Origin of the sequence: Streptomyces sp. SLBN-8D4 (assembly GCF_049739545.1) — a bacterium.
Classification (GTDB): Bacteria; Actinomycetota; Actinomycetes; order Streptomycetales; family Streptomycetaceae; genus Streptomyces; species Streptomyces canus_C.
Genome location: NZ_JBMGQC010000001.1, coordinates 572,089 through 797,635, shown reverse-complemented (window position 1 = coordinate 797,635; position 225,547 = coordinate 572,089). Strand labels below are relative to the sequence as shown.

Genomic DNA, 225,547 nt, shown 5'->3' with positions numbered 1-225,547 from the left:
GGCCGGCACGGCCTGGAGATCGTGCATGTCCTGGCGCAGGAGGTCGCGGCGGAACGCGTACCGGTGGGCAAGCGGGTACGGGCCGTGCTGGGCTTCGGCGGCAACAAGCAGTGAGCGCACGCCTGAGCCGCTTCGGCGGCGTCCGGTGAGGTCGCCGGATCACGCAGCGGGTGCCGTCCGGAGACGGCACCCGCACTTTCCGCTGTCCCTGTGGGTCAGGCGCAGCCCAGCTCGCCCAGCATGCCCTCGCGCAGCCGCGTGATGATCCGCTTGATCAGCCGGGACACATGCATCTGCGAGCAGCCGAGCCGTTCACCGATCTCCGACTGCGTGGCCTCCTCCACGAACCGCATGTGGATGATCTGCCGATCGCGGTCGCTGAGCTCGGCCATCAGCGGGGCCAGTGACTGGAAGTCCTCGACGAGCCGCAGCCCGTCCTCCTCCACACCGATGAAGTCGGCGAGCACGGCTTCGCCGCCCTCGGGGCCGTCACCGGTCAGGGCGGCGTCGAGGGACGAGGAGTTGTAGCCGTTCGAGGCGATCTGCGCCTCGATCACCTCGTTCTCGGAGATGTTCATCAGGGTGGCGAGCTCGGCCACCGTCGGGTCGCGGTCCAGCCGGCTGGCGAGTTCCTCACGCGCCTTGGCCAGCTCGACGCGCAGCTCCTGAAGACGCCGCGGGACGTGCACCGCCCAGGTGGTGTCACGGAAGAAGCGCTTGATCTCACCGACGATGTAAGGCAGCGCGAACGACGTGAACTCGACCTCGCGGGAGATCTCGAACCGGTCGATCGCCTTGATCAGGCCGATCATGCCGGTCTGGACGATGTCCTCCATGTCGTCGCCGCGGCCCCGGAACCTCCCGGCCGCGAAGCGTACGAGCGACATGTTCATCTCGATGAGGGTGTTGCGCGCGTACTGGTACTCGTGCGTCCCCTCCTCGAGCTCGGTGAGGCGCTTGAAGAACTGGCGGGACAGCTCCCGTGCGTCCCGCGGTGCGACGGACCGCGGTTCCTCGACTCCCGGCAGGGGTGTCCCACCCGTCCTGGTCCCGCTGGCGTGCTCGGTGACCTGTGCCTCCGAACGATTCACGGCGGTGACGACGGTATGCATTACCTCTCCCACGAAAGTCACGGCTCGACGTCTGCCTCTTCGGCCTGGGTTGTCTTGGGTCCTGCAGGTGTGGCCTGCCGTGTACCCGGAACGCGACGAGATACACGTCCCCGGGCCACCGGCTCGACCAGATGCCCGCAGCTCCCTCGACCTGCGCGTACCCGGGCGGTGAGAACCCATGCCCACGAAATCTGACGGTGGCGTGAAATCGCCGGTCCTCAGGGAGTGACCCGGGTCGCGACGATCAGTTCGTGGAGGTAGCGCTTGGTGATCCTGCCGCCATGGCCCTTCTCGATCAGGTCCCGGACGCAGGTCAGCAGGGCCGCGCGGCGCGTGCTGTCGAGAGCCCGGTGGCCCGAATAGGTGCGCAGGACGTCGAGGTACTGGTCGGCCGTGTAGGTGATGGCCTGCTCGCAACGGGTCACCGTGACGTCACCGAAGCGCGGACAGTCCTCGAACTCCTCCGTGTCCGAGCGGATCTCGGAGGACGGCCGGAGCCGCAGTCCGGGAGGTGTGGCCGGATCATGGCGTTCGTAGCAGTCCTGGGCCCGGGCGAAGAAGTCGGTCGTGCCCCCCGCCACATGGTGGGTGACCACGACAGCGAGCCGGCCCCCGGCGCGGAGCGCGTCCGCGGCCTTCTCCACCCGGACGGCCGGGTCGATCCAGTGGAAGGCGGTGGCGCAGGCCACCAGGTCGAACGGCTCCTCCGGCAACGGCCAGCGCTCGAACTCGGCGTTCTGCACGTCGACCCGGGGGAAACGGGCCAGCCGCCGCCGGGCCACCGCGGCCATCGCGTCGCCCAGCTCCACCGCCGTGATGCGACAGCCGAACCCGGCCAGGGAGCGGGTGAGTTGCCCGGTCCCCGGACCCACCTCCAGGACCCGGCTCTCCGGGCCAAGGCCCGTCAGCCGGGCCAACTCCGCGACCAGCGCGGGCGGATAGCCCGGACGCGCCTTGTCGTACAACTCCGCCGCTTCGTTGAACGTCTCGCGCAGCACCGGGGCCCGCACCTTTCCCGTCGTCGATTCCACCCAGGGCAGAATGCCGACCCCTTCCCCTGACGGCCACGGAATTTAGGCTGATCCGGTGAGCAACGAAGCGCCGAACCAAGCCCGCGTGATCCCCCTGCGCCCGCAGTCCGCGCGCCCGGGGTCCGTCCGCCCGCTGTCCGAACGCCCCGCCACCGCGCCGCCCAAGGATCCCGCCACCCGGGAGACCAGGGAACCCCTGTGGCGCGACCTCGTCGGAGACGTCCTGCGCCGCGAGCGCCTCGCCCAGGAGCGCACGCTCAAGGACGTGGCCGACGCGGCCCGGATCTCGATGCCCTACCTGTCGGAGGTGGAACGCGGCCGCAAGGAGGCGTCCTCGGAGGTCCTCGCGGCCGCCGCCCACGCCCTGGGCCTCGGCCTCGGCGATCTGCTCTCCCTGGCCCAGGGCGAGCTCACCCGGCACTCCGCGCGCAGCCGCCGCGCGATGCCCGGATCGCCGTACGACGGGATGTGCCTGGCGGCCTGACATCGCGGGGCCGGCGCCTCAGACCGTCACGAGGCGCCGGCTCACCACCTCGTCGGCCAGTCCGTACTCCACCGCCTCCTCGGCGGTGAACACCTTGTCGCGGTCCATGTCCGCGCGCAGTGTCGCGATGTCGTGGTGGGTGTGCCGGGCCAGCACCTCCTCGACCTGGGAGCGGATGCGGACCATCTCCTTGGCCTGCAGGGCGAGATCGGAGATGGCGCCGCGGCTGCCGCCGGAGGCGGGCTGGCCGAGCAGCACACGCGCGTGCTCAAGCACGAGCCGCCGCCCGGGATCCCCGCCGGCCAGCAGGACGGCCGCCGTGGACGCGGCCTGTCCCACACAGAGCGTCGAGATCGGCGCCTGCACGTAGGTCATCGTGTCGTAGATCGCCATCAGCGAGGTGAACGATCCGCCGGGGGAGTTGATGTAGATCGAGATCTCGTTCTCCGGCGCCGCCGACTCCAGATGCAGGAGCTGCGCGATCACGACGTTGGCCACCCCGTCGTCGATCTCGGTGCCGAGAAAGATGATCCGCTCGGACAGCAGCCGGCTGAACACGTCGGAGGACCGCTCGCCGTGCGCGGTCCGCTCGACGACGTACGGAATCGTGTAGTTCGCCATGGTCACAGCCCCATCCGTCGCTTCGAGGCGGCCGGGCGGACGTCCGCGAGGGACTCCACGACCCGGTCCACCATGCCGTACTCCCTGGCCTCCTCGGCCGTGAACCAGCGGTCGCGGTCGCCGTCGCGGGCGATCGTCTCCGGCGTCTGGCCCGTGTTCTCGGCGAGGAGGCGCTCCATGGTCTGCTTGCTGTGGTCCAGGTTCTCCGCCTGGATCAGGATGTCGGCGGTGGTCCCGCCGATGCCCGCGGACCCCTGGTGCATCATGATCCGCGCGTTCGGCAGGGCGTACCGCTTGCCGGGCGCGCCCCCGCAGAGCAGGAACTGGCCCATGCTCGCCGCGAAACCCATGGCGAGCGTCGAGACGTCGTTGGGGATCAGCCGCATCGTGTCGTAGATGGCGAGCCCCGCGTACACGGAGCCGCCCGGGCTGTTGATGTACAGGCTGATGTCGGTGCGCGGGTCCTCCGCGGACAGGACCAGCAGCTGGGAGCAGACCCGGTTGGCGGAGACCTCGTCGACCTGGGTGCCCAGCAGCACGATGCGCTGGGCGAGGAGTTGGGCGGCCAGTTGGTCGTCGAAGCGGGTGGGAGGGGTGTCGCCCTCCTCGGCCCGGATGGAAGTCATGGGCTGTCCTCGTGGTCGTAGGGATGCCGTCGGCTCCACTGTTGACCTCGGACGACGCCCCGAAGCGGTTTCTCTGCCGGTGGCAGATTCGCCACCGGCAGAGCGCGGGTCCCGGGGGTGTGCTCAGCCCGTCTCGCGCAGTTGCCTGAAGAACGCCCGCACGTCGTCCACCAGCAGGTCCGGCTCCTCCATCGCCGCGAAGTGACCGCCCCGGTCGAACTCGGTCCAGCGCACGAGGTTCTCGGTGCGTTCCGCCTTGTGCCGCAGCGGGATCTGGATCTCCGCGGGGAAGACGGCGAGGGCGGTCGGCGCGGTCGACGGTTCGGTGGGCCGGGCCGCCCGGTCGCCGGTGGCGTGCGCCCGCTCGTAGTAGATCCGGGCGGCCGAACCGGCGGTCCCGGTCAGCCAGTACAGCATCACGTTGGTCAGCAGCCGGTCCCGGTCCACGGCCTCCTCGGGCAGCTCGGCGGAGTCCGTCCACTCCTGGAACTTCTCGACGATCCAGGCGAGTTGACCGACCGGCGAGTCGGTGAGGGCGTAGGCGAGGGTCTGCGGCCGGGTGGAGTGCAGGACGGCGTACCCGGTGCCCTCGCCCGACCAGGCGCTCCAGCGGCGCCACGACTCCAGGGCGCGCTCCCGCTCCCCGGGCGCGAGCGCGGCCAGTTCCTCCCCGGTCGGCTCCTGGGTCGCCTGTGCGCCCGGCAGCAGGTTGAGGTGGACGCCGATGATCCGCTCCGGGTGGGCGCGGCCCAGCTCCCGGGAGATCGCCGAGCCCCAGTCGCCGCCCTGCGCGCCGAACCGCTCGTAGCCGAGCCGCGTCATCAGCTCGGCCCACGCGCCGGCGATCCGGCCCGCCTCCCAGCCCGTGTCCGCGGGCGGCCCGGACAGTCCGAACCCGGGAATGCTCGGCACGACGACATGGAAGGCGTCGGCCGGGTCGCCGCCGTGGGCCGCCGGATCGGTCAACGGGCCCACGACGTCCAGGAACTCGACGATCGAACCCGGCCAGCCGTGCGTGATGACCAGCGGGGTGGCGTCCGGCTCGGGGGAGCGGACGTGGGCGAAGTGGACGGTCGTCCCGTCGATGTCGGTCGTGAACTGCGGCCACTCGTTGAGCCGCGCCTCGGCCGCGCGCCAGTCGTAGGTGTGCCGCCAGTGGTGCGCCAGCTCGCGCAGATAGCCGGCCGGCACGCCGTACGCCCAGCCCGTGGCCGAGAGGTCGTCGGGCCAGCGGGTGCGGTCGAGCCGGTCGTGGAGGTCGTCGAGGTCGTGCTGCGGAATGTCGACACGGAACGGGGTGATGGTGTCGGTTGACGTCATACGGGGATGCTAGGTCGCACCGGTGTATGAGCCACGTGGATTAACCGGCCGCCCGACCGATGAGTTCCGCGCCGAGGATCGGTCCACAGAGATGACCGCACCACGACCCTTCGGGAGGAACCCATGGCGAGCAAGCCTTTCACCACGTGTCTCTGGTTCGACGGCCAGGCCGAGGAGGCGGCGCACTTCTACGTCTCGGTCTTCAAGGACTCCACCGTCGGGAGGGTCACCCACTACCCCGAGGGCGCGATGCAGCCCGCGGGGACCGTCCTGACGGTCGACTTCACGGCCAACGGGCAGCACTTCGTCGCACTCAACGGCGGACCGCAGTTCAAGTTCACCGAAGCCGTCTCCTTCCAGATCTTCTGCGCGGACCAGGAGGAGATCGACTACTACTGGACCAAGCTCACCGAGAACGGCGGCGAGCCCGGCCCCTGTGGCTGGCTCAAGGACCGTTACGGGCTGTCGTGGCAGGTCGTGCCCGAGGGGCTAACCGACATGGTGGGCGACCCGGACCCGGAGAAGGCGGCCCGCGTCACCAAGGCGTTCATGGCGATGAGCAAGTTCGACGTCGCCGCCCTGGAGAAGGCGTACGCGGGAGAGTGAGCGTCAGTCGGCGGGCGTCCGGCCGATCACCCGTGTGATCGCCCGGGCCATCCGCAGGATGCCGGGGGAGCGGACCGGGCAGGGCCTGGGCCTGGACGTCGTGGGCGCCAGACAGAAGTGCAGATAGTCCTTGTCGAGGTGCAGGGCGGTGCGGTCGCGGTCCGGCTGGGTGCAGTAGCGGGGATGCTCGTGCTCGTAGGAGGTGCACGGCAGGTACTGCACCCAGGAGTAGCGGGATCCGGCGGGTGCCACCGTCGCGCCCGCGTCGGCGACGACGTCGTCCGAGGCGGCCGCCTGCTCCTCGTACAGCTCGTTCACGCGGCGGACCCGGTCGGGGGTGATCGGGTCCGGTCCCTGCGCCACCCACACGATCCGCGGCCGACGCCCACCGCCCGCCGTGGCGATCTGCCCGGTCAGCCGCCTCAGGTCCGCCCGGTACCTGCTGAAGTACTTCCGCGGCGAGGCGGCATGGGTGATCCCGTCCATGCACCAGGTGTAGCCCCACGCGTTGCCCCAGAACTGCAGCACCACGAAGTCCGGGTGCAGCGCCCGGACCAGCGCGGCCGCCTTGTCCCGGTCGGGCACCAGCGACTTCTTCCCGGTGCCCTCCAGGTAGTCGCACGGCGTGGTCCCCGAGTACGGCGCGCTCGTGTACGTCGCCCGCAGATCCCGGCGCAGCTCCTGCCCGAGGACCTGCTGGGCCTCCGTGGCCAGGGAGTCGCCGAGATACAGCACACGCGGGGCGACCACGGCGGGGGAGGCGCTCGGGGACGCCTGGGCGCGCTGATGGGTGGTGGCCGCGCGGGAGACGTCCGGGGTCGGTGGCGCCGTCTCCGGCCCGTCCGTCGGGTCGCTGCAGGCACCGAGCAGCAGGACTGCGGTCACCAACCCCACGATCCACGGTGTCCGCATGCGCGACTCCCGCCCCGGTCGCCGAAAATCGGTTCCCCAGGCAAGCACAGCCGGGCCCAGGGGGGAAGACGCGCGGCACGGTTCAGTCGCCGTCCCGGCGCTCCAGGATGTCCATCAGTTCGGTCAGCGGCAGCGGCTTGGTCAGATGGGCGTCGAACCCGGCCGCCCGGGACAGCGCGCGGTCGGTGCCCTGGCTGAAGCCCGACACCGCGATGAGCCGCAGCCGCTCGCCGCCCGGCCGCGCCCGCACCCGGCGGGCGACCGTGTGGCCGTTGATGTCCGGCAGCCCCAGGTCGCACAGCACGACGTCGAAGGGGTGCGTCTCGGTCGCGGTGAGCGCGGCGGTGCCGGTGTGGACCGTCGTCACCCGGTGGCCCTGCCGCTCCAGCAGCGTGTGGTAGGTCGCGGCCAGGTCCTGGTTGTCCTCCACGATCAGGACGGCCAGCCTGCGGGGCGTGGCCCCGACGGCCGCGCGCCGGGGCCGCGGCGGGGCCGTGGAGTCGGTCGTCGGCAGGACCACGGTGAACGTCGCTCCCTTGCCGGGCCCGGCGCTGTGCGCGCCGACCCGGCCGTGGTGCAGCTCCGCGATCGTGCGCGCGACGGCGAGCCCCAGCCCCAGGCCCTCCGGTGTGTCGGGTCCTGCGGGCGCCGCCCGCATGAACACCCCGAACAGCTCCTCGGCCTGACCGGGCGCGAAGCCGATGCCGTCGTCCCTCACGGTCACCCGCGCCGCACCGTCCCCGGCCGCGAGCTCCACCTCGGTGCGCCCGCCGGGCCGGGTGTACTTGAGCGCGTTCGACAGCAGGTTCGTCAGCACCTGCGCGAGCCGCAGCCGGTCGCCGTCCACGACGAGGGGCGCGGCGGGCAGCCGTACGTCGAGTGTGCGGCCGTCGTGCGTGAAGAGACCGCGGATGTCCGCGCAGGCCCCCTCGACCACCGCACGCAGATCGACCGGTTCGCGCACCAGCTCCAGCCGCCCGGTCACCGCGCGGGTGCCGTCCAGCAGGTCGTTGCTCATCCGGGCCAGCGTGCCCAGCTGCCGCTCCAGGACGGCCAGCGCCGGATGCCCCTCCGGCATGTCCAGGGCGAGCAGTTCGGTGGCCGCGGTCGCGGCCGCGAGGGGGTTGCGCAGCTCGTGCGAGAGCGTGGCGATGAACCGGTCCTTGGCCTGCTGCTCCTCCCGCAGCCGGCGCCCCGCCGCGTCCAGCTCGGCGTTGGCCCGGCTCAGTTGCTCGTTCACCTCGCGGATCTCCCGCGCCCGCACGAACAGGTCGACCTCCATGCCCTCCGCGCGCATCTGCGCGTCGGCCGCCGCCCGCTGCCGCTCCCGCCCCACCCGCCGCAGACGCACGAACTCCGTGACGTCCTCGACCCGGTGGATGATGTGCGTCACCCGCCCCTCGTCGCCCAGGACCGGCGCGTTGACCGGGCTCCAGTACCGCTCGGCGAAGACGCCCGCCTCGCCCGTCGGGATGTCGTAGCGCTGCAGGGCCATGGTGTCCGTACGGCCGCTCGCCACGACCGTCTCCAGCGAGCGGCGCAGATTGGCCACGCCGTCAGCCGAGGGGTCCTCGGGGTTGTCAGGGAACACGTCGAAGACCGGCCGCCCCACGATGTCGCGCCCGGTGCGCGTGGCCGTGAGATAGGCGCGGTTGACCTCGACGATGTCGAAGTCGGTGGTGAGGACGAGCAGCGGGGACAGGTTCGAGTCGAACAGGCGCCGGAAGTCCGGGGCGTCGGGCATGGGCGGACCTCCTGGCCGGACCTAGTCTCGGGGATCCCCGTCTCGGGGATCCCCGTCTCAGGGGTCGAGGCGGTAGCCGTAGCCGCGGACGGTGACGATCCGCGGTGCGGGGGCGGGCAGTTCGGCGAGCTTGCCGCGCAGCCGGTACACATGCTCGACGACGGTCGCGGGCTGCTGCCAGGACGAACCCCAGATCCGCTCCAGCAACTGGTCCGCCGAGAACACCCGGCCGGGCGCGGCGGCCAGCATCTCCAGCAGGGCGAACTCCTTGGGGCGCAGGTTCAGCAGCACTCCGTCGACGGAGACCCGGCGGGCCGCCGTGTCGACGAGCAGCGAGCCGGCCTGGATCGTCGTCGGCAGGTCCGGGGGCTGCGAGCGGCGCAGCACGGCATGGATACGGGCCACGAGCTCGCGCTGGGAGAACGGCTTGACGAGGTAGTCGTCCGCGCCGATCTCCAGCCCCGCGACCCGGTCCGTCTCCGCGCCGCGGCCGGAGACCACGATGACGGGGAGCCGGCTCGTCGACCTGAGCGCCCGCAGCAGTTCGAGGCCGCTGCCGTCCGGGAGGCCCAGGTCCAGGATCGCCAGGTCCACGCGGCTCTCGTACAGCACGGACTTTCCGGCGCGGGCGTCCATGGCCCAGGCGACGGTGAATCCGGCCCGCTCCAGATAGGAACGGCACATCAGTGCGAAGTCGGGCTCGTCCTCGATCAGGGCGAGGTGCGGGCGCATTCCGCATCACCTGGCCCGCCCGGTACCCGCTCGTTGTGTCGCTGATGAGCGGGCGTTGATGCCCAGACCATGTGGCGAAGGTAGAACAGTAGGCACCACGGTTCAAGGGGGGAGCCGCCCGGGGGAGGTCCGGCGCGGACACGTGCGGTGCGGGGATCGCGAAACCGCCGCACGCGTCCGCGCCGGAACGAAGGTCCCGACGCGGACGGAACAGGCACGACAGCGGGGACGGAACATGGTGCGCGACAACGACCTGCGGTCCGTCATCACCGTGTCCTGGCCGCCCCCACCCGCGGGCCACGGGCTCAGGCACGGCACGGACGGCCTGGTGCTCGCCGAACTGCACGGTGAGATAGACCTCGCGACCGCCCATCAGCTGCGCTGCTGGCTCGACTCCCTCGTGGCCCTCGTGGCCCTCGCCCCACCGGCGTACGTCGTGGACCTGCGCCCGGTCTCCTTCGTCGACTCCACCGGCCTGAACCTGCTGCTGCGCCTGCGCCGCCGAGTGCTGGAGGGCGGCGGAACGTTCTCCGTGCTGTGCACCCCGGGCACCCGGCGGCTGCTGAGGGCGCACGGCACGCTGGACGTGTTCGACCCGGCGACCACGTGGACCGGGCCGGCCCCCGTCTGACTCACACGCGGTCGGCGGCGATCAGCAGGTACTGGAAACTGCCGTTGCGGTAGGCGGTCAGAAACGTCTCCTCGATGCCGGTCACCAGATGGTCGGCCTCCTTGCGCAGCTCCCAGTAGGGCAGGGCCGCCGCGGTCAGGTCCTCCACGTGCACCGGCACCAGCCGGTTGCGTGCCATCGCCCGGAAGTACTCCGAGCGCGGGTGGATGTCGCAGATGTAGTGGGCGTTGATGAGCGAGACCTCGCGGGAGGCCCGTCCGTAGGTGTCGTTGTAGCAGCCGGTGATCACCACATAGCGTCCGCCGCGGCGCAGCAGCCGGGCGTGCTCGGCGAACAGCAGGTCCAGCTCGACGTACATGGTCGACTCGTTGTTCCAGGAGGCCGCGTACGCGCCCGAGGTGAGTTCGGTGTCGAGCATGTTGCGGTGGTGATAGCGCACCCGGTCGTCGATGCCCCGCTTGCGGGCCTGCGCGTTCGCGAACTCCGCCTGCTTCTCGGAGATGGTGACCCCGTCGGCGTGGCAGCCGTAGCTGAGATGCGCCACCACACTGCCGCCGCCGCGCCCGCACCCGGCGTCGAAGACCCGGTCCTCGGGCGTGAGCGGGCCGAGCCGGGCGGCGAGGAACTCGGCCTGGGCGTGTTCGAGGCGGTGCAGTTCGGCGGTGATCCGCTCGCGCCGCCGCAGCGGATCCGGTTCGTCGAGGACCGAGCGGTCGGCCGCACCGATGCCGTAGTGGTGGTGGTAGAGGTCGTCGAGCTTGCCGAGTTCGAGGTTGACCGGGTTCTCCTCGGCGTTCCAGTAGTCCGCGACACGGTTCTGGTACGTCGACTGGGTCGGCACCTGGGTTGCCCTGGTGCCGGTGTGGGGGGCGGTGGTCAACGGTGGCTCCTTGTGCTGGTGCGTGTGACGATCTGTCATGCGAGCGCGCTTCACCAGTAGTTGGGCAGGTGATAGCGGTGGCTGTTGGTGGCGTGCCACTCGTGGTTCCCGGCGACCCAGTCGGACAGGCTCCGGGTGTAGCGCTCCACGAGCGGCGAGATGGCGGACAGCTGGGCCGACTCCTCGTCGAAGGCCGCCATGATCCGGTTGTGGATTTCGACGGACTTCAGATAGGCGGCCTTCAGCCCGCACCTGTCGTTGGCGGCGACGACCTGCGGCAGGTTGAGATGGGTGGGGTCGCTCGCCAGTTCCTTGGTGAACGAGTAGAGGTCGTTGACGATCGTGGTGGCGTTGCAGGCGAGTGCCGTGACCCGCTGGATCTCGGGCCGGGCGTAGAGCGCCTCGGGCAGTTCGTAGCCGTCCACGGCGTCCACGATCGACAGACAGGGGCGGAAGTTGTTGAACTGCCGCATCACCAGGTACTCCCAGACCCGCGGCACGTACCGGGTCTCCGCCCAGGCGGCCTCGGCGAGGTAGCCCAGGTGCAGCCGGGCGATGTCGTGCACGAAGCGGTCGGTCTGGCTCGGGGTGGCGAGGACGGCGTAGTCCTGGAGCGCGAAGTGGTAGGAGCGCAGCGGCCCGTCGGCCCTCACGCCCTCGCGCCACTCCTCCTCCAGTTCCGGGGTGCCGTGGTACGGGTCGATCGCGGACTGCGCCATGATCAGCCGGCCGCCCAGGCCCCGGCGCGCTCCGCCGCGGCCCTCGTCCTCCTCGCAGTAGCAGGAGTCGACGACGTTCTCGGCGAGCAGCAACTCGCCGGCCACCGTGAGCCGTTCGAGATCGACGGCCTCGGGGTGCTGGAGGACCACGGCCCGGCCGAACTGGAATCCCGAGAAGTCCCCCTTCCACGCCTCGGGGAACAGATCCAGGCGCCGGGCCCAGGCCTCCAGCCTGCGGTCGATCTCCGCGGCCTTCACCGGGTCGGCGGGGGCGACCTGCCGGTGTCGCAGACCGGGGATCGCCCCGCCCCGCCGACCGGTGCGCAGGCTGCCCGCGATGTCGGGCGGTCCCGGCAGGCACCGGGTGTTCGTCGCGGTCACTCGGCCGTCCGGCCGATCTGGGCGTTCTCCAGGATGCCGACCGCGTCCGGCACGAGGATGGCCATCGAGTAGTAGGCGGTGACGAGGTAGCGGATGATCGAGTTGGCGCCGATGCCCATGAACCGCACGTTCAGGCCCGGTTGGTACTCCTCGGGAATGCCGGTCTGGTAGAGCCCGATGGCGCCCTGGTCACCCTCCCCGGTGCGCAGCGCGATGATGCTGCTGGTGTGCTGCGGGCTGACCGGGATCTTGTTGCAGGGAAAGATCGGCACCCCTCGCCAGGCGGGGATCTCGTGTCCCTCGACGTTCGCCGTACCCGGCACCAGGCCGCGCCGGTTGCACTGCCGGAAGAAGGCCGCGATCGCCTTCGGATGGGCGAGGAACAGCTTGGTCTTGCGGCGCATGGCGAGGAGCTCGTCCATGTCGTCGGGGGTCGGCGGCCCGGTGAAGGTGCTGACGCGCTGGCCGTGGTCGGCGTTGTGCAGCAGCCCGAACTCCCGGTTGTTGACCAGCTCCCACTCCTGGCGCTCGCGGATCTCCTCGATGGTCAGGCGGAGTTGCTGCTCGGTCTGGTCCATCGGGTTGTTGTAGAGGTCGGCGACCCGGGTGTGGACCCGCAGCACGGTCTGGGTCAGGGACAACTCGTACTCACGCGGCGCGAGTTCGTAGTCGACGTAGCCGCCGTTGATGGTCGGCTCCCCGATGTGGCCCGCCTGGACGGGCACGTCGGCCTCGCCCTTGCGGTTCATCGGCAGGCTCTGCCGGCGCGCGTAGGCCTCCAGATGTTCCGCGAGGGAGGGCGCCCGCTCGGTGAACTCCGTGACCACGGACCAGGGGAGGGCCAGGACGACGCCCGCGGTCTCCGCCCGTACCGAACTCAGCCACAAGGGGTCGGGCCGGCCGATGGCCTCGTCGCCCATCTGGTCGCCGTCGGTGACGACGCCGACGATCTCCTCCTCGCCGTACTTGCCCTCGGCGAAGCGGGTGAAGCGGCCGTGCACCACGAGGAAGGCCTCCGTGACCGGCTGCCCGGCCTCGACCAGGACCTGGCCGGCGCGGATCTCCCGGACCCGGAAGCGGGTCGCGATCTCCTTGAGCACGTCGATGTCGGAATAGCCGCGCAGGGCGGGGAGCTCGGTGAGGGTCCCCGGGATGACCCTGATGTCGTCGGCGCCGTTCTGTTCGAACTGCACCCGGCCACGGCCCACCCGCAGCTGGAGGCGCCGGTTGACCCGGTAGGTGCCGCCCTTCACGTCCACCCACGGCAGCATGCGCAGCAGCCAGCGGGAGCTGATGGCCTGCATCTGGGGTTCGGACTTGGTGGTGGTGGCGAGCCGGCGGGCGGCCGTGGTGCTGAGGCTGGTGAGCTGGGCTTCGGACGGGGGATCGGGTTCATCGACGGCGGGACCGGTGGCGCTGTCCGGTGTGGACACATTCCCTCCTGGAGGTGAGCGGGATGGCCAGGCGCGTGCATCAGCCAAGCAGCCGGGCCGGCTCTCCGATCAGGGCGTGAAGGGGGCGGCTTCGCGGGCGGGAAGGTGTAAACCTCGCCGGTGAGGCAGTCGGCGCCCCATGAGTGCCCCCACGCTCCTCCAGGCAGGTGGTTCACCAGTACGGCTGCGGTGCGAAGGCCGAGCGGCGGCTCACCCGAAGATCATCCGTTCTGTCCGCCCTGGGGTGGAATCGTCCGTTCGGCGCGCGGTCGGGCGTGCCCGTGACTAGCGTGTGGAGACGGACCGACCACCGATTCGGGAAAGGCCGCGATCATGGCCGTACAACCTGAGGGAACCCCCTGCTGGGCCGATGCGATGTTCAGTGACGTCGAGGGAGCCAAGAGCTTCTACAGCGATGTCCTCGGCTGGACCTTCGGCGAGGCGTCGTCGCAGTACGGCAACTACACGCAGGCCTACGCGGACGGCAAGGCCGTCGCCGCCGTCGTTCCGCCGATGCCCGGTCAGGAGGCTCAGTCGCAGTGGTGCCTGTACCTCGCGTCGCCGGACGCGGCCGCCACGGCCGGCAAGATCCGGGACAACGGCGGCGAGGTGCTCATGGAACCGATGCAGGTCGGCGACTTCGGCACCATGTGCCTGGCGCGCGACCCGAGCGGTGTCGCCTTCGGCGTGTGGCAGGGCGCCACCCACGAGGGCTTCGAGGCGCCACCCGAGCAGCCCGGCGCGTTCTGCTGGGCGGAGATCTACACCCGCGAACCCGAGAAGTCCGACGCGTTCTTCCCGGCCGTCTTCGGCTACAGCGCCAAGCAGATGCAGGACGACGCCATCGACTTCCGCATGTTCAACCTCGGCGACAACACCGTCCTCGGCCGCATGAAGATGACCGACGACTTCCCGCCCGAGGTACCGCCGTACATCAACGTCTACTTCACGGTCCCCGACTGCGACGACGCCGTGGCCCGCGCCACCAAGCTCGGGGCCGTCGTGCGTTTCGGGCCGATGGACTCGCCCTTCGGCCGGTTCGCCGCCCTCAGTGACCCGCAGGGCGCGAGCTTCTCGGTCATCGACGTGACGACGACGCAGGGCGACATGCCCCAGATCTCCGACGTGTAGCGGGCGGCGATGCCGCGCCACCGTTTGAGGCGGTTGATGTGTGGCTCGCTCGACTGTGTTGCGCCGTCTGTACGACTCGCGGGCGAAGGCGGGTGGCCGGCCGCCGTGGTTGCCTCGACGGAGCCGGGCATGCTGGTCGGCCGGGACGGGGATGACCGCCCGAATCCCCGTCGTCGCAGGTGTTCGCGGATGGCCGGGAGGCGTACGCCACGCCTTGTCGGCAAGGACCACGTCCGGCCGGGTCCGGGAACGTCCGACCCGACGGGGGATGCGCGGTCGTGCCACTGCGTCAGTGAAGGCGGACGCATCGCCGGCCTGTCCCGCCGGTAGGTACGAAGGCCTGAGGTCGTCGGTTGCCGTCGGCGGCGAGGTGCATCTTCGTCGTCAGCCCACCTCGGGAGCGACCGATGGCGTGGTCACCGGGCTCGTTGGCCGGAGCCCCCTTTAGCTCAGGTCCTCGGTGTCGTCCGCCTGGGCCGGCAGGGCGCCCTTGCCGCACGCTCGCGCGCCGCGACGGCCTGCCCGAAGCCGTCGAACTCGATCAGGACGGTGCGCTCGGCGATTCCGGCGTCATACGCCACGACCCGACTGCCACGGGAGAGGACCCGACCGCCCCCGGCCTTGACGGCCGGACCGGCCGGCTTGTCGTAAGCAGCCAGCTTCTCGGGGTCTGAAATGGTGCGGTGGACGCTGACTCAGTAGCCCTTGGACATGGAACCTCCGGTGTGGGGATGAGTGCACCGACTTACGGGTTGGCCTCGGACGAGCGCCGGCCGGCGAGAGCGAGGCTTGTCAGCGTCGTGATCGCCATGGCGCCGATGCCGACCAGCGCCGCGGTGGTGTAGGCGCTGTCGTCGGGGAAGAGGTGGCCGGGACCGGTGCCCGCGGCGAGTATCAGGCCGCCGAGGGCGCTGCCCAGGGAGTACCCGACGCTGCGGACGACATAGTTGAAGCTCATGGCGCTCGACGTCTCGCTCTTGGGGGTGACGGCCAGGATGACGCCGGGCACCGCGGCCGAGAAGCCGCCGACGCCGAAGCCGAGCACGCCCATCGCCGCGAACAGTTCGGCCAGGTCCGACCGGGCCGCCGCGAACAGGGCGCATCCGCCGCCGACCACGACGGCGCTGCCGGCCAGGAGCAGGGGGTCGGCGATCCGCGTCCGGACCCGCGGTGTGAGCTTGCCGGCGACGAACCCCAGCACCGAGAACGGGATGAGGACCAGCCCGGCGACGAGGGTCGTCAGCCCGAAGCCGTAGCCGGCGCCGTGCGGCGTCTGCGCGTAGCGGGTGATGAGCGTGAGCAGAAGGTACATGCCGACCCCGCCGACGAACATGGCGAGGTTCGCCCCGGCGACCGCCGGATGCCGCACCGCCCGCACATCGACCAGGGGCGTCGTGCTGCGCAGCTCGATGACGGCCCAGGCGCAGAGCAGCACCACCGCGACGGCGGCGAGGCCCGCCGCGACGGCGAGGTGCCGGCTCCACAGATTCCGTTCGCCGGCGAGGAACAGCACCAGGGGCAGCGCAAGGGCCAGGACGACCGCGCCTGCCACATCCACGTGGGCGGAGCGGCCGTCGGGGGCCTCGGGCATGGAGCGCCACGCGGTCACGAGGGCGGCGGCGGTGACGACCAGGCCGAGGCCGTAGGCGGCCCGTACCCCGCCGACCTCGGCGAGCAGTGCGGCCAGCGGGTAGCCGACGCCGGCCCCGATGATCGAGACCACCGAGATCAGGGCGATCACGGCCGCGCCGCGCCCCTCGGGGAGGTGGTCCCGGGCCACGCCCATCATCAGCGCCGTCAGCCCGAGCCCGACGCCCTGGGCCGCCCTGCCGGCCAGCAGCCACGCGAACGGCAGCGGCAGCACGGTGAGCGCGCTGCCGGTGACGACGACCGCCAGCGTGGCGAGGATCGTGGTCCGCCGGTGCGGGCCGGCTCCGAGCCTGCCCAGGACCGGCGTGGCGACGGCGCCGCTGAGCAGCGCGATGGTCAGCGTCCACTGCGCGCTGCCGAGCGAGACGTGGAACGAGGTCGCCACGCTGGTGATGAGCGGCGTCCCGAGGCTGGCGACCGCCGCCACGACCAGAGCGATGAACATCAGCGCGGGGACCAGCAGCCGCGCCTCGGAACGCGCCACCGGGAACGCCTTCACCGCGCCCCCGCCGACCGGCTGCCCGGTCACCGCTTCGGCCCTTCGCGGTCCTTGGTCTCGAGCTCTGCCAGATGCTTCAGCGCCGGAAGGGCCGCCGCCAGCGCCTCGACCTCGTCGCCGGTGAGCTCGTTGATCAACCGCTCGAACGCGTGGACGCCCGCCTGGCGCCGCGTCCGGACATAGGAGGCGCCGGCCTCGGTCAGGCACACCAGCGTGACCCGCCTGTCGGACGCGTCGCCCCGCCGCTCGACCAGGCCGGACTCCTCCATTACCCGTACCAGGGCGGTCATCGCGGGCTGGGTGACGCCCTCGACCGCGGCCAGATCGGTGATGCGCCGCGGGCCGGTCCGGTCCAGGGTGGCCAGGGTGGCGGCGGACGTCAGGCTCATGTCCCGGGGCAGGCGTCTCGCGGCCCTGGTGGCCAGGCCGTAGAGGGCCGCCCCGATGGCGGCGGACGCGTCAGGAGTGGTGTCTTGACGACTCATGCTCGAAGCATAGCGTTTTTATATTCATAGTTTATGGAAATGGCGACTGGCGCGGGCGGCCTCGACCGCTGGGAGCCGGTGACGTCGCGGTGCGCGGCCGCACCGCCTTCCGGGAGCGGCTGCGCTCGGGGGCCGAGGGCGGCATCGAGGACTTCATGGACGGCTGCCGCGGACGCCGGCGCCGCTGCCGTGGCCTCGCGAAGACGCACGTCCAGGACGTCGTGACCGCAGAATGAGGACCGGGGCCGAGGAGGTCCGCAGGGTCGTGGCCGCGGTCGTCCCGGTGGGGTGAACGGGCGTCCCTCCGCGCATGGCATGATCGAGCGCATGCGTGAACGACTGGTGGCCGCGTGCGACGGGGCTTCGAAGGGGAATCCGGGACCTGCGGCCTGGGCCTGGGTCATCGCGGACGAGTCGGAGACGCCGGACCGCTGGGAGGCCGGCCCGCTCGGCAGGGCCACCAACAACGTCGCCGAACTCACCGCGCTGGAACGGCTGCTCACCGCGACCGACCCGGATGTGCCGCTGGAAATCCGGATGGACTCCCAGTACGCCATGAAGGCCGTCACCACCTGGCTGCCCGGCTGGAAGCGCAACGGCTGGAAGACCTCCGCGGGCAAGCCGGTCGCCAACCAGGACCTCGTCGTGCGGATCGACGAACTGCTCGACGGGCGTTCGGTCGAGTTCCGTTACGTCCCCGCCCACCAGGTCGACGGCGACCCGCTCAACGACTTCGCCGACCGCGCGGCCAGCCAGGCGGCGATCGTGCAGGAACCCGCGAGCAGTGAACTGGGTTCCCCCCAGCCGCCGCCGTCGCCGGACACCCCTAAAAAGGCCGACCGCCCCGCCCGGGCCAAGTCGCCCAAGCGGAGCGGTGGTTCGTCCTCCGGTTCGTCCTCTCGTACGATCAAGGCCAAGTTCCCCGGCCGGTGTCTGTGCGGACGTCCCTACGCGGCGGGCGAGCCGATCGCGAAGAACGCCCAGGGCTGGGGACACCCGGAGTGCCGTACGGAAGCGGCCGGTTAGTGGCCGGTCGGCGCGCCGACGGTCAGATGACCGCCCCGCGCCACTCGCCGGTCTCCTGACCGCGCTCCTCGATGAACGTCTTGAAGCGCTCCAGGTCGCCCTTGGTCTGCCGCTTCACGAAGCCGAGCTTGTCGCCCACCTTCTCGGTGACGGTGTCCGGATGGAAGTCCATCTGGAGCATCACCTTGGTGTGGCTCTCGTCGAGCCGGTGGAAGGTCACCGCGCCGGCCTGCTTGGTCTCGCCGGCGATCGTGGTCCACGCGACCCGCTCGTCCGGGATCTGCTCGGTGATCTCCGCGTCGAACTCCCTGTGCACGCCGTTGACGTTGGTCACCCAGTGCGTGAGCGTGTCGGTGCGCTGTTCGATGCGCTCGACCCCGCTCATGAACTCGGGGAAGGTCTCGAACTGCGTCCACTGGTTGTAGGCGGTGTGCACCGGCACGCCGACCTCGATGGATTCCTCGACCTGCGACACGGGTGAATCCCTCCTTCGTCCTCTCGGTGTGTGCGGCGCGGGTACCGCACGGCCCGGAGGGCAAACCGCCGCATGACGACGTCTTACGCCGTGTCGAAGGTGTAGTGGCGGGTGTGATCCAGCAGATCCGCGGGACGCACGTCGTTCCACGGCCTCATGGTGTCGTCGAGGTCGACGACCTCGGGCGTTCCGGCGGCCGGGACGTAGCGGGAGTCCGGATGCCGCCGCTGCCACCGGGCCCACAGCTTGTCCACGAAGGCGTGGTGGAGCCAGAACACCGGATCGTTGGGGGAGACCCCGGTCGCCATCTGCCCGCCCACCCACACGTGGACCCGGTTGTGAAGGTTGACCCCGCGCCAGCCCTCCAGGTGGTTGCGGAAACCGTCCGAGGCGCTGTTCCAGGGGGCCATGTCGTACGTCGCCATGGACAGCACAGAGTCCACCTCGCCCGGAGTCGGCAACTCCCGTACGCCGCTCCCGAGCGCGCGCCGCAGGTACGTACGGCCGTCGACCCGCACGGTTATCGGCCAGTTGCCGGTGTCCGCGGCGAACGGGCCGTCCATCACCCGCCCGTCCCGGCTGCGCCCGGTGCCGCCGAGGAAGTCGGGACCCCACAGTGCGGCGCGCGGGGAGCGGTCGGTGCTCCAGTCCCAGTAGGGGAGCGCCACCGAGGCGTCCACCGACTGCAGGGCGCCTTCGAAGTCGAGCAGGAATCTGCGGTGCCAGGGCAGGAAGGAGGGCGAACGGTGGCCGGTGCGCTCGCCGTTGTCGGTGTCGGACATGATGAAGCCGTTGTGCGTGGTGACGAAAGCGTCGTAGCGGCCGCTGCGCTTCAGCTCCAGGAGGGCGGCGACGAACCGCCGCTTCTCGTCGGCGGTCAGGGTTGCCTGGTTCTTGCGGACGGTCATGTGCGGATGCTCCAAAGAGGCGTACGGGGTGGTCAGTTGGCGGGGAACGGCAGCAGCTGTGCGCCCTGGAGCTCGTCCACGGCGGCCCGTGCGGCGGCGCGCGGGGTGGGCACCGGGTCGTAGTGGCTGACGACGCTGATCCAGGTGCCGTCGGCGTTGCGCATCACGTGCAGTTCCACGCCGTCGACCGTCACCCGGTAGCCGCCGTGATGGCCCCCCGTGGACCGGCCCTGTATCCGGCGGCCCCGGTAGACCTCGTCGAAGGGCCCGGGTGACCCGTGGTGGTGCGCCTCGGCGGACGCGCGCGGAGCGGTGACCGCCCCTGCGGCGAGGGCGGCCGTCGCGGTGAGCGCGGTACGGCGGGTGAGTTCCGGCATGCGGTGTGCCTCCTGAGTTGACGGACTCCGCATGCCTATCGGCCGTGCCGAGAGCGGGAGAAATCGCTCGTGACCGGTTGGCTCCGATCCAGACAATTCCCAACATGTCGTACAGCGTTGAACAAAGATGATCTTGCTGTGGAGAGGGCTTTCTGGAACCCGGACGGAGGAATTCCTTCGCCTGTGGACCGCGGATTCGATGATCCTTTGCGGGTGAACCCGCAGGCAGTGGCCCGCCTCACGTGCGGAAAGTGACGTGATCCGAAGCGCGGGCCTGCCCGCTCCGACTGCTACCCTGCGTTGCCAATTGAACGCTTTGGGTAATTCCTAGGGGTGCGTGTGAAGGTCGCCTGCGTCGGCGGCGGGCCCGCCGGCCTGTATCTCTCGATCCTGCTGAAACGGCGGGACCCGTCCCACGACATCACGGTCCACGAGCGCGACCCGGAGGGCTCCACCTACGGCTGGGGCGTCACCTACTGGCGCGGACTGCTCGACAAGCTCCACGTCCACGACCCCGAGTCGGCCCGCGCGATCGAGGACGCCTCGGTCACCTGGAGCGAGGGCGAGGCCCGGGTGCGCGACCTGGTCACCCGGCGCGCCAGTGACGAGGGCTTCGGCATCGGCCGCCACCGCCTGCTGGAGCTCCTCGCCGCACGGGCCCGCTCCCTGGGCGTACGCCTGGAGTTCGAGCACGAGATCACCCTCGGGAACCTCCCGGCGGCCGACCTCGTCGTGGCCGGCGACGGCGTGCGCAGCGTCCTGCGCTCCGGGCATGCCGACCACTTCGGCGCCGAGACCGAAGAGGGCCGCAACCGCTACATCTGGCTCGGCACGAGCAAGGTCTTCGACGCCTTCACCTTCGCCTTCGTCGAGACCGACCACGGCTGGATCTGGTGCTACGGCTACGCCTTCAGCCCCGAGCGCAGCACCGTCGTCGTCGAGTGCGCCCCGCGGACCTGGACCGGCCTCGGCCTCGACAGCGCCGACGAGGCCGACGGACTCGCCCTGCTGGAAAAGCTGTTCGCCGACATCCTCGACGGCCACCCGCTGATCGGCCGCTCCGCCGGCTCGGGCAGCGCACAGTGGCTGACCTTCCGCACCCTCACCAACCGCAGCTGGCACCGCGACAACCTCGTCCTGCTCGGCGACGCCGCCCACACCACCCACTACTCGGTCGGCGCCGGAACCACCCTCGCCCTGGAGGACGCCATCGCGCTGGCCGACGCCCTGCACGCGCACGGCGGGCTTCCGCAGGCACTCGCCCGCTACGAGCGCCGGCGCAAGTCGGAGCTGCTCTCCGTCCAGAGCGCGGCCCGCTACAGCGCCCAGTGGTACGAGAACCTGCCCCGCTACATCGACCTGCCCCCGGAGCAGATGTTCGCCCTGCTCGGCCAGCGGCACTCACCCCTGCTGCCCTACGTCCCGCCCCAGCTGTACTACCGGATCGACAAGGCCGCGGGGCAGCTGGAGGCGCTGCGCAGGTTCAAGCGCTGGCTCGGACCGAAGGTCGCACGCAGCGTGCACGCGCGGGAGCTGGCCTCGCGCAAGTAGCCTCCGACCTCGGAAAGGGTTGGGTGAATGGCGATTCACCGATAGAGTGAATTGTCATTCACCCGCTGCTTTCCTTGTCGAATGCGGAGCACCGATGGACCAGCAGGGCCCGATATCCCCGCCCCGCGGAGCCGGTCTGCGGGCCCGGCTCACCGTCCCGGTGCTGGCCATGTGCGGCGTGCTCATGGCCGTCATGCAGACCGTGGTCGTCCCCCTGCTGCCGGACCTGCCCCGGCTCACGCACTCCTCGCCCGGCGCCGTCTCCTGGATGGTCACGGCGACCCTGCTGGCCGGAGCGGTCCTCACCCCGGTGCTCGGCCGCGCCGGTGACATGTACGGCAAGCGCAAGGTGCTGACGGCGTCCCTGGTCCTGATGACGGCCGGCTCGGTGATGTGCGCCCTGTCGTCCGACATCACCGTGCTCATCGCGGCCCGCGCCCTCCAGGGTGCCGCCGCCTCCGTGGTGCCGCTGTCGATCAGCATCCTGCGCGACGAACTGCCGCCCGAGCGCCGGGGTTCAGCGGTCGCGATGATGAGTTCCACGGTGGGCATCGGCGCCGCGCTCGGGCTGCCGCTGGCCGCGATGGTCGTCCAGTACGCCGACTGGCACACCATGTTCTGGATGACCGGCGCCCTCGGCGCCCTCGGGGTCGCGGCCGTGTCGTGGGCGGTCCCCGAGTCGCCGGTACGACAGCCGGGCCGCTTCGACGTGGCGGGCGCCCTGGGACTGGCCGTGGGACTGGTCAGTCTGCTGCTCGGGGTGTCCCAGGGCGGCCAGTGGGGCTGGGGCAGCCCCCGCGTCCTCGGCCTGTTCCTGGTGTCCGTCGCCGTCCTGGCCCTGTGGTGGTGGCGCCAACTGCGCACCGAGCAGCCCCTGGTCGACCTGCGGCTCGTCACCCGCCCGCGGGTGGGCCTGTCCCACGTGGCCGCCCTGCTCACCGGTTTCGCGTTCTACGCCAACTCCCTGGTGACGGCCCAGCTGGTCCAGGCACCGAAGGCCAGCGGCTACGGACTCGGCCTGTCGATCGTGGCCACCGGCCTGTGCCTGCTGCCGGGCGGTGTCACCATGCTGCTGTTCTCACCGCTCTCGGCCCGGATCTCCACGTCCCGCGGCCCGCGCGTCACGCTCGCCCTGGGCGCCGCGGTCATCGCGTGCGGCTACGCGGTACGCATCGCGGACAGCCGCGACCTGTGGATGATCATCGTGGGCGCGACCGTGGTGTCCACCGGCACCACCCTCGCCTACTCGGCCCTGCCCACGCTGATCCTGCGTGCCGTTCCGGCCGAGCAGACGGCCTCCGCCAACGGCGTCAACGTCCTGATGCGCACCATCGGCCAGGCCACCTCCAGCGCGGCGGTCGCGGCGGTCCTGGTCCACCACACCAGCCTGGTCGGCGGCGCGCCCGTGCCCACCCTGCACGGCTACCTGCTGGCCTTCGCCATGGCCGGAGCGATCGCCCTCGCCGCCTGCGCGGCGGCCCTGACCATCCCCGGCGACGCCACGCCCGAAGGCACCCGCCGGGCCAGGGGCCGCACCCGGGGCGCGCGGGACGGGGCGATGGAGGGAGCATGAGTGCAGTGCGCCCGCTGTCGGGTGGCCGGGGTGGTCGGGTCTGCCTGTCTCGGCGTGCGGCGCCGGCTGTCCCGGGCGACTTCGCCTCCGAGGCGCCGCGCCGGGCCAAGGGCCGCACCCGGGGCGCGCGGGACGGGGCGATGGAGGGAGCATGAGTGCTGTGACCCCCACGCCTTCGACCCCCTCGCCCCCCACCGCCGCCCCCGTCCGCAGGGACGCCGAGGCGACCAAGGCCGCCATCCTCAGGGCGGCCCGCTACCTCCTGGCCCGCACCCCGCACGCCGACATCACCCTCAAGGCGGTCGCCGAACGAGCGGGCGTCAGCCCGCCGTTGATCGTGAAGTACTTCGGCAACAAGGACGCCCTCCTCGCCCGCGTCATGTCCTTCGAGTCCGACGCGACGGCCCTGCTCGACGCCCCCCTGGACGACCTGGGCCGCCACATGGTCCGCCACGTCCTCACCGGTCAGCTCGAACGCGGTGCCGACCCCCTGCTGCGGATCGCCTTCGCCCCCGTCCAGGGCGAACACGGCGACATCCTGCGCGTCAACTTCCGTGCCCAGGTGGTCGATCGCCTCACCGAGCGCCTGCGCGGGCCCGACGCCGGCCTGCGCGCCGAGCTCGCGGTGGGCACCCTCCTCGGCCTGGGCGTGATGTACGGCATCGCCCGGGGCACCGAGCTGAGGGCGACCCCCGTGGAGGACCTCGTGGACCGTTACGCCCCCACGGTGCAGGCCCACCTGACGCCCTAGCGGAACAGCCGGTCCAGGAAGGCGTTGCCGAACACCCCGTGCGGGTCGAGCCGGTCCAGCACGCCCGCCGCCTGCCCCCACACCGCCTCACCGAACGACCCGGGAATCGTCGTGCCCAGCACCTCCTCGTCCGCCCACACGGCGTCGTCCGTGTAGGCCCAGCCCTTGGACCACTCGACGCGCGTCCCCTCGTACCCGTCGAACAGGAACTGCTCGATCTCCCGCAGGAAGGCCTCGGCGTACGGCGTCCCCGGCAGCGTCAGGATGTCCAGCCACACGGCCGTGTCCCACTCGGGACGCGCCCCGTCCGCCCGCAGCGCCGACAGCAGCGGGGCCCGCGCCCCGGCCACCTCGGCCTCGGCCGGATCGTCGAGCCCGGTCACCCTGATCTCCACCGTCCCGTTGACCGGGAACTTCCCCTGAGCGGTGTACGCGGCCAGCCGCTCCCGGTAGAAGTCCGTGAACTCGGAGACCACCCGCTGCACCTGGTCCCGGCCGGTCAGGACGGCGTACCCGTTCGCGGTCACCCGCAGTGTGGTCGGCCTGATGTACAGCAGCGTGTTCTTGGACGGCCCCCAGATGTCCGCCGACAGCGTCGCCGTGAGCCCCACCGTCGCCACGTCGAGCTGCGCGTTCCCGAGCACCGGTGCCAGATACCAGGCCGCGTCCGACACCATCCGCCCGGCCAGATCCGCCACCACCGTCGGGACGTTGTCGGAGAAGGGATAGTTGTACGGCGAGGTCACGCGCCGCGAGGTCAGCGGCCTGGCCGGCGCCACGCTCCACACCTTCAGCCACGGGAACTCCGTGTAGGCGAACCAGATCGCCTCGACCCGCCCGGCCTGCTCCAGGAAGCTCGCGAAGGTCCGCCCGTCACCGCCGGGTGCCGCGAAGAGCTCCGCCGCCGGGATGTCGACCCGGCTCACACAGCGCAGATTGCTGTTGGCGCCCACCCGCAGGACGACCTCGGTGACGAAGGTCCGCCCGAGGTGGGTGAGCAGGGCGGCGCTGTCGGCCTCGGCGCGGCTGAAGGTGCGCAGCGCGTACGCCCCGCCGGCCTCGTCCCACACCACCGCCGTCAGCGACAGGATGCGATTGCTCAGCGAGCCGTACGTCTGTCCCGGGAGCCGCTGCTCCCCGTCGGCCGGAACGGCGGTGCCGTGCGCGTCGATCGCCAGCGCGCCGCCCAGGGTGAGGTCACCGGGCGCGGGCGCGGCGGTGACCCCGAGTCCTTGCCCCTCCAGATAGGTGAGCAGCGCCTCCAGCGTGACGCCGGTGCCGGCCCGCACGGCGGAGGCGGAGTCCAGGGACAGGCCGGTGAGGTGGGAGGCGGTGTCGACGAGGAGGACGGGCGCGTCCGACGCCGTGCCCTCGGTGACGGTGAGGGGCGACCAGCCGTGCGAGGAGCCTCGGGCGCGGACCCGCCAGCCGTGCCGCCAGGCCCAGTTGACGACGTCGACCACCTGCTCCGGGCCGGTGGGCGCACAGGCCCACAGCCCGTCGGCGGTGATCTCGCCGACCCAGTTCCGGTACGCCGAGCGGTGCAGGGCCACGCCCGCCGGGAAATCGGGCAGCTCCTCGGCCGCGGCCGCCGGATCGGCCGGCAGCAGAATCGGTACGGCGGCGAGCGCGGCGGCGCTCATGAGGAAGCCGCGACGGGTCCAGGACGTGCTGTCCTGCGGGTGGTTGCTCACGGAACGATCAGTCACGGGGTCACGCTAGGCGGATGTTGACACGTGCATGCCTTACGCCGAAGCGTGTCACCCGTGCGAGTGAACAATCCACAGGTCCTGCCCCGGGGCGACCCGTTCCGCGCAGGTCGGCGACAGATGACAGACTGACGGCATGGACGAGCGCACATTCGGCAGGTCGCAGCAGCACGCATCCGTCGTCGGACTCGGCACCTGGCAACTGGGGGCCGACTGGGGAGACGTGGACGACAAGGAAGCCCTCTCGGTGCTGGAGGCGGCCGCAGAGTCGGGGGTCACCTTCTTCGACACGGCGGACGTGTACGGCGACGGACGCAGCGAGCAGACCATCGCCACGTTCCTGAGCGGCAGGCCCGACCTGCATGTGCTGGTCGCGACGAAGATGGGCCGTCGCGTCGACCAGATCCCCGAGAACTACGTCCTCGACAACTTCCGCGCCTGGAACGACCGTTCCCGCCGCAACCTCGGCGTCGACCGCATCGACCTGGTCCAGCTGCACTGCCCGCCGACGCCCGTCTACTCCACCGACGAGGTGTTCGACGCCCTCGACACCCTGGTCGAGGAGGAGCGCATCGCCCACTACGGCGTGAGCGTGGAGACCTGCGAGGAGGCGCTGACCGCGATCGCCCGGCCCGGTGTGGCGAGCGTGCAGATCATCCTCAACGCCTTCCGCATGAAGCCGCTGCGCGAGGTGCTGCCCGCCGCACAGGAGGCGGGCGTGGGCATCATCGCCCGGGTCCCGCTGGCCTCCGGTCTGCTGTCCGGCAAGTACACCCGGGACACCGTCTTCCCGGAGAACGACCACCGCGCCTACAACCGGCACGGCGAGGCCTTCGACGTCGGGGAGACCTTCTCCGGCGTGGACTACACGACCGGTGTCGAGGCCGCCGCCGAGTTCTCCGCCCTCGCGCCCGAGGGATACACCCCGGCCCAGCTCGCCCTGCGCTGGATCATCGAGCAGCCCGGCGTCACCACCGTCATCCCCGGCGCCCGCAACCCCGAGCAGGCCCGCGCCAACGCGGCCGCCGCCAAGCTGCCGCCGCTGTCCGAGCAGACCCTCGCAGCGATCCGCGACCTCTACGACCGCCGGATCAAGGACCAGGTCGAGAACCGCTGGTGAAGCCACCCGGCCCCGGGACGCGGCCCCTCGCCGCTCCCGGGGCCGCGCTGTTTGAACGATCAGTCACCGGATACCCGTAGCGCATGGTGGAGACGGTGAGACGGACGGGCCGCGACGAGACCGAGGAAGAGCGCGCGGACCGCATGTGGGGCGAACTCATCCAGGAGATCCGCGTCGCGCAGACAGGCGTGCAGATCCTGTTCGGCTTCCTGCTCACCGTGGTGTTCACCCCGAAGTACGCCCACCTGGCCCACACCGACCAGGTCATCTACATCGTGACCGTCGTCCTCGGATCCTGCGCCACCGGAGCCCTCATAGGACCGGTCTCCCTGCACCGGCTCGTCTCGGGCCGGCGCATCAAACCCCAGGCCGTGCGGATCGCCTCCCGGCTGACCTTCGTCGGGCTGGTCCTCCTGCTGACGACGATGACGGCGGCCCTGCTGCTGATCCTGCGCGTGGCGACCCACGACGACTGGGTGCCCTGGCTCGTCACCGGAGTCGTCGCCTGGTACCTGGTGTGCTGGTTCGGAGTGCCGATATGGACGCGCCTGCGCCATACGACGCGGTGAGGGCCGGCCGGTCCAGTTGCCGGTCGTGCGGGCGGGACAGCACCAGCACCGAGACCGTGGCACCGATCAGCGCGCAGAACATGTCCCACTGGGTGTCCCACACATCGCCCTGCGTGGCCAGGAAGGCGTCCGCCGCCTGACCGCCGATCACCGCGGCCGCCCACTCCAGCATCTCGAAGACGGCACTGAAGGCCAGACACGCGCACACCGTCAGCGGGGCCAGCCAGCGGCTGCCCCGCAGCGGCGAGGTACGGCTGAGCAACTCCCGGACCAGGACCGCCGGCACGAACCCCTGCATGAGGTGGCCGAAACGGTCGTACGGATTGCGGTCGAGGCCGAACGTGTCGCGCACCCAGTCGCCGAGCGGAACCTGCGCGTAGGTGTAGTGACCGCCCACGATCAGCACGAGCGCGTGGACCGCCAGCAGACAGCACAGCAGGTCGGTCAGCGGGAAGCGGCGCCATGCCAGCACGATCAGCGGCAGCCCGACCAGGACCCATACGGTCTCCAGGAACCAGGTGGTGCGGTCGCGCGGGCTCCAGGCGGACAGGGCCAGCGCGGCGACCACGGCACAGGCGAGCAGGACGGGCAGGCGCCGTCGCACAGCGGTCACGAGGCACTCCTTGTCGTAGGAGCCCTCATCCTCGGGGCAGGGCGACGGCCATGGCATGAGTACGGCTACTCAAGCCGCGTGCGCTCCTGCACCCGTCTCAGCCGCCGGCGATGACCGAGGCCAGGAAGTCGTCCACTCTGACCTCTTCCCGCCCCGGCGGCACGATCTCGCGGGTCTCGCGCAGGAAGGACGCCAGCGCCGGGGCCCACGCGAAGACCACGGCGTGCTGGCGGCCCCCGTCGGAGCGGGCGTCGCCGAAGAACTCCATGCGCAGTTCCTCCCAGACACCCGTCGAGGCGGGGCTGAAGCGCACGTCCCCGACCCCGACCGGGCCGCGCAGGCCCTCGGCGAGCATCTCCCGGTCCAGCCGCCACCGCGCCAGCACCCGGCCGTCATGGCTGAACACCGCGGTGACGGCGAACGGGTCCGTCGCGTCGTACCCCAGGTGGGCGAGCACGGGGCACCGGCCCGTGCCGCCCGCCTGCAGTTGCACGACGAGGGTCTTGTGGGCGGTCCTGTGGACGAAGGAGTTCACCTGGGGGCCTCCGGGGAGAACGACGTAGAGCCCTCTAGTACCCCTCCCACGGCCAAGATGCTCAGCTGTCCGGGTGATTCCCCTTCGCGGTGCGCAAAGCCGTGATGCACGAGGCGATGGCCTGCTGGAGTTCCTCCAGTTGCTGGACCATGTCGTCCTCGTAGAAGTCCTGGGCGTCGTCGAAGGTCAGCTCCTCGAACACCTTGGTGGCCCGCTGGAGGCTGTTGTAGAACTTCGTCCGCCGCTCCTGGACCCGGAGTTCGGGATCGGCCTCCACCGCCTCGGCCACGAGGGACTTCATGGTGTCGAACGCCTCGGCGGCCCACTCGCCGGTGTCCTCGTTCTCCTCCAGTTCCTCCAGGAGGGACAGGTGCCGCTCGGCCTCCTGGCGCAGGTCGACCGGCGCGTCGACGGTCAGCCCGGCCGGGGTCTTGACCTGCCCGGACTCGGCGATCTGGCGGACGTACCCGATCCGGTCGGCCGCCCTGCTCTCGGTGGCCACGGCCTTCTTCAGATCGTCCGTGCGCACCACGTCCCGGGCCAGGGACGCCTGCAGCTCCGGGTCCTCCTTGATCCGGTCGAGCAGCGCGCTGCGCGCGGCCCGGGCGGTGGAGGGGTCGGCGAGGATCGCGGCGCGCAGCGCGGTCGGGTTCTCGGCGACCTCCAGGGCCTTGGTCGGGCGGATGCCCTCGGCCTCGGCGGCCTCCGCGATGGCGGTGCCGCGGTCGGACGCGGCGCTGCTGCGGGAGGAGTAGTAGGTCAGCCACACGTCCGAGTCCGGAAGTTCCACCTCCTGGCCCGGAGCCAGCGCCTCGAAGTGCGGGACCATGCCGTCGTCGGCGGCCCGGTCCCAGGCCTTGTAGTAGCGCATGACGCGCTCCGGCGAGCAGCCGGCGAGCTCGGCGAACTCCTTCGCGGACACCTTCGGCGTCTCGTCGGCGCCCTGGCCGCCGGGCCGCACGCTGCGCGCCACCATCAGGCCGAAGGCCCATCCGCCGGTCCGCGCGTACACCCCGAACTCGCGGGCGTCCCGCGCGACGAGGTCGGACAGGGGTGCGCCGGACGTCTCGACCGAGGCCCCGGAGGACGTGTCGGACGGGTCGATCGCTAGGGTCACGGGTGTTTCTCCTGGTCAGGCTCGTTCGGACCGCACGATGTGCGGGTCGGAAGCCTATTGCACCCGCGGGGTACCGCCCCGGCAGCCCGGCCCGCTCAGGCGAACGCGTCGCGCAGCGCGGGCAGCAGCGTCTTCTCCGACCAGTCCAGGAACCCGGGCTGGGACTCGCCGCCGATCTGCACCAGCGCGACCTCGGTGAAGCCGGCTTCCGCGTACGGACGTACGGCCTCGACGAAGGCGTCGGGGTCGTCGCCGCACGGGATCGACGCCGCCACGTCGTCGGGGGTGACGAACTGGGTGGCCGACTCGAAGGAATCCGGGTGCGGCAGCTCCGAGTTCACCTTCCAGCCGTTGCCGAACCAGCGGAACTGGGAGTGCGCCCGCTTGATCGCGGTGTCCCGGTCGGGGTCGTAGCAGACGGGCAGCTGTCCCACCCGCGGCTTGCCCTCGCCGCCGTTGCGGTCGAACGCGTCGAGCAGGTCCGCCTTGGGCTCGGTGGCGATGACGAGGTCGGCCAGGCGTCCGGCCAGGGCGCACGACTGCTCCCCGGAGACGGCGAGACCGATCTGCGGCGGCTCGTCGGGCAGGTCCCACAGCCGGGCCGACTCGACGTCGAAGTGGTTGCCGCGGTGGTTCACATGGCCGCCCTGGAACAGCGCGCGGATGATCTCCACCGCCTCTTCCAGCATCTCGTGCCGTACGTCGGCCGACGGCCAGCCGCCACCCACCACATGCTCGTTGAGGTTCTCGCCCGAGCCCATTCCCAGCCGGAACCGGCCCTCGGAGAGCAGCTGCATGGTCGCCGCCTTCTGCGCCACCACCGCCGGGTGGTACCGGAAGGAGGGACAGGTCACATACGTCATCAGCGGAATGCGCGAGGTCGCCTGGGCGGCCGCGCCGAGCACGCTCCACGCGTACGGCGAGTGTCCCTGCGACCGCAGCCACGGGAAGTAGTGGTCCGAGGTCACGGAGAAGTCGTAGCCCACCTCCTCGGCCCGCACCACATGTCCCACCAGCTCACGGGGGCCTGCCTGCTCGGTCATCATCGTGTATCCGATTTGCACCATGGGATCCGAGTCCCCGGTGACCGGAGGGGAAAACGGGCTTCCGAGTCCCTCTCGATCAAGGCCGGTGCACGGGGGAGGATGCGTTCATGAGTTCCCTGCCCACGAGCACCCCCGCCGCCCAGGGCGTCGAAGCGGCCGGCATACAGGCCTTCCTCGACGCCCTCGAAGCCGAACCGCACCTCGAACCGCACAGTCTGATGCTGCTGCGCCACGGCCAGGTCGTGGCCTCGGGCTGGTGGGCGCCGTACGCCCCGGACCGGCCCCACCTCCTCTACTCGCTCAGCAAGAGCTTCACGGCCACGGCCGCCGGGTTCGCCGTCGCCGAGGGGCTGATCCGGCTGGACGACCCGGTGATCTCGTACTTCCCGGAGTTCGAGGCGGAGGTCACCGACCCGCGCAGCCGCGCGATGCTGGTGCGGCATGTGGCGTCGATGGCCAGCGGTCACGTGGAGGAGACGCTGGACCGGGCGCGCGCTCTGGACCGCGACGAGCTCGTCCGGGGCTTCCTGCTGGTCCCGCCGGACCGGGACCCGGGCACCGTCTTCGCCTACAACCAGCCCGCCACCTACACCCTCGCCGCGATCGTCCAGCGGGTCACGGGCCAGAAGCTCAGCGAGTACCTGCGGCCCCGGCTGTTCGAGCCGCTCGGTATCGGCGAGGTGGCCTGGATCGCCGACCGCAGGGGCCGCGAGCTCGGCTTCAGCGGGCTGCACGCCACGACCGACGCCGTCGCCCGGCTCGGCCAGCTGTATCTGGCGGGCGGGGTGTGGGAGGGCGAGCGGCTGCTGCCCGAGTCGTGGGTGGCCGAGGCGACACGGGTGCAGATCGCGCACGAGACACCGATGGTGGACGGCTGGTCGGACTGGCAGCAGGGCTACGGCTTCCAGTTCTGGATGGCCCGGCACGGCTACCGCGGGGACGGGGCGTACGGGCAGTTCTGCGTGGTGCTGCCCGAGCAGGACGCGGTCCTCGCGATCACCTCGGAGACCGTGGACATGCAGAGGGTCCTGGACCTGGTCTGGGAGCATCTGCTCCCCGCCTTCGGCCCCGGCCCGCTGCCCGGCGGTGAGGCGGCGGACGCGGCCCTGGGCGCCCGGCTGACACGGCTCGCCCTGCCGACCGCCGAGGGCAAGCCCGCGCCCGCCGACCGGTCCCAGGACTGGAACACCGCCTTCACGCCCCACGGCGGCACGTGCGCCGCCCAGCCGACCCTGACCGCGATCGAGGTGGACCCGGGCGGCCGGGTGATCGTCGTGGACGACGGCGACCGGCTGGAACTGGGGCCCGGAGCCGGGGAGAGCGGCTGGACGGTCGTCGACGAGCCCGTGCCGGTCGCGGTGAGCGGTGGCTGGAGCGACGCGGAGACCCTCGTGGTCGACCTGGCGTTCCTGGAGACCCCGCACCACCTGCTGGTGACGTGCTCGCTCACGGACCGGACGTTCACCGCGCGCTGGCGTACCCAGCCCCTGCACGGCGGTCCGCTGCGGCGGATGCGGGCGCCGCGCTCGGACTGAGGACAACGCTCAGGCCGAGGGCACCCGGAAGGTGCTCAGGAAGGTGTCCAGCGCTTCCTGGTTCGCGTCGTCGTTCCAGTCGGCCGCCGGGGTCGTCCAGCGCAGCGAGTAGCCGCGGCCTCCGCCGATGAGGAAGCCGCGGCCGAAGGTGCGCACCCGGGTGCCGTCGACGTCCTCGACCCACTGCATGTCGGCGGCCGCGCGGCCCTGGTAGGTCGTCGCGCGGATGTCACCGAGGCGCTCGTAGCCGGGGTTGTCCCGCAGCCCCGGCTCCACGTCGTCGCGCCACACGGCCACGGCGTCCGTGCCGACGGCCTTGCTGTAGGTGACGGCGAGCGTGCGCGGGTCGCCGGAGGCGCCGAAGGTGACGCGGTACGCCAGGTCTTCCTGGCGCTGGGTCTCCAGCGGTTTCCAGCCCTTGGGCAGGGCGAGGGAGAAGCCCTCGGGGGAGCGGTACTCGCGGTATCCGCTCGGCAGCCCCGTGCCCGCGGTGGGAGCGGCCGTCCTGCTCGGGGTCGGGGCGGGCGAAGGCGACTTGGGCGGGCGGGAGGTCTCGTCGGTGCGGTTTCCCGGTGCGGTGACCGACGGGGAGGGAGCCGGGGGTGCCGGGGCGGGCGCGGAGGCCGACGCGGAGGGGGCGGGCGCCTCACCGGTCGTCGAACTGTTGCTGCCGGGCAGCGCCTTGGTGACCGTCAGGACCGCGGCGGCCACCGTGACGACGGCCAGGGCGGTCCCCGCGACGAGGAGCCGGCTGCCGCGGCCGGGGGCCACACCGTGCAGGACGCGCCGCCGGGCCCTGGGCTCCTCCTCCGGCAGGGCCGTCTCGGGGTCCTCGTCGAGGACCCGGAGGAGCGCGCTGCGCACGGCCGCGCGGCTCAGCCGTTCGTGGGAGCTCTTGCGCAGCAGCCCCTGCACGACCGGGGCGAGCGACCCGGCCCGCACCGGGGCCCGCAGCGGCAGCCGGTCGACCCCCTTCAGGGTGGCCGCCGGACGGTCGCGGTCACGGAACGGCGGACGCCCCTCGACCAGCGTGTAGAGGATCGCGCCGAGCGCCCACAGGTCGGCCGCCGGCCCGATGCGCTCGTCGCGGGCCTGTTCGGGGGAGGCGTACGACGGTGCCGACAGCCTCGGGGCGAGGGTCGCGCCGGCCAGGCCGAAGCCGGTGACGACCACGGGACCCTGGTGGTGCACGAACACCTGGCCGGGGCTGAGTTCACCGTGGGTGATGCCCTCGGCGTGCGCCGCCTCCAGCACCTCCAGCAGCTCCAGGCCGATGCGGGCCGCCCGCACGTGGTCGAACGTCCCCTGCCGGTCCAGGAGTTCGCCCAACGGGATGCCGTCGACCGGCTCGGTGACGGTCCACAGGACACCCTCCTGCGCCACGGCGTCCACGACCGCGGCGATCCGGCCGGGGGAGAGCACCCGCATGGTCTTGGACATCCGCACGACTCCCGCGGCGGTGCGCAGCGAGGTCTCCTCGTCGATGCCGGCCGGCAGTCCGATCTCGGTGAGCAGGCAGGGGCGTTCGGCCGCGACGTCCTCGCCGTACCAGCAGGTCCGGTTGGTCTCGCGGTGCAGTACGTCCAGGGGCCGGTACCGTCCGGCGACCAACTCGTGTGTGGAGACGTGCGCCTTGACCATGGTCATCCCTCGCTGAACCCCTGGCTCTCACCTTTCACAGAGGTACGGGGGGTGCTGCGGGGTGCGTTCAATCAAATCGGCAACCGATGGAATCCGCTTTCTGGTTGCTCGGTTTGTGACTCAAAAGTCAGTAGGGCGACCGCAGTCGAGCACTTCTGTCACCGCAGCCCGAACCGCCCCGCCCAGGTCATGACGTCGCCGGTGGTTGCGTTGCCGCCGCACACGACGAGACCCAGCCGGCAGTCGTCGCCGACCCGCTCCAGCACCCTCCGGGCGGCGGGCAGAAGACATCCGGCCGCCGGTTCGCCCCACACCTTGGCGTGGTCGGCGAGATCGAGACAGCCCTGGACGGCCTCCCGGTCCGACACCACGAGGACCTCGGTGACCAGGGCCGCCGCATGGTCGTAGGTCAGATGTGAGACGGAGGGGGCGCTCAGTGTGGACACGACGGAGGACAGTGCGACCGGCACCGGCCCGCCCGCGGCGAGCGCCCGGGTCATGGCCTCGGCGCCCTCGGTCTCCACCCCCCAGACCCTGACACCCGGACGCCGCGCCCGCAGGGCCGCCGCGACGCCCGCGATCAGGCCGCCGCCCCCGACGCTGACGAGGACGTCGGTGAGGTCGTCCGCGTCGTCGGCGAACTCCAGTCCGACGGTCCCCTGCCCCGCGATCACCAGGGGGTCGTCGAAGGGGTGGACCAGCGTCAGCCCTTCGTCCCGCAGGCGCTGCACGAGGGAGAAGGCGCCGTCCATGTCGTCCGTCAGCCGCAGCGAGGCTCCGGCCGCCTCGACGATCTCCACGGACCGGGCGGGCGCCGAACGCGGCATGACCACAGTCGCCTTGACGTCGAGGGCCGCCGCCATGTGGGCGAGGGCGATCCCGTGGTTGCCGCCGCTGACCGCCACGCCCCCGGCCGCCCGCTCCGCCTCGCTCAGCGACAGCAGCTTGGCCGTCGCCCCGCGCGCCTTGAACGAGCCGGTGCGCTGGAGCAGTTCGAGCTTGACGGTGACGGGAGCACCGAGCAGCGCGGACAGACCGGGGCTGGGCAGGGTCGGGGTGCGGACGACATGCTCCGCGATCAGTCCGGCCTGCTGCTCGATGTCCGTGATCCCGATCAAGACGGTTCCTTCCGGCTGGGGAGAGCTCCATTCGAACCCTGTCCCCAGGGACGGCCCAGGTCAACTCGGTATCAGAGATCCCGCCGCAGGAGATAGTCCAGCAGGGGCCGCAGCTCGTACGCCGTCTCCGCGCGGGCCATGCGAAGGCGGGCTTCGGCGAGGGCGGCCGTTCTGCCGCCGCACTCCTCGACCAGGGCGGCGATCTCCTGAGGGGCTCCGTCCGACTCCAGGAGCCGCGCCAGGCGTGCCGCGGCGGGAGTCGGTGAGTCGAGCGCGGTGAGCACCGGGAACGTCTTCTTCCGCTCCCGCAGATCGCCGTGCACCGGCTTGCCCGTGGTCAGGGGATCGCCCCAGATGCCCAGGACGTCGTCGACGATCTGGAAGGCGACCCCCAGATGCCGTCCGGCCCGGTCCAGCGCGGCCACCGTGGCCGGGGGCGCCCCGCCGAGCAGGGCGCCCAGCGCCGCCGCGCAGCCCAGCAGCGCCCCGGTCTTGTGCTCGGCCATGGCCCGGTACTCGTCCGGCCGCACCCGCTCAGGGCCGGTCCAGGGGCGGGTGGCGAACAGGAGGTCGTCCGCCTGCCCCCGCACCAGGTCGGACAGGGCCGCGGACAGCCGACGCAGGGCGTCGGAGCCGGCGTCGGCCAGGGTCTCGACGGCGAGAGCGAACAGGGCGTCGCCCGCGAGGACGGCGGGTCCGGTGCCGTACGCCTTCCACACCGTGGGGCGGCCGCGCCGGGCCGGGTCACCGTCCATGATGTCGTCGTGGAGCAGCGAGAAGACGTGCACCAGCTCCACCGCGACCGCCGCGGGCACCCCGGCCCGTGCGGGCGCGCCGGCCGCCTCGGCACCCAGCACGGCGAGCGCCTGCCGCACGCCCTTGCCGCCGGACGCCTCGGCCGGGGCGCCGCCGACCTCGCACCAGCCGAAGGAGTAGGCGGCCATCTCGCCCACCCAGGGGTGCAGCCGGCCGACCGCCTCCTGGAGTGCCGGTCGCACCAACGCGCGGCAGCGGGTGAGGACTTCGGGAGGGGCGAGCGTCGTCACCGTACCGCCTCAGTCCGCACGCCGAACTCCTCCTGGGCGCGGGTCACCATCTCGCGAGCGTGCCGCAGCCCGGTGCGCTCCAGCATGCGGGCCAGATCGTCCAGTTCGGCCGCGGTCTCGGCACGGTCGCGGCCCAGGCGGGCCAGTGCCTTGGCGAGCCCGAGCCGGGCCAGGGCCTCCCCGCGCGGTTCGCTCATGGCGCGGAACTCGGCGAGCGCCTGCTCGTACAGGTCGCGGGCCTCGGAGTAACGCCCAGCCCGGTAGAGGACGTTGCCGCGCATCTTGTGGTTGTAGGCCAGCGCGCTGGACAGGTTCATCTCCCGGCATGTCGTCTCCGCCTCGGACAGCAGGGCGAGGGCCCGTTCGGTGTCGCCGTCGCGGACGGAGGCGAGGTCGGCGAGCCCGCGCAGCGCCCAGGCGTGACCGCGCCGGTCGTCGGCGCCGGCGGCGATCTGGGCCGCCTCCTCGAACATGGCGAACGCGGTGTCGTAGGACCCGGTGTTGCGGTGCATCTGTGCGATGCCGGACAGCGCCCACACCGTGTGCCGTGCCTCGCCGCGCCGCCGGGCCTCGGCCAGCAACTGCTCGTGCAGCCGGCCGACGGCCTCGTAGTCGCCCTGGATGCGGCCGGTCTCGGCGAGACCCGCCAGCGAGTAACCGCGCACGACGACGTCCCCGCCCCGCTCACCGAGCTCGGCCGCGAGTCCCAACAGCCGCCGGGCCAGGGAGAACTGGCCACGCTGCCGGGCCAGTGTGCCACCGCTCCACAGTGCCCAGGCCATGGCCGCGGTGTCCCCGGCCCGGCGGGCGGCCCGGTAACTCGCCTTCCAGGCCCGGTCGGCGTCGGCGACCTGACCGAGCCTGCGCTGCGCCTCGGCGACCGCGAGTCCGGAGCGCGCGGCCTCCCCGTGCCGTCCGGCCCGCTCGGCCGCTCTCAACTGCTCGGTGCCGGCGGCCAGGACGTCGTCCAGCGAGGAGTTCACGGAGAGAGCGGTGAGCGCGCCCTGGTACTCCGGGGCGAATGCCTTGCCGTACATGTATGCCTTTCCGTCCGTATACACCTCATCTATACATGCTGTGTATACATGGTGTGCATAGTGCCTTGAAAATGAGCCCCGACCCTGAGGTCGGGGCGTCATCCGTTGCCGGTCAAGACGAGGACGGAGCCGGACGGGTTGCCTGTGAGGCGCAGATCACTGCCTGGGACCTCAGTGCTGCTGTGCCTTCTGCGGGGTCGCCTCGCTCGGCCGTACGACGACATATCCCGAGCCCTGGAGCATCAGTTGCACCGCCTCCCCGGAGCCGCCGCGCAGCATCGACCCGATGGACTGCGAGCGGTGCAGCGAGGTGCCCAGACCCGCGGTCCAGCCGACGACCGCGTCCGTGTCGACGTACACCGGGAAGTCCGCCGAGACCGGGATCACCAGGGGGTTGCCCTCACAGACCAGTCCGAGCCTGCCGTGGCCGGTGAAGACACTGTTGAACAGACCGCCACCGGCGATGCCGGCGCCCTTCACGGTCGATATCCGGTACGCCAACGAGGCGTCGAAACACAGGACGTTGCGGCCGTTGACCGTGAACTCGTCTCCGGGCTCCACGTCGACGATGAAGCAGTTCTGGGCCTCGTGCGCGAACCAGGCCTCGCCCTGTCCGCGCACCGCCATCAGCGGCAGCCCCTCGCCGGTGACGGCCCGCTTGAGCATGCCGCCCACGCCCTGGCCCTTGCGCTCGAACTGGAGATTGCCGCGGTAGGCGACCATCGCCCCCTGGCGGGCGAGCATCTCGCCGTGCACCGCGTACCTGATGCACTTGGCGTTCTCGACCGTCATGCCCGGCGCCGTGGCCGGCTGCACCATGTGCTCACTGGAAAACAGGTCACCCTTCATGGGTGCATCCTGGCCCGGAGGGATCCCCTCCGCCAAGATCCCCTCAGGTACGGGAATCAGGCGCCGAACAGCTGGGTCCAGTACGTGCCCGCCGGGCCGCCGCCCGCGAAGCCGATCCCGATGTGGGTGAAGTCGGGCTTCAGGATGTTGGCGCGGTGACCGGGACTGTTCATCCAGCCCTCGACGACCTCGGCGGCGGAGCGCTGGCCGCACGCTATGTTCTCCCCGATCGAGCGCCGTGCGGAGCCCGCGGCGGCCGCCCGGTCCCAGGGCTGGGTGCCCTCGGGCGAGGTGTGGGAGTAGAAGGCGCGCACCGCCATGTCGTTGCTGTACGCCTGCGCGGCACGGGCCAGCAGGGGATCGACGGCGAGCGGCGGGAGCCCGGCCCGGGCACGCTCGCGGTTGGTGAGGCCGACGACCTCGTCCGCGGTCCGCGTGAGGGCGTCTGGCGTGAGCGGCCTGGCCCACAGCGCTGTCCAGTACGTGTCGCCGGAGCGGCCGTCGGCGTGCGCCAGACCGACATGGCTGAAGGCCGGGTCGTGCAGGGTCCGCCGGGGCTGCTCGGTGCGCAGACAGTACTCGACGAGCTCGGAGGGGTTGCGGGGGCCGGAGACGAGGTGCTCTCCGACGGTGAGGTACGCGTAGCCGGTGGCGGTGAGCCGCTGGAAGACGGAAACCCCGTCCGCGCCCTCGACACCGAGCCGGCCCGCGGAGGCCATGGCCGAGGCGTGGGCGCGGGCGGCTTCGGTCAGCCGGGGATCGAGGGTGACGGGGGATGAACCGGCCGTGGAGCGGGCGGAGTTGACGAGGGTGAGGAAGGTGGCCGCGTCGGGGGAGGGAGCGGGCGCAGGGAGCGCCGGTGCCGGGCGTGGCGTGGAGGAGGCCGGTGCGGTCCGGAACGCGGGAGCGGGGGCGGGGCGGGTCCGCGACGCCACCGGTGATGCGGAGGGCACCGGGGCCGCCGGAGTGTCGTCCACGACGTCCACCCCGAAGTCCCGTGCCAGCCCCGCCAGTCCGTCCGCGTAGCCCTGCCCGAGCGCCCGCAGCTTCCAGCCGTCGCCCCGCCGGTAGATCTCCGCGAGCAGCAGCACGGTCTCCTGGCGTGGCCGCGAGGGCGCGAACCGGGCGAGCGGGCGACCGCCCGGGCCCGTGACCTGGAGGACCGGCGCGGGGAGCCGGCCCAGGGGAGTGCCGGGGTCGGCCGGGCTGACGACCACCGTGATCCTGTCGGCACCCGCGCGCAACCGGCGGGGTTCGACGGTCAGTGTGTCGCCGGAGAGCCGGGCGCCGGGTGCGGAGGGCTGGTTGTAGAACACGAAATCCGCGTCGCCCCGCACCTTGCCGCCCTCGTCCGTGACGAGGGCGGCAAGGTCGAAGGGGCCGGGCACCCGCACGGTGACGGCCCCTTCGGGGAGGGGCAGATTGCCCCCGGGAACCAACTCGCTCATCGTGCCGCCCTGATGTCGTCGTCCGCCGGGAGAACGGACATCGGGGCACGGGGGTTCCCGGCCCGCGCTCAGTCCACCGTGAGCGCCGGCGCCACGTCCTCGTGCCGCTCCACCGGCGTCTTGCCGTGCGGAGGCTTGACGGCCTTGACCGTCTTGCCGCAGAACGCGGAGTCCAGGGTGCGCAGCATCGTGTTGAGGACCGTGCCGTTGTTGGACGTGTTGGCGACCGCGGCCAGAGAACGCTTGCCGTCCTTCGAGGCGAACGCGTACGTGTAGAACCCCTGTACGGCACCGGTGTGGCCGTACACCGAGACCCCGCACGACAGATCGCGGCGGCGCAGCCCGAGCCCGTACGCCTGACCGCTGCCCGACGCCGGCATCCACCGCTCCATCTGCGCCAGTTGTGCGGCCGAGGTGAGCCGGCCGCCGAGCAGGGCGGACAGAAAGGTGTTCAGGTCCCGGGTGCTGGAGATGAGCCCGCCCGCGCTCTGCGCCCACGACACGGTCTGTTCGGTCGCGTCGACGAGCGGGGCGCCCGCCTGGTCCGGGGTGAGATAGCCGCGGGCGTGACGGCCGGGGATCTTCATGCCGGGGTGCACGTAGAACGTGTCGCTCAGCTTCAGCGGCGCGATGATCCGGTTCTCGTACTCGGTCCGCACCGGGTTCCCGGTCAGCTTCTCGATGAGCATCCCGGCGACGACGAAGTTGGTGTTGGAGTACGAGTACACCGCGCCCGGCGCGTTCGTGCGCGCTCGGCCGAGCGAGAGCTTCACCAGGTCCAGAGGTGTGAAGACCTTCTTGCGGACCGCCTCGAACCCGGGGACCGTGTGGGCGAACATGTCGTTCGTGTAGTCGTACAGACCGCTGCGGTGGCCCAGGACGTGCCGCACCGTGATCCGGTCGTCCGGCAGCAGCCCGGGCAGATACCGGTTGACCGGCGCGTCGAGACTCAGCTTCTTCTCGTCGACCAGTTGGAGCAGCACGACGGCGGTGAAGGTCTTCGTGACGCTGCCGATGCGGAACCGGTCGGCGTCGCCCATCGCCCGCCCGCTCCCGCGGTCCGCGACACCGGCCGCGGCCTGGTACACCGTGCCTCCGTCGTCGATCCGGGCCATGGAACCCGGCGCGCCCTGGGCCAGCGCGGAACGCAACACGCCGCGCAGACCTGCGAGATCCACCGCGGGCGCGGTGGGTGAATCGGCGTGGGCGGGGACCGCGAGAAGGGGCAGCAGAACCGCTCCGGCCACCGCCCCGACCACCACTCGTACTGATGCCATCCGACTGATCTCCTGTCGCTTCGTCAGTTCCGGTACGGATGCGGAGAGTATGGCTGTGAAAAGTGCGAAAAGTGATGATTGGTCATCCGGTCGGCACAGGAGTCTCTTCGGGAACGCACAGCCGATCCTGCTTCTTTTATTGACGAAGGAAAAGAATCCCTCTAAGTTCCCGGCCATGCGCCCCACCCCTCGCGCCGAGACGTTTCCCGCCAACACACCCGCCGCCTCACAGGTGTTCACCACCGTGCTGTCCCAGGGCCCCCTGCCCCGCCTGGAGGTGGCCCGGCGCGTGGGCCTGTCCCCGGCCGCCGTCACCAAGGCGGTCCGCCCGCTCATCGAGGCCGGATACCTGGTGGAGGGCGTGGACGAGGAGGCCCGCCCGGCCCTCGGCCGCCCCGCGAACCTCGTACGGGTCGACGGAGGACGCGCCCTCTTCATCGGCGTCAAGGTCACCGGCGACGAGATCATCGGGGTCCTCGCCGACCTGTGCTGCCGTATCCGCGTAGTCCGGCGCCTGCCACTTCCTGGCCGCGACCCCAGGACGGTGCTGGAGAGCATCGCGGAGCTCACCCAGAAGCTCCTGGCCGAGACGGACGGCTCCACAGCCCCCGTTCTGGGCCTGGGCATCGCCGTCTCCGGCGATGTGGACCGGGCCGAGGGAACCGTCCGCTACTCGCCGTTCCTGGAGTGGCGCGACGTCCCGCTCGCCGAACTCGCCGCCATGACCACGGGGTTGCCGGTCACCGTCGACAACGACGTCCGCGCCCTGACGGTCGCCGAGCAGTGGTTCGGCGCCGGGGTGGGCCTGTCCGACTTCGCCGTGGTCACCGTGGGCGCGGGCATCGGCTGCGGCCTGGTGGTGCACGGCCGGGTGGTCGCCGGGGCGCACGGCGTGGCCGGGGAGATCGGCCATGTGACCGTCGATCCGGCCGGCCCGCCCTGCCACTGCGGCAACCGCGGCTGTGTCGAGGCGATCGCGGGGGAGGCCGCGATCCTCCGGCAGATCCGCGAGGCCACCGGCGCCGAACTCCCCGACGCCGAGGCGGCCCTGGCCCTGGCCCGCGAAGGCGTCGCCGCGGCCCGGGACGTGTACGCGCGCGCCGGCGAGGCGATCGGCCGGGGCATCGCCACCGTCGCCAACCTCCTCGGACCCGAACGCGTGATCATCTCCGGCGAGGGACTCGCCGCCTACGACCTGTTCGCCGAGCAGATCCGTGACGCCTTCGTCGCGGCCGCCTTCGGCTCCGCCGCCCAGTGCGACGTCCGCACCCATCCGCTGCCCTTCGACGAGTGGGCTCGCGGAGCCGCCGCCACCGCCCATCCAGTCCTTCATCGGCCCGGACACGGGCCGATAAGAAGCCGCATAAGAAGCCGCTCAAGAACCCGCACCCCATTGGAGGTACGACCCATGCGGTCATCCTCGTACTTCGCCATGCCCGCCAGAGCCCTGCTGGTGCTCGCCCTCACCGCGGTCGCGGTCCCCACCGCGCACGCCGCCGACACCCCCGCGCCCGCCCTCGCCGCCAAGCCCTACATGGGCTGGTCCAGCTGGAGCATGCAGTCCTCCAAGTACCCCGGCCTCAACCCGGACGGCGACTACAGCTACCTCACCGAGGCCAACGTCCTCAAGCAGACCGACGCCCTGGCCGCCAAGCTGAAGAAATACGGCTACGAGTACGTCAACATCGACGCCGGCTGGTGGATGGACAAGAGCTGGAAGTCCGGGTTCGACCAGTACGGCCGCCAGAAGCCCGACCCGGTCCGCTTCCCCCACGGCATGAGGGCCGTCGCCGACCGCATCCACGCCAAGGGCCTCAAGGCCGGCATCTACCTCCCGGCCGGCCTGGAGAAGGGGGCCTACGGCGACGGCAGGACCCCGATCCTGAACGCGGACGGCTGCACCACCGCCGACATCGTGTACGACGACCTGCGCACCACCAACGGCTGGGACAGCGCCTACAAGCTCGACTTCTCCAAGCCGTGCGCCGGCAAGTACATAGACTCCCAGGCCCAGTTGATCGCCGACTGGGGCTTCGACTTCCTCAAGCTCGACGGCGTCGGCCCCGGATCCGGCAAGAGCGGCGACCAGTACGACAACGTTGCCGACGTGGCCGCCTGGCACCAGGCGATAGCCGGCACCGGCCGCCCGATCCACCTCGAAGTCTCCTGGTCCCTCGACATCGGCCATGCCGCCGACTGGAAGAAGTACTCCCAGGGCTGGCGGATCGACACCGACGTCGAGTGCTACTGCAACACCCTCGTCAGCTGGGAGAACTCCGTCGACGACCGCTGGGACGACACCCCGGCCTGGACCCGGCACGCCGGACCCGGAGGCTGGAACGACCTCGACTCCCTCGACGTCGGCAACGGGCAGATGGACGGCCTCACCAAGGCCGAACGGCAGAGCTACGCGACCCTGTGGGCCATCGCCAAGTCCCCCCTGTACACCGGTGACGACCTCACCCGCCTCGACTCCTACGGGCTCTCCCTGCTGACCAACCGCGAGGTCATCGCGATCGACCAGGGCCCCAACCCGCCCGCCCAGCCGGTCACCCCGTCCGACCCGCAGCAGGTCTGGGCCGCGAAGAACCCCGACGGCACCTACACCGTCGCCCTGTTCAACCTCGCCGACGCCCCCGCCGCCGTCACCGCCGACTGGACCACCCTCGGCTTCACCGGCAAGGCGTCCGTCCGCGATCTGTGGAACCACGAGAACCTCGGCACCTACCAGAACAAGATCACCCAGGCCCTGCCCGCCCACGGCTCGCGCCTGTTCACGGTCACCCCGCGCGGCACCGCGGTCGCCCTCACGGGACACGAGGCCGAGTCCTCCGCCAACACCCTCGGCGGCAACGCCTCCGTCGCCGACTGCTCCGCCTGCTCCGACGGGAAGAAGGTGGGCAATCTGTACCTCGGCGGCAAGCTGACCTTCAACGACGTGATGGTCGCCCGGGCCGGCACCTACCAGATCAAGGTCTCCTACATCAGCGGTGACGCCCGCTCGGTGGACATCTCGGCGAACGGCGGCGGCGCCACCCGCCACAAGCTCCCCGCCACCGGCGACTGGGGGACCGTGGCGAGCGTGTACGTGCCCGTGACGCTCAAGGCCGGCGCCAACACGATCACCTTCGACAGCGGCACCGGCTATGCGCCGGACATCGACCGGATCGACGTACCGAAGTCCTGACCGAGCCACCAGGAGCCGCCATGACCCCCGCCCCCTCCAGACGCGGTGTCCTCGCGCTGACCGCCGCGCTCGCCGCCCTGCCCACCTTCAAGGCGACCGCAGCGCCGCAAAGACCGGTCGCCGCCCTCGACACCGACGCCCGCCACCGGTTGTGGTGGCAGGCCCCCGCCGACGAGCACTCGATGATCGAACAGGGCCTGCCCGTCGGCAACGGCCGCCTCGGCGCCCTCGTGAGCAACGACCCCGGCCGCGAACTCCTCCTCGTCACCGACGCCACCCTGTGGACCGGCGGCCTCAACGACACCCTCGACGCCGACGGCCAGTTCCCCTACGGCCGCCAGGACTTCGGCTCCTTCACCCTGCTGGCCCGGCTCGCCGTGGACATCCCCGACCACGACCTGTCCGCCGTCTCGGGCTACCGCCGCACCCTCGACCTCGCCCGGGGCGTGAACGAGACGTCGTACGTCCGCTCCGGGGTGGCCTACCGACGACAGATCTTCGCCAGCCACCCCGACGACGTCATCGTCCTGCACTTCACCCAGAGCGGGGGAGGCCGCTACACCGGCACGATCACCCTGGAGGGAACGCACGGCGAGGAGCCCGCGGTCTCCTTCGGGGCCACCCTCCCGAACGGACTGCGCTACGGAGCCGCGATCACCGCGTACGGCTCCGGCGGCAGCGTCACCGTCGAGGGCCCGCACATCGGCTTCACCGGGTGCAGGGAACTCACCGTCGTCCTGAGCGGCGGCACCAACTACGCACCCGACGCCGCCGCCCACTTCCGCGACTCCGCGCTCGACCCGCAGGAGCTCGCGCGCGCCAAGGTCCGCGCGGCCGCCCGGCACTCGGCGAGCAGCCTGCTGTCCACCCACACCGCCGACCACCACGCCCTGTTCGGGCAGTTGGACGTCTCGCTCGGCGCCTCCTCCGCCGAGCAGCGCGCCCTCGACACCTGGGAGCGGCTGCGCGCCCGTGCCCGGGACGGAGTGCCCGACCCCGAACTGGAGGCCCAGTACCTGCAGTTCGGCCGCTACCTGACGATCGCGGCCTCACGTGGCAGCCTGCCGCTTGCCCTGCAGGGGCTGTGGCTGGACGGCAACGACCCCGACTGGATGGGCGACTACCACACCGACATCAACCTCCAGATGAACTACTGGGCGACCGACCGGACCGGCCTGTCCCAGTGCTTCGACGCGTTCACGGACTACTGCGTGGCTCAACTGCCGTCCTGGAACGACCTCACCCGCAGGCTGTTCAACGACCCCCGCAACCGTTACCGCAACTCGACGGGCAAGAACGCCGGCTGGACGGTCGCCATCTCCACCAACCCCTTCGGCGGGGGCGGCTGGTGGTGGCACCCGGCGGGCAACGCCTGGCTGTGCAACTCCCTTTACGAGCACTATGAGTTCACCACCTCCCGGGCCCATCTGGAGAAGATCTACCCCCTCCTGAAGGGTGCCTGCGAGTTCTGGGAGGCACGCCTGCTGACCACGACCCTCCCGGGCACGTCACGGGAAGTCCTGGTCGCCGACAGCGACTGGTCGCCCGAACACGGCCCCCTCGACGCCAAGGGCATCACCTACGCCCAGGAACTCGTGTGGGCCCTGTTCGGCAACTACTGCACGGCCGCGGCCGCGTTGAAGAAGGACACGGGATTCGCCGCCGCGATCGCCGGCCTCCGCAAACGCCTCTACCTCCCGCAGGTCAGCCCCACCACGGGCTGGCTGGAGGAGTGGATGTCCCCCGACAACCTCGGCGAGACCACCCACCGCCACCTGTCCCCCCTCGTCGGACTCTTCCCCGGCGACCGCATCCGCCCCGACGGCTCCACCCCGGCCGAGATCGTCGAGGGAGCCACCGCCCTGCTCACCGCCCGCGGCATGGAGAGCTTCGGCTGGGCCAACGCCTGGCGCGCTCTGTGCTGGGCCCGCCTCAAGCACGCCGACAACGCCTACCAGCTGGTGGTCAACAACCTCCGGCCATCCAACGACGGCAGCAACGGCACCGCCTTCAACCTCTTCGACATCTACCAGGTGGAACAGGGCCGCGGAATCTTTCAGATCGACGCGAATCTGGGTACCCCTGCAGCGATGATCGAGATGCTGCTCTACTCCCGCCCCGGCCACCTGGAACTCCTGCCCGCCCTGCCCGACGCCTGGGCCACCTCCGGCTCCCTCAGCGGAGCGAACGCCCGCGGCGGCTTCGTCGTCGACCTACGCTGGCGGGATGGGAAACCGACCGAAGCACGGATCCGCAGTACCGGCGGCCGCACCACGACGGTCGCCCACGCGGGGAGCACCCGCACGGTGACACTCGAGCCCGGAGCCACGGTCACCCTGAAGGGCTTCGGCCGATGAGCCGCCGGACAGCCCGCTGGGCCCGGCTCCTCGCCGTCACGGTCGCGGCCGCGGCCCTGCGGGCCACGCCCGCACCGGCCGCCGTCAGCCCGCCCGACGGGGTGATCACCTGGGGCGCGAGCGCCTATTCCATCGGCGACTCGGCCGCCGACCGCGGCTACCGCATGGTGGTCCACACCAGCGTCGGCGGCCGGGACCCCCGCATCCGGCTCTCCAACGCGTTCGGCCACCAGCCGGTCACCTTCGACAGCGTCTACGCCGGCCTCCAGCTGAAGGATGCCGCGCTGGTGCGCGGCACCAACAGACGGCTCACCTTCGACGGCTCGTCCTCCGTCACCGTGGAACCCGGCGCCACGGTGTACAGCGACCCGCTGGCCGGCACGCTGGCCGCCGGGTCGAACCTCGTCGTCAGCCTCCACAGCCCGGACGCCGCGGGCCCGGCCACCGGTCACTGGATGGCCCTGCAGACGTCGTACGCCACCCGGGGCGACCACACCGCCGAGGAGAGCGGCGCCCACTGGACCGAGAGCATCGGCTCGTGGTTCTTCCTCGACGCGGTCTCGGTGCGCACGCCCGCGGCCACCGGTGCCGTCGTCGCGCTCGGCGACTCCATCACCGACGGCTGGCACTCCACCAGCGACCGCAACCGCCGCTGGCCCGACTACCTCGCCCGCCGTCTGCAGAAGGCGCACACCACGGTCAAGGGTGTGGCCGACGAGGGGATCTCCGGAAACAAGGTACTGGCCGACGGGGCCGGGCCGAGTGCCCTGAACCGGCTTGACCGGGACGTGCTCTCCCAGCCGGGCGTGCGCACCGTGTTCCTCTTCGAAGGCGTCAACGACCTCAAGGCCCACAGCGGGGTCACCGCGGCGGACCTGATCTCCGGCTACCGCGAGATCGTCGACCGGTCCCACGACGCCGGCAAGTGCGTGGTCGTCTCCACCATCGCTCCCTTCAAGGGCTGGCCGGAATGGGACCCGGCCGCCGAGGCCGTACGACAGGAGGTCAACGACTTCGTCCGGAGCCACAGCGACGAGTTCGACGCGGTCACCGACTTCGACCGGGTCCTGCGCAGCCCCTACGACCACGAGCGGATGCTCCCCGTCTTCGACGGCGGGGACCACATCCACCCCAACGACAAGGGAATGCAGGCCATGGCGGACTCCGTCGACCTGAACAGCCTGGACTGCGCCCGCCGCTGAGGACCCGTCAGCCGTGGGCCGTCGTCTCCGGGGCGATCAGCCCCTCGCGGTAGGCGACGGCCACGGCCTCGGTGCGGCTGGCCGCACCCAGCTTGGCGAGGATGTTGGAGACGTGCACGCTGGCCGTCTTGCCGGTGATGAACAGCTCCTCGCCGATCTGGCGGTTGCTGCGTCCCCGGGCGAGCAGCCGCATCACGTCCTGCTCGCGGGCGGTCAGCGGCGACGCGGTGGGCACGGCCCCGGCCTCGGTGAGCCTGCCGCGCCGGATCAGCTCGTCCGCCTGCTCCAGCAGCACCGTGGCACCGAGCCGGGCGAACACCTCACGCGCCGTCCGCGCCTCGGTCGCGGCCTCCTCACGCCGATCGGCGGCGAGCAGGGCCTCGGCGTACCGCAGGCGGCAGCGCGCCGGTTCGTACACGTCACCGAAGTCGAACGCGGCGACCGCCTTCGCCCAGGCCCCGGCATCCGGCCCCGAGGCGGCCCGGCTCCACTCCGCCTCGGCCCGGGCCAGCCATGCCTGTCCCTCCGGGCCCTGCGGTATCCCGCCCTCGCCGTGCACGGCGGTGGTCCTGGCCAGCTCCACCAGCCCGGTCGCGGTCTCCGCCCAGCGACCCGCCCCTGCCTGGTCCCCCTTCAGACGCAGATCGGTGGCCCGGTCGGCGACCGCGGACAACGCGAGCGTGGCCAGCCGGACGGTGACATGGGGAGGGGTCCCCATCTCGTCGGCCAGTGCCGCGACCGTTGACCGCATCCGCGCCACCGCCTCCTCCGCGTCGCCCCGCAGCGCCGCCGCGTCGGTCAGCGCGATGCCCGCGACAAGCGTGGCCATCCAGTCGAACGGCCCCTCCAGCAAAGCCCGGGCCCGGTCGACAGCCCTGGAGTCGCCGCGTGCGAGCGCCACGTACAGCGCGGGCGCCATCGTGTACCCGCCGGCCGCGGGCAGCACCTCGGCATCGACGTTCGCCGCGCGGACGCAGTCGTCCCAGCGCCCCAGCGTGTACAGCACCAGCAGGTGCAGGTAGCGCATCTCCATCGGATACGGTGACGACAGCAGCCCGGCGCGACGGGCCCGGTCCAGGCCTTCGGTGAGCCAGGGCAGACACTCGTCGAGCTGCCCGGACTCGAAGCAGCCGATGGCGAGATTGAACAGCGCGCGCATCTCCACGGGCGTGTTGCACGCCTCGCGGGCCAGCTCCCGGGCCTGCCGCAGCCGCTCCCGCCCCGCCGGAGTACGGCGGCCGCCGCCCTCCAGGACGGCCAGGGAGATCAGCAGATCCGCCTGGGCGTCCGGCACGCCCAACCGCTCGGCGATGCCGAGGGCCTGCCGGGCGACCCGCAGCGCCACCTCGTTCTCCCCGACCTGCCGGGCCGCCAGCACATGGGTCGCCGCGGCCCACACCCAGGTACGGGACGGGGGCTCGGCGGGGATCATGGCGAGCGCCTCGCTGCTGTAGGCGAAGGCGGCGGTGAGGTTGTCGACGCTCATCAGGTTCCCGGCGAGTGTGTAGCGCACCCGGGCGGCGAGTTCGGAGTCGGCCTCCTGACCGACGCCGACGAGCGCGGCACGCGTGAGCGAGACCGCCCGGTGCAGTTCGCCGGCGTGCGCTGCCGCCGCCGAGGCCCGCAGCATCAGCCGGACCCGGTCGACCCCCTCACCCGAGGGCCGCGCGGACGGCTCCACCGCCGACCACAGGTCGAGGGCCGCCTCCAGATGCCGTAGCTCCTCGGCGGGTGCCCCCACCCGCTCGGCGTGGTCCGCGGCCTCCACGGAGGCGGCGAGCGCGGGGGCGAGGTCATGGCTCTCGCGGTAGTGATGGGCCCGCTCCGCCGCGCTCTCGGCCCGGTGCCCCCGCCCGTCGAGCAGCCGGGCGAAAGCCCCGTGCAGCCGCGCCCGCTCACCCGGGAGCAGATCGGCGTACACGGCCTCACGGGCGAGGGCGTGCCGGAACGTGTAGGTGTCTGCCTCGCCCGGCACCAGGACCTGCCGCCCGACGGCCTCGCGCAGGGCCGTCTCCAGTTCCTCCTCGGGCAGTCGAACGGCATCCCGCAGCAGGTCGTGCTCGACGCGCCGCCCGGCCACGGCGGCGGTACGCAGCACCTGCTGAGCGGTGTCGGACAGCTGCTCGAACCGGATCAGCAGCACATCGGCGAGCCCACTGGGGACCCCGCCCTGGCCGCTCCCCATGGCGGCGAGCAGTTCCTCGGCGTAGAAGGCGTTGCCCTCGGCCCGCTCGACGATCCGCCGCACCGTGGTGTCCGGCAGGGGTCCCTCGCGCAGGGCCCGCACCAGCCGGGCCACCTCACTGTCGGCCATCGGCCGCAACTCCAGCCGCTCCACGGCGGGCAGCCGCACGAGCTCGGCGAGCAGCGGCCGCAACGGGTGCCGCCGGTGCAGGTCGTCGGCCCGGTACGAGGCGAGAACGGCCAGCCGGTGGGTGGGCGCGCCGCCTGCCGAGCGCTGCAGGATCCCGCGGCTGAGCAGGAACCGCAGCAGATCCCGGGACGACTGGTCGGCCCAGTGCAGATCCTCCAGGACGAGCAGCAGCGGGGCGATGTCCGAGAGATCGGCGAGCAGCCCGGCGATCCCCTCGAACAGCCGCAGCCGCCCACCGGAGTCCCCGGCGGAGCCGCCGCCCAACAGCCGCTCCACCACCGGGTACGCGGCGAGCGCACCGGCGAACCGCTCGTCCTGCGCGAGCACCCCGAGCACCTCGGTGAAGGGGAGGTACGGCAACCCGACATCACCGAGATCGACACAGTGTCCGGCGAGCACGGTCATCCCGGCCGCCGCGGCCCGCCCGCTGACCTCGTCCAGCAACCGCGTCTTGCCGACCCCGGCGTCCCCGGCGACGAGAACGGCCCGGGCTTCCCCGCCCCGGGCCCGCTCCAGCACACCGGACAGCCGGGCGAGCTCGTCGTCCCGCCCGATGAGCGGCGTACTGATGGAGATCTGCGACACGCTTACATCCTGGCACGCGACACTGACAGCGCATGTGGTCCGGGGGCTCGGGGACCCACCGCCGACCGACAGGTCACCCCGAGCTCATCTGCGCAGTGTCCGTGCCCAGTCCGCCGGCACCCGCCCCTCAGGACCCGGCGCCGGCTGCCCCTCCGGATGACTCACCGGCCCCGCCAGCTCCGGCCCCGCCTCGAACATCTCGTTAGTCTCGAAGTTCCAGAACCACTCCTCACCCGGCTCGAAACTCTGCACCAGAGGATGCCCGGAATCCCGGAAGTGCCCGGTCGCGTGCTGACCGGGGGAGGAGTCGCAGCAGCCCACGTGCCCGCACTGGGCACACCGCCGCAGATGGAACCACCAGCCACCGGCCGCGTCGCACTCCACGCACCCCTCCCCGCTGGGCGGCACGCTCGGGTCGATGCCCTGGACGTCGGTCATTCCGGCTCCTCGGTGGTGTCGTTGTCCGCGGCGGTCAGGGGAAGCAGCACCTGGAAGCGGGTGTCGCCGGGCGACGACTCGACCTGGAGTGTCCCGTGGTGCTTGTTGACCACGATCCGCCAGGAGATGTCGAGCCCGAGGCCGGTTCCCTCGCCCACGGGCTTGGTGGTGAAGAAGGGATCGAAGATCCGCCCGCGGATGTCCGCCGGCACCCCGGGCCCGGTGTCCCGGAACTCCACCAGCAGCCGGTCGTGTTCGAGCGCGGTCCGGACGGTCAGCGTCCCCTCCCCGCCGACGCTGTTCATGGCCTGCACCGCGTTGTCGATCAGGTTGGTCCACACCTGGTTGAGCTCGGCGGGGTAGGCCGGGATCCGCGGCAGGGTCCGGTCGTACTCCTTGACGACCTTGATCTGCCGCCCGACCTTCCCCGACAGCATCAGCAGCGTGCTGTCGAGGAGTTCGTGCACGTCGGCCACCTGGTAGGGGGCCCGGTCCAGCTGGGAGTACTGCTTGGCCGCGTCGACGAGGTGGGAGATCCGGGCCGTGGAGTCGTTGATCTCGTCCATCAACAGCTCGGTCTCGACGGTGTAGTTGAGCCAGCCGATCGCGTTCGGCAGGATCTCCTCGCCCACGGTCGCCGCGACCTGGTCGAGCCAGTCCACGTCGAGGCCGCCCTGCACAAAGGTGGGCGCGATCCGCCAGCCCTCCTGGATGCCGTGGTCGTCGAGCCAGTCGGCGAGGGTGTCCTCCCGGTCGGACGCCTCCAGCGGGCTCAACGCAGGCGCCTTGGCGACGCGTTCGGCGGTGCGCTCCTGGATGTCGATGAGGTTCGCCATGACCTCGGGGGAGTAGGAGCCCTGGGCGATGACGCCGAGCTTGTGCCGCATCTTGCCCACGCGCTCGCGCAGCGTCGACGTGGCCCGCACGGCCGCCGCCGCGGGGTTGTTGAGCTCGTGGGTGAGACCGGCGGACAACGAGCCGAGGGCCAGCAGCCGTTCACGCTGCCCGATGGCCCGCTGGGTGTTCTTCGAACCGAAGAAGAGGCCCTCCAACAGGTGGACCGCCATCGGGAACCATTCCTGCATGAAGGCCGAGAACGTCTCCGCGGGCAGCACGAAGAACCGCGAGGGCTCGGTGACCCGCATGGAGCCGTTGTACGTCTGCTGCACGCGGTCACCGAGGTACGCCTGCATGGACCCCGCGTAGACCCCGGGCTGCGAGGTGCGGTTGATCTCCACGTCGTCGCCGCCGACCCGGCGGGAGAGCACGACCGTGCCCTCGATCATGACGTAGAAGCAGGTGGCGGGTTCACCCTCGGTGTACACGGGTCCGGGTTCGAACTTCTCCACCCGGCCCGCGCCGCACAGCTGCCCGAGCTGCTCGGGGGAGAGCTTCTCGAACAGGAACAGCGACCCGATCTCCCCGGGGCTGCACGGCATCGGCTGCCCGCTCACGACTGCTCCAGATACCGGTGGACGAGCATCACGGCCATGGCTCCCTCTCCGACTGCGGACGCGACCCGCTTCGCGGACTCGGCGCGCGCGTCGCCCGCGACGAACACGCCCGGAATGTTGGTCTCCAGGTGGTACGGCGGCCGGTCGAGCTCCCAGTCCGCGGGCGGCCGCCCGTCCGGGGTGAGGTCGGGCCCGGCCAGGATGAACCCGTGCTCGTCGCGCAGCACCGTGCCGTCCAGCCAGCCGGTCAGCGGGGCCGCGCCGATGAACACGAACATCCACTGCGCGTCGACGAGTTCGGTCTCGCCGGTCTCGGTGTCGCGCAGGGTCAGCTGCTCCAGGTGGTCGGAGCCGTGCGCGGACTCGACGACGGTGCGCGCGCGGACCCTGATGTTGGGAGCATCCTCGATCTGCTGGATCAGGTAGTGCGACATCGACGCGGCCAGGTCGGGGCCGCGCACCAGCAGGGTCACCGACTTGGCACCCCGGGACAGGTACATGGCCGCCTGCCCCGCGGAGTTGGCGCCGCCGACGATGTAGATGTCCTGCCCCTGGCAGGAGGCGGCCTCGGTCAGCGCCGAGCCGTAGTACACCCCGCACCCGGTCAGGTCGGTGCAGCCGGGCGCCTCCAGCTGCCGGTACGACACGCCGGTCGCCAGGATCACGCTGTGCGCGGCCACCGCGGACCCGTCGGTGAACCGCACGGTGCGGGCCGCGCCGTTGACCTCCAGGGCCGCCACCTCACGGGCGGTGAGGATCTCGGCCCCGAACTTCGTCGCCTGCCGGCGGGCCCGGTCGGTGAGCTGGGCGCCCGACACGCCGTCGGGGAAGCCCAGGTAGTTCTCGATCCGAGAGCTCTGTCCGGCCTGTCCGCCGGTCGCCGAGCGCTCGACGAGCACGGTCCGCAGCCCCTCCGAGGCCCCGTACACCGCCGCGCCGAGCCCGGCCGGGCCGCCGCCGATGACGACGAGGTCGTAGAAGTCGGCGGTCGGGGTCGTGGCGAGGCCCACGTGGGCGGCCAGGTCGGGGGCCTCCGGCTTGACCAGGGGAGTGCCGTCGGGGGTGATCACCACCGGCAGCCGCTGTCCGTCCTGGCCCGCGGCGGCCAGCAGCCGCTGTCCCTCGGGCTCGTCCGTGGAGTACCAGCGGTACGGCACCTGGTTGCGGGCCAGGAACTCCCGCACGTCGGAGGAGCGCGCCGACCAGCGGTGCCCGATCACCTTGGTGGCGGGCACCGGCCGGTAGTCGCTGCAGCGCCACGCCTCCAGGAGGTCGTCGAGCACCGGGTAGAGCTTCTCCTCGGGCGGGTCCCACGGCTTGAGGAGGTAGTGGTCGAGGTCGACGACGTTGATCGCGTCGATCGCCGCGTTGGTGTCGGCGTACGCCGTCAGCAGCACGCGGCGGGCGCCCGGATACACGTCCAGGGCCTGTTCGAGGAACTCGATGCCGTTCATCTGCGGCATGCGGTAGTCGGCCAGGATCACCGCCACGAGGTCGCCGCGCAGCTTGAGCTCCCGCAGCGCCTCGAGCGCGGACTCACCGGACTCCGCGCGCACGATCCGGTACGACTCGCCGTAGCGCCGCCGCAGGTCGCGGGCGACGGCGCGGGAGACCCCCGGGTCGTCGTCCACGGTCAGGATGACGGTCCGCGCCGATTCGGCGGCCTGTGCCATGCGTCTCCCCACCCCGGGCGGTCGGTCGGGGCACGGCGCCCCCCGTGGTCACCGGCCCGGTCCCGCCCATCGTATGTTCGATCGCCCCGCTACGCGCAGGTATGCCTGACCCCGCCGGTGTCAGGCCCGGCGCTGCCCCAGCACACAGAACTCGTTGCCCTCGGGGTCCACGAGCGTCACCCAGGACTGCTCGCCCTGCCCGATGTCCGTGTGCCGCGCGCCCAGGGCGAGGAGGCGGGTGACCTCGGCGTCCCGGTCGTCCGGCCGGAAGTCGAGGTGGAGCCGGTTCTTGACGGTCTTCGCCTCCGGCACCGGCACGAACAGCAGCCCCGGGATCCGGTCCTTCTCGGGACGGATCTCGAACTCGTCCGGTGAGTCCTCGACCACCACCCAGCCCAGGGCCTCGGCCCACCAGCGCCCGAGGGCGGCCGGGTCGGCGGCGTCCACGATGACTTGCTCCCATTCCAATGCCATACGGGGAGCGTAGTGAAGACTGAGGATCAGGGTCCACCGCATTGATCAAGAACGAGGAGGCCGGCGCATGACACGCCCGATCACCGCAGGGATCGACGGAACCGAGGAGAGCCTCGCCGCACTGGGCTGGGCCGCCCGGGAGGCGGTGCGGCGGGGGACGGGGCTGCGGGTGGTGCACGCCTGGCGGTTCCAGCCGTACGAGGGCATCGACGCGGGGGACCGGGACACCCAGGCGGGCTGGGCGCGGGACGCGATCGCCGAAGCCGTGCGGACCGTCACCGGGCGGCACACCGGGCTCGACGTGGACACCGACCTCGTGGAGGGCGGCAGCGTCGACGTGCTGGTGTCCGCCGCGGCCGATGCCGAGTTCCTGGTCCTGGGCTCGCGCGGGCACGGGCCGGTGGTCGGCTTCCTGCTGGGCTCGGTGGGCCAGCAGGTGATCGCCGAGGCGACGCGGCCCGTGGTCCTGGTGCGGGCCGGGGACCAGGCCACCGCGGAGGTCTCGGGGTGCGAGATCGTGGTGGGCCAGGAGGGCGACCCGGAGGACAGCGCCGAGGTCATGCGCTTCGCCTTCGAGACGGCGGCGGCACGCGGCGCGGCCGTGCGCGCCGTACGGGCCTGGACGCTGCCGCCGGTGTTCGCCTACAGCCCGGGCTCGCTCAAGCTCCTCGACGAGGCGGGCGGCCTGGAGCCGTACGAGAAGAAGGCCCTGGCCTCGGCGCTCCGGCCGTGGCGGGAGCGCTTCCCCGACGTACCGGTCGTCGAGCACGTGGAGATGGGCAGCGCGGGCCAGGTGCTGCTGTCGGTGACCGCGCGCGCCCAGCTGATGGTCGTCGGCCGCCGGGCCAGCCGTACCGCGGTGGGCGCCCGCATCGGCTCGGTCGCGCACGGTGTGCTGCACCACGCGGACTGCCCGGTGGCCGTGGTCCCGCACGCCTGAGGTCAGTCGGCGCTGGCCGGGGTGGGCTGGAGCGTCTCGCGGGCCTTGGGGAGGATGTTCGTGATGTAGTCGTCCACCGCGGTGTCGAGGCCGATGTCGTGCTGGGCCCGCTCGGACAGGTACCAGCGGTGCTCCAGGAGCTCGTGGTAGATCTCGGCCGGGTCCATCGACCCGCGCATCTCGAGCGGCACCGCCCGCACCGTGGGCCGGAAGACGTCCCGCACCCAGCGGTGGGCGAGCACCTCCGGGCGGGCGCCGAGGGGGTCGCCCGGGGCGTAGTCGTCCTGGGTGGCCATCCAGCTCTCCAGGTCGTTCAGCAGCCGCCGGGCCTGGTTCTCCTCGGTGTCCAGGCCCGTCAGGCGCAGGAGCTGGCGCTGGTGGTGACCCGCGTCCACGACCTTCGGCACGAACGTGACCGTGTCGCCGTTCGGCGCGTGCTCGATCTGCATCTCGGCCACGTCGAAGCCGAGGTCGTTGAGCCGCCGGATCCGGCGCTCGATGTAGTGGTACTTGCCCGCCGGGTAGACGGAACTGCGGGTCAGCTCCTCCCACAGGCTGCTGTAGCGCGAGCAGATCTCCATGCCGAACTCGATCGCGTCCACCGAGGGGTGCAGGGCCCCCGAGGCCTCCAGGTCGAGCAGCTCGCCGCTGATGTTCACGCGGGCGAGGTCGAGGTCGTAGTCCCGCTGCCCGGGGCTCAGCTGCGGATGCAGGTCGCCGGTCTCGGCGTCCACCAGATAGGCGGCGTAGGCGCCCGCGTCGCGCCGGAACAGGGTGTTGGACAGGGAGCAGTCGCCCCAGGCGAACCCGGCCAGGTGCAGACGGACCAGAAGGACCGCCAGGGCGTCCATCAGACGGTGCATGGTGGCGGGCCGCATGGTCGTCTCGAACATCGAGCGGTACGGCATCGAGCCGCCCAGATGCCGGGTGACCAGGACCGACTCCAGCGGGGCCTCCTCGGCGTCGGTGCGCCCGGTGACCACGGCGAGCGGGTCGACGGCGGGTATGCCGAGCCGGTCCAGGTCGCGCAGCAGCTCGTACTCGCGCAGCGCCGGGCGCTCGGCGAGTTCCTTCACGGCGATGACCTCGTCGCCGGCGCGGGCGTAGCGCACCACGTGGCGGGATATGCCACGCGGCAGCGGGACCAGGACCTCCTCCGGCCACTGCTCCAGCGGCAGATGCCACGGCAGTTCGAGCAGGAGCGCGGGGTGCTCCGGGTTCGTCGCGCTGATCTGCAGTGCCATCGGTGCTCTGTCCTCGCCTGGTCGGTGATCGTCACCTCACCTTAGAGCGCGCGGTCCCTGGCCTGAAGTGCCGCTTCACGGACCGGACCGCGGTGCACCGGACCGTGCCCCGGCAGCAGCACCCCGCCCTCCAGCTCCGCGAACACGTCCAGCGACGCCACGGCACGCGCGCGCTCGTGGTGGAACATGTCCGGCAGCAGCTGGGGCCCCTTGACCCGCGAGGTGGGGTGACCGCTCACCAGGCCGTCGCCCGAGATCACCACGCCGCGGTCGGGGAGGTGGAAGGCGCAGTGTCCGTCGGTGTGGCCCGGTGTGTGCACGGGCACCGGACGGCCGGGCAGATCGAGGGCGCCCTCCGCCGGGAACGGCTGCGGGGAGGTGACCGGTACGTGGGCCGTGCCGCCCACGCGGATCGAGTGCATCGCCCAGGGCAGCACACCGGGGCGCCAGCCGTTCTTCAGGACCGTCCCGACGGAGACCTGGTGCAGGAACTCCCGCCGGGCGTGCGGGACTTCGGCCTCGTGCAGGTAGACCGGCGTGCCGTAGGCGCTGCGCAGGTACTCGGCGGAGCCCAGGTGGTCGTTGTGGGCGTGCGTGATGAGCACGGCCGTGAGCGCCTCCGGTGAACTCCCCACCTCGGCGAGGGAGGCGAGCACCTGGTCCCGGTCGCCCGGGTAGCCGGTGTCGACCAGCGTGGCGGAGCTTCCCTCGGTCAGGATCACCCAGTTGGTGTTGCTGCCGTGCACCAGATAGGTGCCGTCCGCGACTTGCTGCACGCCTGCGCTCATGATCGCCCCGCCCGGTGAGTCCCTGCCCGACGGCACACAGCAAAGCAGACGCTCAGGCGATCCGGAGCGGCGGGTACCGGTCTTCCAGCGCTCAACTTCCGTGATGACGCGGCTGCTTCCGGGGCCGGCGTCTTCCGTCGGCCTTACGAGCACCACGGGGCCGGCGCGGACCCCGGGCCGGGCGCGCTCATGGAGACCTGTGCCCCGGGGGTCCCGGGCCGCCCGTGCCACGGTTTCGTTCTCCCGGCCCGCCGCCGCAGCGGTTTGTCGCCGGTCCTTCTCGTCCGGCTCCCGGGGGGACGAGGCTGCCTGCGGGGTCGGCGTCTTCCGTCGGCCTTACGAGCACCACGGGGCCGGCGCGGACCCCGGGCCGGGCGCGCTCATGGAGACCTGCGCCCCCGGGGTCTCGGCCCGCCCGTGCCACGGTTTCGTTCTCCCGGCCCGCCGCTGCAGCGGTTTGTCGCCGGTCCTTCTCGTCCGGCCCCCGGAGGGACGAGGCTGCCTCCGGCACCGTCCGCCGGAGGCAGCCCCCGCGCGCAGCCGAAGCAGCCGCCTCTCTGCCTCAGTGCACGCCGTGCGGGCGGAACTGGATGCTGATGCGCGGGCCCGTGGCGCGCGTGGACTTCGGTACGGCGTGCTCCCAGGTGCGCTGGCAGGTGCCGCCCATCACGATCAGGTCGCCGTGGCCCAGCGGTCGGCGCACGGTCTCGGCGTCGCCGCGCGCCGGCCGCAGTACGAGGTCGCGGGGCGCGCCCACGGAGAGGATCGCGACCATGGTGTCGTGGCTGCCGCCTCGCCCGCCCCGGTCGCCGTGCCAGGCGACGCTGTCCCGGCCGTCGCGGTAGTAGCAGAGCCCGGCCGTCGTGAACGGCTCACCGAGTTCGTCGGCGTAGTGCGCGGTGAGCGCCTCGCGGGCCTCGGTGAGCACGGGATGCGGCAGCTGGTCGTCCACGCCGTAGAAGGCGAGCAGCCGCGGGACGTCGACGACGTGGTCGTACATCGTGCGGCGCTCCGCACGCCAGGGCACCTCTGCGGCCAGCAGTTCGAACAGGGCGTCCGAGCCGCCGAGCCATCCGGGCAGTACGTCGATCCAGGCGCCGTGGGCGAGCACGGTGCGGCGGATCCCGTCGAGGGGGCCGAGCCGGAGCTGGTCGGTCTGGTCGAAGAGGGAGCCCTGGAGGTGCGCGGTCATGAACCCAGCGTACTCCTTATTCGAAAATATGTTCCCATGAATTCCGCGGAGGTGTTCGACCCTTTCGATACATCGATGTATCGGATACATTCATGTATCGAACGGAGGGACCGACATGGCGGTGGAGGACACGACCAGGCGCGTGACCAGGCGCCGGGTCCGCACGCGTGCCAACCTCCTGGACGCGGCCTTCTCGGTGTTCGCCGCCAAGGGCTTCGGGCGGGTGTCGATCGAGGAGGTCTGCGAGGCCGCCGGCTACAGCCGCGGCGCCTTCTACTCGAACTTCGGCAGTCTCGACGAGCTGTTCTTCGCGCTCTACCAGCAGCGCGCCGATCTCATCGCGGACCAGGTCTCCGGTGCTCTCGCCCTCGACGGTCCCGGCCTCGACGTGCCGGCCGCCGTCGACCGGGTCACCGACGTGCTGCTCCTGGACCGGGACTGGCTCCTGGTGAAGACCGACTTCCTGGTGCACGCCGCCCGCGTGCCCGAGGTCGCCCGGACCCTGCTCGAACACCGGGCCCGGCTCCGGAGCGCCGTCGCCGACCGGCTGGCACGCACGCGTGGGCACGCCGAACTGCCCGCCGTGCTGGTCGACGTCGAGGGCGCCGCCCACGCCGTGGTCGCCGCCTACGACGGGGTCACCGTCCAACTGCTGCTGGACGGGGACCTCGATCGGGCCCGCGTCTGGCTGAAACAACTGCTCACCGCGCTGCTCACCGACGGCAGCGACACCACCGTATGAGGGAAGGGACGGTCGCCATGGATGCCGACGTCATCGTCGTCGGAGCGGGGCTCGCGGGCCTGGTCGCCGCGCACGAGCTCACCAGCCGCGGCAGGAGGGTCGCGCTGGTCGACCAGGAGAACGCCGCCAACCTCGGCGGCCAGGCCTTCTGGTCCTTCGGCGGGCTCTTCCTCGTCGACTCCCCGGAGCAGCGGCGCCTGGGCATCAAGGACTCCTTCGACCTCGCCTGGAACGACTGGCAGGGCAGCGCGAAGTTCGACCGCGTCGAGGACGAGGACTCCTGGGCGGTGCGCTGGGCGCGCGCCTACGTCGAGTTCGCGGCCGGCGAGAAGCGGTCCTGGCTGGAGGGGCACGGCATCAAGTTCCTGCCCACCGTCGGCTGGGCCGAGCGCGGTGACCTCACCGCCCACGGGCACGGCAACTCCGTGCCCCGCTTCCACATCGCCTGGGGCACCGGCACCGGAGTCGTCGAGCCCTTCGTCGGCTACGCCAAGCAGGCCGCGCGCGACGGACTGCTGACCTTCTACCACCGCCACCAGGTCGACGAGCTGGTCGTCGAGGAGGGCACAGCCCGCGGCGTGCGCGGCACCGTCCTCGCCGAGGACAACTCCGCGCGCGGTGTCGCCTCCAACCGCGACCGGATCGGCGACTTCGAGCTCACCGCCCGGGCCGTCGTCGTCACCACCGGCGGCATCGGAGCCAACCACGACATCGTCCGCCGCTACTGGCCCGAGCGGCTCGGCACCCCGCCCGCCGAGATGGTCACCGGCGTACCCGCCTACGTGGACGGCCGGATGCTCGACATCAGCGCGGGCGCGGGCGTGCGCCTGGTCAACCGCGACCGCATGTGGCACTACACCGAGGGGATCCGGAACTGGGACCCGATCTGGCCCGGCCACGGCATCCGCATCCTGCCCGGCCCGTCCTCCCTGTGGTTCGACGCCCTCGGCCGCCGACTGCCCGAGCCCTGCCTGCCCGGCTACGACACCCTCAGCACCCTGCAGCACCTGCGCACCACCGAGGACATCGCGGAGCACGACCACTCCTGGTTCATCCTCACCCAGAAGATCATCGAGAAGGAGTTCGCGCTCTCGGGCTCCGAGCAGAACCCCGACATCACCGCCAAGGACCGCGCGGGCTTCCTCAAGGAGCGCATCCTCACCAAGGGCGCGCCGGGACCGGTGGACGCCTTCCTGCGCAAGGGCGCGGACTTCGTGACCGCCCCGAACCTGGAACAGCTCGTCGAGAAGATGAACGGGCTCACCGACAAGGCCCTCCTCGACGCCGCCGGCCTTCGCCGCCAGATCGAGGCCCGCGACCTCCAGATCGCCAACTCCTACAGCAAGGACGCCCAGGTGCAGGGCATCCGCAACGCCCGCCGCTACATCGGCGACCGCCTCAGCCGCGTCGCCACCCCGCACCGCATCCTCGACCCGGCCGCCGGCCCCCTGATCGGCGTCAAGTTGCACATCGTGACCCGCAAGACGCTCGGCGGCATCCAGACCGACCTCGACTCCCGCGCCCTGGGCACCGACGGCAAGCCCCTCGAAGGGCTGTACGCGGCGGGCGAGGTCGCCGGATTCGGCGGGGGCGGTGTCCACGGCTACAACGCGCTGGAGGGCACCTTCCTCGGCGGCTGCCTCTTCTCCGGGCGCGCGGCGGGGCGGGCGGCGGCCAAGCAGGTCGGCTAGGAGCCCTCGGGGCCCAACAGGCGCACCAGCACGGTGGCGTGGCTCTGCTCCGGCGTCTTCGACGCGGTCAGCAGGGTCACGTCGCCCCGGCCCGCCAACTCCCGGACCCGGTCGAGCAGTCCGGCCGCCTCGGGATCGGCCAGCTCCGCCTCGTACCGCTCGGCGAACTCCTCGTACGAGCCCTCGCCCGCGTGGTACCAGCGGCGCAGCTCGGTCGACGGGGTGAGCGCCTTCGGCCACTCGTCGACGCGGGCCGCGTCCTTGGACAGACCGCGCGGCCACAACCGGTCGACCAGGACGCGGACTCCGTCCTCGGGCTCGGGGGGTTCGTAGACACGGCGGACGCGCACGCTCACGGGCGGCCTCTCGACGAAGGGGTGGCTGCGTCGGGAGCGTACTGCGGAGCCGGTCGTGCCTTGACCTGATCAAGGGTGAGTTGCCGGGGAGAGGGCCTTTAGTGTGAAGCCGTTGTCCACCCCCCGACCTGTAGGAGAGCATGTGCCGACGGCCGTCAGACGCACCTTCGTCCTCGTCACCACCCCCCTTGCCCTCACCGCTCTGCTCGGGGCCGCCGCGCCTTCTTCGACGGGCTCGTCCGGAGTCGGCGACCCCTATTTCCCGCTCGCCGGAAACAGCGGATACCACGTCGGCCACTACGACCTGACACTCCGTTACGACCCCGGCAGCCGCCACCTCGAGGGGAAGGCGGTCCTCACCGCCCGTGCCACCGAGCGCCTGACGCGCTTCGACCTCGACTTCAAGGGGCTGACCGTCACGGGCCTGACGGTCGGTCACGCCAAGGCCGGGTTCCGCCGCGCCGGACAGGAACTCGTCGTCACCCCGCAGCGCGCCCTGCGCAAGGGGGAACGATTCACCATCACCGTCACCTACAAGGGGAAGCCGGCCCCGGTCACCGACCCGGACGGCTCGCTCGACGGCTGGATCCCCACCGACGACGGAGCGTTCGTCGCCGGGGAACCGCAGGGCGCGATGACCTGGTTCCCGGCCAACAGCCACCCGAGGGACAAGTCGTCGTACGACTTCACGATCACCGTCCCGCAGGGGCGCACCGCCGTCGCCAACGGCGTGCTGCTCTCCCGGCGGACCACGCAGGGCAGGACCACGTTCCGCTGGCGCCAGAGCGAGCCCATGGCCGCCTACCTGGCCACCGCGACCGTCGGGAAGTTCAAGGTGGAGCAGTTCACCACCAGGAACGGCATCCGCGTCTACAACGCCGTCGACGCGCGCGAGGCCGCCGCGGCGGCGCCCGTCCTCAAGAAGCTGCCCTCCGTCCTGGAGTGGGAGAGCAAGGTCTTCGGGCCCTACCCGTTCCGTGCCGCCGGATCGATCGTGGACCACGCCCCGAACGTGGGCTACGCGCTGGAGACCCAGAGCCGTCCGGTCTACGACCGCGCGCCCGACCTGAGCACCCTCGTCCACGAGAACGCCCACCAGTGGTTCGGCGACTCCGTCTCGCTCACCTCCTGGAAGGACATCTGGCTCAACGAGGGCTTCGCGACCTACGCGGAGTGGCTCTACACCGAGCAGCACGGCGGCGACAGCGCGCAGAAGAGCTTCGACGACCTCTACGCGAAACCCGCGAGCGACGCGCTGTGGGAGTTCCCGCCCGGCAACCCCGGCAGCGGCGCCAACATCTTCGGCACCCCCGTCTACGCCCGTGGTGCCATGACCCTGCACGCCCTGCGCACGGCCGTCGGCGACCGGGCGTTCTTCCTGATCCTGCGTGCCTGGGCGTCCGGGCACCGCTACGGCCACGGCACCACCGCGCAGTTCGAGCGCCTCGCGGAACGGGTCTCGGGGAAGGACCTGGACGGCCTGTTCCGGACCTGGCTGGACACGCCGGGCAAGCCCAACCGGCCCTAGAAGCTGACGAGTTTCTTACAACTGTCGGCCACAGTCGCCTCATGATCACACGCAGAACCCACGTCGCCCTGCTCGCCGCGTCCCTGTTCCTCAGTGGATGCGGCGGCGGTGCCGTGGCCAGTACGGAAAGCGCGCCCACTCCGTCCCGGGAGCCTTCGCGGACCCCTCCCTCGCCGGAGATCTCCGTCGAGGCCGCTCCCCAGCAGATACCCGGCCTGGGACCGAGGACGTGGGCGAAGATACCGGCCGGCACCCGGCAGGCCGTCGTGGTCACCGGGCGGGGCCGCGACTCGCCGGTCTCCACCGTGGTGCTCTACGAGCGCACGGCGGCCGGCTGGCGGGCCGGCGCGAGCTGGCCCGCGCACAACGCCCTCAAGGGCTGGTCCGACCACCACCTGGCCGGCGACCTGCGCTCACCGATCGGCGTGTACACCCTCACGGACGCCGGAGGACTGCTGAAGGACCCCGGCACCAAGCTGCCGTACGACCGCGGTGTCGGTTTCACCTCGCCCGGCAGGGGCTTCGAGGGCGAACCGCTCGCCGGGTCCTTCGACTACGTGATCGCCATCAACTACAACCGGCAGCCCGGCACGTCACCGCTGGACTGGACTCGGCCGCTGGGCGCGGGGCGCGGCGGCGGGATATGGCTGCACGTCGACCACGGCGGGCCCACCCACGGGTGCGTGAGCATCGCCGAGAAGCACATGAAGGAGCTGCTTCTCACCCTGGACCCGGACCTCCGTCCCGTCGTCGTCATGGGCGACGCCAAGTCCCTCGCCGGCTGAAGCGCTTAGGATCCGCCGGGTGTGCGCACATGTGCTGGTCGCCGAGGACGACGAGATGCAGGCCGAACTCATACGGCGGTCCCTGCTCGCGGAGGGCCACACCGCCACCGTGGTCCACGACGGGCGGGCCGCCCTGGACGCGGCCCGGCGGGTCGCCCCCGACCTCGTCGTCCTGGACCTGATGCTGCCGGTGATCGACGGCTTCGGCGTGTGCCGGGTGCTGCGCCGCGACGCGGACATCCCCGTCGTGATGCTCACCGCACGCTCCGCCGAGGACGACGTCCTGCTGGGCCTGGAACTGGGCGCCGACGACTACATCACCAAGCCGTACAGCCCCCGGGAGCTGATGGCCCGCATCCGGACGGTCCTCAGGCGCAGCGGACGGGGTGCCGTGGCCGGCCGGCGGGAGGATCCCGTCGTCCGGGCCGCGGGCCTCGCCGTCGATCCCGTACGGCATGAGGTGCGGTGCGACGGGGCGCCGGTGGAGTGCACCCCGGCCGAGTTCGAGATCCTGCTGGCCATGGCCGCCGAGCCCGAACGGGTCTTCTCCCGGCGGCAGTTGCTGGAGGTCACCCGGGGCACCGACCGGGCCTCCACCGAACGGGCCGTGGACGTCCACATCATGAACCTGCGCCGCAAGATCGAGGCCGATCCGCGCCGCCCGGTGCGGCTGCTGACCGTGTTCGGCGTGGGCTACAAGCTCAGCGGCGGCCGGGGATGAGCGCGCGGATACCGTTGCACAAGCGGCTGCTGGTCCGCCTGCTGATCACGTCCGGGCTCATCGCCGTGTGCTCGGTGGCCGCGACGGCCTGGCTGGCCGTGGCGACCACCACCCAGGCCCTGCGCGAGGAACAGGGACAGGCACTCGCCGACGACATGGACGTCCTCGCCGAACTCAGCGGGTACGCGGCGACGCACCCCGACTGGAGCGGAGCGGCCGCCATCGTGAGGGAGTTGTCGGCGAGGACCGGCCGGCGCATCGCCCTGACCGCCGCGGACCGGCGGGTCATCGCCGACTCCGCTCCGCCCGGCACCTCCCTGCCCCCGAGCGCGGCCGCCGCCGTCGACCCGCTGCACACCGACACCTACAGCGAGCGCGGCGCCCAGATCTCGGGCATCGATCCGCGAGCGGTGGGCCCGTACCGGCTCACCGAGGCGGAACGCCTCAAGGTCGCCGCCCTTGCCCGCAAGCGGCAGGTCTGCTTCTCCCGGTCCGGTGTGGAGACCAGCCTGAGCCGTACGCCGAGCGGACGGACGGTCCTCACCGACGACGACAGCGGCTCCGAGCCCGACTACGTGCCCGACGCCTGCGCCGACGGACTGCTCAACACCCCCACTCCGACCGAGGAGAAGGCGGTCAAGGCGCTCCAGGGGCTCGCCCGCGACTGCCTGACCAAGGCCGGGCTGGACCCGGGGATGGCCGCACTGCTGGGGAACGTGCCGACCGGCCTCGACCTGCGCAGCCCCGTGTCGGGCAAACTCGCCGCCAAGGAGGCGGGCCTGGTCCAGCCCTGCCTCGACCAGGCCCGCCGGGCCCAGCTCGACCCGTACGTGGCACCGGTGGCCGAACTCTTCCTGGGCACGGGGGACACGCCCGCCGTGCTGTTCGACATGTCCCCGGCCAACAAGGCCAAGGTCGTCGGCACCGCGGGTCTCGTGCTCGCCGTGACCGTCGCCGCGACCGCCCTGGTCGCCACCCGGCTGGTGCGGCCGCTGCGCGCGCTCACCGCGGCGGCCCAGCAACCGCCCGAACTCCATGTGCGCGTCCCCGTCACCACCCGGGACGAGACCGGCATCCTCGCCGTCGCCTTCAACGACCTCACCGAACGCCGTGAGCGCCTGGAGGCCCAGCGCAAGGCGATGGTCAGCGACATCGCCCACGAACTGCGCAGCCCGCTCACCAACATCCGTGGCTGGCTGGAGGTGACCCGGGACGGGGTCGTCGACCCCGACCCCGCCCTGCTCGCCTCCCTGCACGACGAGGCCCTGGTCCTGCAGCGTGTCATCGACGACCTCCAGGACCTCGCGGACGCCGACGCCGGCACCCTGCGCCTGCGCCGGGAGCCCGTCCGCTGCGACGAACTCCTCCAGCAGGTCGCCGCGGCCCACCGCGTCGCCTCCGACGCGGCCCGGGTCGGGCTGCGCACCGACGTCGACGGTGAGACCTGGCTGGACGCCGACCCGGTCCGCATGCGGCAGGCCCTCGGCAACCTGGTGTCCAACGCGCTGCGCCACACCCCGCCCGGCGGCACCGTCACCCTGTCCGCGTGCCGGGACGGCGACGACATCGTCCTGGAGGTCGCCGACACCGGCACCGGCATCGCGCCCGGCGACCTTCCGCACGTCTTCGACCGGTTCTGGCGCGCGGAGAAGTCCCGCAGCCGTCGTACCGGGGGCTCGGGCCTGGGCCTGCCCATCGTCCGGCACCTGGTCGCGGCCCACGACGGAACGGTCTCCGCGGCGAGCGAGCCCGGCAGCGGCAGCGTCTTCACACTCAGGATGCCGGGGGGCCCGGCGCCCCGGCCGGACGCCTGATTCCCCCCGTGGCCTGCGGGTACCCCGTAGACCCGCAAGCGGAAAGGGAGGGTCAGGAGATGAGCGTGTCGGACGGGCTGCGGGTGGTGCGGACACTCGCCGAACTGGCAGGCCTGGCCGAACGGCACGAGCGCCTGTACGTCCGCTGGTCGCGCGGTCCCGAGGTCGATCTGACCCGCGCGTCCAGCACCGACGAACTCACCGGCCTGTCCTTGCCGGGACTGTCCGCGAACCCGCTCGACGTCGAGGACTGGTGGCAGGGACGCCCCGTACAGCTGTGGGTGGCCCGGCGGTTGTACGACTACTCCCATCTGCCGCACGAGAAAGGCCCCGGCGTGCGCCCCTGGATCCTCCAGGGGCGTGAGCGGGGCCGGGGGCCGGACAACGAGCCGCTCGTAGCGGAGGTGCGGCCGATGTGCTGGATCGATCCCCAGGTGATCGACGAGGCCCGGACAGCGGTGGAGCGGTTGGAGAACCCCTGGGGTCCGCTGCGCCGCACGGGCCACTGAACGGGTCCGGTCGCCCGGACCCGTTCAGGTTCGCCCGTCAGCCGGACCTTCTCCGCGCGGTGGCCGCGCGCCGGGCGAGCGCCCGGCGTTCCGTCTCACTGGTGCCGCCCCAGACGCCGATGCCCTGCCCCGTGTCCAGCGCCCACTGAAGACACTGCTCCTGGACGGGGCAGCGCCGGCAGACGGACTTGGCCTGCTCCGCCTGGACCAGTGCCGGACCGGTGGTGCCGATCGGGAAGAAGAGGTCCGGGTCCTCGCGGCGGCACGCGGCATGGGTTCGCCAGTTGTCCATCAAAGTCACCTGCGATCGAAGTCGTACGTGCCCTCGTGATTGGCTTACTCGCTTTCGGGTCACCTGTCGATGCGCCGTGAAACCACCGGGTCTCGTGGGACCTGCCCCGTCACTGCTCCCGAAGGCCCCACGGGGAGCCGTACGCGGTCAGCAGATCCAGGAACGGCTGGGCCGGGAACGCCTCCGGGCCGAGGACACCCGTGCCGGTCCAGGCGCCGGTGGCGAGGAGTTCGAGGGCGACGACCGGGTTCACCGCGGTCTGCCACACCACGGCCTGACAGCCGTACTCCGCCATGGACCACTGGTTGTCGACCACGTGGTAGAGATACACCTCGCGCGGCGCCCCGTCCTTGACGCCCTTCACCCAGGTGCCCGCGCACGTCTTGCCGTGCATCCGGTCGCCCAGGGTCGCCGGGTCGGGCAGGCACGCGGCCACCACGTCCCGCGGTGACACCGCGACCGGGCCCGCGGGGCTCGGCACGGTCACCGGCTCGGTGTGGTCCAGGCCCAGCAGGTGCAGGGTCCTCAGCGTCTCGACGAACTCGCGGCCCAGACCGTACTTGAAGGTGACCCGGCGGGCGCCGACCCAGCGGGGGACGAGCAGCACCTCCTCGTGCTCCACGTTCACGCACTCGACCGGGCCGATGCCCTCGGGGAAGTCGAAGACCTCCGGTTCGCTGAAGGGCTCCGTCGTGAACCAGCCGCGGTCGGCCTCGTAGACCACCGGCGGGTTCAGGCACTCCTCGATGGTGGTCCAGATGCTGAAGGAGGGGGCGAAGTCGTAGCCGTCGACGGTGAGGTTCGCTCCGTCGCGGACACCGATCTCCTCGATCTCGTCGAAGAGTTCGTCGGCCGCGTACCGGGCGAAGACGTCCGAGAGGCCCGGTTCCACGCCCATGCCGACGACGGCCAGCGCGCCCGCCTTCTCCCACTCCTCGACCTGCGCGAACTGCTCGTCGCCGAGCTTGACCCCGCACTCCGTGTACGGCCGCTCGGGATGCGGACGGGACAGGGACATCGCCATGTCGACATAGGTCGCCCCGGCGGAGCGCGCGGCCCGGAACAGCGGCATCACGAACCGCGGGTCGGTGGCGTTGAGGAGGACGTCGCAGGCGTGCCGCTCCAGCAGGGCGGTCACGGCCGACTCGTCGCTCGCGTCCACGCGCTCGGCGCGGAACCGGTCGGCCCGCTCGCCGAGCGCGGCCACCGCGGTCTCGGCGCGGGCCGGGTCGTAGTCGGCGACGACCATGGCGTCGAGGAACGGCCGCCGGGCGGCGATCCGGGTGACGGCGGTGCCGACGCCCCCGGCGCCCACGAGCAGTACACGCATGACAAACACTCCCTGACGGGTCGAGATCGCGGATACAGGGGCCCTGGCGGAGATACAACGCCGTGCGCTCGCATAAGGTCAATGGCGTTGGCATAAGGGTTGCACAAGGAGGCTCACCATGCCGAAGCCCGTGGTTCCCGAGGAGAAACGCCGTCGGCGCCGGCCCACCAGGAGCGGGACCGTGCTGTCCGAGGCGCTGATCGTCGAGACGGCTCTGCGCATGCTCCGCGAACACGGCAGCACCGGTCTCACGGCCCGCCGACTGGGGCTGGCCCTGGACGCCGACCCGAGCACGCTCTACCGCTACTTCCGCGGCATGGACGACCTGACCCTGGCCATCGGCGATGCCCTGATCGGCCAGGCGCTGGAGGGCTGGGCGCCGACGGGGGAGTGGCGGCACGATCTGCGCGAGGTGGGCCTGCGCATCCACGCGGCGTACGTCGCCCACCCCCAGGCCGCGGTGCTGACGGCAAGCAGGGTCACCGGCCGGGCCCACGAACTGGCCGCGGACGAGGCGGTCCTGGACCTCCTGCGCGGCGCGGGCTTCCCCCTCCCGGACACCGTGCGGATCTACCACGCCTTCATCGACCAGACGCTGGCCTTCGCCGCCCTGGACGCGGCCTCCCTGGCCCTGCCGAGCGCGGCGCTGGACGCCGACGAGGACAAGTGGCACTCGACCTACGCGCGCCTGCCCGCCGACCGGTATCCGAGGATCGCCGAGGCGGCACGTCTGCTGACGGCCCGCATGGTCACCAGCGCCTATCCGACGGCGCTGGACATGCTTCTGGACAGCGTGGAGAGACAGAGGGACGGCGTGGAGCGACAGCGGGACGGCGCCCCTCAAGAGCGGGCGGTCTCACCGGAGCGTCTCTGACGCGGCCGCCGCCACGGCCTCGGCCAGCGCGGCCAGCGCGGGCGAATCCAGCTTCCACTGCTGCCAGTAGAGCGGAACGTCTACCGGCCGGTCCGGAGCCAGTGAGACCAGCCGCCCCGCACGCAGCAGCTCCCCGGCCTGGACCTCCGGCACCATTCCCCACCCCAGGCCCAGCGCGACCGCCTGGACGAACCCCTCCGCGGTGGGCACCGTTTGCCGCACCCGACTCGCTCCCGCCCGGCCGAGCTCCCGCAGGAACCCGTCCTGGATGTCGTCGCTCCGGTCGAACGTCACCACCGGCGCGTCCACCAGCCCGTCCCGCAGCGACCGACCCTCGAGGCAGCGTCCGACGAACTCCGGGCTGGCCGCCGCGAGATACCGCATGAGCCCCAGGGCCCGCACGGAACACCCCGCCACGGCGTCCGGGGACGACGTCACCGCCGCCATCACCAACCCCTCGCGCAGCAATTGGGCGGTACGGGTCTCGTCCTCGCGCCGGAGTTCGAAGCACAGCCGCTCCCGTTCCGGAACCCGGGTGAGCGCTCCCAGGAACCAGGTCGCCAGGGAGTCCGCGTTCACCGCGACCGACACCCGGGTCACCTCGCCCTCGCCCGGCAGGCCCAGCTCGGCCAAGGCGTCCCGCTCCAGGCGGGCCAGCTGCCGCGCGAACCGCACCACCACGTCGCCCGACTCGGTCGGTCGCACCGGCTTGGTGCGCACCAGCAGCACCCGCCCCGTGCGCTGCTCCAGGGCCTTCACCCGCTGGCTCACCGCCGAAGGCGTCACGTGCAGGGCGGCCGCCGCGGCGTCGAAGGTGCCCTCGTCGACCACGGCGAGCAGCGTCCGCACCTGATCCAGGGGAAGCTCGGTCATCATCACACCAGCTAATGATATGTAAGAATCTTTAGCTGTACGTGCGGTGATCGTCTCCGTACCGTCGAAGCCATGCCCGCTTCACTGTCCGCCGCTGCCGCAGGTTTCGGCACCGGTCTCTCCCTCATCGTCGCCATCGGCGCCCAGAACGCCTTCGTCCTGCGCCAGGGGATCCGCCGCGACGCCGTCCTAGCCGTCGTCGGCATCTGCGCCCTGTCCGACGCCCTCCTCATCGCTCTCGGCGTCGGTGGTGTCGGTGCCGTGGTGGTGGCCTGGCCGGGCGCGCTGAGCCTGGTCGGCTGGATCGGTGGCGGATTCCTGCTCTGCTACGGCGCCCTCGCCGCCCGCCGGGTCCTGCGGCCCGGGGAGTCGGGCCTGCGGGCGGAGGGCGAGGTGACGCGCTCCTGGAGGCGGGCGGTGCTGACCTGCCTGGCGATGACCTGGCTCAACCCGCACGTCTACCTGGACACCGTGTTCCTGCTCGGCTCGGTGGCCGCCGAGCGCGGTCCGCTGCGCTGGACCTTCGGGCTCGGTGCCGTGCTGGCCAGCCTGTGCTGGTTCGCCGCGCTCGGCTTCGGGGCTGGGCTGCTCAGCCGCTTCCTGGCCCGGCCGACCGCCTGGCGGGTGCTCGACGGACTGGTCGCCACGACGATGATCGCCATGGGCGTCATGCTCGTGGCCGGGGCGTGAAGTCCTCGAGCGGTCCACGGCTTGAGACCTCGCTTCCCGAACGCCTGGACGATGCTGCGATAGTGAACCCTGCATCCCGTTAGATGTATCGAGCAACCAGGAATCGCGTGGACACCGGCGAGAGCAGCACCGAACCCAGGAGCACCGAGCCCGGGACACCGGCCGTGGACGAGACCCCGCCATCCCGGCACGGCTGGCGTCGCTGGGCGATGGACACCCGCCCGCTGCGGATCCCGGCCTACCGCCGGCTGTGGAGCTCGACCATCGTCACGGCCGTCGGCAGCCAGCTCACCGCCGTCGCGGTGCCCAAGCAGATCTACGACATCACGGGCTCCTCGGCCTGGGTCGGCGCCGCGAGCATGGCCGGACTGCTGCCGCTGATCGTGTTCGCGCTGTGGGGCGGCGCGGTCGCCGACACCATGGACCGCCGCAAGCTGCTCCTCGTCACCAACAGCGGCATCGCCGTCACCTCGGTCCTGTTCTGGCTCCAGGCGGTCAGCGGGCTCGACTCGGTGGCCGCCCTCATGGTCCTGCTCGCGGTGCAGCAGGCGTTCTGGGGTCTGAACGCCCCCGCCCGCAACGCCTCCATCGCCCGCCTGGTCCCCGAGGGACAGCTGCCCGCCGCCAATGCCCTCGGCTCCACCGTCATGCAGACCGGGCAGGTGGTCGGCCCGCTGCTCGCGGGGGTGCTGATCCCGGTGATCGGCCTGCCGGAGCTGTATCTCATCGACGCCCTGGCGCTGTGCGTCACCGTGTGGGCGGTGTACCGGCTGCCCTCCCTGCCGCCGCTCGCGAGCGCGGTGGCGCGTCGGGCCGGTGTGCGGGAGATCGCCGAGGGCTTCCGGTACATCTCCGCGCACAAGGTGCTGCTGCTGTCCTTCCTCGCGGACATCGTCGCCATGGTCTTCGGCATGCCCCGGGCCCTGTTCCCGCAGCTCGCCTCCGAGACCTACGCGCCGTACGGCGAGGGACTCGCGCTGGGCCTGCTGTTCGCCGCGATCCCGATCGGCGCGGTGCTCGGCGGGCTGTTCTCCGGCACGTTCTCCCGGGCCCGCCGGCACGGCTGGATGGTCATCGGCGCGGTCGTGGCGTGGGGCGTGGCCATCACCGGCTTCGGACTGAGCGGCAGTTTGTGGCTCGCCGTGGTGTTCCTGGCCGCGGCCGGGGTCGCCGACATGGTCTCGATGGTCTTCCGCGGGGCGATCCTGCTCTCCGCCGCCACCGACGAGATGCGCGGCCGGATGCAGGGCGTCTTCACCGTCGTCGTGGCGGGCGGCCCCCGCCTCGCCGACGTCCTGCACGGCACCGCCGGCTCGGTCTTCGGCGCCCGCGCCGCGGTGGCCGGCGGCGGCCTCCTGGTGGTCACCGTCATGCTGACCTTGGCGTTCGCCATGCCGGCCCTGCGCCGCTACCGGATCTGAGGGCCAGGGCCTGTCCGGCGGATCAGGACGGCGGCGCGGGGGCCGATTCCGGCGGGGCGGGCCGCACCCGCTCGGGGAGTTCTCACCGATCTGCGACGCACCAGCCCCCGCTCACACCGGAGGTCTTCGCCATGATCAAGCCCTGCGGCTGTCAACAACGCTCGTGATCAATACACCTAGAGCGCCCCCCTGCGGTGCGAGCCGTACTGCTCCATGAGCTTGCCCCGGGTCGTCTCCAGACGGTGGGCGAGGATCTCGGCGACGCTGCGGACCAGGATCATGCCGAGTTGCCGATCCTCCTCGCACAGCCGGAGCACCGCCGCCGCGTCGAACTCGTAGGCGCGCACGGGACTGAAGGCCTCCGCGCCGAAGTCCCACCGGTAGGGCGGGAACAGCCAGGACCAGCCGAGCAGGTCGCCCGAGCCGAGCGCGGCGACGGTGACCTGGTGGCGCGTGGTCACCTCCTGGGTCAGAGAGACCGCTCCGGAGCGGATGACCCAGAAGCGGTCGGCCGTACCGCCCGCCTCGAAGATGTGGACGTCCTCCGGGAAGGAGACCTCCTTGGCGAGCGTCATCAGGCGCTGGCGCTGCGGCTGCGGTAGCGCGGTCAGCAGTTTTATCGCTTTGGTCATGACGCGGGGCTCCTCGCCGGCGATGGATTCCGGTGTTGTGCCTACGCCCATTTCAGCGGCTGCCGCCGTCCGGGGCACCTCGGCGGATGTGAGGATCTGCGCGGGACATGAAAAAGCCCTGGCTGGACGGGGGAGGCCAGCCAGGGCAGTCAGAGGTGATGTCGGAGGACGGTGTGTCGACCCCGTCACCACGTATGGATGAACCGTAAACCATCCATGGCGATTTCGCGCAACCGAATCCGGGGTGGGTGACCCGTTTCACTCGGCGGAGACGTTTACCACCCTGATCGTCTGCAGCTTCGCATCGGCGGGATCCGGCAGGTTCATGCCCGCGGCCAGTCCGGTCCGCAGATACCCCAGGACCGGCTCGGTCAGCAGCTCACCGGGCAGCACGGCCGGGATGCCCGGCGGGTACGGCGTGACCATCTCGGCCGCGATCCGCCCGGCGGCCTCGGCGACCGGCACGTTCTCGGCCGGGCCGAAGAACGCGTCCCGGGGCAGCATGACCTGCTCCATCCGCAGCTCGGAGGGCGGCGGAATCTCCATCCGCCCAGCCGGGGCCAACTCCGGCGCGGCCCGGGCGAGATCCCTGAGCGCCGCGAGCAACTCGTCGGTCGTCTTTTCGTCGTCGCCGTGGGTGATCTGCATCCCGATACGCCGGTGGTCATTGAGGTGGGCGTCGATGTGCCGGTGCCGGCGCAGCCAGTCCGCGGCCTGGAACCCGCTGATCCCGAGCCCTTCGAGGTCGATCACACCGGGCAGCGGGTCGAGATCGTCGGCCAGGCCGGGCCCGCAGAAGTCGTCGCGGTCGTTGACGTGTATCCCGTCGATCTCCTCGATCGCGGCACGGACCCGGGCGGCGAGACCCAGCGCCCCGCCCGTCAGCTCCTTGCCCCGCAGCGCCATCTGCCGGCGCCAGCCGTCCATGCCGGCGTACAACAGCACCGAGGGACTCGTGGTGCCCAGCAGGTCGGCCCGCGTCTTCAGCAGGTCCGGCGGGACGAGATCGCCCCGCAGATGGAAGACCGACCCCTGCTCCAGACCGCTGCCCATCTTGTGGATGCTGGTCACACAGATGTCGGCGCCCGCGTCCATGGCCCAGGACGGCAGATCGGGGTGGAAGGGCAGGTGCGCGCCCCACGCCTCGTCCACGATCAGCGGCACCGAACGGCGGTGGCACACCTCGGCGATGTCCCCGAGGGCCGCGCAACTGCCGTACGGGGTGGGGCTGGTGACCAGAGCGCCCCTCGCGTCGGGGTGGGCCTCGAAGGCCTGCTCGTACTCCGCGGCGGACGGCGGGTGCGCGAGATGACGTTCGGCGTCCCACCGCGGCTCGACCCACGCCGGCTCGATCCCGGACAGGATCAGCCCGGACACCACCGACTTGTGCGCGTCCCGCCCGATCAGCAGCTTCTCGTGCGGGCCCGCGACGGCGAGCATGGCCGCCTTCACGGACAGGGAACTCCCGCAGGTGGTGAAGAAGGTGTGGTCGGCGTGCACGGCGTCGGCCATCAGCTCCTCGGCGCGCTCCAGCACCCGCCCCCGGGTCAGCCGGTCGTCCAGACCGCCCGAGGCCAGCACGTCTCCCAGGAAGACCGCGTCGCCCAGCACCTCCCGCACCGCGGGATCGGCCCCTCGCGCCTGCTTGTGTCCCGGCGGTGCGAAGGACAGCTGTCCTCGCCGGTGGTAGTCGGCCAGGGCTTCCAGAACCGGTGCTCCGGTGTGATCCACAGTCATCGCCCCCGGGTGCCCGGCCCGGACGTCCGCCAATCGGTCCGGACCGGAACGCCCGGCCGTCAGCGGCTGCCAGGCCTGAGCACCTCGTCAAGCACCCTGGTCACCGCCTCGTAGGCCAGGGTGCGTACGGCGGCGTCCCGGGCCGCCTGGGGATCGGAGGGTTCCAGCTCGTCGCTCCGCGCCCGCCAGGACCGCTCCTCCTCCGCCGCACAGGCCCGGGCACGCTGGATTCGGCGCATCAGTTCGTCTGAGTCCACGACATCCGTCATGCAGTTCGCCTACCCAGGGAACGCGATCGAATGGCCGGGTGTCCGGCCCGAAACGGGGAGGTTTCACCCGGGGCGCAGAGGTCAGCCGATTAGTGGAGGCCTACGAAGGACGCGCACCGTACATCACGGTCACCGTGTCCGTGGGTCCGGCCGGGCCCGGCTTCTGCTTCACCGACCCGAGAACCACCAGTCGATTTACTGATCAGGAGCCACGTCATGTGCGACGAGCACAGGACCGAAGCCGCCCCCCAACTGTCCGTGGCGCGTCGGCGCGTACGACCCCAGCCGTCCAGGCCGGCCGAGGTCCGCCGGGCGGTGGAGCGGGCGGTGTCCGAACGCTGCCGCGCCACTCACACCCCGTGCGACGCCCAGGCACTCTCCGACGCGTTGCTCGTCGTGCTCGTCGCCTCGGAGCTCACCACCAACGCCATCCTGCACGGGGGCGGCATCACCGACTTCCGCGTCACCGTCGAGGGCCGGGGCGTGTGCGTCTCCGTCAGCGACCGCAGCGCCGCGCTGCCGGTCGCCAAGACCCCCGTCGACCCGCACGGCAGGTGGCGGCCCGGCGGCCACGGCTGGCCGATCGTGTGTCGGCTGGCCCGCGACGTCCGCGTGACCGACCTGCCCTCGGGCGGGAAGCGCATCACCGCCGTGGTGCCCCTGAGCTAGGGCGGCACCTGTGGGGCGACAACCGGAAAACGGAGTTTCGCCGACGGAGTTTGGGCCCCATGCAGCAGGGCAGACGCAGTTTCGTGCTTCGGACCGGAGGCGCGCCAGCGGGAGCTGTATGGCTGCTGCGGGCCCCCTTTCGGCGGTCCCGGCGTCGTTCCTCCCGCGGTCAGACCCTGAACCCGTTCTTCAGGAGCGAATCCGCATGCTCACCGACACGTCGACCAGCCGTCCCACCACCCAGGACCGTCCCTCCGCTACCGGCAGGCGGCGACACGACGACGCCCCTGACACCATGGCTCTCTTCGCCCGCCTGTCCGGGCTGGAGGACGGCCCCGAGCGCGACGCCCTGCGCGACGAACTCGTCACCGCCTGGCTGCCCATGGCCCACCGCATCGCGGGCCGGTTCCGCGACCGCGGCGAGTCCATCGAGGACCTGCGCCAGGTCGCGGCCCTAGGGCTCGTGAAGGCCATCGACCGGTTCGAACCGGAACGAGGAGCCTTCGAGAGCTACGCCGTGCCCACCATCACCGGCGAGGTCAAGCGCCACTTCCGCGACCGCATGTGGGCCCTGCGGGTGCCCCGCCGCGTGCAGGAACTGCGCAACAAGGTGCGGGTGGCCCGGCGCGAGCTCACCCAGAACCCCGGTTCCCCCGAACCGACCCCCGCCGACCTCGCCGCTCACACCGGCCTGACCGAGGAAGAGGTCACCACCGGCCTGGAGGCCCTCGAAAGCTTCAGCACGCTCTCCCTGGACGCCGAACTCTCCGCCGGCGACGACGGCTACAGCCTCGCCGACACCCTGGGCGGCCCGGACACGTCGTACGACGTCGTCGTCGACCGCGAGTCCGCCAAGGAGGGCCTGCGCCGGCTGCCCGAGCGCGAGCGCGCCATTCTCTACATGCGTTTCTTCGAGGACATGACACAAAGCCGTATCGCCGACCAGCTGGGCATCTCGCAGATGCACGTCTCCCGGCTCATCAGCCGCAGCTGCGCGCGGGTGCGCGACGAGGCGCTGGCCGACCGGTCGAGGCGGCAGGCCGACGGGTCGGCCGAGGCCTGAGAGGGCGAGGAGGGGACCAGATGCTGATACCTGACCGCACCTTCCTGCGGCGGCTCGTCCAGGAGTACGAGGCACTGCGGGCCGAGGAGTCCGCGACGGCGGCCGAACCGAGCCCGCGGGCCCGTGACCTCGCCTACACGCTCTGTGTATCCACCGGCACGCGCGACGTGCGGCTGGCCCTGGAGACGGCTCACCGTCTGCTCGCCGCCATGCCCGAACCCGCGCGACTGGCCGATTGACCGCACTCCGTGTGACCGCCCGCAAGGACGGCATGCGGACTTCCAGGAGGTCCCTATGACCACGAGCTCCACGGCGACGACTGGCCGCATCGAGGCCAGACGCGCGGCACGCGGCTCCGTCACGGAGTACGGCGCCCGCGCGGGGTTCACCGCCCGCGGAGTGATCTACCTGCTGGTCGGTGTACTGGCGCTGCAGATCGCCTTCGGCGACGGCAAGCGCCAGGCCGACCGCGGCGGCGCCCTCGCCGCCCTCGCCGACAAACCGTTCGGCTCCGTCGTCCTGTGGGCGCTGGGGATCGGTCTGGTCGGCATGGCCCTGTGGCGGCTGTCCGAGGTGGTGTTCGGTGCGGTCGGTCCCGACGGCCGCAAGGCCACGAAACGACTGCTGTCCGCCGTCCGCTGCGTCTTCTACGCGTTCGTCGCCTACTCCGTGCTGTCGTTCGCCGTCGGGTCCGGCAGCGGCGGATCGAGCGACAAGCAGTCCAAGGACGTCACCGCCCGGGTCCTGGAGTGGCCCGGCGGGCAGTGGCTGGTGGGCATCGCGGGTGTCGGGGTCGCGGTGGCCGGTGTGTGGATAGCCGCCCAGGCACTGCGCAGGTCCTTCCACGACAAGATGAAGCTCGCCCAGATGGGTCCGCGGGTCAGGAAGTTCGTCGATGTGACGGGCGTGGCCGGCGGAGTGGCACGGGGTGTGGTGTTCACCGCCGCGGGCGCGTTCGCCGTCGGGGCCGCGATCGACTACGAGCCCAAGAAGGCGAAGGGCCTCGACGACACGCTCCGCTCGTTCGCCGACACCCCGCTGGGACCGTGGCTGCTCGTCCTGGTCGCTGTCGGGCTGGTGCTGTTCGGAGTGTTCTCGTTCGCGATGGCCCGCTGGCGGCGGGTCTGAGCGGCGGGACACGGGGAACCCGGGATGCATGAACGAACCCGAGCTTCCGCCCGACGGTAGGCCCGTGGACGTCTACCTGGACCTTCTGCGCATCCGTATGGCCTCGGACGACTACGAGCTTCTGCTCAGTGTGGTCCGTCCGGTCCTGCGGGCGATCGACGAGCACCAACTGCCCGCCCTGGACTTCGCGCTGGAGGACAGCCAGCAGGACGGGCTGCCCCAGGAGATCCGCGACGAGGCCGCCCTGGTCATCGCCACCGCGGTGACCGGCCGAATGGACAACAAGGTGATCGAACTCCATGTCGATGACAGCAACCCGATCCGGGTGGTCACCGACGCGGACACGGCCTCCGACCCGGTCCGCCTCGGTGAGATCGCCGACTACATCCGCGAACGCCGTCAACTCGACGACGAGTTGCGCGGCATCGCCGAGGTGAGCGGTCTGCCCACGGATCTCTGAGCGCCGCGTCCTATCGCTTGGGCGCCGCCACCGGCACGTGCAGCGGCCGGGCCAGACCGACCACGGTCTCGTCCAGCCGCTGCACGTGCCGCAGCACGCGGTCGGTGACCCGGCCGAAGCGGGGCGTGCCGGGGACCTCGGTCTCCAGCAGCGACGCGATGCTCGGCCCGGTCTCCACCGCGGCCGCGGAGCGCTCGTCGGCGACCTTCGCGGCGATCGCCGCGATGTTGTCCCCGATGCGCCGGCCCGCCCGGCGCAGCCGGGGATCCGCCGCGATCGAGGGGTGCGTGGGCAGCAGTTCGGCCGTGGCCGCCAGCGAGCGCGCGTGGTACGCGCACGTCTCCAGGAGCGCCACGACGTAGCGGGCCGTGTCGCGCCGGGCCCGAAGGGGCGTGATCGGGTGGGTGAGCGGCTTGGTCGCCGCCCGCAGGTCGGCCAGCGCCTGGTCCAGGTCGCGCGCCTGGTCGAGCAGGTCTTCGGGGGAGCCGCCGCTGAGCTGGTCCACGGCGGCCTCGGTGACGTCGTCGAGCCGCTCCAGCACGGTGACGAGCAGATCGTTGGTACGGCGGTCCGTGCGCACCGGCAGGACGAAAGCCGCCGCGATGACCCCGCAGGCCACGCCGAGCGCGCTCTCCTCCACACGCAGCACCAGCACCGAGAGGCTGTAGGTGTGCAGCAGCGTGTAGAGCAGGCCGAGGGCCGCCGTGACGAAGAACGACATCAGGGTGTAGGAGAGCGGCGCGGTGTAGAACATCGCGAACACCAGCACCAGCACCAGGGCGAACGCCGTCCAGGTGTGCTGCCCGACCACCCCCGCCAGCACGATCCCGGCCAGCACGCCGAGGACGGTGCCCAGCAGCCGGCGGTAGCCCTTGACCAGGATCTCCCCCGTGGACGCGGTGTTGATGAACACGATCCAGCAGGTGAGCACGGCCCAGTACCAGCGCTGGCTGGAGAGGAACTCGCCGCCGACGATGGCGAGCGAGGACCCCACGGCGACCTGCACCGCGGCCCGGGTCGTGGGCCGCCCGAGCCCCGTGAGCTCCTCCTGCTCGTCGTCCTCCTCGCCGGCGTCGATGACGGCGTCCTCGGCGTCCAGTTCCTCGCGCGAGCGGGCCGTCGCGGGGGAGTCGTCCGACTCGTCCTGCGGACCGTCCAGAGCGATCCTGAGGCCGAGCACCGCGCGGGCCGCCTCGCCGATGCCCCGGAAGACGTCCTGGACGGCGGGCGGCGCGGGCGGCAGGTTCTCCTCCTCGCGGTAGCCGAGCAGCCGGTTGCGGACCTGGGACAGGGCCGTGCCGGACCTGGCGGCGGCCGGGCGCAGCACCAGCAGCCGCAGGGCCTCCAGATCGCGGCGCACCCTGTCCATCGCCTCGTCCCGGTCGGGCATCCGGCCGGCCCGCGGGGCCGGCGCCCCGGGCAGATGCAGGGTGAGGGTGTCCGCGCTCTCGGCGCTGCGGGCCGACAGCAGCAGCAGGCCGAGCCGCTCGGCGGCGATCTCGGCGTCCGCGACCCGCCGCTGCACGAGCCGTGCCGCGGCCGCGTCGGAGGTCCCCTCCTCCAGCCGCCCCTGGATCATCAGCGCCGTCTCGTGCAGCCGCGCGGTCCCCTCGCGTACGCCCTTCAGCGCCTCGTCGATCTCCTCGGGCCCGGCGTCCAGCAGCTGGAGCTGCGCGGACACCAGTTGGGCCAGCCGGACCCGGAAGGCCTCCCGAAGGCGTTCGAGGAGACCCGTAGGGGTCTCCGGCACCAGCAGGAAGCGTGCCGCCGCGCTGCCCAGGAAGGCGACGCCGAGGACGCCGTACAGCTCGGGCAGGCCCGAGACGGTGGCGCCCACGAACAGGGAGACGAAGTAGACCTGGAAGCCGATCAGGCCGAGGGCGGTGCCCCGGTCGCCGAAGCGGCGGCTGTAGACGGCGCAGAAGATCAGCGCGACGAAGAAGAGGTCACCGGCCAGCACACGGGAGCTCAGCAGCGCGCCCAGCGACAGGGAGGCCAGGGCCACCGGGAGGCCCAGGGCGAGGGTCACGGCTTGAGCGGAGCGCTGCTTCTCACGGATGGCGAAGGTCGCGACCATCGCCATGATGGCGCCCGTCACCAGATGCGGGACGCTCGCCCCCAGCAGACCGAGCACGGCCAGGGTGAGGGCGATCGCCCCCACCGTGCGCAGACCCGCGGCCAGCCGGAGCAGCCCCGGGTCCGACGCCGCGACCCGATCGCGCAGCCTCGCTGTGTTCACTCCGCCGTACTCACTCCCGTGTCATGTCATGATCCGTTCCAGCATGGCACGGCGGGGTGCGTCACTCGCCCTTGGCCTCCGCGAGGGTGTGGGCGACGAGCGCGTTGGCGTGGCCGTGTCCCAGCCCGTGCTCGGTCTTCAGCCAGGTGACCAGCTCCATGTGCCGGGTCAGCGGCGAGGAGCGGACGAGTTCCTGCCACTCGGCGATCGGGCGGCCGTACTTCTTCTCGATGGAGGGGAAGTAGCTCGCGGGGCCCTTCACGGTCTCGGCCATGGCGGTGTCCTTTCGGGGGCTGCTGTGCTGTCACTCCTACGACCGCCGGCCGGCCGGAAACCGATCGGCGGCCCGGAGTGACGTGCGCCACGCCTACTGGTCCAGCTGCCGCGCCCCCTCGACCTGCGCCCGGACCTGTTCCGGCGTCAGGTACGCGTCGGTGTACTCGAAGTCCTTGAGGGTGGCGGGCTTGCGGGCCTGGAAGCCGGTGCGGACGAAGTCGTCACCCGCGATGGCGTTGAGCGTCCAGTTCGTCGCCACGCGGACCTTGGCGACATTGGTGCGCAGCGCCGCCCAGTGGTAGCCGCGGGCCGCGAACTGGGCGGGCAGGCCGCGCAGTTCGATGCCGAGCGGCTTGGAGACGGCGTCCGTGCCGCCGAGGTCGACGACCAGGCCGAGGTCCTTGTGGACGTACGGCTTCAGTGCCTGACCCCGCAGCGTCGCGATGACGTTGTCGGCGACGACCTTGCCCTGGCGCATGGCGTGCTGGGCCGTGGGCGGGCAGATCGCGCTGTCGTCGTCCTTGGCCTTGTCGGGCACGGCGGCGGAGTCGCCGAGCGCGAAGACGCCGTCCTGGCCGGGCAGGGTCATCTCAGGGGTCACCGCGAGCCGCCCGCGGACCGTCTCGGCGCCGAGCGTGGCGATGAGCGGGCTGGCGACCACCCCGGCGGTCCAGATCAGGGTCCGGGTCGGGATCACCCGGCCGTCGGTGAAGGTGACCTCATCGGGGCCCGCCTTCTCGATGGAGACACCGAGCGACACGTCGATGCCACGCCGGCGCAGGATCTCCTGCGCGCTGCGGCCCAGCTTGTCGCCCAGCTCCGGCATCAGCTTCGGGGCGATGTCGATCAGATGCCACTTGATCAGCGACGGGTCGATGCGCGGATAGCGCTTGACCGCCGCGTGGGTGAGCTTCTGCAGACAGGCGGCGGTCTCGGTGCCGGCGTATCCGCCGCCGACGACCACGAACTGGAGCCGCGCCGCGCGCTCGGCCGGATCGTGGCTGGCATCCGCGAGGTCGAGCTGGGAGATGACGTGGTCGCGGATGTAGGCGGCCTCGGCGAGGGTCTTCATGCCGAAGGCGTGCTCGGTGAGGCCCGGGATGTCGAAGGTGCGGGTGATGCTGCCGGGAGCCAGCACGATGTAGTCGTACGGCTCGTTGACGATCTCGTCCGTGATGGTGCGGATCACGCAGACCTTGGACTTGAGGTCCACGCCGATCGCGCCGCCCGGGATGATCCGGGTGCGGTACTTCTTGCTGCGGCGCAGGGAGACGGCGATCGACTGGGGCGTCAGCACGCCGGAGGCGACCTGGGGCAGCAACGGGAGATAGAGCTGGTAGGCGAACGGCGTCACCAGGGCGACATCGGCTTCGTCCGGGGAGAGTTTCCGCTCCAGCCGGCGAACGCATTCGACTCCGGCGAAGCCGGCGCCAACCACCAGGATCCTGGGTCGTGTCACGGTGTTCATCCCTTTCTGCGGCTCCAGGCGGTTTGCCTTGAACGCCCTTCGTGTGCCCGTGCGGGCGCGACGAATGCGTCGAGGACCACCATGCCCGTCCTGGCCTGAAAGTGCACCGGGAGAAAGGTGAAGGAGGTGCGCGGACCGGACGCGGGGAAACCGCTTGCGAGAGTGCCGGTCGCCGAATGTGTGTGCGGCAGAAGGGTATTGGGTGCTGTGAGCCCGCTCGCAGCCGAGAACCGGGCTCCGTGCAGCACTCGGGAGGGAAGGAGCAGTGTGACCACCGACAGAATCTGGTCGTACGCGCCGGATGGCGGATACGTCGAGGGACAGGACCTGACGGGCTTCAGCGTCGTAGCGAGCGACGGCACGATCGGACACGTGGACCGGCAGGCCGCGCCCCATGGCATGGCACACCTCGTCGTCGACACCGGCGTCTGGATCTTCGGCCGCAGCGTCCTGGTCCCGGTGGGCGTCGTCACCCAGGTCGACACCCGCGACCAACGGGTCACGCTGGCCTGCACCGGGGCAGAGGTGAAGGCGGCCCCCCGCTTCCGCACCGACAGCGAGACCCGGGACGGTGAGTACCTCGCGGCGGTCGGCGCCTACTATCTGCGGCTCACGGCCACCGCCTGACGGGACCGGGGGAGCGTCACCAGGGCAGGAAGACGTGTACGTCCTTGCCGCGCTCGTCCGTCACCACGCTGACCTGGTCGCACAGGGCGTGCACCAGGTGCCAGCCGATGCCGCCGCCGCCCGTGCGCGGATCGAAGGAACGCGGGGCCGGCGGCGTCGGGTTGGTGTCGCGCAGCGTCACGTGCACGCCGTCGAAGGTGCGGCGCAGGCGCAGCACGAAGGGTCCTGGAGCGTACTGGACGGCGTTGGCGGCGAGTTCCGTGACCACCAGCAGGATGTCGTCCCAGTGCTCGGGGGTCGCGGGCGGCACGCTCTGGCCCAGGTCGTCCAGGAATTCCTCAGCGGCGAGCCGCGCACCCGTCACGCATTGCGGCTCGCCCGCGAAACGGGTGGTGCGGCTCGGAATCGCCTCGGAAGTCAGTGTCTCGTCCCAATGCGGCTCGGTGCCGGTCCGCTCTCACGGCCCGGCGTCAGCGGGTTGTCGTACTCTCTCATGCAGCCACTGAGCCGTGTTCCCGAGGGCAGCCGACCCAATCGTCCTCACCATGGGGTACGCGGCCGACTGCCGGGGTTTCAGCGGAACACGTCGTCCGAGTCGTCCCAGTTCAGCAGGTCCTCCGCCGGGGTGCGCCGGGATCCGGCCGAGCGGGCCTGGTACATCGCGTCGATCTCCATCGCGTAGCGGCTGACGATCTCGTCCCGGCGGAGTTTCATCGACGGTGTGAGCAGGCCGTTGGCCAGGTCGAACGGCTCCGACAGCACGCGGAACACGCGGATCGACTCCGAGCGCGAGACCGTGCTGTTGGCGGCGGCCACGGCCCGCGCGATCTCCTCCCGCAACGCGTTCTCCTCCCGGGCCTCCCGCACCGAGGGGTCCTGCTGGGCCACCAGGACTCCGCGCCAGTGGGCCAGGAACACCGGGTCCAGGGTGAGCAGGGCGCCCACGCAGGGCCGGTTGTCACCCACCACCACGGCCTGGTGGATCAGCGGATGCATCCTCAGCCGGTGCTCCAGGGCGGCCGGGGCCACGCTCTTGCCGCTGGTGGTGACGATGATGTCCTTCTTGCGGCCGGTGATCGTCAGATAGCCGTCGGCGTCCAGCCGCCCGAGGTCCCCGGTGGCCAGCCAGCCGCCGTACAGCGCGGCCCGTGACGCGGCCTCGTCGTTGACGTAGCCCTGGAAGACCGAGGGCCCGCGCACCAGGATCTCCCCGTCGTCCGCCACCCGGAGATCCACGCCCGGCAGGGGCCGGCCCACGGTTCCGGACTTCTCCCGGCCCAGCGGCTGCATGGTGATCCCGCCGCACGTCTCCGTGAGGCCGTACCCGTCGTGGACGTACATGCCGATGCCCTCGTAGAACAGGGAGAGCTCACGGTTGAGGGTGGAGCCGCCCGAGGTGGCACGGCGGGCCCGGCCGCCCAGCGCGGCCCGCAGTCTGCGGTAGACCGTGCGCTCGTACAGGGCGTGCTGGAGCCGCAGGTCGAACCCCGGACCGGGGCCCTCGCCCAGCCGCTGCCGCTCGCAGGCCAGGGCGAAGTCCCGGGCCGTGTCGGCGGCCCGCTCGAACAGGGCGCCGCGGCCCGACTGCTGGGCGGCGCGCAGGAAGTTCTTGTAGATCTTCTCGAAGACCGAGGGCACGGCGTAGAAGTAGGTGGGGCGGAAGGACTGCAGGGCGGACGCCAGCGCCTCCTCGCCCAGGTCGGGCTCATGGGCCATGAGCAGACCGCCGCGGATGCACAGGCCCTGGATCATGAGGCCGTACACATGGGAGAAGGGCAGGAAGGCGAGGACGGACGGCTGCTCCCCCGGGGCCGCCGTGACCTGGCGCCAGCCTTCGAGGAGGGTGTCGACGGGGCTCGCGAGGCCGCGGTGACTGAGCGCGCAGCCCAGCGGACGGCCCGTGGTGCCGGAGGTGTAGGCGACGACCGCCGTGGAGTCCGGCAGCACGATCCGGCGCAGCGACTCGACCGTGGCGAGCGGGATCACCCGGCCCCGCTCCCTCAGGTCCTCCAGCGCGTCCGCGTCCAGCTGCCAGACATGGCGCAGCCGGGGCAGCGAGGCGCACACCGAGCCGACCGTCATCACCGCCTGCTCGTCCTCCACCACCACGGCCGCACAGGCGGCGTCGCGCAGGATCCACTCGACCTGCTCGCGGGAGGACGTCGGATAGATCGGGACGACCTCGGCGCCGACCGTCCACAGCGCGTAGCTGAGGACCGTCCACTCGTACCGGGTGCGCGCCATGACGGCCACCCGGTGTCCGGGCGAGATCCCGGAGGCGACCAGTCCCTTCGCGAGGTCCACGACCTCGTCCCGCAGCTCCACGGCCGTGACCTCCTGCCAGCGTCCCGAGGAGCCCTCGGGACGGCGGGCGAGCACCGGCAGGGTGGGGTCGAGCTCCGCTCGCTCGAACACGCTGTCGGCCAGACCACCGCTGGAGCGTGAGATGGTCCGGGGAGCGAGGGCGAAGTCGCGCATGCGCTGCTCCTGACGTGACGGGCTGTGACCGTGCCGATGAGCTCGGTCATCCGCGGTGCTCGAATGTAGCCCAGGCGCGAGCGAGTGGTACCTGGAATACGGAAGTAACCGGTCACCCGTGATCTGGTCGAGATCAGGGGACTGGGACCGCCTGCGTCCAGTGGCTCTTGGCCCCACCTCTGGGCCCGGTGGGGCCTATGACTGGGTCAGCCGCACACACTCGGTGACCACGCTCCGCAGGCTCCCGGTGCGCTCCAGGAGCTCGCGCTGCACCTGGGCGCCGTTGCCGTGCCGCAGCAGTTCGGTGCAGGACTCGCGCACCCGGTCCAGGTCGCCGCTGTCGGCGAGCGCGTCCTCGACGTGCTCCAGCAGGGTTCGCACCACCGTCTCGGCCGGCATGCGGTGCATCGTCGCCGGGTGCAGCAGCTCCTCGGTGAGACCGGAGCGCGCGGCCTGCCAGGCCGCCAGCCGCAGCAGGCTCACACTGTGCGTCACCGGCTCCTTGTCCGCCCGCCACTCGCGCGCGGCCGTCTCCACCAGCCCCCGGGCGAGGGTCGCGAGCAGGACGGCGGTGTCCGCCTGCAGACAGACGTCCGAGACCCGGATCTCCACGGTCGGGTAGTTCCGGGACAGCCTGGCGTCGAAGTAGATCATCCCCTCGTCCAGGATGACGCCGGTCGCCACCATGTCCGCGACCCGCCGGTGATAGCGCTCCGCCGAGCCGAACGGCTCGGTCGGGCCGGCCGACGGCCAGCGCTGCCACACCCGGCTGCGGTAACTGCTGTAGCCGGTGTCCTTGCCCTGCCAGAAGGGCGAGTTGGCGCTGAGCGCGGCCAGCACGGTCAGCCAGGGCTGGATCCGGTCGACGACCGCCACGGCCTCCTCGTCGGAGTCCACGGACACATGGACGTGACAGCCCATGACGAGCTGCTCCTGGGTGGCGATGCCGTACTGGTCCGACATCCACTGGTAGCGGCGGCCGACGCCCACGGAGGGGCTGACGGGCAGCGGGGAGGTGGCCAGGGAGGCCACGGCACACCCGCTGTCGCCGGCGAGCCGGGCGGCCTCCTTGCGGCAGCGCACGATCTCCGCGCGGAGTTCGTCCATGCCCGACTGCGGGTGGGTGGCGAACTCCACCATCTGGTTGTGCAGTTCCTTCTCGAACACGTCCTGGTCCGGCTCGTCCTGCGCGGCCCGCGCGAGTACGGCCGCGGACAGCGCCTGCGGCTCGCCGGTCTCGGGGTCGACCAGGAGGAGTTCCTCCTCCACTCCCACGGTGCGCACGTGACATAGCCCTTTCTGTGGCCCTCGGCGACGACGAGGATGCGGGTTCTCGTACGACCCCGACTGCCCCTTCGGGCCGGTCGGACACCTCCGCGTCGCCCGCGGGCTCAGTCGGGCATCGGGACCAGCCACACCGTCGCGAGCGGCGGCAGGGTGAGCCGCAGCGCCCCGTCCTCCGCCTTGACCGGGTCGGGCCGCACGATGTCGCCGCCGCCGTACCGGGCGGCGTCCGTGTTGAGGGACTCCTGCCACAGGGGGTGACCCTCGGGCACGGTGAGGCGGTAGTCCTCGCGCACGACGGGGGAGAAGTTGGAGACCGCGAGCAGCGGAGCGCCCGCCGCGTCGAACCTCAGGAAGGCGAAGACGTTGTCCTCGGCCGCGTCCCCGACCACCCACCGGAAGCCTCCGGGGTCGGTGTCGCGCTCCCACAGGGCGGGGGTCGCGCGGTAGACGGTGTTCAGGTCGCGCACGAGATCGCGGACGCCGCGGTGGTCGGGCTCGGCGGAGTAGGCCGGGTCGAGCAGCCACCAGTCGGGGCCGTGGGCCTCGGACCACTCGGCGCCCTGGGCGAACTCCTGGCCCATGAAGAGGAGTTGCTTGCCCGGGTGGGCCCACATGAAGGCCAGGTACGCGCGGTGGTCGGCGCGCTGCTGCCACCAGTCGCCCGGCATCTTGGACACCAGCGCCTGCTTGCCGTGGACGACCTCGTCGTGGGAGATCGGCAGCACGTAGTTCTCGCTGTACGCGTACACCATCGAGAAGGTCATCTCGTTGTGGTGGTACTTGCGGTGCACCGGCTCATGGCTGATGTAGCCGAGCGAGTCGTGCATCCAGCCCATGTTCCACTTCAGGCCGAAACCCAGCCCCCCGCTGTCCGTGGGGCGGGTCACGCCGTCCCAGGCCGTGGACTCCTCGGCGATCGTGACGACCCCCGGCGCCCGGCGGTACACGGTCGCGTTCATCTCCTGGAGGAAGGCGACCGCGTCGAGGTCCTCCCGGCCCCCGAACACATTGGGGCTCCACTGGCCGGAGTCGCGCGAGTAGTCGAGGTAGAGCATCGAGGCGACCGCGTCCACGCGCAGCCCGTCGATGTGGAACTCCTCGCACCAGTACACGGCGTTGGCGACCAGGAAGTTGCGCACCTCGACGCGCCCGAAGTCGAACTCGTACGTCCCCCAGTCCGGGTGCTCGGCACGCCGGGAGTCCCCGGGCTCGTACAGCGGGTCCCCGTCGAAGCGGGCCAGTGCCCAGTCGTCCTTGGGGAAGTGGGCGGGCACCCAGTCCATGATCACACCGATGCCGGCCCGGTGGAGGGCGTCGATCAGGTGCTTGAAGTCGTCAGGTGAGCCGAGCCGGGAGGTCGGCGCGTAGAAGCCGGTGACCTGGTAGCCCCAGGAGCCGCCGAAGGGGTGCTCGGCGACCGGCATCAGCTCGACGTGCGTGAAGCCCAGGTCCTTGACGTAGGAGGGCAGCTGCTCGGCGAGCTGACGGTACGTCAGGCCCTTGCGCCAGGTCGGCAGATGGACCTCGTAGACCGAGAACGGCGCCTTGTGCACCGGCACTTCGCCGCGCCGGGCCATCCACTCCTCGTCGCTCCACTCGAAGTGCGAGGCGGTCACCACCGACGCGGTCGCGGGCGGCACCTCCGTGCTGCGCGCCATCGGGTCGGACTTCAGGAACCGGTCGCCGTAGCGCGAGGTGATCTCGAACTTGTAGCGGGCGCCCTCGGCGATCCCCGGCAGGAACAGCTCCCACACCCCGGACGAGCCGAGCGAGCGCATCGGGAACGCCTGTCCGTCCCAGAAGGTGAACTCCCCGGCGACCCGGACGCCCTGGGCGTTGGGCGCCCACACCGTGAAGCGGGTGCCGGAAACGCCCTCGTGGGTCATCGGTTCGGCGCCGAGCGCTTTCCACAGCTGCTCGTGGCGGCCCTCGCGGATGAGATGGAGGTCGGTCTCGCCGAGCGCGGGCAGGAAGCGGTAGGGGTCGTGCACCTCCTGTTCGCCGTCCGCGTACGCCACCAGCAGGGTGTAGTCGGGGATCGCGTCGAGGGGCAGCAGACCGGAGAAGAGGCCGTCACCCTCCGAGGCCAGCCCTCTGCGCTCGCCGTCGATCACCACGCTCACCGAGCGCGCGAAGGGCCGCAGGGCCCGGAAGGCGATCCCGCCCGCGACCGGGTGGGCGCCGAGCAACGCGTGCGGGTCGTGGTGGGCGCCGGCCAGCAGCCGGCCCCGGTCCGCGGGGTCGAGTGCGGGGGCCGGGGCACAGCGCGCCGGTCCGGACGGCTCGGGCAGTGAGGTGTCGCGCAGGGCCACGGCTCAGTCTCCTCTCACGGCGAGTCGTTCGATCGCCGCCATGGGCACGGGCAGCCAGTCGGGCCGGTGCCGTGCCTCGTACAGGACTTCGTAAACGGCCCGGTCGGTCTCGTAGGCGCGGAGCAGGCCGTGCTTCTTGCGTGGATCCCATCCGGCGAGGGCGGCATAGCCCCCGCAGAACGCCTCCCGGCAGCGGCGGGCCCACTCGGGCCGCCAGGGCCGGCGCTGGCGGGCCGCGTAGTCGAAGGAGCGCAGCATGCCCGCGATGTCCCGCACCGGGGACTGGGCGGTGCACCGATCGGCGAGCGGGCGCGAGGGTTCGCCCTCGAAGTCGATGACGAACCACTCGCGGCCCGCCCGCAGCACCTGCCCCAGATGCAGGTCACCGTGGACGCGCTGCGCGGGCGGCCCGGCGTCGCAGGTGGCGAGCGCGGCGAACGCGCCGCGCAGACCGGGGACGAACGGCCGCAGCGCCGGCACGCTGTGCGCGGCGGAGTCGAGACGTTCGGTCATCGAGGCCGCGGTGGAGCCGTTGTCGTCGTGGCCGGTGCCGGGGAAGGCGGCGGCCAGCGCGAGGTGCACCTCGGCCATGGCCCGCCCCAGTTCGCGCGCCTGCACGGTGAAGTCGTCACCCGAGGCGAGCGCCTGGAGCGCCAGTGCCCAGCCGTCGGACGCGTCGCGCAGATACGGCTGGAGCACGCCGAGCGTGGCCTCCTGCGGATGCGTGGTCCGGAACCAGGCGACCGGCGCCGGCACCCGACGGCAGCCCTGTCCGGCCAGCGCGACCGGCACCTCCAGGTCCGGGTTGACTCCGGGCTGGATGCGGCGGAAGAGCTTCAGGATGAACTCGTCGCCGTACACCAGCGAGGTGTTCGACTGCTCGGCCTCCAGCAGCCGCGGCGGGAGCCCGGAAGGCACCGGCACCGAGGGGGCGCGCTCGAAGCACAGCGGGCCGGCGGTGCCGGGATGCCGCAGCCGCTCCAGCAGCAGTTGGGCCGAGCGCGGGTCGTGCAGGGCGTCGTACACCGTGAGACCGGCCAGGGGGCCCTGCTCCGCGCGGCCGATGAGGGCGCGCCCGAGACGCGGCAACAGGTGTTTGCGCACCACGAGCAGCAATTGGTAGCAGTCACCCGCCGGAGCGCCGCCGCCGGGCACGGGCACCCCGCCGTGACCGGTGTGGACCAGCAGATGCAGACAGCCTGGGAACAGCTCGGTCATCGACAGCAGACCGAGCTCGCTCACGGGCCGGTCCTTGCCCGCGAACCAGCGCTGCCGCGGCAGCCATTGGCGCAGCAGGTCGCCGAGCGAGGCCATGAGATCGGCCGCGGGCGCGGGTCTCGGGCTGAGGGGTGCGGTCTTCGGCATGGTGACGCGTCCTTTCGTCGGCACGCTCAAAGGCGTCGGCCGATGCGGGATGCGACTCGGGAGAGCCGGAACCAGTAGAAGCCGTGCCCGCCGAGGGTCAGCAGGTACGGCAGTTCACCGATGGCCGGGAACCGCACCCCGCCGAACAGCTCGACCGGGTGCCGGCCGTCGAACTCGCGCAGATCCAGTTCTGTGGGCTGCGCGAACCTGGAGAAGTTGTTGACACACAGGACCAGGTCGTCCTCGTACTCCCGCAGGAAGGCCAGCACCGCCGGGTTGGAGGACTGCAGTTCGGTGAAGGTGCCGAGACCGAACGCCGGGTTCTGCTTGCGGATCTCGATCATCCGGCGGGTCCAGTGCAACAGGGAGGACGGCGAGGCCATCGACGCCTCGACGTTGGTGACCTGGTGTCCGTAGACCGGATCCATGATGATCGGCAGGTTGAGCCGGCCCGGGTCGGCCGCGGAGAAGCCCGCGTTGCGGTCGGGGGTCCACTGCATCGGGGTGCGGACGGCGTCCCGGTCGCCGAGCCAGATGTTGTCGCCCATGCCGATCTCGTCGCCGTAGTAGAGGATCGGCGAGCCGGGCAGGGACAGCAGCAGGGCGGTGAACAGCTCGATGGTGTCCCGGTCGTTGTCGAGCAGGGGAGCAAGGCGCCGCCGGATGCCGATGTTGGCGCGCATGCGTGGGTCCTTGGCGTACTCGGCCCACATGTAGTCGCGTTCCTCGTCGGACACCATTTCGAGGGTCAGCTCGTCGTGGTTGCGCAGGAAGATGCCCCACTGGCAGTTCCGCGGGATGGCCGGCGTCTTGGCGAGGATTTCCGAGATCGGATAGCGCGACTCCCGGCGGACCGCCATGAAGATGCGCGGCATGACCGGGAAGTGGAAGGCCATGTGGCACTCGTCGCCGCCGGCCTGGTAGTCGCCGAAGTAGTCGACCACGTCCTCCGGCCACTGGTTCGCCTCCGCCAGCAGGACCGTGTCCGGATACATCGCGTCGATCTCGCGGCGCACCCGCTTGAGGAACTGGTGGGTGGCGGGCAGGTTCTCGCAGTTGGTGCCCTCGGCCGCGTACAGATAGGGGACGGCGTCGAGGCGGAAGCCGTCGATGCCCAGGTCCAGCCAGAAGCGCAGGGCGGCCAGGATCTCCTCCTGGACCGCCGGGTTCTCGTAGTTGAGGTCCGGCTGGTGGGAGAAGAAGCGGTGGAAGTAGTACTGCCCGCGGACCGGGTCATGGGTCCAGTTGGAGACCTCGGTGTCGACGAAGATGATCCGCGCGTCCTCGTACTGCTTGTCGTCGTCGGCCCACATGTAGTAGTCGCCGTAGGGGCCGTCGGGGTCCTTGCGGGACTCCTGGAACCACGGGTGCTGGTCGCTGGTGTGGTTCATGACGAAGTCGATGATGACCCGCATGCCGCGCTGGTGGGCGGCGTCCACGAACTCCACGAAGTCGGCGAGGTCACCGAACTCCGGCAGGACGGCGGTGTAGTCCGAGACGTCGTAACCGCCGTCCCGCAAGGGTGACTTGAAGAACGGGGGAAGCCACAGGCAGTCGACACCGAGCCACTGGAGGTAGTCCAGCTTCGCGGTCAGGCCCTTGAGGTCGCCGACGCCGTCGCCGTTGCTGTCCTGGAAGGAGCGGACGAGCACCTCGTAGAAGACCGCGCGTTTGAACCAGTCGGGGTCCCGGTCCTTGGCCGGGGTGTCCTCGAAGGTGTCGTGGACGGGCTCGTTGACAGTCACGCTGTGGATCCTCCGCTCTGAGGCGCCGACCTGCGGACCTGGAACAGATGCGCCGGAGCCCGGCCGGGCTCCAGGCGTACGTAGTTGTTTCTGCTCCAGTGGTAGGTCTCACCCGTCAGTTCGTCGTGGACGGACAGGGACTCGTGCCATTCCAGGCCGAGTTGCGGCATGTCCAACGAGACCGTGGTCTCCTGGGTGTGGTGCGGGTCGAGGTTCACGACCACCAGAACCGTGTCGTCGCCGGCGCGCTTGCTGTAGGCGATGACCGCGTCGTTGTCGGTGTGGTGGAAGTGGGTGTTCCGCAGGCGCTGGAGGGCGGGGTGGCGGCGCCTGATGGTGTTGAGCTGGGTGATCAGGGGGGCGAGGGAGTCGGGAGCGTCCCAGTCGCGGGTCTTGAGCTGGTACTTCTCCGAGTTCAGGTACTCCTCGCTGCCCTCGCGCAGCGCGGTGTTCTCGGCCAGTTCGTAGCCGGAGTAGATGCCCCAGGTCGGCGAGAGGGTCGCGGCCAGGACCGCGCGCAGCGCGAACGCGGGACGGCCGCCGTGCTGCAGGAAGGCGTGCAGGATGTCGGGGGTGTTGGCGAAGAAGTTCGGCCGCATGTAGGAGGCCGCCTCACCGGACAGCTCCGTCAGGTACTCGGTGAGCTCCTGCTTGGTGGTGCGCCAGGTGAAGTACGTGTAGGACTGCTGGAAGCCGATCTGGGCCAGGGTGTGCATCATCGCCGGCCGCGTGAACGCCTCCGCCAGGAAGATCACATCCGGGTCGGTGGCGTTGATGTCGGCGATCACCCGCTCCCAGAACACCACCGGCTTGGTGTGCGGATTGTCCACCCGGAAGATCCGCACCCCGTGGTCCATCCAGTGCCGCAGCACCCGGGTGGTCTCCGCGATCAGCCCGTCCATGTCGGCGTCGAAGGCGATCGGGTAGATGTCCTGGTACTTCTTCGGCGGGTTCTCCGCATAGGCGATGGTGCCGTCCGGACGGTGGTGGAACCACTCCGGATGCTTCTGCACCCAGGGGTGGTCCGGCGAGCACTGCAGGGCGAAGTCCAGAGCGACCTCCAGACCGTGCCGTGCGGCCTCCCGGACGAACCAGTCGAAGTCCTCGATCGTGCCCAGGTCCGGGTGGACCGCGTCGTGCCCGCCCTCCGGCGAGCCGATCGCCCAGGGCACGCCCACATCGTCCGGCCCGGCCGACAGGGTGTTGTTGCGGCCCTTGCGGAAGGTCGTGCCGATCGGATGGATCGGCGGCAGGTAGAGCACGTCGAAGCCCATCGCGGCGATCGCCGGCAGCCGGCGGGCCGCCGTACGGAACGTCCCGTGCGGCTGCTCCGGGGTGCCCTCCGAGCGCGGGAAGAACTCGTACCACGACCCGAACAACGCCCGCTCCCGCTCCACCAGCAGCGGCAACGACTCCGACGCCGTGATCAACTCCCGCAGCGGATGGCGGGCGAGCACGGCGTCCACATCCGGCGTCAGCGCACCCGCCAGACGGGTGGCGACCGGCAGCGAGTCGTCCGCGAGGGTCTGCACCGCGGCCAGCAGAACCGCGTGCTGCGGTCCCTCCGGGACGCCCGCCGCCGCACGGGTGTACAGCTCGGCGCCCTCCTCCAGGACCAGACCGGTGTCGAGACCTGCAGGAACCTTTATGCGGGCGATACGGCGCCAGGTGCCGATCGGATCGCTCCAGGCCTCGACGCGGTACGTCCAGCGGCCCTCGACGTCCGGGGTGACCTCCGCCCCCCAGCGGTCGCTGCCGGGGGCCAGTTCCCGCATCGGCGTCCACGGGCCGTGCCGCCCTTCCGGGTCGGTCAGGACGACGTTCGCGGCGACCGCTTCATGGCCCTCGCGGAACACCGTCGCGGTGACCTCGAAGGTCTCTCCCACGACCGCCTTCGCCGGGCGCCTGCCGGACTCGACGGCAGGGCGGACGTCCCGAACCGGGATGCGGCCGATGACCGGGGTGGAACTCATGCTCTCGCCTCCGCCGTGCTCGAGGCCGGGCGCTGACTGCGCCCGGCCGGGGATCGAAGCTGCGCCGGAAGGGGGCTACCTCCCTGCGGGGGAACGTTCCGCGGATCTCGGCGGACCACGTCTGGCGACGGCACCCGCGCGGGGGAGGTCGCTCTGCTCCTGGAGGTAGGCCACCACGCTGCTGCGCAGATAGCGCTCGGCGGCCTCGGCGGCCTCCCGCGCGCAGCGCTTGCCCATCAGCACGCACAGCGTGTAGCCCGAGTCCTCGAAGGTGGCCCGTACCTCGCGGTCGGCGGGGGAGGCCAGCATGACGCGCTCCCAGGCGCGATAGCGCCGCAGGTGCCGGGCGACTTCGGCTTTGGCCGGTAGCAGCATGGCGCCGTTCACCTTTCGGGACTCGGGAGGATCCAGGGCGCGGAGGGGTCCGGGCTCGGGACGATCCAGGGCTCAGGAAGATCCGGGATTCAAGAGATCTTCACTCATGGTGCACGCGTGACGACTCAACGTCTTGTTGGTTCTTCAACCACTTCAGCCGCTCAGCTGCCTCGTCGTCGCTCGTGTTGCACGAATGGCGTATCACTCCCACCCTGGAGTGACTCTGAAGCGATCAGCACTCACGCTCCGTGTTTCGGGGCCCGGTCCCGCGGGGGCCGGGAGGAGCGGGAGCTTCGCCGGTGAGGAGCGAGCGACGATGAAGACCGCAGTGCCCTGCTACTACCACCTCGACGTGGAGGTCAGCCCGGAACGGATCGGGCAGGTCAGGCGCATCCTGGCCGCCCATCTGCGGCTCTGGGACCTGGAGACCCTGGTCGAGCCCGTGTGCCGTGGTACCGAACTGCTGCTCAAGGCCATCGACGAGCACGCGACGGACAAGAACACCTCCATCGAGCTGTGGTGGAACCGCCAGCACCTCATCACCGCCGTCGCCGAGAACGACTGCGACCTGCGCCCGGACCTGGACCTGCGCGCCTGCCTCGAACGCATCGCCGCGATGAGCGACGGCTGGGGCTGCTGCGCCACCGACACCGGCAGCAAGGTCATCTGGTTCTCGCAGCGGGCCCGCGCCGGCGAGCGCGTCCCACTGGTGCCGACGGCTCCCGCCCCCAGCCTGCGGGAGGTGCTCCAGGTGCCGCGCGAGATGCCGGTCGCGGCCCTGGCCGCCGCCGCCGTCGACGGCGGGAGCTGAGCGTGGCGTCGTCCCGGAAGAACCCGGCGTCGTCCCGGAAGAAGCCGTCCCGGAGCGGGAAGCGGGTGCCTGCCTGGAGCGGGCACCCCTACCCGCTGGGCGCCTCGTTCGACGGTGAGGGCACCAACTTCGCGCTGTTCAGCGAGGTCGCCGAGCAGGTCGAACTCGTACTGGTCGACGAGCGGGGCGCCCACACCGGCGTCCCGCTGACCGAGGTCGACGGTTTTGTGTGGCACGGTTTCGTGCCGGGCGTCGGGCCGGGGCAGCGGTACGGCTATCGGGTGCACGGTCCCTGGCACCCCTCGTTCGGCCACCGGTGCGATCCGGCGAAGCTGCTCCTCGACCCGTACGCCAAGGCGGTGGACGGGCAGGTGGACAGCCACCCCTCGCTGCACACCCCGGAAGCCGACAGCGCCGGGCACACCATGCTCGGCGTGGTCACCGACCCGGCCTTCGACTGGGGCGACGACCGGCCGCCCCGGCGGCCCTACGCCGACAGCGTGATCTACGAGGCCCATGTCCGCGGGCTCTCCCGCACCCACCCGGACGTTCCGCCGGAACTGCGCGGCACCTACGCCGGTCTCGCGCACCCCGCGGTGATCGACCACCTGACCTCGCTCGGCGTCACCGCCGTCGAGCTGATGCCGGTGCACCAGTTCGTGCAGGACGGGGTGCTCCAGGACCGCGGCCTCGCCAACTACTGGGGCTACAACACGATCGGCTTCTTCGCCCCGCACAACGCGTACGCCGCCCACGGCACCCGCGGCCAGCAGGTCACCGAGTTCAAGGCGATGGTGAAGGCGCTGCACGCGGCCGGCCTCGAAGTCATCCTCGACGTGGTCTACAACCACACCGCCGAGGGCAACGAGAAGGGGCCCACGCTCTCCTTCCGGGGCATCGACAACGCCTCGTACTACCGGCTGGTGGACGGCGACTGGGAGCACTACTACGACACCACCGGCACCGGGAACAGCCTCCTGATGCGGCACCCCTACGTGCTCCAGCTGATCATGGACTCGCTCAGGTACTGGGTGACCGAGATGCACGTCGACGGCTTCCGCTTCGACCTCGCGGCCACCCTGGCCCGGCAGTTCCACGAGGTGGACCGGCTGTCGGCGTTCTTCGACCTCATCCAGCAGGACCCGGTGATCAGCCGCGTCAAGCTGATCGCCGAGCCGTGGGACGTGGGGGAGGGCGGCTACCAGGTCGGCAACTTCCCGCCGCTGTGGTCGGAGTGGAACGGCAAGTACCGGGACGCCGTACGGGACTTCTGGCGGGGCGAGCCGCACACGCTCGGGGAGTTCGCCTCCCGGCTGACCGGCTCCTCCGACCTGTACCAGCACAGCCGGCGGCGGCCGCGCGCCAGCGTCAACTTCGTGACCGCGCACGACGGTTTCACCCTGCGCGACCTCGTCTCGTACAACGACAAGCACAACGAGGCCAACGGCGAGGACGGCCAGGACGGCGAGAGCACCAACCGGTCCTGGAACTGCGGGGCGGAGGGCGAGACCGACGACCCCGCGGTGCTGGAGCTGCGGGCCCGCCAGCAGCGCAACTTCCTCGCCACCCTGCTGCTCTCGCAGGGCATTCCGATGCTCTGCCACGGCGACGAACTCGGCCGCACGCAGCGCGGCAACAACAACGCCTACTGCCAGGACAACGAAGTCTCCTGGATCGACTGGGAGCTGAGCGAGGAGCAGCGTGAACTGGCCGACTTCACGCGGTACGTGATCGGGCTGCGCGCGGCCCATCCGGTGCTGCGCAGGCGCCGGTTCTTCCGGGGCGAGACCGTGACGCACGCGGGGCAGCCGCTGCCCGACCTGGTCTGGCTGCTGCCGGACGCCCGCGAGATGGCCGAGGCGGACTGGCAGCGCTCCGACGCGCACGCGGTCGGTGTGTTCCTCAACGGCGACGCCATCGCCGAACCCGATCCGCGGGGAAACCGGGTGGTCGACGACTCGTTCCTGCTGCTGCTGAACGGTCACTGGGAGCCCGTCGACTTCCGGCTGCCGGACCGGGCCTACGGCGAGCGCTGGACGACCGTGCTCGACACGGCCGAGCCCCAGGGCGCCGACGAGGCCGAACACAAGGCGGGCACGGAGATGACGGTCGAGGCGCGCAGCCTGGTCCTGCTGTCGAGGCCGTCGCGCGCGGGGGCGTGAAGGGCGTCGCGGCTGTCGCCGGCCTGCCGGCCGACCGCGTACGACGCCCGGTCGGCGGGCTGCGGCGGCCAGGGCTCGCCGCCGAACCCCGCAGGGGCGCCCGCCGTCCGGTCGGCCAGGGGTCCGTGCCGCGCGGGGCGGGAGAACCGATGAAGGGCGAGGCCCAGCGCCCCGCCCTCAGCGCGTGCGGCGCGAGGTCACCGTGAACTGGGCGCCGTCGGGGTCACGCAGCACGGCCTCGACGGCGCCCTGCGAGAGCACACTGCCGCCGTGGACTTCTGCCGCCTTGGCGCAGGCCGCCACGTCCGCGACCGCGAAGTGGACCTGCCAGTGCGGCCGGATCGCGGGATCGGGGGCCGAGCCCAGCGCCCCCGACTCGATGCGCGCCACCACGTCGCCGCCGCTGCGCAGCACCACCTCACCGCCCTCGTAGCGGACCTCGCAGCAGTCGGCGCGCTCCGTCGCCCAGTCGAGGACCTCGCCGTAGAAGATGGCGGCGTCGAACGCGTCGCGGGTGTGCAGTCGGACGAAGGCCGGCTGGGCCCGTCGCCACACCTCCCAGTTGGCGATGAGCTCGCCCTCCCAGACGCCGAAGGTCGCTCCGTCGCGGTCGGAGAGCAGGGCCGCCCGGCCGGGCGGGAAGGACAGCGGGCCGACCGCAAGGGTGCCGCCGCGTTCCTGTACGCGGGCCGCCGCCTCGTCGGCGCTGGGCACCGCGAAGTACGGCGTCCAGGCCACCGCCATCTGCCACATCGATGCCACCGCGGCGATCCCGGCGACCGGCGTGCCGTCCGCCAGCGCGACCCGGAAGCGCTCGCCGAGCTTGGCGGGCTTCCACTCCCAGCCGAGGACGGCCCCGTAGAAGTTTTCCGTGGTCTCCTGGTCGCGGCTGGTCAGGCTCACCCAGCAGGGGGCGCCGAACACATGGTGGGTGGAGACGATGTCCGCGGTCGCGGTGGGATGTCTGGGATCGTGGTTCATGGCAGTCGCGTCCTGCTCTCGTCGGCCGGCGGCCACCGGGTGGTCTTCCACCAGTGTCCGTCCGGAACCGCTTCGGGCGCCTGCCGAGTACCCCGGGGCCGACGCCGAAACGGTGGTCCGTTCGCCTCCGCCCGGTGGCGCGGACCCCTCCGGGTGACACGATGGAGACGTGCCAGTCCTACCGAACGAACCCGCCGGCGAGTCGGACCGGGTCTTCGCCCTTCAGGAGGAGATCGGCCAGCTCAAGGAAGCGGTCGCCTCCCACGCGGTCGTGGACCAGGCCATCGGCATGGTCGTCGCGCTCGGCAGGATCACCCCGGACGAGGGCTGGGAAGTACTGAAAGAGGTCTCCCAGCACACGAACACCAAGCTGCGCTACGTCGCGGAGCTGATCCTCCTCTGGGGGCGGTCCGGGGAGATCCCCCCGGAGATCCGCGTGGAGCTGGAGGAGGCTCTCGACCGGTACGGCCCGACGCAGATCCCGGGGACGCCCCCCGAGTGACTCCCCCGGGGGGCTCAGTCGGCGGCGTCGGCCAGGACCTCCTCGCGCAGCTGCGCGAAGCACATGCTGAGCAGCCGGGAGACGTGCATCTGCGAGATGCCGAGTTCCTCGGCTATGCCGCTCTGGGTCATGCCCCGGAAGAAGCGCAGGTACAGGATGGTCCGCTCGCGCTCGGGCAGGGCTTTGAGACAGGGGCCGACGGCCACACGGTCGACGACCACGTCGTAGCCGGGGTCGGGAACGCCGAGCGCGTCGCCCAGGGCGTAGCCGTCGGTGCCGGGCATCTCCGCCTCCAGCGACAGCGCCGAGAAGCACTCCAGCGCCTCCGCACCGGCGCGCACCTCGTCCTCGGTCAGGTGCGCCCGCTCGGCGATCTCGGCGACGGTGGGCGCCCGGCCGGGGGTCTGCGAGAGCTCCTTCGAGGCCTGCCGGACCCGGTTGCGCAGGTCCTGCACCCGGCGCGGCACGTGCAGCGTCCACATGTGGTCGCGGAAGTGCCGCTTGATCTCGCCGGTCACGGTCGGCACCGCGTACGCCTCGAAGGCGCTGCCGCGGGCCGGGTCGTAGTGGTCGACGGCCTTGACGAGCCCGAGAGCGGCCACCTGGTAGAGGTCTTCGAGGAACTCCCCGCGGCCCCGGAAGCGGACGGCGATCCGCTCGGCCATGGGCAGCCACAATTCCACGAGCTCGTCCCGCAGGGCCTTGCGCTCCGTACCGTCGGGCAGCTGCGCCAGGCGCTCGAACGCCGCGTTGGTGTCGGGGGCGTCGTCGTGCGGATGCGGCTTCGTTCTGGTGGCGACGGACATGTCGCGCACCTCCCTGAGCGGGTGCTGGATGGACAGACACCGTGGGAGAGGCGTGCTCGGACTCTGAGGAGACATCCGGGGCCCGCCAGACGAGGCCCCCACGGACGTGCCTCCTGTCCGAAGCACACGGGACTGGACTCCCATTCTCGGGCGAAATAATACAAACGCGCAATTCGTCGTGTATTGCTTGACCAGAACTTGGGTGAGATACCTCTGACTCAGAGTTAATCTGACCGGTGTGGACGAAGAGACCTTCCCCGAAGAGCTGGCCGACGCCCTCGTCGGCGTCCAGCGGCTGCTCAGGCGCAGGCTGCGCGCCGGACTGACCGTGCCACGGCTGCGCGGCGCCGAGGTCGAACTGCTGCGCCTGGTCGAGGCACGGCCCGGCATCGGGGTCTCCGAGGCCGCCAAGGAGCTGCACCTGGCCGGGAACTCCGTCTCGACCCTGGTCAACCAGCTCGTCAAGGAGGGCCACCTGGTCCGCGAAACCGACCCCGCCGACCGGCGCGCCGCCCGGCTGCTGCTCACCGACAAGGCCGAGGCACGGCTCAGGGACTGGAAGCAGCGGCGGGTCGCGCTCGTGGGCCGGCACGTCACCCGGCTGGACGCGGCCGATCAGGACGCCCTGCGCGCCGCGCTCCCCGCCCTGCGCGCGCTCGCCGTCGCCCTGCACGAGGAGGCCGAGGAGACATGACACCCGCAGCAGTTTCCTGCACGGGCCTGACCTACGCCTTCGCGCACACGAAGGCCGTGGACGGGTTCGACCTGACCGTCGAGGAGGGCGAGGTCTTCGGGCTGCTCGGCCCCAACGGTGTCGGCAAGACCACCGCCATCCGCTGCATCACCACCCTGCTGCCCGTCCCGGCCGGCATGATCCACGTCTTCGGCCGCGACACCGCCGGCGACCCGATGGCCGTACGCCGTCTGCTCGGCTACGTCCCGCAGCAGCTGTCCGCCGACGCGAACCTGACCGGCAGGGAGAACGTCACCCTGTTCGCCCGCGTCTTCGACGTCGCCCGCACGGAACGCGCCGAACGCGTCGGCCAGGCCCTGGCCGCCGTCGACCTGACCGACGCGGCCGACCGGCTCGCCGGCACCTACTCCGGCGGCATGATCCGCCGACTGGAGCTGGCCCAGGCCCTGGTCAGCGCTCCCCGGCTGCTCATCCTCGACGAGCCGACCATCGGCCTCGACCCGATCGCCCGCACCGGCGTGTGGGAGCACATCAACGCCGTACGCGAGGCGACCGGCATGACCGTCCTCGTGACCACCCACTACATGGACGAGGCCGACCAGTACTGCGACCGGGTCGGCCTCATGCACCGCGGCCGCGTCCGCGCCCTCGGCACACCGGGCGAACTCAGGCGGGGACTGGCCGAGAAGCGGGGCACCGACACCCTGCCGACCCTGGAGGACGTCTTCCGTGACGTCGCCGGCAGCGGACTCGAAGACGAGGGAGGGGATTTCCGCGATGTCCGAAGCACCCGCCGCACCGCGAACCGTGTCGGCTGACATCGGTCTGCTGCTGAAGCCGCCGCAGCCCCGCGCGGGCTGGCGGCTGCTGCCCGCCCGGGTCGTGGCGATGTGCGCCGTCGAGCTCCAGAAGCTCCGCCACGACCGCACCGAGCTCTACACCCGCGCGGTCCAGCCCGCCCTGTGGCTGCTGATCTTCGGCCAGACCTTCACCCGCATCAAGGCGATCCCCACCCACGGCCTCCCCTACATCGACTACCTGGCGCCCGGCATCATCGCCCAGTCGGCGATGTTCATCGCGATCTTCTACGGCATCCAGATCATCTGGGAGCGGGACGCGGGCATCCTCAACAAGCTGCTGGTCACGCCCACCCCGCGCTCGGCACTGACCACCGGGAAGGCCTTCGCGGCCGGCGTGAAATCGCTGATCCAGGCCGTCGTCGTCATCGTCATCGCCGCCCTGCTCGGGGTGTCCCTGACCTGGAACCCGCTCAAGCTCCTCGGCGTCGGCGCGATCGTGATCCTCGGCTCGGCCTTCTTCTCCTGCCTGTCGATGACCATCGCCGGCATCGTGCTCAGCAGGGACCGCCTGATGGGCATCGGGCAGGCCATCACCATGCCGCTCTTCTTCGGCTCCAACGCCCTGTACCCGCTGTCCGTCATGCCGGGCTGGCTCCAGGCCGTCAGCAAGGTGAACCCGCTCAGCTACGAAGTCGACGCCCTGCGCGGCCTCCTCCTCGGCACGCCCGCCCATCTGGCGCTCGACTTCGCGGTGCTGGCCGTGGCCGCCGCGCTCGGCATCACCGCGGCCTCCTCGCTCCTCGGCCGGCTGGCCCGTTGATCATGCGCGGGGAACGTGATGTGCGGCACGCCCGCGGAAGGGATTTTCCGGCCGCTTGCCGGATTCTTCCTGCGCACGGCTTGATCAGCGATCAAAGGGGATGAATTCCCTGGCCACAGCGCATTCTGCTCATTTGACAGTGCATTGAGCACACAGATAGGAAGCAGCTCTCTGAGGTCGAAGAGGTGCACTGTGTACGAGCCGAACGTGGTCGGGGACTGGCAGGAGTACGACGAGCATGCCGGTCTGCGTGTCCGCGTCCACCGTCTGGAGGCGGCCGAGCCGCCGCGGGGACGCGACGACGCCGCCGAAGGGCTCACCTATTTCAGCGTCCGTGTGACCGTCGAGAACCGCGGCGCCCTGCATCCGACGGTCCATCTCGAGGACGGTCAGATCGACGTGCGGATCGGCCCCGACGGCGAGAGCGCCTTCATCGACTGGCGCAACTCGCAGTTCATCGAGGGCTTCGACGTCTACCCGCTGCGCCGCGTCACCGCCGTGGTGTTCGCGGCGGGACCGGAGGCGAGCCTCGGCCAGATCGACGTGCAGATCCAGTTGCGGGTCGACGACGACTGGGCCGACCGCCGGCTGTGGGCGGGCGGCATCGGACTCGACGAGCGGACCGCGCACCCGGGCGTGGGCCGCGACGGCCTGGCCTGCCAGATCAGCAACTTCCTGCGGGACCAGGCCGAAGAGGGCACCGCCTGATCCCGCGCCAGGGTCAGTGCGGGATGCCGTCGATGATCTCGCGGGCACCCTGACGCAGCAGCGCCACCGCGACCGAGGTGCCCAGCGTGGCCGGATCGAGCCGGCCCGCCCACTCGTGGGCGTTCAGCCGGGTCTTGCCGTCCGGGGTGAACACACAGGCCCGCAGGGACAGTTCGCCACTGTGGTCCACGCGCGCGTACCCCGCGATCGGGCTGTTGCAGTGGCCCTGCAGGACGTGCAGGAACATCCGCTCGGCGGTCGCCTCCCGGAAGGTGTCCGGATCGCCGAGGGCGCTGACCGCGTCGATCAGCTCGGTGTCGCCCTCCCGGCACTGCAGCGCGAGGATGCCCGCGCCGATCGGCGGCATCATCGTCTCGGGGGAGAGGACCTCGCTGATCACGTCCTGGCGGCCGATGCGTTCCAGGCCGGCGACGGCGAGCAGCAGCGCGTCCGCCTCACCCGCCTCCAGCTTCGCCAGCCGCCGGTTGGCGTTGCCGCGGAAGGGCACGCACTCCAGGTGCGGGTGGGTGGCGGCCAGCTGGGCCACCCGGCGCACCGAGGAGGTGCCGACCCGGGTCCCCTCCGGAAGCTCGTCCAGGGCGAGGCCGCCCGGGTGGATCAGGGCGTCGCGGATGTCGTCCCGCTTCAGGAACGCGGCGAACGCGGTGCCCGCCGGGAGCGGACGGTCGGCGGGCACGTCCTTGACGCAGTGCACCGCGAGATCGGCCTCGCCGGCCAGCAGCGCGGCGTCGACCTCCTTGGTGAACGCGCCCTTGCCCTCGACCTTGGACAGGTCGCCCATCCACTTGTCACCGGTCGTTCTCACCGGCACGACCTCGGTGCGCACACCGGGGTACAGGGCTGTCAACTCGCTGCGTACGCGCTCCACTTGGGCCAGCGCCATCGGCGAGTCACGGGAGACGACACGGATCAGTTCCGGGAGGGACATGCGGGACACGATAGACCCTGTCAAGGGTCGGTGTTTGACCCTTGGGGAGCAACGGGTAGGGAGTAGCGCACCTTTTGCCTGGCACGGGCGCCCAACCGGTCGTAGAACCTGATCGCACCGTCGTTCCAGGCGGGCGTCTGCCACTGCACCTCGCCGAGCCCCAGCGCACGGGCCTCGGCGGTCACGGCGTCCATGAGCAGCACGCCGAGTCCCAGACCGCGGTGCCCGGGAAGCAGGAACAGGCAGTCCATGTGCAGGTACTCGCGGCCCTCCCAGGTGGAGAGTTCGGGCGCGCAGGTGGCGTAGCCCACGAGTTCGCCGTCCGGGAGTTCGGCCACCAGGCAGCGCAGGCGGGGCGCGGGGGTGTCGAAGAGGAGTGCGGCCAGTCTCGCGGGCAGGTCGTCCGGGGGCGGTGCCGCCTGTTCGTACTCCGCGTGCCGGGCGGCGAGTTCGGCGACCGCGGGGAGGTCGGCGCGCTCGGCGTGCCGGACGAGGGGGGCGTCGCTCATCGGACGTCACCCGTCACCGTGTCCGCACCCCAGGCCGTGAGACGGTCGGCGAGCGACGCGGTGCCGTCCAGGACGTGCCGGGAGTACGCGTCCCGCTCGTGCGCGAGGACGGCGGCCTCCCACACGCAGGGCGAGAGCCCCGCCCGGCCGGGCCGCAGCGCGTCGGGCTCGCCCACCGGCCCGGCGAAGATCGCCAGGTCCGCCATGCCGCCCTCGATCCAGCTGTGCACCAGGACGTAGTCGCCGTCGCCGCCCGCGTGCACGATCAGGACGGCCAGGCCCAGGGAGCCCCGCAGCGGGCCGAGTTCGAGGTGACGCGCGGCGATCCGCAGCCCGGCCTCGGCGTCCTGGGCGGACACGGTACGGCCGGGCGCCTCCAGCGCGTAGACCTTCACCAGGTGCCCTGCGGCCTCCCTGAGGCCCAACGGCCGGGCGGGGCGGGCGTGATGGGTGTCGGCGAGGGCGAGCAGGGCCTCGGTGCCGACCGCCGCGGGCAGTTCCTCGTGAAGATCCATCCGGCCATCATCGGACGCCGGACTCCGGCCCGTCCACCGTCTCCCGTGCGACGACGGTGGACGGCCGGGACAGCACCACCAGTGCCACCGCCGTGAGCACCCCGCCGGCCAGGAACGTGCCGCGTGTCCCGGCCAGGGGCAGCAGCACCCCACCGAGCAGGGCGCCGGCGGCCACGCCCACGTTGAACGCCGCCGAATTGGCCGCCAGGGCCGTCTCGGTACGGCCCGGGGCGACCCGCAGCACCTGGCTCTGCGTCGCCATGAACGTCGGTGCCACCGAAGCGCCCAGCAGCATGAGCAGCACGACGGTCGCCACCTGGCTGCTGCCGGCCGCGTACAGCCCGACCAGTGCCACGGCCTGGCCGGCGACCGGCACGGAAAGCGTGGCCCGCGGATACCGGTCCAGCAGCGGTCCGGCCACCGTGACCCCGGCCAGCGCCGCCGCCCCGAACGCCATGAGCACGGCGCTCACCGCGTCCCGGCCGAACCCGCTCACCTCGTCCAGGAAGTCCACGACGTAGGTGAACCCGGTGAACGCCCCCGTCACCGAGAGCGCGGTGGTGGCGAGCACGACCGCGAACCGGCGCCGGTCCGGGGCGGCCCCGTACGCCGCATGACCTTCCTGCGGACGCGAGGTCGGCAGCAGCACGGCCACCGCGACCAGCGATACGACGGCGAGGGCGCCCAGCACCGCGAACGGCGTCCGCCAGCCGCTGTGCCCGCCCAGCCACGTCCCCGCCGGCACCCCGGCGACTGTGGCCAGCGAACCGCCCACCGACAGCAGCCCGATGATCCGGCCGCGCCGTTCGGGCGGGAACAGGCCGACCGCGACCGGCCCCATCACCGCCCAGAACAGCGCCTGTGCCAGCGCGGTCGCCACCCGGGCGGCCAGCAGCATGCCGTACGACACGGCGGCGAGCGCCGAGACCCAACTGGCCACCGCGAGCACCGCGAGCAGACCGGTCATCAGATACCGGCGTGGCACGGACCGGCTGACGTGCGCCAGCGGCAACGAGGCGACGGCCACCGCCAGGCCGTAGCCGGTGACCAGCGCGCCCACCGCGGTGAGCGAGACCCGCAGATCGTCCGCCATCAGGGACAGCAGACCCACCGGGAGGTTCTCGGTGGTGTTGAAGGTGAACGCCGCCAGCATCAGCGCCGCGACGACGGCGGCCCTGCGCCAGGGGGCCGGACGTACGCTGCCCATCCAACTGCCTTTCCGGGGTGGGGAAGAGGGACGGCAAGCGTGCTGCGCCGACGCGCACGGCTCTATTCTTTCGGTCCAGGACGAATCACCGACCGACACCGGGAGGCCGCCTTGCCGCTGACCCTGCGTCTCGGCACCGACGACCTCAGGCGGTGCCGGTTCGCGGTCTCCCCGCTGTGCCAGACCCACGAGGCGCTGCGCATGCTGCGCCGCTCCGCCCGGCACGGCTACCACCGGGCCTGGCTGCGCCGCGCCGCGCCCGCCGTGGCCGGGCTCGACCTGTCCCCGCTGTGGCTGTTCATCCCGCCGGTCGGCGGCTACACCCCCGACTTCCTGGGGCCGCCGCCCGAGGAGCCGTACCCCCGCTTCGAGGACGAGCTGGCCCGCGTACGCGCCACCGACCCCGCCCTCGCCCGCACCGAGATGGCCCGTTCGCTGGCCTGCACGCCGGGGCTCGCCGAGTCGGCGCGGGGCCGGGCCGCGCTCGACGACCCGGCCGCCACCGTGCGGCGCCTCGCCGACCTCACCGAGCAGGCCTGGCGGGCACTGGTCGCCCCGGACTGGGCACGCCATCGTGCCGTGCTGGAGACCGACATCGCGCACCGCTCCCGGCAGGTGGCGGACGCCGGGCTGGACGCGTTGTTCACCGGTCTGCACCCGGACGTCGACTGGGCCGGCGGAAGCCTCACCCTGCCCGTGCGCGGCGACCTCAGGGACGCCCAACTCGCCGACGGGCGAGGCGTGCTGCTCATGCCGAGCGTGTTCGTGTGGCCGGATGTGGTGAGCGGCTTCGCCCGGCCCTGGCAGCCGACGGTCATCTATCCGGCGCGCGGCATGGGCGCACTGCACGGCGACGGGGTGCCGCGCCCGTCGCAGGCGCTCGCGCGACTGCTGGGGCGGCAGCGTGCGGCGGTCCTGGCGGGCCTCGGGGAACCGGCCTCGACGACCGACCTCGCCCGCCGGCACGGCCTCGCCCCCTCGACCGTCTCCGCCCATCTGGCGGTCCTGCGCGAGGCGGGCCTGCTCGGCTCGCGTCGGCAGGGCCACCGGGTGCTGTACGGGCGGACAGCGCTCGGTGACGCGGTGGTGGCGGGCGCCTGACCGTCCGGCGGTCCGGCCACAGGCTCAGGCGAGCGGCTCGCTGAGTTCGACCGAGCGCAGGGCGGCCGCCAGGGCCTGCTCGTCGCCGATGTCCAGGGCCGTGTCGGTCAGCTTGATGACGTGTTCGTCGCCGTGGGCGAGGGCTCGTTCCACGACCTCTTCCGCGGTGAGGCGCGCGGGAGGGACGTAGGCGACCGGTGCCGGCGGCGCGTACATCGCCGTGACCGCCGCCGACGCCGTCCACGCCGCGTGCAGGCTCGGCACCCACTGGTCGCGGGGCAGGGAGTCCAGGGCCCGCAGCACGGCGTTGGGGGCCGTGGCCGCGTGCACGAGCATGGTCGGCTCGCCGTGGCCGTGGGTGGCGTAGCGGTGGGTCGCGGCGCGCACGAGCTCGGTGAGGCGCTCCTTCGCGGTGTCCGGGTCGGTGACGCCGTGCGCCCACACGGGCAGGCGACGTACGGCGGCCAGGCGGTTCCGGAACCCCAGGTGCCCCGGCTCGATGGCCGGCACCGCTTCCAGGGCGTCTACGGCGGTCGGCGCACCCGGCAGCTCCACGAACCCGGTCACGGGCTGGTGCCGTGCCGCCCAGTAGCCCAGCGCGTGCGCCAGTTCGGTGAGCCGGGGCGCGTTCTCCTGGGCCTCCAGGGCGCGGACGGCGTGGCCGACCCGGATTACCGTGTGCGTGGCACCGCCGTACATGCCCGGCAGCAAGCGCGGCCACCACTCGGCGAGGACGCCCTTCCAGGGGTGCTCGGCGAGCGTGCGGGAGAAAAAGTCGGTCCAGTCGGCTATCCGGCGTGGATCACCCAGTGCCGAGGGCCAGTTGTCGTCCGTCACGGGGGCGGTGCGGTCGGGGAAGTCCTCCAGCTTGTCCCGGTACAGGTCCAGCCACCGGTGCACCGAACCGGCCTGTCCGTGCGCGGCGAGTGCCTCGACCACCATCGGGGCGTGGTTGCTCAGCCAGCCCTCGCGCTCCGGGCCGGACGCGTGGACGCGGTCCAGGGCCTCTTCGAGGTACCCGCTCGTGTGACTCGTATCGCTCGTGTCCATGAACAGGACGCTATGCCGGGGCAGTTCGGCGGGGATCGGGCGCGGGACGGAATCCGGCGGTGCCCGGAGTCCTAGGTCCCGCGCCCTACGGCGCTCGGGAGGGTTGCCGGATCAGGCGTTGGGGTCGAAGGAGATCCCCGACGGCTTCGCCGACGACAGGTGCGCGGCGAAGTTGGCGTCCTTGAGACCGAAGTTGGCGCTGCCGAAGTCGTACGCGCTCAGCTTGTCGCGCAGAGCCGTCGACGGGTAGCCGTTCCAGCCGACCAGCGGCGGGTACTGCCAGGTGCCCTTGGCGTTCTCCGGGGGCTCGTCACCCGAGTTGGCCAGCCGGAAGCAGTGCGTGCTGATGCCGTCCTTGTGGTAGACGATCTTCGCGTGCGTGCCGTCGAAGCGGACGCCGGAGGCCGCGCTGACCGTGAACGAGCCGTGGTTGGACGTCGACACGTACTGGACCGCGCCGTTCTGCACCCAGATCACGACGTGCTCCCAGTCGTTGCGGTGCCCGCCGATGCTGCTGTTCGCGACCGCCTGGTCCTTCTCGAAGTACAGGCCGTACATGTAGGCGCACCAGCCGTTGCTGCACTTGTAGCGCGAGTACGTGTTGGTGTTGTCGAGATCCGAGGCGTCATGGCAGTCGCCGCTGAGCGAACCCGTCGGGTTCAGACCGCCGTTGATGGTGCCGTCGGGGCCGATGGCGGGCGTCGAGTAGCAGCCGTCGGTGTCGTAGTCGAAGGCCGGCTGGTAGGTGTACTCGGCGCTCTCGGCGTTGGCGGGCAGCGCCTTGGGCGGGGCGGCGAACGCCACGGAAGGAAAGGCGACGACGAGCGCGGCGGCGCCGGCCAGACCGGTGAACCACCTCGTGCGGTGCCTCTTGAACGACGGTGACGCCACTGCGTCCTCCTTGGGGTCCGGGCGCAGCCCAACGGCTGTGGGGTTACTGGTGAGTTCAGCTTCCCGGCTTTCCATGTCCGCGCCAAGATGTTGAAGGCATCGCTCCGGTTACGGCTTGCCCAACACCGGGATCACGGAGGCGCGTCGGGGAGGTCGGCCGAGGAGTCCTCCGGCGCGAGATCGGGCCGCAGCCGCAGCCAGGACGGCTGACGCAGCAACCCCGCCCGGGTACGGGTGCTGTAGCGGACCTCGCCCACCAGCCGGGGCAGCACCCAGTGCGCACCCGGGACGCGCGGCACGGGATCGAAGGGGCACACGTCCGCCGCCGCGGCCGCCAACAGGGAGGCGAGCTCCGTCCGTTCCGTCTCGCTCCAGCCGGTGCCCACATTGCCGACGTAGCGCAGCCGCCCTCCGTCGCGCTGTCCGACCAGCACAGCGCCCGGCAGACCGGTGAGCCGGCCCTTGCCGGGCAGCCAGCCGCCCACGAGGACGTCCTCGCTGTGCATGTTGCGGATCTTGATCCAGGCGCGGGAGCGCACTCCGGGTTCGTACACCGAGTCGAGCCGCTTGCAGACCAGGCCCTCCAGACCGTGTTCACGGGTGGCGCGCAGGGCCTGCTCGCCGTGACCGACGAGGGCGCCGGGCGTGGACCAGTGCGGCCCGGAGAGCTCAAGCTCGTCCAGTCGCGCCCGCCGCTGCATGTAGGGAAGGGTGAGGAGCGAGCGCCGACCCAGGTGCATCAGGTCGAACAGCACGAGGTGGACGGGCGCTTCGGCCGCCCGGCGTGCGGCTCTGGCCGGGGCGTGCGCCAGCTGCATGCGCGGTTGCAGCAACTGGAAGTCCGCGCGGCCCTGTTCGTCCAGCGCCAGGATCTCCCCGTCGAGCACCGCGGGTGTGGTGCCGAGCGCGGCGCCCAGCGACCGCAGTTCGGGATAGGCGCCGGTGATCTCCTCGCCGGACCGGGCGCGCAGCACCACGCCGCCGTTCCCGGCGAGGTAGGCCACGACCCGCTGGCCGTCCTGCTTGGTCTCGTAGGCCCAGCGCGCGTCCTGGGAGGCGGGCGGCAGGGTGCCGGGGGTGGCGAGCATGGGCGGGATCAGCGGGAGGGTCACGGGTCAGTTGTCGACACGGGCACCGGCCGCCACGCGCCCCGCCCACCGGTTTCCCCTGAACGGGCGCCGCCCGGGTGCCTTCTGTGTGGAACACCAGGGTGAGGCTCCCGGTCGCCGGCGGCTGCTGTGCGGAGACGGGTCAGATGATGCCGCCGTTGGCCCGCAGTACCTGGCCGTTGACCCAGTGACCGGCCGGGCTCACCAGGAACGACACGACGTTGGCGATGTCCTTCGGTGTCCCGAGCCGCTCCAGCGGGGGCTGGGCCGCCAGGCGGGCGACGGTCTCCTCGTCCTTGCCGTCGAGGAAGAGGTCGGTCGCCGTCGGGCCGGGGGCCACGGCGTTGACGGTGACGTCACGGCCGCGGAGCTCGCGGGCGAGGATCAGGGTCACGGCCTCGACCGCGCCCTTGCTGGCCGCGTAGGCGCCGTACCCGGGGAAGGCGAGCCCGACGACCGAGCTGGAGAGGTTGACGAGCGCACCGCCCGGACGCAGTCGGCGGGCGGCCTGCTGGTCGACGACGAAGGTGCCGCGGATGTTGGTGCGGTACAGGGCGTCGAGCTCGGCGAGGTCGAGCTCCGCGATCGGGGCCAGCGGCATCCGGCCCGCGGAGTGGACCACCACGTCGACACCGCCGTACGTGGCCTCCGCCAGGTCGAACACGGCGGCGACCTCGGTCTCGTCGGCGACGTCCGCGCGGGCGGCGCGGGCGGTGCCGCCCGCTTCCTCGATGGCGCGCACGGCCTCGTCGGCGGCGTCCTTGTTGCCCGCGTACCCGACGACGACCGCGAATCCGTCCGCGGCGAGCCGCTGGGCGATCTGCCGTCCGATGCCGCGCGATCCGCCGGTCACGATCGCGACACGCTGGTCCGTCCGGGGCTGAGTGGTCATGACTGCATCCTTTGTCAGCACTGCTGCTGTTAGCGTTGCTACGGCTGGTTCGTATCGACGATAACACGGGATCGTAGTGACGGTAACCCCAGACTCGTATCGATGCTACGGATGGCGTACGGTGGGGGCATGGACGCGAGGGAAAAGATCCTGGAAGCGGCCACCGAGCTGCTGGCCGGTGCGTCGGCCGCCGATGTCTCCACGCGCGCGGTGTGCGAAAAGGCCGGGGTGGGCGCGCCGATGCTCTACCGGCTCTTCGGCGACAAAGCCGGCCTGCTGGCCGCCGTGGTCGACCGGGGATTCGAGCGGTACCTCGCGTCCAAGCGGGCGGCGCGGCCGAGCGAGGATCCCGTCGAGGACCTGAAGAGCGGTTGGGACAACCACATGCGCTTCGCGCTGGAGCACCCCAGCCACTACCGCCTGATGTACTCGCCCGAGCTGACCGTGCCGCCCGCCGCGGCCCGCGAGGCGCACGACCTGCTGCACGGGATCCTCGAACGCTGCGCGGCCGCGGGGCGGCTGACGGTGCCGCCCGCGCTGGCCACGCAGATGATCATGTCCGCCAACGTCGGGGCGGCCCTGTCGATGCTGACCAGACCCGAGCAGTACACGGACCCGGCGTTCTCGCGGCGGCTGCGCGACGCGGTACTGGACGCGGTGACCCGGCCCGCCGACACCGACGCACCGCGCAAGGACGACTCGGTGCCCGTCGCGGCCGCCACCCTCGCGGCCCGGCTGCGTGCCGACCTGCCGCCGACGCTCACGACGGCCGAGTCGGCCCTGCTCCAGCAGTGGCTGCGGGAACTCTCCGAGAGATGAGGGATCAGCGTTCCTCGGGCGGCAGCGCCTGCACCAGACCCGACTGATAGGCCATCACGACGAGCTGGGCGCGGTCCCGGGCGCCGAGCTTGGTCATCGCGCGGTGGACGTGGGTGCGCACGGTCAGGGGGCTGACGAAGAGCTTCTCGGCGATCTTCTCGTTGGAGTGCCCCTCGGCGACCCACGCCATGACCTCGCGTTCCCGGCCGGTGAGACCGGTCAGGTCGTCGGCGGCGGCGAGGCGGGTGCCGAGTCCCGGGGCCGCGAGGAACCGGGTGATCAGGGTGCGGGTGGCGCCGGGGGAGAGCAGGGAGTCACCGGCAGCCACGGTGCGGATGCCGGAGAGCAGGGCCTCCGCGGTGACGTCCTTGCCGAGGAAACCGCTGGCCCCGGACCGCAGCGCCTGCGCGACGTACTCGTCGATCTCGAACGTGGTCAGGATCAGCACCCGCGTGTCCGACAGCTCCGGATCCGCGCAGATCACGGAGGTGGCGGCCAGGCCGTCGGTGCCCGGCATGCGGATGTCCATCAGGATCACGTCGGGACGGTGGACGCGCGCCAGGTCGATCGCCGCGGCGCCGTCGGTGGCCTCCGCGACCACCTCCATGTCGTCGCACGAGTCGATGAGGATCCGGAAGGTGGCCCGCAGCAGAGCCTGGTCGTCGGCGAGCAGTACGCGGATGGTCATGGGGTCCGTTCCTGGCGTTCCGGGACAGCGGGGTCGAGGGGGAGCCGGGGGCGCCCCGCCGGGTCCGGCCGGTCGGCGTCGGGGTGGTCCTCGCCGCCGTACGGCAGCCCGGGCAACCGGAGCCCGGTCGTCAGGGCGACGACCGTACGGACATGATCGTCGGCGTAGCGCCGCAAGGGGATGCTCATGGGCTCTCCGGTCGTCCTGGAACCATGGTGGCCGAGGTCCGCCGGGTGCGGCCGCCGCGACCCGTCCCGGCCGAGAGAGTCACGCGTCCCCACCTTCACGGCCCGGGTCGCCAGTCTTCCGGAACAAGGCCCGCCAATCGTCGTACCACCGCCGACAATCTCGCCTACGCAGAACGCAGTACGTGCCGGGGACCGGATCCTCCCTGGGCAGGACCTGACGGCCGCCGGGCGGCGGCCGTCAGGCGGGGAGCGTCAGCGTCCGGACGCGGTCCCGGCCGATGTCTCCGCGGCCGGTGCCGAGGCCGCAGCCGGGACCGCGGCGCGCGGGCGCGGGATGAAGGAGGCGAGGGCGAAGGCGAGGAGCGCGGCACCCGCGCCGATCGCCATGACGGTCTTGAAGCCGTTCTCGGAGGGCAGCGCGTAGCCACCCAGATCGATGGTCATCTGGGCCAGTACGACACCGGCGAGGGCGCTCGCCGTCGACGTGCCGATGGACCGCATCAGGGTGTTGAGGCTGTTGGCGGCGGCCGTCTCGGAGGCGGGCACGGCGCCCATGATGAGGGCGGGCATGGAGCCGTACGTGAACCCGATGCCGGCGCCGATCACGCAGGACACCAGCACCAGGTGCCAGACCGCGGACATCAGCACGATGTTCAGCCCGTAGCCGGCGGCCACGATGAGTGCGCCGATCATGAGCGTGACCTTCGGACCCTTGGCCTTGGAGACGGCCGCGGAGACCGGTGCCAGGGCCATCATCACCAGGCCGGACGGGGCCATGACCAGGCCGGCGGTCAGCAGGGACCTGCCCAGGCCGTAGCCGGTGCGGGTGGGCAGTTGGAGCAGCTGCGGCAGTACCAGCGACATCGCGAACATCGAGAAGCCGATCGCGATCGACGCGAGGTTGGTGAAGAGCACCTGGCGGCGGGCGGTGGTGCGCAGGTCGACCAGTGGCTGGGCGGTGCGCAGTTCGAAGAAGCCCCAGGCCAGCAAAATGATCACGGCGGCGACGAACAGGCCGAGCGTGGTGCCGCTGGTCCATCCCCAGTCGGCGCCCTTGGAGACGGCGAGCAGCAGGGAGACCAGTCCTGAGGCCATCCCGACCGCGCCGACCGCGTCGAAGCGGCCGCCGGTGCGCACCTGCGACTCCGGCACGAACGCGAGAACCAGGACCAGGGCGATCGCGCCCATCACGGCCGAGGCCCAGAACAGGGCGTGCCAGTCGAAGTTGTCCGCGATCAGCGCGGCGGTCGGCAGGCCCAGGGCGCCGCCGACGCCGAGGGAGGCGCTCATCAGCGCGGTCGCACCGGCCAGGCGCCCGGCGGGCAGTTCGTCGCGCATGATGCTGATGCCGAGCGGGATGACACCGGAGGACAGGCCCTGCAGGGCGCGGCCGACGATCATCGGGACCAGGGCGTCGCTGAGTCCGCAGACCACCGATCCGACCACCAGCATCACGACGCTGACCAGCAGCATCCGGCGCTTGCCGAACATGTCGCCGAGCCGCCCGACGACCGGGGTGGCGACCGCTGCCGCGAGCAGGGTGGCGGTGACCGCCCACGCGGTGTCCGAGGCCGGGGCGTCGAGCAGCTTGGGCAGCTCCGGCACGATCGGGATCACCAGGGTCTGCATCAACGAGACGACGATTCCGGCGAAGGCCAGCACCGCCACCACGGCCTTCGGGTGCGGCGGGGCCACGGCACCCGGGTCGGCGGAGCTGGCGGGAGCGTCGGACATGGAAGGGCCTCCAAGGCGGGGGAGCGGGGCGGGCCCCGGGCTAAATTAAGTCAGGTGATTGACTTAGGGTACTGGGTGCGGCTGTCGTGGTCGTGCGGCGGCCGCCGGGGGTGGCGAGGAGGGGGTCGGTCCTGGAGTGCGAGGCGCCCGTGCCGAGCCGCTGCGAGAAGGGCGGCGCTCGCCGTGCGTTGTCCTGCGCGCCGTTCCCGACCTGCTGTTGCGTAGGCTTCCGGCACTGGAACTCGCCGCACCGCCGGCGGACCTCAGGCGGCTCGAGGGACTGGCCGTCTGAGGGCTCTGCGAAGTCCCGGTGCGGTGGTGAGCATGGCGGGCAGGACGGTACGCGAGGAACAGGTCAGCGCGACCCGGGAGCTGATCCTGACCGCGGCCGAGCGCCTCTTCGCCGAGCGCGGTGTCCTCGCGGTGTCCAACCGGCAGGTCAGCGAGGCCGCGGGGCAGGGCAACAACGCCGCGGTCGGTTACCACTTCGGCACCAAGGCCGACCTGGTCCGGGCGATCGCCCGCAAGCACCAGGTCCGTGTCGAGTCGATCCGTGCCCGGCTGCTGGCCGGGGCCCGCGGCTCCACGGATGTACGCGACTGGGTGGACTGCCTGGTCCGGCCCGTGCCCGAACATCTCGCGGAGCTGGGCAGCCCCACGTGGTTCGCCCGGTTCTGCGCACAGGTCATGACCGACCCGGTGCTCCAGCAGATCATGGTCAAGGAGTCCATGACCTCGCCCTCGCTCCAGCAGATCGTCGAGGGCCTGAACCGCTGTCTGCCCGAACTGCCCGCCGACGTCCGCGCCGAGCGCGGCGAGATGGCCCGTCATCTGATCGTGCACATGGCCGCCGACCGCGAACGGGCCCTCGCCGAGAACACCCCGACGCCCCGTGCCAGCTGGCACGACGCCGCCACCGGCCTCGGTGACGTCGTGGTCGCCATGTGGACGGCTCCGGTCACTCCGACCGGAGCGTGAGGACGTCACTTGAGTCGGGCGACCCACCCCTCGAAGGGCCCTCCCCGCGAACGGATCGTCTCCGTGCACGGCACCTCCAGCGACAGACCCGCTGTCGCCCGCGGTGCCGGTTCGCGCCTCCTGGCTGCAGGACGTGGCTGAAGTGGGCGCTGCCGCGTCCTGGCCAGGGTGCCGTCGCGGCATGCTGAACTACCGATCCCTCTCCTGCGCCATCGACGACGAGACCGGGGAGGTCGCACCGGCCGGCGCCCGCCGAGCCTCATCCCGCGGGCACGAGTCGCTCGGCCGGAGCGGGTTCACGCAGCCCGCGCAGCAGCAGGCCGCCCAGCGCGGGCAGGAGGATCAACGGCACCAGGGCGGTTCGCAGGGACGCGGTGTCGGCCAGCGCTCCCAGCGCCGGGGCGGCCAGCCCGCCGACGCTCACCGTCAGACCCAGCGTGACGCCGCTCGCCGTGCCCACCCGCCCGGGCAGGTAGTCCTGGCCGAGAGTGATGTGCAGGGAGAACGGCACGTACAGGCCGGCCGAGGTCAGTGCGACGAACAGGTACACCGCGGGACCGGGGGCGAACACCACCCCTGCCACGGCGAGCACCGTGAGGGCGTAAGCCCTCCGCACCACCGTGAGGCGCCCGTACCGGTCGGCGAGCCGGCCCCCGAGAACCGTGCCCAAGGCACCTCCCGCGTAGAGCACGCACAGCGCCGCCGTACCGGCCACGTCCCCGCCGCCCACACGCTCACGGACGTACAGCGACACGAACGCGCTCAGCCCGACGAACACGACCGACCGGCAGACCACCGCACCGGACAGCCGCAGGAACGACGGCCAGTCGTCGCTCCCGGCCCGCACGGTCGCCGGTCCCGGCTTCGGGCGGGCCCGGGACGCGCGCACCGCTGCCGCGCACAGGGCCGCGCCCGCCACGGCCGGGACGACCAGCAGCGGAGAAGCGTCCGGGCCACCGGTGGCCATCACGGCGGCGACCAGCGGCGGGGCCAGGGCGAAGCCGATGTTGCCGCCCAGCGAGAACCACCCCATCCCTCCGTTGCCGCCGGGCGCCACGGCCCGCGCCGCCCGGGCGGCCTCCGGGTGGTAGGCCGCGACCCCGATGCCGGACACGGCGACCGCCGCCAGGGTCAGCGGATAGGAGCCGAAGATCCCGCTCAGCGCGACCCCCGCGCCCGCGGTCAGCGCACTCAGCGGCAACAGCCACGGCATCGCCCAGCGGTCGGTGAGCGCGCCGAACAACGGCTGTACGACCGACGACAACAGGGACGCCGCCAGCACGATGCCCGAGGCGGCGGCGTACGAACAGGCGCGCTCGGCGACGAAGAACGGCACCAGGGCGGCGACGGCCCCCTGGTACACGTCCACGCAGCCGTGACCGAGCGACATCAGCGTGAGGGAACGGTTCTTGGACACGCAACCGAGCCTCGCGCGGACACGTCCTGGCCCGCTTTCGATAATCTGCCTGTTTGTGTCGAACATCCGCCACGACCCGGTGGCGCCCACCCGCGCCCAGCGCCTCGCCGCAGGCGACAGCATCGACGCCCACCGGCACGACGACCACCAGATCGTCTACGCCGGCTCCGGCGTCCTCGCCGTCACCACCGACGCCGGCACCTGGTTCGCCCCCGGCACCCGGGCCATCTGGGTTCCGGCGGGCACCGTCCACGCCCACCGCGCCCACGGCCGGCTCGACCTGCACCTGGTCGGACTGCCCGCCGACGACAACCCGCTCGGCCTGGACGCCCCGACCGTCCTCGCCGTAGGTCCGCTGCTGCGCGAACTGATCCTCGCCTACACCCGCGACCCCGCCGACGACAACCCCGAACGCCACCGCCTCCTCGCCGTTCTCCGCGACCAGTTGCGGGCCTCACCGCAGCAGCCCCTGCGGCTGCCCGCCCCGACCGATCCCCGCCTGGCCGCGGTCTGCGCGCTCGTGCACGCCGACCCCGCCGACCCGCGCACCCTCGCCGCCCTCGGCGCCGCGACCGGAGCCTCCGAACGCACGCTCAGCCGTCTCTTCCGCACCGAGTTCGGCATGACCTTCCCGCAGTGGCGCACCCAGTCACGCCTCTACCACGCCCTGCGCATGCTCGCCGACGACGTCCCCGTGACGACCGTGGCCCACCGCTGCGGCTGGTCCTCCGCGAGCGCCTTCATCGACGTCTTCCGCCGCTCCTTCGGCTGCACCCCGGGCACCCACAACCGCTGCTCCCCGTAACGACGGAGCCCGCCGACGGAGGTACCCGTACCGTCCAGTAATGTGCGCGGCAGCCCCCCCCGAAGGAGGAACCGTGCCACGGTCCCCACGCTCGCCCCTGCTGCTCGCCGGTCTGCTGGCCACCGGGGGTGTCGCCCACTTCGCCGCGCCACGCTCGTTCGACGCGACCATCCCGAAGGCCCTGCCCGGCAAGCCCCGGACCTGGACCTACGCGAGCGGTGCCGTGGAGCTCGCGCTCGCCGCCGGTCTGGCGCTGCCCAGGACCCGGCACACCGCCGCGCTCGCCACCGCCGCCTTCTTCGTCGGGGTGTTCCCCGCCAACGTCAAGATGGCCGTCGACTGGCGCCACCGCCCGACCCCCCAGAAGGCGGCCGCCCTCGGACGGCTGCCGCTGCAACTGCCGCTCGTACTGTGGGCACGCGGCATCGCGAAGAACGGGGAGGGCCGGGCATGAGCAAGGCACCGGAGACCGGCGACACCATCGAGGACTTCGAGCTCCCCGACGAGACCGGCACCAGCCGCAAGCTGTCCGAACTGCTCGCCGACGGCCCCGTCGTCCTCTTCTTCTACCCCGCCGCCCTGACCGCCGGCTGCACCGCGGAGGCCTGCCACTTCCGCGACCTGGCCGCCGAGTTCGCCGCCGCCGGCGCGCAGCCGGTCGGCGTCAGCGGCGACACCGTCGAACGCCAGCAGGAGTTCGCCGGACAACACAGCCTCGGCATGCCCCTCCTGTCCGACGCCGACGGCAAGATACGCGAGCTGTTCGGCGTCAAGCGAGGCTTCTCCCTGGCACCCACCAAGCGGGTCACCTTCGTCATCGCCGAGGACCGCACCGTGCTGGAGGTCGTCCGCAGCGAACTGCGCATGAACACCCACGCCGACCGCGCCCTCGCCGCTCTGCGCGAACGCGGAAAGTGACGGCCGCGGTACGCAGAAGCCCCGCAGTCCTCCGTTTCGGTTGAACCGGCCGGGCAAAAGAACGATCCTGAACAAATGGTGCACGGCTCTGCTGCGGCGATCGTCGATACCCGGGGTGTGGTGCGGGGCTGGAGCGAGGGCGCCCGCGAACTGACGGGATACCCGGCCGACGAGGTCGTGGGCCGCCCGGCCCGCGACCTGCTCACCGAGGCCCCGACCGCCGATGCCGTCGCGGATCTGGTCGGCACCGTCGTGCTGCGCCGCCGCGACGGCTCGTCCGTCGCGCTGCTGCTCAGCGCCTGTGCCGTGCTCGGCGAGGACGGGGAACGTTCCAGCTACATGATCACCGCCGAGGCCCCCGGGGGCTCCGAACCGACCCTGGCGGGTCAGGCCTTCCAGCAGGCGTCCGTGGCCATGTCGGTCTTCGACGCGCGTCAGAACTACCTGCGGCTGAACGACGTGGCCTGCCGGATCATGGGCGTACCGCAGGAGGCGCTGCTGGGGCAGCACTTCCCGGAGAGCGTGGAGGACCGCCCGGCGCATCGCGGCTGGCTCGCCCATCTGCGCCAGGTCGTCGACACCGGCCGTCCGGTCCGGTACGAGAGCTTCACCGGGGCTCCCGCGCTGAACCGGGAGCACTCCTGGACCACCGACATGTGGCCCCTGCGGGACGGCGGCGGCGAGGTCCACGGGGTGGCCATCGCGTCGTTCGACAGCACCGAGCAGTACCGGGCCCGGCAACGACTCCTCCTGCTCAACGAGGCCGCGGCCACCATCGGCACCACCCTCGACGTGGTGCGCACCGCAGAGGAACTCGTCGGGCTCCTCGTGCCCCGCTACGCCGACTTCGCCAGCGTCGACCTCCTCGAATGGGTCCTCGGCGCGGACGAACCGCCTACCGTCCTGGAAGGCGACATCGCTCTGCGCCGCGTCGCCCACGGCTCCGGCCACGAGGGCACCCCCGAGGCCGCCGTCCACCTGGGGGAGACGGACATCTACCAGGCCTCCTCACCACCCGCGCGGGCGGTGCGGGAGGGCCGGGCCGCCCTGAGCCAGGCCGGTGAGCCCGACTTCATGCGCTGGGTCGCCGAGCGCAACTCCCGCGCCCCGGCCGGCCGCTCCTACCGCAAGGGCGCCCACTCCCTGCTCGCCGTGCCGCTCAGGGCCCGCGGCACCACCCTCGGGGTCGCGGTCGCTGTCCGTATCGCCCACCCCGACGACTTCGGCGGCGACGACGCCGTCCTCGGCGAGGAACTCGCCAGCCGGGCCGCCGTCTGCATCGACAACGCCCGCCGCTTCGCCCGTGAGCGCACCACCGCCCTGGCTCTGCAGAACAGCCTGCTGCCGCGCGGTCTGCCCGGACAGGCCGTGGTCGAGGTGGCCCACCGCTATCTGCCCTGCGGCTCGATGGCCGGCGTCGGCGGCGACTGGTTCGACGTGATCCCGCTCTCCGGCAGCCGCGTCGCCCTCGTCGTCGGCGACGTCGTCGGACACGGCATCCCCTCCTCGGCGACCATGGGCCGCCTGTGCACGGCGGTCCGCACCCTCGCCGACGTCGACCTGCCGCCCGACGAGCTCCTCACCCACCTCGACGACCTGGTCACCCACCTCGCCTCGGACGACCGCGACGCCGAGGCCGCCGAACTGGGCGCCACCTGCCTCTACGCCGTCTACGACCCCGTCTCGCGCCGCCTCACCACGGCCGCCGCCGGCCACCCTCCGCCCGCCGTCGTCCTGCCCGACGGCACCGCGAGCCTCGTCCCGCTGAGCGCGGGGCCCCCGCTCGGGGTCGGCGGACTGCCCTTCGAGGCCACGGAGATCGAACTGCCCGAGGGAGCCGTCGTCGCCCTGTACACCGACGGGCTCATCGAGGACCGGGACCGCGACGTCGACCACGCCACCGAGGAACTGTGCCGCGCGCTCACCGCGAGGACCGAGACCCTCGACGACCTGTGCGACACCGTCCTGAAGGCCGTACTGCCCGAAGAACCGGGCGACGACGTGGCCCTGCTGCTGGCCCGGACCCGGACTCTCGGCGCGGACCGGGTCGCCACCTGGGACATCGAACCCGACCCCGCGCACGTGGCCGCGGCCCGGCAGGCCGCCACCGAGCAACTGAGCGCCTGGGGACTGGAGGAAGCCTCCTTCGTCACCGAACTCGTCGTCAGCGAACTGGTCACCAACGCCATCCGCTACGGCGAACCGCCCATCCAGCTGCGCCTGATCCGGGACCGCACCCTCATCTGCGAGGTATTCGACGGCAGTTCCACCTCACCGCACCTGCGGCGCGCCCACGCCTTCGACGAGGGCGGCCGCGGGCTGTTGCTGGTCGCCCAGCTCACCCAGCGCTGGGGGAGCAGGCAGACCGGCAGCGGCAAGACGATCTGGGCCGAGCAGTCCCTGGAACCGCCCGACTTCTGATCGCCGCGCTCACTGGAAGGAGCAGCCGGGGTTCGGCACGTCCTCCGAGTACGGCGAGCCGTGCGGGAGCACGTACAGCACCTCCAGGACGAGCGGGGTGTCCCCTTCGTTGCGGCCGAGATGGACGTCGCCGGGGCCGCCCGGCTCGCGCACCACGGTGCCCTGCCGGTAGACGCCGTCACTGGCGCAGTCGGGGTGGTAGTGGCTGAGGGTGCCCTGCTTGACGTACCCGTAGACGGGTCCGTCGTGGTAGTGCCAGCCGGTCGCCTGGCCCGGCGGGACGGTGATCTCCCTGAGGACGTAGTCGGTGTCGCCCACGGTCTTCTGGGCGATCAGCGTGCCGACCACACCGGGGCCCGGCGGGGTCGCCTGTGCGGTGCCGCCGGCGAAGACGGTGGCGGTGACGAGCGCGCCGGATACGGCGGTACGGAGCGCGATGCGCATACGGAAGGCCTCCTGGCTCATGAGCGTGAGCGACGACGTGTCGCGGTGGACGTCGCTGTGAACATAGAGGCCCGCACGGGTGGCCGGGGCGGTGTTCGGCGGATCTTCCCGCTCAGTTCTCCTCGGCGGCGACCTGCGCCAGGGTCCGGCCGGTCCGGACCGACCGTGCGCGGCGCGGATTCGGGGTGCCGTGTCCGCGCGCCCGGGCCTCGGCGGTCTTCACCAGCAGCCAGTTGTCCTCACGGAAGCGGGTGAGCGCGTACCGGCCGCGCAGCTTCGTCCCGTGCAGCCGGAACGTGGCGTGCCCGCGCTCCAGCGACTCGGCGAAGTCGACGGGACGCCCCTGGCGGTCGTGGCTCAGGGGTTGCCAACTTCTGGCCGTGAAAGGTTGTTGAGTGTGCGTAACCATGTGGCCTCGTACTCCAGCGGATGGTCCTCCGTCGGCACCGCGAGGCGTTTGTCCTTGGGCACGTCGGAGGGGCCCTTCGGGATCGACCAGGACTTCAGCACGCCGCCGACCTGGAGCCGGAAGTCGAAGTGCATCGTGCTCGCGTCGTGGATCTGGACGACGAACCGGGGCGCGGCATCCGTGCGGGCCTGCCGCCCTTCCGGCTCGCGGGTCCGTCCGAAGTCCCGCTTGCCGTGGTAGTCCCTCAGTCGCTCACTCACCTGGGCTCCTTTCGGAGCCTCCCGGGTACCCCTCCGGGTGTTCAGAACTCCTCGTGCACCTCCGGGTCCCCGCCGAGGCGCCGGTGCTCACGGTCGCCGATCGCGGCCATCTCGGCCTCGCTCAGCTCGAAGCCGAACACGTCGAGGTTGGCGCGCTGCCGCTCGGGGTCGCCGGACTTCGGGATGGGCAGGGCGCTGAGCTGGACGTGCCAGCGCAGGATCACCTGGCCGGGCGTGACCCCGTGCGCCTCGGCGGCACGTGCCACCGCCGGATCTTCCAGGAGGTCCGAGCCCCGGCCCAGCGGGCTCCAGCTCTCGGTGACGATGCCCTTGCCGGCGTGGAAGGCACGCAGCTCGTCCTGCGGGAACAAGGGGTGCAGCTCGATCTGGTTGACGGACGGCAGGACCCCGGTCTCCTTCTCCAGCCGCTCGATGTGCGCGGGGATGAAGTTGGAGACCCCGATGGACCGTACGAGTCCGTCCTCGCGGAGTTTGATCATTGCCTTCCACGAGTCGACGTACTTGTCGACGCGGGGGAGCGGCCAGTGGATCAGATACAGGTCCACGTACTCCAGGCCGAGACGGGCGCGGGACTCCTCGAAGGAGGCCAGGGTCTCCTCGTAGCCGTGATGGCGGCCGGGCAGCTTCGTCGTCACGAGGATCTCCTCGCGCGGGACGCCGGCGGCGGCCACACCGCGGCCGACACCGGTCTCGTTCCGGTAGTTCGTCGCCGTGTCGACGAGCCGGTAGCCGCTCTCCAGGGCGGCGGCGACGGCCCGCTCCGCCTCGGCGTCGTCCATCGGCCAGGTGCCCAGACCGATGGCGGGGATCTTCGTACCGTCGTTGAGCGTGTGCGCCGGGATGCTGATCACGTGCGGACCTTCCCTTGACTGTGTCGTCCCCCCAGCCTCACGGATAGCGTGAGCAATGATCAACCGGACGGGCGGGGACGAGGTCGGCGGACGGTATGGACGGCACCGAGGAGAAGCGGTCGGCGGGATCAGGGCGCCCCACGTCACGGGATGTCGCCCGGCTCGCCGGTGTGTCGCACACCGCCGTCTCCTTCGTGTTCAACGGCCGCGCCGAAGGAAACCTCTCGCCCGCCACCCAGGAACGCATCCGGCAGGCGGCCGCCCAGCTCGGCTACCGTCCCGACCCCGTCGCCCGCGGCCTGCGCAGCCGCCGTACGGCCGTGATCGGCCTGGTCACCGACGAGATCGCCTCCTCGCCCTTCGCCGGCCGGCTGCTGCGCGGCGCCATGGAGACGGCCTGGGACAGCGACCACCTCGTCCTCACCGTCGACTCCGGCGGCGACCGCGCCAAGGAGGACGCGGCCGTCGCCGAACTCCTCGACCGGCGCGTGGACGGGATCATCTACGCTGCCATGTCCCTGCGCCGCGTCCGCGTCCCCGAAGGACTGCACCGCACCCACTCAGTCCTTGCCAACTGCCTGCCCGACGACGACTCCCTGCCGTGCGTGGTCCCCGCCGAGCGGGCCGGCGGCCGTACGGCGGCCCGGTTGCTCCTGGAGCAGGGGCACCGCAGGATCGCGCTGGTCGGAGGGGAGCAGGACATCGCCTCCGTCGAACGGCTCCGCGGCTTCAGGGACGCCCTGCGCGCGGAGGGCGTCAACCTGCCCAAGGAGTGGGTCGTGCGCACCGGCGGCGAGATCTCCAGCGGCTACCAGGGCGCGACCCGCCTGCTCGACGGTGTCCCCGCCGAGCAGCGTCCGACCGGGATCTTCTGCTACAACGACCGGGTCGCGGCGGGCGCCCTGCACTGCGCGGCACGTCTCGGCATCACGGTGCCCGGCGAACTGCCGGTGGTGGGCTACGACGACCAGGAGCACATGGCCGCCCACCTGTTCCCGCCCCTCACCACCGTCGCGCTGCCGCACCGGGAGATGGGAGAGGCCGCCACCCGTCTCCTCCTCGACACCATCGACACCGGCCGCACACCGCCCCCCACCGTGCGACGCCTCGCCTGCCCGGTGGTCGGCCGCGGCTCGGTGGGTCCGGCGCCGACGGAGTGAGGAGGGGGCCGAACTCGACCGTCTGCTCGGCGGGCAGGTCGCGTGGTCGTAGTGGCCGCCGGGGCTGCAGCTTTGCGACCGCCGGCGGCCAGGACTCGGTGCCGACCGCGTCGAGCCGCCAGTGGTCGTCGGCCCAGAGAGCCTCCGTCACCGCTGTGCGGCAGGTGTGGCATCCCTCGGGGACGTCCTCGCCGGAGCGGACGGACTCTGGGAGCACCGGTGGCCGCAGGGGCCTGACCCGGAGGTCGCCCCCGCCCCCGCCCCCGCCCTCGCAGTCGCCGTCGCACTCGAAGGGGAAGCTCGCCCAGTCGGCCACCCGGATCCTGGGGAGTTGACGGAACGGCCACGCTGGGCAGTCAACCATGGGTGACGTGCCCGAAGGGGCACGGACTTCGGACGGATTCCGGCGATCAACGGAGCACGCATGACGACGGACGGCAGCACGGCGGAGCAGGGCGCGGGCATCGAGGTGAACCCGGTGGCCGGGCACATCGGAGCCGAGATCACCGGTGTCGACCTGGCCGGCGACCTCGACGACCGGGTGGTCGCCGCTATCCGCGCCGCGGTGCTGCGCTGGAAGGTGGTGTTCTTCCGGGGCCAGAAGCTCGACCACGCCGGGCACGTCGCGTTCGCCCGGAGGTTCGGCGAGCCCGTCGTCCTGCGCAAGCGCGGCAGCGCCTCGCCCGCGGAGTTCCCGGAGGTCGAGACGACCGCGGACCGACTGGAACTGGGCGAGAAGTTCGGCATGGAGCACGAGGAGTGGCTGCAACGCCGACGGCACACCCTGCTGCGCGGCTGGCACTGCGACCACGGCGCCCGCGTCGACCCGCCCGCGGCGACGATTCTGCGCGCCGAGACCGTCCCTCCGTACGGCGGCGACACCACCTGGTCCAACCTCGCGGCCGCCTACGCCGGACTGTCCGCTCCGGTGCGGGAGTTCGTCGACGGCCTGCGCGTGGAGCACCGGCTCGGCGTCGGCTACCAGCCCCGGCCGGGCGACGACGCCTACGTCCGCCACCTCCTGGACCACCAGGTGGCCTCCCTGCACCCGCTGGTGCGGGTCCATCCCGAGACCGGGGAGCGGATCCTCTACGTCAACGGCTACTACGTCGAGCAGATCGCCGACCTCTCCCGCGCGGAGAGCCGGGCGATCCTGGACATGCTCCTCGAACAGGCGGTCAGGCCCGAGTACACGGTCCGCTTCCGCTGGGAGCCGGGCAGTGTGGCCTTCTGGGACAACCGCGCAACCATTCACCTGGCCCCCGCCGACAACGCCCACCTCGGATTTCCTCGGACCATGCACCGGGTGATGTTGGCGGGGGATGTGCCGGTGGGGGTGGACGGGGAGCGGTCGGAGGGGATCACTGGGAGTGGGGTGGGGCGCTGGTGAGGTGAGGTGGGCCGGGCGGGGGGAGGCAATGGGTTGGAGCGGTCGAGCTGCTGAGGGGGTGGCGTGGGTGGGGCGCCGAGTCTGCGGTCTGCGGGGCGTCGGGGATGTGGCCCTGGCGGGTCGGTGGGTCGGCGGACCGGGGCGTGGAAGGGGCTCGGGAAGGGTGCTGGTCAGGCCAGGGCGGGGTGCCGACGGCCCGGTCTGCCCGGACGGCTGAATGTACGGCTTCCTCAGCGGCTGGAGTTGTGGCCGCGTCGCTTGCTGGTGTGCGGCCTGTCTGGGGCACCAGACCCGCTGCCGGCCTCTGCGGTCGATGTTCGGGCTGCGCGGGCCGTCGCTCTGGGCCGGTTTGCGGCGCCGGCGGGCGCGGTGGCCGGTGGATCGGGCCTGGTGGCCTCGCCGCGGCCCGCCGCTGCGGCCGGCGTTCTGAACATCCGGGTCGTCGCCCCGGCCGAGTGCGCGGTGGCGGCGTGTGCGGCGCATGTGAATCCGGCCTGGTGACCACACCGTGGCTCGCCACTGCTGTCGGTGTTCTGGACACCCGGGCCGTCACCGCCCGACCCCGTGGGCGGCGACGGCGTGCACCGCGTGGCATGGCGAGCTCCTCCACGCCGGGGCCGTGCAGGGCCGCGTGCCGTGCGGCCGGCCCTGGTGCGGGTGTGTGACAGCAAGCCCGGGACGGAATGGCTGCCGTCTCCGGCGGCAGGCGGCACGCAGAGTTACGCGCCCGGTCGCCATCCCAGTGCCGGACCCAGCTTGGCCGCCATGTCGGTGAGGATCTGGACGTAGTCCTCGTGGTCGAAGGTGAACGGCAGGGCGAACGCCACCTCGTCCACCTCACGGAACGCGGCGTGCGCGTGGAGTTGTTCGGCGATCTCCGCCGACGTGCCGACGATGTCCGGCGCGAACATCAACCGTGCGGGTCCCTGCGGTGACGCGGTGCGGGGGGTGCGCCGGGCCGCGTACTCCTCGTACTTGGCGCGCTGCTCCGGTGAGGCCGAGTCGGTGGGGATGACGACGAGCCCCTGGGACACGCGGGCCTCGTCGCCGTCCGGGTGGGCGGCACGGAAGGCGCGGATGTGTGACAGCTGGATCTCCGCGAAGTCGTACGGGCCCTCCCGGTCCTCCGCCTTGACCACGCTGCTGGTCAGGAAGTTCATGCCGTGCTCGCCGGCCCAGCGCGCGGAGCTGAGACTGCCGCCGCCGTACCAGAGACGTCGGCCGAGGCCGGGGGAGTGCGGCTGGACCCGGTCCGAGAAGACCTCGAAACCCTGCACCCCGCTGAAGTCGCCGGCAGGTTCGCCCCGCACGAGGTCCAGCAGCCGCCGCACCCGCTCGTAGGAGAAGTCCTCGACGTCGGCCGTGTCCGGGTACAGCGCCCCCTTGACCTCGTCGAAGCGCATCGGCGGGCCCACGCTCACGCCGGGGTTGACCCGGCCGCCGGACAGGATGTCCACGGTCGCCAGGTCCTCGGCCAGCCGCAGCGGATTCTCCCAGCCGAGCGGGATCACCGCCGTGCCGAGCTCGATCCGGCTGGTGCGCTGCGAGGCCGCCGCCATCACGGCGACGGGGGACGAGATGCCGTACTGGAGATGCCGGTGGCGCAGCCACGCGCTGTCGAAGCCGAGCCGCTCGCCCAGCTCGATGATCTCCAGCGTGGACTCGTGGCCGCGCCGCGGATCCGCCTCGTCGAACAGGCCGATGGTCAGGAAGCCCAGCTTGCGCAGGGGGCGGGGGGTCGGCGGCACGGGCTCCTCCGAGTTGTTTGACGTATCAAGTAGTACGGAAGTGCCAACTCGGCCCTCTCGCGTGATGTTCCCGATCGCCGGGCCCCGCGGGTCAAGATCGGGTAAGGGGAATGGTCACCTCGTCCTCGACCGGCGGGTCGATCTCCTGGGCCAGGTTGCCGGTGGCCGCGAAGCAGCGCAGGCGCACCGCCTCGGGGGTGACGTCGAGCCGCAGGAAGCACTTGAAGAACGGCGGGCTGTACGTCGCCGAGCTCGGCGAGAACAGCTGTGTGTAGATCTTGCGCACGGGGAGGCGGAACCGCGCGGTGCGGTCGGGCCGGCCGCCTGCGCCCAGGAGACCGGCGACCAGACGGGTGCGGAACGTGATGCGCGGCGCCCCGCCCGGAACACGCGTGGGCGGGATACCGAGGCGCTCGGCGATCACCGCGGTGGCCTCGGCCTCGGTGAGGGTGAAGAAGCGGCGCAGGTGCAGCCGGCGCCCGTAGAGCCTGCTGTAGAAGGCCAGGGAGTCGCCGCGCAGCGGATAGCAGCGGAAGTCCTTCTCGGTGACGTTCGCGACGGAGACGTGCGGGATGGTGTGCGTGGCGTGCATGAACGCGCCACCGCCGCCCGAGACGACGTACTGGATGGTGCGGCCGTCCACGTCGACCGGATAGCGCTGGTAGTTGTGGATGTCGCCGCCTATCGCCGCGACGTAGTGGTGCTCCGGGTCGCGCACGATGTCGTCGACCGTGCCGCCGCCCTCGATGGCGCACGGGTGGTGCTCGCCGTCCACGTACAGGGGCGAACCCGTGATGAGGATCTTCGGGCGCGGGCCCCGGGAGACCTCGCGCAGCCAGGCGCCCTGTTCGGCGTCGAGGGAGCCGAGCAGCCCGGTGTCTATGCCGATGATCCGCAACGGTCCGGAGTCGACGGCCCAGTACGGGCCCGGCTGGACGGCCTGTTGGATGGGGTCCGCGCGCAACCGGCGTGCCTTGTCGAGGTGTTGACCGTTGTTCGCGTGCGGTCGGTGCCACAGCACGGAACGCAACCAGGCGCGGGTCAGGGGGCGGGGCGCCGGCTCGGGGTCCAGGGGCGGGGCGTCGTCGCAGAAGACGCGCATGAAGGCGCCGAGATCCTCGTACCAGTCGTGGTTGCCGGGTATCGCGTAGATCGGCGCCGGATAGTCCTGGTAGGGCCGGAAGAACTTCGTGCCGTAGTCGTCCGCGCTGCCCACCGGGTAGATCACATCACTGGCGACGACCGCGAACCGAGTGTCCTGACTCATTCTCAGAAACCCCGGCACGACGGCGTATTGGGGATCGTCGCCCTCGCCGGTGTCGCCGATGACCATGAACGAGAACCGCTCCGGGTCGGCACGCCGGATCACCTTGTCGGCGGGGGCGCCGGCCGCCGCGCGCTGGGCGACCCAGCGGCTTCGGGTACGGCCCGTGGGGTCCCCGAACCAGGAGGCGAGCACGCCGTTGCGGGCGCCCCACAGCGTCCTCGGGTTCAGCCACGAGATCCTCTCGGCCTTGGGCGGCATCAGCCGCTTGTACTCGCCGAGTCGGGTGGAGCCCCAGCCGGCGCCCTCGGCTGTATCGCGTGAGGAGTCAGACACCGGTGCACCGTAACAACGATCTGGAACCGGCCAGGAAGGGGGAGGGCCTACGGCAGTCCCCTCACCGCTGCCGGCCGTGCGGTGCGGCCCAGTGCGGATCCTGCGGTGCGCGGGCGTGGATCACCCTGGGCTCCTGATCCTCGAAGGGCGGGTCTGACGGCGGTGCGATGTGCGCGGTCGAGGCGGAGGTCCGGTTCCAGTCGCCGTCGCCGAGCACCAGAAGCGGGTCGAACATGACCACCACTCCGGCCAGCAGCAGAAAGATCGCCGGTCCCAGGAGCATGGGCAGCAGCAGCGAGGAGGGTGAACCACCGGCCCACGACCCGCCGGTCCCGTCGTGCACATGGACGCTGACCGCGGCCATGCCCGTGTAGTGCATCCCCGTCACGGCCACGCCCATGATCAGGCTGGCCCCGAGGCTCGTCAGGAAACCGCGGATGGTGACGGCCGCCCACAGTGCCGCGGTCGCCGCGACGATCGCGATGACCACGGAGAGCGCGACGACGGCCGCGTCGTACCGGATCGTCCCGTTGAGGTGCAGTGCCGCCATGCCCAGGTAGTGCATCGCGGCCACGCCGAGGCCGGTGACCGCGCCCGCGAAGAACAGGTTCAGGGGGCTGGCGCCGCGATAGCCGACGATGAACACGCCGATGCCCACGACGACGACGGCCACGGCGAGGCTGAGGACCGTGAGCCCGGCGTCGTAGCGGATCCGGGTCTCCACGACCTGGAAACCGATCATGGCGATGAAGTGCATCGTCCAGATGCCGCAGCCGATGGAGGCGGCGCCGAGCGCCAGCCAGCCCGCCTTCCACGACTGGGCGCTGAGCAGGGTGCGCACGATGCAGCGCAGTCCCAGGGCCCCTCCGAGGCACGCCATGAGATAGGCGGCGACCGGGGTCACCGCACCGTAGCGGAACCCGTCGACCGTGCCTTCCATAAGCCAACTCCCCCCAGGGTCTGGCCGGTTGTGGAGGAAGAGTGACGGCTGGGAAACGGGTAAAGCAAGGCATTACCGAGGGTAAGCGGTGAACTCATGCAGTGCGATGTTGAACTTTAGTCATATGGGGGCGAGTTCCGGCCAAGTGCGCTCCAGGACCTCGCGGGTGTGCCGCAGTTGGGCACTTTTCAGCATTCCGGCGGTGCGGGTGATCCCGCTCGACATCGGCGCCGGGATCGCGCGGCGGTCGCCGGCCTCGGGGTGAGACATCGCGTTCACCTACTGGAACCCGTACGACGCCCGCATGGTCTGGGGCGCCGAGCCCGGCGCGGCCAGGACGATCGAGGCGAGCCTGTCCGAGCTGGGCGCGGCCACCGCCGCCATCGAGGCGGACCTCGCCGACCCCGAGAGGCCGGCCCGGGCCTTCGACGAGGCGGAGCGACGGCTCGGCCCCGTCACCGCGCTGGTGCTGAGCCACTGCGAGTCGGTCGACTCGGGCCTGCTCGACACCACCGTCGAGAGCTTCGACCGGCACTTCGCCGTCAACACACGCGCGACCTGGCTGCTCATCCGTGAGTTCGGCGCTTCAGCGCGGAGCGCGGCACCGGGCGGATCGTCGGCCTCACCAGCGACCACACCGTCGGGAACCTGTCCTACGGGGCGAGCAAGGGGGCCATGGACCGCATCACCCTGGTCGCCGCCCACGAGCTCGCCCACCTCGGCGTGACCGCCAACGCCGTCAACCCTGGCCCCGTCGACACCGGTTGGATGAGCGAGGAGGTCCGCGCGCACTGCCTCGACGCCACACCGCTCGGCCGCCTCGGCACCCCGCAGGGCACCGCCCACCTGGTGGACTTCCTGTGCTCACGGGAGGGGCAGTGGGTCAACGGGCAGCTGCTGAAGAGCAACGGCGGCTTGGCGTAAGGCCGTTCTGCCGACCTACCTGCCGGTGCGGCACGCGAAGAACTCGCCCAGGAGGGGCAGCAACAGGGACGTCCGCTGCATGAGGGTCATGTGGGTGGTGGCCGGAAGGACGGCCAACTGGGCCTCGGGGATCAGCTGTTGCATCTCCGCCGCGTGCTCCACGCGTACGAAGTCGCCGTCGCCGACGATCAGCAGGGTGGGCACCCGCAGCCCGCGCAGGTCGTCGGCGGTCCAGGGCAGCGGGGCGTGCGCGGCGGCCGAGACCTTGGCGAGGAAGTCCTGGAAGTGCTCGGGGTGGGGTGCGGTGACCGCGTAGGCGTCGGCCATCTCCTGGAAGTCGTCCTGGCTGGGCAGCCGGGGCGAGCCGTAGTCCGGGACGCGGACCTCGTCGTGCACCCCGTCCTGGGTGTACATGGTGGCGGCGAGCGCGAGCCGTCCCACGCGCTCCGGGTGCCGGACGGCGATCTCCAGCGCGGTCAGGCCGCCGAGGCTGAACCCGAGGAAGTCGGCCTGCCGAATGCCGAGTTCGTCGAGCAGTGCCACGACGTCCGAGGCCAGATCCGGCACCGTCATCTCACGGTCGGTGTCGGCGGTGTGGCCGTGCCCCTGCAGTTCGGGAGCCACGACGGCCCGGTCGGCGGCCAGCGTGGGCAGTACGGCGGAGAAGGTCAGAGGAACCGTGAGGGCACCGCCGTGCAGCAGCACCAGCGGGCGGCCTTGCCCGGAAGCGGCGCCGTGGGTCTCGTAGTACATCTCCAGGCCGTTGACCTTGGCGTATGCGGAACTGTTCGGCACGGTCATCACATCCGTTCTGCGGAAGTCGTATGCGAGGAAGACCTTGAGCGGACGCCGAAGTCATCGGTCCGGTGTCACCCGGGCGGGGCGGGCACCGGCCGCAGCGCCATCAGGGCGCCTTCGCGACGCGCGACCATGGCGAACGGAAACCGGTCGGCCTCCAGGCAGAGGCGGACGTCGTCCCGGTGGACCCCTGGCAGCCCGCGCCGCGCACCCTGCGCCAGCTCGGCCGCCCAGCGGGACTCGCGCGCACGGCGGAGATACGGTTCCGCGTCCACCTCGGCGGAGTCCACGCGCCGCCCGATGTACTCGGCGCACGCGCGATCCTCCTCGGCCCGTCCCTCCTCGCCGGTGACGACGAACGTCACCTCCTGCGCGCCGCGCTCCCGCAGAAGCCGCGCGGTCGCGCCGGCCACGACGAAACTCGCGCACAGCAGCAGCCGGGCGTCGGCCACCGCCAGGGCGCCCACGGTCCCCGAGGTCGTCTTCTGCACGATCGTGCGGCCGGGGAGGTCGTGTCTCGCCAGTGCGGCCGGGGAGTTGAACGCGTCGAAACCGGGTGCGGGCGCACCGTCCTTGAGGGCCAGCCAGCCCGGGTGACGGGCCTTCAGCTCCAGGGCCTCGTCCTCCGAGGAGGCCAGGACGATCTTCTCGGCGCCCCCGGCGAAGGCCCATGCGGCCACCGAGAACGCGCGGAGGACATCGATGACGACGGCGACGGCGGGAGTCCGCGTCAACTCCGGTATGCCGAGGAAGTGAGAGCGCATCCGGCACATGGTGCCCCGGCCCGGCCGTACTCGTCGGGGATTTTCGCCACGCCGAGCCGGGCCTCGTCATGGGCTCCGGTCGCCGTCTCTTCCCGTCACGGCTTGCGGGCCAGACCGCCGTGCTCGGCCACTTCCGGGGTGGGTGAGCCGTGATCCGGACGCCACCGGGTGACCGGGACGACGCCGGGGTCGACGAGTTCCAGGCCGTCGAAGAAGCGGATGATGTCGTCGACGGTGCGCAGGACGTACGGGACGGCGCCGCTGTTGTTGTAGGCGTCCTGGGCCTGCTCGAAGACCGGGTCGACGCCGAGCGAGCCGTCGTTGAGGCAGAGGTGACTGCCCGAGGGCAGGGCGCCCATCAGCCGGGTGACGATCGAGCGGGCCTGCTCGTGGTCGGCGACGTGTCCCAGGATGTTGCTCAGGATGAGCGCGACCGGTCGGCCCAGGTCCAGGGTCTCGGCGGCGGCCGCGAGGATACGGTCCGGGTCCGTCGCGTCGGCCTCGATGTAGGCGGTGGCGCCCTCGGGGGTGGAGGTGAGCAGGGCGCGGGCGTGGGCCAGGACCATCGGGTCGTTGTCGACGTGGACGATCCGGGCGTCGGGGGCGATCCCCTGCGCGACCTCGTGGGTGTTCTGAGCGGTCGGCAGACCGGTGCCGACGTCGAGGAACTGCCGTATGCCCGCCTCGGAGACCAGATAGGTGATGGTGCGACGCAGGAAGGCGCGGCTGCCGCGGGCGATCGTGACGATGCCGGGGAAGACGGCGGTGTAGGCGTCGCCGGCCGCTTGGTCGACGAGGTAGTTGTCCGTCCCGCCGAGCCAGTAGTTCCAGATGCGTGCGGAGTGCGGCACCGAGGTGTCGATCTCCGGATGGTCTGTTGGCTCGGGCGTCGTCACCGGTTCGGGCATGAGGCGGGTCCGTCCTTCAGCCGAGGCGTCGATCGTGCACGCCACAACCTATGTCCGAACACCCGCCGCTCGCCTGCCTGTTCGGGAATTCCTGTTCGGGAACTCCGGTCGGCCGGGACATGCTCCGGCGCAGCCAGGACGTCCCGGAGCGGGGAGGGGTGTCAGCCGCCGCGACGTACCTGGGCCGCTCTCCGGGCCTCGGCGAGCTTGCGGGCCTCACCGGACTTGCGGGACTTGCCGCCGGTGCCGCGGGAGGCGTCCTTGCTGGTGCCCAGCCCGCGGAAGGGCGCGTTGGTGTTCTTGGGCCGGGGCACGGCGGGCCCGCCGTCGAGCGCGGTGCCGGAGGGGGCCTTGGCCCCGGTGATCCGGCTCAGCTCCGCCTCGCCCGAGCGCACCTTGGTGACGGTCGGCTCGATGCCGGCCTCGGCCATCACGCGGCTCGTCTCGCGGCGCTGGCCCGACAGCACCAGGGTGACGACCCGTCCCGACTCACCCGCCCGGGCGGTTCGGCCCGCGCGGTGCAGGTAGTCCTTGGCGTCGGTGGGCGGATCGACGTTCACCACGAGGTCCAGGTCGTCGACGTGCAGGCCACGCGCGGCGACGTTGGTGGCGACCAGGACGGTGACCTGCCCGCTCTTGAACTGGGCGAGAGTGCGGGTGCGCTGCGGCTGGGACTTGCCGCTGTGCAGGGCCGCGGCGTGCACTCCGCTGCCCCGCAGATGCCGGGTGAGTTGGTCGACTCCGTGCTTGGTGTCCAGGAACAGCAGTACGCGGCCGTCTCGGGCGGCGATCTCCGTCGTGACGGCGTACCGGTCGGGGCCGTGGACGACCAGGACATGGTGATCCATCGTCGTGACGGCGCCCGCGGACGGGTCGACCGAGTGGACGACGGGGTCGTGGAGGTAGCGGCTGACCAACTGGTCCACATCGCGGTCCAGGGTGGCCGAGAACAGCATCCGCTGGCCCTCGGGCCGCACCTGGTCGAGAACCTCCGTGACCTGCGGCAGGAAGCCCAGGTTGCACATCTGGTCGGCCTCGTCGAGGACGGTGATCCGCACCCGACCCAGGCGGCAGGCCTTGCGCTCGACGAGGTCGTGCAGCCGGCCGGGGGTGGCCACGACGACCTCGGCCCCGTCCCGCAGCGCGGCGATCTGCCGGCCGATCGACATGCCGCCGACGACCGCTGCCATCCGCAGCCCGAGCGCTTCGGCGTACGGCGCCAGTGCCTCGCCGACCTGCTGGGCGAGCTCCCGGGTGGGCACCAGGATCAGTGCGAGGGGCTGCTTCGCCTCCGCGCGCTGCCCGGCCGTCCGGACGAGCAGCGGCAGGCCGAACGCGAGCGTCTTGCCCGATCCGGTGCGCCCGCGCCCCAGGACGTCGCGTCCCGCGAGGGCATCGGGCAGCGTGGCCGCCTGGATCGGGAAGGGCTCGCTCACCCCGTGTTCGGTGAGGGTGCGCAGCACCTCGGCCGGGAGTGCCAGATCCGCGAAGGAAAGGGCAGGGCCCGCTGCGTCAAGGTGGTCGGGGTGGTCCATGCAGAGCCTTCCGCAGAGGAGACGTACCGAGGAAGGCCCGGCAGGAAGTCATGAGCGCGCAAACGTTAAACGGTAACACAAAGTGATGGTGCTTCCAGGTGTGACGAAGGTACGGCCCTGGTCGACAGCCGATGGACTGGGGCCGCACCGAAGCGTTCCTAGAACGTGCGCTTGAGCAGGTCGAGCAGCGCGGCCCAGTGCCGCTCGTCGCCCTCGCGGTGGTACGCGGCGGTGTCGGCCTGAGTGAAACCGTGGGGGGCGCCGTCGTAGACCTCGCACCGGTGGCGGACCCCGGCCTCGGTGAGCGCGTTGGCGAGCCGCTCGATCTGCTCGGGAGGCAGCGACGGGTCGCCGTCGGCGTGACCGAAGTACAGCTCGGCGGTGATGCGCCCGGCCACCAGGTGCGGGCTGTCCGGAGCGTCGGTCGCCAGGCGCCCACCGTGGAAACCGGCCGCCGCGGCCACCCGCTCCGGATACGTGCCTGCGGTGAGCAGGGACAGCCGTGCGCCCATGCAGTAACCGGTGAGAGCGACCGGACCGTCGGTGGCCTCGGGGCGGTCGGCCAGCCAGCGCAGATACGCCCCGGCGTCCCGCATCGCGAGCTCGGGCGTCAGTACCTGCATGACCGGCACGATCTTCTCGAAGATCTCCGGCCGCGCGTCGGGGTCGATGAAGTCGGGCAGCTCGAAGACCGGCGCGCGCCCGTGCCGGTAGAAGACGTTGGGGACGAGGACCGTGTAGCCGGCCTCGGCGAGCCGGTCGGCCATGGACCTCAGCTGGGGGCGCAGCCCGAAGGCGTCCTGGAAGAGCAGAACGGCCGGCCGGGGCGCACCGTCGCCCGGGTGGGCCAGATAGGCGTCGGCGACGCCGTCCTCGGTGGGGATGTCGACGGCGGTTCCCTGTACGGAGGTCATGGGGGTTGCCTCTCTGCGCGTGCGACGGCGAGCAGGTCGCCGACCCGGTGGCGGAACCGGGCCGGCGACATCGTTGCACGCACCATCCAACTGGCCTCCGTGGCCCCCTCGCACTTGAGAGCCGCTTTACTCGAACCTGCTGGTGTCACCCGCACCGTGTCGCACGATCTCCGCCTCGCCGCCCGAGAAGTCGATCACCGTCGTCGGTTCGGTGCCGCAGTCGCCCGAGTCGACGACGCCGTCCAGGACGTGGTCGAGACGGTCCTTGATCTCCCAGCCCTGGGTCATCGGCTCCTCCTCGTCGGGCAGGAGCAGGGTGCTCGACAGCAGCGGTTCCCCGAGCTCGGCGAGCAGCGCCTGGGTGACGACATGGTCGGGGATGCGCACGCCGACCGTTTTCTTCTTCGGGTGCTGGAGCATGCGCGGCACCTCCTTCGTCGCCGGGAGGATGAAGGTGTAACTGCCGGGCGTCGACGCCTTGATCGCGCGGAACACGTCCTTGTCGACCCGTACGAACTGGCCGAGCTGCGCGAAGTCCTGGCAGACGAGAGTGAAGTGGTGCCGGTCGTCCAGATGACGGATGGTCCGGATCCGGTCGATGCCGTCACGGCTGCCCAGCCGGCACCCGAGCGCGTAACAGGAGTCCGTCGGATACGCGATCAGCGCGTCCGACCGGATGCTCTCGGCGATCTGGGAGATGGTGCGGGGTTGCGGGTTGTCGGGGTGCACGTCGAAGTACTTCGCCATCCGTCGAGCTTATGCCGTCGGCACGCGGCGGCGGCGCAGGCCCGGGTGGCGCCGACCGGTGACGGGTGACTCGCGCCCCCTGCCCCTTCCTTCGCGTGCGCCGGGTTGAGTCTCCCGCAAGGGGAGACCGCAGGATGAGGCCATGGACGACGGCGGCACCTTCCACTCGATCGGTGACCTGGCCCGGCAGACCGGGCTGACGGTGAAGACGATCCGTTTCTACTCCGACGAGGGCATCGTGACCCCCGCAGACCGCACCCACGCCGGCTACCGCCGCTACGGCCCCGAGGCCGTCGCCCGGCTCGCCTTCGTCCGGACGCTGCGCGAACTCGGCCTCGGTCTCGCCGCGATCCGGCAGATCCTCGACCGTGAACTGGCCCTCGACGAGGTCGCCGCTCAGCACGCCGCGGCGCTGGACGCCCAGATCGGCATCCTGCGGCTGAGACGGGCCGTACTGACCGCCGTGGCGCGACGCAGGCCCACACCCGAGGAGACCCACCGCATGCACGAGCTGGCCCGACTGTCCGAGGCCGAACGCCGACGCCTGGTCGATGACTTTCTCGACGCCGTGTTCCCGGACCCCGGCAGCGCGGCCGCCCGCCGCTCCATGACCCCGGAACTCCCCGACCGGCCCACGGAAGAACAGCTGGAGGCGTGGATCGAGCTGGCCGAACTCACCCACGACCCGGACTTCCGCGCGTGCCTGCGGCGCGCCGCTCAGGCCTACCGCTCGGATACCTTCATGCCGCCGCGCCCCGACGTCGTGGCCCTGGCCCGGGACCACGCGGAACCCGCCCTCGACGCGGGGATCGCGCCGGAGTCGCCCGAGGCCGACCCCGTCGTCACGGCACTTACCGCCCACTGCGCCCGCACCCTGGACCGCCTCGACGACATGGCCCTGCGCCGCCATCTGCTGACCCGTCTGGAATCCGCCCACGATCCGCGCAGGGACCGCTATTTGGAACTCCGCGCCCTCATCAACGGATGGCCCCCGCCGACCCGCCTCACCCCGGCCCTCGTCTGGTCCACGACCGCGCTGCGGGTGCGGACGGCGTAGTGCGCGGGTCGGTGTGCGGCGGCACCCGGCAGGCCACCCTCCACACCATCCGAGCGGTGCGCCAGGAAGGACGCGAGGGGCGAGGAGAAGGGTGACGTGGCAGGTCAGGCGGGTGGGGGTCGGAGCGGGATGCCTCGCCCGGACTGCCAGCGCCCTGGTCGTGGCCCCTGCGACGTCTCTCCGCATGAGTGCCCCCGGACGGCCCGGGACGTCGATCTCCTGGCTGATTTTCCGCCCGGGTGGGGACTGACCTGCGGACGGCGGGTACTCGTCCGGCTCCGGAACGACTACCGCTGGAGGAGGCCGGAATGACCAGCAGCACGGAGACCGGCAGCGCGACCGGCACGCCGGACAAGGACTACAACCTGATCTGGTACGTGGAGGCGTGCCTGAGCAACGCCCTGCGACTGGAGAGCTACATCCAGGACGCGGAGCGCGGCAAGGACACCGAGGTCGCCGACCTGTTCCGCAAGGCCCAGGCGGACAGCCGCAAGGGCGCCGAGATCGGCAAGAATCTCCTCCGCGCCCGCCTGAACGGCGGCTGACCGGTAGGTGCGGAAGGGCCGGACAGACGGGTGTCCGGCCCTTCCGTCATGCACGGACAATGCGTTGCCCGCGAATTCCGTGTGCTCTGCGGTCCCGATCATGTGCCCCCGGTCGAGACGGAGTGGTTCGTGCCGCGACGAGGACGAAACCATCGGATCACCGCGCTGCGAATGGGCACCCTCGTCGGAGGCCTCGCGTCGGTCACGGCCTGCGGTGGAGGTGAGGACGACAACGCCAGGACTCCGCGGCCGTCGAAGGGCTCCGCAGCGCCCGCCGCAGGCATCGTGGCCCCGGCCGGGATCGAGGTGATCGCCGGGCGGGCGGGCTGCAAGTGCCGAGATCCCTATCGAGGCGGACGAGCTGCACGAGGGGCTGTGCCACGTGGAGAAGTACAAGGAGGCGCGGCTCGACGCGGCCGGCGTCTACGGGGGCACGTACGTCGTCGGCTCGCGTTGGGTGGTCAGCGCCGAGGCGGAACACCTGGAACAGGCCAGGAACAAGCTCGGCGGCACCGTACGGCACCGTACGGCAGCTGAAGGGCACGTCGTAGGTTCCGCCGGGCGCGCCCCCGGCGGAACCCACACCGTCAGACGACGAGCGCGGAGACCTTGCCCCGGGTGGGCCTCGGTTCGAGGAGCCGCTCGGCCAGGTAGCCGAACAGCAGCCCGAACGCCGCCCACAGGACGGCCTGGACGCCGAGGGAGGCCAGGCGGAACTCCCACAGGGCGGTGGCCGGGAAGCCCTTCGGGGTGTTGTCCCCGGCGGGCAGGACGACCATCGCCACCGCCACCGCGGCGGCGAAGGCCACGGCGGCCGCCGTGGAGGCGTTCCAGTTGCCCCAGGCCGGGGCCAGCCTGCGGCCCAGCAGGACCGCGCCGATCCCGAGGAGCACGCTGAGCGCGATCATCAGGACGAACAGGGCGGTGCGCTGGTCGATGGTGTCCGGGTCACCCACCGCGGGCGGGTTCGCCGGGTACTTGAGGATCGGCACGAGGTAGACGGTGAGGAATCCGCCGAGCGCCGCCAGACCCGCCGTCGCCCGTGCGCCGAACCGGCCGATCCGGCCCAGCGCGAAGCAGCACGCCAGCGCCATGATGCCGCCGATGGCGACCCCGAAGACGAGGACCCCGGTGGCCAGTCCGGCCGTCGACTGCACGGAACGGCTGACGAGTTCCTCACCGTGCTCGTGGGAGCCGGCCTCCTCGAAGGCGATGGCCGCGTCCACCGGACCCTCGCCGACCAGGTAGGCGAAGACGAAGGCCAGGACACCCGCGCCGAGCCCGGCGAGCATGCCGCGCGCCAACAGGGCGCGTACGACTGTGGAGTTCATGATGGTCCGCCCCGCCTCAGTGGCAGGGGAAGCCGAGCAGGTGGCGTGCGTCGTGCACCCACTCGTGGACGCCCTCGCCGGAGACGAGTGCGGTGGCGCCCTGTTCGGCGCCGACGAAGTACAGCAGGACCAGCATCAGGACGCCGAAGAAGACGGCCCAGGGGACGAGCGCGCGCACCGGCAACGGTGTGAGGACAGGGGTGGTGGGCGTGGGGGCGGCAGTGGACTGCGCCATGGCGAGACCTCCTCGGGAACAACGCGTCCCGCATCGTGTGGAGCACTCGACGACGGCGTGGGGTCTGACTCACCACCACCTCGTCGCCGAGGGGTGGCACACAGTGGCGCGACCGTGCCGGGCTTGCACCGGACTTCCGTGGCGCCGTCGTCCTTGTCGTCCCAGATGGTAGGGGCAATGCGGGCGTCGGCCAACATGGCGTAGGCCACCTACGATGAACCACCCCCGGCGACTCGACGAAAGGGCCCGCATGACCGTCCGGCTCACCCTGCTGTGCGCGGCCGCCCGTACGGAACGCGGCGTCCGCTTCGGCGACGCACCCCTCGACGAGCGGGCACTGCACCGGGTGCGGGCCGTCGCCGGAACCCTCCCGCGGGCCGCCACCCGCTGCTCGGCGCCCTCCCGGCGCTGCACGGAGACGGCCCGCACCCTCGGGTGGGAGCCCGCCACACCGCAACCGGCCTTGCGGGACCTCGACATGGGGTCCTGGTACGGCCGCACCCTCGACGAGGTCGCGGCAACCGACCCGTCGGGACTGGCCAGTTGGCTCACCGACCCGGCCGCGGCGCCGCACGGCGGGGAGAGCGTGACGCGGATGTGCGACCGGGTCGCCGTATGGCTGGACGCGCTGCCGCCCGACGCGGGGCGTGTGCTGGCGGTGGTGGAACAGGCGGCGGCGCGGGCCGCCGTGGTCCACGCGCTCGGAGCGCCTCACCAGGCGTTCTGGAGAATCGACGTGCCGCCGCTGTCCACCGTGGAACTCACCGGCCGCAGCGGCCGCTGGAATCTGCGGATGGCCGAGCTGCCGCTCGGTCCTCGCCCACCAAGGTGAGCTCGTCCCCGGCAAGGGCGTCGCAGGGCCTCGGCCCGCTGCGACCGGCGTCGGCCCGGCCGTCGTTCAGCCGGACGACGTCACGGCCGCCACGCCGGACCGGGACGCCCGCGGGTCAGTCGCCCCGAAGCATGAGCTCCCGCAGGGCCTTCGCCACGTCCGCCGGTGCCTCCTCCGCCATGAAGTGGCCGCAGGAGACGGTCGTATGGCGAAGGTCGTCGGTCCAGGCCTCCCACAGCGCGGTGGCCTCGTAGCCGAGCGTGGCCCCCCAGTCCTGCTGGAGCACGGTCACCGGCATGCCCAGACGGTTCTCCGCGGCCCGGTCGGCCTCGTCGTGCTCGACGTCGATGCCCGCGGAGGCGCGGTAGTCGGCGACGATCGACGGCACCGCCTCGCGGCAGGCCCGCAGATACTCGGCACGGACCCGGGGCGGGATCGCGTCGGGCCGGTTCGCCCACACGTCGAGGAAGTGGCCGAAGAACGCGTCCGCGCTCGCGGAGATCATCCGCTCGGCGAGTCCGGGCGGCTGGGCCATGAGGTAGAGGTGGAAGGCGACCGCCGCCGACGTACCGTGCAGGGCGCCCCACATGTCGAGCGTCGGCAGGATGTCCAGACAGGCCAGGTGGGAGACCGCGTCCGGGTGGTCGAGGCCCGCGCGGAAGGCCACCAGCGCGCCCCGGTCGTGCCCGGCCAGCGCGAACCGGGAGTGCCCGAGCCGGCCGGCGAGGGTGACGACGTCGGCCGCCATGGTCCGCTTGGAGTACGCGTGGGGGCCGTCCTCGCGCGGCTTGTCGCTGTCGCCGTAACCGCGCAGGTCGGGGCAGATCACGGTGTGGTCGGCCGCGAGGTCCGCCGCGACATGGCGCCACATCAGATGGGTCTGCGGGAAGCCGTGCAGCAGGACGACGGGCGTGCCGGTCCCTCCTACGGCCACCTGGAGGGACACGTCCTCGGCGACGGGAACGCGCTGGTACTCGAATCCGGGAATGGTGGGTTTCACGGCATGGCTCTCTCAGGTCGTGCGGTTCAGGGGGAGGCGTCCGGGCCCGGAGTCGCCGATGTCCTCAGGATCCGGGGAGCGAATGAGCAACGGATGAACGCGTGTACGTTGAGGTGTGTGCGCGTGGTCGAGTTCGGAGTCCTGGGGGCCGTTGCCGCCTGGGACGAGACCGGGGAACCGATCGCCCTGAAGGGCCCGAGGCATCGCGCCGTGCTGGCCCGCCTCCTCGTCGCCCGCCGCAGGGTCGTGCCCGTTCCCCGCCTGGTGGAGGACCTGTGGGGCGGGGACACGCCGGCGGACGCGGTGGGCACCGTCCGGACCTTCGTCGCCGGGCTGCGACGCGCGCTGGAGCCCGAGCGGCCCCGCCGGACGCCCTCCCGCCTCCTCGTCACCGAGGGCCCCGGCTACGCCCTGCGCGCCGAACCCGCCCACGTCGACGCCTGGCGGTTCGAGCACGCCGTCGCCGCCGCGGCGGACCTGCCTCCCGCGCAGGCGGTGCCCCGGCTCACCGAGGCCCTGGAGCTGTGGCGCGGCCCCGCCTACGCCGACGTCGCCGAGGAACCCTGGGCCCGTGCGGAACGCTCCCGGCTCACCGGGCTCCGCCTGACCGCCGTGGAACGCCGTGCCGAGGGCCGGCTCGCCCTCGGCGCGGCCGCCGACGCGGCGGCGGACCTCGACGCCCACGTGGCCGAGCACCCCTGGCGGGAGGACGGCTGGCAGCTGCTCGCCCTCGCCCTGTACCGCTCCGGACGCCAGGCCGACGCCCTGTCCGTCCTGCGGCGCGCCCGACAACTGCTGCGCGAGCACCTCGGCGTGGAGCCGGGCCCGCGGCTGAACCGCGCCGAGCAGGACATCCTGCGGCACGCCGAGCACCTGGACCCGGGCCCCTCGGACCCGGGCGCACAGGTGTGGGCCGAGGCCTCCGCGGCGTACGACAGCATGGTCCCGCCGCGCGCACGCACCCGTCTGGAGTCGACCGCGGTGCTCATGCGGGACCTCGCCGTCACCGGGGGCGGCGGACTGGAGGCGGCACGACGGCACCGCGCGTCGGCCGTGGCGGCGGCCGAGCAGCTGGGCGACCCGGAGCTGACGGCCCGCGTCATCGGGGTGTACGACGTCCCCGCCGTCTGGACCCGCAGCGACGATCCGGCCCAGGCCGACCGGCTGGTGGGCACCGTGGAACGCACCCTGCGCCTCCTGCCGCCGGGCGCGCACGAGGCGGCCAGGGCACGGCTCCTGGCCACCGTGGCGGTGGAGTCCCGCGGCACCCTTCCGGGCGAAAGGCGCGCCCTCCATGCGGCCCACCAGGCAGTGGAGAGCGCACGACGACTCGAAGACGCCGACCTGCTCGTCTTCGCCCTCAACGGCCTGTTCATGCAGAGCTTCGAACGGACCGGACTCGCCGCCCGCCGGGACGGGATCGGCGCGGAGATCACCGAAGTGGCCGCACGGCACGGCCTGTTCACCTACGAGGTCCTCGGCCGGCTGATCCGGCTGCAAGCCCACTGCGCCACCGCCGACTTCACGGCCGCCGACCGGCACGCGGCAGCCGCCGACGCGCTCGCCGCACGCCACGAGCTGCCTCTCGTCGCCGTCTTCACCACGTGGTACCGCGCCCTGCGCACCGCGGCGACAGAGCCCCCGCACGTCGGTGAGTCCGCGTACCGGGAGGCCGCCAAGTCCCTCGACGGCGCGGGCATGCCGGGTCTGGAACGCGGACTGCTGCCCCTTGCCCTGCTGTGCCTCAGGCTGCACCACGGCCTCCCCGTCACCGCCGACCCGCACACCGACTGGGGCCCCTACGAACCGTGGGTGCGCCCCCTGTTGCTGCTCGCCGAAGGACGCGACCGGGACGCCGTACGCCTGTTGGCCGACGTCCCCTCCCCTCCCGGTGACCTGGTGTGCGAGGCGCTGTGGTGCCTGCTCGCCCGCGCGGCGATCCAGGTAGGCGACCATGCGCTGATGCGGCGCGCCCGGAGCGCACTCGAACCCGCCCGGGGCGAACTCGCGGGCGCCGCGAGCGGACTGCTCACCGCGGGTCCGGTCGCGGACCACCTGGACGCACTGGCCGCCGCGTTCACGGTGCACACATGACCCCGCCGGCCGACTGGACGCCGTCCCACGGCGCGAGGTGGAGCTGGGCAGGTCAGCGACACATTCCGGGTCCCACGAAGGGCTACCCGGAGGCCTGTCCCGCGTGTCCCCCGGGAAGAGCGCAGTACAGGAACAGATGCGGTTCGGGGGCGGCCTCGGGGTGGTCCGGGGTGAACTCCACGAACGATTCGGACTCCACCGTCAGACCCGCGTCGCGCACCACGGCCACCACGTCCTCGGCGGCGAAACTGGTCGCCCGGACGGGCCGGCCCATGAACTCGACCGCCAGGTCCTCCACGTCGGCCGGCACGGTGGCGAGGACCAGGGAGCCGCCCGGCCGCAGGGCCCGCGCCAGCCGCCCCAGCACCTCCGACTGCTCGGCACGGGTCATCTGGAGCAGCGAGAAGTACACGCAGACCGCGTCGAACGAAGCCTGCTCCAGGGGCAGTTCACGGATGTCTGCGTGACGGAACGTGGCCTGCGGAACCTGCCGCACGGCGAGGCCGACCATGACGGGGGAGACGTCCACCCCCAGCACCTCGTGACCGGCGGCCACCAGCGTCGACGCGGTGGGCCGGCCGGTGCCGCTGCCCACGTCCAGGACCCGGCTCCCGGGAGCCAGCCGCCCGAGCAGCCACTCCAGTGACGCCAGATGAGCTTCGGAACGGGCGAACGCCTTCTCGTACTCCAGACCCAGCGCATCGAAGACCACTGCAGCCCGCTGCCCTCTGTCGGCCACGACTCGCTCCCCCCTCGCGGTTTCCGGAATCGTAGCCCGGCGGCGCCCGTCCCCGGCCCGGCTTGCGGACGAAAGCCGAGGCAGGGCAGGGTTCGACCGTGGCCACCTTGCTGATCGTGCATCACACGCCCTCGCCCAACTGCCAGGCGATGTTCGAAGCCGTCGTCTCCGGGGCCACCGCGCCGGAGATCGAGGACGTCCGCGTCGTACGGCGCGCGGCCCTGTCCGCCACCGCCTCGGACGTGCTGGAGGCGGACGGCTACCTGCTCGGCACCCCCGCCAACCTCGGTTACATGTCCGGCGCCCTCAAGCACTTCTTCGACCAGATCTACTACCCCTGTCTCGACGAGACGCGCGGCCGTCCCTTCGGCTGCTACGTCCACGGCGGCAACGACGTCACCGGCGCCCTGCGCGGCATCGAGTCGATCACGACAGGTCTCGGCTGGCGCCGTACGGCCGAACCGGTGACCGTCACCGGCGAACCGGCCAAGGCCGACATCGAGGCGTGCTGGGAGCTGGGGGCTACGGTCGCGGCCGGGCTGATGTCCTAGAGGGCGGTCTCCGTGGCGCCGCCCGGAGTGATGAGGCCGCTCTCGTAGGCGAGGACGACCGCCTGGACGCGATCGCGCAGCTCCAGCTTCGACAGGATCCGGCCGATGTGCGTCTTCACCGTCGTCGGACTGAGGAACAGCCGCTCCGCGAGCTCGGCGTTGCTGAGCCCGGTCGCCAGCAGCCGCAGCACCTCCAGCTCGCGCGGGGTCAGCCCGGACAGGTCCCGGTGCGGGTCGGCCGAGGGCACCGCCTCCTCGCGCTGGGCGAAGCGCTCGATCAGGCGGCGGGTGATCGTGGGCGCCAGCAGGGCGTCCCCGGACCGCACCAGCCGTACGGCGGCCACCAGATGCTCGGGCGTGACGTCCTTGAGGAGGAAACCGCTGGCCCCGGCGGTGAGCGCGGCGTACACGTAGTGGTCGAGGTCGTACGTGGTCAGGATGATCACGCGGATCTCGCCCCCGGTGTCGTCGGCGAGGATCCGCCGGGTGGCCTCGATGCCGTCCATGCCCGGCATCCGGATGTCCATGAGGACGACGTCGGGGCGGGTCCGCCGGACCGCGGCGACCGCCTCCGCCCCGTCCGCCGCCTCCGCGGTCACCTCGATGCCGTCCGCGGTCAGGATCATCCCGAACCCGGTCCGTACGAGGGCCTGGTCGTCGGCGATGACCGCCCGGAGCCGCTCGCCGCCCATGTCCTTCACACCGTCCGCCACGGCACCTCCGCCCTGATGCGGAAGCCGCCGGCCAGGGTCGGGCCGGCCGTCAGTGCGCCGCCGTAGACCGCGAGGCGTTCGCGCAGGCCGATCAGCCCGCGGCCGTTCCCGTCCGCGGGCACCCCGTCGCGGACCGCGCCGGTGTCCATGACCTCGATCTCCAGCCGGTCGCCGGCCCAGCCGACGCTGACGACGGCCTCCGCGCCGGGCGCGTGCTTGATGGTGTTGGTCAGTGCCTCCTGGACCACCCGGTACGCCGTGAGGTCCACACCGGGCGGCAGCGGTTCCGGAGGCAGGGAGACCGCGACGCCGACCGGTGTCCCGGCGGCCCGCACCCGGTCGACCAGGGCGGCCAGCTGCCCGAGGCCCGGCTGCGGTTCGAGGCCGTCGGCGGGGGAGTCCGGACGGCCGGTGTCCGACGCGGCCAACAGGCCCATCACGTGCCGGAGTTCGGCCATCGCGGCCCGGCCCCCGGCCTCGACCGCGAGCAGCGCCTCCTTGGACCGCTCGGGAGCCGCGTCCATGACCTTGCGCGCGGCGCCCGCCTGGATGACCATCACGCTCACATTGTGGGTCACGACGTCGTGCAACTCCGCGGCGATCCGCGCCCGTTCCTCCGCCACGGCCCTGCGCGTCGCCTCCTCGTGGGTCCGCTCCAGCGCCGCGAACCGGTCCCGGCTCGCCGCGAGGCGCCGCCGCCCGAACCTGACCACGCTGGCCAGCACCCCCGCCACCAGCAGCACCACCCCGGGACTCGACCACCCGGGCAGCACCGGCTGCGTCGACCGGAAGGCCACACCGGCAAGGACGGCGGCGACGGCGAGCCCGGCCATCGCGCCCACCCGGTGCCGGCTGTGCATCACCGCGCTGTACGTGCCGATGACGCAGGTCAGGACATTGATCCAGGAGGCGTCGTCGCCGATGGCCAGCCCCGCGCAGAGCACGACCGCGAACACGGTCAGCGGAAACCGCCGGCGCGCCGCCAGTGGCAGTGCCGACAGCACGACCAGGACCCAGGGCGGTGCGGAGGCCGGTTCCTCGATCCGCGCGCCCGGGAACACGGGAGGCCGGGGCGGCACCGGCACGCCGTACTCGAACCTCGACACGCGCACCGGCCCGTCGCCGGGGTAACGCGACGCGACCACCAGCGCCACCACCGTCAGCAGCACCGCCAGCAGCACGTCGCACCACACCGACCTCCGTGACAGCGCGGCGCCCTTCGCCTCCGGCCGCAGCGCGATGCGCACCTGCCGAAGCCATCCCCGCAGGTACTCCGTCTCCATGCGCTCATTGTCACGGTCACCGGGCCCGCGGCGCGTCCGCCTGCACGACCAACGCACCCTCCGCCGGGCGTACTTCGCAGGGATGACCCCACCCGCGAGTCCTCCGCACGGAGGGCCCTGTCTCGGTGCTCCGGCCGACGCGCCCGCGACCCGTCCTTCCCTACCTTCGCCAGGACCTTCACCAGGCCGGCAAGGACACGACCCGACGACCGACAGGACGGGCACCTCCCATGACAGCAGTGATCGAACTGAAGGGCGTGGCCAAGCGCTACGACCACGCCGGCGCACCCGCGCTCGGACCGCTCGACCTCACCGTCGCCCAGGGCGAGGCCCTCGCCGTGACCGGTCCTTCCGGCAGCGGCAAGTCCACGCTGCTGAATCTCGTCGCGGGCCTCGACAAGCCGACCGAGGGCACCGTGAACGTCGCCGGGGAGCAGGTCGACCGGCTCGGCGAGCACGCCCTGGCCCGGTTCCGCCGTGAACGGATCGGCATGGTCTTCCAGTTCTTCAACCTCCTCGACGACCTCACCGTCCTGGACAACATCCAGCTTCCCGCCCAGCTCACCGGAACCTCACGGCGCACGACGCGGGAGCGGGCGCACGAGCTCATGGCGGCCCTGGGCATCGAGAAGCACGCCCGCGCCTACCCCGGCCGGCTCTCCGGCGGCGAACGCCAACGCGTCGCCGTCGCCCGGGCGTTGGTGAACCGGCCCGCGCTGCTGCTCGCCGACGAACCGACCGGGGCCCTCGACAGCGCCTCGGGCCAGGACGTCCGGGAACTCCTGGTCGACCTGCACCGCGGCGGGCAGACCATCGTGCTCGTCACCCACGACCCGGCCCTGGCCGAGGCCTGCGCGAGCCGCACCGTCCACCTCGTCGACGGCCATGTCGCCCTCGACTCCCGCACCGAGGCCGTGCGATGACCGGCCCGCTCGTCCGCGTCGTACGCTCCGGGGTGGGCCGGCGCCGGGTGCAGACCGTCGTCATCGCCATCGCCACGATGATGGCCGTGGCGGCGGCCGTGGTCGCCGGTTCCCTCATGGTCGTCTCGAACGCGCCCTTCGACCACGCCTTCGCCGAGCAGAACGGCCCCCACGTCACCGCCGAGTTCGACCCGGCCAAGGTCAGCGCCGAACGGCTCGGAGACACGGGGAAGCTGGACGGAGTCACGGCGAGCGCGGGACCGTATCCCACCACGATCCTCCGGGCGACCGACTCGTCAGGGCGCCGGCCTCCGGCCATGACCCTGGTCGGACGCACCGGTCCGCACGCGGACGTGGACGACCTGGACCTCACGTCCGGCCGGTGGGCGAGGAAGCCGGGCGAGATCGTGCTGAGCTCCTCCTACGAGGGGCCCGCCTTCACGGTGGGCGACACTCTGACGGCCTCCGGCACCACGCTCACGGTCGTCGGCTTCGCCACGTCGGCCGGCAGAACCGCCGAGGTGTGGGCAACTCCCGCGCAGGTCAGGGCACTCGCCTCGAAGGACACCCCGGTCACCGGGCAGATGCTCTACCGCTTCGACTCGGCGGGCTCGAAGGGCGCGATCGCCGCGGACCGCAAAAAGCTCCTCGCCGCCGTCCCGTCCGGGGCGCTCCTCGGCACCCGGTCCTACCTCGACACCAAACGCGCCGCCGACCAGGGAGCGGCCCCGACCATCCCGTTCCTCGTCGCCTTCGGGGCCCTCGGCATCGTCATGTCGGTGATCATCGTCGGCAGCGTCATCAGCGGCGCGGTCGGCACCAGCCTGCGCAGGATCGGCATCCTCAAGGCCATCGGCTTCACCCCGCGCGAGGTGGTCCGCGCCTACGTGGCCCAGGCGCTCGTCCCGGCAGGCGTGGGCATCGCGCTCGGAGTCGTCCTCGGCAACCTGCTGGCCGTACCACTCCTCGACGACACCGAGCAGGCCTACGGTACGGCCACCCTGTCCGTCGCCTGGTGGGTGGACGTCGTGGTCCCCGCCGGCGCGCTGCTGGTCGTCGGGATCGCGGCCTTCGTCCCCGCCCTGCGGGCCGGGCGGCTGCGCACGGTCGAGGCCATCGCCGTCGGCAGGGCCCCGCGTACCGGACGCGGTCAGTGGGCGCACCGCGCGGCGGCCCGGCTGCCGCTGCCCCGAGCGGTGACCTACGGCCTCGCCGGCCCCTTCGCGCATCCGGTCCGTACCCTCGCGATGCTGCTCGCGGTGGCCTTCGGCACGATCGCGGCGACCTTCGCCGTCGGGCTCACCTCCTCACTGAACGAGGTCAACGCGGTGCAGGACCCCCAGAACCGTTCCGCGGTCTCCGTCTTCACCGGCGGCCCGGGCATCGCGGGCGGCGAGCATGTCCCGGCACCGGGCGCCCCGCAGCCCGAACCGGCCGACCCGGCGAAGGTGAGCGCCGCCATCGAGGCGCAGGCGGGCACCGCCTCGTACTACGGGATGGGCCAGCAGGACGCCACCGTGGCCGGGGTCTCCGGAACCGTCCGGACGACCCTCTACCAGGGCGACTCCACACGTGGCAGCTACGCCATGATCTCCGGGCACTGGCTCACCGGCGCGGGCCAGGTCGTCGTGCCCGGCCGGTTCCTGGAGACCACCGGCACCGAGATCGGCGACACCGTACGCGTGACCCTCGGGAAGCGGACGGCCACCCTGCGGATCGTCGGGGAGGCCTTCGGCTCCTCGGGCGACGACCTGGAGATCCAGGCGAACCTCGCGGACTTCCCCGGGACCCGGCCTCAGGTGTTCCTCGTCGACCTGAAACCGGGCGTCTCGGCGCCGGAGTACGCCAAGAACCTCGCCGCGCGGATCGAGCCCCTCGGGGCCGACGCCCGGGCCAACTCCCCTTCCGAGCGGGACAACTTCGTGGTCGTCTTGAACACGATGGCCGCGCTCCTGACCCTGATGCTCGTGTGCGTCGCGGGCCTCGGCGTCCTCAACTCCGTCGTCCTGGACACCCGGGAGCGCGTCCACGACCTGGGCGTGTGCAAGGCGCTCGGCATGTCGCCCCGGCAGACCGTGAGCCTCGTCCTCGCCTCGGTGGCCGGCATCGGCGTGCTCGGCGGTCTCGTCGGCGTGCCCGCCGGATACGCGCTGCACGGCTTCGTGCTCCCGGTCATGGGACACGCGGCGGGCACCGACCTGCCCAGGTCCGTCCTCGACGTGTACGACACCCCGCAACTGCTCCTGCTGGGCCTGGCCGGTCTCGTCATCGCCCTGCTGGGCGCGCTGCTCCCGGCGGGCTGGGCGGCCAGGGCCCGGACCGCGACGGCGCTGCGCACGGAGTAGCCGTCACCCCTCCGGGCGCAGGCCGACCACCAGGTCGCGGGGCAGGCCGTGGGTGTCGTGGAGGTAGTCGTAGTCCTCCTCGCTCAGCGGCCCCCGGTACCGCGGCCCGGACAGCAGCCGCCGACCGCGCTCCAGCAGCCTGTCGAACCCGCGTTCCTCCTCCACCAGCACGTCCCGGACGAGATCCGTCCCGCGGGACTGCCGGAAGTGGTCCAGCGTGTGCTGGAGGAGCTCCACCGGCAGGTCGGAGAGGGTGCGGGACGGGTCGTCGCGCCGCAGGGTGGTCAGCAGCCGGCGGACGACGCGGCGCAGGACGTAACCGCGGCCGGTGTTGGACGGCCGTACCCCGTCGCCGATCACGACGACAGCGGAGCGCAGATGGTCGCTGACCAGACGCAGCGACGGTTCGTCCAGCTTCCACAGGGGCGGCAGCAGGCGCCTGAAGGGCTCGAACAGATCGGTGGCGTGGACGGAGTCGTGGCCCTGGAGGACGGTGACCAGGCGCTCCAGCCCCATGCCGGTGTCGATGCCGGGGCGTCGCAGGGGCTGGAGCGAGCCGTCCTCGAGACGCCGGTAGCGCATGACGACGTGGTTCCAGATCTCCACCCAGCGCGGGTCCGTGGTGGGGGTCCCTTGGGGCGGGGTGCCGCCGGTCCACACGAAGATCTCCGAGTCGGGGCCGCACGGGCCGACCGGGCCGTTGGACCACCAGTTGTCCTCCCGGGTGAGCTCCACGGGGACCTCCAGCTCCTCCCAGGTGCGCAGGGACTCCAGGGCGGGGCCCACCTGCCCGTCCCCGCCGAAGACCGTGACGCGGAGTCGCTCGCGGGGGATGCCGAAGCCGTCCCGGAGCAGCTCGTACCCCCAGCGAAGGCTCTGCGGGTGGCCGTAGTCGCCCAGCGACCACGAGCCGAGCATCTCGAACACCGTCAGGTGCGTGGAGTCACCGACCTCGTCGAGATCGGTGGTCCGCAGACAGCGCTGCACATTGACGAGGCGGCGGCCCCGCGGATGCGGGCGCCCCTCCAGGAAGGGGGTGAGCGGATGCATGCCCGAGGTGGTGAACAGCACCGGGTCGCCCGGCGGTGGCAGCAGTGTGCTGCCCGTGATCAGGTGGTGTCCGCGCTCGCGGTAGAAATCGGTGAAGACGCGTACGGTGCGGTCCGTGTCCATGGCGGTGGTCCTTCGGTCTCATGGGAGCCGGAAACGACCACGGGAACAGCGCGACCAGAGGTCCCGCACCGGCGGTCCGTTTCCGGCCGCCGGGGGAGAGGGGGAGGTCAGGCGTCGGCAGCCGGCGAGCTGGTCGCTCGCGCGGCTGCGGTGTGGGTACGGCTGGTGACCTCCATGCGATCAACGGTACGCACAGGGTCTCCGGCCCGTCACCCCGTTTTCCCGGAGGGGGCGCCGCCTCAGCACTCGCACCGCAGTTCCGGCCGCACGAGCGCCCGGCCCCCGTGTGCCGCGTGCGCCTCGACCAGCGCCCCGCGCAGCGCCCGGCGGATCTCCGCGGGCAGAGCGCCGACGTGGGGCCAGCGCACGACGTGCTGGGCGACGTCCCGCAGTTTGGTGTTGGTGTGCTGGGACACGGTCTTCAGCACCTCCCACCCCTGCTCGGGGCGGAGGCCGCTGAGGGCCAGGACGACACCGATCGCCTGATCGACGACGGCGTGCGAGACAAGGGCCTGCCGGAGCTGGGCGGTTTCCGCCTGGAGTTCCTCGATCTTCTCAACCAGCTCTTCGTGTTGCGTCATGCACCGCCCTGTCGTCCTCTCCCCCTCTTGCCCGGCGACTCCTGCGGACGCCGTCCGTCCAGCCTGCCCGCCACTTGCCGTCACTGACGAGCCGGCGGACGCACACCTCGTGACCTGGCAGGACAGAAAACGAAACGCGAGCCGCAGCATCGCGACATTCGAGGGTATGTGCGAATGACGAGCAGAGAATCGGAGGCCATGGCGCGATGGAGACGCTGACGTTCGACAGCGACGATCTGGACCGGACCGAGGAGTTCCTCAGTCACGCCTACGCGAAGATGCGCATCGGCAACGGCACCCCGGACAGCAGCCGGACGCGGATCCACCGCAGCGCCATCGACTCGGTCAGCGTCGACGAGCTCGACCTGGACTTCGACATGAGCTACGCCGTCACCCCGTTGGGCCGGATCTGCCTGTGCCTGGTCCACGAGGGCACCATCGAGGACCACGTCTACCAAGGCGTCTCGGACTCCTTCGGCCCCGGTGACGTGGTGTCCTTCGCGCCGCCCGAGCTGTCCTACGCGGGCCGTGTCCACGCGGCCCGCTACAACATCACCATGCTGGACCCCGACCTGCTCACCCAGGTCGCGGCGACCGCGGACACCCGGCGCCCCGAACCGGTCCGGCTCACCGGGCACCGGCCGCTGAGCCCCGCCGCGGGGGACCGGCTGCGGACGACCATCCGCTATGTGCAGGACCACGTCCTGGCGGACGCCGCCGTCGCCGACCAGCCGCTGGTGGCCTCCACGGCCGCCCAGCACCTGGCCGCGGCCGTCCTGGCCGCCTTCCCCAACACCGCGTCCACCGCCCCCACCGGTCCCGACCGCCAGGACGCCCACCCCGCCGCCCTGCGCCGCGCTCTCGCCTACATCGACGACCACGCCGACCGGCCCCTCACCGTCGCCCAGATCGCGGAGGCGGCCCACATCAGCGTCCGCGCGCTCCAGTACGCCTTCCGCCGGCACCTGGACAGCACCCCGCTCGCGTACCTGCGCCAGGTCCGCCTGTCCCACGCCCACGACGAGCTGGCGGCGGCCGACCCCGAGGACGGCAGCACGGTCACCGACATCGCCGCCCGCTGGGGCTTCTACCACCCGGGCCGCTTCGCCACCCTGTACCGGCACGCCTACGACCGCTCACCGCGCCGCACCCTGCGCGACGGCTGACGTCCGCTCAGCGGCGGGTGATCTGCGGCTGGTGACAAAGCGCCCACCGAGCCCTGCGTTCTTGTGAGCAACCCCGCAGGGCGTGGCCCGCGCCGCCCTACGGTCCCAGCATGAACACGAGTCGCAGCACAGGAAGCAGAGGGCGCACCGCCGCGCTGGCGGTGCTGCTCACCACCGGGGCGCTCACCGTGTCGTCCCCCGACGCCCAGGGAGACAGCGCGAGAACCGAGACGGCCGTTGCCACGAGCGCCGGCGTCACCGAGAGCGTGGTGCGGGTGAAAGCCCCCCTGCCGGCGTCCTTCGGCGCCCGGCCCGCGGCATGCGACTGGCTGTCGTACCTGCGCTACCGCTCCTCGTCGGGTCCCGCCGCGTCGGCCGACGCCGACCGGGTCCTGGTCGCCCAGCCGGGCATCTTGGAGGGCGCCGGAGCCTTCGACAGCGTCGCCCGCAACACCGTGACGCGCGCCGCCGAGCAGGACCGGCACATCGAGTTCTGGGCCCTGGACCGCCGCTCCAACTGCCTGGAGGACCGCACCGGAATCGCCTCCGGCGACCAGCACACCGCCGTCGACTACTACTACCGCGGCAAGAAGGTCGAGGGGCGCACATTCGCCGGGTTCGTCGGCAACGACAAGCTCGGCTGGATGGCGAAGCTCGGCATCGAGCAGACCGTCCGGGACGAATACGACCTCCTTGCGGCCGAGTTGCCCGACCAGCGCGTGCGCAAGGACAAGGTGCTGTGCGGCGGCCACTCGCTCGGCGGTGTCGTCACCGGCTACTTCGCCGCCGCCGACTTCGACGGCGACCCCGCCACCACCGCCGACGCCGGACACAACCAGTGCGCCGGCTGGTTCGCCCTCGACACCACCGTCTCCACCTCGCTCGGCGACCTGAGCGGCAGCATCCCGGACGACTCCAACCTGCCCGGCGTGGGCCTCGGTTACGGCGTCGTGCAGGCCGGACTCGACAGCGGAGTGCTCCCGCGCTCGCTGTCCGCGCCCGTCCTGCTCAACCCCGAGACGATGACCCTGCTCGCCATCGCGGGCGTGGGCGCCCTGCAGGATCCGGCCGGCGAGGCCGACCTGCCGGGCTATCTGCCCGCCAACACCAACATCGAGGCAACCAACCGCTTCCTGTTCTCCAAGGACACCGCCACCTTCCTCACCGGCTCACCCGCGGTGAAGGACTTCCGGCTCACCAACCAGGCGGTCCTCGGCTCGCTGATGGACGACCAGTCCGTACCGCTCGCCTTCCTCCAGAGCAGCGTGGGCTTCTTCGACGGCGGGCCGATCACCGACAAGAACTTCCCCGCGGCCAACGGGAGTTCGTCGCAGCCGGGTCTCTTCGGCACCGAGTACAAGGCCATCCCGGCCGTGCCCCACGGCCCGCTCTACACCTGGCGGAACTACGACCGGGTCGGCGATCCGGACGACCCCGGGTACCGGTCCTCGGACGGGACGCCGTTCACCGCCGCGGGCAAGGAGGTCACCGACATCCAGGAGCTGGCCCGCAGCATGGCCGCACAGCCACTGGACTTCACCGAGCAGTACTTCCCGACCAAACTCGTCACCGACCTCGAACTGGCCGGCTCCCCCCAGGTGAAGCGGCTCGTCGTGCACCCGGACGGGCTCACCGCCAACCCGACGCTGACGGTCCTCGCGGGCGACGGACTGCTCGCCGGCCGTGTCCCCGCCGACCTGCACCCCGTGGTCGCGGACGGGTACCAGCACCTTGACGTGCTGACGGCGGCTCCGGTGCAGAACAACGGCCGGCCCGAGCCGGTGTCCACCGCCCTCACCGACTTCGCCCGCACACCTCGATAGCCCCCACAAGAGCGAAGGGCCCGGGAGGAGTTCCCCCCGGGCCCTGCCCTCTGCCGTGGATCCGGTCAGACCTTGCCGGCGGCGAAGGTCGCCGCCGCGTCGGCGTTCGCCGTGTAACTGAGGTGCGCCGGCGTGTCGTTGCCGCCCGCCTCGCACACCGGGTCACCCTTGGCGCAGAAGTCGATGGTGCGGCTCTGGTACGTGCCGGTGACGCTCTTGCCGATCGCCCGGATCGGGTTGCCGAACAGCAGCACCGCGGCCACCCGCGACTCCAGCGCCGCCGGAATGGTCGCCACGATGGGGCTGCCGACCACCGCACCCGCGCTGCTGATACCGATGGAGTTGTCGACGACGTTCGCGCCCTGCGAATAGCCGACCAGAATGAAACGCTGATTCGGACAGGCGGCAGCCTGGCTGTTCACGTGGTTCACCAGATCGGCGTTGCCCTGGGCGGCCGACGTGAGGGAGAGGTCCGCGGGGTAGTTCACCTTGTAGCTGGTCAGACTCCGGCCCGTGATTTTCTTCTGCAGGGCGGAGTACACCGGGTCGCCGACGATGAGGCCGAGGGTGCCCGGCTCGAACGTGCCGCGAGCGGCGACGACGTCGATGTCCGAGCAGGCCGCGGCGGCTGCCGGTGGCGCCGAGAGGGTGGCCACACCGGCCCCGCCGACCAGCGAGAGCGCGGCGAGGTACAAGCGAATGCGCATGGGGGGATCCTTTGCGGGTGGGGCGTGTGAAACGCCTGTGGAAAGGATGTCCCGAACGTATTCGCTGGACCATTGCCGGTGTTATAGACGGGAATTCAGGAATTCCTCGTTCTTTTGTACGTTGGTGAGTGCCAGAATGAGATCAAGGCGGGATGCGGGATCGTGCAGGGCGTCACCGAAGACCTTCTCCAGCTGACGCAGCCGATATCGCACCGTCTGCGGATGGACATGGAGCCGGGCGGCGACGTCGGGCACGTTGCTGCCGCTGAGCAGCCACGCCAGCAGCGTCTCGGCGAGCCGCTCGCGCTGACCCTCCGACACCGTCTCGAGCGGCGCGAGGGCCCGCGCCCGCAGCTGGTCGAGCATCGGCTCGTCGCTGTGCAGCAGCAGGGTCGACAGGTGGTCCGCGCAGCGTACGACCCCCTGCCGCGGGAGGATCCCACGGCCCATCAGCCCCAGTGCCCGGGTGGCCCAGCGCAGTGACCGGGCGGCCTCGTCGAGAGGCACCGTCGGCCCGATCGCGGCCGGCCGCCCGCGCAGCGCCAGGCTGAACGCCCGTCCGCCGAAACGCCCGGAGCCGTCCGGATCGGGTATCAGCATCCGCGGCGGCCGCGACTCCATGTCCACCAGCGCCCCCGCGGCCGCCAGCGGCCGGTCCTCCTCCCGCTGGTCCGGGGTGGCCGCGAGCGCGACGACCGCGACCTGCCTCGGCACCGACCACCGCGCGCCGTGCGCCAGGTCCTGCACGGCGGCCGGCGCGACCTGCCCGTCCCCGAGCAGCAGGTCCAGCAGGCGTCTGCGCCGCCGTTCCAGCTCGTCCGTGTTCTGCGAGCGGGCCTCGGAGTACCCGGCCGCCGCCGCCTCCGCGACCTCGTGCACGGTACGGAAGGCGAGCTCGCCCAGCGTCGTGATCACCGCGGAGTCCAGGCCGAGCTCCTCCGCCGTACGGCCCATCAGCCGCCAGGCGTGCAGCCCCCCGACCCGCAGTGCGGACTGCAGAGCGTCCAGACTGCGCCCCTCCAGGGCCTCGCCGCGCCCGAGTTCGTAGTACGTCGCGGCGATCGCGTCCCCGCGGCCGCGCGGGTCGGCGATATGGTCGACGAACAGGGTCAGCGCCTGCACCACACCGGCTCTGAGGTGTTCGCGGTAGGTTCCGTCGGCCGGGCGCGCGTACTCGGGGACCTGTCGGCGGACCTCCTCCTCGACTTCGTCGGCGACTTCCTCCAGCTGGGAACGGAGCACTTCGGCGAGGTCGGGCGGCACTTGGGCGGTGCCGAGGTTCTCCGGACCACCGTGCGGGAAGGGGGTGGCCAACGGGGGCCCTCCTTTCACCCGGAAGCGGCTCACCCGCGGGCCGGTGCCCGTGGGCCGAGGGGTAAGTCCTGTGTTGGACGGACGTCCCCTGCGTTGCGTTCCGTGCCCCGACGGTACCGACATCACTGCGGCACCCCCAGCCCCCGCGCAAGCATTGGCCACGACGCGGTGAACTCCTGCTTCCAGTAGGCCCAGCTGTGCCCTCCTCCCGCGTAGAAGTGCGTGGTGACCGGGACGCGCAGCAGCGCGAGCGTGTCGGTGAAGCTGTGGGCGGAGGGCCACAGGGCGCTCTCCAGGGCCTCGGGGAGCCAGTCGCCCGTGCCCCCCGCCAGCCCGCTGCCGCTGGACACGTACAGGGCGGTGCCGCGCAGCCCCGCCGCGCGGTCCCGCGGGTTGAAGTCGCGCCAGGTGAGCAGGTTCAGGAAGGGATTGCCCCACAGCGAGGTCGGCACCAGGTTCTCGCGGGCCACGATGGCGTCCACGAGGGTGGGCACACCGGGTGCCATGGTGTCGAGGATCCCGCTGTAGGAGGCGGCGGCGGTGAACGTGCCCGGGTGCCGTGCCGCGTGCGCCATGGCGCCGTAACCGCCGGTGGACACCCCGGCGACGACCCGTACGCCGGAGGCCCGGTAGTCGCGGGCGAGCAGGGCCGGAACCTCCTTCAGCTGGAAGGCCTCGTAGTCGGGGCCGCCGCGCCAGGCGGTGGGAATGCCGGTCGGCCCCGCGTCGGGCATCGCCACGATCAGGTTCCGGCCCTCGGTGAAGGCCTCGATGTCCGTCTCGCGCGTCCAGGACGTGTAGTCGTCGTGGGCGCCGTGCAGCAGGTACAGGACGGGGTAGGTGCGGCTGGGCTCCGCGTCGAACCCCGACGGCAGGATCAGCCGCACCGGGGCGCTGCGGCCCAGCGCGGCGGAGGGCACGGACACGTCGAGGGTGCGTGACCCGAGCGCGGAGGCGGTCCGGGCGCCGAACAGGACGGCCAGACCGGCACCGGCCGCGGCCTTGGTGACGGTACGTCGGGACACTCCGGTGGTGCGACGGTGCATGGCGGCTCTCCTCGGATCACGTTCAGTGGGTCCCTGCGGCGAGTTCCCGGCCCAGGTGGGCGGCGATCTCGTCGACGTGCGGCGGGTCGAGCAGCGACAGATGGTGTCCCGCGACCGGTACGACGGTCAGGCGCGGGCACACCTCGTCCCAGCCCAGCGTCCGGTCGTCGCGTTCGTAGGCGGGGTCGTGCACGGTGTGCGGAGCGGGCTCGGTGGCCCGGTACAGAACCACCCGCCCGTCGTGACGGCCCGGCCGGTGCGCCTCGCCGATCCTCAGGTCCAGGTAGGAGGAGCGCTGGTGCTCCAGGGCGGCGGCTGGTATGTCGGCGGACGCGCGCAGGATCTCCAGCACGGTGTCGATGCGCTCGCCGTCGTCGTCCATCGCGACCAGGGCGTCGTACGGCAGCTCCAGCGGGACCCCGTAGACGTCGCGGACGTGGCGGGCGAAGCCCTCGAAGTGGGCGCGGAGCCGGTCGGCCGGAGTGCGGTCCGGCTGGGGGAGGGGCCGTACGGAGTCGATGAGGATCACGAGCTCCACCTCCCGTCCCGCGGCGGTGAGGTGCCGGGCGGTCTCCTGGGCGACGAAGCCGCCGAACGACCAACCGCCCAGCAGACACGGCCCGTCGGGGTGGACGGCTGCGACGGCCTCGGCGTAGCGGCGCGCCTTCTCGGTGACCGTCGGCGCGTCGTCGAGGCGTTCGAGGCCGTACACGGGCCGCTCGTCGCCCAGACGTTCGGCAAGTGCCCGGTAGACGTCGGTCGTTCCGCCGGCGGCGTGCACGAGGAAGAGCGGGGGACGGCTGCCGGTGGTGCGCAGCGGGCGTACCGGGCCGGTCCGGAGACGGTCGGCCACCTCCTGGACCGTGGTGGCGCCGAGCAGGTCGCGCAGCGGCAGCTCGACGGCGAACTCGCGCTCCAGGGCGGTGCGGACACGGACGGCCATCAGCGAATCGAGCCCGAGGTCGGCCAGCGCGGTGGCGGGGGTGACCCGGCCGGCGGGATGGCCGGTCACGGTGGCGATGTGATGGCACAGGCGGGCGGCGACGGAGGTGTCCCGCTCGGCGTGAACTTCTTGGCGCGGCACCTCCGTGGGCGCCGCTGTCCGTCTGTCCGTCCACCAGTACCGCACATGCTTCCAGCGCGGCGCGGGCAGGTCGACGACCCGCCCGGACGGCAGCGGCAGCCGCTCGCCCGCGCAGTACAGGGCCCCCACCTGGGTGAGGAAGTCGGCGCATCCGTCGGCGTCCCGCCGCAGTGTGCCGATCGCGAGGGCGCCGGGCACGTTGTCGGTGATGGCCCGGGCGAGGACCGGGTGGGGGGAGATCTCGACGAAGGCCCGGTGGCCGTCGGCCGCGGCCGAGGCGACGGCCCGGTCCAGCCGTACGGGCCGCCGCAGGTTCGCGGCCCAGTGAGCGGAGTCGAAGACACTCTCGCCGCGCGGGTCGTCCAGGACGGTGGAGTAGACGGGCACACGAGGTGCTCTGCCGCCGACGTCGGCCAGGGACTCGGTCAACTCGGCCAGCAGCGGCTCGACCTGGGGCGAGTGCCCGGCCCCGACCACCCGCATCGACCGGGCCGCCCGCCCCTGTTCCTCCAGCCACCGCACGAGCCGCGCCACCGCCGGTTCCTCGCCGGTGACGACCTTCTGCCCCGGCGAGGAGTGGACGGCGACCTGCACACCGGGGAAGTCCCGTCCCAGGGCGTCGAGTTCACCGTCGTCGAGGTCGACGACCGCCATCGCCCCGCCCCGCAGCCGGCTGAGCAGCCGGGCCCGTTCGGCGACGATCCGGGCGCCCTCCGCCACGTCCAGGGCGCCCGCGCACACCGCGGCGGCCACCTCGCCCAGGGAGTGGCCGATGACGGCGGCGGGTTCGACGCCGTAGGAACGCCACAACTCGGCGAGTGCCACCTGGAGTCCGAACAGGACGGGCTGGGCCACCTCCAGCCGGTCCGGCTCACTCCCGGAGGCGAGACGGTCGTACAGGGACAGCCCGCACTCCGCGTCGATCTTCTCCACGGCGGCGGCGAAGGCGGGCTCCTCGGCCAGCAACCGGCGTCCCATCCCGGCCCACTGGCTGCCGTACCCGGAGAAGACCCACACCGGTCCCGGCCCCACGAGATCACGCTCACCGGTCACGACCCGGCCGTGCGGGCGCCCCTGCGCCAACGCGTCCAGTCCGTCGGCGAGTTCGTCCCGGTCCCCTGCGACCACGCCCGCGCGCACTCCTCCGCGGTCCGTCCGTCCGGCCAGGGTGCGGGCCACGTCGGCGGGGTGCGCGGTGGCTGTCCTGAGCCAGTCGGCGAGCCGGGCCGCGGTGTCCCGCAGTCGCTCCTCGTCCACGTCGGACAGGAGATGCAGCCGGGCGCCGGGTTCCTCGGCCGGGCGCGCGGGCAGGACGCCGGGCCGCCATTCCTCCACTACGGCGTGGGCGTTGGTGCCGCCGAACCCGAAACCGGAGACGCCCGCGACGGCCGTACCGCCGTAGCGCGGCCAGGGCTCGCCCTCGGTGACGACCCGCAGTCGTACGTCGTCCAGGGCGCTGCCCTCGGCGCAGTGCAGGGACGGCGGGATGACGTCGTGGTGCAGGGCGAGCACGGTCTTCACCAGCCCGGCGACGCCCGCGGCGGACTCCAGGTGCCCCAGGTTCGACTTCACGGAGCCGAGCAGCAGCGGCTGGTCGGGGTCGCGGTCCACGCCCAGCACCGCGCCCAGCGCGCCCGCCTCGATCGGGTCGCCGAGCGGGGTGCCGGTGCCGTGCGCCTCGACGTAGTCGACGTGGGCGGGGGTGAGTCCGGCCCGCGCGTACACGGTGGTCAAAAGGGCTTGCTGGGCGGCCGGGTTGGGGGCGAGGAGGCCGTTGGAGCGGCCGTCGGAGTTGACGGCCGTGGCGCGGATGACGGCGAGCACGCGGTCGCCGTCCCGCTCGGCGTCGGACAGCCGCTTCAGGATCACGGCCGCGCAGCCCTCACCGCGTCCTATGCCGTTCGCGTCCGGCGAGAACGGCTTGCACCGCCCGTCCGGGGCGAGGGCGCCCGCCCGCCGGAACGCCATGGTGACGACGGGGGAGAGCAGCAGGTTGACGCCCGCGGCGATCGCCGTGTCGCTCTCGCCGGTGCGCAGGCTCACGCAGGCGTGGTGCACCGCGACCAGTGAGGAGGAGCAGGCGGTGTCCACGGCCATGCTCGGACCACGGGTGTCCAGCACGTACGCCAGCCGGCCCGCGGTCACGCTCAGCGCACCGCCCGCCGGGGCCCAGGGGTCGACGGTCGCCGGGTCGGCGCCGGTGAGCGAGCCGTACTCCGGGGCGGAGACCCCGACGAAGACACCGGTCGCGGTGCCCGCGAGGGATGCGGCGGGGACAGCGGCGTGGACGAGGGCCTCGTGGACGACCTCCAGGAGGATCCGCTGCTGCGGGTCCATCACGGCCGCCTCGCGCGGGGTGATCCGGAAGAAGTCCGCGTCGAACCCGGCGATGTCGTCGAGATAGCCGCCGTACCGGGGCGCGTCCTCGGGCGGGAAGGGGGTGAAGTCGCGCCAGCGGTCCTCGGGGACCCGTCTGATCGCGTCGACGCCCTCGGTCAGCAGCCGCCAGTAGTCCGCCGGGCCGTGGACCCCGCCGGGGAGTCGGCAGCCCACCCCTATGACGGCGACGGGCTCCGACGGGGGAGCCGACGGGGCGGGCTCCGGTGGCGCGCTCTGCGCCGGCATACGGCACAGGTGCGCCGCCAGAGCCTCCCCGGTGGGCGCCTCCCACAGCAACGTCGGCGGCAGCTCCCGTCCCGTCAGCCGGGAGAGGTCCCCGGCCAGCACGACCGCGTCCCGCGAGGACATGCCGAGGTCCGCCAGCGGACGGTCCATGGGCACGTCCTCGATGGCCGTGCCGGTCCACCCGGCGACGCGCTCCGCGACCAGCCTGAGCACCGCGCCCGCGTCCACGGCCCTCACGCGGCGCCGCCCGCCGCGTAGGCACCCGCCAGATACCGCTCACGTGTCAGTGCCCGCGACACCTTGCCGCTGGACGTCCGCGGCACCGTGCCCGGCGGGACGAGGAGCACATCGGCGAGCCGCAGCCCGTGCCGCCCGGACACGGCCGCACGCACGGCCCGTACCAACGCCGGTACGTCGATCTCGGCGAGGCTCGTGGTCCGCGCGTGCTCGGCCACCACGACCACCCGCTCACCGGAGGTGCCCGTCACACCGAACGCGGCGAGCCGGTCGCGCCGTACCGCCGGATGCGCGTCCTGGACGGTGGCCTCCAGGTCCTGCGGATAGTGGTTGCGACCGTCGACGACGATGAGGTCCTTCAGCCGGCCGGTGACGATCAACTGCCCTTCCAGGATCGTGCCCAGGTCACCCGTGCGCAGCCGTCCGTCGGTGCCGAAGACGCGGCGGGACTGCTCGTCCTGGTTCCAGTAGCCGCGGCCCACGTTGGGACCCCGCACCTGGATCTCGCCGACCTCGCCCTCGGACAGCCGGACGCCGGAGACCGGATCGACGACGAGGACTTCCTGCCCCACCGGAGTACCGCAACCCGCCAGCAGCACGGCCCGGGGGTCGTCGGGCCGTGCGGGCAGCGCCTTTCCTTCGGCGAGCGCGTCCCGGTCGAGGGCGAACCGGCGCACCGGCTTCCCGGGCCGGGCGGCGCTGACGAACACGGTCGCTTCGGCGAGCCCGTACGACGGACAGTGCGTCGTGGCCCCGAGCCCCTGGCCGGCGAAGGCGGCCTGGAACCTGTCGGCCGTGGTGGGACGGACCGGCTCGCTGCCGTTGATCAGCGCCATGACCCCGTCCAGCCGCAGATCCGCCTTCTGCTCCTCGGTCACCGTCGAGGCGCAGTAGTCGTAGGCGAAGTTGGGCGCCGCGCTCAGCGCCCGCGGATGGGCGGACAACAGCCGCAGCCAGCGCGCGGGTTCGTGCAGGAAGGCGACCGGGTCCATGAGCACCGACAGCAGACCGCGCACCACCGGAGCGGCGACACTGAGGACGAGGCCCATGTCGTGGTAGAGCGGCAGCCAGCCCACGCAGGTCGCCGGATGGACGTCGGCACCGTAGGCGCCCAGCGCCTGGCGGGCGTTGGCGACGACGTTGGCGTGCCCGATCTCCACACCCGCCGGGGTGCGGGTCGACCCGGAGGTGTACTGGAGGTAGGCGATCTCACCGCCGGGAGGCGGCAGTTCCTCCGCTGCGGCGTCGGGCACCTGGTCCACGGCGACGACCCGAGCGGACGAGTCGCCGCACAAGTCCCGTACCTGGTCCAGGACCTGACCTGCTGTCAGGATCACCGCCGGTTGTGCGTCGGCCAGCACGGCCGCCAGCCGGTCGCCGTGCCCGGGCAGGCCGGGCGGGTACATCGGTACGGCTACCATTCCGGCCGCGAGCGCTCCGAGGAACCCGGTGACGTACTCCAGCCCCTGGGGGCACAGCACCGCGACCCGGGCCCCGGGCTCGGCCTCCTCGGCGAGCCGGGCGGCCACCGCCCGTACGCGCACGTCCAGCCGGCGCCAGGTCAGGGTGCGGTGCACACCGCGCGAGTGCGGCGCGGGATGGTCGACGAAGGTGAACGCACGGCGCTCCGGGGTGGCCCCGGCCCAGTGGCGTACGTACTCCGGCAGACTCCGGAACGCGGGGGCGAGCGGGGGACGGCGGATGTCCATCGGGCAGGTCTCCTCGCGAGGCAGGTCAGAGCGGGATGTTGCCGTGCCGGCGTTCCGGCATCGGGGCGCGCTTGCCGCGCAGCGCGCGCAGGGCACGGCAGATGTGGGCACGGGTGTCGCGCGGGGCGATGACGGCGTCGACGTAGCCGCGCTCCGCGGCGAGATAGGGCGTCCCGTGGGTGCTCTCGTAGGCGTCCACGAGACGGGCCCGCAACGCCTCGGGGTCGTCGGCGGCGGCCAGTTCACGCCGGTGCAGGACGCCCACCGCGCCCTCGGCACCCATCACCGCGATCCGCGCGGTGGGCCAGGCGAGGTTGATGTCGGCGCCCAGGTGCTTGGAGCCCATCACCGCGTATCCGCCGCCGTACGCCTTGCGCACCACCACCGTCACCTTCGGCACGGTCGCCTCGGCGTACGCGTACAGCAGCTTGGCGCCGCGCCGGATGATCCCGGCCTGCTCCTGCCGGACCCCGGAGAGATAGCCCGGCACGTCGGCGAAGGTCAGCAGCGGTAAGCCGAACGCGTCGCAGAACCGCACGAACCGCGCGGCCTTCTCGGAGGCGTCGATGTCCAGGACCCCGGCCGCGTGCAGCGGCTGGTTGGCGACGACACCGACGGAGGTGCCCTCGACGAGGGCCAGCGCGCAGATGATGTTCGGCGCGAACAGCTCCTGCACCTCCAGGAGTTCACCGTCGTCGACGACCGCCCGCAGGATGTCCCGCATGTCGTAGGCCTGCCCGAGCCGGTCCGGCACGATCTCGTCGAGCGCCACGTCGTCAGGGGGCGGCAGCGGGGCGTACTGCGGCGGCCGCTCCAGGTTGTTGACGGGCAGGTACGACAGCAGCTCCCGTACGGTGTCCAGGGCCTCGGTCTCGTCTGCGGCGAGGAAGTGGGCGTTGCCGTTGAGGGAGTTGCTGGTGCGGGCGCCGCCCAGCTCCTCGGCGCTGGTGCGCTCCCCGGTGACCGCCTCGATGACGTCGGGCCCGGTGACGAACATGTGCGAGGCGCCGTCCACCATCACGGTGAAGTCCGTGATGGCGGGGGAGTAGGCGGCCCCGCCGGCACACGGGCCGAGGACGACGGAGATCTGCGGGATCACCCCGGACGCCTGGACGTTGCGGCGCACCAGCTCGGCGTAGAGGGCCAGCGAGACGACGCCCTCCTGGATGCGGGCGCCGCCTCCGTCGTTGAGCCCGATGACCGGGCAGCCGGTCCTGAGGGCGAGGTCCATCAGGGCCACGGCCTTCTCGCCGAAGGCCTCGCCCATGCTGCCGCCGAAGACCGTGGAGTCCTGGGAGAACACGCAGACGGGACGCCCGTCGACCGTGCCGTAGCCGGTGATCACACCGTCCCCGTAGGGGCGGTGGGCGTTGTCCCCGGTCGGCCGGGCTCGTACGAACAGACCGGTCTCGGTGAACGAGCCGGAATCCAGCAGCAGGTCGATCCGCTCCCGGGCGCCGAACTTGCCGCGTCTTCTCGGCCTGTTCCCGGCCACGGCCTGCGCCCGGCGGGCTTCGAGCGCGAGGACGCGGTCGGCGGTGCGGTCGGGCGGACGTGTCGTCGTCACCTCTAGTGTCACAGCCACCTCCGAAGTGGCCTTCGAATATGGCAGCGCCTCCGGCGCGGGCCGAGCCCAACGCCGGTCTGTTTGCGCGAGGTGAGTCCCGGGAGGCCGGCCTTAGTCCGTCCGTGACAAGGGCCCCTGCCGACGGAGGGCGCCCCCTGTGCGCTGCATTTGAGACAACCTGGCCTCGGCGAAGGTGCAGACCTATTCCGGAGGTCGGCCTTTTCGCAGGCTGTCGGATGCCGGGCGCATGAATCCAAGCACATGAATGAGTCAGTTCTTCGATTCGGGTCGACCGGCCGGTTGATAGTTCAACGGGGGCGCTGCGACAATCCCGGTCCTGGACTCGTCGCCACCTCCCCCGCCCCCCAGGCCGACCGCCCTACAGGCTTGTTGCCAAGCGCGCAATTCCCTTCACGTGAATTCCGCATTCACTGATCCCCCACAAATCCGCACTGAGCATGACTCCGGCGTGCCTTTGAGGCGACGACCGGCGCGGCAGCAAAGAAGGTGCATGTGTCACGGCACTCCATGGGGCTCGGCGGGTCGCCGAGCCCCTACGAAGCGGGCCCCGAACCGGCGGACCCGCACTCGGTGTCCCGCCGGCCCGCGTATCAGTCGCTGCGCCGAAGCCACCGGCGTTTCGGTGTCCGGGCCACGGCTGTCGCCGTCGGCGGGTTCCTGCTGTACGTCCTGCTGTCCAGCTTCGCCCCCGGCCTGATGAACACCTCCGTGAGCGGGCATCTCACGCTCGGACTGGCGCTGGGGCTCGGGCAGTTCCTGCTGATGGGCGTGATCGTGTGGCGCTACCTCGTGCACATGCGCACCCAGGTCACCCCGGTGGTCCGCGGGCTGCGGGGCCTGGTCCGCCACCACGAGAGCGCGGCTCGCGAACGTGCCGCCTTCGAGACGCGCACGGCCCCCCGCGAGGAGGAGTTCCGCTCATGGTGACGCTCGGTGCCTCCGTCGTGGACCGCCTCAGCCTCCAGCTGACGCTCGTGCTCTTCCTTTCCGTGGTCGTCGTGACCCTGTTCACCGCGTTGCTGACCGCGCCCCAACGCGACGAGATCGGCGAGTTCTACCTCGGCAACCGGGCCATGTCCCCGCTGCGCAACGGACTGGCGATGTGCGGCGACTACGTGTCGGCCGCGACCCTCCTGGGCAGCACCGGACTGGTCGCCCTGACCGGCTACGACGGGCTGCTCTACCTGTGCGGCACCGCGGTCGCCTGGATGATGGTCCTGCTGCTGATCGCCGAACCTCTGCGCAACACCGGCAAGTTCACCCTCGGTGACACCCTGGCGACACGCCTGTCGCGCCTGCAGCGGCCGGTCCGCGTCGCCCTGGCCCTGTGCACGCTGGCCGTCACCACCCTCTACCTGGTCGCCCAACTCGTCGGCAGCGTCGCCCTGCTGACCCAGTTCACCGGCGAACCCAGCCCTGCCACCCGCACCCTGTGCGTCATCGTCATCGGCACCGTCGTCATCGTCTACGCCGCCATCGGAGGCATGCCCGGCGCCACCTTCATCCAGGTCGTCAAGGCGGTCATGCTCATCTGCGGTGTCACCGTGGCCGGGGTCATGGTGCTGCAGCGCTTCGACTGGAACCTCGAGAACCTGCTCGCCGCCGCCGCGGACAACAGCGGACAGGGTGCGCGGTTCCTGGAGCCCGGGCTGCGTTACGGAGGCAGCGTCACCAGCAAACTGGACTTCCTGAGCCTCCAGTTGGCCATCGTGCTCGGCCTCGCCGCCCTCCCGCACGTGATGATGCGCCTGCTCGCCCCGAAGTCGGTCGACGTCCTGCGCACCTCGGTGGTGTGGGCCATGGGCCTGGTCAGCCTCGTCTGTCTGGCGGCCGGCGTCCTCGGCCTCGGCGCCACCGCCGTCCTGGGCAGCGACATCATCGCGGACAACGACCGCACGGGGAACGCGGCCGTCCTGCTGCTGGCACACGACCTGGGCGGCGCCGTCCTGACCGCCCTGCTGTCCTGCCTCGCCTTCGTCACCCTCCTCGCGGTCGCCGCCGGCCTCACTCTGGCCGCCGCCTCCTCGCTCGCCCACGACCTCTACGGCGAGGTGATCCGCAAGGGCCGCGCCACGGAGACGGAAGAACTCGCCGTGGCCCGGCTCGCGGCGGCCGTCATCGGCATCCTCGGCATGCTGCTCGCCCTGGTCTCCTGGGGCGCCAACTCCGCGACCCTGGCCTTCCTCGCCTTCGCCATCGCCGCGTCCGCCATCCTGCCGACCCTCGTCTACACCCTCTTCTGGCGGCGGTTCACCGCGCAGGGCGCTCTCCTCAGCCTCTGCGGCGGCCTGGTCACCTCGGTCCTTCTCGTCGTCCTCTCGCCGGTCGTCTCCTCCGCTCCCGCCTCGCTCTACCCGGATGCCGATTTCGCCTGGTTTCCCTTGCAGAATCCCGGAATCGTCTCCATCCCGGCCGGCTTCCTCCTCGGCTGGCTGGGGTCGATACTCAGCATTCCGGAAGCAAAGGAGACATACGAGGACTTCGAAGTGCGCTCCCTTGTCGGAGCCGACTAGGGGTTTCCCTCTCACTTTTCCGGGAACCGTGTGGCGAACACGTGGATATTTCGTCGACAGCGGAGCACGGCTTGCGGCAACAACGCCCGTGCAGTAATTAGGTGATGTATGAACTTGTTCAACCGTGGCACCATGTTCCGCCGCACGGACCGAGCGGAAACCGCCGACGATTCCCAGCCCCCCACCGGGTCGTCGGGCACTGCCACAGCCGTCCTCCCCGACCCCGGACTGGCGGCCCTGACCGGGGAGTGGGCCATCGACCCCGCGCACAGCAGGATCGGCTTCTCCGTACGCCATGCCATGGTGACCACCGTGCGCGGGGCGTTCCTGGAGTACCGGAGCCGCCTCTACTTCGACGGCCGCGACCCGTCCCGTTCGCAAGCGGAGATCATCATCTCCACCGGCAGCGTCGACACCGGCGTGGAACAGCGCGACGGCCATCTCGTGGGACGGGACTTCCTGGACGCCGCGACCTACCCGCGCATGCGGTTCGTCAGCACCGCCGTGGACGTGGTCGGCCCGGACGTGTACCGGATGACCGGCGACCTCACCATCAAGGCGACAACCCGCCCCGTGGTCCTTGAACTCACCTACATAGGCCATGTCACCGACCCGTTCGGCTACCAGCGGGCCGGCTTCGACGGCACCACCACCATCAACCGCTCCGAGTGGGGCCTGACCTACAGCACCCGGCTCGCCGAGGGCGGTGCCATGGTCAGCGAGAAGGTACGCCTGCAGTTCGACATCGCCGCGATCCGCACGCCTCCGGTCGGCTGACCGGAACCCTCCGGGCCGGTGGTCGTGGGATCCCTTCCAGGAAGTCGGACACGTCCGGAGTTGCCGGCCCCTGTGCTGCGGCTCCGGACGGGTGGACGGGGCAGGCCCTGGTCGCGCTGCCGTCGACCGAGCGATGCGTCCGCCAGGCCCAGCTCGTCCACCTTGTCGAGCAACTGCTGGAACTGCCCGGACGCACGGAGCGGGCCACGAACTCGTCCGAGTTCGTGGCCCGCTCCGGTGTCTCAGGGGCCGTCAGCGCCCGCGCACCAGCCCGGCCAGATAACGCCACAGCGACGAGCGCGGCCGTCCGGCGGCCTCGTCGGCCGGGGCGGAACCGGCCGCGGCGGGCAGGGGCGGGGGAGGGGGCACCGGCTGGGCCGGCGTGCCCGAGACCGTGTACCGCACCGGGAGCGACCGCAGACCGCGCATGAACGGCGAGGAGCGCCACGGAAGCTGGTCGACCGGCAGTGACAACTCCAGCCCCGACAGCCGCTCGAAGAGCCTGCTCACACCGATCGCCGCCGCGCCCCCGGCCAGTTCCCGGGCCGGGCACTGCCGTGGGCCGGCCCCCCAGGACAGATGGGCCCGCGTGCTGATGGTCGACTCGGGGCAGACCTTCCCCGCGAAGGCGGGATCCGCGTGCGCGGCTCCGACCGACACCCACACCGGATCGCCCGCCGCGACGGTGTAGTTGCCGAGGCGCATGTCCTTCAGCGGGAACCGCGGCACGAAGTTGATCAGCGGCGGCTTCTGCATCACCACCCGGTTCATGGTCTCCCTGATCAGGCCCGCCGACAGACTGGCGCTGGCGGGGAGGTTCCCGGTGATGACCTCGACGACCGTGTTGGAGATCAGGATGCCGACATGGTCGGAGGTCATCCCGAGCAGCATCATCAGCTCGCGCGACAACTCCTCGACGCTCAGGCCGGGATGGGAGGCGAGCAGATACGAGGGGAAGTCGTCGCCGGGCTCCTTCATCTTCCACGCGCCGAGTTCCGACAGCGTGGCCAGCAGCCGCTCCAGGGCGGGTCCCGCGTCCGGACCGGCGTCCAGCACCCGCCACATGTCCATCAGCGCGTCGTCGTGCTGTGAGCCGGGGAAGCCGAGCAGATGACTGGCGACCATGAGCGGCAGCGGCCGCGAGAACTGCGCGGACAGATCCGCCCATCCGGTACGGCCGCCCTGGGTGAACAGGGAGATCAGTTCGTCGGCGTCCCGGGTGATCTGCGCCTTGAGCCGCTTGGCCACCGGGTGCCGGGGGTCCTGGAAGGGCCGCAGGGCGGTGTCCCAGGCCACCTTCAGCCCCCGGTAGCCCTCACCGCCCTGGATCAGCACATGGTTGACGTCCAGCGAGGGCGCGAGCGGCCAGTCCTCGGGCAGCCGACCCTCGCGCCGCGCCCGCCAGTTCTCGAGCCCCTTGGGCCAGGCGTGGTCGTCACGGAGGACCTCGTAGGCCTCCTCGTAGCCCAGCACGAGCCAGACGGGCACTCCCAGCAGGTCGACCGGCGCGACCGGCCCGTGTGCCTGGCGCAGCCGCTCGTACACGATCGCCGGGTCCCGTTCGTAGTCCCGGGTCATGAGCGGTTCGAGGCTCATCGACTCCAGCGACTCGTGGTCGGCCGCCGATCCGCTGTCCAGTTGAACCCCCATGACTTCCTTCCCTCGGTCAGGCGCTACGCAAGAGTAATGTGACCCCCCGCGCTGCATCCATGGCGGGGGGTGATTGTCGAGGCCTCGCTCGGGGAAGCCGGGGGAACGACGAACGGCACCGTCCGAGGACGGTGCCGCTCCGGTGCGAAGTCGTCCCCTACGGGGTCCACTTGATGTTCGGGTTCACATTGCCGGTCCAGTTGAAGACGGCCATGTTGTCCCAGCCGTTGCCGCTGTTGTTGATGTCGGCCGGGTTCCAGCCGTTGCCGGTCACGGCGTACCAGGTGGGCTCCCAGTAGAAGACCCCGATCGCGCCGTTGCTGCGGGCCGCGTTCTGCACGGCGGTGAAGTTGTCCGCCTGGCCCTGCCAGCTGAGCGGGTAGCCCGAGCAGCCCGTCGTGATGGAGTTGGCCGTGCCGTCCGCGTTGGCCGAGGTGAACGGGTAGGCCGTCTCGGCGATGACGACGTCCTTGCCGTACCGGGACTTCATGTCGGCCACGACACTGCCCATGTTGGCGATCGTGCCGTGCCACGGGCAGTAGTAGGAGAGCCCGGTGATGTCCCAGTTGACGCCCTTGGCCTTGATGCCGTCGTAGAACCAGCGGGCGTTGGCGTCACTGTCGGCGTCGGCGGTGTGGATGATCACCTGGGTGCCGCTGTTGCACGCCTTGGTCGCGTTGTAGCCCGACTTGAGCAGCAGACTCAGGTTGGTGAAGTCGTTGTTGACGACCTTGCCCTCGTTCCACAGCATGCCGACGTTGATCTCGTTGCCGATCTGCACGCTGTCCGGGGTGGTGCCCTGCGACTTGAGGCCGTTGCAGACGTCGTACGTGTAGTTGTAGACGTCGGTCTGCAACTGGCCGATGGTGTGGCCGGCCCATGCCGCGGGCTTGTTCTGGTTGCCCGGGTCTGCCCAGGTGTCCGAGTAGTGGAAGTCGACCAGCAGCTTCAGCCCCTTGGCCTTCACCTGCTTCGCGTACGACAGCACCTTGGCCTTGTTGTTGTAGCCGCTGGCGGGGTTGTTCCACACCCGCAGGCGGACGTAGTTGACGCCGAGGCCCTTGAGGATGTCCAGCGGGTCCTTGGCGGTGCCGCTCGCGTCGTAGTACTTGGCACCGAGGTCGAGGGCGCGCTGGGCGGTCGACACATCGGCGCCGCGCATGGTGAGCGTCCCGGCGGCGGAGGCGCTGGTGGACGTGGTGAGCAGGGATGCGGGCAGGGCGAGTGCCGCCAGGAGCATGGCGGCCCTCGCGAGACGGCGCGGACCTGTGACGGTCATCCCGACCTCCTTGTCTGACATGGCCATGTGGATGAACTCTGGGAACGCTCACAGTAGGAGTCGATGTCGGGGTTGTAAATACATGAGTCGGACGCATTTCCACATGGTTAAAGAGGTGCTGGCTGAGCGCCTTTTGTGTGTACGTACACAGACCAGGCGCGTACGCGCACTGTCCTCTATGCGTGTCACGCATACATGGTGCGCCCGGAGTGGTAGGTTCCACGCCATGCGGATGACGCTCGACGAGCGGGTGCGGTCGGCGGTGGCCGCCCTCCTGTACGCGACCGGTGAGTCGCAGACGGAACTGGCCTGCGCGCTGGGGGTGAGCCAGGCGCAGGTGAGCCGCCGTCAGTCCGGCACCGCCGCCTGGAGCCTGGCCGACTGCGACGCGGTCGCCGCGCACTACGGCATCGATCCGCTGGACCTCCTGGCCGGCCCCACCCGGGCCACCGAGACACTGCCCGCCCAGCGGCGCCGCGTCCCCGGCCGTGTGGGACGCCCCGCGGCCGCTCCGGACGGGGGAGTGCGATGACCGACTTCGACGCGATCGACGCGCTGCTCGCCGAGGCGAAGCAGGAGGTCCCGCTGCCACCGGTCGAGGAACGGCGCGCCCTGCGCGAGGAACTGAACGTCTCGCGCACCCAGCTCGCGAAGGTCCTGGACGTCAGCGCCTCGACGGTGGGCGGAGAAGATCGAGAGCGCGTACCGCACCGTGCGCCGGCAGAACGTGGCGCGCTATCTGCTCGTACGTCTGACCCGTGAAGGCCGCGGCACGCGGGTCGAGTTCCACCCGCTCAACCAGAGCCAGGTGCCCCGCACCCGCCAACGGGCCGTCGAGTACCGCACCCTGAACGTCCGTCACTGGGACCGCGTCGTACAGGCATGGGCCGCGGGCGACGACGCCGCGCTCGACGAGGCATGGGTCAACGACGTCGTGGTCGATCTCGGCAGCCAGTGGGGAGAGTACGAGTTCGTGACGGCGATCGGATTCGCTGCCTGAGGTGGCCCGTGGGCGGACCCGACGCCTCAGTGCGTGGGGATGCCCAGGTCCGCGGTGACCGAGTCCGCGCGGACGAAGACGGACACCGGGAACTGCTCGTCGCAGTACTTGTTGCCGGACGACACGATTCCCACGACCTTGCCGCCGCTGATCAGCGGCCCGCCGGAGTCCCCGGGGCAGATGCTGTCGGTGGTGCCGGGGCGGGGCATGCCGCACAGCATCTCGGCGGGGTCGGTGTCGGGGTCGGAGTACGGCCGGCAGGCGGCGACGGGCGAGATGACGAGCTTGGTCTGCTTGAGCCTGGTTCCGCTGACGCCGGGCCCGGTGCGTCCCCAGCCGAGCACGGTGGCCGTCCGGCCGTCGGCCACCAGCTTGCCGTCCCGGGGGCCGGCCACCGGGATCGTCCGGTACGGCATCGGCCGGTCCAGGGTGAGGACCGCGGCGTCGTGGGCGTAACCGGGCCCGCCGTAACGCGAGTCCAGCCGGGCCGACGTGACCGCCCGCTCCGTGCCGTCGGTGCCGTCCACGCGGGTGCGGCCGCCGACGACCGTCAGCGTGGCCACATCGCCGGCGCTCTCCACACAGTGGGCGGCCGTCAGCACCTTCGTGGGTGCGACGAGGGTGCCACCGCAGAACTGCCTGCCCTCGAACTCGATCAACATCGCGTACGGCCGGGCCTTGGTGGTGGCCGGGCCGCCGCCCTTGATCGCGGAGGCGGGGGTGGCGGTGGACCAGAGTGCGGCCGCGGCGAGCACGGCGGTGGTGACGACGGCGGCCGTGCGCGTTCCGGGACGGGTGGCTCTGGCAGCGCGGATCGACATCGCGGTTTCCCCCTGAACTGCTTGGCGCGGGGCGTGGATCGGCCCCGCGTGGTGTGGTCGGTGGGGAGGACGAGTGTCGGGGGCCCATCGGTTTCGCGGAACGCCGGGTTGCGGTCCGCGCCCTTCGGACGTTCAGGCGTCCGCCGCCGGTCGCAACCGCAGCGTGAGGATCTGGAACGGCCGCAGCGTCAACCGGACACCGTCCTGTCCGTGTCGGTGGCTCGAAGGGTCGTTCAAGGGGCGTTCCAGCAGGTCGGTCACCTGGGAGGACGCCAGGGGGAAGCCGGTGGTGAGTGTGGCCGCCGCCCGGGTGCCGCGGGCCTCGTAGAGCCGTACGACGACATCGCCGCTGCGGTCGTCGGCGAGCTTGACCGCCTCCACGACCACGCCCTCGTGGTCCACCGACACCAGTGGGGCGACCGTCGCGCTGCCCGGCACCACCCGCTCGGGCAGGTTGAAGCGGTACCCCTCGCGCCTGGCGTCGCTGACATCGGCGCCGATCACCAGCGCGTACCCGAGCCGGTGGGTGCCCTGGTCCTGGTCGGGGTCGGGGAAGCGGGCGGCGCGCAGCAGGGAGAGCCGGACCGTGGTGGTCGTACCCCCGTCGGGGCGGACGTCACGGGTGACGTCGTGGCCGTAGGAGGAGTCGTTGACCAGGGCGGCTCCCCAGTCGGGCTCGCCGATGTGCAGGAAGCGGTGGGCGCACGTCTCGAACTTGGCCGCGTCCCAGCTGGTGTTGGTGTGCGTGGGCCGCTCGACGTGTCCGAAGGGGATCTCGGCGGTGGAGTGGGAGGCCCGGACGTCCAGCGGGAAGGCCGCCTTGAGGAACTTCTCCCGCTCGTGCCAGTCGACGACCGTGTCGATCACCAGCCCGTGTGACCCGGCCGGCAGCGTCAGGGTCTGCTCGATCCTGGACGCGCCGAACACCCGGACCACCCGGACGCCGTCGCCGGTCGCCGTGACGGACTCGGTGTCGGTGAGGTCGCGCACGGTGTTGCGGTAGAAGGCGTCGACGTCCCAGGCGTCCCACTGGTTGGGGAAGTCCTGGTGGAGCTGGAGGAGGTTTCCGACCGCCCCGGGGGCCAGCGCCTCCCGGCCCGCCGTGTGGTCGTAGGCGGAGGTGATCAGACCACGGGCGTCCACGACGACCCGCACGAGACCGTTGTCGAGGACGAACCCGTCCCCGTCCGGGACCGGCGGCACCGGCGCGTCGACGGACGCGGAGCGCGGCCTCGCGCCGAACGCCTCGACACCGCCCCGCGCGTGCGGCGCGGAGTTGAAGACGACCGGGCCCCCGGGATCCCCCGCCAGCACCCCCTGGGCCGCGCCGATCAGCCCCTCCAGCTCCCGGGCCGCGGCCGCGTACGTCTCCTCCGCCTCCCGGTGCACCCAGGCGATCGACGTCCCGGGCAGGATGTCGTGGAACTGGTGCAGCAGCACTGTCTTCCACAGCCGGTCCAGGGCGTCGTACGGATACGGCTGCCCCTGCCGTACGGCCGCGGTCGCCGCCCACAACTCCGCCTCGCGCAGCAGGTGTTCGCTGCGCCGGTTGCCCTGCTTGGTGGCGAGCTGACTGGTCAGGGTGCCGCGGTGGAACTCCAGGTAGAGCTCTCCGGACCACACCGGTGCGCCGCCGTTGGCCTCGTACTCGTCGTGCGCGCGCCGGAAGAAGTCCGCCGGCCCCTCCATGTCGACGCGCGCCGAACCCTCCAGGTCCCGCAGCCGGTCGGCCCGCGCCAGCATCTCGCGGGTGGGGCCGCCACCGCCGTCGCCGTAGCCGAAGGGGATGAGGGAGTGGCTGGCACCGGCCTTGTCCTGGAAGTTCCGCACGCTGTGGGCGACTTCGGCGCCCGACAGCTCGCCGTTGTAGCTGTCGACCGGTGGGAAGTGGCTGAAGATCCGGGTGCCGTCGATGCCCTCCCACCAGAAGGTGTGGTGCGGGAACTTGTTGGTGGTGTTCCAGGACATCTTCTGGGTCAGGAACCACTTCACCCCGGCCAGCTTCATCAGCTGCGGCAGGGCCGCGTTGTAGCCGAAGGTGTCCGGTAGCCACATCTCCTCGGTCTCGACGCCGAACTCCTCCAGGAAGAACCGCTTCCCGTGGACGAACTGACGCACCAGGGCCTCGCCGCCGCTGATGTTGGTGTCCGGCTCCACCCACAGGCTGCCGGTCGGCAGGAACTGCCCGGTCCTCGCCTTCTCCTGGGCCCGTGCGTACACCTCGGGGCGGTGCTCCTTCAGCCAGGCGAGTTGCTGCGCCTGGGACATCACGAACTTGAATTCCGGGTGGTCGTCCATGAGGTGGGTGACGTTGGAGACCGTCCGGGCCACCTTGCGCACGGTCTCGCGCAGCGGCCACAGCCAGGCGGTGTCGATGTGCGCGTGCCCGACCGCCGAGATCCGGTGCGCGCTCGCGTGCGCGGGCGACGCCAGTACGGGGGCGAGGACGGCCCGTGCGGCGGCCGCACTGCCGCCGACATCCTGGAGGTCGACCGCGTCCAGGGCGCGATCCACCGCCCGCAGGATCTGCCAGCGGCGCGGGGAGTCGGGGGACAGCTCCGGCATCAGCTGCCCCAACACCTCCAGATCCTGGACGAATTCGTGGACCTGCCGGTCGAACACGGCGAGGTCCAGGCGTCGCAGCCGGTACAGGGGTGCGCCGGGGTCCGCGGCCGGATCGCAGAGCCACGGTGCCCGGCCGCCCACCGAGGTGGGTCCGAAGGTGAGCTCGCCGGGAGCGGTGTGCATGACGACCGGGTTGGCGGCGGCCTCGACGTAGGCGGTGAACTCCTCGCCTCCCACGGCGCGTTCGGCCACCGGCAGCCAGGTGTTGCGCGGGTTGAGCGCCTTCACGGCGGTGCCGTCCGGCCGGTGGACCAGTCCTTCGGCGGAGAAGCCCGCGGAGTGGGTGGCGAACCCGAGATCCAGCACGGCCTCGACGGTCTCACCCGACCAGTCCGACGGGATCGTGCCGCTCACCTTGAACCAGCTCGTCGACCAGGCGGGACCCCACCACGCGCCGACCTGGGTCGGCTCGTAGGCGGCGGCCAGGCCCTCGCGGACCGGTACCGGCTCGCCGGGGACGCTCCAGATCTCCACCTGGAGGGGGACGGAGCGGGCGTGGACGGCGGGCCGTATGCGCTCGCCGAGCACGCGGGCGAGCCGCTGTTCGGTGACTTCACGGTCGTTGTGCATCAGGTGTCTTTCTCCGTGAAATGGGGGGGCGTCAGCCCTTGAGGGCCCCGCCGAGCGCGAAGCCGCCGCCGAGCTTGCGGGCCAGCAGCAGGTAGAGCATCACGACGGGCAGCGAGTAGAGCAGCGAGAACGCCGACAACTGCCCGTACTGCGTCTGGTCGTGGGCCGAGAGGAAGGTGAACACGCTGACGGAGGCGGGGAGTTTCTCCGGGGACAGCAGCAGGATGAAGGGGACGAAGAAGTTCCCCCACATGCCGATGAACGTGAAGACGGTGACCACGACGACACCCGGTCGCATCAGCGGCAGCAACACCCGCCACAGCACCTGCATGGTGTTCGCGCCGTCGATGCGGGCGGCCTCCTCCAGGACGATCGGGACGCCGTCCATGAAGTTCTTCATCAGCCAGATCCCGAACGGCAGCGCGGACGCGGCCAGGAACAGGGTCGTGCCCGCCATCGAGTCGATCAGGTTCACCTGCACGAACATGCTGTAGACCGGGATCATCACGGCGGTGATGGGCAGCCCGGTGGTGAACAGGATCGTGTACAGGAACGGCCGGCGCACCCGGGACCGGTAGCGCGAGAGCGGGTAGGCGCACAGGACCGACGCCGCCACGGTCACCGCCGTGCCGAAGCCGCACAGCAGCAGGCTGTTGAGCATCGGACGGTAGGTGGTGTCGACGTTGAGAACCGCGTCGAAGTTGTCGAGCGTCAGCGACGAAGGCCACGTCAGGCGGAAGGAGTTGGTGTCGCTCACCGAGGCGAGCACCATCCACAGCAGCGGCAGGACGTACAGTACCGACACGGCGAGCAGGACGACGTTGATCGCGAGGCGTCCGGGCCGCACGCGGCGCCCGGGTCGGGAGCTCGCTGCGACCGGCACCTTGTCCACGGTCCTGGGGGGCGGGGTGGCGACGGCGGCCATCAGTCGTCCTCCAGTTTCAGCAGCCGGATGTACACGACGGAGAACAGGGCGCCGACCACCAGCAGCACGAGGGCGATGGCGGTGCCGTAGCCGATCAGGCTGTTCTGGAACGCCTGTTGGTACATGAAGATCGGCAGGGTCTCGCTCTTGTTGCCCGGTCCGCCGCGGGTCATGGTGTAGATCAGACCGAACACGGAGAGCGTCTGGAGCGTGATCAGCATCAGGTTCGTCAGGATCGACGGCCTGATGACCGGCAGGACGACCCGCCACAGCCGCTGCCAGGGGCCCGCGCCGTCCATCTCGGCCGCCTCCACCAGCTCCTGGGGCACGTCGTTGATGGCGGCGGTGAAGACCATCAGGGAGAAGGCGGTGCCCCGCCAGACGTTGGCCAGGCACACCGCGAGGATCGGCATCGTGTACAGCCAGTTCTGGTCCGGCAGACGCAGCGCGTCCAGAAGGGAGTTGAGCGATCCCTGGTCGTAGAAGAAGGCGTACATCAGATAGCCGGCGACCACCTCGGGCAGTACCCAGGCGGCGATGACCACGCCGTTGACGAGCGCCCGTACCGGCCTGGTCGCCTTCTGCATCAGGACGGCCAGCGCCAGCCCGAGGGTGTTCTGGCCGACCACGGCGGAGCCGACCACGAAGACCAGGGTCAGCCACATCGCGTTGAGGAAGTCGGTGTCGTCGAACGCCCGGGTGAAGTTGTCGACCCCGACGAAGTGGGTGCCGGAGGCCCCGGTGAGCTGCATGTCGGTGAACGCGTAGTACACGCAGTACGCGATCGGACCGGCCAGGAAGACGGCCAGCAGGACCACGGCCGGGACCGTCGGCAGACCGCGAAGGAGCGAGCGGACGGCGGGGGCGGGCGCCCCGCGGGGCCGGCGGGGGTGACCGCCGGTCCCGTGCGGCGCCGGGGCGAGGGCGGTCACGAAGTGCCCTCGACGGTCTTGTCGTCGCCCACCGCCGCCTTGACATCGTTATCGAAGGTCGAGGCGGCCTTCTCGACGGAGGCCTGACCGGTCGTCACGGACTCCATCGCCTTCTGGATCGCGGTCGAGACCTGGTTGTACTCGGGCAGCCCGGGCCGGTAGTGGGTGTCGGCGACCAGCTCGGTGAAGAACTTGTTGGTCGGCACCGAGTTCAGGTACGCCGGGTCCGAGGCGACGTCCGTACGCACCGCGATGTTCGCGTTCGTCACGTTCCACTTCGCGGCGTTGGCCTTCGTCTGGAGCGTGGTCGACAGGAACTTCCAGGCCAGGTCCGGGTTCTTGGCCTTGGCCGGGATCGACCAGGCCCAGCCGCCCGACATGCTGGTACGGCCCGGCGCCTGACCGTTCTGCGTCGGCATCGCCGCGGTGCCCATCACCGACTGCCACTCCGGCCACGGCTTGGCCGCCGCCGAACTCCAGTTGTTGGGCATCCAGGAGCCGTCGACGTCGATCGCCAGCTTGCCCTCGGGGATGAGCTCGGTGCCGACCGCGGTCCCGAAGTTGGCGCCCAACGCCTGCTCCTTGGACGGGCCGAGGTCCTGGCCGTAGACGGTGTGGACGAAGTCGAGCGCGTCCTTGAAGCCCTGGCTGCCCACGACCCACTTCTTCTGCGAGGCGTCGTAGAGCGACTTGTCGCCGCCCGGGGTGCCGTACAGCAGCATCTCGAAGCCCTGCATGGAGGAGGCCTCGCCGCCCGCCTGACCGGTGTAGAGGTTCAGCGGGGTGACGCCGGGCAGCTTGGCCTTGATCTTCCTGGCGGCGGCGATCACGTCGGCCCAGGTCTTCGGCTGCCAGGGCACGGGGATCCCGGCCTTCTGGAGGAGCTGCTTGTTGTACCAGATCCCGCGGGTGTCGGTGTCGTCCGGCACGGCGTAGACCTTGCCGTCGGCGGCCCCGGTCACCGCCCCCTTGGCGGCCTTGGCGTACTGCGACCAGTCGGCCCACTTGGCGGTGTAGGCGTCCAGCGGTTTGAGATAGCCGCCCGCGATGTCGGAGTTGATGAGCGCGGTGTCCTCGTAGACCAGGTCGGGCGCGGTCGCGGGGGAGCGCATCATGAGCTGGAGCTTGGTGTAGTAGTCGTTCTCGGAGGCGACGACCGGGACGAGGGTCACCTTGGTGCCCGGGTTGGCCTTGGTGAACTCCTTCACCATCGAGGCGAGGAAGGTGGCCTGGAGCTTGTTGGTGCTGTCCAGGTTCTGCCAGTAGACGACCTTGATGGACTTGGACGAGCTGCCTGACGAACCCGAACCGCAGCCGGTGACGGCCAGGGCGGTGGCGGCGGTGAAGGCCGCGGCGGTGACGATTCTCGAGCGCACAGTGGTTCCTCCGGGACGCGAAACCTGAGGGAAAGCCGTGAGTTCTCGGCCTGGAGGCCAGCCCGGACGACGCCCCACGCACTGCGCCACCCTGCGCTGATCGGCCCCAATGGCCGGAATATGATGGGCGTCAGCTAAATCCATTTGATGGATGAAGTCAATGCTTCAAGTATGTAAACTTTCGCCAGGACGGTGCGCTGGGATGGCGGATGTGAGGGGATCAGGTGACCGACAGGTGACGATGCTCAGCGGGACGAATCTGCCGCGGGTGGGCGGCTACAACCAGGCCGTCGTCCTGGACGCCATCCGCACCACGGGTCAGGTGAGCCGGGTCGAGCTGGCGGCCCTCACCGGGCTGACCAACCAGACCGTCTCCAACGTCGTCCGCAAACTCCTCGACGCCGGCCTCGTGGCGGAGTCCGGCCAGGCCCCCTCCAGCGGCGGCAAGCGCCGCACCCTGCTGACCCTCCGGGCCGACGGGGCGTGCGCGGTCGGCGTCCACCTCGATCCCGAGGCCGCGGTGATCGTCGTGGTCGACCTGGCCGGCGAGGTGATCGGCAGCAGGCGCCTCCGGCTCATCGACCCGGGCGACCCGGCCGACGTCGTGGACCGCGTCGCGCGCACCACCGGGCGCCTCCTCGACCGCAGCGCCGTGGACCGCACCCGCCTGCTCGGCCTCGGCATCGCCGCACCCGGCCCTCTCGACGGCACCACCGGCGCCGTGGTCTCCCCACCCAACTTCCCCGGCTGGGGCCGGGTTCCCCTCGCGGACATGTTCGCCGACGCCACCAAACTCCCCGTCGCCCTCGACAACGACGCCACCGCCGCCGCCATCGGCGAGCGCTGGATCGGCGGCGCGGACCGGGCCGGCAGCTTCCTCTTCCTCTACCTGGGCACGGGCGTCGGCGCCGGCATCGTCCTCAACAACACGGTCCTGCACGGCGATTCGGGCAACGCCGGCGAGTTCGGCCACATGGCCGTCGAGCCCGGCGACCGGGTCTGCCACTGCGGGGCGATGGACTGCCTCGGTCCGTACGTCAGCCCGGCCGCGATCATCGACGACCTGCTGCGCCTGCACGGCCGGAGCGCCGCCGACCGGATCGGCCTCAGCGGTACACCGGACTCCGTGCACCACGACTGGAAGGCCCTGCGCCGAGCGGCCCGCGCGGACGACCCGGCCGCCTGCGATGTCGTACGACGTGCCGCGCGCCGTATCGGCGAGGCCGCGCGCGGTGCCGCCAGCCTGCTCGACGTCAGCCGGGTCGTCCTCGGCGGGGAGGCCCTGCGCGGCATCGAGCCGATCATCCGCGAGGAGGTCGAGGCCGCCGTCAACCGCACGTCCGTCGCCCGTACGATCCGGGCGGTCGCCGTGGAACAGAGCGTGATCGGCGAGACGGTGGGCGCGGTGGGGGCGGCGTCGCTGGTGCTGCACGGGAACTACGCACCGGGGTGGCGGATGCTGACGGACGCGACGGGCTGAGGCGCGGGCGGGACGCGTCGAGTCGAGGGCGTCGGGGAAGCGGCGGCCTGCCGGGCCGATCGCGGCATCCACTCGCGTCCGCAACAGGTGGCTACTTTTCGCTACCGGATCGGACGGTGGGCCTTCCGGCGGCGCCGCCACGTCGGTGGTCTGTGGCTGGGTGTCCTCGTGCCGGCCGTCGCCGCGGCCGCCCTGGCGCCGGCCGGCGAGGAAGAGGATCTCGCCATGCCCGGTACCGAGTCGCAGAAGGCGTTCGACCTGCTGGACGCCGTGCGGACGATCGCCGCCGGCGACACCCTGCTGTCACCCGCCGCGACCCGCTCCCGGGTAGCCCGTTTCCTGGCCACACCGGACGACGCCGCGCCGCACGACACCGAACAGCTCGCGGTGCTCACCCCGCGTGAGCGCGAGACGGTGGCCCTGGTCGCGACCGGCCTGTCCGACCAGGAGATCGCCGAGCGGATGTTCCTCAGCCCCTTCACCGTCCGCGCCCACGTACAGCGCGCCATGACGAAGCTGGAGGCCCGCGACCGGGCCCAACTCGTCGTCATCGCCTACCGGACGGGTCTGGCCCGGGCCACCTCCGACGGCGGCACCGACCGCAGGTCGTAGGACCCCTCCACCTCGCCACCCCGACGGATCGCCGGCCGCCTCTCAGGTCAGGTTCAGGCCGCCGTCCAGCACGATGACCTCGCCGGTCAGATAGCCGCTGCCGATCACCGACGCCACCAGGTCGGCCACGTCATCGGGGCGGGCCGGGCGGTGCATCGGCGCACGGTCCCGCCACAGCTCGTGCGCCTGGGCCCAGTCCTTCGTCATCGGCGTGTCCACGAGGCCCGGCGCCACCGCGTTCACCCGTACGTCGGGCCCGAGCGCGGCCGCGAGCAGCCGCGTCACGTGGTTGAGCGCTGCCTTGCTCGCCGCGTACGGCACCGAGGAACCCTTGGGCCGTACGCCGGCGTGGCTGGTGATGTTGACGATGCTGCCGCCCCCGGGGGACCGCCGTAGCGCCGGAAGGGCCGCGGTGCACAGCACCCAGGGCGCGATGAGGTTGACCTCCAGCAGTTCCCGCCAGTCCGCCGGAGTCGCCGCCGCGAGGTCCGCGTGCGGGATGGGCCGGCTGATGCCCGCGTTGTTCACCAGCACGTCCAGCCGCCCGAACTGGTCCAGCGCCCTCTCGACCAGCCCCCGGGCCTCGTCCTCGACGCCGAGGTCCGCCTGGACGTAGACCCCGCCGAGCTCCGCCGCCAGCGCCCGCCCGGCCTCCGTGCTGCGTCGCGAGTGCACGACGACCCGCGTCCCGTCCGCCGCGAGCCGCCGTACGACGGCCTCGCCGATCCCCGACGTGGACCCGGTGACCAGGGCGACGGGCCGGTCTCCTGCTTCGATGCTCATGACAGTGGATCTTGCCACGGCGCGCCCGGAGCAGGTCCACGGACAGCGGTCAGTAGCTGGGCCCCGGGGCCTGCGCGGCGGTCGAGCGACCGCGTCCCCAGGCGGCCAGCGGCCGGAGCGCGTCGTTGAGGCGCTCGCCGTCCTCGGTCAGTGCGTACTCGACGCGGGGCGGCACCTCCTCGTAGGAGACGCGGCGCACCACGCCGTCCGACTCCATCTCCCGCAGGTGCGAGGCGAGCACCTTCTCGGTGATCCCAGGAAGCAGCCTGCGCAGCTCCCCGAAGCGGCGGCAGGGGTGTTCGTGGAGCGCCCAGAGGATCAGCACCTTCCACTTGCCGCCGATCACCTCCATGGCCGCGTCGATCCCGCAGATGTGTCCGTCCGGTGTACCCGGCCGGTTCAGCGTCGTCATGCCCCACCCCTCCGACGTGTTCGCATACCTCGGGGTAACCACCCACTCCGAAGTGCGTACTTGATCACTCGTAGGCCTGCGACCAGCCTGATCGGCATGACACAGACCACCGTTGAGAAGACCTCCGTCACCCTCCTGGGCCTCGGCGCGATGGGCACCGCGCTGGCCCGTACCTGGCTGACCGCCGGCCATCCGCTCACCGTCTGGAATCGAACTCCGGCCCGTGCCAGGCTACTTGGCGACCAGGGCGCGAAGGTCGCGGACAGTGCTGCCGAGGCGGTCGGCGCGCACGAACTGGTCGTCGTCTGCCTGCTGGACGACGCCTCGGTCGAGGAGGCGCTGGCCGGCACCGACCTGGCCGGCCGGGATCTGGTCAACCTGACCACCAGCACCCCTGCCCAGGCCAGCGACCGCGCCGAGTGGGCCCGCGTGCGCGGTGCCCGCTACCTGGACGGCGGGATCATGGCCGTGCCGCCGATGATCGGCGTCCCGGAGGCAGGAGGATATGTCTTCTACAGCGGCTCGCGGGAGCTGTTCGAACGGCACCGGGAGACGTTGGCGGTCCCGGCCGGCACGGTCTACGTCGGCCAGGACGCGGGCTTCGCTGCGCTGCACGACATGGCCCTGCTCAGCGCCATGTACGGGATGTTTGCCGGAGCCGCCCATGCCTTCGCCCTGATCCGCAAGGAGGACATCGACCCCGTCTCGCTCGCCCCGCTGCTCGCCGACTGGCTGGTCGCGATGGCCCCGGCCGTCCACCGGACCGCCGATCAGCTGCGCGGCGGCGACTACACCCAAGGGGTCGTCTCCAGCCTCGCCATGCAGGTGGCCGGCACTCCGGCCTTGCTGAGCACCGCCGAGGAGCAGGGCGTCAGCCCGGAACTGATCCGCCCCTACTTCGAGTTGATGCGCCGCCGGCTGGCCGCGGGCGGCGGGGAGGAGGACCTGACGGGCGTGATCGACCTGCTGGTGCGCTGACGGTCGTACGCCGCCTGAGCCACGCCGGTGCTCGGCCGTGCGGGTGCGGACAGGCGCCCGCACGGCCGACGCCGGGTCACGGCTTGATGCCCACCCCGGTCCACAGGCTGACCTCGGCGTCCGAGGCGGTCGGCTCCTTGTCCGGGCGCCAGCGATGACCGACCGAGACACCCGGGTCGAGCAGGTCCAGGCCCTCGAAGAAGCGCGCCACGTCGGCCCGCGAGCGGAACTGCACCGGGGTACCCGCGTTGGTGTAGATGTCCGTGACCTTCTGCCACGTGTCCGGGTCGAAGTCGGGCGTGCAGTGGCTCAGGGCCAGCGCGCTGCCCGAGGGAAGCTCGGCCAGCAGACGGCTCACGATGCCGTACGGGTCCTGCGCGTCGGTGACGAAGTGCATGAGGGCGTTGAGGGACAGCGCCACCGGCCGGTCGGTGTCCAGCGCCTCGGCCAGCTCGGGCGCGTTCAGCAGTGCGCCCGGGTTGTTGACGTCGGCCTCGATGTACGCGGTGCGGCCCTGCGGCGTGTTGCGCATCAGACGCTCGGCGTACTTGAGGACCAGGGGGTCGTTGTCGGCGTAGACCACCCGGGCGTCGGGCACCACCGACTGCGCGACCTGGTGGAGGTTCGGCTCGGTGGGAATGCCGGTGCCGACGTCCAGCCACTGGCGGATACCGTGCTCCTTCGCGAGCACGCGGGTGGCGCGGTGCATGAACGCTCGGTTCTCCCGGGCGCACGTGAAGATGCCGGGGTAGACCGACGCGACGGCCTCGGCCGCCTGCTTGTCGACGTCGAAGTGGTCCTTGCCGCCGAGGTAGTAGTCGTACATCCGGGCGGAGTGGGGCCGGCTGGTGTCGATCTCCCGCGCGGCGTGGGAGTGGGTCATCCTGTCCCTTTCAGATGGTGTGCGTGGGGGTGTCGGGCAGGTCGCTGCCGGGGCAGGTCCGGCTCGGGTCGTGGGTCAGCCGGCCGTGAGATGGTCGGCGAGGCCCCGCTTGACGCCCGCGACGAACGCGGCGATCTCCTGCGGGGTGTAGATCAGGGCGGGTCCGGCCGGATCGGTCGACTGCCGCAGCGCCACCCGGCCGTCGGCCAGGAGCTTGGTCTGCACGCACTGGCCGCCGTTGGGACCGCTCCACGGGGACTCCCAGCCCTGCTCGCCGAGGTCGGTGGCCGGCATCCCGTTGTAGACGTGACAGTCGGTGCTGGTCATGAGTACTCCTTGCGCATGCGGTTCAGGAGTGCCTTGCTGTCCGCGTCCGAGCTCAGCAGGGACATGCGGTTGTGCGCCTCCAGATGCGCCGACACGTCAGAGCGCTGGTCGAGGTACATCGCGCCGGAGAGGACCTCGGTGTAGACGATGTCCGGCAGCTCCGGTTCCTCGAAGCGGAAGTAGGTGAACGGGGCGCACGCGCCCACGTGGGCACCGGCCGTGAACGGCACCACGTCCACACTGACGTGCTCCAGCTCCGAGACCTCCAGGAGCCGCTCGATCTGCTCCCGCATCACCTCGGGGCCGCCGACCACCCGGTGCAGTACGGCCTCTTCCATCACCACCCACAGGGTGGGCGCGTCGGGTCTGGCCAGCAGACTCTGTCGGCGCAGCCGCAGGTCCACCCGCCGCCCGAGGTCCTCGTCGGCCTCGTTGGGGAAGCCGCCGCGCAGCACTCCGCGCGCGTACGCGTGGGTCTGCAGCAGCCCCGTGACGTAGTGGGGCTCGTAGGTGCGCAGGGTCCTGGCCCCGGCCTCCAGGCTGACGTAGGCGCTGAACCAGTTGGGCAGGACGTCCCGGTAGGTGTGCCACCAGCCGGGCTCGTTGGCCCGTTCGGCGAGGGCGACGAACTCGTCGATCTCCTGCCGGTCGGCCCCGTAGGTCTCCAGCAGCTTCTCCACGTAGAGCGGCTTGAGGGCGACCTCGGCCTTCTCCAGGCGGCGGATGGTCAGGGACGTCACCCTGAGTGCCTTGGCAGCGTCCTCCAGCGAGGCCCCCGCGCCCTGCCGCCGCTCCTGAAGGCGCCGGCCCAGGATCATGCGCAGCACGGTGGGAGCACTGGTACCACCGGTGCCCGTACGGCCTTCGCTCACGTCCTGACCTCCTGAAGGGGTGTCACCGGCACGAGTCTGACAGCGACTTGCTGACGCCACCAGGCGGATATCGGCTTTCTGAAATTATCAGGGAGCTGGTTGCAGGTTGAACTTGGGTGCGAGCATAGTGACTTGTGCGAACCGTGCCGCCGAACGCGCGCCCGGTGCCGTCACCCGCCCACACCCACGGGCGGGTTGGCATTTCCCTGCCCGATGCGTTTCGCCCGGCCGCGCCGCCGCCCCCCACGGAAGGCCAACACCGTGTCCCCCCACACGACCTCGTCCCCTCAGCTGTTAGACGCCGTGGACCAGGAACGAACCCACTGGATCGAACTTCCCGCGCACCGCTCCAGCATCGGGGTGGCCCGTCGCTCCGTCGGCACCCGGCTCAAGGCCTGGAGCCTGCCGGGCGAGCTGTGCTCGGACGCGGTGCTGCTCCTGTCCGAACTGGCCACCAACGCCGTGTGCCACACCTTCAGCGCGCGCATCCTGTGCGGCATCGGGCTGGTCGGCGACGGGATCCTCCGGCTGGAGGTGCACGACCACGACCGCTCGGGCCCCACGCTCCGCCGGTGCCGTGCGGGCCTTGACGACGAGGGCGGGCGTGGCCTGTTCCTGGTGGAGGAACTCGCGGACACCTGGGGGGTGGACCGGTCCAGACTCACCGGCGGCAACGCCGTGTGGGCGAATCTGACGGCCTGAACTAGTCCTTGGAGGGCGTGAGTTCGGCCAGCAGCAAGGTCCGGTCGTCCGCTCCGGCCGGATCGGAGGGGGCGCGCAGCAGCCGTCGGCACAGCGCGGGGAGCGGGTCGTGGTCGACGGCCGCCGTGTCGAGCGCCCGGGCGAGGCGGGCGATCTGGTGGTCTATGTCGGTGTCCCGGGACTCGACCAGACCGTCGCTGTAGAGCACGAGCAGCGACGGTTCGTCGATGGTCAGCACGGTCGGCTCGTAGGTGCCCGCGGCGAGGCCGAGCGGCAGCCCCGCGCCGACCAGCGTGACCGGAGCGGTCCGGCCGTCCGGGCCGCGCAGCAGCGGGGGCGGGTGACCGGCGCCCACGAGCGTGCAGGTGCGCTGCCGGGGGTCCCACTCGGCGTAGATGCAGGTCGCGAAGGAGGCGCCCGGGGTGTCGCTGGCGAGTGCGTCGAGCCGTCGTATGAGGTCGGCGGCGGGGATGTCGAGGCCCGCCAGAGTGCGTACGGCGGTGCGCAGCTGGATCATCGCCACGGCGGACTCCGGGCCGTGCCCCATGGCGTCCCCGACGATCATACTGACCCGGTCGCCGGGCCGTCTGAGCACGTCGAACCAGTCACCGCCGATGATCGAGCCCTGTCCGGCGGGCAGGGAGCCGTGGGCGATGCGCAAGCCCTCGACCTCCTGGATCGTGCCGGGCAGCAGGCTGCCCCGGATGGCCAGCGCGGTGCGGCGCTCGTGCTCGTAGCGGCGCGCGTTGTCCAGGGCGACGGCGGCCCGCGCGGCCAGCGACTCCACGGCGGCGGTCTCCGCGGTCAGGAACGGCCCGCGGTCCGGTCCGCGAGAGCAGGCCACGAAACCGATCGCCCCGCCCCGCAGCCGCAGCGGCACCACCAGGAAGGACCGCGACTTGAGGAGTTCGTCGACCCGCTCGTCCCGCCCGGCGGAGGCGGCGAGCCGCTCGGCCGTGTGGTCGTCCACGGAGTCGAGCAACTGCGCGTGTCCGTCGACCAGCGCGCGGGCGTACGGCGTCTCGCGGGGAAAGACGACCACCTCGCCGACCGGAAGGACGCCCTCCCAGGACTCGGGCGCGTCGGTGCCCACCCGCAGGGCCAGCCGGCGCGCCTCGATCTGGGCGGGATCCGCGCCGGCGTACGTGGTCTCCTCACGGCGCCACCGCTCCAGCAGATAGAGGGAGGCCGCGTCGCAGAAGCCGGGCGTCAGCGCGTGCACGACATGACTGCCGGTCAGCCCCAGGTCGAGCTCCGAGCCGATGACGTCGGCCGCGGGGGAGAAGAAGGACCGCCGGGGCGGGGGCGCGGCGGTGGGGGTGTCGTCGGAGCGGCTGTGCGGTTCGTTCCGCAGGGTCGTGGGGCCTTTCCGGGTGGGGGTCCGGGCGCCCGGCAGGGACAACTGATCGCCAGGCTTCGACGGCAACTATATGATGAGGCGTCAAGTACCTTGGTGGGAAAGGACCTTCTGGTGAACGACACGGATGCTCTGCCGCCAGGGGCCGATCCGGACAAGGCGAGCGTAGCCCGGATGTACGACGCGTTGCTGGGCGGGGAGCACAACTTCGCCATCGACCGGGAGGCAGTGGCGGCCGTCACCGGCATCGACCCCCAGGTGCGGGCGCTGGCCCGGGCCAACCGCGCCTTCCTCGGACGGGCCGTGCGGTTCCTGGTCGGGTCCGGCGTCCGCCAGTTCATCGACCTCGGCTCCGGTATCCCGACGCAGGGCAATGTCCACGAAGTGGCCCAGGCGGCGAACCCCAGGGCCCGGGTGGTCTACGTGGACAAGGACCCGGTGGCGGTCGCCCACAGCACCACTCTGCTGGCCGACAACCCGCTCGCCGACATCGTCGACGCCGACATCCGGCGGCCGGCCGACGTCCTGGCCTCGCCGCAGGTGCGTGAGCTGATCGACTTCGACGAGCCGGTCGCCGTGCTGATGGTCGCGATCCTGCACTTCGTCGCGCCCGAGGAGAACCCGGCCGGCATCGTGGCCGCCTTCCGGGACGCTCTGCCCGGGGGCAGTTGGCTGGCCCTGTCCCATGCCACGAACGAAGACCGTCCGGACACGGCCGCCGCGGTCACCCAGCTGTACCGCTCCCGGGCCACCTCACCCGTCACCGTCCGCTCCCACGACGAGATCCAGGGCCTCTTCGCCGGGTTCGAGCTGACGGAGCCCGGCCTGGTCCATGTCCCGCTGTGGCGCCCGGACGAGGGCGAGGACATCCCGGAGAAGCCGTCGGAGTACTGGGTGTACGCGGGAGTCGGCCGCAAGAGCGGATGACGGCGGGGGAGGGCCGCTGACGCCACGGCAGGACGTCGACCGGGCCGTCGACCTCCCGTGACGCCCTGACCGCGGACCTACCCCGCGATGGAGTCCAGTTGTTCCGCCGCCGGGCGCAGGGCCCACAGGTCCCCGCCCGGCGGCGCCTCCAGCGCCGGAACGGCACTGCGCGCCCGCGCGTCCCCGGCGTCCGCGGCCGCGTGCACGACGTCGGTCGCCGCGTACCGCAGGAAGTCCAGCTCCGGATGGGGCCAGGCGGCAGCCCCGGTCGCGGCGGGCAACAGGTAGTCCACCGCCCTGAACAGGCTCTGCCCGTCCGGCCCTCGGTAGGCCCACAGATCGACGCCGACGTGCCGGCCGATGGCTGCCAGCCTGGTGTAGGCCACCAGGTCGAAGGTCGAGTAGTGCCAGCTCCGGGTGCGGGTCAGCTCCTGGGGCTGGCTTCCGTCGGCCGCGATCTGCGGAGCGAGGCGCTTGCTCCGGGCGTCCAGGACCGTACGGCGGGCCAGTGCCCTGTCGCCGGTCGCGTACGCGAGGCCGGCGAGCAGCAGGTCGTAGAAGGTGCCGTGGTTGTTGGCCGCGGCGCACTCCTGCTTGCCGAAGTCACTGTCCTTGAGCCAGTCGAGGAAGTCGGCGTTCCACCGGGCCATGCCGGTGCGGTCCTTCCCGCTCCAGCCGGGTGCGCCGGTGTCCAGAAGGGCGAGCGCGTCGACGACGCTGGTGTACGACTGGGAGAAGTCGATGATGCCGATGGCCCGGCCGTCGTACTTGCAGGGGATGAACTGCGCGTGGTCCAGGTTGGGGTTCATGCGCGTGGCCGGGTCCAGGAACCAGGTGCGCAGCACCTGCCCGGCCTTGCGCGCGTACCGGCTGTCGCCGGTGTAGTACCAGGCGAGGGAGAGGTCGTAGGCGGAGTCGAAGGTCTTCTCGACGTCCTGGCGGTCGGTGCCGGAGTCGACCTCGGGATTGCGCTCGCCGTCACGCTGGACGTACGGGCAGCCCCAGGGGTTGTCGGCGGTGGGGACCTGGGAGGGCCACCAGTAGGGGGCCTGGCTGAGGTAGTCGTGGACGTCGCCACCGGGGGCGGGCCTCGGCTTGTCGACGACGGTCCAGGGACCCTGGTCCAGCCACTTGTCGGCGCGGTTCGTCAACGCCCGGACCGCTCGCCGGAGTTGCGGGTCGCCCCGATCGAGGCGGATCTTCGTCTGCTGGAGACGGGCGCCGTCGAGAACCGCGGTGTGCGGGACGGCGGTCCGCGCTGCCGCCGGTGCGGCGAACCCCGTGGTGAACGCGGCCAGGGCGGTCAGAAGGGCGACGCACAGGCGGGAGCGGGCGCTCATCGGCCCGCTCCCTTCAGCCGCCGCTGGGCCTCGTACAGGTTCCGTGGCCGCACCGCGCCCGGACCGCCGTACAGCTCAAGGCGGGTGTGCAGATCACCGGGGAAGTCGGGGACGTCGATCTGGTCGAACTCCCGGACCTCGTCGATGCCGACGGTCGCGGACCAGGGCGCCAGGCCGTCGATCTTCACCAGTCCGGCGCGGCCGTTGGTGACACGGACGTTCCAGTGGGTGAACCGCGCGCCGAACAGGGGGCCCGCGCTGGCGTCACCGCCGTGGCGGCCGTTGTTGTTCACGGTGATGTCGGTGCGGACGTTGGCGAAGGGCAGGCCGCGATGGCTGTCGAAGGTGCCCATCCGCATGTCGCCGCGCGACCAGACGTTGTACGACGACAGCCCCTCGACGTTGATGCCGTGCAGCTGGGTGTTCGCGGGCGCGGGGCGGGTGCGCTCCTCGATCGTGAAGTCCTCGACGAGGTTGTCGTGCGAACCCTCGCGGCAGAAGTAGGGATGGTGGGAGCCGCGGCCCGCCACGCGCGTCCGGCGCAGGGTGCACGCGGAGGCGGCCACCAGGCCGAAGCCGTTGTCCACATGACGGACCGTCACGTCGTCCACCCAGCAGTCGTACGCGCACTGGAGCACGACGCCGTTGTGGCCCTTGTCCAGCAGATGCTGTTGCTGTGGGACGTCGGGCGCCTCCAGGGTCAGGCCCTCGACGCCCGAGCCACTCAACTCCGGTACATGCGTGGTCAGCTGCGGCGACCACTCCGGGCGCAGGTCGAGCGGGAGCGGCCGTTCGAGCGTGACCTTTTGGCCGTGGACGCGGGCGATGCGGACGGGCCACTCGTAGGGCACGTAGGACGTCAGCTTCGTCTTGTCGTCCCAGAAGTAGGCCTCGGGGCCGGAACCGCCCCCGCACATGTGCTCCAGGAGGGTGTGGTCGGGGTCGTCCGCGAGCCGGAGCAGGACCAGGGCGCCCGGACGCAGCGAGCGTGTGTCGGCGACCGTCACCGTCCAGGAACCCTGGCGCGCCGGGGCGAGCGCGGTGAGCGTCCGCCACTCGTCGCGCCGGTTGCCGGTCCAGCCCTCGAAGGGCCACGCCCTGGCCCTGATCGCTGCGACGAGCGACTCCCAACGTGCCTGCGGCGCAAGCCAGATCAGGCCGCCCGCCCATGACCAGGACGACTTGTCCCCGCCGTAGCGGGAGCCGTACGTCCCGATGAGCTCGGTGAGGTTCTTGGTCGCGTGCAAGGTGGTACGGCCGCTGCCGGCGCCCTTGAGGACCACGTTCGAGTGGCCCACGCGGATGACGTCGTCGACGCGGAACGTGCCCGGCGGGATGGTGACCGTGCCACCGCCGGCCCGTCCGGCAGCGGCGAGGGCGCGGTTGATCGCGGGGGCCGAGTCGGTCGTCCCGTCCGCCACGGCACCGAAGTCGCATACGTCGGCGACGATTCGGCGGCGCGGAAAGCGTGTCGCCCCGCCGTGGCAGCCGGCGCGGCCGACGTACGGGATCTGCGGATGGGTGAAGGGAGCGCGGCTGAACTCCCGCCACAGGGGTGCTGCTTCGGCGGCCGACGCGGCCCCGGCACTCAGAGCGACGGTGACGGCACTTCCCAGCAGCGACCTTCTGGTCATGCCCATGACAGTGCGGTTGCTCATGGCGGATCGCCCTTTCCATGGAGCTTCATGGATGTGAACGATGTTCATAAGTACATTGAGCGGTGAGGATGCCATGCCGCCGAGCCATGCGAAAGAGGTTGCGCAGGGATTAATTGGTCATGTCCCTGAACCAGCGCACACACGGAGCCCCGTCGGCAGGGTGGCTGCCGACGGGGCTCCGTGGGGGTGAAACTACCGTCGACTGCCGCCGATGGCGATGAGGCCGGTGACCTTCGAGCCGGTCAGGTTGTCGTAGACGAGCTCACCGCCGGACTTCTTCCAGATCCTGAGGCGGAAGGTGTCCGGGCCGTCGGTGGCGGTGACGCGGAAGCCGTACCCGCTCTTCCCGCCTACCGTGCCGGACCCCTGGTAGACGGCCTGGGAGCCGGTGACCACGAGCCAGTCGGAGCCCGTCGAACGGAACTTCAGCCCCGCCCGGCCGAAGTCGAAGGACGCCTCGCCGACAGGAGTGACGGCCCCCGGCAGGTAGGCCGCGGCGAAGGAGAAGGCGGCCTTGCCCGTCAGGTCCGGCTTGGCGGGGTAGGCGCCGGCCGGGGAGGCGAGGAGGCCGGCGCCGAGCACGGGACCGGCGGAGCGGTCGTAGACGATCAGCTCGGGAAGCGTCCTGCTGTCCGAGGCGCCGTCGTCGTCCGTGACGGTGAGCTCCGGACGCCGGATCCCCGCCTTGGTGTACGTGTGCTCGGCCCGGCAACCGGAGGCGGTCACCTTGCCGGACTGCGGGGCACTCCCGTCCTTCCAGTCGACCGTGCAGGTGTGCGTGTCGCTCGTGCCCGGGTCGGTGAACCCGGCCGTGACGACCGCGCCCCTGCCGGCCGGCACCGGGGACTGCGGCCCCGCGGCGGAGACGAGGACCGGCGCCGCGTTGGCCACCTTCACCGTCGCCGTGTCCGTGCTCCGGCCGCCGGTCAGGGTGACCGTGTAGGTGCCGTCGTCGGTGCAGGTGACCGTCGTGGCCGCCGACCCCGGACTGGCGAAGGTGCAGGGCGCTCCCGCCTCGGCGGTCCACTTCGGGCTGCCCGCACCGGAGATCGTGCCGTGCAGCGCGATCGCGTCGCCCTCCTTGCCGCCGACGTCCGCACCGGCGTGCACGATGCTCACCGGGTCGATGCTCGTCAGCGTGGGCACGACCTTCTTGATCAGGCCGTCGGAGTCGAACTCCAGCTTGTCGACGGTCGTTTCACGGTGCATGCCGTCACCGCCCGGGATGGCGAACCGGTGGTAGGCGATGTACCAGTCGTCGGAGTTCGGCACCTGGACGATCGAGTGGTGCCCGGGACCCTTGATGCCGAGGGAGAGGTCCTTCTCCAGGATCACCCCCCGCTTGGTCCAGGGACCGGTGGGGGAGGGGCCGGTGGCGTAGGCGACACGGTAGTTCTCGTCGCGGGTGTCGTTCTCCGACCACGTGAGGTAGTAGGTGCCGTGGCGCTTGATGACGAAGGAGCCCTCGTTGTAGCCGCTGGGCGTGATGTCCTTCGTCTTCGTGAGGTCGAGGGAGGTCATGTCGGCGTTCAGAGGGGCCACGTAGGCGTGTCCGTTGCCCCAGTAGAGGTACGACTGCCCGTCGTCGTCCGTGAACACGGCCGGGTCGATCATCTGGCCGCTGAACTGGCCTGCCTTCAGCAGTGGTTGACCCAGCGCGTCCTTGAACGGACCGGTCGGCGAGTCGGACACCGCGACACCGATGTTGGCGTCGGCGCAGAAGTAGAAGTAGTACTTCCCGTCCTTCTCGGCGATCGTCGGCGCCCAGGCCCTGCTGTCCGCCCACGAGATGTCGGGACCGAGGTCGAGGATGACGCCGTGGTCCTTCCAGTGGACCAGGTCGGTGGAGGAGTACGCCTTGAACTGCGTGCCGCTCCAGCCCTCGAAGCCGTCGGTGGTCGGATAGATGTAGAAGGTGTCGCCGAAGCGCACGATGTTCGGGTCCGCGTTGAGACCCGGCAGGACCGGGCTCCTCATCACGAGCGCCGAGACCGTCCAGGTGCGCTTCTTGCCGTCGGAGCCGGTCACCTCGTACGTCACCGGCTTGCTGAAGTCCTGCACACTGCCGGAGGCGGGGCTGATCGCGGCGCCGTGGGCCAGGGTGAACTCCGGTGCCAGCGCGGTGAGATCGGTGCCCTCCTTCATCGGCAGGGTGACCTTGCTGTCCGCGTTGTCGACGATCGCGTCGACCTTGAGCGCGGGGTGCGTGGCCTTGGCGATGCCCGCGGTGTTGCCGCTGAGCTCCATGACCTCGGCGGCCGTCAGGGCCCGGTCGTAGATGCGGAAGTCGTCGACCTCGCCGCCGAAGGCCGGGTCGCCCGCGTACAGGGACCTGCCGATGTAGCCGCTGTAGTCCTTGTTCGCGTCGTACAGCTCGGACGGCTTGATGGTGGTCGTGGTCCGGGCCGCCTCCACGCCGTCGACGTAGAGGACCATCGTGCCGGTCGCCCCGTCGAGGGTGACGGTGACATGCCGCCACTGGCCCGGGGTGAGCTGCGAGCCCGCCGTCAGCTTCGACTCCGCCGACCAACTCGCCTTGGTGATGGCCGAGTAGAGGCTGTTGCCGCCGTTGGACGGCGTCGCGAACAGGTACTTGTTGCTGTCCGGACCGAGCCCGAACAGCCACTGGAAGCTGCTGCCGCCCTTCCACTTGGCGTACGTCGACACGGTCACGCTGTCGGCGTTCTTCAGCACACCGTTCGGGATCCTGACGTACGGCGACCCCGTCGCGTCTCCCGACATCTTGAAGGAGCCGCCCTGCACGCCCGTGCCGAAGGCGGGCGTACCGACGTAGGTGCCGTGGGAGCCGTGGCCGCTGGAGTCGACCGCGATGTTGCCGCCCGACTCGTCGAAGCCGTAGTGCAGGAGCAGGTCGGCCGGGACGTCGGGGCCCTCCTCGGAGACGGTGACCTCGGCCCGGAGCGGGATCGCCGCGCCGTCGGGAAGGCTGCCGGTGACCGTGAAGGTGCCCGCCTGGGCGTACTTCGACGCCGGGACGTCCTCCCAGGCGACCGCGACGGGGCGCTTGACTCCGTCGGCGTACGTGGCGATCACGGTGGCCGGCAGCACCGGAGCCTCACCGATCCGCGTCTTCACGGACGTGTTCTCGACGCTCTCGACGAGCTGGTCCGGCTGGTAGGAGCGCAGAAGGCGGTCGTACTCGGCCTGGGTGACCGGCAGGACGGTGCCGTGACGCGGCCTGGCCGGCAGGTCGTAGTCGGCGACCGGGGTCCAGTTGCCGGAGTCGAGGTCGGTCGTCTGGAAGGGGATGTATCCGCGGCCGCCGAACTCGTCGAGGAACGCGTACCACTTCTCCTCGGTGTTCGACTTGAACACCAGCGGCCCCTCGGCGGCGTTCATCGCGCCCTTGCCGATGCCCTCCGCGACGGCCGTCCAGTTCGGGTTCAGGATCGAGTCGCTCTTCTCCTCGAAGATGAACTTGCTGTTGGGCGTGGAGGAGGTGTTGTTGCGCTCGTCCTTCGACAGACGGTAGTAGGTGCCGTTGTTCTGGATCATCGTGGAGTCGATGACCGAGTAGCCGCGGTCGATCCAGACCTTGGGCTCGCTGAAGGTGTAGAAGTCGCGGGTGGTCGCGTACATCATGCGGTTGTAGGTGTCGCCGGAGTGCGCCTCGTTGTCGTACAGCTTCGACGCCCAGAAGACGACGTACTCGCCGAGCTTCGTGTCGTAGTACGCCTCCGGCGCCCAGGTGTTGCCCGCGCTGTCGGGGGAGACCTTGACCAGCCGCTGGTTCGTCCAGTGGACCAGGTCGGTGGACTCCCAGACCATGACCGACTTGCTGCCGGTGCGCTGGGAGGCGTCCCAGTCGCCGTTGCCGTAGATCCTGAGGTCGGTGGCGATCTGGTAGAACTTGTCGCCCTCGGGGGAGCGGATGATGAACGGGTCGCGCAGGCCCTTCTCGCCGAGCGTGGAGGTCAGGACCGGCTTGCCGTCGTTCAGCTCCCGCCACTTCATGGGGTCGTCGCCCTTGCTGAGCGCGGCGTAGAGCTGCTCGCCGTCCGAGGTGCCCTCACCCGTGAAGTAGCTGAACATGTAGCCCTTGAGGGCTTGCTTCGCGGGAAGTTCGGGGACCTTGGCGGTGAAGGCGCGGGTGGTCTTCGCGTCGCCCTTGGAGACGGTGGCGGTCAGCTCGACCGTGGTGGCGCCGTCGCCGTGCGCGGGGCGGTGGACCGTGCCGTCGGCCCCGATGACGTCCTCGTCGGCGGAGGCCCAGGAGACGGTGGTGCCGTAGTCGCCCGAGGCAGGGAGGGTGAGGTTGCCGCGCACGTCGTCGAGGTTGTGGACGCTGAGCGCCTCGGCGGCCTGCCGGGTGGCCGCCTCGTCGTCGAAGTCGGGCAGGACCGTGACGTCGAAGCTCTTGGTGTCGGTCACGGAACCCTTCCTGAGGGTGGCCGTGAGTGTGGCGTGGCCGTCCGGTGCACCGGCGGCGGGGCGGGTCACCTTGCCGGAGCCGCTCACCACGTCCGGGTGGTCGCTGGCCCAGGTGAGGGTGGAGCCGCCGGCCGTGCCGGTCCTCGGGAGGTCCAGGTCGGCCGTGACCGCGCCGGTGTCGCCGAGGCTCAGGGCGGCCTTGTCGTCGGCGACGCCCTCGGTGGCGACGGGGAGGGAGAGCTGCTCGACCTCGGAGGCGGCGAGGGCCCGGTCGTAGACGCGGAAGTCGCGGATGCGGCCCTTGAACAGCTTGTCGCCGGAGTAGACCGACTTGCCGATGTAGTTGGCGGTGGTGGTTCCGGAGCCGATGGCGCCGGGCGTGATGGTGACCGCCGTGTTGCGGCCGACCTCGACACCGTCCTCGTACAGGACGCCGGTGGTGCCGGTCTGGGTGTAGGTGAGCTGCTTCCACACCGCGCGGGTGAGGTTGTGCGCGTCGGAGGGCTTCGTGGTCTGCTCGGTCGACCAGTTGCCGGTCGCGATCGAGGTGCGCAGGGAGTTGCCGGTGGCGAACAGGTACCCGTTGCCGGTGCCGCCGCTGGAGTTGCCGAAGCCGTAGAGGAAGTACGGCGTGCTCTGGGCGGAGTCGATCAGCACGTCCGTGGAGACGGTGATGGAGTCCATGCCCTTCATGACGTCGTCCGGCACCTTGATGGAGGTGTCGGAGCCGTTGAAGGCGAGCCCGTGCGCGGGGTCGGACCAGTCGGCGGTCCCGTTCACCGTGCCGTCGCGGCCGTTGCCCGAGGCGTCGAGGACGGTACTGCCCGAGGCGCCGTCCAGCTTGTACCAGAGGGCCAGTCCATCGGTGACGTCCGCGGTGTCCGCCGCCAGGGCGGGGAGCGTGGGCGCGGCGAGGCCCAGGAGCAGTGACGCGGCGGTGAGGCCGGCGAGGCGGCCCGCCCGATGTCTTGCGCGGGTGCGCGGACGTGCGAGGTACGTCATGTGGGGTTCCCCTGCTGAGGCGTGGCGGGGCCTCGGCGGGGGCACCCTGCCGTTTCGGCTGTGTGACGTGGTGTTGCGAGAGTGTCAATCGCGTCGTGCGGGGACGTCAAGAGGTTTCGAACAATGTCCGACTGGCCGAACGTCACGATCTCCCCACATGTATGGGGGAGTTGGGGGCATGCGGGTGGTACCCAGCGTGACCACCTCAGACAATCGAAGGGACGGGCGCCATGCTCGCCATCATCTCCGCGGTCCTGTTCTTCATTTCCTTTCTGATCAACGCCGCGGACATCTCCACCAACGACACCTTCACCTCGACGAACATCATGCTGCTCGGCCTCATGGTGCTCGCGCTGCACCTGGCGGGCATCGGCAGCGGCTGGAACGTGCGCGGCCGCAGGTGAGCCGCCTCAGACGCGGGGCAGCCCCCAGCGGGGTGCTGCCCCGTTCGGGCGCACGGGCGCCACGCTCAGCTCCGGACGGTCGCCCTTGGCCGTGACGATCGCCGACTCGCCCCTGCGCAGGGCTGTACGGACCGTGCCGTCGCCGACGTCCTCGTGGCGCAGGGGTCGGCCTCGCCCGTCCCGCACGTCGACCGGCCCCACGATCCCGTGGCGTACGAGGCAGGGGGCGCCCGCCTCGCTGACCAGCCGCACCCAGCGGGTGACACCCCCCTGACGGACCGCGCTGAGCAGGAAGGCGCCCTGGGTGCGGAAGTCGTGCACGGCGAGGTCCTTCCAGGCGGCGGGTACCGCGGGGAACACCCGGACGACACCGCCCCATGACTGGCACACCATGTCGTGCAGTGACTGTGCCGCCGACAGCGGTGTCTCGATGACCGGCCCCGACTCCTGGTACATGGTGTTGGGCTGGATGAAACGGGTCATCAGCTCGCCCAGGTACGCCAGCGCGTCCTCGCCCTTGCGGAGCAGGGCCGACATGGAGGCGGCGCCCGTGAAGGTGTAGCCCTGCAGGGCGCCCTCGAAGCCCACCCAGTGCGCCAACGACCGCTCGATGAGGGCGCGTTCGTCGGGCGAGCGGCCGGTGACCTCGTACAGCGGGTAGACCGCGAGCAGATGCGAGTAGTGGCGGTGCGACTTCGCGAACGGGATGTCCGCGCCGATCATGAAGCCGTTCGCGTCCGTCGGGTACGGCGCCCTTCTCGTCAGCACCTCACGCCAGCGGGGTGCCAGCGGGTCGTTGACGCCGAGGAGTTCGGCGGAGTCGAGCAGCGTGCGGCAACCCCAGGTCAGGAGCATCAGGTCGTAGTTGCAGTCGCGCGAGTCGCCGCCGTACTCAGGGGAGAAGGTGGCGGGCAGGTGCAGTTTGCCGTCCGGGCCGGGCTCCAGGAAGTGCAGGTAGTAGTTGACCGCCTTGCGCAGCAGGGGGAACAGCACGTCCCGGAGGACCGACTCGTCCATGGTGTGGCGGTAGCTGAGCCAGACGTTGTGCAACGCCCAGGTCAGGTTGCCGACTTCGGGGGCGGGCGGGTCCTGGCCGGGGATGCCGACGCCGTAGCCCATGAGGGGGCTCGCCGCGCCGTTGACCAGGTGGGAGTCCGTGGTGCGCGGGATGCCCAGTGAGTCGGTGCGGTACGGCGTCGGCGTCTCCTGGGCCAGGTTGTCCCGGAACTCGCTCAACGCCCTGGTGACGGCGTCCAGTTCGAGATGGTTGGAGCCGTGGATGAGCCAGTACTCCAGTTGGACGTTGAGGTTCCACCAGGTGTTGGGCCAGGGTGTGGGCTCCAGCCAGGGGCCGCTCGTCGCCATCACGGGGGCGTCGCGGCGGGCGGCGGAGGCGGCCTTGTACAGCTGGATCCAGTAGAAGCGCTGGATACGGGCGTCGGGGAGTGACAGGAAACTCTTGCGGTAGTAGGCGCGCCACCAGGCGCGATGGTCCAGGGCAAGGGCGGACCAGGGGAGTGGTTCCGTCCGGCGGACCGTCTGGAGGGCCCGTCCCAGGGCCGTGGTCCCGGGGTGCGAGTGCGCGACGTGCGCGTACAGCGTCCGTGTCCTGCCCCTGGCCCGCTCCCGCCATGCGGTGACGTGCTGTCCGCCCGCCAGCAGCGGCTGCACGGCGGCGGTGATCCCGTCGTGGTCCGTGATCCGGGCGGGCGGATTGCCCTGGTAGCCGTCCGGCAGGGGCTTGAAGGCGGCCCGTGGGCTGATCGCTTCCGCCGGATGGAACACCCAGCGGAAGTCGCGCTCCCCCTCGCTCGGGGTCACCTCGACGGCGAGGACCGAGCGGTCGTTGTGGACCAGGGCGCGCAGGACCAGGGTGCCCCGGTCGGTGGTGAGCGTGCCGGTCAACTCGGCCTTGCGCAGGGACAGTCGCCAGTCGAGGCCGGTGATCGCGCCCACCGGCTCCAGGGTGAAGTGCCCGACCGGCAGCCGGGCGAGGCCGAAGAGAGACCCGAACTCGGGCCGGTGGTCCTGCACTTCGGAGTGCTGGACGGTGAAACGCACCGCCGACGAGGTGGCCCCCGGTTCAGCGTAGATCCCCGAGCCGAGGAAGCCGTTCCCGAGGAAGGGGCCTTCGTACCAGGCCGTCGGCATCCGCTGCCAGACGAGGTCGGCGTCGTCGAGAACCGTGCGCCAGGGGTCGCCGGATGCCGGGGCGGACGCCTGGGCCGATGCGACCGGGTCGGCCGCCACCGGGGTGGCCCCGGCACGCTCGGCCGCCGTCGCCCGCGTGGCGGCCAGGGCGGATGTCAGGAGTGCGCCACTGAGGGCGGATCCCGTGGCGAGGACGGAACGCCTGGACGGATCGGGCGCGGAGGGGCCGGACACAGTGCCTCCAAGCGGGCTCAGTGAGCCGAGTCATCGGAGCTATTCCGCGACGCAACATAGAGTTGGGGTTGCTGTGCGTCAATGGAGCGGGATAGATCCGATGTGTTGTCACGGTCCCTGAAGCCAGGCCCGGGTGCCGAACGACGCACACGCCCCTGAGGCCACCGCCGCCGCGGAGCGCAGGGCCTGCTCGAAGCCGTACGGGGTCATGTGCCCCAGACTGGAGAGGCGATGGGTGAGTGCCCCATGGAGGACGTCACCCGCGCCGAGTGTGTCCGCGACCCGGACGGCTGGCACGTCCACCGTGCCGGCGCTCTCGGGGCCCACCCACTCGATGGGCCGGCCTCCGCGACTCACCGCCGACCAGAGAACGCCGTGCTCCCGGAGGAACCGCAGGACGTCCGCCGGGGTGTTCGTGCCGGGCGGCCGGAAGTCGTCCGAGCAGACGGCCACGTCGATCGACGGCAGCAGGTTCTCCGTGCCGGGCTTCCAACTGCCCCCGTCGAGAACGGTTCGCCGGCCCGCGGCCCGCGCGAGACGGGCGGTCGCCGTCGCCAGCCCCATGTGGTGGCCGTCGAACTCGACGATGTCGCAGGCCGCCACCAAAGCGTCGAGACCGTCCGGCGGCGTGAGCCGGTACCCGGCCGCGTTGGTCGATGCGACGGCGCGGTCCCCGCTCGACCCGGTGACCAGAACGGAGGACACGGCGGGCGGCTTCGTCGACTCGGCCGCCAGGTCAGAGACGTGCACGCCCAGCCCGCGCAGGTCCGCCGCGACCGCGACGCCCAGCGGATGGGAGCCGATGCCGGTCAGCAGTCTGGCCGTGCCGCCCAGGTGGCTGAAGGCCACGGCCGCGTTCGCCGCCGGACCGCCCGCGGCCACGACCTGCTCACGGGCCGTCAGTTTCTCGTCGGAGTCCGGCACATGGTCCACGAGCTGAATGACGTCGAGCGTGCACAGGCCGACGAACAGCCCCTCGGGAGGTCGGGCGTTCGTCGGCCTGCGCATCTTTCGCCACCTCTTCCGGCTCGCGGCCTTCAGCCCGCCGCCCGCTTCACTAGCTCGCCGATCCGCGCCTCGTCGGCCGCGGTCAGCTTCGTGAGCGCGAACGCGGTCGGCCACATCGTGCCCTCGTCGAGGTTCGCCTTGTCGTTGAAGCCGAAGGTCGCGTACCGCGCGTTGAACTTCTCGGCGCTCTGGAAGAAGCAGACGACCTTGCCGTCCTTGGCGTACGCGGGCATTCCGTACCAGAGCTTCGGTGCCAGGTCCGGGGCGGCGGCCTTGACGACGGCGTGGATCCGTTCGGCCATGAGCCGGTCCGAGTCCTGCATCTCGGCGATCTTCGCGACCACAGCCGCCTCCTCCTCGGCCGCCTTGTCGGCGCGCGAGCTGCGGCGCGCCGACGCCTTGACCTCCTGGGCGCGCTCCTTCATCGCGGCGCGCTCCTCGGCGGTGAACGTCTCGGTCTTCTTCGTCGTCCCGCGGGTGCTCGTCATGTCGGTTCCTCCGGGTCTGCGGACGGTCAGGGCCATCTTCGCGCCACTACGCCATGGCGTTCAGCCCCACGCGCCGGCCATCTGCCGGGTCGTGGCGTTGAGCCGGTTGAACAGGTTCGTGACGCCGATCATCAGGACGATCGCGGCGAGCTGCTTCTCGTCGAAGTAGGTGGCGGCCGTGTCCCAGACCTCGTCGCTCACCGCGTCGGGACGGTCGGCAAGGCGGGTCGCCGCCTCGGCCAGCGCGAGCGCCGCCCGCTCCTCCTCGGTGAAGTAGGGGGCCTCCCTCCAGGCGGCGACCGTGGCCAGCCGCTCCTCGCTCACTCCCGCCTTGCGGCCCGTCTTGGCGCCGGCGTCGACACACGCGCTGCATCCGTTGATCTGGCTGACCCGCAGATGCACCAGCTCCAGCGTCTGTACGTCCACCCCACCGGAGTGCACGGCCTTGAAGAGCTGCTGGATGGGCTGCATGGCGTCGGACAGGACAACGGCGGGGTTCTGCATACGGGACTGCATCAGGAATCTCTCCTCTGTCGGGCTGTGCCCCGTTCCTGCGGGGTGTGATTCCATCTCAGCCGAGAGAGCTTGTCAGGACGACGGTCCTGGGACACCGTGGGACAGCCGAAACGGCCTTGAACAGGCACGATCCAGCCCGGAAGAGTTCTGCCGGGGCGGGACAGGGGGCGGGGGACAGTGGTGGAGCACGACAGCGCAGGGGGCGGCGACCCGCAGGAGGAGCTGGCCGCGCGGCTACGGCTGCTCCAGGAGCTGTCCAAGCGAGGTGTACGGGCCCTCGCACGGGACGCCGGTCTCAGCTCGTCGTCCCTGTCCCGGTACCTCAGCGGGCAGACCGTACCGCCCTGGCCCGCGGTGATCGCCCTGTGCCGGCTCGTCCAGCGCGACCCCCGCCCACTGCGCCCCCTGTGGGAGCGCGCCTCCCACCCCCTGCCGGCGCCGCCGAAGACCAGCCGCCAGGTTCCCCCGCCGTCGCCGCCCGCCGGGGCCCCGCGCCCGCCCCGCAACGACCTCCCGCGCGACGTGCCCGACTTCACCGGCCGCGAGGCCCAGCTCGCGGCCGTGCTCGACGGGGTGGCCGGCAGCCGGGTGATCGCCGTCGACGGCATGGCGGGCGTCGGCAAGACCTGCCTGGCCGTGCACGCGGCGCACCGGCTCGCCGCCGACTACCCGGACGCCCAGCTCTACCTGGACCTGCACGGCTTCACCGAGGGCCGCAGGCCGCTCGACCCCGACCGCGCCCTGCGGACGCTGCTCGCCGCTCTCGACGTGCCCTCCGAGAAGGTCCCTCAGGACGGCGGGGTCGAGGAACTGGCCGCCTATTGGCGGTCCGAACTGGCCCACCGGCGGGCCGTCGTGGTCCTCGACAACGCCGCCGACGCCGGCCAGGTCCGCCCGCTCCTGCCCGGTGCCGGACCCTCCGTCGCCCTCATCACCAGCCGCAACCGGCTGCTCGGCCTGGACGAGGTCCCGCCGGTGTCGCTGGACGTGCTGACCGAGCGGGAGAGCGCCGAGCTGCTGGCCCGCGCCAGCGGCGAGACCGGCGACGGCGAGGGGCGCCTGGCCCGTGACCCCGGGGCCACGGCCGAGGTCCTGCGCCTGTGCGGCCATTTGCCGCTGGCCCTGCGGCTGGCTGCCGCCCGGCTGCGGCACCGGCCCGGCTGGACGGTGGGCATCCTGGTCGAGCGGATGGCGGAGGGGGCGAGCGAGTTCGACACCGCGTTCGCCATGTCCGTACGGCAGCTGGACCGCGCCAAGGCCCGGCTGTTCCGGCTGCTGGGCCTGCTGCCGGGCTCCTCGTTCGACGAGCACGTGGCGGCGGCACTGGCGGACGTACCGCTGCGCAGTGCCCGCGCCATGCTGGAGGACCTGTTGGACGCCCACCTGGTCCAGCAGCCGGCGCCGGGCCGCTACCGCCTCCACGACCTCGTCCACCAGCACGCCCGCCGCGCCACCACGGAGCAGGACTCCCCGGCGGACCGGGACCGGGCCCTGACCCGGGTGCTCGACTACTACGTGCACGCGGCGGCCGCAGCCGACGCGGCGATGCCGTTCCTGTCGTCGAGCCGCGAGGCCTCCGTGGACCGCCCGCCGACCGAACTGCCGCCTTTCCACGACAAGATCGCGGCTCTCGTCTGGTTCGGCACCGAGTACCTGAACCTGCTGGCCGCGTTCGAGGCGGCGGAGGACGCCGGGGCCGACCGGCACATGTGCGAGCTGCCGCGCTTTATGCGGACGTACTTCGCCCGGCGCTGCGGCACCACGATGCTCAACGGCCTCTTCGAACGGTCCCTGGCCGCCGCGCAGCGCCTCGCCGACCCCCTGCAACTGGCCGAGGCGCACAGCGACTTGGGCTTCGCCCGCTACAACGCGGGCCGCATGGCGGAGGCGGCCGCCGCCTTCGAGGCGGCGGCTCCCCTGGTGCTGCGCTCGGGGGACCTGTGTGTCGAGGCCGAACTGGCCATGCGTCGCGGCTACCTGAGATGGGACGAGGGATACGTGGAGGAACCGCTGGACCTGTTCCGGCTGGCCGGGAAGCTGTACGCGGACGCCGACTGCCCCATGGGCACGGCCCACGCGACGGCGTACGAGGCCTGGGCGCTGCTGCAACTGGGGCACCGTGAGGAAGCGGCGCGGCTGGCCCGTACGGCGCTGGAGGTCCCGCACGCCGACGGAGCCTGGCCGCCCACCCTGACGGCCCTGATCACGCTGGGCGTGGCCATCGCCCATGAGGACCCCGACGAGGCCGCCGAGCACCTGCACCGGGCGCTCGCCCTGGCCCGCGAGGACGGCCACAAGCACAACGAGGCGTGGTGCCTGAACTGCCTCGGCGTCGCCCTGCGCCGGATGGGCCGCCATGAGGAGGCGCTGGCGAGCCACGAGCAGGCGTTCGTGCTGCTGGACGAGCTGTTCGAGGAGCACTGGAAGATCCACTTCCTCAGCGCCTACGGCGAGACCTGCCGCCTGGCGGGCCGGCCCGACCAGGCCCTGCGCCTGCACCGCCAGGCCCTGGAGCTGGCCCCGAAGCTCGGCCACCGGCACGCGGAGGCACTGGCCCACGAGGGCATCGCGGCGGTCCTCGACGAGACGGATCCGACGGCGGCGGCCGAACACCGGGCGGCGGGCCGGGCGGTCCTGCCGGAGCCCGGGTCCGGGGTCTGAGACGCCGAAGTACCGGCAGGGGTCCCCCTGTGCCCACTTCCGCCTTGCCAAAGCGGAACCGCGTTCCGTATCGTTTGCGGAACGGGGTTCCGTTTTGCTGTCACGGCCATGGAGGAACACGCTCATGCAGTACCGCACCTTGGGCCGCACCGGTGTGCAGGTCAGCTCCCTCGCGCTCGGCGCGATGAACTTCGGCAGGATCGGCCGCACCACCCAGGAGGAGGCCACCGCGATCGTCGACGCCGCTCTGGAGGCAGGCGTCAACGTCATCGACACCGCCGACATGTACGGCGACGGCGAGTCGGAGGAGATGGTCGGCAAGGCCATCGCCGGCCGCCGCGACGACATCGTGCTGGCCACCAAGGCCGGCCTGCCCATCGGTGAGGAACGCAACCACCGGGGCGGTTCGCGCCGCTGGCTGGTCACCGAACTGGAGGCCAGCCTGCGCCGCCTCGGCGTCGACCACGTCGACCTGTACCAGATCCACCGCTGGGACCCGAACACCGGCGACGAGGAGACGCTGTCGGCCCTGACCGACCTGCAACGCGCCGGAAAGATCCGCTACTTCGGTTCCTCCACCTTCCCCGCCTACCGCATCGTGCAGGCCCAGTGGGCCGCCCGCGAGCACCGGCTGAGCCGCTACGTCACCGAACAGCCCAGCTACTCCGTCCTCCAGCGCGGCATCGAGGCCCACGTCCTGCCCGTCACGCAGGAGTACGGCCTCGGCGTACTGGTGTGGAGCCCGCTGGCCTCGGGCTGGCTCTCGGGCGCGATCCGCGAGGGCCGGGACATCAGCACCCACCGCTCGGGGTTCCTGCCCGAGCGCTTCGACATGACCCTCCCCGCCAACCGGACCAGGCTCGACGCCGTCGAACGACTGGCCAAGGTCGCCGAGGACGCGGGCCTCACCCTCATCCAGCTCGCGCTCGGTTTCGTGACCGCACACCCCGGCGTGACCAGCGCCCTCACAGGCCCCCGCACGATCGACCACCTCCACGCCCAACTCGCCGCCGCGGACACCGTCCTGACCCCCGACGTACTCGACGCGATCGACGAGATCGTCGCCCCGGGCACGGACTTGGCTCCGCAGGAGAACCACGACACCCCGCCCGCGCTCCTGGACCGGTCACTGCGTCGTCGCTGACGGGCGGGAGCCCCGTACGACGGAGGGCCCGCGGTCGATTCGGGTCGGTCACTCGCGCGACCGTCTCACGGCTGCGGACAGCGTCCTGCCGGGCCGGTGTGCTCGACGCGATCGTCGCCCCCGTGTGACCCCGCACGGTCGACCCCGTCCACGCCCAACTCGCCGCCGCGGAGATCGTCCTCACCGCCCATGTGCTCGACGCGATCGGCGAGATCGTCGCCCCCGGCGTGACCAGTGCGCAGCGTAGGCCCCGCGCGGTGGGACTTCGCGCCCGACTCGCCGCCGCGGACACGGTCCTGACCGTCGATGTGCTCGATGCGATCGGCGAGTCGCCGCCCGGACACCGGCCCGGCCCCGCCCGAGAACCACAACACGCCGCCCCCACTTCTCGACCCGTCACCCCGCCGCTGACCGGCGGGGGAGACCCTTACGAAAGGGACCCACCGCCCATGCCGCATCACCCCCCTCCCAGCTTCGGGATCATGACCGCACCCATGCAGGTCGACTACCACGACATCCTGCGGGTCTGGCGCGAGGCGGACGCCGTTCCCGCCATCGAGCACGCCTGGCTCTTCGACCACCTCATGCCGATCGGCGGTGACCCCGACGGGCCGGCCTACGAAGGGTGGACGCTCCTCGCGGCCCTGGCCGCCCAGACCCGACGGCTACGGCTCGGTGTCATGGTGACCAGCAACCGCTTCCGGCCGCCCGCGATGCTGGCCAAGATCGCCACGACGGTCGACATCGTCTCCGGCGGCCGGCTCGACTTCGGCATCGGTGTCGGCTCCCGCCCGGACCACCCCCTGGCGAGGCGCGAGTACGAGGCCCACGGCCTGCCCTTCCACGACTCCGCGCACGCCGTGGCCAGCCTCGCCGAGGCCTGCACGGTGATCAAGCGGCTGTGGACCGAGGAGAAGCCCTTCGACCACCACGGCACCCACCATCACCTCACCGGCGCCTTCGGCAACCCCAAACCGGTCCAGCGCCCCCACCCCCCGATCCTCATCGGCGGCCGCTCGTCAGCGACCCTGCGCACAGCGGCCCGTCACGCCGACCTGTGGAACATCCCCGGAGGCGACATCGACGACGTCACCCGTCGCAGCGCCCTGCTGGACCGCTACTGCGGGGAGATCGGCCGCGATCCGGCCGAGATCACCCGCTCGATCCACCTGCCGGTCTCCTACGACCGTCCGGGCCCCACCCGCGACGCGATCAGCGAGGCGATCGACGCCGGCTTCACCCACATCGTGCTCGGCCTGCCGTCGCCGTACCCCGCCCACGTCGCCCGGTGGGTCGCCGACGAACTCGTCGGCCCCTCGGCCCGACCGGTCACTTCCAGCCGTACGCGTACGCCGCCACCCACGTGATGTCGAGCTGCGCGCTGCTGCCCGGCGCCGCCCCCGGACCCTCCAGAGCGCTCTCGTTCTGGAGCACCCAGGACAGGGGGAGGTCCGGCACGCCACGGGTGTCATGACCCGTCAGCCGGCCGTCGACGAAGAACCGGACGTGGCCCGGCGTCCACTCGGTGGACACGGTGTGCCACCGCGTCCAGTCGTCGCTCCCCGGGAAGTAGCCCTGCTCACCGCCGCCGCAGGGGTGGTGGAAGGAGCTGAGGGTGCCGGTCCACTCGCCCTCGGGGTGGTCCATCTCGCAGCCCCCGCCGTAGTGCAGCCACGCGGACTTGTACCCGGGAGCCGGCTTCGTGACCTTGATGCGCGCGCTGTACTTGCCGTACTTCATCTGCATCACCGCACGCGGCACCAGCGCCGCGGCATGCACGGGGCCACCGTCCGCGGGCCGCCACATCCGGATCGACATCCGCCCGTCGCCGTCCGCCGCGGGACCGACGCTCACGGTGTCCTCCGGGTGGTAGACGCCCACCACGTTCCGCCCCCGACTGGCGGCCGTGTCGGGCCAACCCGTCGGATACGCCCACCAGTTGTCCCGGTACTTCCCCTTCAGGCCCCCGCAGTGGGCCGCGGAGGTGTCGACGTCGTGCTCGCAGTCGCTGAACGACCCCAGCGGCACCCGGTCGCCGTTGAAGTCCTCCGCGAGGACCTGCCAGAAGGGCCCGCAGTCGCCACGGGGAAGGCGCGTGGCGGTGGTCCGGCAGGCGTCGGCCGGAGCGGGGGCCCCGTCGGCCCGGGGGAGGCCGAGGAGGCCGCCGCCCACGAGCAGGAGGCTCGCGGCCGTCACCAGGATCCGCTTGTGGTGGTGCGGCGCTGCGTGTGAACCCATCCCAAGGCTCCTTCAGGCGGCCGACGCCGTCCCCCCTTGCCGCGCGGAGCACCGGAAGGCCATGAACCGCGGCGGAGCGGACCGCACTTCGCGAAGAGACATCCTCGCCCGCCGCGCCGCGCGGCGCCATCCCCAGGACGCGCCGCGAACCGGAGGGCCCGCTCCGCCGGCCGCCTCAGAACTCGCTGTCGATGCCGGTCACGACCGCCGGGCCCAACGGGGCGTCCTGCTCTTCCAGGCCGCTGTCCCGCAGGGCCCCGGAGACCAGCCGTACCGCTTCGGCCTCCGCCTGCAACCGGTCCGGGGCCTCGACCTCCACCCGGGCGGCGAACATGCCGTCCTCCTCGACGGACAGCACACTCAGCTCCTCGCTCTCCCCGAGATCGGTGTTCCTGGGGTCCTGAGGCCGAAGCCTTCGTCCGATGTCCGAGCGGACGCTGTCGGGCACTCCCCGCAGGAAGGTGCCGGGGACGGTGATGACGTAGGTGGTCACGGGGACTCCTTTCTGACGTCCTACCCGGTTCCCCGTGAGACCGATCGGAACCGAAGGCGCACGGCTTCGGATGTGGAGGAGGCGTGTCGCCCACGGTGGTTTTCTGGAACCGTCCCCGCATGGTCACGCCGGTCGGGGGTAAGCGCGGCCAGAACACTGAATCTCGGGATGGGCGGACGATGACGACGTCGGTGACGGCTGGCACGGGTACGGCGGAGCTGGAGGGGGAGGACCCCGCACGGGGTGGCATCGAGCTCAGCCACGTCCTGCGTGACACCGACGGGCACCTGCACATCCCCCCTGGCCCTCGCGAGGAACTGACCGGGGAGTGAAGATCGCTTACGAGGAGCAGGACTGGCGAGGCGGCCGCACGGCCCCGCCTGAGGACCGGCCCACGGGTGGACGCGCTGTCCACCGCCGTGGGCGACGGGTGAACATCGGATCGTCGCTCTGACCGTGTACCCGGCGTTGTCCTGGGCAACGGCCGGCGGCAGGCGACAAGTATGGAGTGGGGAGGCCGGGACGAGAGTGATCTCGGGGACTGAGGCTGCCGCATTGGTGTCGACGGCGGCAGCCGGTGCCGAGACGGCGTGGGAGCACCGGGAGCCGTCGGTTCTCCTCGTGGAGGACGATCCCGGCGACGCGATGCTCGTGGAGGAACTGGTCGTCGACGGCGCCGTGAAGATGCGGCTGCGATGGGTGCGGTCGATGACCGAGGCCGCCGAGGTGCTGGCCACCGAGACACCCGACTGCGTCCTGCTCGACCTGCACCTGCCGGACGCCCAGGGCCTTGAGGCGGTCTCGCGGGTCCAGCGGCTGGCCGAGCAGGTGGCCATCGTGGTCCTCACCGGCCTCGCCGAGGAGCAGACCGGACTCGCCGCGGTCGCGGCCGGCGCACAGGACTACCTGGTCAAGGGCCGGGTCGAGCCCGAGCTGTTCGGGAGGGCGGTGCGCTACGCGATCCAGCGCAAGCAGACCGAGCAGGCGGCGGTGGCCCTCCAGGCCGGCGCGCTCCAGGCGCAGGAGAACGCCCGCCTGGAGCGTGGCCTCCTGCCCCGCCCCCTGCTGCGCGCCGAAGGCGTCCAGGTGGTGGCCCGCTACCGGCCAGGACGCGCCCAGACGCTGCTGGGCGGCGACTTCTACGACATCGTCCAGAGCGCCGACGGCACCCTCCACGCCCTCATCGGGGACGTCTCCGGGCACGGCCCGGACGAGGCGGCCCTGGGAGTGGCCCTGCGGATCGCCTGGCGCACCCTCGTCCTCAGCGGGATCACCGGCGCACAGCAGATGGCCCGCCTGGAGGAACTGCTGATGGCCGAGCGGGCCCGTGACGAGGTCTTCGCGACCCTCGTGACCCTGGCCGCCGTCCCGGGAGAGCAACAGGCCCACGTCGTCCGAGCCGGTCATCACGGCCTGCTCCGGCGCAGCGGGACGGACGTGGAATGGGTCGAGGTGCCCGGCGGACCGGCCCTGGGCATGGTCCCGGGCGGCGCGAGGTGGCCGACCGCGGAACTGGCTGTGCCGGCGGGCACCTCGGTGGTGCTCTTCACCGATGGCCTCTTCGAGGGGCACGTGAGCCGGGGCACGGAACGCCTCGGCGAGGAAGGACTGCTGGCCCTCGCCCGGGAGGGAGCCGCCCTGGAGCCGGAGCCCTTCGTGGACCGGCTGATAGAGAAGGCCGAGAGCCTCGCCGAGGCGCGGGGCGGCCTCGCCGACGACGTGGCCGTCGTCCATCTGAACTGGAACTGAGTGAGTGGGAGCACGGTGTCGGACCGCATGGTGAGGCGAGGGATGGGCGCGGTGTGGAGGGGGCGTCGACTGACGGTGCAGGGGTGGTTCTACCTGCTGCTGGCCGTCATGACGCTGCTGGTGGTGGTCGGCAGCGTGGTCGGCGCCGGTCTGCTCGGCCGGACGGCGGAGGTGAGCGACCAGCTGCTGCGCCGTACCCAGCCCGCCCAGACCGAGGCGTACCGGCTGCAGGCGGCCCTGGCCAACCAGGAGACGGGCGTCCGCGGTTACGCGATCTCCGCCGACCGGCAGTTCCTCGCCCCGTACACCCAGGGCAAACGCGACGAGGCGGGCTCGGCCGCCCGGCTGCGCGAGTTGATCGGCGACCGGCCCGAACTGCTGGCCGACCTCAGGGCCATCGAAACCCAGGCGGCCGACTGGCGCCGCACCTACGCCGAACCCCTCGCCGCCTCGGTCTCGCCAGGCCGTCCGAAGCCGCTGGACCAGCGGAAGGCCGATCAGGGCAAGAAGGAGTTCGACCGGCTGCGCACCCTGTGGGCCCGGCAGAACACCGACCTGGCGAAAGCGGTGGAGAAGGGCCGTGCCCATCTCATCCATGAACGGCACGTGCGCGACTCGGTCCTGGCGGGCATGGTCGCGGTCTTCCTGCTGGCCGGAGTCGCCTGCGCCGTCCTGGTCCGGGTCCTGGTGACCCGCCCGCTGGAGGCGCTGGCCACGGCGTCCAGGCGGGTAGCGGGCGGCGACTTCTCGTACGTCATCACCGGCGGCGGCCCGGCCGATCTGACGGCGGTGGCCAATGCCGTCGAAGGCATGCGCTGGCATGTCGTGGCCGAACTCGAGGCATCCCGCGCACAGGAGCAGGAGCTGACCAGGCAGGCCGCCGACCTGGACGCCCAGACCGAGGAACTGCGCCGCTCCAACGCGGAACTGGAGCAGTTCGCCTACGTCGCCTCCCACGATCTCCAAGAGCCGCTGCGCAAGGTCGCCTCCTTCTGCCAGCTGCTGGAGAAGCGTTACGGCGACGTCCTCGACGACCGTGGTCGGCAGTACGTCGACTTCGCCGTCGACGGGGCCCGGCGCATGCAGGTCCTCATCAACGACCTGCTGACCTTCTCCCGGGTCGGGCGGGTCAACGACGCCCGGGTGCCGGTCGGTCTCGACCAGGCGCTCGACAAGGCGCTGGCCAACCTCGGGACAGCCGTCGAGGAGTCCGGCGCCCGCGTCGACCACCCGGAGCGGCTGCCCGAGGTCGTCGGGGACCCCACCCTGCTGGCCATGCTCTGGCAGAACCTGGTCGGCAACGCCCTCAAGTTCCGCCATCCCGACCGCACCCCGCACGTCTCCATCACCTGCGGAACGGACCCCGACGAACCCGACAGCCTGCTGGTGTCCGTCACGGACAACGGCATCGGCATTCCCGAGCAGTTCACGGAGAAGGTGTTCATCATCTTCCAGCGGCTGCACGGCCGGGACGCCTACGGTGGTACCGGCATCGGCCTGGCACTGTGCAAGAAGATCGTGGAACAACATGGTGGCAAGATCTGGATCGACACCGCACACACGGACGGCACGCGCTTCTGCTTCACCCTTCCGTCCATCGCCGAGAGCCCGGAGGCGTCCGGTATCGGCACCGAGGAGAAGGTCCTGACATGACCACCCCAGGCGCGAGCCCCATCGACGTGCTCCTCGTCGAGGACGACCCCGGCGACGAGCTGATGACCCGTGAGGCGTTCGAGGACAACAAGATCGGCAACACGCTCCATGTGGTCCGGGACGGCGAGGAGGCACTGGACTTCCTCTACCGGCGCGGCGACCACACGGACGCGCCTGAGCCCGACCTCATCCTGCTCGACCTCAACCTGCCCAAGTACGACGGCCGTCAGGTCCTGGAGAAGATCAAGTCAGACCCGGAGCTGGCCCACATCCCCGTCGTCGTCCTCACCACCTCCGCGGCCGAGGAGGACATCCTGCGCAGCTACAAGCTGCACGCCAACGCCTATGTCACCAAGCCGGTGGACCTGGACCAGTTCATCGCCGCGGTCCGTCAGATCGACGACTTCTTCGTCCAGGTCGTCCGTCTGCCCCGCCACTTCTGAAGCCGCTGCCCGACCGGTGGGCCGTAAGGGAACCCGCCCCTGCCCACCCGGTCGGCGACGGAGAGCTCATCCGCGCTCGCGGAGGTACGCCTCCAGCTCCGCGGCCCCGGCCGGTATCGCCCGGCCGCGGGCGGAGAGCCGGCTCCGCCGGTCGCGCAGCGCGTCGTGAAGCGGCTCAAGGGTGCCGGCCTCCCGCACCTGGCGTCCAGGCACCGCACCTGATCGCGGAGACCTCGCGCGACGACTGGGAGCGGGCGTGCCTGTACGACCGCACGGCGGCCGGTCTGCCGCGCTACCACCACGGGATGGCCGACACCTCGCCGGCCCGTATGACGCGCCTGTGCGCGCTGCGGGACTCGATGACGGCCCACAACCCCCTATCCCTCGACGCGCGCGGGCCTGTACTCGTCCACGCCCACAACTCCCATCTCCAGCGCGAGAAGAGCTCGATGCGGATGTGGGAGGGTCGGGTGGTGGAGAGCCGGCGCGCTGGTGAGCGCGCGGCTGGGTGAGGAGTACGCCTTCGGGGCCACGGCCCTCTACACGATCCGCCACCAGGGAGTGGACGCACCGCCCCGGGACACCGTCGAGGGACTCCTGTACGCCCTCCCGCAGGGCCACTGCCTCATCGACCCCCGGCGCCTGACCACCGCACTCGGCGAGACACCGCCCGCGCCCCGCGTGTCCCCCTGGTTCGGCTACGCCCCGCTCGATCCGGCCCACTCGGCGGCCATCGACGGCCTGGTGTTCGTCAAGGACGTCCCGCGGAGCTAGCCGCTGCCGTCCTCCGATCGGTCGAACCCACGTATCAGTGACCGTTATTCGTTCGAACCTACGAACTTCCCGCATAGTGGGTTACTGATCGCGCCCCGCACTGGTAGGAAACCTTCCTAACAACCAGGTCTGGACCAACTCTCCACCCCCCACCTCCACTTGGAGCCCCCGTGGAACCTGACACAGTGCACCCGGCCGCCCACCCGTCCCGCCGCACCCTCCTCGCTCTGATGGGAGCGGCGACCTGCGCCGGGATGCTCAGCTCCGTGCCCGCCGCGGCGGCGTCCGCGGCCGCACCGGGCCTCGACGACCCCGCGAAGAAGGAGATCGCCATGAAGCTGGTGTCGAGCGCGGAGAACTCCTCGCTCGACTGGAAGGCGCAGTACCGGTACATCGAGGACATCGGTGACGGCCGCGGGTACACCGCCGGCATCATCGGCTTCTGCTCCGGCACCGGAGACATGCTCGACCTCGTACAGCTGTACGCCGACCGCAAGCCCGGCAACGTCCTCGCCAAGTACCTGCCGGCGCTGCGCCGCGTCGACGGCACCGACTCCCACGCCGGCCTGGACCCGAACTTCCCCGCCGACTGGCGCAAGGCCGCCCAGGACACGGCGTTCCAGCAGGCGCAGAACGACGAACGCGACCGTGTCTACTTCAACCCCGCCGTAAGGCAGGGCAAGACGGACGGGCTGCGTGCACTCGGCCAGTTCGCCTACTACGACGCCATCGTCATGCACGGCGACGGCGGTGACGCGACCAGCTTCAGCAGCATCCGCCGCCGGGCCCTGCGCACGGCCAAGCCCCCGGCCCAGGGCGGCAACGAGACGACGTACCTGAACGCCTTCCTCGACGCACGCGTGTGGGCGATGAAACAGGAGGAGGCACACAGCGACACGAGCCGGGTCGACACCGCCCAGCGCGTCTTCCTGCGCAAGGGCAACCTCGACCTGAATCCGCCCCTGGACTGGAAGGTCTACGGCGACAGTTACCACATCGGCTGACGGGGAAGGGGCGACGGCCCGGTGCGCCACAGCGCCGGGCCGTCGCCGCTCCCGGAAAGCGCGCCGACGACGCCATGCCGTTAAATCGCTCTCGGCGCAGCGTGTTTGCCGTCGGAGCGAGCGGTAACGCGATGTCCATGAGTGAATCGAACGAGCAGACGAACCAAGATTCCGCGAACACTCGGACCGCGGCGGCGAAGGCCCGGCGTACCACGGCGAAGGCCACCGCCCCGGCCACCAAGGTGGCGAACAAGGCGGCCGCGAAGACGGATGACGCCGCGTCAGCGGGCAAGGAGGTGACGGAGCGCACGGCCAAGACGGTGAGTGGAGCCGCGCAGACCGCGGCCAAGAGCGTCGAGGCCGGCCGCCAGACCGTCATTGCCGCCTCCGGGCAGGCGGCTGCCGTCGCCAAGACGGCCTGGACGGTGATCGCCCAGCGCAAGATCATCGCGGCGGGCCTGGGCGCGGGCCTGACCGCGCTGACCGCCACGTCCTACGCCGTCGGGCGGCGCGCCGGACGTCACACGCACGGTCCGATCACCCGCCTGACCGGCGGTCGGATCTGACGCGGCAGGGTGGGCCCGGAGGCATTCCTTCGCGGCGCGGGCGTACCGACTCCTTGTCACCGTTCCTGTGACAGCAGGTCGTTGAGCCGGGCGCCCGCCGCCCACCGCCGCAGAGCGGACCCGTCGAGCAGGCGGATCGTCCGCTCCCGGTGGGCCCACCGGATGTCGCGGGCGGTGAAGACACCGCGATGCACGACCAGGCGCAGAGGCGACACCTGGTCCCCGCGGTGCGCGTGGGGATGCGGCACGTCCTCGTCGGGCAGGGGTTCCGCCACCGGCCGGAAGGCCACGTCGATGCGACGCCCGGCCGCGTCCCGGGCGCACAGGCGCGGCCGGTCCGGCGCGGGCACCAGCCGCACCCGCCACCCGTCCCGGCGCAGCATCCGGGCCACCGCCAACGCGAGTTGCTGGGTGTCGAGTTCGAGCAGCTCGTCCTCGGTGTAGTAGCCCAGACGACGGCGTGCGCCGGGGCGCCCGTGCCGTATCGCGACCGTGACGACCACGGTCAGGACGACGACACCGGCGACCGGGACGCCGATCCCGGCGGCGCGGTACCCCGCGGCGAGCACGGCCGCCACCGCGCACACGGCCACCAGGACACCCGCGAAGGCGGGCAGCACGTCACGCAGCCTGGGGCCGTAGCGTCCCTGGTCCCGCAGCGCACGCACGACATGCCGTTTGCGTGATCGGCGCGACGGGGAGGGGCCGGATGTCCACGATAGGCGTGCCACAGCCCCAGCCCTCCCCATGCCGCCGGTCCGCACCCGTCATTTCACGGATACCCAGCGCGCCGCCAAGTCCCGTGCGGGCAGGGCGAATTCGGCCACGTTCACCCAGCGCACGGAAGCGTCAGGGGGCGCGCCGAAAAGCGTCAGGACGCCCCCTGCCCCGGAGCGCCACGACCTCGCACGGACAGGTCCGCAGACAGGGGCGGTCACGGCCCCGCGCCACGCCCCGCGCCGACCCGGTTGCGAGTACTCGCTCACACGCGAGGCTGGATACATGGTGACCGGGGCACACGGGAAGGACAGGACGGCCGAGCGAACACGTCACAGACCGGCTGCGAGCGGCGGCCGACCGGCGAGGAGAGGAAGACATGGCAGGGGCGGACGACACGGGGACCCTCGGGAGACGACCCCCGACTGCACCCGCGGCGGGGCTCGCCGCCGCGCTGGAGGCCATCGGGACCGCGGCGTACGTCGTGGACGAAGAAGGCCACGTCATCGCCGTGAACACCCGCGCCGAAGAGTTGCTGGTCCGCCCCGCCGAGGAGTTCCACGGCCGCGACGCGCACGACCTGCTGCACCGCGACGCCCACGGCCACGCCCTGCCGCGCAGCCGGTGCAGCATGCGCCAGGCCTTCCACGCCGGGCGCACCGCCCAGGCCGAGGGGGATCACTTCGAGTGCGGCGACGGCTCCCTGCTGCCCGTCTCGTGGCTGATCACGCCGTACGACGTGGACGGCCGGGTGGTCGGCACGCTCGTGCTCGTCCACGCCCAGCGCCTGCCGGAGACCGACAGTCCGCCCGAGACGGCGGCCGGGTCGATGCCGGAACTCGAGCGCCTCGCCCTGCTGGCCGAGACCACCACCCGTCTGACGTCCACGCTCGACGTCGAGGAGACGCTGCGGCGGCTGGTGGCCCTGGTGGTGCCCCGGCTGGCGGACTGGGCCGTCGTCGACCTGATCACCGAGCGCGACGAGGTGTGGCGCACCGCCGTCGTCCGCGCGGAGGGCGACGCCCTGGTGCGTCACGAGGACCTTGAGGGGCCGATGCCGCCGATCCCGGAGGAGTCGCCGATGCCCCTGTCCAGGGCGCTGCGCGGGGTCGCCTCCACCCTGGCCGGCCCGCAGACCTACGAGCGGGACCCGGACTCCGGCATAGCGGTGGAACAGCGCCGCCTGTTCGAGGCCACCGGCATCCGCTCCGCCGCCATCGCCCCCATCCGCAGCACGCGTGCCGTCCTGGGCGCCCTCACCCTGGGCCGGGACAAGGACCCGGTGGACTTCACCTCCGTCGATCTCCCGCTGATCGAGGACATCGCCCGCCGGGCCGGTCTGGCCCTGGACAACGCGCGTCTCTACCAGCGTCAGCGCAAGGTCGCCGAGACCATGCAGAACCACCTGCTGCCCCAGATGCCTCGGGTGCCCGGGCTGCAGATGACGGCCCGCTACCTGCCCGCTCCCGACGCCTCACAGGTCGGCGGCGACTGGTACGACGCCTTCACCCTCTCCGACGGCGCCACCGCGCTGGCGGTCGGGGACGTCGTCGGCCACGACCTGGAGGCCGCGGCGGGCATGGCACAACTGCGCAACATGCTCCGCGCCTACGCCTGGGCCCACCAGGAACCGCCGAGCCGCGTCGTCGCCCGGCTCGACGCGGCGGTCATGCACATCACCGACGTCACCATGGCCACCATGATCTTCGCCTGTGTGGAGGAGCGGGACGACGGCCACTGGGAACTGACCTGGACCAATGCCGGCCACCCGCCGCCCCTCCTGATCAGCCACGACGGCCTGGCCCACTACCTCACCGACGGCCACGGCATCCTCCTCGGCACCGGCGTTCGCGCACCCCGCACCGACGCGACCGCCCTGCTGCCGCCCGGCTCCACGCTGCTGCTGTACACCGACGGCCTCATCGAGGCAGCCGGCCGTTCCCTCGACGAGGGGCTCGGGCACCTGCGCCGGCACGCCGCCGCCCTGGCCCACCGTCCGCTGGCCTCCTTCACCGACCAGGTGCTGCGCCGCGTGCGGCACGTCCGCAACGACGACGACGTCGCCCTGCTCGCCGTACGGACGCCCGGCAGATCGTGACCCTGACCACCGGCCCGGCACCCGGACAGGGCGTCGCCCGTCAACCCCCCGCGCCACTTCGGCGTCCCCTGACCGTGATAGACAACGCCCGTGGGCCCACGGGCCGTTTGCGCCCGCCATCCGGGCGACCGCTCGACAACAGGACTTGGTGCCAGTGATTCTGAAGACCTTTCGCTGGGCGTTCGCGGTCACCGCGCTCGGCCTGGCCGCAGGAGTGCTGTACGACGGCTGGGCCGCGTTCGGCATCGTGGCGATCCTGGCCGTGCTGGAGATCTCGCTGTCGTTCGACAACGCCGTGGTCAACGCCGGAATCCTGAAGAAGATGAACACCTTCTGGCAGAAGATCTTCCTCACGGTCGGTGTCCTGATCGCGGTGTTCGGCATGCGGCTGGTCTTCCCGGTCGTGATCGTCGCGATCACCGCGAAGCTCAATCCGTACGACGCGGTCCAGCTCGCCCTGACCGACAAGGACCGCTACCAGCAGCTGGTCACCGACGCGCACCCGGCGATCGCCGCGTTCGGTGGCATGTTCCTGCTGATGATCTTCCTGGACTTCATCTTCGAGGACCGCGACATCCAGTGGCTGGCCTGGCTGGAGCGGCCGCTCGCCAAGCTCGGCAAGGTCGACATGCTGTCGGTCTGCATCGCCCTGGTCGTCCTGCTGGTCACCGCGTTCACCTTCGCCACCCACGCCCACCAGCACGGCGGCGCCCACGCCGACAAGGCGCAGACCGTCCTGATCTCCGGCATCGCGGGCCTGATCACCTACCTGGTCGTCGGAGGCCTCTCCGGCTACTTCGAGAACAGGCTCGAGGACGAGGAGGAACGCGAGGAAGAAGCCCGACGCTCCGGCGGGACCGGCTCGCCGGTCAAACTGGCAGGGCAGGCCGCGTTCTTCATGTTTCTCTACCTGGAGGTCCTCGACGCCTCCTTCTCCTTCGACGGCGTGATCGGCGCGTTCGCCATCACCAACGACATCGTCCTGATGGCACTGGGCCTGGGCATCGGCGCGATGTACGTCCGGTCCCTGACCGTGTACCTGGTCCGCCAGGGCACCCTCGACGACTACGTCTACCTGGAGCACGGCGCCCACTACGCCATCGGCGCCCTCGCCGTGATCCTCATGGTCACCATCCAGTACCAGATCAACGAGATCATCACCGGCCTCGTCGGAGTGGTCCTGATCGGCTGGTCCTTCCTGTCCTCCGTGCGCCGTAACAGGCGGCTCGCGGCGACCGAGGGGGCGACGGAGACGGACTCGGTCCCGGTGCCGTAGGCCCGACGCGTCCGCCCCGCCGTCGGCCTCGCCGCCCGTCTCTGCCATGCCCACGGCGAACCGGGGCATCCGACGGGGTATGAAGGCGATGCCGACACGGCGCGTGACGCGCCTGATGGTGGTGCTGGCGCTGCTGCCCCTCGCCGGGGCCTGCAGCGACGATCACGACGGGGCGTCCGGTGGCCCGCCGGCGGCGGGAACACTCCGCGTCGCAGGCTCCGGCGAGCAGGTGGTGATCGCCACCGACAACGGCCTGCGGCTGCGCCCGGCAGACGGCCGCGGCGTTACCGTCGACGACCGCGTCGACGAGCACTGGTTCCACCACGGGAAGGTGTGGACGCTCGACCTGTCGTGCGCCCACCGGACCACCGGCGACGAGGCCTGCCCCCGGATGCCGTACGTGGAGATCCCCGACGGCGTGAGCGTCACGGCCACCGCCCGCAACGCCGGCGTCGACGTGGCGGGCGTTGCCGCCGCCCTGGACATCACGACCGTCAACGGCGATGTGACGGTGACCCGTTCCGGACGCGACGACGCCGATGTACGGCTGTCCACCCGCAACGGCTCGGTGCGCGCGACGAGCGTCGAGGCACGGCAGGTGCACGCGGCCACCACGAACGGTGACGTCGTCGTCGGATGTGCCGCGGTGCCCTCGGGCGTCAGCGCCGCGACCGTCAACGGCTCGGTCGACGTCACCGTGCCCCACGACAGCCCGCCCTACCGGGTCAGCGCGTCCACCGACAACGGCCGGGCCACCGTGGGCGTCCCCGTGCGCGACGCCGACCGGACCCACAGCATGACGCTGACCACGGTCAACGGGGATGTCGACGCCCGCCGGGACTGACCCCCGGCCGATCACGTCGGCGAGCGAATGTTGAAGATGCCGGCAGTGGTTTGAGCTTGTTTCGCCAGGGCAGACGGCGGGTCAGGTGCTTGGGATCACAGGCCCACCGCGGAAGCGGCCGATTGCGGCTCTCCTTGGTGCGTGCCGCCGAGGCCTCTCCCGCGACACTCCGAGTGACGCGGCGGACGCGGACCGCCCGCACTCCCACTGCGTTGAGGAGCGAATCATGCTGATGGCCCACCCTGCCCTTCTCACCGACCTGCTCGAGCGCTACGAGGCGCTGCACATCCTGCACGCGGAGGACGGCAGCGCCGGAGCGCGTCAGCGCCTTGAGGACGTGTCCTACACGCTGTGCATCGCCACGGGCACCCGCGACATCGAATCCGCCCTGGCAGCGGCCCGCCGTCAGGTGTCCGGCACCCGCCCCAAGGACGACTCACTGGTGGCGGGCGCATGACGTGAGTGGCGAGACCCGATCGGGTACTCGAGGGATCCGCCGAACACCGGCCGGAGGCGGCCCGCCGTACCAGGGGCCGCCCCCCGCCGAGAACCCGAGACCCTGAGGAGTCCCTGAATCATGACGGACGTGTCCGGTACCGGTCCCGCTCCGGCGGACGACCCCAAGACGCTCACCAACCGCCAGGGCCACCCGGTCCACGACAACCAGAACCAGCGCACGGTCGGCGCCCGCGGGCCCGCCACCCTGGAGAACTACCAGTTCCTGGAGAAGATCAGCCACTTCGACCGGGAACGGATCCCCGAGCGCGTCGTGCACGCGCGCGGCGTGACCGCCTACGGCTGGTTCGAGTCCTACGGCGCCTGGGGCGACGAACCGATCAGCAGGTTCACCCGGGCCAAGCTGTTCCAGGAGCGCGGCAAGCGCACCGACCTCGCCGTCCGCTTCTCCACCGTCATCGGCGGGCGCGACTCCTCCGAGGCCGCCCGCGACCCTCGCGGCTTCGCCGTGAAGTTCTACACCGAGGACGGCAACTGGGACCTGGTGGGCAACAACCTGGGCGTCTTCTTCATCCGGGACGCGATCAAGTTCCCGGACGTCATCCACGCCCTCAAGCCCGACCCGGTCACCTTCGAGCAGCAGCCGCGTCGCATCTTCGACTTCATGTCGCAGACGCCCGAGTCGATGCACATGCTGGTCAACCTGTTCAGCCCGCGCGGCATCCCCGCGGACTACCGCCACATGCAGGGCTTCGGCGTCAACACCTACAAGTGGGTCAACGCCGACGGCGAGACCAAACTGGTCAAGTACCACTGGATGCCCAAGCAGGGCGTCCGCTCGATGACCGAGGAGGACGCCGCCAACGTGCAGGCCGACTCCCTCGGCCACGCCACCAAGGACCTGTACGAGGCGGTCGCCCGCGGGGATCACCCCGAGTGGGAACTCCTCGTGCAGATGATGGACGACCACGACCACCCCGAGCTGGACTTCGACCCGCTGGACGACACCAAGACCTGGCCCGAGCAGGACTTCCCGCCCCAGCCGGTGGGCCGGATGGTGCTGGACCGGATGCCGGACAACTACTTCGCGGAGAACGAGCAGATCTCCTTCGGTACCGGTGTCCTCGTCGACGGACTGGACTTCTCCGACGACAAGATGCTGGTCGGCCGGACCTTCTCCTACAGCGACACCCAGCGCTACCGGGTCGGCCCGAACTACCTCCAGCTGCCGGTCAACCAGGCGAAGAACGCCGAGGTGCGCACCAACCAGCGTGACGGGCAGATGACGTACCACGTGGACGGCGGGGGCGAGAACCCCGTCGTCAACTACGAGCCGTCCGTCACCGGCGGTCTGCGCGAGGCGCCGCACCCGGCGCACGACGAACAGGGTCCGGAGATCCATGGCCGGCTCACCCGCAGGCGCATCCCCCGCACCAACGACTACCTGCAGGCGGGCCAGCGGTACCTGCTCCTGCAGGAGTGGGAGCGCGACGACCTGGTGAAGAACCTGACCGATCTGCTCGCACAGTGCGACCGGCCCGTGCAGGAACGCATGGTGTGGCACTTCCTGCTGGTCGAGAACGACCTCGGCCTCAGGATCGGTGAGGGCCTCGGCATCGGCCCCGACGACGTCGCCGGTCTTGAGCCGCTGGCCGGCCAGGACCTCACCGACGAGGACCGCAAGCGGCTGTCGAACCTCGGCACGAACCCGCCGCGTGACGTCGAGGGCCTGACCATGACCCACTGTGTGCCGGACGAACGGCACGTCGTGACCCGCTGAACCAGCGTGCACCAGGCCGGCACCGACGGCGGGAACGACAGCATGAGATCGTTGGGCCATCGATCCGTGAGAGGCGACCCGAACGATGAACGAGGTGGAGCCGGACGGCTCCGGCACCGCGGCGCGGACGCTGGCCCGGCTGGCTCTGCTCTGCCTGGCGGGAGTGGTCGCGGCGGTGGTGGCCGCGGGCCAGTGGCTGCTCCCGCTGCTGGGCCTCGTGGGCCTCGGCCTGGCAGGTGCGGGCATCTGGTGGGCGCTGGCCCACCGGGGCCTGGCGCGGCTGTGCGGCGCCCTGCTGGCGGTGGCCGCGCCGGTCGCCGTCCTGGTCCTGTACGCGGTGTCCGGCCTGTGGCCGTTCGCGGCCTCGGCCCTTGGCCTGTGGGCGGCGGCACTGGCCTGTGCCAGAAGCGCACTGCGCCGTCTGCGGGCACCGCGTGCCACGCACTCGCGTCCGGTCCGGCCGCCCCGCAGGCCGGTCCTGATCATGAATCCGCTGTCGGGCGGCGGCAAGGTCGTCGACCACGCACTGGTGGAGCGGGCCGAGGCGCTGGGCGCCCGGGTGGTCCTGCTCGACGTGGACGACAACCCCGATCCGGCGGCGCTGGCCCGCCAGGCCCTCGCGGAGGGCGCGGACCTGCTCGGCGTGGCTGGCGGCGACGGCACCCAGGCCCTAGTGGCGGGCGTGGCCGCGGACCACGACGTGCCGTTCATGGTCCTCGCCGCCGGGACCCGCAATCACTTCGCGATGGACCTTGGCCTGGACCGCGACGATCCGGCAAGCGGTCTCGATGCCCTCACGCACGGCGTGGAGATCCGCGTCGATCTGGGTGACGTGGCGGGCCGGCCCTTCGTGAACACGGTCTCGTTCGGGACCTACGCGGAGATCGTGCAGAGCCCCGAATACCGCGATGCCAAGGCGTCCACCACGCTCGACCTGCTGCCGGACCTGCTGGTCGGCGGGGCCGGAGCACAGCTCACCGCCACGGCGGACGGTCGGCGGCTCGACGCCCCGCACGCGTTGCTGGTGAGCAACAATCCCTACGCGCAGGCCGGCCCGATGGGCGTCGGACGAAGGTCACGCCTCGACGGCGGCCGACTCGGTGTGATCAGCCTGCGGATCGAGGGCGCGGCACAGGCCGCCGAACTCGCGCTGCTGGGGGAGCGGGCCAGCGGGATCACCTCGTCGACCTCGCGCCGAGTGACCGTCACGGCCGACGCGGAGACGATCCCGGTGGCCGTGGACGGCGAAGCGCTGCTGCTGCCCCAGCCGGTCGTGTGCACCGTACGACCCAAGTCCCTGCGGGTGCGGGTACCGAGAAACCGTCCCGGCGCGCCGTACACTGCCCCGTCCGTGGACTGGCGCCGAGTGGTGCGCCTCGCCCTCGAACGGACTCCCCTTCCGGCAGTCAAGAACCAGGAGCAGAGCGATGCTTGACCGACCGCAGCCCGAACAGCCGACCTCCCGAGAGCTGTTGCGGGATCTCGCCGCCCTCGACCAGGCGCTGTACGAGGCCGTCACGGTCACCCGGACACCGGCCCTGGACCACGCCCTGCGGCGGCTGTCGGCCGCGGCGGACCACTCCAAGATCTCGTTCACGATCGCCGGACTGCTCGCCCTGTGCCCCGGCCGGCCACGGCGCGCCGCCGTCCTCGGAGTCGCGGCCATCGGTGTCGCCTCCGCGACCGCGAACATGCTCGGCAAGCGCCTGGTGCGCCGGCCGCGTCCGCACCGCGCCGAAAACTCGCCGTTTCCGGGGCGGCACGTGCCGATGCCGGAGTCCGCGTCCTTCCCCTCGGGGCACACGGCGTCCGCGGTCGCCTTCGCGGCGGCGGTAGGACCCGCGCTGCCCCTCGCCACGGTGCCGCTGGGCCTGTTGGCCTGCGCGGTGGGCTACTCACGGATCCACACCGGAGTGCACTACCCCGGCGACGTGGTCGCCGGGGCCGTCCTCGGCACCGGCGCGGCCGCCGCGGTCCTCGCGGCCACCGGACGGCACGGAAGCGGTTTCCGTCCCTCACGGTGGGCCGACTGAACGAGCCCCGGGGGAGCGTCAGTCCGACTGCCGGGAGTCGTCCTCGGAGCGTGCTGCAGGTTCGCCCGCGTCGGGCGTGGTGTAGAAGACCGAGGTTCCCTGCTTGGTGCGCTGGGCCTGGTTCCTGGCCACGAGTCCTTCGAGCGTGGTGCGGACGACGGTGGTCTTGATCGTGCGGTCGGGGTGCTGCCCACCGAGGGCGGTGGAGACCTCGGCCGCCGAGCGGGGTTCCTTCTGCTCGGCCAGATGGTCCCGGACAAGGTCGACGAGGGTGGGCCCGGACCGGGCGGCAGGCGCCTTGGGCGCCGCCTTCTTCTCGGTCTTCTTCCCGGTCTGCTTTCCGGCCGGTGCGGTGGACTTCCGGGTGCCCGGCCGCTCCTTTGAGGCTGCGGACTTCTTGCGTGGAGCGGGCACCGCCGCGGCGGGTGGGGTGGTGGACGCGACGGCCGTCGCCTGGGTGCCAAGGACCTGCTGGATGTTCTGCAGGACGGTGTGGTCGTGCCGCAGGGCGTCCAACTGGCCCTGAAGTGCCTCGATTTCCCCGCTGAGGCGCTCTTGTTCCTTGAGGTTGCGTTCAAGGTCACCGGCCACCTGGGTGCTGTACTGCGAGGTCAACTCGGTGGTGGCGGGGGCGGATTCGGACATGGGCTCGCACCTCTTCCTGGGGCATGGGCGTGCTGGGTCGCCTGCTTCCGGATGCGCGGTGACAACTTCGGCCGCACGCCTATGCCGTAGTGATACTACGCAGGACAGCTGTCTTGTTCTGTTCTTGTGCCGCACCTGTAGGTCTGACAGTGCCGCCACGAACTGACTGTCTGGTGGACGGTGATCGGGGTACACGGGGCGGCATGACACACACCGACGACCTCACAGCGGTCAGGGCAAAGAGGCAACTGCGCCGCATACGGGCCTTCTACGCGGCCGGCGTCATCCTGTGGGCGGCGTCGTCGGCCTGGACCATGTGGGACTCTCCCGGCACCCGGCCCATGTGGACCTCCTTGCTGCTGTTGGCCGTCTTCACGGGCCTGCTGGCGATGGCCTCCCGGTGGCTGTGGCGTCTAGAGCCGTCCGGTTCGGCCGGGCCTTCTCACCACGCCGCGTTCTCCGGGCGGACCGGGCGCCACGCGGTGTCCAAGACCTGATCATCCTGCTGCCTCGTTTGCCGCACGTGCTGGGGGAGACCCGGCTGCGCATGAGCGTGCGACGACGTCACCCCCGTACACGGGAGAACCGGGTCCTGCGGCTGCTGTCCCGTCTGGAGCGGGAACCGCGGCAGGACCCGGTGATCGACGGGCTGCGGGCGGGGATACGGTCCCTGCCGCTGGGGCGCGGCCGGGACCTGCTGCACGGCACGTGGCTGGGACATCCCGTCCACCCGCTGCTGGTGCAGGTGCCGATCGGCAGCTGGCTGTCCGCCGCCGTGCTGGACGTCACGAAGGGCCGCCCTCGTGAGGCGGGCCTGCTGGTGGGCGTCGGCCTGGCCGCGGCCGGTCCCGCCATACTGACCGGTGCCGCGGACTGGGCGGAGCTGCAGCGCCCGCAGTTGCGTGTCGGGCTGGTGCACGCGGTGTCCAACACGGTGGCCGTCGGCCTGTACACGGCGTCGCTCGTCTGCCGCGCCACCGGTCGTACGCGCGCGGGCCGGACCCTCGGCTTCCTGGGGCTCGCGGCCGTGGGGTCAGGCGGCATGCTGGGCGGTCACCTGGCCTACCGGCAGGCCGCCGGCGTCAACCACGCCGAGGCCGTACCCCATCTCGTCAGGGATCGCTGGCACCGGATCGGCGCGCTGGACGACTTCCCGCCCGGGCGGCCGGTGCGGCGCGGCGTGGACGACGTGCCGGTCGTGGTCGTGCGTGAGACCGACGGGTCGATCCGCGCGCTGGCCGATCGATGCAGCCATCTGGCGGGTCCGCTGTCCGAGGGGAGGGTCTCCGACGGATGCGTGCGATGCCCCTGGCACGGCAGCGTCTTCCGGCTCTCGGACGGTCTGAACGTCCGCGGCCCGGCCGTCGCCCCGCAGCCGGCCTTCGACGCACGGGTCACCGACGGACAGGTCGAGCTGCGACTGGTTCGGCCTGAC

At 71.6% G+C, this 225,547-nt stretch carries 208 protein-coding genes and 7 pseudogenes (2 of these 215 running past the window's edge); 92 read left to right on the top strand and 123 right to left on the bottom strand.

All coding sequences use genetic code 11. The features are described 5' to 3' along the window. Positions 1-114: the 3' portion of an ATP-binding protein gene (locus RKD20_RS03620; RefSeq protein WP_424876354.1), read on the top strand. It extends 348 nt beyond the left edge of the window; 114 of the gene's 462 nt are visible here — the last part of the coding sequence; its start codon lies off the left edge, out of view; its stop codon occupies positions 112-114. Between the two features lie 101 nt (positions 115-215). Here the strand turns inward: RKD20_RS03620 and RKD20_RS03615 are convergent, their stop codons facing one another. Next, the gene (locus RKD20_RS03615) at positions 216-1,112 is read right to left on the bottom strand and encodes an RNA polymerase sigma factor SigF (protein ID WP_391173274.1); all 897 of its coding nucleotides are present in this window, start codon (positions 1,110-1,112) and stop codon (positions 216-218) included. Between the two features lie 218 nt (positions 1,113-1,330). Then, positions 1,331-2,152, bottom strand: a complete 822-nt coding sequence (locus RKD20_RS03610) for a class I SAM-dependent methyltransferase (protein ID WP_424883137.1) — start codon at positions 2,150-2,152, stop codon at positions 1,331-1,333. Positions 2,153-2,198: 46 nt separating this feature from the next. Between RKD20_RS03610 and RKD20_RS03605 the strand changes: the two genes are divergently transcribed. After that, positions 2,199-2,627 carry a helix-turn-helix domain-containing protein gene (locus RKD20_RS03605; RefSeq protein ID WP_424876353.1) on the top strand — a complete coding sequence of 143 codons (429 nt, stop codon included), beginning with the start codon at positions 2,199-2,201 and terminating at the stop codon, positions 2,625-2,627. 18 nt (positions 2,628-2,645) lie between these two features. Here the strand turns inward: RKD20_RS03605 and RKD20_RS03600 are convergent, their stop codons facing one another. The 3 genes from RKD20_RS03600 to RKD20_RS03590 all read right to left on the bottom strand — a co-directional run bounded on the left by RKD20_RS03600 (position 2,646) and on the right by RKD20_RS03590 (position 5,194). After that, positions 2,646-3,248 (bottom strand): ClpP family protease, encoded by a 603-nt coding sequence (locus RKD20_RS03600; RefSeq protein WP_020117991.1) that lies wholly within the window; start codon positions 3,246-3,248, stop codon positions 2,646-2,648. A gap of 2 nt (positions 3,249-3,250) precedes the next feature. Then, positions 3,251-3,874, bottom strand: coding sequence for a ClpP family protease (locus tag RKD20_RS03595; protein ID WP_424876352.1), 624 nt, complete (start codon positions 3,872-3,874; stop codon positions 3,251-3,253). 123 nt (positions 3,875-3,997) lie between these two features. Beyond that, on the bottom strand, positions 3,998-5,194 hold the full coding sequence (locus RKD20_RS03590; protein ID WP_424876351.1) for an epoxide hydrolase family protein: 1,197 nt from the start codon (positions 5,192-5,194) through the stop codon (positions 3,998-4,000). A gap of 123 nt (positions 5,195-5,317) precedes the next feature. On the opposite strand from RKD20_RS03590, the gene RKD20_RS03585 reads away from it, so the two are divergent. Next, on the top strand, positions 5,318-5,800 hold the full coding sequence (locus tag RKD20_RS03585; RefSeq protein WP_424876350.1) for a VOC family protein: 483 nt from the start codon (positions 5,318-5,320) through the stop codon (positions 5,798-5,800). 3 nt (positions 5,801-5,803) lie between these two features. Here the strand turns inward: RKD20_RS03585 and RKD20_RS03580 are convergent, their stop codons facing one another. The 3 genes from RKD20_RS03580 to RKD20_RS03570 form a co-directional block, all read right to left on the bottom strand. After that, positions 5,804-6,712: an SGNH/GDSL hydrolase family protein gene (locus tag RKD20_RS03580; RefSeq protein ID WP_424876349.1), complete on the bottom strand. Its 909-nt coding sequence runs from the start codon at positions 6,710-6,712 to the stop codon at positions 5,804-5,806. Positions 6,713-6,794: 82 nt separating this feature from the next. After that, positions 6,795-8,456, bottom strand: a complete 1,662-nt coding sequence (locus RKD20_RS03575) for an ATP-binding protein (protein WP_424876348.1) — start codon at positions 8,454-8,456, stop codon at positions 6,795-6,797. Positions 8,457-8,513: 57 nt separating this feature from the next. Then, positions 8,514-9,188, bottom strand: a complete 675-nt coding sequence (locus tag RKD20_RS03570; protein ID WP_424876347.1) for a response regulator transcription factor — start codon at positions 9,186-9,188, stop codon at positions 8,514-8,516. A 235-nt stretch (positions 9,189-9,423) separates the two neighbouring features. Here RKD20_RS03570 and RKD20_RS03565 point away from each other — a divergent pair, with 235 nt between their 5' ends. Then, positions 9,424-9,819 carry an STAS domain-containing protein gene (locus RKD20_RS03565; protein ID WP_424876346.1) on the top strand — a complete coding sequence of 132 codons (396 nt, stop codon included), beginning with the start codon at positions 9,424-9,426 and terminating at the stop codon, positions 9,817-9,819. Position 9,820: 1 nt separating this feature from the next. Here the strand turns inward: RKD20_RS03565 and RKD20_RS03560 are convergent, their stop codons facing one another. Genes RKD20_RS03560 through RKD20_RS03550 form a run of 3 tightly spaced genes read right to left on the bottom strand, consistent with a single transcriptional unit; the run spans position 9,821 to position 13,232 of the window. Then, on the bottom strand, positions 9,821-10,699 hold the full coding sequence (locus RKD20_RS03560) for a geranyl diphosphate 2-C-methyltransferase (protein WP_424876345.1): 879 nt from the start codon (positions 10,697-10,699) through the stop codon (positions 9,821-9,823). A 50-nt stretch (positions 10,700-10,749) separates the two neighbouring features. Beyond that, entirely contained in the window at positions 10,750-11,799 is a 1,050-nt protein-coding gene (locus tag RKD20_RS03555) for a family 2 encapsulin nanocompartment cargo protein terpene cyclase (protein ID WP_424876344.1), read from the bottom strand. After that, positions 11,796-13,232: a family 2B encapsulin nanocompartment shell protein gene (locus RKD20_RS03550; protein WP_424876343.1), complete on the bottom strand. Its 1,437-nt coding sequence runs from the start codon at positions 13,230-13,232 to the stop codon at positions 11,796-11,798. Before RKD20_RS03550 ends, RKD20_RS03555 begins: the two co-directional genes overlap by 4 nt. Positions 13,233-13,565: 333 nt before the next feature. Here RKD20_RS03550 and RKD20_RS03545 point away from each other — a divergent pair, with 333 nt between their 5' ends. After that, positions 13,566-14,363 (top strand): VOC family protein, encoded by a 798-nt coding sequence (locus RKD20_RS03545; RefSeq protein ID WP_424876342.1) that lies wholly within the window; start codon positions 13,566-13,568, stop codon positions 14,361-14,363. Here the strand turns inward: RKD20_RS03545 and RKD20_RS03540 are convergent. From RKD20_RS03540 to RKD20_RS03525, 4 genes and pseudogenes are all read right to left on the bottom strand, one after another. Continuing rightward, positions 14,363-14,790, bottom strand: a pseudogene (locus tag RKD20_RS03540) (IS5/IS1182 family transposase); the annotation flags it as partial. The gene RKD20_RS03545 and the pseudogene RKD20_RS03540 sit on opposite strands and share 1 nt — an antisense overlap. Before the next feature lie 22 nt (positions 14,791-14,812). Then, positions 14,813-15,040, bottom strand: coding sequence for a DUF1330 domain-containing protein (locus RKD20_RS03535; protein WP_424883136.1), 228 nt, complete (start codon positions 15,038-15,040; stop codon positions 14,813-14,815). A 68-nt stretch (positions 15,041-15,108) separates the two neighbouring features. Then, positions 15,109-16,542, bottom strand: a complete 1,434-nt coding sequence (locus RKD20_RS03530) for an MFS transporter (protein WP_424876341.1) — start codon at positions 16,540-16,542, stop codon at positions 15,109-15,111. After that, on the bottom strand, positions 16,539-16,901 hold the full coding sequence (locus RKD20_RS03525; RefSeq protein WP_424883135.1) for a MarR family winged helix-turn-helix transcriptional regulator: 363 nt from the start codon (positions 16,899-16,901) through the stop codon (positions 16,539-16,541). The genes RKD20_RS03530 and RKD20_RS03525 overlap by 4 nt, the downstream gene beginning before the upstream one ends. Positions 16,902-17,086: 185 nt before the next feature. Here RKD20_RS03525 and RKD20_RS03520 point away from each other — a divergent pair, with 185 nt between their 5' ends. After that, positions 17,087-17,233 (top strand): hypothetical protein, encoded by a 147-nt coding sequence (locus tag RKD20_RS03520; RefSeq protein ID WP_424876340.1) that lies wholly within the window; start codon positions 17,087-17,089, stop codon positions 17,231-17,233. 79 nt (positions 17,234-17,312) lie between these two features. Then, complete coding sequence (locus RKD20_RS03515; RefSeq protein WP_424876339.1) at positions 17,313-18,023, top strand: ribonuclease H family protein; 711 nt, start codon at positions 17,313-17,315, stop codon at positions 18,021-18,023. Between the two features lie 22 nt (positions 18,024-18,045). Here RKD20_RS03515 and RKD20_RS03510 read toward each other — a convergent pair whose 3' ends face one another. From RKD20_RS03510 to melC1, 3 genes are all read right to left on the bottom strand, one after another. Beyond that, positions 18,046-18,498, bottom strand: coding sequence for an SRPBCC family protein (locus tag RKD20_RS03510; protein ID WP_424876338.1), 453 nt, complete (start codon positions 18,496-18,498; stop codon positions 18,046-18,048). Positions 18,499-18,581: 83 nt separating this feature from the next. Then, on the bottom strand, positions 18,582-19,406 hold the full coding sequence (gene melC2, locus RKD20_RS03505) for a tyrosinase MelC2 (protein WP_424876337.1): 825 nt from the start codon (positions 19,404-19,406) through the stop codon (positions 18,582-18,584). A gap of 32 nt (positions 19,407-19,438) precedes the next feature. Then, on the bottom strand, positions 19,439-19,783 hold the full coding sequence (gene melC1 / locus RKD20_RS03500) for an apotyrosinase chaperone MelC1 (protein ID WP_424876336.1): 345 nt from the start codon (positions 19,781-19,783) through the stop codon (positions 19,439-19,441). 339 nt (positions 19,784-20,122) lie between these two features. Here melC1 and RKD20_RS03495 point away from each other — a divergent pair, with 339 nt between their 5' ends. From RKD20_RS03495 to RKD20_RS03480, 4 genes are all read left to right on the top strand, one after another. Then, the gene (locus tag RKD20_RS03495) at positions 20,123-21,334 is read left to right on the top strand and encodes an FAD-dependent monooxygenase (protein ID WP_424876335.1); all 1,212 of its coding nucleotides are present in this window, start codon (positions 20,123-20,125) and stop codon (positions 21,332-21,334) included. A 94-nt stretch (positions 21,335-21,428) separates the two neighbouring features. Next, positions 21,429-22,907, top strand: a complete 1,479-nt coding sequence (locus tag RKD20_RS03490; RefSeq protein ID WP_424876334.1) for an MFS transporter — start codon at positions 21,429-21,431, stop codon at positions 22,905-22,907. Further along, on the top strand, positions 22,904-23,062 hold the full coding sequence (locus tag RKD20_RS03485; RefSeq protein ID WP_424876333.1) for a hypothetical protein: 159 nt from the start codon (positions 22,904-22,906) through the stop codon (positions 23,060-23,062). Before RKD20_RS03490 ends, RKD20_RS03485 begins: the two co-directional genes overlap by 4 nt. Further along, positions 23,059-23,658 (top strand): TetR family transcriptional regulator, encoded by a 600-nt coding sequence (locus RKD20_RS03480; protein WP_424876332.1) that lies wholly within the window; start codon positions 23,059-23,061, stop codon positions 23,656-23,658. The genes RKD20_RS03485 and RKD20_RS03480 overlap by 4 nt, the downstream gene beginning before the upstream one ends. On the opposite strand, the gene RKD20_RS03475 is transcribed toward RKD20_RS03480, so the two are convergent. Then, positions 23,655-25,301: a cholesterol oxidase substrate-binding domain-containing protein gene (locus RKD20_RS03475; protein WP_424883134.1), complete on the bottom strand. Its 1,647-nt coding sequence runs from the start codon at positions 25,299-25,301 to the stop codon at positions 23,655-23,657. The two genes, RKD20_RS03480 and RKD20_RS03475, sit on opposite strands and share 4 nt — an antisense overlap. A gap of 202 nt (positions 25,302-25,503) precedes the next feature. Here RKD20_RS03475 and RKD20_RS03470 point away from each other — a divergent pair, with 202 nt between their 5' ends. Then, positions 25,504-26,487: an aldo/keto reductase gene (locus tag RKD20_RS03470; RefSeq protein ID WP_424876331.1), complete on the top strand. Its 984-nt coding sequence runs from the start codon at positions 25,504-25,506 to the stop codon at positions 26,485-26,487. 83 nt (positions 26,488-26,570) lie between these two features. After that, on the top strand, positions 26,571-27,056 hold the full coding sequence (locus tag RKD20_RS03465) for a DUF6328 family protein (RefSeq protein WP_424876330.1): 486 nt from the start codon (positions 26,571-26,573) through the stop codon (positions 27,054-27,056). Here the strand turns inward: RKD20_RS03465 and RKD20_RS03460 are convergent. The 4 genes from RKD20_RS03460 to RKD20_RS03445 all read right to left on the bottom strand — a co-directional run bounded on the left by RKD20_RS03460 (position 26,977) and on the right by RKD20_RS03445 (position 30,388). Then, positions 26,977-27,669, bottom strand: a complete 693-nt coding sequence (locus RKD20_RS03460) for a DUF2238 domain-containing protein (protein WP_424876329.1) — start codon at positions 27,667-27,669, stop codon at positions 26,977-26,979. The genes RKD20_RS03465 and RKD20_RS03460 overlap by 80 nt on opposite strands. Before the next feature lie 97 nt (positions 27,670-27,766). Continuing rightward, entirely contained in the window at positions 27,767-28,204 is a 438-nt protein-coding gene (locus RKD20_RS03455; protein WP_424876328.1) for an SsgA family sporulation/cell division regulator, read from the bottom strand. Positions 28,205-28,265: 61 nt separating this feature from the next. Beyond that, positions 28,266-29,321 carry a hypothetical protein gene (locus RKD20_RS03450; RefSeq protein ID WP_424876327.1) on the bottom strand — a complete coding sequence of 352 codons (1,056 nt, stop codon included), beginning with the start codon at positions 29,319-29,321 and terminating at the stop codon, positions 28,266-28,268. A 95-nt stretch (positions 29,322-29,416) separates the two neighbouring features. Beyond that, positions 29,417-30,388, bottom strand: coding sequence for an LLM class F420-dependent oxidoreductase (locus RKD20_RS03445; protein WP_424876326.1), 972 nt, complete (start codon positions 30,386-30,388; stop codon positions 29,417-29,419). Between the two features lie 86 nt (positions 30,389-30,474). On the opposite strand from RKD20_RS03445, the gene RKD20_RS03440 reads away from it, so the two are divergent. After that, complete coding sequence (locus tag RKD20_RS03440) at positions 30,475-31,902, top strand: serine hydrolase domain-containing protein (RefSeq protein ID WP_424876325.1); 1,428 nt, start codon at positions 30,475-30,477, stop codon at positions 31,900-31,902. Positions 31,903-31,911: 9 nt separating this feature from the next. Here RKD20_RS03440 and RKD20_RS03435 read toward each other — a convergent pair whose 3' ends face one another. The 7 genes from RKD20_RS03435 to RKD20_RS03405 form a co-directional block, all read right to left on the bottom strand. Beyond that, a complete protein-coding gene (locus RKD20_RS03435) occupies positions 31,912-33,549 on the bottom strand; it encodes a serine/threonine protein kinase (RefSeq protein ID WP_424876324.1) in 1,638 nt (545 codons plus the stop codon). A 152-nt stretch (positions 33,550-33,701) separates the two neighbouring features. Then, positions 33,702-34,661, bottom strand: a complete 960-nt coding sequence (locus RKD20_RS03430) for a threonine/serine dehydratase (RefSeq protein ID WP_424876323.1) — start codon at positions 34,659-34,661, stop codon at positions 33,702-33,704. 71 nt (positions 34,662-34,732) lie between these two features. Next, the gene (locus RKD20_RS03425) at positions 34,733-35,707 is read right to left on the bottom strand and encodes a polyprenyl synthetase family protein (protein ID WP_424876322.1); all 975 of its coding nucleotides are present in this window, start codon (positions 35,705-35,707) and stop codon (positions 34,733-34,735) included. Next, positions 35,704-36,744 (bottom strand): tetratricopeptide repeat protein, encoded by a 1,041-nt coding sequence (locus RKD20_RS03420; protein ID WP_424876321.1) that lies wholly within the window; start codon positions 36,742-36,744, stop codon positions 35,704-35,706. Before RKD20_RS03420 ends, RKD20_RS03425 begins: the two co-directional genes overlap by 4 nt. 171 nt (positions 36,745-36,915) lie before the next feature. After that, positions 36,916-37,593: an AIM24 family protein gene (locus RKD20_RS03415; protein WP_424876320.1), complete on the bottom strand. Its 678-nt coding sequence runs from the start codon at positions 37,591-37,593 to the stop codon at positions 36,916-36,918. Positions 37,594-37,649: 56 nt separating this feature from the next. After that, complete coding sequence (locus tag RKD20_RS03410; RefSeq protein WP_424876319.1) at positions 37,650-39,041, bottom strand: CAP domain-containing protein; 1,392 nt, start codon at positions 39,039-39,041, stop codon at positions 37,650-37,652. Between the two features lie 68 nt (positions 39,042-39,109). Continuing rightward, positions 39,110-40,318 carry a serine hydrolase domain-containing protein gene (locus RKD20_RS03405; RefSeq protein WP_424876318.1) on the bottom strand — a complete coding sequence of 403 codons (1,209 nt, stop codon included), beginning with the start codon at positions 40,316-40,318 and terminating at the stop codon, positions 39,110-39,112. 175 nt (positions 40,319-40,493) lie between these two features. On the opposite strand from RKD20_RS03405, the pseudogene RKD20_RS03400 reads away from it, so the two are divergent. The 4 genes and pseudogenes from RKD20_RS03400 to RKD20_RS03385 all read left to right on the top strand — a co-directional run bounded on the left by RKD20_RS03400 (position 40,494) and on the right by RKD20_RS03385 (position 47,064). Beyond that, positions 40,494-41,673 (top strand): annotated as a pseudogene (locus RKD20_RS03400) (ROK family protein). A gap of 53 nt (positions 41,674-41,726) precedes the next feature. Next, complete coding sequence (locus RKD20_RS03395; protein WP_424876317.1) at positions 41,727-43,505, top strand: alpha-galactosidase D; 1,779 nt, start codon at positions 41,727-41,729, stop codon at positions 43,503-43,505. Between the two features lie 20 nt (positions 43,506-43,525). After that, positions 43,526-45,862, top strand: coding sequence for a glycosyl hydrolase family 95 catalytic domain-containing protein (locus RKD20_RS03390; RefSeq protein WP_424876316.1), 2,337 nt, complete (start codon positions 43,526-43,528; stop codon positions 45,860-45,862). Further along, complete coding sequence (locus RKD20_RS03385; RefSeq protein ID WP_424876315.1) at positions 45,859-47,064, top strand: SGNH/GDSL hydrolase family protein; 1,206 nt, start codon at positions 45,859-45,861, stop codon at positions 47,062-47,064. The genes RKD20_RS03390 and RKD20_RS03385 overlap by 4 nt, the downstream gene beginning before the upstream one ends. A 7-nt stretch (positions 47,065-47,071) precedes the next feature. Here RKD20_RS03385 and RKD20_RS03380 read toward each other — a convergent pair whose 3' ends face one another. From RKD20_RS03380 to RKD20_RS03360, 5 genes are all read right to left on the bottom strand, one after another. Further along, on the bottom strand, positions 47,072-50,023 hold the full coding sequence (locus tag RKD20_RS03380) for a helix-turn-helix transcriptional regulator (protein ID WP_424876314.1): 2,952 nt from the start codon (positions 50,021-50,023) through the stop codon (positions 47,072-47,074). A gap of 84 nt (positions 50,024-50,107) precedes the next feature. Then, the gene (locus RKD20_RS03375) at positions 50,108-50,461 is read right to left on the bottom strand and encodes a UBP-type zinc finger domain-containing protein (protein ID WP_424876313.1); all 354 of its coding nucleotides are present in this window, start codon (positions 50,459-50,461) and stop codon (positions 50,108-50,110) included. Continuing rightward, complete coding sequence (locus RKD20_RS03370; protein ID WP_424876312.1) at positions 50,458-51,915, bottom strand: ATP-binding protein; 1,458 nt, start codon at positions 51,913-51,915, stop codon at positions 50,458-50,460. The genes RKD20_RS03375 and RKD20_RS03370 overlap by 4 nt, the downstream gene beginning before the upstream one ends. Continuing rightward, the gene (locus tag RKD20_RS03365) at positions 51,912-53,588 is read right to left on the bottom strand and encodes an FAD-dependent oxidoreductase (protein WP_424876311.1); all 1,677 of its coding nucleotides are present in this window, start codon (positions 53,586-53,588) and stop codon (positions 51,912-51,914) included. Before RKD20_RS03365 ends, RKD20_RS03370 begins: the two co-directional genes overlap by 4 nt. A gap of 120 nt (positions 53,589-53,708) precedes the next feature. Beyond that, positions 53,709-54,062: a VOC family protein gene (locus RKD20_RS03360; RefSeq protein WP_037898818.1), complete on the bottom strand. Its 354-nt coding sequence runs from the start codon at positions 54,060-54,062 to the stop codon at positions 53,709-53,711. A 67-nt stretch (positions 54,063-54,129) separates the two neighbouring features. On the opposite strand from RKD20_RS03360, the gene RKD20_RS03355 reads away from it, so the two are divergent. After that, positions 54,130-55,002, top strand: coding sequence for a universal stress protein (locus tag RKD20_RS03355; RefSeq protein WP_424876310.1), 873 nt, complete (start codon positions 54,130-54,132; stop codon positions 55,000-55,002). Between the two features lie 2 nt (positions 55,003-55,004). Here the strand turns inward: RKD20_RS03355 and RKD20_RS03350 are convergent, their stop codons facing one another. The 3 genes from RKD20_RS03350 to RKD20_RS03340 form a co-directional block, all read right to left on the bottom strand. Beyond that, the gene (locus RKD20_RS03350) at positions 55,005-56,246 is read right to left on the bottom strand and encodes a DUF4032 domain-containing protein (protein ID WP_424876309.1); all 1,242 of its coding nucleotides are present in this window, start codon (positions 56,244-56,246) and stop codon (positions 55,005-55,007) included. A 41-nt stretch (positions 56,247-56,287) separates the two neighbouring features. Continuing rightward, positions 56,288-57,034, bottom strand: coding sequence for an MBL fold metallo-hydrolase (locus tag RKD20_RS03345; protein WP_424876308.1), 747 nt, complete (start codon positions 57,032-57,034; stop codon positions 56,288-56,290). Between the two features lie 562 nt (positions 57,035-57,596). Beyond that, complete coding sequence (locus RKD20_RS03340) at positions 57,597-58,226, bottom strand: alpha-ketoglutarate-dependent dioxygenase AlkB (RefSeq protein ID WP_424876307.1); 630 nt, start codon at positions 58,224-58,226, stop codon at positions 57,597-57,599. A 115-nt stretch (positions 58,227-58,341) separates the two neighbouring features. Between RKD20_RS03340 and RKD20_RS03335 the strand changes: the two genes are divergently transcribed. Continuing rightward, on the top strand, positions 58,342-58,968 hold the full coding sequence (locus RKD20_RS03335) for a TetR/AcrR family transcriptional regulator (RefSeq protein WP_424876306.1): 627 nt from the start codon (positions 58,342-58,344) through the stop codon (positions 58,966-58,968). Between the two features lie 17 nt (positions 58,969-58,985). Further along, complete coding sequence (locus RKD20_RS03330) at positions 58,986-60,659, top strand: FAD-binding dehydrogenase (protein WP_424876305.1); 1,674 nt, start codon at positions 58,986-58,988, stop codon at positions 60,657-60,659. Here RKD20_RS03330 and RKD20_RS03325 read toward each other — a convergent pair. Next, positions 60,656-61,015, bottom strand: coding sequence for a DUF488 domain-containing protein (locus tag RKD20_RS03325; protein WP_424876304.1), 360 nt, complete (start codon positions 61,013-61,015; stop codon positions 60,656-60,658). The genes RKD20_RS03330 and RKD20_RS03325 overlap by 4 nt on opposite strands. Before the next feature lie 142 nt (positions 61,016-61,157). Between RKD20_RS03325 and RKD20_RS03320 the strand changes: the two genes are divergently transcribed. The 5 genes from RKD20_RS03320 to RKD20_RS03300 are packed head-to-tail and all read left to right on the top strand — an operon-like array spanning position 61,158 to position 66,372. Continuing rightward, positions 61,158-62,543 (top strand): M1 family metallopeptidase, encoded by a 1,386-nt coding sequence (locus RKD20_RS03320; RefSeq protein ID WP_424876303.1) that lies wholly within the window; start codon positions 61,158-61,160, stop codon positions 62,541-62,543. Positions 62,544-62,584: 41 nt separating this feature from the next. Beyond that, positions 62,585-63,328, top strand: a complete 744-nt coding sequence (locus tag RKD20_RS03315) for a L,D-transpeptidase family protein (protein WP_424876302.1) — start codon at positions 62,585-62,587, stop codon at positions 63,326-63,328. Positions 63,329-63,347: 19 nt separating this feature from the next. Continuing rightward, positions 63,348-64,049, top strand: coding sequence for a response regulator (locus RKD20_RS03310; RefSeq protein WP_424876301.1), 702 nt, complete (start codon positions 63,348-63,350; stop codon positions 64,047-64,049). Further along, positions 64,046-65,863, top strand: coding sequence for a sensor histidine kinase (locus RKD20_RS03305; RefSeq protein WP_424876300.1), 1,818 nt, complete (start codon positions 64,046-64,048; stop codon positions 65,861-65,863). Before RKD20_RS03310 ends, RKD20_RS03305 begins: the two co-directional genes overlap by 4 nt. A 59-nt stretch (positions 65,864-65,922) precedes the next feature. After that, positions 65,923-66,372, top strand: a complete 450-nt coding sequence (locus RKD20_RS03300) for a DUF6098 family protein (RefSeq protein ID WP_424876299.1) — start codon at positions 65,923-65,925, stop codon at positions 66,370-66,372. Between the two features lie 37 nt (positions 66,373-66,409). Here RKD20_RS03300 and RKD20_RS03295 read toward each other — a convergent pair whose 3' ends face one another. Further along, positions 66,410-66,664: a WhiB family transcriptional regulator gene (locus RKD20_RS03295; RefSeq protein ID WP_020117934.1), complete on the bottom strand. Its 255-nt coding sequence runs from the start codon at positions 66,662-66,664 to the stop codon at positions 66,410-66,412. Between the two features lie 109 nt (positions 66,665-66,773). Beyond that, complete coding sequence (locus RKD20_RS03290) at positions 66,774-67,994, bottom strand: saccharopine dehydrogenase family protein (protein ID WP_424876298.1); 1,221 nt, start codon at positions 67,992-67,994, stop codon at positions 66,774-66,776. Positions 67,995-68,112: 118 nt separating this feature from the next. Between RKD20_RS03290 and RKD20_RS03285 the strand changes: the two genes are divergently transcribed. Beyond that, positions 68,113-68,868, top strand: a complete 756-nt coding sequence (locus tag RKD20_RS03285; protein ID WP_424876297.1) for a TetR/AcrR family transcriptional regulator — start codon at positions 68,113-68,115, stop codon at positions 68,866-68,868. Here the strand turns inward: RKD20_RS03285 and RKD20_RS03280 are convergent. Continuing rightward, entirely contained in the window at positions 68,851-69,744 is an 894-nt protein-coding gene (locus RKD20_RS03280; RefSeq protein WP_424883133.1) for a LysR family transcriptional regulator ArgP, read from the bottom strand. The two genes, RKD20_RS03285 and RKD20_RS03280, sit on opposite strands and share 18 nt — an antisense overlap. Before the next feature lie 69 nt (positions 69,745-69,813). Here RKD20_RS03280 and RKD20_RS03275 point away from each other — a divergent pair, with 69 nt between their 5' ends. Together RKD20_RS03275 and RKD20_RS03270 are read left to right on the top strand one after the other, a co-directional pair. Further along, positions 69,814-70,431 (top strand): LysE/ArgO family amino acid transporter, encoded by a 618-nt coding sequence (locus RKD20_RS03275; protein ID WP_424876296.1) that lies wholly within the window; start codon positions 69,814-69,816, stop codon positions 70,429-70,431. Positions 70,432-70,538: 107 nt separating this feature from the next. After that, positions 70,539-71,852, top strand: a complete 1,314-nt coding sequence (locus tag RKD20_RS03270) for an MFS transporter (protein ID WP_424876295.1) — start codon at positions 70,539-70,541, stop codon at positions 71,850-71,852. A 176-nt stretch (positions 71,853-72,028) separates the two neighbouring features. On the opposite strand, the gene RKD20_RS03265 is transcribed toward RKD20_RS03270, so the two are convergent. The 3 genes from RKD20_RS03265 to RKD20_RS03255 form a co-directional block, all read right to left on the bottom strand. Further along, a complete protein-coding gene (locus tag RKD20_RS03265) occupies positions 72,029-72,484 on the bottom strand; it encodes a cyclic nucleotide-binding domain-containing protein (RefSeq protein WP_424876294.1) in 456 nt (151 codons plus the stop codon). 258 nt (positions 72,485-72,742) lie between these two features. Then, entirely contained in the window at positions 72,743-74,221 is a 1,479-nt protein-coding gene (locus tag RKD20_RS03260) for an aminotransferase class I/II-fold pyridoxal phosphate-dependent enzyme (RefSeq protein ID WP_424876293.1), read from the bottom strand. A 59-nt stretch (positions 74,222-74,280) separates the two neighbouring features. Continuing rightward, positions 74,281-74,490 carry a hypothetical protein gene (locus tag RKD20_RS03255; RefSeq protein ID WP_424876292.1) on the bottom strand — a complete coding sequence of 70 codons (210 nt, stop codon included), beginning with the start codon at positions 74,488-74,490 and terminating at the stop codon, positions 74,281-74,283. A gap of 216 nt (positions 74,491-74,706) precedes the next feature. Between RKD20_RS03255 and RKD20_RS03250 the strand changes: the two genes are divergently transcribed. From RKD20_RS03250 to RKD20_RS03230, 5 genes are all read left to right on the top strand, one after another. Continuing rightward, positions 74,707-75,159: an ATP-binding protein gene (locus tag RKD20_RS03250; RefSeq protein ID WP_424876291.1), complete on the top strand. Its 453-nt coding sequence runs from the start codon at positions 74,707-74,709 to the stop codon at positions 75,157-75,159. 205 nt (positions 75,160-75,364) lie between these two features. Beyond that, positions 75,365-76,222 (top strand): SigB/SigF/SigG family RNA polymerase sigma factor, encoded by an 858-nt coding sequence (locus tag RKD20_RS03245; RefSeq protein ID WP_424876290.1) that lies wholly within the window; start codon positions 75,365-75,367, stop codon positions 76,220-76,222. A gap of 20 nt (positions 76,223-76,242) precedes the next feature. Further along, positions 76,243-76,461, top strand: a complete 219-nt coding sequence (locus tag RKD20_RS03240) for a DUF5133 domain-containing protein (RefSeq protein WP_020117923.1) — start codon at positions 76,243-76,245, stop codon at positions 76,459-76,461. A 55-nt stretch (positions 76,462-76,516) separates the two neighbouring features. Further along, entirely contained in the window at positions 76,517-77,350 is an 834-nt protein-coding gene (locus RKD20_RS03235) for a DUF1206 domain-containing protein (RefSeq protein ID WP_424876289.1), read from the top strand. Between the two features lie 28 nt (positions 77,351-77,378). Then, the gene (locus RKD20_RS03230; protein ID WP_424876288.1) at positions 77,379-77,810 is read left to right on the top strand and encodes a hypothetical protein; all 432 of its coding nucleotides are present in this window, start codon (positions 77,379-77,381) and stop codon (positions 77,808-77,810) included. 10 nt (positions 77,811-77,820) lie between these two features. On the opposite strand, the gene RKD20_RS03225 is transcribed toward RKD20_RS03230, so the two are convergent. The 3 genes from RKD20_RS03225 to RKD20_RS03215 form a co-directional block, all read right to left on the bottom strand. Continuing rightward, positions 77,821-80,049, bottom strand: coding sequence for an FUSC family protein (locus RKD20_RS03225; RefSeq protein ID WP_424876287.1), 2,229 nt, complete (start codon positions 80,047-80,049; stop codon positions 77,821-77,823). Positions 80,050-80,110: 61 nt separating this feature from the next. Further along, on the bottom strand, positions 80,111-80,323 hold the full coding sequence (locus RKD20_RS03220) for a DUF4287 domain-containing protein (RefSeq protein ID WP_424876286.1): 213 nt from the start codon (positions 80,321-80,323) through the stop codon (positions 80,111-80,113). 93 nt (positions 80,324-80,416) lie between these two features. Next, positions 80,417-81,793: an NAD(P)/FAD-dependent oxidoreductase gene (locus RKD20_RS03215; RefSeq protein ID WP_424876285.1), complete on the bottom strand. Its 1,377-nt coding sequence runs from the start codon at positions 81,791-81,793 to the stop codon at positions 80,417-80,419. 267 nt (positions 81,794-82,060) lie between these two features. Here RKD20_RS03215 and RKD20_RS03210 point away from each other — a divergent pair, with 267 nt between their 5' ends. Then, on the top strand, positions 82,061-82,420 hold the full coding sequence (locus tag RKD20_RS03210; protein ID WP_424876284.1) for a PRC-barrel domain containing protein: 360 nt from the start codon (positions 82,061-82,063) through the stop codon (positions 82,418-82,420). 16 nt (positions 82,421-82,436) lie between these two features. Here RKD20_RS03210 and RKD20_RS03205 read toward each other — a convergent pair whose 3' ends face one another. From RKD20_RS03205 to RKD20_RS03170, 8 genes are all read right to left on the bottom strand, one after another. Continuing rightward, the gene (locus tag RKD20_RS03205; protein ID WP_389815186.1) at positions 82,437-82,841 is read right to left on the bottom strand and encodes an ATP-binding protein; all 405 of its coding nucleotides are present in this window, start codon (positions 82,839-82,841) and stop codon (positions 82,437-82,439) included. Positions 82,842-82,993: 152 nt separating this feature from the next. Further along, entirely contained in the window at positions 82,994-84,898 is a 1,905-nt protein-coding gene (locus tag RKD20_RS03200; protein WP_424876283.1) for an AMP-dependent synthetase/ligase, read from the bottom strand. 195 nt (positions 84,899-85,093) lie between these two features. Beyond that, on the bottom strand, positions 85,094-86,182 hold the full coding sequence (locus RKD20_RS03195; protein ID WP_424876282.1) for a glutamate--cysteine ligase 2: 1,089 nt from the start codon (positions 86,180-86,182) through the stop codon (positions 85,094-85,096). 107 nt (positions 86,183-86,289) lie between these two features. Then, the gene (glgB, locus tag RKD20_RS03190; protein ID WP_424876281.1) at positions 86,290-88,497 is read right to left on the bottom strand and encodes a 1,4-alpha-glucan branching enzyme; all 2,208 of its coding nucleotides are present in this window, start codon (positions 88,495-88,497) and stop codon (positions 86,290-86,292) included. Positions 88,498-88,500: 3 nt separating this feature from the next. Continuing rightward, positions 88,501-89,862, bottom strand: a complete 1,362-nt coding sequence (locus RKD20_RS03185; RefSeq protein ID WP_424876280.1) for a maltokinase N-terminal cap-like domain-containing protein — start codon at positions 89,860-89,862, stop codon at positions 88,501-88,503. Positions 89,863-89,888: 26 nt separating this feature from the next. Continuing rightward, a complete protein-coding gene (gene treS, locus RKD20_RS03180) occupies positions 89,889-91,607 on the bottom strand; it encodes a maltose alpha-D-glucosyltransferase (protein WP_424876279.1) in 1,719 nt (572 codons plus the stop codon). Then, positions 91,604-93,580: an alpha-1,4-glucan--maltose-1-phosphate maltosyltransferase gene (locus tag RKD20_RS03175; RefSeq protein ID WP_424876278.1), complete on the bottom strand. Its 1,977-nt coding sequence runs from the start codon at positions 93,578-93,580 to the stop codon at positions 91,604-91,606. The genes treS and RKD20_RS03175 overlap by 4 nt, the downstream gene beginning before the upstream one ends. Before the next feature lie 75 nt (positions 93,581-93,655). Next, the gene (locus tag RKD20_RS03170; RefSeq protein ID WP_020120082.1) at positions 93,656-93,955 is read right to left on the bottom strand and encodes a DUF5133 domain-containing protein; all 300 of its coding nucleotides are present in this window, start codon (positions 93,953-93,955) and stop codon (positions 93,656-93,658) included. 316 nt (positions 93,956-94,271) lie between these two features. On the opposite strand from RKD20_RS03170, the gene RKD20_RS03165 reads away from it, so the two are divergent. After that, positions 94,272-94,766: a pep a2 gene (locus RKD20_RS03165; RefSeq protein ID WP_424876277.1), complete on the top strand. Its 495-nt coding sequence runs from the start codon at positions 94,272-94,274 to the stop codon at positions 94,764-94,766. Between the two features lie 65 nt (positions 94,767-94,831). Continuing rightward, positions 94,832-96,928, top strand: coding sequence for a glycogen debranching protein GlgX (gene glgX, locus RKD20_RS03160; protein ID WP_424883132.1), 2,097 nt, complete (start codon positions 94,832-94,834; stop codon positions 96,926-96,928). Between the two features lie 177 nt (positions 96,929-97,105). Here glgX and RKD20_RS03155 read toward each other — a convergent pair whose 3' ends face one another. Beyond that, on the bottom strand, positions 97,106-97,909 hold the full coding sequence (locus RKD20_RS03155; RefSeq protein ID WP_424876276.1) for a VOC family protein: 804 nt from the start codon (positions 97,907-97,909) through the stop codon (positions 97,106-97,108). A gap of 169 nt (positions 97,910-98,078) precedes the next feature. On the opposite strand from RKD20_RS03155, the gene RKD20_RS03150 reads away from it, so the two are divergent. Beyond that, positions 98,079-98,411 (top strand): ANTAR domain-containing protein, encoded by a 333-nt coding sequence (locus RKD20_RS03150; RefSeq protein ID WP_424876275.1) that lies wholly within the window; start codon positions 98,079-98,081, stop codon positions 98,409-98,411. Between the two features lie 14 nt (positions 98,412-98,425). Here RKD20_RS03150 and RKD20_RS03145 read toward each other — a convergent pair whose 3' ends face one another. Next, on the bottom strand, positions 98,426-99,217 hold the full coding sequence (locus RKD20_RS03145; protein ID WP_424876274.1) for an RNA polymerase sigma factor SigF: 792 nt from the start codon (positions 99,215-99,217) through the stop codon (positions 98,426-98,428). A 238-nt stretch (positions 99,218-99,455) separates the two neighbouring features. Here RKD20_RS03145 and RKD20_RS03140 point away from each other — a divergent pair, with 238 nt between their 5' ends. The 4 genes from RKD20_RS03140 to RKD20_RS03125 all read left to right on the top strand — a co-directional run bounded on the left by RKD20_RS03140 (position 99,456) and on the right by RKD20_RS03125 (position 102,239). Further along, positions 99,456-99,911, top strand: a complete 456-nt coding sequence (locus RKD20_RS03140; RefSeq protein WP_424876273.1) for a MarR family winged helix-turn-helix transcriptional regulator — start codon at positions 99,456-99,458, stop codon at positions 99,909-99,911. Beyond that, positions 99,908-100,729, top strand: a complete 822-nt coding sequence (locus RKD20_RS03135) for an ABC transporter ATP-binding protein (RefSeq protein WP_424876272.1) — start codon at positions 99,908-99,910, stop codon at positions 100,727-100,729. Before RKD20_RS03140 ends, RKD20_RS03135 begins: the two co-directional genes overlap by 4 nt. Next, positions 100,689-101,531, top strand: a complete 843-nt coding sequence (locus RKD20_RS03130) for an ABC transporter permease (protein WP_424876271.1) — start codon at positions 100,689-100,691, stop codon at positions 101,529-101,531. The genes RKD20_RS03135 and RKD20_RS03130 overlap by 41 nt, the downstream gene beginning before the upstream one ends. A gap of 192 nt (positions 101,532-101,723) precedes the next feature. Next, positions 101,724-102,239, top strand: a complete 516-nt coding sequence (locus RKD20_RS03125; RefSeq protein ID WP_424876270.1) for a hypothetical protein — start codon at positions 101,724-101,726, stop codon at positions 102,237-102,239. A 13-nt stretch (positions 102,240-102,252) separates the two neighbouring features. Here the strand turns inward: RKD20_RS03125 and hemC are convergent, their stop codons facing one another. Genes hemC through RKD20_RS03105 form a run of 4 tightly spaced genes read right to left on the bottom strand, consistent with a single transcriptional unit; the run spans position 102,253 to position 105,419 of the window. Then, the gene (gene hemC, locus RKD20_RS03120; protein ID WP_424876269.1) at positions 102,253-103,188 is read right to left on the bottom strand and encodes a hydroxymethylbilane synthase; all 936 of its coding nucleotides are present in this window, start codon (positions 103,186-103,188) and stop codon (positions 102,253-102,255) included. 20 nt (positions 103,189-103,208) lie between these two features. After that, positions 103,209-103,697 (bottom strand): N-acetyltransferase family protein, encoded by a 489-nt coding sequence (locus RKD20_RS03115; protein ID WP_424876268.1) that lies wholly within the window; start codon positions 103,695-103,697, stop codon positions 103,209-103,211. Continuing rightward, complete coding sequence (locus RKD20_RS03110; RefSeq protein WP_424876267.1) at positions 103,694-104,212, bottom strand: hypothetical protein; 519 nt, start codon at positions 104,210-104,212, stop codon at positions 103,694-103,696. Before RKD20_RS03110 ends, RKD20_RS03115 begins: the two co-directional genes overlap by 4 nt. A 7-nt stretch (positions 104,213-104,219) precedes the next feature. Then, entirely contained in the window at positions 104,220-105,419 is a 1,200-nt protein-coding gene (locus RKD20_RS03105) for an MFS transporter (protein WP_424876266.1), read from the bottom strand. Positions 105,420-105,530: 111 nt separating this feature from the next. Here RKD20_RS03105 and RKD20_RS03100 point away from each other — a divergent pair, with 111 nt between their 5' ends. Beyond that, positions 105,531-106,520 carry a DUF5937 family protein gene (locus RKD20_RS03100; protein WP_424876265.1) on the top strand — a complete coding sequence of 330 codons (990 nt, stop codon included), beginning with the start codon at positions 105,531-105,533 and terminating at the stop codon, positions 106,518-106,520. Positions 106,521-106,544: 24 nt separating this feature from the next. Here RKD20_RS03100 and RKD20_RS03095 read toward each other — a convergent pair whose 3' ends face one another. From RKD20_RS03095 to RKD20_RS03080, 4 genes are all read right to left on the bottom strand, one after another. Next, positions 106,545-107,570, bottom strand: coding sequence for a questin oxidase family protein (locus RKD20_RS03095; RefSeq protein WP_424876264.1), 1,026 nt, complete (start codon positions 107,568-107,570; stop codon positions 106,545-106,547). Between the two features lie 111 nt (positions 107,571-107,681). After that, a complete protein-coding gene (locus RKD20_RS03090) occupies positions 107,682-108,461 on the bottom strand; it encodes an NPP1 family protein (protein ID WP_424876263.1) in 780 nt (259 codons plus the stop codon). A gap of 131 nt (positions 108,462-108,592) precedes the next feature. After that, complete coding sequence (ligD, locus tag RKD20_RS03085) at positions 108,593-109,573, bottom strand: non-homologous end-joining DNA ligase (protein WP_424876262.1); 981 nt, start codon at positions 109,571-109,573, stop codon at positions 108,593-108,595. Between the two features lie 139 nt (positions 109,574-109,712). Continuing rightward, on the bottom strand, positions 109,713-110,462 hold the full coding sequence (locus RKD20_RS03080) for an SDR family oxidoreductase (RefSeq protein WP_424876261.1): 750 nt from the start codon (positions 110,460-110,462) through the stop codon (positions 109,713-109,715). 129 nt (positions 110,463-110,591) lie between these two features. On the opposite strand from RKD20_RS03080, the gene RKD20_RS03075 reads away from it, so the two are divergent. After that, positions 110,592-111,281 carry a TetR/AcrR family transcriptional regulator gene (locus RKD20_RS03075; RefSeq protein WP_424876260.1) on the top strand — a complete coding sequence of 230 codons (690 nt, stop codon included), beginning with the start codon at positions 110,592-110,594 and terminating at the stop codon, positions 111,279-111,281. Between the two features lie 4 nt (positions 111,282-111,285). On the opposite strand, the gene RKD20_RS03070 is transcribed toward RKD20_RS03075, so the two are convergent. The 3 genes from RKD20_RS03070 to RKD20_RS03060 all read right to left on the bottom strand — a co-directional run bounded on the left by RKD20_RS03070 (position 111,286) and on the right by RKD20_RS03060 (position 113,891). Continuing rightward, complete coding sequence (locus RKD20_RS03070) at positions 111,286-111,969, bottom strand: response regulator (protein ID WP_424876259.1); 684 nt, start codon at positions 111,967-111,969, stop codon at positions 111,286-111,288. Then, the gene (locus RKD20_RS03065; RefSeq protein WP_424876258.1) at positions 111,966-112,157 is read right to left on the bottom strand and encodes a hypothetical protein; all 192 of its coding nucleotides are present in this window, start codon (positions 112,155-112,157) and stop codon (positions 111,966-111,968) included. The genes RKD20_RS03070 and RKD20_RS03065 overlap by 4 nt, the downstream gene beginning before the upstream one ends. Before the next feature lie 252 nt (positions 112,158-112,409). Further along, positions 112,410-113,891: an MFS transporter gene (locus RKD20_RS03060; RefSeq protein WP_424876257.1), complete on the bottom strand. Its 1,482-nt coding sequence runs from the start codon at positions 113,889-113,891 to the stop codon at positions 112,410-112,412. A gap of 324 nt (positions 113,892-114,215) precedes the next feature. On the opposite strand from RKD20_RS03060, the gene RKD20_RS03055 reads away from it, so the two are divergent. After that, positions 114,216-114,869 (top strand): TetR/AcrR family transcriptional regulator, encoded by a 654-nt coding sequence (locus RKD20_RS03055; RefSeq protein ID WP_424876256.1) that lies wholly within the window; start codon positions 114,216-114,218, stop codon positions 114,867-114,869. A 259-nt stretch (positions 114,870-115,128) separates the two neighbouring features. On the opposite strand, the gene RKD20_RS03050 is transcribed toward RKD20_RS03055, so the two are convergent. Further along, positions 115,129-116,259, bottom strand: a complete 1,131-nt coding sequence (locus RKD20_RS03050; protein WP_424883131.1) for an MFS transporter — start codon at positions 116,257-116,259, stop codon at positions 115,129-115,131. 82 nt (positions 116,260-116,341) lie between these two features. Between RKD20_RS03050 and RKD20_RS03045 the strand changes: the two genes are divergently transcribed. The 4 genes from RKD20_RS03045 to RKD20_RS03030 all read left to right on the top strand — a co-directional run bounded on the left by RKD20_RS03045 (position 116,342) and on the right by RKD20_RS03030 (position 120,430). Next, complete coding sequence (locus tag RKD20_RS03045) at positions 116,342-117,091, top strand: AraC family transcriptional regulator (RefSeq protein WP_424876255.1); 750 nt, start codon at positions 116,342-116,344, stop codon at positions 117,089-117,091. Between the two features lie 73 nt (positions 117,092-117,164). After that, positions 117,165-117,545 (top strand): DoxX family protein, encoded by a 381-nt coding sequence (locus tag RKD20_RS03040; RefSeq protein ID WP_424876254.1) that lies wholly within the window; start codon positions 117,165-117,167, stop codon positions 117,543-117,545. Beyond that, entirely contained in the window at positions 117,542-118,009 is a 468-nt protein-coding gene (locus RKD20_RS03035; protein ID WP_424876253.1) for a peroxiredoxin, read from the top strand. Before RKD20_RS03040 ends, RKD20_RS03035 begins: the two co-directional genes overlap by 4 nt. Before the next feature lie 75 nt (positions 118,010-118,084). Next, entirely contained in the window at positions 118,085-120,430 is a 2,346-nt protein-coding gene (locus tag RKD20_RS03030; protein ID WP_424876252.1) for a SpoIIE family protein phosphatase, read from the top strand. Between the two features lie 9 nt (positions 120,431-120,439). On the opposite strand, the gene RKD20_RS03025 is transcribed toward RKD20_RS03030, so the two are convergent. From RKD20_RS03025 to RKD20_RS03015, 3 genes and pseudogenes are all read right to left on the bottom strand, one after another. Beyond that, positions 120,440-120,874 carry a cupin domain-containing protein gene (locus RKD20_RS03025; protein WP_424883130.1) on the bottom strand — a complete coding sequence of 145 codons (435 nt, stop codon included), beginning with the start codon at positions 120,872-120,874 and terminating at the stop codon, positions 120,440-120,442. A 112-nt stretch (positions 120,875-120,986) separates the two neighbouring features. Further along, a pseudogene (locus tag RKD20_RS03020) lies at positions 120,987-121,543 on the bottom strand (DNA polymerase ligase N-terminal domain-containing protein). A gap of 41 nt (positions 121,544-121,584) precedes the next feature. Continuing rightward, complete coding sequence (locus tag RKD20_RS03015) at positions 121,585-122,415, bottom strand: aldo/keto reductase (RefSeq protein WP_424876251.1); 831 nt, start codon at positions 122,413-122,415, stop codon at positions 121,585-121,587. Between the two features lie 95 nt (positions 122,416-122,510). Here RKD20_RS03015 and RKD20_RS03010 point away from each other — a divergent pair, with 95 nt between their 5' ends. Both RKD20_RS03010 and RKD20_RS03005 read left to right on the top strand, forming a co-directional pair. Then, entirely contained in the window at positions 122,511-123,575 is a 1,065-nt protein-coding gene (locus RKD20_RS03010; protein WP_424876250.1) for a LacI family DNA-binding transcriptional regulator, read from the top strand. Between the two features lie 424 nt (positions 123,576-123,999). Next, the gene (locus RKD20_RS03005; RefSeq protein WP_424876249.1) at positions 124,000-124,965 is read left to right on the top strand and encodes a TauD/TfdA dioxygenase family protein; all 966 of its coding nucleotides are present in this window, start codon (positions 124,000-124,002) and stop codon (positions 124,963-124,965) included. 719 nt (positions 124,966-125,684) lie between these two features. On the opposite strand, the gene RKD20_RS03000 is transcribed toward RKD20_RS03005, so the two are convergent. The 4 genes from RKD20_RS03000 to RKD20_RS02985 all read right to left on the bottom strand — a co-directional run bounded on the left by RKD20_RS03000 (position 125,685) and on the right by RKD20_RS02985 (position 129,523). Further along, a complete protein-coding gene (locus tag RKD20_RS03000) occupies positions 125,685-126,713 on the bottom strand; it encodes an LLM class flavin-dependent oxidoreductase (protein WP_424876248.1) in 1,029 nt (342 codons plus the stop codon). A gap of 91 nt (positions 126,714-126,804) precedes the next feature. After that, positions 126,805-128,313 carry a metallophosphoesterase family protein gene (locus RKD20_RS02995; protein WP_424876247.1) on the bottom strand — a complete coding sequence of 503 codons (1,509 nt, stop codon included), beginning with the start codon at positions 128,311-128,313 and terminating at the stop codon, positions 126,805-126,807. A gap of 61 nt (positions 128,314-128,374) precedes the next feature. After that, a complete protein-coding gene (locus RKD20_RS02990; protein WP_424876246.1) occupies positions 128,375-129,253 on the bottom strand; it encodes an MHYT domain-containing protein in 879 nt (292 codons plus the stop codon). A 120-nt stretch (positions 129,254-129,373) separates the two neighbouring features. Then, on the bottom strand, positions 129,374-129,523 hold the full coding sequence (locus RKD20_RS02985) for a hypothetical protein (RefSeq protein ID WP_424883499.1): 150 nt from the start codon (positions 129,521-129,523) through the stop codon (positions 129,374-129,376). On the opposite strand from RKD20_RS02985, the pseudogene RKD20_RS02980 reads away from it, so the two are divergent. Then, positions 129,477-130,177: pseudogene (locus RKD20_RS02980) on the top strand (SDR family oxidoreductase); the annotation flags it as partial. The gene RKD20_RS02985 and the pseudogene RKD20_RS02980 sit on opposite strands and share 47 nt — an antisense overlap. A 15-nt stretch (positions 130,178-130,192) precedes the next feature. Here the strand turns inward: RKD20_RS02980 and RKD20_RS02975 are convergent. From RKD20_RS02975 to RKD20_RS02950, 6 genes are all read right to left on the bottom strand, one after another. Further along, a complete protein-coding gene (locus RKD20_RS02975) occupies positions 130,193-130,978 on the bottom strand; it encodes an alpha/beta fold hydrolase (RefSeq protein WP_424876245.1) in 786 nt (261 codons plus the stop codon). Positions 130,979-131,046: 68 nt separating this feature from the next. Continuing rightward, positions 131,047-131,739: a 2-phosphosulfolactate phosphatase gene (locus RKD20_RS02970; RefSeq protein WP_424876244.1), complete on the bottom strand. Its 693-nt coding sequence runs from the start codon at positions 131,737-131,739 to the stop codon at positions 131,047-131,049. Positions 131,740-131,834: 95 nt separating this feature from the next. After that, complete coding sequence (locus RKD20_RS02965; protein WP_424876243.1) at positions 131,835-132,647, bottom strand: SAM-dependent methyltransferase; 813 nt, start codon at positions 132,645-132,647, stop codon at positions 131,835-131,837. Positions 132,648-132,808: 161 nt separating this feature from the next. Next, positions 132,809-134,182, bottom strand: coding sequence for a DEAD/DEAH box helicase (locus RKD20_RS02960; protein WP_424876242.1), 1,374 nt, complete (start codon positions 134,180-134,182; stop codon positions 132,809-132,811). A gap of 158 nt (positions 134,183-134,340) precedes the next feature. Further along, entirely contained in the window at positions 134,341-135,096 is a 756-nt protein-coding gene (locus RKD20_RS02955; RefSeq protein ID WP_424876241.1) for a dienelactone hydrolase family protein, read from the bottom strand. Positions 135,097-135,222: 126 nt separating this feature from the next. Then, on the bottom strand, positions 135,223-135,843 hold the full coding sequence (locus tag RKD20_RS02950; protein WP_020120131.1) for an L-threonylcarbamoyladenylate synthase: 621 nt from the start codon (positions 135,841-135,843) through the stop codon (positions 135,223-135,225). Between the two features lie 142 nt (positions 135,844-135,985). Here RKD20_RS02950 and RKD20_RS02945 point away from each other — a divergent pair, with 142 nt between their 5' ends. Together RKD20_RS02945 and RKD20_RS02940 are read left to right on the top strand one after the other, a co-directional pair. Then, positions 135,986-136,900 (top strand): MerR family transcriptional regulator, encoded by a 915-nt coding sequence (locus tag RKD20_RS02945; protein ID WP_424876240.1) that lies wholly within the window; start codon positions 135,986-135,988, stop codon positions 136,898-136,900. 308 nt (positions 136,901-137,208) lie between these two features. Beyond that, positions 137,209-137,445 carry a hypothetical protein gene (locus RKD20_RS02940; protein WP_381337652.1) on the top strand — a complete coding sequence of 79 codons (237 nt, stop codon included), beginning with the start codon at positions 137,209-137,211 and terminating at the stop codon, positions 137,443-137,445. Between the two features lie 587 nt (positions 137,446-138,032). On the opposite strand, the gene RKD20_RS02935 is transcribed toward RKD20_RS02940, so the two are convergent. Continuing rightward, complete coding sequence (locus RKD20_RS02935; RefSeq protein WP_424876239.1) at positions 138,033-138,776, bottom strand: CbtA family protein; 744 nt, start codon at positions 138,774-138,776, stop codon at positions 138,033-138,035. Positions 138,777-138,792: 16 nt separating this feature from the next. Next, positions 138,793-139,011 carry a CbtB domain-containing protein gene (locus RKD20_RS02930; RefSeq protein WP_020120135.1) on the bottom strand — a complete coding sequence of 73 codons (219 nt, stop codon included), beginning with the start codon at positions 139,009-139,011 and terminating at the stop codon, positions 138,793-138,795. A 214-nt stretch (positions 139,012-139,225) separates the two neighbouring features. Here RKD20_RS02930 and RKD20_RS02925 point away from each other — a divergent pair, with 214 nt between their 5' ends. Continuing rightward, the gene (locus RKD20_RS02925; protein WP_424876238.1) at positions 139,226-139,843 is read left to right on the top strand and encodes a histidine phosphatase family protein; all 618 of its coding nucleotides are present in this window, start codon (positions 139,226-139,228) and stop codon (positions 139,841-139,843) included. 115 nt (positions 139,844-139,958) lie between these two features. Here the strand turns inward: RKD20_RS02925 and RKD20_RS02920 are convergent, their stop codons facing one another. After that, positions 139,959-140,843, bottom strand: a complete 885-nt coding sequence (locus tag RKD20_RS02920; RefSeq protein ID WP_424876237.1) for an alpha/beta fold hydrolase — start codon at positions 140,841-140,843, stop codon at positions 139,959-139,961. Positions 140,844-140,960: 117 nt separating this feature from the next. On the opposite strand from RKD20_RS02920, the gene RKD20_RS02915 reads away from it, so the two are divergent. Further along, a complete protein-coding gene (locus RKD20_RS02915) occupies positions 140,961-142,937 on the top strand; it encodes an AfsR/SARP family transcriptional regulator (RefSeq protein WP_424876236.1) in 1,977 nt (658 codons plus the stop codon). A gap of 82 nt (positions 142,938-143,019) precedes the next feature. Here the strand turns inward: RKD20_RS02915 and RKD20_RS02910 are convergent, their stop codons facing one another. Further along, positions 143,020-143,676: a class I SAM-dependent methyltransferase gene (locus RKD20_RS02910; protein WP_424876235.1), complete on the bottom strand. Its 657-nt coding sequence runs from the start codon at positions 143,674-143,676 to the stop codon at positions 143,020-143,022. Between the two features lie 98 nt (positions 143,677-143,774). Here RKD20_RS02910 and RKD20_RS02905 point away from each other — a divergent pair, with 98 nt between their 5' ends. Further along, positions 143,775-144,227 carry a flavodoxin family protein gene (locus tag RKD20_RS02905; RefSeq protein WP_020120140.1) on the top strand — a complete coding sequence of 151 codons (453 nt, stop codon included), beginning with the start codon at positions 143,775-143,777 and terminating at the stop codon, positions 144,225-144,227. Here RKD20_RS02905 and RKD20_RS02900 read toward each other — a convergent pair. Continuing rightward, complete coding sequence (locus RKD20_RS02900; protein WP_424876234.1) at positions 144,224-144,940, bottom strand: response regulator; 717 nt, start codon at positions 144,938-144,940, stop codon at positions 144,224-144,226. The genes RKD20_RS02905 and RKD20_RS02900 overlap by 4 nt on opposite strands. Beyond that, on the bottom strand, positions 144,925-146,223 hold the full coding sequence (locus RKD20_RS02895) for a sensor histidine kinase (RefSeq protein ID WP_424876233.1): 1,299 nt from the start codon (positions 146,221-146,223) through the stop codon (positions 144,925-144,927). Before RKD20_RS02895 ends, RKD20_RS02900 begins: the two co-directional genes overlap by 16 nt. A 230-nt stretch (positions 146,224-146,453) precedes the next feature. Here RKD20_RS02895 and RKD20_RS02890 point away from each other — a divergent pair, with 230 nt between their 5' ends. Both RKD20_RS02890 and RKD20_RS02885 read left to right on the top strand, forming a co-directional pair. After that, entirely contained in the window at positions 146,454-147,146 is a 693-nt protein-coding gene (locus RKD20_RS02890) for an ABC transporter ATP-binding protein (RefSeq protein WP_424876232.1), read from the top strand. Then, positions 147,143-149,491 (top strand): ABC transporter permease, encoded by a 2,349-nt coding sequence (locus RKD20_RS02885; protein WP_424876231.1) that lies wholly within the window; start codon positions 147,143-147,145, stop codon positions 149,489-149,491. Before RKD20_RS02890 ends, RKD20_RS02885 begins: the two co-directional genes overlap by 4 nt. 3 nt (positions 149,492-149,494) lie before the next feature. Here RKD20_RS02885 and RKD20_RS02880 read toward each other — a convergent pair whose 3' ends face one another. Both RKD20_RS02880 and RKD20_RS02875 read right to left on the bottom strand, forming a co-directional pair. Beyond that, positions 149,495-150,664 (bottom strand): alanine--tRNA ligase-related protein, encoded by a 1,170-nt coding sequence (locus RKD20_RS02880; RefSeq protein ID WP_424876230.1) that lies wholly within the window; start codon positions 150,662-150,664, stop codon positions 149,495-149,497. A 239-nt stretch (positions 150,665-150,903) separates the two neighbouring features. Continuing rightward, the gene (locus RKD20_RS02875) at positions 150,904-151,245 is read right to left on the bottom strand and encodes an ANTAR domain-containing protein (RefSeq protein WP_424876229.1); all 342 of its coding nucleotides are present in this window, start codon (positions 151,243-151,245) and stop codon (positions 150,904-150,906) included. A 206-nt stretch (positions 151,246-151,451) separates the two neighbouring features. On the opposite strand from RKD20_RS02875, the gene RKD20_RS02870 reads away from it, so the two are divergent. Together RKD20_RS02870 and RKD20_RS02865 are read left to right on the top strand one after the other, a co-directional pair. Further along, positions 151,452-152,411: a helix-turn-helix transcriptional regulator gene (locus RKD20_RS02870; protein WP_424876228.1), complete on the top strand. Its 960-nt coding sequence runs from the start codon at positions 151,452-151,454 to the stop codon at positions 152,409-152,411. A 110-nt stretch (positions 152,412-152,521) separates the two neighbouring features. After that, positions 152,522-154,234 (top strand): hypothetical protein, encoded by a 1,713-nt coding sequence (locus tag RKD20_RS02865; RefSeq protein WP_424876227.1) that lies wholly within the window; start codon positions 152,522-152,524, stop codon positions 154,232-154,234. A 65-nt stretch (positions 154,235-154,299) separates the two neighbouring features. Here the strand turns inward: RKD20_RS02865 and RKD20_RS02860 are convergent, their stop codons facing one another. The 6 genes from RKD20_RS02860 to RKD20_RS02835 all read right to left on the bottom strand — a co-directional run bounded on the left by RKD20_RS02860 (position 154,300) and on the right by RKD20_RS02835 (position 164,523). Further along, positions 154,300-154,941, bottom strand: coding sequence for a cutinase family protein (locus RKD20_RS02860; RefSeq protein ID WP_424876226.1), 642 nt, complete (start codon positions 154,939-154,941; stop codon positions 154,300-154,302). An 81-nt stretch (positions 154,942-155,022) separates the two neighbouring features. Further along, entirely contained in the window at positions 155,023-156,255 is a 1,233-nt protein-coding gene (locus RKD20_RS02855; RefSeq protein ID WP_424876225.1) for a PucR family transcriptional regulator, read from the bottom strand. Positions 156,256-156,377: 122 nt separating this feature from the next. Then, positions 156,378-157,301, bottom strand: coding sequence for an alpha/beta hydrolase (locus RKD20_RS02850; RefSeq protein WP_424876224.1), 924 nt, complete (start codon positions 157,299-157,301; stop codon positions 156,378-156,380). Positions 157,302-157,323: 22 nt separating this feature from the next. After that, positions 157,324-161,247, bottom strand: a complete 3,924-nt coding sequence (locus RKD20_RS02845) for a beta-ketoacyl synthase N-terminal-like domain-containing protein (protein WP_424876223.1) — start codon at positions 161,245-161,247, stop codon at positions 157,324-157,326. Further along, positions 161,244-162,956, bottom strand: a complete 1,713-nt coding sequence (locus tag RKD20_RS02840; protein ID WP_424876222.1) for a fatty acyl-AMP ligase — start codon at positions 162,954-162,956, stop codon at positions 161,244-161,246. Before RKD20_RS02840 ends, RKD20_RS02845 begins: the two co-directional genes overlap by 4 nt. A gap of 25 nt (positions 162,957-162,981) precedes the next feature. Further along, entirely contained in the window at positions 162,982-164,523 is a 1,542-nt protein-coding gene (locus tag RKD20_RS02835) for an acyl-CoA carboxylase subunit beta (protein ID WP_424876221.1), read from the bottom strand. A gap of 513 nt (positions 164,524-165,036) precedes the next feature. Here RKD20_RS02835 and RKD20_RS02830 point away from each other — a divergent pair. The 3 genes from RKD20_RS02830 to RKD20_RS02820 all read left to right on the top strand — a co-directional run bounded on the left by RKD20_RS02830 (position 165,037) and on the right by RKD20_RS02820 (position 167,834). Continuing rightward, a complete protein-coding gene (locus RKD20_RS02830) occupies positions 165,037-165,471 on the top strand; it encodes a DUF485 domain-containing protein (RefSeq protein ID WP_424876220.1) in 435 nt (144 codons plus the stop codon). Further along, positions 165,465-167,057 (top strand): solute symporter family protein, encoded by a 1,593-nt coding sequence (locus RKD20_RS02825; RefSeq protein ID WP_424876219.1) that lies wholly within the window; start codon positions 165,465-165,467, stop codon positions 167,055-167,057. The genes RKD20_RS02830 and RKD20_RS02825 overlap by 7 nt, the downstream gene beginning before the upstream one ends. Before the next feature lie 108 nt (positions 167,058-167,165). Beyond that, a complete protein-coding gene (locus RKD20_RS02820; protein ID WP_424876218.1) occupies positions 167,166-167,834 on the top strand; it encodes a YceI family protein in 669 nt (222 codons plus the stop codon). Positions 167,835-168,086: 252 nt separating this feature from the next. Here the strand turns inward: RKD20_RS02820 and RKD20_RS02815 are convergent, their stop codons facing one another. Then, positions 168,087-169,484 carry a cytochrome gene (locus RKD20_RS02815; protein ID WP_424876217.1) on the bottom strand — a complete coding sequence of 466 codons (1,398 nt, stop codon included), beginning with the start codon at positions 169,482-169,484 and terminating at the stop codon, positions 168,087-168,089. A 157-nt stretch (positions 169,485-169,641) separates the two neighbouring features. Continuing rightward, entirely contained in the window at positions 169,642-170,763 is a 1,122-nt protein-coding gene (locus RKD20_RS02810) for a glycoside hydrolase family 53 protein (protein WP_424876216.1), read from the bottom strand. A 226-nt stretch (positions 170,764-170,989) separates the two neighbouring features. On the opposite strand from RKD20_RS02810, the gene RKD20_RS02805 reads away from it, so the two are divergent. From RKD20_RS02805 to RKD20_RS02795, 3 genes and pseudogenes are all read left to right on the top strand, one after another. Continuing rightward, positions 170,990-171,295, top strand: coding sequence for a helix-turn-helix domain-containing protein (locus RKD20_RS02805; RefSeq protein WP_020120160.1), 306 nt, complete (start codon positions 170,990-170,992; stop codon positions 171,293-171,295). Then, positions 171,292-171,525, top strand: coding sequence for a hypothetical protein (locus RKD20_RS02800; protein WP_424876215.1), 234 nt, complete (start codon positions 171,292-171,294; stop codon positions 171,523-171,525). Before RKD20_RS02805 ends, RKD20_RS02800 begins: the two co-directional genes overlap by 4 nt. Further along, positions 171,440-171,763: pseudogene (locus tag RKD20_RS02795) on the top strand (transcriptional regulator); the annotation flags it as partial. The gene RKD20_RS02800 and the pseudogene RKD20_RS02795, both read left to right, overlap by 86 nt. A gap of 26 nt (positions 171,764-171,789) precedes the next feature. On the opposite strand, the gene RKD20_RS02790 reads toward RKD20_RS02795, so the two are convergent. The 5 genes from RKD20_RS02790 to RKD20_RS02770 all read right to left on the bottom strand — a co-directional run bounded on the left by RKD20_RS02790 (position 171,790) and on the right by RKD20_RS02770 (position 179,012). Further along, on the bottom strand, positions 171,790-172,584 hold the full coding sequence (locus RKD20_RS02790; RefSeq protein ID WP_424876214.1) for a S1 family peptidase: 795 nt from the start codon (positions 172,582-172,584) through the stop codon (positions 171,790-171,792). Between the two features lie 132 nt (positions 172,585-172,716). Then, entirely contained in the window at positions 172,717-175,779 is a 3,063-nt protein-coding gene (locus RKD20_RS02785) for an alpha-mannosidase (protein ID WP_424876213.1), read from the bottom strand. A gap of 31 nt (positions 175,780-175,810) precedes the next feature. Then, positions 175,811-176,704 carry a carbohydrate ABC transporter permease gene (locus tag RKD20_RS02780; protein ID WP_424876212.1) on the bottom strand — a complete coding sequence of 298 codons (894 nt, stop codon included), beginning with the start codon at positions 176,702-176,704 and terminating at the stop codon, positions 175,811-175,813. Next, a complete protein-coding gene (locus RKD20_RS02775) occupies positions 176,704-177,636 on the bottom strand; it encodes a carbohydrate ABC transporter permease (RefSeq protein ID WP_424876211.1) in 933 nt (310 codons plus the stop codon). The genes RKD20_RS02780 and RKD20_RS02775 overlap by 1 nt, the downstream gene beginning before the upstream one ends. Continuing rightward, positions 177,633-179,012 carry an extracellular solute-binding protein gene (locus RKD20_RS02770; RefSeq protein ID WP_424876210.1) on the bottom strand — a complete coding sequence of 460 codons (1,380 nt, stop codon included), beginning with the start codon at positions 179,010-179,012 and terminating at the stop codon, positions 177,633-177,635. Before RKD20_RS02770 ends, RKD20_RS02775 begins: the two co-directional genes overlap by 4 nt. Before the next feature lie 241 nt (positions 179,013-179,253). On the opposite strand from RKD20_RS02770, the gene RKD20_RS02765 reads away from it, so the two are divergent. Beyond that, positions 179,254-180,492 (top strand): ROK family transcriptional regulator, encoded by a 1,239-nt coding sequence (locus RKD20_RS02765; RefSeq protein WP_424883129.1) that lies wholly within the window; start codon positions 179,254-179,256, stop codon positions 180,490-180,492. A 249-nt stretch (positions 180,493-180,741) separates the two neighbouring features. Then, positions 180,742-181,104, top strand: a pseudogene (locus tag RKD20_RS02760) (response regulator transcription factor); the annotation flags it as partial. Positions 181,105-181,146: 42 nt separating this feature from the next. On the opposite strand, the gene RKD20_RS02755 reads toward RKD20_RS02760, so the two are convergent. Together RKD20_RS02755 and RKD20_RS02750 are read right to left on the bottom strand one after the other, a co-directional pair. After that, positions 181,147-181,887 carry an SDR family NAD(P)-dependent oxidoreductase gene (locus RKD20_RS02755; protein WP_424876209.1) on the bottom strand — a complete coding sequence of 247 codons (741 nt, stop codon included), beginning with the start codon at positions 181,885-181,887 and terminating at the stop codon, positions 181,147-181,149. Positions 181,888-181,936: 49 nt separating this feature from the next. Then, entirely contained in the window at positions 181,937-182,299 is a 363-nt protein-coding gene (locus RKD20_RS02750; protein ID WP_424876208.1) for a winged helix-turn-helix transcriptional regulator, read from the bottom strand. A 96-nt stretch (positions 182,300-182,395) separates the two neighbouring features. Between RKD20_RS02750 and RKD20_RS02745 the strand changes: the two genes are divergently transcribed. After that, a complete protein-coding gene (locus RKD20_RS02745; protein ID WP_424876207.1) occupies positions 182,396-183,277 on the top strand; it encodes an NAD(P)-dependent oxidoreductase in 882 nt (293 codons plus the stop codon). Positions 183,278-183,353: 76 nt separating this feature from the next. Here the strand turns inward: RKD20_RS02745 and RKD20_RS02740 are convergent, their stop codons facing one another. The 3 genes from RKD20_RS02740 to RKD20_RS02730 form a co-directional block, all read right to left on the bottom strand. Next, positions 183,354-184,160, bottom strand: a complete 807-nt coding sequence (locus RKD20_RS02740; protein ID WP_020120166.1) for an SAM-dependent methyltransferase — start codon at positions 184,158-184,160, stop codon at positions 183,354-183,356. 75 nt (positions 184,161-184,235) lie between these two features. Then, the gene (locus tag RKD20_RS02735; protein ID WP_007379642.1) at positions 184,236-184,487 is read right to left on the bottom strand and encodes a DUF397 domain-containing protein; all 252 of its coding nucleotides are present in this window, start codon (positions 184,485-184,487) and stop codon (positions 184,236-184,238) included. Next, complete coding sequence (locus RKD20_RS02730; protein WP_424876206.1) at positions 184,484-185,359, bottom strand: helix-turn-helix domain-containing protein; 876 nt, start codon at positions 185,357-185,359, stop codon at positions 184,484-184,486. The genes RKD20_RS02735 and RKD20_RS02730 overlap by 4 nt, the downstream gene beginning before the upstream one ends. Before the next feature lie 303 nt (positions 185,360-185,662). On the opposite strand from RKD20_RS02730, the gene RKD20_RS02725 reads away from it, so the two are divergent. After that, positions 185,663-186,061, top strand: a complete 399-nt coding sequence (locus tag RKD20_RS02725; RefSeq protein WP_424876205.1) for an ATP-binding protein — start codon at positions 185,663-185,665, stop codon at positions 186,059-186,061. Position 186,062: 1 nt separating this feature from the next. Here the strand turns inward: RKD20_RS02725 and RKD20_RS02720 are convergent, their stop codons facing one another. Continuing rightward, positions 186,063-187,487 (bottom strand): PP2C family protein-serine/threonine phosphatase, encoded by a 1,425-nt coding sequence (locus RKD20_RS02720; RefSeq protein ID WP_424876204.1) that lies wholly within the window; start codon positions 187,485-187,487, stop codon positions 186,063-186,065. A 45-nt stretch (positions 187,488-187,532) separates the two neighbouring features. On the opposite strand from RKD20_RS02720, the gene RKD20_RS02715 reads away from it, so the two are divergent. After that, positions 187,533-188,345, top strand: coding sequence for an SAM-dependent methyltransferase (locus RKD20_RS02715; protein WP_424876203.1), 813 nt, complete (start codon positions 187,533-187,535; stop codon positions 188,343-188,345). Between the two features lie 77 nt (positions 188,346-188,422). Here RKD20_RS02715 and RKD20_RS02710 read toward each other — a convergent pair whose 3' ends face one another. The 3 genes from RKD20_RS02710 to RKD20_RS02700 form a co-directional block, all read right to left on the bottom strand. Next, the gene (locus RKD20_RS02710) at positions 188,423-189,685 is read right to left on the bottom strand and encodes an alginate lyase family protein (RefSeq protein WP_424876202.1); all 1,263 of its coding nucleotides are present in this window, start codon (positions 189,683-189,685) and stop codon (positions 188,423-188,425) included. After that, positions 189,682-191,343 carry a glycosyl hydrolase family 28-related protein gene (locus RKD20_RS02705; protein ID WP_424876201.1) on the bottom strand — a complete coding sequence of 554 codons (1,662 nt, stop codon included), beginning with the start codon at positions 191,341-191,343 and terminating at the stop codon, positions 189,682-189,684. The genes RKD20_RS02710 and RKD20_RS02705 overlap by 4 nt, the downstream gene beginning before the upstream one ends. Positions 191,344-191,535: 192 nt before the next feature. Beyond that, positions 191,536-196,737: a family 43 glycosylhydrolase gene (locus tag RKD20_RS02700; protein ID WP_424876200.1), complete on the bottom strand. Its 5,202-nt coding sequence runs from the start codon at positions 196,735-196,737 to the stop codon at positions 191,536-191,538. 230 nt (positions 196,738-196,967) lie between these two features. Here RKD20_RS02700 and RKD20_RS02695 point away from each other — a divergent pair, with 230 nt between their 5' ends. Continuing rightward, positions 196,968-197,141 carry a hypothetical protein gene (locus RKD20_RS02695; RefSeq protein WP_020120174.1) on the top strand — a complete coding sequence of 58 codons (174 nt, stop codon included), beginning with the start codon at positions 196,968-196,970 and terminating at the stop codon, positions 197,139-197,141. A 6-nt stretch (positions 197,142-197,147) separates the two neighbouring features. Here RKD20_RS02695 and RKD20_RS02690 read toward each other — a convergent pair whose 3' ends face one another. The 4 genes from RKD20_RS02690 to RKD20_RS02675 all read right to left on the bottom strand — a co-directional run bounded on the left by RKD20_RS02690 (position 197,148) and on the right by RKD20_RS02675 (position 201,538). Further along, positions 197,148-199,526, bottom strand: a complete 2,379-nt coding sequence (locus RKD20_RS02690) for a glycosyl hydrolase family 95 catalytic domain-containing protein (protein ID WP_424876199.1) — start codon at positions 199,524-199,526, stop codon at positions 197,148-197,150. Between the two features lie 108 nt (positions 199,527-199,634). Continuing rightward, positions 199,635-200,534, bottom strand: a complete 900-nt coding sequence (locus RKD20_RS02685) for a PfkB family carbohydrate kinase (protein WP_424876198.1) — start codon at positions 200,532-200,534, stop codon at positions 199,635-199,637. Positions 200,535-200,563: 29 nt separating this feature from the next. After that, complete coding sequence (locus tag RKD20_RS02680; RefSeq protein ID WP_424876197.1) at positions 200,564-201,022, bottom strand: iron chaperone; 459 nt, start codon at positions 201,020-201,022, stop codon at positions 200,564-200,566. A 60-nt stretch (positions 201,023-201,082) separates the two neighbouring features. Then, entirely contained in the window at positions 201,083-201,538 is a 456-nt protein-coding gene (locus RKD20_RS02675; RefSeq protein ID WP_424876196.1) for a carboxymuconolactone decarboxylase family protein, read from the bottom strand. A 177-nt stretch (positions 201,539-201,715) separates the two neighbouring features. Between RKD20_RS02675 and RKD20_RS02670 the strand changes: the two genes are divergently transcribed. Both RKD20_RS02670 and RKD20_RS02665 read left to right on the top strand, forming a co-directional pair. Next, positions 201,716-204,199, top strand: a complete 2,484-nt coding sequence (locus RKD20_RS02670) for a tetratricopeptide repeat protein (protein WP_424876195.1) — start codon at positions 201,716-201,718, stop codon at positions 204,197-204,199. A gap of 124 nt (positions 204,200-204,323) precedes the next feature. Beyond that, positions 204,324-205,343 carry an aldo/keto reductase gene (locus tag RKD20_RS02665; RefSeq protein ID WP_424876194.1) on the top strand — a complete coding sequence of 340 codons (1,020 nt, stop codon included), beginning with the start codon at positions 204,324-204,326 and terminating at the stop codon, positions 205,341-205,343. Positions 205,344-205,408: 65 nt separating this feature from the next. On the opposite strand, the gene RKD20_RS02660 is transcribed toward RKD20_RS02665, so the two are convergent. Continuing rightward, complete coding sequence (locus RKD20_RS02660; RefSeq protein WP_424876193.1) at positions 205,409-205,717, bottom strand: hypothetical protein; 309 nt, start codon at positions 205,715-205,717, stop codon at positions 205,409-205,411. A 75-nt stretch (positions 205,718-205,792) separates the two neighbouring features. Between RKD20_RS02660 and RKD20_RS02655 the strand changes: the two genes are divergently transcribed. Continuing rightward, positions 205,793-206,710 carry an LLM class flavin-dependent oxidoreductase gene (locus tag RKD20_RS02655; protein ID WP_424876192.1) on the top strand — a complete coding sequence of 306 codons (918 nt, stop codon included), beginning with the start codon at positions 205,793-205,795 and terminating at the stop codon, positions 206,708-206,710. Here RKD20_RS02655 and RKD20_RS02650 read toward each other — a convergent pair. Then, positions 206,673-207,581 (bottom strand): glycoside hydrolase family 16 protein, encoded by a 909-nt coding sequence (locus tag RKD20_RS02650; RefSeq protein ID WP_424876191.1) that lies wholly within the window; start codon positions 207,579-207,581, stop codon positions 206,673-206,675. The genes RKD20_RS02655 and RKD20_RS02650 overlap by 38 nt on opposite strands. Before the next feature lie 175 nt (positions 207,582-207,756). Beyond that, positions 207,757-208,074 (bottom strand): hypothetical protein, encoded by a 318-nt coding sequence (locus RKD20_RS02645; protein WP_424876190.1) that lies wholly within the window; start codon positions 208,072-208,074, stop codon positions 207,757-207,759. A gap of 191 nt (positions 208,075-208,265) precedes the next feature. On the opposite strand from RKD20_RS02645, the gene RKD20_RS02640 reads away from it, so the two are divergent. The 4 genes from RKD20_RS02640 (at position 208,266) to RKD20_RS02625 (ending at position 211,919) form a co-directional block, all read left to right on the top strand. Beyond that, a complete protein-coding gene (locus tag RKD20_RS02640; protein ID WP_424876189.1) occupies positions 208,266-208,406 on the top strand; it encodes a hypothetical protein in 141 nt (46 codons plus the stop codon). Positions 208,407-208,629: 223 nt separating this feature from the next. After that, positions 208,630-209,823 (top strand): PP2C family protein-serine/threonine phosphatase, encoded by a 1,194-nt coding sequence (locus tag RKD20_RS02635; RefSeq protein WP_424883128.1) that lies wholly within the window; start codon positions 208,630-208,632, stop codon positions 209,821-209,823. Positions 209,824-209,865: 42 nt separating this feature from the next. Then, entirely contained in the window at positions 209,866-211,476 is a 1,611-nt protein-coding gene (locus tag RKD20_RS02630; RefSeq protein WP_424883127.1) for a sensor histidine kinase, read from the top strand. Then, complete coding sequence (locus RKD20_RS02625) at positions 211,473-211,919, top strand: response regulator (protein ID WP_020120186.1); 447 nt, start codon at positions 211,473-211,475, stop codon at positions 211,917-211,919. Before RKD20_RS02630 ends, RKD20_RS02625 begins: the two co-directional genes overlap by 4 nt. Before the next feature lie 66 nt (positions 211,920-211,985). Here RKD20_RS02625 and RKD20_RS02620 read toward each other — a convergent pair whose 3' ends face one another. Continuing rightward, positions 211,986-212,132, bottom strand: a complete 147-nt coding sequence (locus RKD20_RS02620) for a hypothetical protein (protein WP_424876188.1) — start codon at positions 212,130-212,132, stop codon at positions 211,986-211,988. On the opposite strand from RKD20_RS02620, the pseudogene RKD20_RS02615 reads away from it, so the two are divergent. From RKD20_RS02615 to RKD20_RS02605, 3 genes and pseudogenes are all read left to right on the top strand, one after another. Next, a pseudogene (locus tag RKD20_RS02615) lies at positions 212,126-212,693 on the top strand (erythromycin esterase family protein); the annotation flags it as partial. The gene RKD20_RS02620 and the pseudogene RKD20_RS02615 overlap by 7 nt on opposite strands. Positions 212,694-212,923: 230 nt before the next feature. Further along, a complete protein-coding gene (locus RKD20_RS02610) occupies positions 212,924-213,697 on the top strand; it encodes a chitosanase (RefSeq protein ID WP_424883126.1) in 774 nt (257 codons plus the stop codon). A 131-nt stretch (positions 213,698-213,828) separates the two neighbouring features. Beyond that, positions 213,829-214,263: a hypothetical protein gene (locus tag RKD20_RS02605; protein WP_424876187.1), complete on the top strand. Its 435-nt coding sequence runs from the start codon at positions 213,829-213,831 to the stop codon at positions 214,261-214,263. 56 nt (positions 214,264-214,319) lie between these two features. Here RKD20_RS02605 and RKD20_RS02600 read toward each other — a convergent pair whose 3' ends face one another. After that, positions 214,320-214,931, bottom strand: coding sequence for a hypothetical protein (locus RKD20_RS02600; RefSeq protein WP_424876186.1), 612 nt, complete (start codon positions 214,929-214,931; stop codon positions 214,320-214,322). A 428-nt stretch (positions 214,932-215,359) separates the two neighbouring features. On the opposite strand from RKD20_RS02600, the gene RKD20_RS02595 reads away from it, so the two are divergent. The 7 genes from RKD20_RS02595 to RKD20_RS02565 all read left to right on the top strand — a co-directional run bounded on the left by RKD20_RS02595 (position 215,360) and on the right by RKD20_RS02565 (position 223,467). Then, positions 215,360-217,078: a SpoIIE family protein phosphatase gene (locus tag RKD20_RS02595; protein ID WP_424876185.1), complete on the top strand. Its 1,719-nt coding sequence runs from the start codon at positions 215,360-215,362 to the stop codon at positions 217,076-217,078. A gap of 154 nt (positions 217,079-217,232) precedes the next feature. Continuing rightward, the gene (locus tag RKD20_RS02590) at positions 217,233-218,354 is read left to right on the top strand and encodes a DUF475 domain-containing protein (protein WP_424876184.1); all 1,122 of its coding nucleotides are present in this window, start codon (positions 217,233-217,235) and stop codon (positions 218,352-218,354) included. A gap of 79 nt (positions 218,355-218,433) precedes the next feature. Further along, positions 218,434-219,198 carry a DUF4097 family beta strand repeat-containing protein gene (locus RKD20_RS02585; RefSeq protein WP_424883125.1) on the top strand — a complete coding sequence of 255 codons (765 nt, stop codon included), beginning with the start codon at positions 218,434-218,436 and terminating at the stop codon, positions 219,196-219,198. 226 nt (positions 219,199-219,424) lie between these two features. After that, positions 219,425-219,655 carry a DUF5133 domain-containing protein gene (locus RKD20_RS02580; protein ID WP_424876183.1) on the top strand — a complete coding sequence of 77 codons (231 nt, stop codon included), beginning with the start codon at positions 219,425-219,427 and terminating at the stop codon, positions 219,653-219,655. A gap of 120 nt (positions 219,656-219,775) precedes the next feature. Then, complete coding sequence (locus tag RKD20_RS02575) at positions 219,776-221,434, top strand: catalase (RefSeq protein WP_424876182.1); 1,659 nt, start codon at positions 219,776-219,778, stop codon at positions 221,432-221,434. An 85-nt stretch (positions 221,435-221,519) separates the two neighbouring features. Next, positions 221,520-222,869: a diacylglycerol/lipid kinase family protein gene (locus tag RKD20_RS02570; protein ID WP_424876181.1), complete on the top strand. Its 1,350-nt coding sequence runs from the start codon at positions 221,520-221,522 to the stop codon at positions 222,867-222,869. After that, entirely contained in the window at positions 222,862-223,467 is a 606-nt protein-coding gene (locus RKD20_RS02565) for a phosphatase PAP2 family protein (RefSeq protein WP_424876180.1), read from the top strand. The genes RKD20_RS02570 and RKD20_RS02565 overlap by 8 nt, the downstream gene beginning before the upstream one ends. Positions 223,468-223,485: 18 nt before the next feature. Here RKD20_RS02565 and RKD20_RS02560 read toward each other — a convergent pair whose 3' ends face one another. After that, positions 223,486-224,112 (bottom strand): hypothetical protein, encoded by a 627-nt coding sequence (locus tag RKD20_RS02560; RefSeq protein WP_424876179.1) that lies wholly within the window; start codon positions 224,110-224,112, stop codon positions 223,486-223,488. Between the two features lie 203 nt (positions 224,113-224,315). On the opposite strand from RKD20_RS02560, the gene RKD20_RS02555 reads away from it, so the two are divergent. Together RKD20_RS02555 and RKD20_RS02550 are read left to right on the top strand one after the other, a co-directional pair. Then, positions 224,316-224,609, top strand: coding sequence for a hypothetical protein (locus tag RKD20_RS02555; protein ID WP_424876178.1), 294 nt, complete (start codon positions 224,316-224,318; stop codon positions 224,607-224,609). Between the two features lie 50 nt (positions 224,610-224,659). After that, positions 224,660-225,547: the 5' portion of a Rieske 2Fe-2S domain-containing protein gene (locus RKD20_RS02550; RefSeq protein ID WP_424876177.1), read on the top strand. The gene runs 99 nt beyond the window's last position; 888 of the gene's 987 nt are visible here — the first part of the coding sequence; the start codon lies at positions 224,660-224,662; its stop codon lies beyond the right edge, outside the window.

Bases quoted from the DNA above. Each gene is read 5' to 3' on its own strand.
- RKD20_RS03615 (WP_391173274.1), bottom strand. From the start codon at position 1,112: ATGCATACCGTCGTCACCGCCGTGAATCGTTCGGAGGCACAGGTCACC.
- RKD20_RS03600 (WP_020117991.1), bottom strand. From the start codon at position 3,248: ATGGCGAACTACACGATTCCGTACGTCGTCGAGCGGACCGCGCACGGC.
- RKD20_RS03595 (WP_424876352.1), bottom strand. From the start codon at position 3,874: ATGACTTCCATCCGGGCCGAGGAGGGCGACACCCCTCCCACCCGCTTC.
- RKD20_RS03590 (WP_424876351.1), bottom strand. From the start codon at position 5,194: ATGACGTCAACCGACACCATCACCCCGTTCCGTGTCGACATTCCGCAG.
- RKD20_RS03585 (WP_424876350.1), top strand. From the start codon at position 5,318: ATGGCGAGCAAGCCTTTCACCACGTGTCTCTGGTTCGACGGCCAGGCC.
- RKD20_RS03580 (WP_424876349.1), bottom strand. From the start codon at position 6,712: ATGCGGACACCGTGGATCGTGGGGTTGGTGACCGCAGTCCTGCTGCTC.
- RKD20_RS03575 (WP_424876348.1), bottom strand. From the start codon at position 8,456: ATGCCCGACGCCCCGGACTTCCGGCGCCTGTTCGACTCGAACCTGTCC.
- RKD20_RS03570 (WP_424876347.1), bottom strand. From the start codon at position 9,188: ATGCGCCCGCACCTCGCCCTGATCGAGGACGAGCCCGACTTCGCACTG.
- RKD20_RS03565 (WP_424876346.1), top strand. From the start codon at position 9,424: ATGGTGCGCGACAACGACCTGCGGTCCGTCATCACCGTGTCCTGGCCG.
- RKD20_RS03545 (WP_424876342.1), top strand. From the start codon at position 13,566: ATGGCCGTACAACCTGAGGGAACCCCCTGCTGGGCCGATGCGATGTTC.
- RKD20_RS03525 (WP_424883135.1), bottom strand. From the start codon at position 16,901: ATGAGCCTGACGTCCGCCGCCACCCTGGCCACCCTGGACCGGACCGGC.
- RKD20_RS03515 (WP_424876339.1), top strand. From the start codon at position 17,313: ATGATCGAGCGCATGCGTGAACGACTGGTGGCCGCGTGCGACGGGGCT.
- melC2 (WP_424876337.1), bottom strand. From the start codon at position 19,406: ATGACCGTCCGCAAGAACCAGGCAACCCTGACCGCCGACGAGAAGCGG.
- melC1 (WP_424876336.1), bottom strand. From the start codon at position 19,783: ATGCCGGAACTCACCCGCCGTACCGCGCTCACCGCGACGGCCGCCCTC.
- RKD20_RS03490 (WP_424876334.1), top strand. From the start codon at position 21,429: ATGGACCAGCAGGGCCCGATATCCCCGCCCCGCGGAGCCGGTCTGCGG.
- RKD20_RS03485 (WP_424876333.1), top strand. From the start codon at position 22,904: ATGAGTGCAGTGCGCCCGCTGTCGGGTGGCCGGGGTGGTCGGGTCTGC.
- RKD20_RS03480 (WP_424876332.1), top strand. From the start codon at position 23,059: ATGAGTGCTGTGACCCCCACGCCTTCGACCCCCTCGCCCCCCACCGCC.
- RKD20_RS03475 (WP_424883134.1), bottom strand. From the start codon at position 25,301: ATGAGCGCCGCCGCGCTCGCCGCCGTACCGATTCTGCTGCCGGCCGAT.
- RKD20_RS03470 (WP_424876331.1), top strand. From the start codon at position 25,504: ATGGACGAGCGCACATTCGGCAGGTCGCAGCAGCACGCATCCGTCGTC.
- RKD20_RS03465 (WP_424876330.1), top strand. From the start codon at position 26,571: ATGGTGGAGACGGTGAGACGGACGGGCCGCGACGAGACCGAGGAAGAG.
- RKD20_RS03445 (WP_424876326.1), bottom strand. From the start codon at position 30,388: ATGGTGCAAATCGGATACACGATGATGACCGAGCAGGCAGGCCCCCGT.
- RKD20_RS03440 (WP_424876325.1), top strand. From the start codon at position 30,475: ATGAGTTCCCTGCCCACGAGCACCCCCGCCGCCCAGGGCGTCGAAGCG.
- RKD20_RS03435 (WP_424876324.1), bottom strand. From the start codon at position 33,549: ATGACCATGGTCAAGGCGCACGTCTCCACACACGAGTTGGTCGCCGGA.
- RKD20_RS03420 (WP_424876321.1), bottom strand. From the start codon at position 36,744: ATGTACGGCAAGGCATTCGCCCCGGAGTACCAGGGCGCGCTCACCGCT.
- RKD20_RS03415 (WP_424876320.1), bottom strand. From the start codon at position 37,593: ATGAAGGGTGACCTGTTTTCCAGTGAGCACATGGTGCAGCCGGCCACG.
- RKD20_RS03410 (WP_424876319.1), bottom strand. From the start codon at position 39,041: ATGAGCGAGTTGGTTCCCGGGGGCAATCTGCCCCTCCCCGAAGGGGCC.
- RKD20_RS03405 (WP_424876318.1), bottom strand. From the start codon at position 40,318: ATGGCATCAGTACGAGTGGTGGTCGGGGCGGTGGCCGGAGCGGTTCTG.
- RKD20_RS03395 (WP_424876317.1), top strand. From the start codon at position 41,727: ATGCGGTCATCCTCGTACTTCGCCATGCCCGCCAGAGCCCTGCTGGTG.
- RKD20_RS03390 (WP_424876316.1), top strand. From the start codon at position 43,526: ATGACCCCCGCCCCCTCCAGACGCGGTGTCCTCGCGCTGACCGCCGCG.
- RKD20_RS03385 (WP_424876315.1), top strand. From the start codon at position 45,859: ATGAGCCGCCGGACAGCCCGCTGGGCCCGGCTCCTCGCCGTCACGGTC.
- RKD20_RS03375 (WP_424876313.1), bottom strand. From the start codon at position 50,461: ATGACCGACGTCCAGGGCATCGACCCGAGCGTGCCGCCCAGCGGGGAG.
- RKD20_RS03365 (WP_424876311.1), bottom strand. From the start codon at position 53,588: ATGGCACAGGCCGCCGAATCGGCGCGGACCGTCATCCTGACCGTGGAC.
- RKD20_RS03360 (WP_037898818.1), bottom strand. From the start codon at position 54,062: ATGGCATTGGAATGGGAGCAAGTCATCGTGGACGCCGCCGACCCGGCC.
- RKD20_RS03355 (WP_424876310.1), top strand. From the start codon at position 54,130: ATGACACGCCCGATCACCGCAGGGATCGACGGAACCGAGGAGAGCCTC.
- RKD20_RS03350 (WP_424876309.1), bottom strand. From the start codon at position 56,246: ATGGCACTGCAGATCAGCGCGACGAACCCGGAGCACCCCGCGCTCCTG.
- RKD20_RS03345 (WP_424876308.1), bottom strand. From the start codon at position 57,034: ATGAGCGCAGGCGTGCAGCAAGTCGCGGACGGCACCTATCTGGTGCAC.
- RKD20_RS03340 (WP_424876307.1), bottom strand. From the start codon at position 58,226: ATGACCGCGCACCTCCAGGGCTCCCTCTTCGACCAGACCGACCAGCTC.
- RKD20_RS03335 (WP_424876306.1), top strand. From the start codon at position 58,342: ATGGCGGTGGAGGACACGACCAGGCGCGTGACCAGGCGCCGGGTCCGC.
- RKD20_RS03330 (WP_424876305.1), top strand. From the start codon at position 58,986: ATGGATGCCGACGTCATCGTCGTCGGAGCGGGGCTCGCGGGCCTGGTC.
- RKD20_RS03315 (WP_424876302.1), top strand. From the start codon at position 62,585: ATGATCACACGCAGAACCCACGTCGCCCTGCTCGCCGCGTCCCTGTTC.
- RKD20_RS03305 (WP_424876300.1), top strand. From the start codon at position 64,046: ATGAGCGCGCGGATACCGTTGCACAAGCGGCTGCTGGTCCGCCTGCTG.
- RKD20_RS03300 (WP_424876299.1), top strand. From the start codon at position 65,923: ATGAGCGTGTCGGACGGGCTGCGGGTGGTGCGGACACTCGCCGAACTG.
- RKD20_RS03295 (WP_020117934.1), bottom strand. From the start codon at position 66,664: ATGGACAACTGGCGAACCCATGCCGCGTGCCGCCGCGAGGACCCGGAC.
- RKD20_RS03290 (WP_424876298.1), bottom strand. From the start codon at position 67,994: ATGCGTGTACTGCTCGTGGGCGCCGGGGGCGTCGGCACCGCCGTCACC.
- RKD20_RS03285 (WP_424876297.1), top strand. From the start codon at position 68,113: ATGCCGAAGCCCGTGGTTCCCGAGGAGAAACGCCGTCGGCGCCGGCCC.
- RKD20_RS03280 (WP_424883133.1), bottom strand. From the start codon at position 69,744: ATGATGACCGAGCTTCCCCTGGATCAGGTGCGGACGCTGCTCGCCGTG.
- RKD20_RS03275 (WP_424876296.1), top strand. From the start codon at position 69,814: ATGCCCGCTTCACTGTCCGCCGCTGCCGCAGGTTTCGGCACCGGTCTC.
- RKD20_RS03265 (WP_424876294.1), bottom strand. From the start codon at position 72,484: ATGACCAAAGCGATAAAACTGCTGACCGCGCTACCGCAGCCGCAGCGC.
- RKD20_RS03260 (WP_424876293.1), bottom strand. From the start codon at position 74,221: ATGACTGTGGATCACACCGGAGCACCGGTTCTGGAAGCCCTGGCCGAC.
- RKD20_RS03255 (WP_424876292.1), bottom strand. From the start codon at position 74,490: ATGACGGATGTCGTGGACTCAGACGAACTGATGCGCCGAATCCAGCGT.
- RKD20_RS03250 (WP_424876291.1), top strand. From the start codon at position 74,707: ATGTGCGACGAGCACAGGACCGAAGCCGCCCCCCAACTGTCCGTGGCG.
- RKD20_RS03245 (WP_424876290.1), top strand. From the start codon at position 75,365: ATGCTCACCGACACGTCGACCAGCCGTCCCACCACCCAGGACCGTCCC.
- RKD20_RS03240 (WP_020117923.1), top strand. From the start codon at position 76,243: ATGCTGATACCTGACCGCACCTTCCTGCGGCGGCTCGTCCAGGAGTAC.
- RKD20_RS03235 (WP_424876289.1), top strand. From the start codon at position 76,517: ATGACCACGAGCTCCACGGCGACGACTGGCCGCATCGAGGCCAGACGC.
- RKD20_RS03230 (WP_424876288.1), top strand. From the start codon at position 77,379: ATGAACGAACCCGAGCTTCCGCCCGACGGTAGGCCCGTGGACGTCTAC.
- RKD20_RS03220 (WP_424876286.1), bottom strand. From the start codon at position 80,323: ATGGCCGAGACCGTGAAGGGCCCCGCGAGCTACTTCCCCTCCATCGAG.
- RKD20_RS03215 (WP_424876285.1), bottom strand. From the start codon at position 81,793: ATGAACACCGTGACACGACCCAGGATCCTGGTGGTTGGCGCCGGCTTC.
- RKD20_RS03200 (WP_424876283.1), bottom strand. From the start codon at position 84,898: ATGCGCGACTTCGCCCTCGCTCCCCGGACCATCTCACGCTCCAGCGGT.
- RKD20_RS03185 (WP_424876280.1), bottom strand. From the start codon at position 89,862: ATGCCGAAGACCGCACCCCTCAGCCCGAGACCCGCGCCCGCGGCCGAT.
- RKD20_RS03175 (WP_424876278.1), bottom strand. From the start codon at position 93,580: ATGAGTTCCACCCCGGTCATCGGCCGCATCCCGGTTCGGGACGTCCGC.
- RKD20_RS03170 (WP_020120082.1), bottom strand. From the start codon at position 93,955: ATGCTGCTACCGGCCAAAGCCGAAGTCGCCCGGCACCTGCGGCGCTAT.
- RKD20_RS03165 (WP_424876277.1), top strand. From the start codon at position 94,272: ATGAAGACCGCAGTGCCCTGCTACTACCACCTCGACGTGGAGGTCAGC.
- RKD20_RS03155 (WP_424876276.1), bottom strand. From the start codon at position 97,909: ATGAACCACGATCCCAGACATCCCACCGCGACCGCGGACATCGTCTCC.
- RKD20_RS03145 (WP_424876274.1), bottom strand. From the start codon at position 99,217: ATGTCCGTCGCCACCAGAACGAAGCCGCATCCGCACGACGACGCCCCC.
- RKD20_RS03135 (WP_424876272.1), top strand. From the start codon at position 99,908: ATGACACCCGCAGCAGTTTCCTGCACGGGCCTGACCTACGCCTTCGCG.
- RKD20_RS03130 (WP_424876271.1), top strand. From the start codon at position 100,689: ATGTCCGAAGCACCCGCCGCACCGCGAACCGTGTCGGCTGACATCGGT.
- hemC (WP_424876269.1), bottom strand. From the start codon at position 103,188: ATGTCCCTCCCGGAACTGATCCGTGTCGTCTCCCGTGACTCGCCGATG.
- RKD20_RS03115 (WP_424876268.1), bottom strand. From the start codon at position 103,697: ATGAGCGACGCCCCCCTCGTCCGGCACGCCGAGCGCGCCGACCTCCCC.
- RKD20_RS03110 (WP_424876267.1), bottom strand. From the start codon at position 104,212: ATGGATCTTCACGAGGAACTGCCCGCGGCGGTCGGCACCGAGGCCCTG.
- RKD20_RS03105 (WP_424876266.1), bottom strand. From the start codon at position 105,419: ATGGGCAGCGTACGTCCGGCCCCCTGGCGCAGGGCCGCCGTCGTCGCG.
- RKD20_RS03095 (WP_424876264.1), bottom strand. From the start codon at position 107,570: ATGGACACGAGCGATACGAGTCACACGAGCGGGTACCTCGAAGAGGCC.
- RKD20_RS03080 (WP_424876261.1), bottom strand. From the start codon at position 110,462: ATGACCACTCAGCCCCGGACGGACCAGCGTGTCGCGATCGTGACCGGC.
- RKD20_RS03075 (WP_424876260.1), top strand. From the start codon at position 110,592: ATGGACGCGAGGGAAAAGATCCTGGAAGCGGCCACCGAGCTGCTGGCC.
- RKD20_RS03070 (WP_424876259.1), bottom strand. From the start codon at position 111,969: ATGACCATCCGCGTACTGCTCGCCGACGACCAGGCTCTGCTGCGGGCC.
- RKD20_RS03065 (WP_424876258.1), bottom strand. From the start codon at position 112,157: ATGAGCATCCCCTTGCGGCGCTACGCCGACGATCATGTCCGTACGGTC.
- RKD20_RS03060 (WP_424876257.1), bottom strand. From the start codon at position 113,891: ATGTCCGACGCTCCCGCCAGCTCCGCCGACCCGGGTGCCGTGGCCCCG.
- RKD20_RS03055 (WP_424876256.1), top strand. From the start codon at position 114,216: ATGGCGGGCAGGACGGTACGCGAGGAACAGGTCAGCGCGACCCGGGAG.
- RKD20_RS03050 (WP_424883131.1), bottom strand. From the start codon at position 116,259: ATGTCGCTCGGTCACGGCTGCGTGGACGTGTACCAGGGGGCCGTCGCC.
- RKD20_RS03035 (WP_424876253.1), top strand. From the start codon at position 117,542: ATGAGCAAGGCACCGGAGACCGGCGACACCATCGAGGACTTCGAGCTC.
- RKD20_RS03030 (WP_424876252.1), top strand. From the start codon at position 118,085: ATGGTGCACGGCTCTGCTGCGGCGATCGTCGATACCCGGGGTGTGGTG.
- RKD20_RS03025 (WP_424883130.1), bottom strand. From the start codon at position 120,874: ATGCGCATCGCGCTCCGTACCGCCGTATCCGGCGCGCTCGTCACCGCC.
- RKD20_RS03010 (WP_424876250.1), top strand. From the start codon at position 122,511: ATGGACGGCACCGAGGAGAAGCGGTCGGCGGGATCAGGGCGCCCCACG.
- RKD20_RS03005 (WP_424876249.1), top strand. From the start codon at position 124,000: ATGACGACGGACGGCAGCACGGCGGAGCAGGGCGCGGGCATCGAGGTG.
- RKD20_RS02990 (WP_424876246.1), bottom strand. From the start codon at position 129,253: ATGGAAGGCACGGTCGACGGGTTCCGCTACGGTGCGGTGACCCCGGTC.
- RKD20_RS02985 (WP_424883499.1), bottom strand. From the start codon at position 129,523: ATGTCTCACCCCGAGGCCGGCGACCGCCGCGCGATCCCGGCGCCGATG.
- RKD20_RS02975 (WP_424876245.1), bottom strand. From the start codon at position 130,978: ATGACCGTGCCGAACAGTTCCGCATACGCCAAGGTCAACGGCCTGGAG.
- RKD20_RS02970 (WP_424876244.1), bottom strand. From the start codon at position 131,739: ATGCGCTCTCACTTCCTCGGCATACCGGAGTTGACGCGGACTCCCGCC.
- RKD20_RS02965 (WP_424876243.1), bottom strand. From the start codon at position 132,647: ATGCCCGAACCGGTGACGACGCCCGAGCCAACAGACCATCCGGAGATC.
- RKD20_RS02960 (WP_424876242.1), bottom strand. From the start codon at position 134,182: ATGGACCACCCCGACCACCTTGACGCAGCGGGCCCTGCCCTTTCCTTC.
- RKD20_RS02955 (WP_424876241.1), bottom strand. From the start codon at position 135,096: ATGACCTCCGTACAGGGAACCGCCGTCGACATCCCCACCGAGGACGGC.
- RKD20_RS02950 (WP_020120131.1), bottom strand. From the start codon at position 135,843: ATGGCGAAGTACTTCGACGTGCACCCCGACAACCCGCAACCCCGCACC.
- RKD20_RS02945 (WP_424876240.1), top strand. From the start codon at position 135,986: ATGGACGACGGCGGCACCTTCCACTCGATCGGTGACCTGGCCCGGCAG.
- RKD20_RS02940 (WP_381337652.1), top strand. From the start codon at position 137,209: ATGACCAGCAGCACGGAGACCGGCAGCGCGACCGGCACGCCGGACAAG.
- RKD20_RS02935 (WP_424876239.1), bottom strand. From the start codon at position 138,776: ATGAACTCCACAGTCGTACGCGCCCTGTTGGCGCGCGGCATGCTCGCC.
- RKD20_RS02930 (WP_020120135.1), bottom strand. From the start codon at position 139,011: ATGGCGCAGTCCACTGCCGCCCCCACGCCCACCACCCCTGTCCTCACA.
- RKD20_RS02925 (WP_424876238.1), top strand. From the start codon at position 139,226: ATGAACCACCCCCGGCGACTCGACGAAAGGGCCCGCATGACCGTCCGG.
- RKD20_RS02895 (WP_424876233.1), bottom strand. From the start codon at position 146,223: ATGGAGACGGAGTACCTGCGGGGATGGCTTCGGCAGGTGCGCATCGCG.
- RKD20_RS02890 (WP_424876232.1), top strand. From the start codon at position 146,454: ATGACAGCAGTGATCGAACTGAAGGGCGTGGCCAAGCGCTACGACCAC.
- RKD20_RS02885 (WP_424876231.1), top strand. From the start codon at position 147,143: ATGACCGGCCCGCTCGTCCGCGTCGTACGCTCCGGGGTGGGCCGGCGC.
- RKD20_RS02880 (WP_424876230.1), bottom strand. From the start codon at position 150,664: ATGGACACGGACCGCACCGTACGCGTCTTCACCGATTTCTACCGCGAG.
- RKD20_RS02875 (WP_424876229.1), bottom strand. From the start codon at position 151,245: ATGACGCAACACGAAGAGCTGGTTGAGAAGATCGAGGAACTCCAGGCG.
- RKD20_RS02870 (WP_424876228.1), top strand. From the start codon at position 151,452: ATGGAGACGCTGACGTTCGACAGCGACGATCTGGACCGGACCGAGGAG.
- RKD20_RS02865 (WP_424876227.1), top strand. From the start codon at position 152,522: ATGAACACGAGTCGCAGCACAGGAAGCAGAGGGCGCACCGCCGCGCTG.
- RKD20_RS02860 (WP_424876226.1), bottom strand. From the start codon at position 154,941: ATGCGCATTCGCTTGTACCTCGCCGCGCTCTCGCTGGTCGGCGGGGCC.
- RKD20_RS02850 (WP_424876224.1), bottom strand. From the start codon at position 157,301: ATGCACCGTCGCACCACCGGAGTGTCCCGACGTACCGTCACCAAGGCC.
- RKD20_RS02840 (WP_424876222.1), bottom strand. From the start codon at position 162,956: ATGGACATCCGCCGTCCCCCGCTCGCCCCCGCGTTCCGGAGTCTGCCG.
- RKD20_RS02825 (WP_424876219.1), top strand. From the start codon at position 165,465: ATGGTGACGCTCGGTGCCTCCGTCGTGGACCGCCTCAGCCTCCAGCTG.
- RKD20_RS02820 (WP_424876218.1), top strand. From the start codon at position 167,166: ATGAACTTGTTCAACCGTGGCACCATGTTCCGCCGCACGGACCGAGCG.
- RKD20_RS02815 (WP_424876217.1), bottom strand. From the start codon at position 169,484: ATGGGGGTTCAACTGGACAGCGGATCGGCGGCCGACCACGAGTCGCTG.
- RKD20_RS02810 (WP_424876216.1), bottom strand. From the start codon at position 170,763: ATGACCGTCACAGGTCCGCGCCGTCTCGCGAGGGCCGCCATGCTCCTG.
- RKD20_RS02805 (WP_020120160.1), top strand. From the start codon at position 170,990: ATGCGGATGACGCTCGACGAGCGGGTGCGGTCGGCGGTGGCCGCCCTC.
- RKD20_RS02800 (WP_424876215.1), top strand. From the start codon at position 171,292: ATGACCGACTTCGACGCGATCGACGCGCTGCTCGCCGAGGCGAAGCAG.
- RKD20_RS02790 (WP_424876214.1), bottom strand. From the start codon at position 172,584: ATGTCGATCCGCGCTGCCAGAGCCACCCGTCCCGGAACGCGCACGGCC.
- RKD20_RS02785 (WP_424876213.1), bottom strand. From the start codon at position 175,779: ATGCACAACGACCGTGAAGTCACCGAACAGCGGCTCGCCCGCGTGCTC.
- RKD20_RS02780 (WP_424876212.1), bottom strand. From the start codon at position 176,704: ATGGCCGCCGTCGCCACCCCGCCCCCCAGGACCGTGGACAAGGTGCCG.
- RKD20_RS02765 (WP_424883129.1), top strand. From the start codon at position 179,254: ATGCTCAGCGGGACGAATCTGCCGCGGGTGGGCGGCTACAACCAGGCC.
- RKD20_RS02755 (WP_424876209.1), bottom strand. From the start codon at position 181,887: ATGAGCATCGAAGCAGGAGACCGGCCCGTCGCCCTGGTCACCGGGTCC.
- RKD20_RS02750 (WP_424876208.1), bottom strand. From the start codon at position 182,299: ATGACGACGCTGAACCGGCCGGGTACACCGGACGGACACATCTGCGGG.
- RKD20_RS02745 (WP_424876207.1), top strand. From the start codon at position 182,396: ATGACACAGACCACCGTTGAGAAGACCTCCGTCACCCTCCTGGGCCTC.
- RKD20_RS02740 (WP_020120166.1), bottom strand. From the start codon at position 184,160: ATGACCCACTCCCACGCCGCGCGGGAGATCGACACCAGCCGGCCCCAC.
- RKD20_RS02735 (WP_007379642.1), bottom strand. From the start codon at position 184,487: ATGACCAGCACCGACTGTCACGTCTACAACGGGATGCCGGCCACCGAC.
- RKD20_RS02710 (WP_424876202.1), bottom strand. From the start codon at position 189,685: ATGAGCGCCCGCTCCCGCCTGTGCGTCGCCCTTCTGACCGCCCTGGCC.
- RKD20_RS02705 (WP_424876201.1), bottom strand. From the start codon at position 191,343: ATGAGCAACCGCACTGTCATGGGCATGACCAGAAGGTCGCTGCTGGGA.
- RKD20_RS02700 (WP_424876200.1), bottom strand. From the start codon at position 196,737: ATGACGTACCTCGCACGTCCGCGCACCCGCGCAAGACATCGGGCGGGC.
- RKD20_RS02695 (WP_020120174.1), top strand. From the start codon at position 196,968: ATGCTCGCCATCATCTCCGCGGTCCTGTTCTTCATTTCCTTTCTGATC.
- RKD20_RS02685 (WP_424876198.1), bottom strand. From the start codon at position 200,534: ATGCGCAGGCCGACGAACGCCCGACCTCCCGAGGGGCTGTTCGTCGGC.
- RKD20_RS02680 (WP_424876197.1), bottom strand. From the start codon at position 201,022: ATGACGAGCACCCGCGGGACGACGAAGAAGACCGAGACGTTCACCGCC.
- RKD20_RS02675 (WP_424876196.1), bottom strand. From the start codon at position 201,538: ATGCAGTCCCGTATGCAGAACCCCGCCGTTGTCCTGTCCGACGCCATG.
- RKD20_RS02665 (WP_424876194.1), top strand. From the start codon at position 204,324: ATGCAGTACCGCACCTTGGGCCGCACCGGTGTGCAGGTCAGCTCCCTC.
- RKD20_RS02655 (WP_424876192.1), top strand. From the start codon at position 205,793: ATGCCGCATCACCCCCCTCCCAGCTTCGGGATCATGACCGCACCCATG.
- RKD20_RS02650 (WP_424876191.1), bottom strand. From the start codon at position 207,581: ATGGGTTCACACGCAGCGCCGCACCACCACAAGCGGATCCTGGTGACG.
- RKD20_RS02630 (WP_424883127.1), top strand. From the start codon at position 209,866: ATGGGCGCGGTGTGGAGGGGGCGTCGACTGACGGTGCAGGGGTGGTTC.
- RKD20_RS02625 (WP_020120186.1), top strand. From the start codon at position 211,473: ATGACCACCCCAGGCGCGAGCCCCATCGACGTGCTCCTCGTCGAGGAC.
- RKD20_RS02610 (WP_424883126.1), top strand. From the start codon at position 212,924: ATGGGAGCGGCGACCTGCGCCGGGATGCTCAGCTCCGTGCCCGCCGCG.
- RKD20_RS02605 (WP_424876187.1), top strand. From the start codon at position 213,829: ATGTCCATGAGTGAATCGAACGAGCAGACGAACCAAGATTCCGCGAAC.
- RKD20_RS02595 (WP_424876185.1), top strand. From the start codon at position 215,360: ATGGCAGGGGCGGACGACACGGGGACCCTCGGGAGACGACCCCCGACT.
- RKD20_RS02585 (WP_424883125.1), top strand. From the start codon at position 218,434: ATGAAGGCGATGCCGACACGGCGCGTGACGCGCCTGATGGTGGTGCTG.
- RKD20_RS02580 (WP_424876183.1), top strand. From the start codon at position 219,425: ATGCTGATGGCCCACCCTGCCCTTCTCACCGACCTGCTCGAGCGCTAC.
- RKD20_RS02575 (WP_424876182.1), top strand. From the start codon at position 219,776: ATGACGGACGTGTCCGGTACCGGTCCCGCTCCGGCGGACGACCCCAAG.
- RKD20_RS02570 (WP_424876181.1), top strand. From the start codon at position 221,520: ATGAACGAGGTGGAGCCGGACGGCTCCGGCACCGCGGCGCGGACGCTG.
- RKD20_RS02565 (WP_424876180.1), top strand. From the start codon at position 222,862: ATGCTTGACCGACCGCAGCCCGAACAGCCGACCTCCCGAGAGCTGTTG.
- RKD20_RS02560 (WP_424876179.1), bottom strand. From the start codon at position 224,112: ATGTCCGAATCCGCCCCCGCCACCACCGAGTTGACCTCGCAGTACAGC.
- RKD20_RS02555 (WP_424876178.1), top strand. From the start codon at position 224,316: ATGACACACACCGACGACCTCACAGCGGTCAGGGCAAAGAGGCAACTG.